219 protein-coding genes and 5 tRNA genes (2 of these 224 only partly in view) are annotated in these 225117 nt (G+C 64.4%); 110 read left to right on the forward strand and 114 right to left on the reverse strand.

Annotated elements, in window-relative coordinates; translation table 11 throughout:
• The 4 genes from ssuC to AB3G31_RS08795 form a co-directional block, all read left to right on the forward strand.
• A protein-coding gene (ssuC, locus tag AB3G31_RS08780) for an aliphatic sulfonate ABC transporter permease SsuC (RefSeq protein WP_367849805.1) crosses the window boundary here: on the forward strand, window positions 1–16 show its 3' portion. It extends 866 nt beyond the left edge of the window; the window shows 16 of its 882 coding nt (coding positions 867–882); the start codon falls outside the window, past its left edge; it ends in the stop codon at window positions 14–16.
• 9 nt (window positions 17–25) lie between these two features.
• Window positions 26–835 carry an ATP-binding cassette domain-containing protein gene (locus AB3G31_RS08785; protein WP_367849806.1) on the forward strand — a complete coding sequence of 270 codons (810 nt, stop codon included), beginning with the start codon at window positions 26–28 and terminating at the stop codon, window positions 833–835.
• A 103-nt stretch (window positions 836–938) separates the two neighbouring features.
• Window positions 939–1535, forward strand: a complete 597-nt coding sequence (locus AB3G31_RS08790; RefSeq protein WP_367849807.1) for a malonic semialdehyde reductase — start codon at window positions 939–941, stop codon at window positions 1533–1535.
• Window positions 1536–1569: 34 nt separating this feature from the next.
• Window positions 1570–1785 (forward strand): molybdopterin-binding protein, encoded by a 216-nt coding sequence (locus tag AB3G31_RS08795; RefSeq protein WP_315185761.1) that lies wholly within the window; start codon window positions 1570–1572, stop codon window positions 1783–1785.
• A 49-nt stretch (window positions 1786–1834) separates the two neighbouring features.
• On the opposite strand, the gene AB3G31_RS08800 is transcribed toward AB3G31_RS08795, so the two are convergent.
• From AB3G31_RS08800 to AB3G31_RS08830, 7 genes are all read right to left on the reverse strand, one after another.
• Entirely contained in the window at window positions 1835–2773 is a 939-nt protein-coding gene (locus AB3G31_RS08800; RefSeq protein WP_367849808.1) for an ABC transporter substrate-binding protein, read from the reverse strand.
• A 16-nt stretch (window positions 2774–2789) separates the two neighbouring features.
• The gene (locus AB3G31_RS08805) at window positions 2790–3944 is read right to left on the reverse strand and encodes an acyl-CoA dehydrogenase family protein (RefSeq protein WP_367849809.1); all 1155 of its coding nucleotides are present in this window, start codon (window positions 3942–3944) and stop codon (window positions 2790–2792) included.
• An 11-nt stretch (window positions 3945–3955) separates the two neighbouring features.
• Window positions 3956–5056: an LLM class flavin-dependent oxidoreductase gene (locus AB3G31_RS08810; RefSeq protein WP_367849810.1), complete on the reverse strand. Its 1101-nt coding sequence runs from the start codon at window positions 5054–5056 to the stop codon at window positions 3956–3958.
• A 102-nt stretch (window positions 5057–5158) separates the two neighbouring features.
• Window positions 5159–6292: a cytochrome c gene (locus AB3G31_RS08815; protein WP_367849811.1), complete on the reverse strand. Its 1134-nt coding sequence runs from the start codon at window positions 6290–6292 to the stop codon at window positions 5159–5161.
• A 6-nt stretch (window positions 6293–6298) separates the two neighbouring features.
• Window positions 6299–7084, reverse strand: coding sequence for an ABC transporter ATP-binding protein (locus AB3G31_RS08820; protein ID WP_367849812.1), 786 nt, complete (start codon window positions 7082–7084; stop codon window positions 6299–6301).
• Window positions 7078–8109, reverse strand: a complete 1032-nt coding sequence (locus AB3G31_RS08825; RefSeq protein ID WP_367849813.1) for an ABC transporter permease — start codon at window positions 8107–8109, stop codon at window positions 7078–7080. The genes AB3G31_RS08820 and AB3G31_RS08825 overlap by 7 nt, the downstream gene beginning before the upstream one ends.
• 4 nt (window positions 8110–8113) lie before the next feature.
• Window positions 8114–9139 (reverse strand): ABC transporter substrate-binding protein, encoded by a 1026-nt coding sequence (locus AB3G31_RS08830; protein ID WP_367849814.1) that lies wholly within the window; start codon window positions 9137–9139, stop codon window positions 8114–8116.
• 161 nt (window positions 9140–9300) lie between these two features.
• On the opposite strand from AB3G31_RS08830, the gene AB3G31_RS08835 reads away from it, so the two are divergent.
• Window positions 9301–10911: a rhodanese homology domain-containing protein gene (locus AB3G31_RS08835; RefSeq protein ID WP_367849815.1), complete on the forward strand. Its 1611-nt coding sequence runs from the start codon at window positions 9301–9303 to the stop codon at window positions 10909–10911.
• 103 nt (window positions 10912–11014) lie between these two features.
• On the opposite strand, the gene AB3G31_RS08840 is transcribed toward AB3G31_RS08835, so the two are convergent.
• Window positions 11015–11425 carry an SRPBCC domain-containing protein gene (locus AB3G31_RS08840; RefSeq protein WP_367849816.1) on the reverse strand — a complete coding sequence of 137 codons (411 nt, stop codon included), beginning with the start codon at window positions 11423–11425 and terminating at the stop codon, window positions 11015–11017.
• A 68-nt stretch (window positions 11426–11493) separates the two neighbouring features.
• On the reverse strand, window positions 11494–11889 hold the full coding sequence (locus tag AB3G31_RS08845) for a hypothetical protein (RefSeq protein WP_367849817.1): 396 nt from the start codon (window positions 11887–11889) through the stop codon (window positions 11494–11496).
• Between the two features lie 392 nt (window positions 11890–12281).
• Between AB3G31_RS08845 and arsA the strand changes: the two genes are divergently transcribed.
• Complete coding sequence (gene arsA / locus AB3G31_RS08850) at window positions 12282–14279, forward strand: arsenical pump-driving ATPase (protein WP_367849818.1); 1998 nt, start codon at window positions 12282–12284, stop codon at window positions 14277–14279.
• Window positions 14280–14370: 91 nt separating this feature from the next.
• Here arsA and AB3G31_RS08855 read toward each other — a convergent pair whose 3' ends face one another.
• On the reverse strand, window positions 14371–15729 hold the full coding sequence (locus AB3G31_RS08855; RefSeq protein ID WP_367849819.1) for an LLM class flavin-dependent oxidoreductase: 1359 nt from the start codon (window positions 15727–15729) through the stop codon (window positions 14371–14373).
• Window positions 15730–15928: 199 nt separating this feature from the next.
• Between AB3G31_RS08855 and AB3G31_RS08860 the strand changes: the two genes are divergently transcribed.
• Entirely contained in the window at window positions 15929–17485 is a 1557-nt protein-coding gene (locus tag AB3G31_RS08860; RefSeq protein ID WP_367849820.1) for a CHAD domain-containing protein, read from the forward strand.
• On the opposite strand, the gene AB3G31_RS08865 is transcribed toward AB3G31_RS08860, so the two are convergent.
• On the reverse strand, window positions 17469–18413 hold the full coding sequence (locus AB3G31_RS08865) for a CysB family HTH-type transcriptional regulator (RefSeq protein ID WP_367849821.1): 945 nt from the start codon (window positions 18411–18413) through the stop codon (window positions 17469–17471). The two genes, AB3G31_RS08860 and AB3G31_RS08865, sit on opposite strands and share 17 nt — an antisense overlap.
• A gap of 203 nt (window positions 18414–18616) precedes the next feature.
• On the opposite strand from AB3G31_RS08865, the gene AB3G31_RS08870 reads away from it, so the two are divergent.
• Window positions 18617–19573, forward strand: a complete 957-nt coding sequence (locus tag AB3G31_RS08870) for a rhodanese-like domain-containing protein (RefSeq protein WP_367849822.1) — start codon at window positions 18617–18619, stop codon at window positions 19571–19573.
• A 247-nt stretch (window positions 19574–19820) separates the two neighbouring features.
• Window positions 19821–20648, forward strand: a complete 828-nt coding sequence (gene tauD / locus AB3G31_RS08875; RefSeq protein WP_367849823.1) for a taurine dioxygenase — start codon at window positions 19821–19823, stop codon at window positions 20646–20648.
• A 267-nt stretch (window positions 20649–20915) separates the two neighbouring features.
• On the opposite strand, the gene AB3G31_RS08880 is transcribed toward tauD, so the two are convergent.
• The 4 genes from AB3G31_RS08880 to AB3G31_RS08895 are packed head-to-tail and all read right to left on the reverse strand — an operon-like array spanning window position 20916 to window position 23922.
• The gene (locus tag AB3G31_RS08880) at window positions 20916–21653 is read right to left on the reverse strand and encodes an amino acid ABC transporter ATP-binding protein (protein WP_367849824.1); all 738 of its coding nucleotides are present in this window, start codon (window positions 21651–21653) and stop codon (window positions 20916–20918) included.
• The gene (locus AB3G31_RS08885) at window positions 21650–22339 is read right to left on the reverse strand and encodes an amino acid ABC transporter permease (RefSeq protein WP_367849825.1); all 690 of its coding nucleotides are present in this window, start codon (window positions 22337–22339) and stop codon (window positions 21650–21652) included. The genes AB3G31_RS08880 and AB3G31_RS08885 overlap by 4 nt, the downstream gene beginning before the upstream one ends.
• Before the next feature lie 10 nt (window positions 22340–22349).
• On the reverse strand, window positions 22350–23045 hold the full coding sequence (locus tag AB3G31_RS08890) for an amino acid ABC transporter permease (RefSeq protein ID WP_367849826.1): 696 nt from the start codon (window positions 23043–23045) through the stop codon (window positions 22350–22352).
• Between the two features lie 49 nt (window positions 23046–23094).
• A complete protein-coding gene (locus AB3G31_RS08895; RefSeq protein WP_367849827.1) occupies window positions 23095–23922 on the reverse strand; it encodes an ABC transporter substrate-binding protein in 828 nt (275 codons plus the stop codon).
• Between the two features lie 216 nt (window positions 23923–24138).
• Here AB3G31_RS08895 and cysK point away from each other — a divergent pair, with 216 nt between their 5' ends.
• The 3 genes from cysK to gfa all read left to right on the forward strand — a co-directional run bounded on the left by cysK (window position 24139) and on the right by gfa (window position 27102).
• Window positions 24139–25113 carry a cysteine synthase A gene (gene cysK / locus AB3G31_RS08900; protein WP_367849828.1) on the forward strand — a complete coding sequence of 325 codons (975 nt, stop codon included), beginning with the start codon at window positions 24139–24141 and terminating at the stop codon, window positions 25111–25113.
• A gap of 236 nt (window positions 25114–25349) precedes the next feature.
• The gene (locus tag AB3G31_RS08905) at window positions 25350–26456 is read left to right on the forward strand and encodes an S-(hydroxymethyl)glutathione dehydrogenase/class III alcohol dehydrogenase (RefSeq protein ID WP_367849829.1); all 1107 of its coding nucleotides are present in this window, start codon (window positions 25350–25352) and stop codon (window positions 26454–26456) included.
• A gap of 76 nt (window positions 26457–26532) precedes the next feature.
• Window positions 26533–27102 carry an S-(hydroxymethyl)glutathione synthase gene (gene gfa, locus AB3G31_RS08910; RefSeq protein ID WP_367849830.1) on the forward strand — a complete coding sequence of 190 codons (570 nt, stop codon included), beginning with the start codon at window positions 26533–26535 and terminating at the stop codon, window positions 27100–27102.
• Window positions 27103–27108: 6 nt separating this feature from the next.
• Here the strand turns inward: gfa and AB3G31_RS08915 are convergent, their stop codons facing one another.
• Window positions 27109–28101 carry a GlxA family transcriptional regulator gene (locus AB3G31_RS08915; RefSeq protein ID WP_367849831.1) on the reverse strand — a complete coding sequence of 331 codons (993 nt, stop codon included), beginning with the start codon at window positions 28099–28101 and terminating at the stop codon, window positions 27109–27111.
• Window positions 28102–28508: 407 nt separating this feature from the next.
• Between AB3G31_RS08915 and AB3G31_RS08920 the strand changes: the two genes are divergently transcribed.
• Genes AB3G31_RS08920 through AB3G31_RS08935 form a run of 4 tightly spaced genes read left to right on the forward strand, consistent with a single transcriptional unit; the run spans window position 28509 to window position 32765 of the window.
• Window positions 28509–28982 carry a rhodanese-like domain-containing protein gene (locus AB3G31_RS08920; RefSeq protein ID WP_367849832.1) on the forward strand — a complete coding sequence of 158 codons (474 nt, stop codon included), beginning with the start codon at window positions 28509–28511 and terminating at the stop codon, window positions 28980–28982.
• The gene (gene epsC / locus AB3G31_RS08925; protein WP_367850313.1) at window positions 28982–29911 is read left to right on the forward strand and encodes a serine O-acetyltransferase EpsC; all 930 of its coding nucleotides are present in this window, start codon (window positions 28982–28984) and stop codon (window positions 29909–29911) included. Before AB3G31_RS08920 ends, epsC begins: the two co-directional genes overlap by 1 nt.
• Before the next feature lie 13 nt (window positions 29912–29924).
• On the forward strand, window positions 29925–30845 hold the full coding sequence (locus AB3G31_RS08930) for a family 2A encapsulin nanocompartment shell protein (RefSeq protein WP_367849833.1): 921 nt from the start codon (window positions 29925–29927) through the stop codon (window positions 30843–30845).
• A gap of 24 nt (window positions 30846–30869) precedes the next feature.
• Window positions 30870–32765, forward strand: a complete 1896-nt coding sequence (locus AB3G31_RS08935; RefSeq protein WP_367849834.1) for a family 2A encapsulin nanocompartment cargo protein cysteine desulfurase — start codon at window positions 30870–30872, stop codon at window positions 32763–32765.
• 268 nt (window positions 32766–33033) lie between these two features.
• On the opposite strand, the gene AB3G31_RS08940 is transcribed toward AB3G31_RS08935, so the two are convergent.
• Window positions 33034–33402, reverse strand: coding sequence for a response regulator (locus AB3G31_RS08940; protein WP_367849835.1), 369 nt, complete (start codon window positions 33400–33402; stop codon window positions 33034–33036).
• Window positions 33403–33439: 37 nt separating this feature from the next.
• Window positions 33440–35560, reverse strand: a complete 2121-nt coding sequence (locus tag AB3G31_RS08945; RefSeq protein ID WP_367849836.1) for an ATP-binding protein — start codon at window positions 35558–35560, stop codon at window positions 33440–33442.
• 121 nt (window positions 35561–35681) lie between these two features.
• Between AB3G31_RS08945 and ypfH the strand changes: the two genes are divergently transcribed.
• Window positions 35682–36356: an esterase gene (gene ypfH, locus AB3G31_RS08950; protein WP_367849837.1), complete on the forward strand. Its 675-nt coding sequence runs from the start codon at window positions 35682–35684 to the stop codon at window positions 36354–36356.
• Window positions 36357–36424: 68 nt separating this feature from the next.
• Here ypfH and AB3G31_RS08955 read toward each other — a convergent pair whose 3' ends face one another.
• From AB3G31_RS08955 to AB3G31_RS08975, 5 genes are all read right to left on the reverse strand, one after another.
• The gene (locus AB3G31_RS08955; RefSeq protein WP_367849838.1) at window positions 36425–37261 is read right to left on the reverse strand and encodes an ABC transporter ATP-binding protein; all 837 of its coding nucleotides are present in this window, start codon (window positions 37259–37261) and stop codon (window positions 36425–36427) included.
• The gene (gene ntrB / locus AB3G31_RS08960; protein WP_367849839.1) at window positions 37258–38190 is read right to left on the reverse strand and encodes a nitrate ABC transporter permease; all 933 of its coding nucleotides are present in this window, start codon (window positions 38188–38190) and stop codon (window positions 37258–37260) included. Before ntrB ends, AB3G31_RS08955 begins: the two co-directional genes overlap by 4 nt.
• Before the next feature lie 68 nt (window positions 38191–38258).
• Window positions 38259–39503: a CmpA/NrtA family ABC transporter substrate-binding protein gene (locus tag AB3G31_RS08965; protein WP_367849840.1), complete on the reverse strand. Its 1245-nt coding sequence runs from the start codon at window positions 39501–39503 to the stop codon at window positions 38259–38261.
• Between the two features lie 318 nt (window positions 39504–39821).
• Window positions 39822–41987, reverse strand: coding sequence for a putative bifunctional diguanylate cyclase/phosphodiesterase (locus tag AB3G31_RS08970; RefSeq protein WP_367849841.1), 2166 nt, complete (start codon window positions 41985–41987; stop codon window positions 39822–39824).
• Window positions 41988–42188: 201 nt separating this feature from the next.
• Entirely contained in the window at window positions 42189–42836 is a 648-nt protein-coding gene (locus tag AB3G31_RS08975; RefSeq protein WP_367849842.1) for an ANTAR domain-containing response regulator, read from the reverse strand.
• 68 nt (window positions 42837–42904) lie between these two features.
• On the opposite strand from AB3G31_RS08975, the gene tsaD reads away from it, so the two are divergent.
• A complete protein-coding gene (tsaD, locus tag AB3G31_RS08980; RefSeq protein ID WP_367849843.1) occupies window positions 42905–43951 on the forward strand; it encodes a tRNA (adenosine(37)-N6)-threonylcarbamoyltransferase complex transferase subunit TsaD in 1047 nt (348 codons plus the stop codon).
• Here the strand turns inward: tsaD and AB3G31_RS08985 are convergent, their stop codons facing one another.
• Window positions 43952–44308 (reverse strand): Hsp20/alpha crystallin family protein, encoded by a 357-nt coding sequence (locus tag AB3G31_RS08985; protein ID WP_315187860.1) that lies wholly within the window; start codon window positions 44306–44308, stop codon window positions 43952–43954.
• A 91-nt stretch (window positions 44309–44399) separates the two neighbouring features.
• On the opposite strand from AB3G31_RS08985, the gene AB3G31_RS08990 reads away from it, so the two are divergent.
• Window positions 44400–45671 (forward strand): branched-chain amino acid ABC transporter substrate-binding protein, encoded by a 1272-nt coding sequence (locus AB3G31_RS08990; RefSeq protein ID WP_367849844.1) that lies wholly within the window; start codon window positions 44400–44402, stop codon window positions 45669–45671.
• On the opposite strand, the gene AB3G31_RS08995 is transcribed toward AB3G31_RS08990, so the two are convergent.
• Entirely contained in the window at window positions 45668–45877 is a 210-nt protein-coding gene (locus AB3G31_RS08995) for a hypothetical protein (RefSeq protein ID WP_367849845.1), read from the reverse strand. The genes AB3G31_RS08990 and AB3G31_RS08995 overlap by 4 nt on opposite strands.
• Window positions 45878–45944: 67 nt before the next feature.
• Between AB3G31_RS08995 and AB3G31_RS09000 the strand changes: the two genes are divergently transcribed.
• The 7 genes from AB3G31_RS09000 to AB3G31_RS09030 all read left to right on the forward strand — a co-directional run bounded on the left by AB3G31_RS09000 (window position 45945) and on the right by AB3G31_RS09030 (window position 48869).
• On the forward strand, window positions 45945–47102 hold the full coding sequence (locus AB3G31_RS09000; protein WP_367849846.1) for a pyridoxal phosphate-dependent aminotransferase: 1158 nt from the start codon (window positions 45945–45947) through the stop codon (window positions 47100–47102).
• Between the two features lie 101 nt (window positions 47103–47203).
• Window positions 47204–47279: transfer RNA gene (locus tag AB3G31_RS09005), tRNA-Gly, on the forward strand.
• Between the two features lie 57 nt (window positions 47280–47336).
• Window positions 47337–47410: transfer RNA gene (locus tag AB3G31_RS09010), tRNA-Cys, on the forward strand.
• 66 nt (window positions 47411–47476) lie between these two features.
• A tRNA-Gly gene (locus tag AB3G31_RS09015) sits at window positions 47477–47552 on the forward strand.
• A gap of 191 nt (window positions 47553–47743) precedes the next feature.
• Window positions 47744–47828, forward strand: a tRNA-Leu gene (locus tag AB3G31_RS09020).
• Between the two features lie 47 nt (window positions 47829–47875).
• Window positions 47876–48097 (forward strand): hypothetical protein, encoded by a 222-nt coding sequence (locus AB3G31_RS09025; protein ID WP_367849847.1) that lies wholly within the window; start codon window positions 47876–47878, stop codon window positions 48095–48097.
• 136 nt (window positions 48098–48233) lie between these two features.
• Window positions 48234–48869, forward strand: a complete 636-nt coding sequence (locus AB3G31_RS09030) for a DUF6806 family protein (protein ID WP_367849848.1) — start codon at window positions 48234–48236, stop codon at window positions 48867–48869.
• Between the two features lie 52 nt (window positions 48870–48921).
• Here AB3G31_RS09030 and AB3G31_RS09035 read toward each other — a convergent pair whose 3' ends face one another.
• Window positions 48922–49686: a glutamate racemase gene (locus AB3G31_RS09035; RefSeq protein ID WP_367849849.1), complete on the reverse strand. Its 765-nt coding sequence runs from the start codon at window positions 49684–49686 to the stop codon at window positions 48922–48924.
• A 137-nt stretch (window positions 49687–49823) separates the two neighbouring features.
• Window positions 49824–51386 carry a fumarate hydratase gene (locus AB3G31_RS09040; RefSeq protein ID WP_367849850.1) on the reverse strand — a complete coding sequence of 521 codons (1563 nt, stop codon included), beginning with the start codon at window positions 51384–51386 and terminating at the stop codon, window positions 49824–49826.
• 239 nt (window positions 51387–51625) lie between these two features.
• On the opposite strand from AB3G31_RS09040, the gene AB3G31_RS09045 reads away from it, so the two are divergent.
• The 3 genes from AB3G31_RS09045 to AB3G31_RS09055 all read left to right on the forward strand — a co-directional run bounded on the left by AB3G31_RS09045 (window position 51626) and on the right by AB3G31_RS09055 (window position 57911).
• Complete coding sequence (locus AB3G31_RS09045) at window positions 51626–52933, forward strand: ATP-binding protein (protein WP_367849851.1); 1308 nt, start codon at window positions 51626–51628, stop codon at window positions 52931–52933.
• A gap of 31 nt (window positions 52934–52964) precedes the next feature.
• Complete coding sequence (locus AB3G31_RS09050) at window positions 52965–55757, forward strand: response regulator (RefSeq protein ID WP_367849852.1); 2793 nt, start codon at window positions 52965–52967, stop codon at window positions 55755–55757.
• A gap of 210 nt (window positions 55758–55967) precedes the next feature.
• Complete coding sequence (locus AB3G31_RS09055) at window positions 55968–57911, forward strand: PhoX family phosphatase (RefSeq protein ID WP_367849853.1); 1944 nt, start codon at window positions 55968–55970, stop codon at window positions 57909–57911.
• Between the two features lie 88 nt (window positions 57912–57999).
• On the opposite strand, the gene AB3G31_RS09060 is transcribed toward AB3G31_RS09055, so the two are convergent.
• Window positions 58000–61032, reverse strand: a complete 3033-nt coding sequence (locus tag AB3G31_RS09060; RefSeq protein WP_367849854.1) for an EAL domain-containing protein — start codon at window positions 61030–61032, stop codon at window positions 58000–58002.
• 316 nt (window positions 61033–61348) lie between these two features.
• Here AB3G31_RS09060 and AB3G31_RS09065 point away from each other — a divergent pair, with 316 nt between their 5' ends.
• Window positions 61349–62302 (forward strand): MBL fold metallo-hydrolase, encoded by a 954-nt coding sequence (locus tag AB3G31_RS09065; protein ID WP_367849855.1) that lies wholly within the window; start codon window positions 61349–61351, stop codon window positions 62300–62302.
• A 70-nt stretch (window positions 62303–62372) separates the two neighbouring features.
• Window positions 62373–63758 carry a class II fumarate hydratase gene (gene fumC / locus AB3G31_RS09070; protein ID WP_367849856.1) on the forward strand — a complete coding sequence of 462 codons (1386 nt, stop codon included), beginning with the start codon at window positions 62373–62375 and terminating at the stop codon, window positions 63756–63758.
• Window positions 63759–63856: 98 nt separating this feature from the next.
• On the opposite strand, the gene AB3G31_RS09075 is transcribed toward fumC, so the two are convergent.
• The 11 genes from AB3G31_RS09075 to AB3G31_RS09125 all read right to left on the reverse strand — a co-directional run bounded on the left by AB3G31_RS09075 (window position 63857) and on the right by AB3G31_RS09125 (window position 74781).
• Entirely contained in the window at window positions 63857–64507 is a 651-nt protein-coding gene (locus AB3G31_RS09075; RefSeq protein WP_367849857.1) for a TetR/AcrR family transcriptional regulator, read from the reverse strand.
• A 33-nt stretch (window positions 64508–64540) separates the two neighbouring features.
• The gene (locus AB3G31_RS09080) at window positions 64541–65395 is read right to left on the reverse strand and encodes an alpha/beta fold hydrolase (protein WP_367849858.1); all 855 of its coding nucleotides are present in this window, start codon (window positions 65393–65395) and stop codon (window positions 64541–64543) included.
• A 109-nt stretch (window positions 65396–65504) separates the two neighbouring features.
• A complete protein-coding gene (locus tag AB3G31_RS09085; protein WP_367849859.1) occupies window positions 65505–66449 on the reverse strand; it encodes a cation diffusion facilitator family transporter in 945 nt (314 codons plus the stop codon).
• Between the two features lie 165 nt (window positions 66450–66614).
• A complete protein-coding gene (locus AB3G31_RS09090) occupies window positions 66615–67508 on the reverse strand; it encodes a sugar phosphate isomerase/epimerase family protein (RefSeq protein WP_367849860.1) in 894 nt (297 codons plus the stop codon).
• Entirely contained in the window at window positions 67505–68416 is a 912-nt protein-coding gene (locus tag AB3G31_RS09095; RefSeq protein ID WP_367849861.1) for a 4-hydroxyphenylpyruvate dioxygenase, read from the reverse strand. The genes AB3G31_RS09090 and AB3G31_RS09095 overlap by 4 nt, the downstream gene beginning before the upstream one ends.
• 156 nt (window positions 68417–68572) lie before the next feature.
• A complete protein-coding gene (locus AB3G31_RS09100) occupies window positions 68573–69316 on the reverse strand; it encodes an ABC transporter ATP-binding protein (protein ID WP_367849862.1) in 744 nt (247 codons plus the stop codon).
• A 580-nt stretch (window positions 69317–69896) separates the two neighbouring features.
• Window positions 69897–70655 (reverse strand): ABC transporter ATP-binding protein, encoded by a 759-nt coding sequence (locus AB3G31_RS09105; protein ID WP_367849863.1) that lies wholly within the window; start codon window positions 70653–70655, stop codon window positions 69897–69899.
• Window positions 70652–71623, reverse strand: coding sequence for a branched-chain amino acid ABC transporter permease (locus tag AB3G31_RS09110; RefSeq protein ID WP_367849864.1), 972 nt, complete (start codon window positions 71621–71623; stop codon window positions 70652–70654). The genes AB3G31_RS09105 and AB3G31_RS09110 overlap by 4 nt, the downstream gene beginning before the upstream one ends.
• On the reverse strand, window positions 71620–72495 hold the full coding sequence (locus tag AB3G31_RS09115; RefSeq protein ID WP_367849865.1) for a branched-chain amino acid ABC transporter permease: 876 nt from the start codon (window positions 72493–72495) through the stop codon (window positions 71620–71622). Before AB3G31_RS09115 ends, AB3G31_RS09110 begins: the two co-directional genes overlap by 4 nt.
• Before the next feature lie 144 nt (window positions 72496–72639).
• Window positions 72640–73824, reverse strand: coding sequence for an ABC transporter substrate-binding protein (locus AB3G31_RS09120; RefSeq protein WP_367849866.1), 1185 nt, complete (start codon window positions 73822–73824; stop codon window positions 72640–72642).
• 24 nt (window positions 73825–73848) lie between these two features.
• Window positions 73849–74781 carry a shikimate dehydrogenase gene (locus AB3G31_RS09125; protein WP_367849867.1) on the reverse strand — a complete coding sequence of 311 codons (933 nt, stop codon included), beginning with the start codon at window positions 74779–74781 and terminating at the stop codon, window positions 73849–73851.
• A gap of 130 nt (window positions 74782–74911) precedes the next feature.
• On the opposite strand from AB3G31_RS09125, the gene AB3G31_RS09130 reads away from it, so the two are divergent.
• The 6 genes from AB3G31_RS09130 (at window position 74912) to AB3G31_RS09155 (ending at window position 81548) form a co-directional block, all read left to right on the forward strand.
• Window positions 74912–75694: an IclR family transcriptional regulator C-terminal domain-containing protein gene (locus AB3G31_RS09130; RefSeq protein WP_367849868.1), complete on the forward strand. Its 783-nt coding sequence runs from the start codon at window positions 74912–74914 to the stop codon at window positions 75692–75694.
• An 85-nt stretch (window positions 75695–75779) separates the two neighbouring features.
• Window positions 75780–77321: a methyl-accepting chemotaxis protein gene (locus tag AB3G31_RS09135; RefSeq protein WP_367849869.1), complete on the forward strand. Its 1542-nt coding sequence runs from the start codon at window positions 75780–75782 to the stop codon at window positions 77319–77321.
• Window positions 77322–77725: 404 nt separating this feature from the next.
• Entirely contained in the window at window positions 77726–79075 is a 1350-nt protein-coding gene (locus tag AB3G31_RS09140) for an MFS transporter (RefSeq protein WP_367849870.1), read from the forward strand.
• 19 nt (window positions 79076–79094) lie between these two features.
• Window positions 79095–80135 carry a Rieske 2Fe-2S domain-containing protein gene (locus AB3G31_RS09145; protein WP_367849871.1) on the forward strand — a complete coding sequence of 347 codons (1041 nt, stop codon included), beginning with the start codon at window positions 79095–79097 and terminating at the stop codon, window positions 80133–80135.
• The gene (locus AB3G31_RS09150) at window positions 80132–81097 is read left to right on the forward strand and encodes a 2Fe-2S iron-sulfur cluster-binding protein (RefSeq protein WP_367849872.1); all 966 of its coding nucleotides are present in this window, start codon (window positions 80132–80134) and stop codon (window positions 81095–81097) included. Before AB3G31_RS09145 ends, AB3G31_RS09150 begins: the two co-directional genes overlap by 4 nt.
• A gap of 4 nt (window positions 81098–81101) precedes the next feature.
• On the forward strand, window positions 81102–81548 hold the full coding sequence (locus tag AB3G31_RS09155; RefSeq protein ID WP_367849873.1) for a MarR family winged helix-turn-helix transcriptional regulator: 447 nt from the start codon (window positions 81102–81104) through the stop codon (window positions 81546–81548).
• Window positions 81549–81626: 78 nt separating this feature from the next.
• On the opposite strand, the gene AB3G31_RS09160 is transcribed toward AB3G31_RS09155, so the two are convergent.
• From AB3G31_RS09160 to AB3G31_RS09190, 7 genes are all read right to left on the reverse strand, one after another.
• Window positions 81627–82916, reverse strand: a complete 1290-nt coding sequence (locus tag AB3G31_RS09160; protein ID WP_367849874.1) for a hypothetical protein — start codon at window positions 82914–82916, stop codon at window positions 81627–81629.
• Between the two features lie 2 nt (window positions 82917–82918).
• Window positions 82919–84541: a diguanylate cyclase gene (locus AB3G31_RS09165; RefSeq protein WP_367849875.1), complete on the reverse strand. Its 1623-nt coding sequence runs from the start codon at window positions 84539–84541 to the stop codon at window positions 82919–82921.
• Window positions 84542–84597: 56 nt separating this feature from the next.
• Window positions 84598–85845 (reverse strand): hypothetical protein, encoded by a 1248-nt coding sequence (locus AB3G31_RS09170; RefSeq protein ID WP_367849876.1) that lies wholly within the window; start codon window positions 85843–85845, stop codon window positions 84598–84600.
• 3 nt (window positions 85846–85848) lie between these two features.
• Entirely contained in the window at window positions 85849–86598 is a 750-nt protein-coding gene (locus tag AB3G31_RS09175; RefSeq protein WP_367849877.1) for a hypothetical protein, read from the reverse strand.
• Between the two features lie 14 nt (window positions 86599–86612).
• Entirely contained in the window at window positions 86613–87149 is a 537-nt protein-coding gene (locus AB3G31_RS09180) for a hypothetical protein (protein ID WP_367849878.1), read from the reverse strand.
• Window positions 87146–87424, reverse strand: a complete 279-nt coding sequence (locus AB3G31_RS09185) for a DnaJ domain-containing protein (RefSeq protein ID WP_367849879.1) — start codon at window positions 87422–87424, stop codon at window positions 87146–87148. The genes AB3G31_RS09180 and AB3G31_RS09185 overlap by 4 nt, the downstream gene beginning before the upstream one ends.
• Before the next feature lie 273 nt (window positions 87425–87697).
• Window positions 87698–88453, reverse strand: coding sequence for a PP2C family serine/threonine-protein phosphatase (locus AB3G31_RS09190; RefSeq protein WP_367849880.1), 756 nt, complete (start codon window positions 88451–88453; stop codon window positions 87698–87700).
• Window positions 88454–88606: 153 nt separating this feature from the next.
• Between AB3G31_RS09190 and AB3G31_RS09195 the strand changes: the two genes are divergently transcribed.
• Both AB3G31_RS09195 and AB3G31_RS09200 read left to right on the forward strand, forming a co-directional pair.
• Complete coding sequence (locus tag AB3G31_RS09195) at window positions 88607–88810, forward strand: YdcH family protein (RefSeq protein ID WP_295955150.1); 204 nt, start codon at window positions 88607–88609, stop codon at window positions 88808–88810.
• Window positions 88810–90828 (forward strand): ATP-dependent DNA helicase, encoded by a 2019-nt coding sequence (locus AB3G31_RS09200; protein WP_367849881.1) that lies wholly within the window; start codon window positions 88810–88812, stop codon window positions 90826–90828. The genes AB3G31_RS09195 and AB3G31_RS09200 overlap by 1 nt, the downstream gene beginning before the upstream one ends.
• On the opposite strand, the gene AB3G31_RS09205 is transcribed toward AB3G31_RS09200, so the two are convergent.
• Window positions 90791–91597 (reverse strand): outer membrane protein assembly factor BamD, encoded by an 807-nt coding sequence (locus AB3G31_RS09205; RefSeq protein ID WP_367850314.1) that lies wholly within the window; start codon window positions 91595–91597, stop codon window positions 90791–90793. The genes AB3G31_RS09200 and AB3G31_RS09205 overlap by 38 nt on opposite strands.
• A gap of 83 nt (window positions 91598–91680) precedes the next feature.
• Between AB3G31_RS09205 and AB3G31_RS09210 the strand changes: the two genes are divergently transcribed.
• From AB3G31_RS09210 to AB3G31_RS09315, 22 genes are all read left to right on the forward strand, one after another.
• The gene (locus AB3G31_RS09210) at window positions 91681–92643 is read left to right on the forward strand and encodes an RluA family pseudouridine synthase (protein WP_367850315.1); all 963 of its coding nucleotides are present in this window, start codon (window positions 91681–91683) and stop codon (window positions 92641–92643) included.
• A 147-nt stretch (window positions 92644–92790) separates the two neighbouring features.
• Window positions 92791–93447 (forward strand): SMC-Scp complex subunit ScpB, encoded by a 657-nt coding sequence (gene scpB / locus AB3G31_RS09215; protein ID WP_367849882.1) that lies wholly within the window; start codon window positions 92791–92793, stop codon window positions 93445–93447.
• Window positions 93434–94690, forward strand: coding sequence for a pseudouridine synthase (locus AB3G31_RS09220; RefSeq protein WP_367849883.1), 1257 nt, complete (start codon window positions 93434–93436; stop codon window positions 94688–94690). Before scpB ends, AB3G31_RS09220 begins: the two co-directional genes overlap by 14 nt.
• A 137-nt stretch (window positions 94691–94827) precedes the next feature.
• On the forward strand, window positions 94828–95256 hold the full coding sequence (gene ndk, locus AB3G31_RS09225; protein WP_367849884.1) for a nucleoside-diphosphate kinase: 429 nt from the start codon (window positions 94828–94830) through the stop codon (window positions 95254–95256).
• Window positions 95257–95271: 15 nt separating this feature from the next.
• Entirely contained in the window at window positions 95272–96444 is a 1173-nt protein-coding gene (gene rlmN, locus AB3G31_RS09230) for a 23S rRNA (adenine(2503)-C(2))-methyltransferase RlmN (RefSeq protein WP_367849885.1), read from the forward strand.
• Window positions 96445–96447: 3 nt separating this feature from the next.
• Window positions 96448–97317, forward strand: coding sequence for a type IV pilus biogenesis/stability protein PilW (gene pilW, locus AB3G31_RS09235; protein WP_367849886.1), 870 nt, complete (start codon window positions 96448–96450; stop codon window positions 97315–97317).
• Window positions 97310–98167 carry a helix-turn-helix domain-containing protein gene (locus AB3G31_RS09240; RefSeq protein ID WP_367849887.1) on the forward strand — a complete coding sequence of 286 codons (858 nt, stop codon included), beginning with the start codon at window positions 97310–97312 and terminating at the stop codon, window positions 98165–98167. The genes pilW and AB3G31_RS09240 overlap by 8 nt, the downstream gene beginning before the upstream one ends.
• Complete coding sequence (gene ispG / locus AB3G31_RS09245; RefSeq protein WP_367849888.1) at window positions 98167–99444, forward strand: flavodoxin-dependent (E)-4-hydroxy-3-methylbut-2-enyl-diphosphate synthase; 1278 nt, start codon at window positions 98167–98169, stop codon at window positions 99442–99444. The genes AB3G31_RS09240 and ispG overlap by 1 nt, the downstream gene beginning before the upstream one ends.
• An 80-nt stretch (window positions 99445–99524) precedes the next feature.
• Window positions 99525–100808: a histidine--tRNA ligase gene (gene hisS / locus AB3G31_RS09250; protein ID WP_367849889.1), complete on the forward strand. Its 1284-nt coding sequence runs from the start codon at window positions 99525–99527 to the stop codon at window positions 100806–100808.
• A gap of 87 nt (window positions 100809–100895) precedes the next feature.
• On the forward strand, window positions 100896–101594 hold the full coding sequence (locus AB3G31_RS09255) for a YfgM family protein (RefSeq protein WP_367849890.1): 699 nt from the start codon (window positions 100896–100898) through the stop codon (window positions 101592–101594).
• An 8-nt stretch (window positions 101595–101602) separates the two neighbouring features.
• The gene (bamB, locus tag AB3G31_RS09260; RefSeq protein ID WP_367849891.1) at window positions 101603–102730 is read left to right on the forward strand and encodes an outer membrane protein assembly factor BamB; all 1128 of its coding nucleotides are present in this window, start codon (window positions 101603–101605) and stop codon (window positions 102728–102730) included.
• A gap of 30 nt (window positions 102731–102760) precedes the next feature.
• Complete coding sequence (gene der, locus AB3G31_RS09265; protein ID WP_367849892.1) at window positions 102761–104101, forward strand: ribosome biogenesis GTPase Der; 1341 nt, start codon at window positions 102761–102763, stop codon at window positions 104099–104101.
• Window positions 104102–104214: 113 nt separating this feature from the next.
• A complete protein-coding gene (hfq, locus tag AB3G31_RS09270; protein WP_295955116.1) occupies window positions 104215–104469 on the forward strand; it encodes an RNA chaperone Hfq in 255 nt (84 codons plus the stop codon).
• A 106-nt stretch (window positions 104470–104575) separates the two neighbouring features.
• Window positions 104576–105745, forward strand: coding sequence for a GTPase HflX (gene hflX, locus AB3G31_RS09275; protein ID WP_367849893.1), 1170 nt, complete (start codon window positions 104576–104578; stop codon window positions 105743–105745).
• A 20-nt stretch (window positions 105746–105765) separates the two neighbouring features.
• Entirely contained in the window at window positions 105766–107136 is a 1371-nt protein-coding gene (hflK, locus tag AB3G31_RS09280; protein ID WP_367849894.1) for an FtsH protease activity modulator HflK, read from the forward strand.
• A 9-nt stretch (window positions 107137–107145) separates the two neighbouring features.
• The gene (gene hflC, locus AB3G31_RS09285; protein WP_367849895.1) at window positions 107146–108057 is read left to right on the forward strand and encodes a protease modulator HflC; all 912 of its coding nucleotides are present in this window, start codon (window positions 107146–107148) and stop codon (window positions 108055–108057) included.
• Between the two features lie 2 nt (window positions 108058–108059).
• The gene (locus tag AB3G31_RS09290) at window positions 108060–108254 is read left to right on the forward strand and encodes a DUF2065 domain-containing protein (protein ID WP_315225186.1); all 195 of its coding nucleotides are present in this window, start codon (window positions 108060–108062) and stop codon (window positions 108252–108254) included.
• A gap of 93 nt (window positions 108255–108347) precedes the next feature.
• The gene (locus AB3G31_RS09295) at window positions 108348–109496 is read left to right on the forward strand and encodes an ATP phosphoribosyltransferase regulatory subunit (protein WP_367849896.1); all 1149 of its coding nucleotides are present in this window, start codon (window positions 108348–108350) and stop codon (window positions 109494–109496) included.
• A gap of 13 nt (window positions 109497–109509) precedes the next feature.
• Window positions 109510–110850, forward strand: a complete 1341-nt coding sequence (locus AB3G31_RS09300; RefSeq protein WP_367849897.1) for an adenylosuccinate synthase — start codon at window positions 109510–109512, stop codon at window positions 110848–110850.
• Window positions 110851–110925: 75 nt separating this feature from the next.
• Window positions 110926–111450: a phosphoribosyltransferase gene (locus tag AB3G31_RS09305; RefSeq protein ID WP_367849898.1), complete on the forward strand. Its 525-nt coding sequence runs from the start codon at window positions 110926–110928 to the stop codon at window positions 111448–111450.
• A 23-nt stretch (window positions 111451–111473) separates the two neighbouring features.
• On the forward strand, window positions 111474–112682 hold the full coding sequence (locus AB3G31_RS09310) for a PLP-dependent transferase (RefSeq protein WP_367849899.1): 1209 nt from the start codon (window positions 111474–111476) through the stop codon (window positions 112680–112682).
• A gap of 32 nt (window positions 112683–112714) precedes the next feature.
• Window positions 112715–112885, forward strand: coding sequence for a hypothetical protein (locus AB3G31_RS09315; protein WP_315241485.1), 171 nt, complete (start codon window positions 112715–112717; stop codon window positions 112883–112885).
• Between the two features lie 15 nt (window positions 112886–112900).
• Here AB3G31_RS09315 and AB3G31_RS09320 read toward each other — a convergent pair whose 3' ends face one another.
• Entirely contained in the window at window positions 112901–113524 is a 624-nt protein-coding gene (locus AB3G31_RS09320) for an arylesterase (protein ID WP_367849900.1), read from the reverse strand.
• A 15-nt stretch (window positions 113525–113539) separates the two neighbouring features.
• Between AB3G31_RS09320 and AB3G31_RS09325 the strand changes: the two genes are divergently transcribed.
• Window positions 113540–114226, forward strand: coding sequence for an ABC transporter ATP-binding protein (locus AB3G31_RS09325; RefSeq protein WP_367849901.1), 687 nt, complete (start codon window positions 113540–113542; stop codon window positions 114224–114226).
• A 100-nt stretch (window positions 114227–114326) separates the two neighbouring features.
• Window positions 114327–115061, forward strand: a complete 735-nt coding sequence (gene rlmB / locus AB3G31_RS09330; RefSeq protein ID WP_315189040.1) for a 23S rRNA (guanosine(2251)-2'-O)-methyltransferase RlmB — start codon at window positions 114327–114329, stop codon at window positions 115059–115061.
• A 162-nt stretch (window positions 115062–115223) separates the two neighbouring features.
• Here rlmB and AB3G31_RS09335 read toward each other — a convergent pair whose 3' ends face one another.
• Window positions 115224–116624, reverse strand: a complete 1401-nt coding sequence (locus AB3G31_RS09335) for a phospholipase D-like domain-containing protein (protein ID WP_367849902.1) — start codon at window positions 116622–116624, stop codon at window positions 115224–115226.
• Window positions 116625–116781: 157 nt separating this feature from the next.
• On the opposite strand from AB3G31_RS09335, the gene AB3G31_RS09340 reads away from it, so the two are divergent.
• Window positions 116782–116991 carry a hypothetical protein gene (locus AB3G31_RS09340; protein ID WP_367849903.1) on the forward strand — a complete coding sequence of 70 codons (210 nt, stop codon included), beginning with the start codon at window positions 116782–116784 and terminating at the stop codon, window positions 116989–116991.
• Between the two features lie 74 nt (window positions 116992–117065).
• On the opposite strand, the gene AB3G31_RS09345 is transcribed toward AB3G31_RS09340, so the two are convergent.
• From AB3G31_RS09345 to AB3G31_RS09365, 5 genes are read right to left on the reverse strand one after another with little or no spacing between them, the layout of a single operon-like run.
• The gene (locus tag AB3G31_RS09345; protein WP_367849904.1) at window positions 117066–117833 is read right to left on the reverse strand and encodes an amino acid ABC transporter ATP-binding protein; all 768 of its coding nucleotides are present in this window, start codon (window positions 117831–117833) and stop codon (window positions 117066–117068) included.
• The gene (locus AB3G31_RS09350) at window positions 117817–118470 is read right to left on the reverse strand and encodes an amino acid ABC transporter permease (RefSeq protein ID WP_367849905.1); all 654 of its coding nucleotides are present in this window, start codon (window positions 118468–118470) and stop codon (window positions 117817–117819) included. The genes AB3G31_RS09345 and AB3G31_RS09350 overlap by 17 nt, the downstream gene beginning before the upstream one ends.
• A gap of 11 nt (window positions 118471–118481) precedes the next feature.
• Complete coding sequence (locus tag AB3G31_RS09355; protein WP_367849906.1) at window positions 118482–119153, reverse strand: amino acid ABC transporter permease; 672 nt, start codon at window positions 119151–119153, stop codon at window positions 118482–118484.
• Window positions 119154–119180: 27 nt separating this feature from the next.
• Entirely contained in the window at window positions 119181–119972 is a 792-nt protein-coding gene (locus tag AB3G31_RS09360; protein ID WP_367849907.1) for a transporter substrate-binding domain-containing protein, read from the reverse strand.
• Window positions 119969–120754 (reverse strand): GntR family transcriptional regulator, encoded by a 786-nt coding sequence (locus AB3G31_RS09365; protein WP_367849908.1) that lies wholly within the window; start codon window positions 120752–120754, stop codon window positions 119969–119971. The genes AB3G31_RS09360 and AB3G31_RS09365 overlap by 4 nt, the downstream gene beginning before the upstream one ends.
• 158 nt (window positions 120755–120912) lie before the next feature.
• Here AB3G31_RS09365 and AB3G31_RS09370 point away from each other — a divergent pair, with 158 nt between their 5' ends.
• The gene (locus AB3G31_RS09370; RefSeq protein WP_367849909.1) at window positions 120913–121902 is read left to right on the forward strand and encodes a diguanylate cyclase; all 990 of its coding nucleotides are present in this window, start codon (window positions 120913–120915) and stop codon (window positions 121900–121902) included.
• Window positions 121903–121923: 21 nt separating this feature from the next.
• On the opposite strand, the gene AB3G31_RS09375 is transcribed toward AB3G31_RS09370, so the two are convergent.
• Window positions 121924–122184, reverse strand: a complete 261-nt coding sequence (locus AB3G31_RS09375) for an HNH endonuclease (protein WP_367849910.1) — start codon at window positions 122182–122184, stop codon at window positions 121924–121926.
• An 84-nt stretch (window positions 122185–122268) separates the two neighbouring features.
• Complete coding sequence (locus tag AB3G31_RS09380) at window positions 122269–122823, reverse strand: LuxR C-terminal-related transcriptional regulator (RefSeq protein WP_367849911.1); 555 nt, start codon at window positions 122821–122823, stop codon at window positions 122269–122271.
• A 76-nt stretch (window positions 122824–122899) separates the two neighbouring features.
• Between AB3G31_RS09380 and AB3G31_RS09385 the strand changes: the two genes are divergently transcribed.
• Window positions 122900–123619 carry a CoA transferase subunit A gene (locus AB3G31_RS09385; protein WP_367849912.1) on the forward strand — a complete coding sequence of 240 codons (720 nt, stop codon included), beginning with the start codon at window positions 122900–122902 and terminating at the stop codon, window positions 123617–123619.
• Between the two features lie 2 nt (window positions 123620–123621).
• Window positions 123622–124260: a CoA transferase subunit B gene (locus tag AB3G31_RS09390; RefSeq protein WP_367849913.1), complete on the forward strand. Its 639-nt coding sequence runs from the start codon at window positions 123622–123624 to the stop codon at window positions 124258–124260.
• A gap of 4 nt (window positions 124261–124264) precedes the next feature.
• Here the strand turns inward: AB3G31_RS09390 and AB3G31_RS09395 are convergent, their stop codons facing one another.
• Window positions 124265–125383, reverse strand: coding sequence for a PQQ-dependent sugar dehydrogenase (locus tag AB3G31_RS09395; RefSeq protein WP_367849914.1), 1119 nt, complete (start codon window positions 125381–125383; stop codon window positions 124265–124267).
• Window positions 125384–125878: 495 nt separating this feature from the next.
• On the opposite strand from AB3G31_RS09395, the gene AB3G31_RS09400 reads away from it, so the two are divergent.
• Window positions 125879–126268 carry a hypothetical protein gene (locus tag AB3G31_RS09400; RefSeq protein WP_367849915.1) on the forward strand — a complete coding sequence of 130 codons (390 nt, stop codon included), beginning with the start codon at window positions 125879–125881 and terminating at the stop codon, window positions 126266–126268.
• 64 nt (window positions 126269–126332) lie between these two features.
• Here AB3G31_RS09400 and AB3G31_RS09405 read toward each other — a convergent pair.
• From AB3G31_RS09405 to AB3G31_RS09455, 11 genes are all read right to left on the reverse strand, one after another.
• A tRNA-Gly gene (locus tag AB3G31_RS09405) sits at window positions 126333–126406 on the reverse strand.
• 40 nt (window positions 126407–126446) lie between these two features.
• Entirely contained in the window at window positions 126447–127745 is a 1299-nt protein-coding gene (locus AB3G31_RS09410) for a TRAP transporter large permease (RefSeq protein ID WP_367849916.1), read from the reverse strand.
• Window positions 127742–128221, reverse strand: coding sequence for a TRAP transporter small permease (locus tag AB3G31_RS09415; RefSeq protein WP_367849917.1), 480 nt, complete (start codon window positions 128219–128221; stop codon window positions 127742–127744). The genes AB3G31_RS09410 and AB3G31_RS09415 overlap by 4 nt, the downstream gene beginning before the upstream one ends.
• Window positions 128222–128236: 15 nt before the next feature.
• The gene (locus AB3G31_RS09420; protein WP_367849918.1) at window positions 128237–129247 is read right to left on the reverse strand and encodes a sialic acid TRAP transporter substrate-binding protein SiaP; all 1011 of its coding nucleotides are present in this window, start codon (window positions 129245–129247) and stop codon (window positions 128237–128239) included.
• Between the two features lie 43 nt (window positions 129248–129290).
• The gene (locus AB3G31_RS09425) at window positions 129291–130205 is read right to left on the reverse strand and encodes a dihydrodipicolinate synthase family protein (RefSeq protein ID WP_367849919.1); all 915 of its coding nucleotides are present in this window, start codon (window positions 130203–130205) and stop codon (window positions 129291–129293) included.
• A complete protein-coding gene (locus AB3G31_RS09430; protein WP_367849920.1) occupies window positions 130195–130971 on the reverse strand; it encodes a GntR family transcriptional regulator in 777 nt (258 codons plus the stop codon). Before AB3G31_RS09430 ends, AB3G31_RS09425 begins: the two co-directional genes overlap by 11 nt.
• Before the next feature lie 93 nt (window positions 130972–131064).
• Window positions 131065–132483, reverse strand: a complete 1419-nt coding sequence (locus tag AB3G31_RS09435; RefSeq protein ID WP_367850316.1) for a gamma-aminobutyraldehyde dehydrogenase — start codon at window positions 132481–132483, stop codon at window positions 131065–131067.
• Window positions 132484–132544: 61 nt separating this feature from the next.
• Complete coding sequence (locus AB3G31_RS09440; protein WP_367849921.1) at window positions 132545–133345, reverse strand: ABC transporter permease; 801 nt, start codon at window positions 133343–133345, stop codon at window positions 132545–132547.
• Entirely contained in the window at window positions 133335–134288 is a 954-nt protein-coding gene (locus AB3G31_RS09445) for an ABC transporter permease (RefSeq protein ID WP_367849922.1), read from the reverse strand. Before AB3G31_RS09445 ends, AB3G31_RS09440 begins: the two co-directional genes overlap by 11 nt.
• Window positions 134281–135279: an ABC transporter ATP-binding protein gene (locus tag AB3G31_RS09450; RefSeq protein WP_367849923.1), complete on the reverse strand. Its 999-nt coding sequence runs from the start codon at window positions 135277–135279 to the stop codon at window positions 134281–134283. The genes AB3G31_RS09445 and AB3G31_RS09450 overlap by 8 nt, the downstream gene beginning before the upstream one ends.
• A 32-nt stretch (window positions 135280–135311) precedes the next feature.
• Complete coding sequence (locus AB3G31_RS09455) at window positions 135312–136463, reverse strand: ABC transporter substrate-binding protein (RefSeq protein WP_367849924.1); 1152 nt, start codon at window positions 136461–136463, stop codon at window positions 135312–135314.
• Between the two features lie 225 nt (window positions 136464–136688).
• Here AB3G31_RS09455 and AB3G31_RS09460 point away from each other — a divergent pair, with 225 nt between their 5' ends.
• From AB3G31_RS09460 to AB3G31_RS09475, 4 genes are all read left to right on the forward strand, one after another.
• On the forward strand, window positions 136689–137618 hold the full coding sequence (locus AB3G31_RS09460) for a LysR family transcriptional regulator (protein WP_367849925.1): 930 nt from the start codon (window positions 136689–136691) through the stop codon (window positions 137616–137618).
• Window positions 137619–137690: 72 nt separating this feature from the next.
• The gene (alaS, locus tag AB3G31_RS09465; RefSeq protein WP_367849926.1) at window positions 137691–140315 is read left to right on the forward strand and encodes an alanine--tRNA ligase; all 2625 of its coding nucleotides are present in this window, start codon (window positions 137691–137693) and stop codon (window positions 140313–140315) included.
• A gap of 237 nt (window positions 140316–140552) precedes the next feature.
• Complete coding sequence (locus tag AB3G31_RS09470; RefSeq protein WP_367849927.1) at window positions 140553–141656, forward strand: ABC transporter substrate-binding protein; 1104 nt, start codon at window positions 140553–140555, stop codon at window positions 141654–141656.
• A gap of 15 nt (window positions 141657–141671) precedes the next feature.
• The gene (locus tag AB3G31_RS09475) at window positions 141672–142925 is read left to right on the forward strand and encodes a diguanylate cyclase (RefSeq protein WP_367849928.1); all 1254 of its coding nucleotides are present in this window, start codon (window positions 141672–141674) and stop codon (window positions 142923–142925) included.
• 48 nt (window positions 142926–142973) lie between these two features.
• Here AB3G31_RS09475 and AB3G31_RS09480 read toward each other — a convergent pair whose 3' ends face one another.
• Both AB3G31_RS09480 and AB3G31_RS09485 read right to left on the reverse strand, forming a co-directional pair.
• Window positions 142974–144491, reverse strand: coding sequence for a methyl-accepting chemotaxis protein (locus tag AB3G31_RS09480; RefSeq protein WP_367849929.1), 1518 nt, complete (start codon window positions 144489–144491; stop codon window positions 142974–142976).
• A 149-nt stretch (window positions 144492–144640) separates the two neighbouring features.
• Complete coding sequence (locus AB3G31_RS09485; RefSeq protein WP_367849930.1) at window positions 144641–147184, reverse strand: winged helix-turn-helix domain-containing protein; 2544 nt, start codon at window positions 147182–147184, stop codon at window positions 144641–144643.
• Between the two features lie 195 nt (window positions 147185–147379).
• Here AB3G31_RS09485 and AB3G31_RS09490 point away from each other — a divergent pair, with 195 nt between their 5' ends.
• The 3 genes from AB3G31_RS09490 (at window position 147380) to AB3G31_RS09500 (ending at window position 148947) form a co-directional block, all read left to right on the forward strand.
• Window positions 147380–147733 carry a hypothetical protein gene (locus AB3G31_RS09490; protein WP_367849931.1) on the forward strand — a complete coding sequence of 118 codons (354 nt, stop codon included), beginning with the start codon at window positions 147380–147382 and terminating at the stop codon, window positions 147731–147733.
• A 164-nt stretch (window positions 147734–147897) separates the two neighbouring features.
• Window positions 147898–148662, forward strand: a complete 765-nt coding sequence (locus AB3G31_RS09495; protein ID WP_367849932.1) for a response regulator — start codon at window positions 147898–147900, stop codon at window positions 148660–148662.
• A gap of 9 nt (window positions 148663–148671) precedes the next feature.
• Window positions 148672–148947, forward strand: coding sequence for a hypothetical protein (locus tag AB3G31_RS09500; protein WP_367849933.1), 276 nt, complete (start codon window positions 148672–148674; stop codon window positions 148945–148947).
• Here the strand turns inward: AB3G31_RS09500 and AB3G31_RS09505 are convergent.
• From AB3G31_RS09505 to AB3G31_RS09530, 6 genes are all read right to left on the reverse strand, one after another.
• Window positions 148937–149815, reverse strand: coding sequence for a pseudouridine synthase (locus tag AB3G31_RS09505; RefSeq protein ID WP_367849934.1), 879 nt, complete (start codon window positions 149813–149815; stop codon window positions 148937–148939). The genes AB3G31_RS09500 and AB3G31_RS09505 overlap by 11 nt on opposite strands.
• Entirely contained in the window at window positions 149812–150534 is a 723-nt protein-coding gene (trmB, locus tag AB3G31_RS09510; RefSeq protein ID WP_367849935.1) for a tRNA (guanosine(46)-N7)-methyltransferase TrmB, read from the reverse strand. Before trmB ends, AB3G31_RS09505 begins: the two co-directional genes overlap by 4 nt.
• A gap of 71 nt (window positions 150535–150605) precedes the next feature.
• Window positions 150606–151172, reverse strand: coding sequence for a hypothetical protein (locus AB3G31_RS09515; RefSeq protein WP_367849936.1), 567 nt, complete (start codon window positions 151170–151172; stop codon window positions 150606–150608).
• A complete protein-coding gene (gluQRS, locus tag AB3G31_RS09520; protein WP_367849937.1) occupies window positions 151169–152104 on the reverse strand; it encodes a tRNA glutamyl-Q(34) synthetase GluQRS in 936 nt (311 codons plus the stop codon). Before gluQRS ends, AB3G31_RS09515 begins: the two co-directional genes overlap by 4 nt.
• On the reverse strand, window positions 152097–153167 hold the full coding sequence (locus AB3G31_RS09525; protein WP_367849938.1) for an NAD(P)/FAD-dependent oxidoreductase: 1071 nt from the start codon (window positions 153165–153167) through the stop codon (window positions 152097–152099). Before AB3G31_RS09525 ends, gluQRS begins: the two co-directional genes overlap by 8 nt.
• A 94-nt stretch (window positions 153168–153261) precedes the next feature.
• Entirely contained in the window at window positions 153262–154203 is a 942-nt protein-coding gene (locus AB3G31_RS09530; protein ID WP_367849939.1) for a LysR family transcriptional regulator, read from the reverse strand.
• Between the two features lie 130 nt (window positions 154204–154333).
• Between AB3G31_RS09530 and AB3G31_RS09535 the strand changes: the two genes are divergently transcribed.
• From AB3G31_RS09535 to AB3G31_RS09555, 5 genes are all read left to right on the forward strand, one after another.
• Window positions 154334–155035, forward strand: coding sequence for a pirin family protein (locus AB3G31_RS09535; protein WP_367849940.1), 702 nt, complete (start codon window positions 154334–154336; stop codon window positions 155033–155035).
• Window positions 155036–155064: 29 nt separating this feature from the next.
• Entirely contained in the window at window positions 155065–155475 is a 411-nt protein-coding gene (locus tag AB3G31_RS09540) for a DoxX family protein (RefSeq protein WP_367849941.1), read from the forward strand.
• Between the two features lie 52 nt (window positions 155476–155527).
• Complete coding sequence (locus AB3G31_RS09545; protein WP_367849942.1) at window positions 155528–156082, forward strand: flavodoxin family protein; 555 nt, start codon at window positions 155528–155530, stop codon at window positions 156080–156082.
• 25 nt (window positions 156083–156107) lie between these two features.
• On the forward strand, window positions 156108–156980 hold the full coding sequence (locus AB3G31_RS09550; protein ID WP_367849943.1) for a pirin family protein: 873 nt from the start codon (window positions 156108–156110) through the stop codon (window positions 156978–156980).
• Window positions 156981–157623: 643 nt separating this feature from the next.
• Complete coding sequence (locus AB3G31_RS09555; protein ID WP_367849944.1) at window positions 157624–157893, forward strand: hypothetical protein; 270 nt, start codon at window positions 157624–157626, stop codon at window positions 157891–157893.
• 1277 nt (window positions 157894–159170) lie between these two features.
• Here the strand turns inward: AB3G31_RS09555 and AB3G31_RS09560 are convergent.
• The 6 genes from AB3G31_RS09560 to AB3G31_RS09585 form a co-directional block, all read right to left on the reverse strand.
• Window positions 159171–159947 carry an SDR family oxidoreductase gene (locus AB3G31_RS09560; protein WP_367849945.1) on the reverse strand — a complete coding sequence of 259 codons (777 nt, stop codon included), beginning with the start codon at window positions 159945–159947 and terminating at the stop codon, window positions 159171–159173.
• An 8-nt stretch (window positions 159948–159955) separates the two neighbouring features.
• Complete coding sequence (locus AB3G31_RS09565; protein WP_367849946.1) at window positions 159956–160828, reverse strand: amidohydrolase; 873 nt, start codon at window positions 160826–160828, stop codon at window positions 159956–159958.
• Window positions 160825–162102, reverse strand: coding sequence for an L-fuconate dehydratase (locus tag AB3G31_RS09570; RefSeq protein ID WP_367849947.1), 1278 nt, complete (start codon window positions 162100–162102; stop codon window positions 160825–160827). The genes AB3G31_RS09565 and AB3G31_RS09570 overlap by 4 nt, the downstream gene beginning before the upstream one ends.
• Window positions 162103–162225: 123 nt before the next feature.
• Window positions 162226–163170 (reverse strand): ABC transporter substrate-binding protein, encoded by a 945-nt coding sequence (locus tag AB3G31_RS09575; RefSeq protein ID WP_367850317.1) that lies wholly within the window; start codon window positions 163168–163170, stop codon window positions 162226–162228.
• 64 nt (window positions 163171–163234) lie between these two features.
• The gene (locus AB3G31_RS09580) at window positions 163235–164230 is read right to left on the reverse strand and encodes an ABC transporter permease (protein WP_367849948.1); all 996 of its coding nucleotides are present in this window, start codon (window positions 164228–164230) and stop codon (window positions 163235–163237) included.
• 16 nt (window positions 164231–164246) lie between these two features.
• Complete coding sequence (locus AB3G31_RS09585) at window positions 164247–165761, reverse strand: sugar ABC transporter ATP-binding protein (RefSeq protein ID WP_367849949.1); 1515 nt, start codon at window positions 165759–165761, stop codon at window positions 164247–164249.
• A gap of 116 nt (window positions 165762–165877) precedes the next feature.
• On the opposite strand from AB3G31_RS09585, the gene AB3G31_RS09590 reads away from it, so the two are divergent.
• Window positions 165878–166669 carry an IclR family transcriptional regulator gene (locus tag AB3G31_RS09590; RefSeq protein ID WP_367849950.1) on the forward strand — a complete coding sequence of 264 codons (792 nt, stop codon included), beginning with the start codon at window positions 165878–165880 and terminating at the stop codon, window positions 166667–166669.
• 63 nt (window positions 166670–166732) lie between these two features.
• On the opposite strand, the gene AB3G31_RS09595 is transcribed toward AB3G31_RS09590, so the two are convergent.
• A complete protein-coding gene (locus AB3G31_RS09595; RefSeq protein WP_367849951.1) occupies window positions 166733–168145 on the reverse strand; it encodes a cytochrome P450 in 1413 nt (470 codons plus the stop codon).
• Between the two features lie 74 nt (window positions 168146–168219).
• On the opposite strand from AB3G31_RS09595, the gene AB3G31_RS09600 reads away from it, so the two are divergent.
• Window positions 168220–169086: a helix-turn-helix domain-containing protein gene (locus AB3G31_RS09600; protein ID WP_367849952.1), complete on the forward strand. Its 867-nt coding sequence runs from the start codon at window positions 168220–168222 to the stop codon at window positions 169084–169086.
• Window positions 169087–169095: 9 nt separating this feature from the next.
• Here AB3G31_RS09600 and AB3G31_RS09605 read toward each other — a convergent pair whose 3' ends face one another.
• From AB3G31_RS09605 to AB3G31_RS09630, 6 genes are all read right to left on the reverse strand, one after another.
• On the reverse strand, window positions 169096–170148 hold the full coding sequence (locus AB3G31_RS09605) for a DUF3616 domain-containing protein (protein WP_367849953.1): 1053 nt from the start codon (window positions 170146–170148) through the stop codon (window positions 169096–169098).
• Window positions 170149–170227: 79 nt separating this feature from the next.
• A complete protein-coding gene (locus tag AB3G31_RS09610; protein ID WP_367849954.1) occupies window positions 170228–170968 on the reverse strand; it encodes a hypothetical protein in 741 nt (246 codons plus the stop codon).
• Entirely contained in the window at window positions 170965–171933 is a 969-nt protein-coding gene (gene mmuM, locus AB3G31_RS09615) for a homocysteine S-methyltransferase (RefSeq protein ID WP_367849955.1), read from the reverse strand. The genes AB3G31_RS09610 and mmuM overlap by 4 nt, the downstream gene beginning before the upstream one ends.
• 85 nt (window positions 171934–172018) lie before the next feature.
• Entirely contained in the window at window positions 172019–172771 is a 753-nt protein-coding gene (locus AB3G31_RS09620; protein WP_367849956.1) for an amino acid ABC transporter permease, read from the reverse strand.
• Between the two features lie 24 nt (window positions 172772–172795).
• A complete protein-coding gene (locus tag AB3G31_RS09625; RefSeq protein WP_367849957.1) occupies window positions 172796–173617 on the reverse strand; it encodes a basic amino acid ABC transporter substrate-binding protein in 822 nt (273 codons plus the stop codon).
• 118 nt (window positions 173618–173735) lie between these two features.
• Window positions 173736–174641, reverse strand: a complete 906-nt coding sequence (locus AB3G31_RS09630; RefSeq protein WP_367849958.1) for a LysR substrate-binding domain-containing protein — start codon at window positions 174639–174641, stop codon at window positions 173736–173738.
• Window positions 174642–174762: 121 nt separating this feature from the next.
• Here AB3G31_RS09630 and AB3G31_RS09635 point away from each other — a divergent pair, with 121 nt between their 5' ends.
• The 7 genes from AB3G31_RS09635 (at window position 174763) to AB3G31_RS09665 (ending at window position 180500) form a co-directional block, all read left to right on the forward strand.
• Window positions 174763–175452 (forward strand): substrate-binding domain-containing protein, encoded by a 690-nt coding sequence (locus AB3G31_RS09635; RefSeq protein ID WP_367849959.1) that lies wholly within the window; start codon window positions 174763–174765, stop codon window positions 175450–175452.
• A 55-nt stretch (window positions 175453–175507) separates the two neighbouring features.
• On the forward strand, window positions 175508–176536 hold the full coding sequence (locus tag AB3G31_RS09640; RefSeq protein ID WP_295955223.1) for an amidohydrolase family protein: 1029 nt from the start codon (window positions 175508–175510) through the stop codon (window positions 176534–176536).
• Between the two features lie 23 nt (window positions 176537–176559).
• Entirely contained in the window at window positions 176560–177243 is a 684-nt protein-coding gene (ligK, locus tag AB3G31_RS09645) for a 4-carboxy-4-hydroxy-2-oxoadipate aldolase/oxaloacetate decarboxylase (RefSeq protein WP_367850318.1), read from the forward strand.
• A gap of 81 nt (window positions 177244–177324) precedes the next feature.
• Entirely contained in the window at window positions 177325–178239 is a 915-nt protein-coding gene (locus AB3G31_RS09650; protein WP_367849960.1) for an amidohydrolase family protein, read from the forward strand.
• On the forward strand, window positions 178239–178682 hold the full coding sequence (ligA, locus tag AB3G31_RS09655) for a protocatechuate 4,5-dioxygenase subunit alpha (protein ID WP_367849961.1): 444 nt from the start codon (window positions 178239–178241) through the stop codon (window positions 178680–178682). The genes AB3G31_RS09650 and ligA overlap by 1 nt, the downstream gene beginning before the upstream one ends.
• A gap of 1 nt (window position 178683) precedes the next feature.
• Entirely contained in the window at window positions 178684–179538 is an 855-nt protein-coding gene (locus AB3G31_RS09660; protein WP_367849962.1) for a class III extradiol dioxygenase subunit beta, read from the forward strand.
• Window positions 179538–180500, forward strand: a complete 963-nt coding sequence (locus AB3G31_RS09665) for a Gfo/Idh/MocA family oxidoreductase (protein ID WP_367849963.1) — start codon at window positions 179538–179540, stop codon at window positions 180498–180500. The genes AB3G31_RS09660 and AB3G31_RS09665 overlap by 1 nt, the downstream gene beginning before the upstream one ends.
• Before the next feature lie 40 nt (window positions 180501–180540).
• Here the strand turns inward: AB3G31_RS09665 and AB3G31_RS09670 are convergent, their stop codons facing one another.
• Genes AB3G31_RS09670 through AB3G31_RS09680 form a run of 3 tightly spaced genes read right to left on the reverse strand, consistent with a single transcriptional unit; the run spans window position 180541 to window position 181950 of the window.
• Window positions 180541–180972: a type II toxin-antitoxin system VapC family toxin gene (locus AB3G31_RS09670; protein WP_367849964.1), complete on the reverse strand. Its 432-nt coding sequence runs from the start codon at window positions 180970–180972 to the stop codon at window positions 180541–180543.
• A gap of 3 nt (window positions 180973–180975) precedes the next feature.
• Complete coding sequence (locus AB3G31_RS09675) at window positions 180976–181224, reverse strand: AbrB/MazE/SpoVT family DNA-binding domain-containing protein (protein ID WP_367849965.1); 249 nt, start codon at window positions 181222–181224, stop codon at window positions 180976–180978.
• A 57-nt stretch (window positions 181225–181281) separates the two neighbouring features.
• On the reverse strand, window positions 181282–181950 hold the full coding sequence (locus AB3G31_RS09680) for a glutathione S-transferase (protein ID WP_367849966.1): 669 nt from the start codon (window positions 181948–181950) through the stop codon (window positions 181282–181284).
• 238 nt (window positions 181951–182188) lie between these two features.
• On the opposite strand from AB3G31_RS09680, the gene AB3G31_RS09685 reads away from it, so the two are divergent.
• The 11 genes from AB3G31_RS09685 (at window position 182189) to AB3G31_RS09735 (ending at window position 191908) form a co-directional block, all read left to right on the forward strand.
• Entirely contained in the window at window positions 182189–182650 is a 462-nt protein-coding gene (locus tag AB3G31_RS09685) for a MarR family winged helix-turn-helix transcriptional regulator (protein WP_367849967.1), read from the forward strand.
• On the forward strand, window positions 182647–183855 hold the full coding sequence (locus AB3G31_RS09690; RefSeq protein ID WP_367849968.1) for an efflux RND transporter periplasmic adaptor subunit: 1209 nt from the start codon (window positions 182647–182649) through the stop codon (window positions 183853–183855). The genes AB3G31_RS09685 and AB3G31_RS09690 overlap by 4 nt, the downstream gene beginning before the upstream one ends.
• Window positions 183852–186935 carry an efflux RND transporter permease subunit gene (locus tag AB3G31_RS09695; protein ID WP_367849969.1) on the forward strand — a complete coding sequence of 1028 codons (3084 nt, stop codon included), beginning with the start codon at window positions 183852–183854 and terminating at the stop codon, window positions 186933–186935. The genes AB3G31_RS09690 and AB3G31_RS09695 overlap by 4 nt, the downstream gene beginning before the upstream one ends.
• A 61-nt stretch (window positions 186936–186996) precedes the next feature.
• Window positions 186997–187986, forward strand: coding sequence for an aldo/keto reductase (locus AB3G31_RS09700; RefSeq protein ID WP_367849970.1), 990 nt, complete (start codon window positions 186997–186999; stop codon window positions 187984–187986).
• Between the two features lie 76 nt (window positions 187987–188062).
• Window positions 188063–188722, forward strand: a complete 660-nt coding sequence (locus AB3G31_RS09705; RefSeq protein WP_367849971.1) for a type IV pili methyl-accepting chemotaxis transducer N-terminal domain-containing protein — start codon at window positions 188063–188065, stop codon at window positions 188720–188722.
• 71 nt (window positions 188723–188793) lie between these two features.
• On the forward strand, window positions 188794–189873 hold the full coding sequence (locus AB3G31_RS09710) for a 3'-5' exonuclease (RefSeq protein ID WP_367849972.1): 1080 nt from the start codon (window positions 188794–188796) through the stop codon (window positions 189871–189873).
• 265 nt (window positions 189874–190138) lie between these two features.
• Window positions 190139–190372 carry a hypothetical protein gene (locus AB3G31_RS09715; RefSeq protein WP_295954953.1) on the forward strand — a complete coding sequence of 78 codons (234 nt, stop codon included), beginning with the start codon at window positions 190139–190141 and terminating at the stop codon, window positions 190370–190372.
• Between the two features lie 108 nt (window positions 190373–190480).
• Window positions 190481–190645 carry a hypothetical protein gene (locus tag AB3G31_RS09720; RefSeq protein WP_315241319.1) on the forward strand — a complete coding sequence of 55 codons (165 nt, stop codon included), beginning with the start codon at window positions 190481–190483 and terminating at the stop codon, window positions 190643–190645.
• Between the two features lie 90 nt (window positions 190646–190735).
• Window positions 190736–190975 carry a hypothetical protein gene (locus AB3G31_RS09725; protein ID WP_367849973.1) on the forward strand — a complete coding sequence of 80 codons (240 nt, stop codon included), beginning with the start codon at window positions 190736–190738 and terminating at the stop codon, window positions 190973–190975.
• Window positions 190972–191340 carry a DOPA 4,5-dioxygenase family protein gene (locus AB3G31_RS09730; protein WP_367849974.1) on the forward strand — a complete coding sequence of 123 codons (369 nt, stop codon included), beginning with the start codon at window positions 190972–190974 and terminating at the stop codon, window positions 191338–191340. The genes AB3G31_RS09725 and AB3G31_RS09730 overlap by 4 nt, the downstream gene beginning before the upstream one ends.
• Window positions 191321–191908 carry a DUF2242 domain-containing protein gene (locus AB3G31_RS09735; RefSeq protein ID WP_367849975.1) on the forward strand — a complete coding sequence of 196 codons (588 nt, stop codon included), beginning with the start codon at window positions 191321–191323 and terminating at the stop codon, window positions 191906–191908. The genes AB3G31_RS09730 and AB3G31_RS09735 overlap by 20 nt, the downstream gene beginning before the upstream one ends.
• Here the strand turns inward: AB3G31_RS09735 and AB3G31_RS09740 are convergent.
• Both AB3G31_RS09740 and AB3G31_RS09745 read right to left on the reverse strand, forming a co-directional pair.
• Window positions 191897–192259 carry a thioredoxin family protein gene (locus AB3G31_RS09740; RefSeq protein ID WP_367849976.1) on the reverse strand — a complete coding sequence of 121 codons (363 nt, stop codon included), beginning with the start codon at window positions 192257–192259 and terminating at the stop codon, window positions 191897–191899. The genes AB3G31_RS09735 and AB3G31_RS09740 overlap by 12 nt on opposite strands.
• Window positions 192260–192298: 39 nt before the next feature.
• The gene (locus AB3G31_RS09745; protein WP_367849977.1) at window positions 192299–193228 is read right to left on the reverse strand and encodes a LysR family transcriptional regulator; all 930 of its coding nucleotides are present in this window, start codon (window positions 193226–193228) and stop codon (window positions 192299–192301) included.
• Between the two features lie 81 nt (window positions 193229–193309).
• On the opposite strand from AB3G31_RS09745, the gene AB3G31_RS09750 reads away from it, so the two are divergent.
• On the forward strand, window positions 193310–193651 hold the full coding sequence (locus AB3G31_RS09750) for a protocatechuate 4,5-dioxygenase subunit alpha (RefSeq protein ID WP_367849978.1): 342 nt from the start codon (window positions 193310–193312) through the stop codon (window positions 193649–193651).
• Between the two features lie 2 nt (window positions 193652–193653).
• A complete protein-coding gene (locus tag AB3G31_RS09755; protein ID WP_367849979.1) occupies window positions 193654–194499 on the forward strand; it encodes a class III extradiol dioxygenase family protein in 846 nt (281 codons plus the stop codon).
• A 51-nt stretch (window positions 194500–194550) separates the two neighbouring features.
• On the opposite strand, the gene rpoD is transcribed toward AB3G31_RS09755, so the two are convergent.
• The 5 genes from rpoD to mfd form a co-directional block, all read right to left on the reverse strand.
• Window positions 194551–196911 (reverse strand): RNA polymerase sigma factor RpoD, encoded by a 2361-nt coding sequence (gene rpoD, locus AB3G31_RS09760; protein WP_367849980.1) that lies wholly within the window; start codon window positions 196909–196911, stop codon window positions 194551–194553.
• 278 nt (window positions 196912–197189) lie between these two features.
• Window positions 197190–199058, reverse strand: a complete 1869-nt coding sequence (gene dnaG / locus AB3G31_RS09765) for a DNA primase (RefSeq protein WP_367849981.1) — start codon at window positions 199056–199058, stop codon at window positions 197190–197192.
• A gap of 100 nt (window positions 199059–199158) precedes the next feature.
• Window positions 199159–200181 (reverse strand): alpha/beta fold hydrolase, encoded by a 1023-nt coding sequence (locus AB3G31_RS09770; protein WP_367849982.1) that lies wholly within the window; start codon window positions 200179–200181, stop codon window positions 199159–199161.
• A 159-nt stretch (window positions 200182–200340) separates the two neighbouring features.
• The gene (locus tag AB3G31_RS09775) at window positions 200341–201555 is read right to left on the reverse strand and encodes a nitrate/nitrite transporter (RefSeq protein WP_367849983.1); all 1215 of its coding nucleotides are present in this window, start codon (window positions 201553–201555) and stop codon (window positions 200341–200343) included.
• Between the two features lie 181 nt (window positions 201556–201736).
• Window positions 201737–205225, reverse strand: coding sequence for a transcription-repair coupling factor (gene mfd / locus AB3G31_RS09780; protein WP_367849984.1), 3489 nt, complete (start codon window positions 205223–205225; stop codon window positions 201737–201739).
• A gap of 89 nt (window positions 205226–205314) precedes the next feature.
• On the opposite strand from mfd, the gene ispD reads away from it, so the two are divergent.
• Window positions 205315–206040, forward strand: coding sequence for a 2-C-methyl-D-erythritol 4-phosphate cytidylyltransferase (gene ispD / locus AB3G31_RS09785; RefSeq protein WP_367849985.1), 726 nt, complete (start codon window positions 205315–205317; stop codon window positions 206038–206040).
• Window positions 206040–206519 carry a 2-C-methyl-D-erythritol 2,4-cyclodiphosphate synthase gene (gene ispF, locus AB3G31_RS09790; protein ID WP_367849986.1) on the forward strand — a complete coding sequence of 160 codons (480 nt, stop codon included), beginning with the start codon at window positions 206040–206042 and terminating at the stop codon, window positions 206517–206519. The genes ispD and ispF overlap by 1 nt, the downstream gene beginning before the upstream one ends.
• A gap of 49 nt (window positions 206520–206568) precedes the next feature.
• On the opposite strand, the gene AB3G31_RS09795 is transcribed toward ispF, so the two are convergent.
• Window positions 206569–207927 (reverse strand): ATP-binding protein, encoded by a 1359-nt coding sequence (locus AB3G31_RS09795; RefSeq protein WP_367850319.1) that lies wholly within the window; start codon window positions 207925–207927, stop codon window positions 206569–206571.
• Between the two features lie 96 nt (window positions 207928–208023).
• Window positions 208024–208755, reverse strand: a complete 732-nt coding sequence (gene ompR, locus AB3G31_RS09800) for a two-component system response regulator OmpR (RefSeq protein ID WP_295954921.1) — start codon at window positions 208753–208755, stop codon at window positions 208024–208026.
• 233 nt (window positions 208756–208988) lie between these two features.
• On the opposite strand from ompR, the gene AB3G31_RS09805 reads away from it, so the two are divergent.
• The 3 genes from AB3G31_RS09805 (at window position 208989) to AB3G31_RS09815 (ending at window position 211282) form a co-directional block, all read left to right on the forward strand.
• A complete protein-coding gene (locus AB3G31_RS09805) occupies window positions 208989–209708 on the forward strand; it encodes an SIMPL domain-containing protein (protein ID WP_367849987.1) in 720 nt (239 codons plus the stop codon).
• Window positions 209708–210115, forward strand: coding sequence for an alternative ribosome rescue aminoacyl-tRNA hydrolase ArfB (gene arfB, locus AB3G31_RS09810; protein ID WP_367850320.1), 408 nt, complete (start codon window positions 209708–209710; stop codon window positions 210113–210115). Before AB3G31_RS09805 ends, arfB begins: the two co-directional genes overlap by 1 nt.
• Before the next feature lie 261 nt (window positions 210116–210376).
• Complete coding sequence (locus AB3G31_RS09815) at window positions 210377–211282, forward strand: LysR family transcriptional regulator (protein ID WP_367849988.1); 906 nt, start codon at window positions 210377–210379, stop codon at window positions 211280–211282.
• A 50-nt stretch (window positions 211283–211332) separates the two neighbouring features.
• On the opposite strand, the gene AB3G31_RS09820 is transcribed toward AB3G31_RS09815, so the two are convergent.
• The 4 genes from AB3G31_RS09820 to AB3G31_RS09835 all read right to left on the reverse strand — a co-directional run bounded on the left by AB3G31_RS09820 (window position 211333) and on the right by AB3G31_RS09835 (window position 213857).
• Window positions 211333–212121, reverse strand: coding sequence for a UDP-2,3-diacylglucosamine diphosphatase (locus tag AB3G31_RS09820; RefSeq protein WP_367849989.1), 789 nt, complete (start codon window positions 212119–212121; stop codon window positions 211333–211335).
• Window positions 212122–212133: 12 nt separating this feature from the next.
• Window positions 212134–212640 carry a peptidylprolyl isomerase gene (locus tag AB3G31_RS09825; protein WP_367849990.1) on the reverse strand — a complete coding sequence of 169 codons (507 nt, stop codon included), beginning with the start codon at window positions 212638–212640 and terminating at the stop codon, window positions 212134–212136.
• A gap of 16 nt (window positions 212641–212656) precedes the next feature.
• Window positions 212657–213229: a peptidylprolyl isomerase gene (locus tag AB3G31_RS09830; RefSeq protein ID WP_367849991.1), complete on the reverse strand. Its 573-nt coding sequence runs from the start codon at window positions 213227–213229 to the stop codon at window positions 212657–212659.
• 67 nt (window positions 213230–213296) lie between these two features.
• Window positions 213297–213857, reverse strand: a complete 561-nt coding sequence (locus AB3G31_RS09835) for a tetratricopeptide repeat protein (RefSeq protein WP_367849992.1) — start codon at window positions 213855–213857, stop codon at window positions 213297–213299.
• Between the two features lie 201 nt (window positions 213858–214058).
• Here AB3G31_RS09835 and cysS point away from each other — a divergent pair, with 201 nt between their 5' ends.
• From cysS to AB3G31_RS09850, 3 genes are read left to right on the forward strand one after another with little or no spacing between them, the layout of a single operon-like run.
• The gene (gene cysS, locus AB3G31_RS09840) at window positions 214059–215435 is read left to right on the forward strand and encodes a cysteine--tRNA ligase (RefSeq protein ID WP_367849993.1); all 1377 of its coding nucleotides are present in this window, start codon (window positions 214059–214061) and stop codon (window positions 215433–215435) included.
• A 46-nt stretch (window positions 215436–215481) separates the two neighbouring features.
• Window positions 215482–216159 carry a DNA-3-methyladenine glycosylase gene (locus AB3G31_RS09845; RefSeq protein WP_367849994.1) on the forward strand — a complete coding sequence of 226 codons (678 nt, stop codon included), beginning with the start codon at window positions 215482–215484 and terminating at the stop codon, window positions 216157–216159.
• A 14-nt stretch (window positions 216160–216173) separates the two neighbouring features.
• Complete coding sequence (locus AB3G31_RS09850; protein WP_367849995.1) at window positions 216174–217151, forward strand: acetyl-CoA carboxylase carboxyltransferase subunit alpha; 978 nt, start codon at window positions 216174–216176, stop codon at window positions 217149–217151.
• Between the two features lie 56 nt (window positions 217152–217207).
• On the opposite strand, the gene AB3G31_RS09855 is transcribed toward AB3G31_RS09850, so the two are convergent.
• The 9 genes from AB3G31_RS09855 to AB3G31_RS09895 all read right to left on the reverse strand — a co-directional run.
• Complete coding sequence (locus tag AB3G31_RS09855) at window positions 217208–218236, reverse strand: NAD(P)/FAD-dependent oxidoreductase (RefSeq protein ID WP_367849996.1); 1029 nt, start codon at window positions 218234–218236, stop codon at window positions 217208–217210.
• On the reverse strand, window positions 218237–218566 hold the full coding sequence (gene fdxA, locus AB3G31_RS09860) for a ferredoxin FdxA (RefSeq protein WP_315204915.1): 330 nt from the start codon (window positions 218564–218566) through the stop codon (window positions 218237–218239).
• Window positions 218567–218609: 43 nt separating this feature from the next.
• Window positions 218610–219923, reverse strand: coding sequence for a sulfate adenylyltransferase subunit 1 (locus AB3G31_RS09865; protein WP_367849997.1), 1314 nt, complete (start codon window positions 219921–219923; stop codon window positions 218610–218612).
• A complete protein-coding gene (cysD, locus tag AB3G31_RS09870; RefSeq protein WP_367849998.1) occupies window positions 219923–220867 on the reverse strand; it encodes a sulfate adenylyltransferase subunit CysD in 945 nt (314 codons plus the stop codon). The genes AB3G31_RS09865 and cysD overlap by 1 nt, the downstream gene beginning before the upstream one ends.
• An 11-nt stretch (window positions 220868–220878) precedes the next feature.
• Entirely contained in the window at window positions 220879–221514 is a 636-nt protein-coding gene (locus tag AB3G31_RS09875) for a phosphoadenosine phosphosulfate reductase family protein (RefSeq protein WP_367849999.1), read from the reverse strand.
• Between the two features lie 14 nt (window positions 221515–221528).
• Entirely contained in the window at window positions 221529–221957 is a 429-nt protein-coding gene (locus tag AB3G31_RS09880) for a DUF934 domain-containing protein (protein ID WP_367850000.1), read from the reverse strand.
• Between the two features lie 12 nt (window positions 221958–221969).
• Complete coding sequence (locus AB3G31_RS09885) at window positions 221970–223748, reverse strand: nitrite/sulfite reductase (protein ID WP_367850001.1); 1779 nt, start codon at window positions 223746–223748, stop codon at window positions 221970–221972.
• Between the two features lie 36 nt (window positions 223749–223784).
• Complete coding sequence (locus tag AB3G31_RS09890) at window positions 223785–224576, reverse strand: sulfite exporter TauE/SafE family protein (protein ID WP_367850002.1); 792 nt, start codon at window positions 224574–224576, stop codon at window positions 223785–223787.
• 97 nt (window positions 224577–224673) lie between these two features.
• Window positions 224674–225117 carry the 3' portion of a PEP-CTERM/exosortase system-associated acyltransferase gene (locus tag AB3G31_RS09895; RefSeq protein WP_367850003.1) on the reverse strand. Its footprint extends 306 nt past the window's final position, so 444 of the gene's 750 nt are visible here — the last part of the coding sequence; its start codon lies beyond the right edge, outside the window; the stop codon is at window positions 224674–224676.

Genomic DNA, 225117 nt, shown 5'->3' on the forward strand with positions numbered 1-225117 from the left:
AGCCACAACGCATTGAAGGAAAACCATGTCTGATTCCCCAACTACCGGCGGCGTACGCCTGCAGCTGCAATCTTTGAGCAAACGCTACGGCGAGCGCACGGTGCTGCACAACACCCAGCTCACCATCGAACCCGGCCAGTTCGTCGCCATCGTCGGGCGCAGCGGCTGCGGCAAAAGCACCTTGCTGCGGCTGGTGGCCGGGCTGGAGGCGGCCAGCGGAGGCAGCCTGCAGCTGGATGCACAGGCGATTGACGGCATCCGCGAAGACACCCGCATCATGTTCCAGGACGCCCGCCTGCTGCCCTGGCGCAAGGTGATCGACAACGTGTTGATCGGCCTGCCCAAGTCGCAGCGTGAGCAGGGCAAGAAAGTGCTGGCCCAGGTGGGCCTGGCCGACCGGCAAAAAGACTGGCCCGCCAAGCTCTCGGGCGGCCAGCGCCAGCGTGTGGCCCTGGCCCGCGCCCTGGTGCACAACCCGCGCCTGCTGCTGCTGGACGAACCCCTGGGCGCGCTGGATGCGCTGACCCGCATCGAGATGCACCGCCTGATCGAAGGGCTGTGGGAAAAGCACCGCTTCACCGCGCTGCTGGTCACCCACGACGTGCAAGAGGCCGTGGCCCTGGCGGACAGGGTGATCCTGATTGAAGACGGCCGCATCGCCCTCGATGAAAACATCGCCCTGGCCCGCCCGCGCTGGCACGGCGACGCCGAGTTCGCCCGCATCGAAAAACGCATCCTCGACCGCGTGCTACAGAAACCAGAGCGGTCTACGCCCACCGATAGAGCACGGGGTGGCGATTTGACGCCTCTCTTTGGCCTGCGCTGGGCGGTGTGATGGCACAGGCCCAAAGCCGTTTCACTTATTTATATAAAAAGTGCGCTTCATGCTTATTCAATGGGCGTGAGCAGCTCTTTATTCAATAGCAAACCCTGTTTTTATGACCACACTCCAAGCTTTGCCCGATCTGTCGCTGGACCAGCTGTTCCGCAAGGCCCGCACCGTCCACGCCTTCCAGGCCGTGCCGGTGACGGATGCCACCATCCGCCAGCTGTACGAACTGCTGAAGTGGGGCCCCACGGCCTTCAATGCCCAGCCCGCACGCTACGTGTTTGTGCGCAGCGCCGAGGCCAAGGCCCGGCTGTTGCCCGCGGTGTCGTCGGGCAACCGGGCGCAGACGGCGGCGGCTGGGGTCACCGTGATCGTGGCGCAAGACACCCAGTTTTACGAGCACCTGCCCAGCCAGTTCCCGGCCTACAACGCCAAGCCCCTGTTTGAAGGCCATGCCCAGGCCGCCGAATCCACCGCCTTCCGCAATGCCAGCCTGCAGGGTGCCTACCTGATCCTGGCGGCGCGGGCCCTGGGCCTGGATGTGGGTGCGCAGTCGGGCTTCGATGCCGCCGCCGTGAACCAGGCTTTCATTCCCGACGGCCGCTGGCAAGCCAATTTTCTGGTCAACCTGGGCGTGGCCGACCACCAGGCCACCCACCCGCGCGGACCGCGCCTCGCGTTTGACGAAGTCGCCCACATCGTTTGATTTTTTCGATTTTTCAACCCTCAGGAGTATTCCCATGACCATCCAAGCCATCAACGTCCGCAACCAATTCCGCGGCAAGATCAAAGAAATCATCCGCGGCGACGTGGTCTCTGAAATCGATGTCGAAACCCCCTGGGGCATCGTCACCTCGGTTATCACCACCCGTTCGGTCAACGACCTGGAACTGAAGGTCGGCAGCGAAGTGGTGGCGCTGGTGAAGTCCACCGAAGTGTCTATCGCCAAGCTGTAAGCGATTTTTGGACGGCTAAAAAAAACGCCCCTTGGGGCGTTTTTTGCGTTCAGGCGCTGATCGGAAACCCCGTGTCAAACGTCTCCCGCACATCCAGCCGCTGCTTGAGCAGCCCCGCCTCCAGGTAGAAGTCGGCCGTGCGCTGCTGGTCGGCCAGCACGGGCGCGTCGATGGGCTGCCAGCGGGTTTGGCGGCGCTCGAACTGCAGGCGGGCGGCGTCGGCGGGGATGCCGATGATGCGGGCCAGGCTGGCGCTGAATTCGGCCGGGTGCTGGTTGGCCCAGGTCTGGGCGCGCACCAGGCGCTGGTGGATGTCTTTGAGCGCGGCGCGCTTGTCGCGCAAGGCGTTGTCGGTGGCAGCGAGGAAACTCAGGCCGGTGGACAGGCCGCGCCCGTTCACCAGCACGCGCGCGTGGCCGCCGGTTTCGGCCAGCGCGGTGTACGGCTCCCAGGTGGCCCAGGCATCGACCGAGCCCTGGGTCAGGGCCAGTTTGGCATCGGGCGGGGCCAGAAAGCGCAGGTGGATGTCGTCGGGCTTCAAGCCCACCGAAGCCAGCGCTTTGAGGGTGACGAAATGGCCGATGGAGCCGCGGTTGGTGGCCACGCTTTTGCCTTTGAGGCTGCTGGCATCTTTGAGCGGCGAGTTGGGTGCCACCAGCACCGCGGTACCGTAAGCGTCCGAGCGATTGGCTGCAAAGGCCTTGACGCGGCTGCCTGCGGCCAGGGTGAACAGCAGGGGCGCGTCGCCAATGGGGCCGAAGTCCACCGCGTCGGCGTTCAGTGCCTCGGCCAGCGGGGCCGCCGCCGGGAACTCGGTCCACTGGATGTCGTAGGGCAGGGTTTTGAGCTCGCCCGCGGCGTCCAGCAGGGCGCGCAGGCCGCCTTTTTGGTCGCCTGCGCGCAGCACCACCTTGGTTTGGCTGTGGCCCAGCACGGGAGACAGGAAGGCCGCGGCCGACAGGAATTGTTGGAAGGTACGTCTTTGCATAGTGTGGTGGGTGTGGTTAAGAAATCAGGATGTGGCGGCCCGCAGCCATGCGGGCGCTGTCGTCTTGCGGGGTGTGGATGCGCCCGCACAGCACGTCGCGCAGGTGGCGCTGCAGCGGGTGGTGGCGCGACAGGCCGTGGTTGCCCGCCAGCGACAGCGCGGCTTCCACCGCCTGCACGGCGTTGTTCGTCAGCAGGGATTTGAGGAGGCCGCTGTCGGTGGTGGACACCGGCACGCCGGTATCCACGTCGCGGGCCAGGCCTGCGAGCAGGCGCTCGTTGGCCAGCAGCAGGGCCTGGATGCCGCCCACGGTTTCCTGGGCGCGGGGCAGGGTGGCCAGCGCGGCGCCCAGGTTGGCGGGTTTGCGCTGGCGCAGGAAGTCCACCGTCCAGTCGCGGGCGGCGCGGGCCACGCCGGTGTACAGCGCGCCCAGCAGCACCGCCATGTCGGTCTGCAAACCGGCATCCACGCCGCCCCATGCCTGGGGTTCGCGCAGGTCGATGGCGTTGTCCAGATCGACCAGCACGTCGTCAAACACCACGTCGTGGCTGCCGCTGGCGCGCAGGCCCAGGTGGTCCCAGGTCTCCACGATGCGGGTGCCGGACAGACCGGCGGGCACCAGCAGCGTGCCCACGCGCGGCGTGGCCTCGTCGGTGCGCAGCCATACCGCGTACCAGCGCAGGATGGGTGCGCCGGTGGAATACAGCTTGTGGCCCGATACACGCCAGCCGTCGGGGGTCCAGCGGGCGGTGGTGCTGGGCAGGCCGCCGCGGGCAGGCGAACCCAGCTCGGGCTCGACCCGCAGGGCGTTGACCAGTGACACGCTGGCCACTGACTCGCGCACCAGCCGCTCGGCCAGGTGCTGCGGCCAGGTGCGACCGGCCGGGCCGGTCTGGGCCATGCTGCGGTGCTGGATGTACTGCATCACCAGCACCAGGGCAGTGGCCGGGCAGCCGTAGCCTACCGCACCAATCACTTCGCCCAGCTGCGCCAGCGTGGCCCCCTGGCCACCCAGGGGACGCGGTGCGGCCAGGGCCAGCAGGCCGGCCTGTTGCAGCGCGGCAAAGTTGTCGAACGGAAAGCTGGCATCGCGGTCATGGGCATCGGCGCGGGCCGCAAACTCCACCGCCAGGGTACGGGCCAACTGGCCGGGGTTGAGCGAGGCATTCATGGCAACCCCACTCAGGCGGCTTTGAGCGCTAAATGTTCTGCTTCCCGCTCGCGCTCGGCCACCTTCTGGCGCACCAGGGGCAGCAGGTCACGGCCATAGGTGATGGTGTCCACCAGCGGGTCGAAGCCGCGGATCAGAAAGGTGGTGATGCCCAGGTCGTAGTACTTCAGCAGCGCGTCGGCCACCTGCTCGGGCGTGCCCACCAGCGAGGTGGAGTTGGAGCGGCCACCGTTCTCGCGCGCCAGCGCGGTCCACAGGTGCGCGTCCACCCTGTCCCCCTGGGCCGCATCGGCCAGCAGGCGGCGCGCGCCTTCGCTTTGCTGCGGGCCACCACGCGAGAAGCCCTGGCTGACCTTGAGGCGGCGGGTGTCTTCCAGAATCTGCTCGGCCTTGGCCCAGGCTTCGGCTTCAGTGGCCCCCAGGATGGGGCGGAACGAGATGCTGAACTCCACCGTGCGGCCGTGCTGGGCGGCGGCGGCGCGTACCTGGCGCACCAGGTCGCTGGCCTGCGCCAGCGACTCGCCCCACAGGGCGTACACGTCGGCATACTTGCCCGCCACCTGCAGCGCGGGGGCGGAGGCACCGCCGAAGTAGATGGGCACGTAGGGCGACTGCACCGGCTTGACTTCCGACCATGCGCCCTTGGCCTGGTAGTAGGTGCCTGCGTGGTCAAACGGCTGCTCGGATGTCCACACCCGGCGCAGCAGACCGATGTATTCGTCGCTGCGGGCGTAGCGCTCGTCGTGGCCCAGGAAGTCGCCGTCGCGCTGCTGGTCTTCGTCGGACCCGCCGGTGATGTAGTGCACTGCAACGCGGCCATTGGTGTAGTTGTCCAGTGTGGCCAGTTGCCGGGCCGACAGCGTGGGCGATACAAAGCCTGGGCGGTGCGCCAGCAGAAAGTGGATCCTTTGCGTGACCGAAGCGGCGTAGGCCACCGTCAGCAAGGTGTCGGGGCTGGTGGCGCTGGCGGGCACCAGGATGCGGTCAAAACCCGCATGCTCGTGCGCCTGGGCAAACACCCGCACATAGGCGGGGTCTACCGCCGGGCCGGTGTGGGGAATGGTTTCGGAAACCTCGTGCGGCTGGATCATGCCGATGAACTGGACACCCATGTGAATTCCTTGTGGTGGATTGATGGGTGAACGATAAAAGCGATGCTTTGCCGCGACAACGAAGAAAACCGTGTGTCCTCATGCGGTTTCTGATTTCAATGGCTAATGCGGAAACCCGCCGCGCAGCAGCCGCACCGGTTCGTCGTCCATGCGGCGGATCAGGCCGTCCAGGCCATCCCCTTTGGGGGCTGCGCTGGCCACGGTGGTGGTGCGGCACACCAGGTCGTCCACCGACCACGCCGCCTTGCCCGGCTGGCCCCGGGCGCGCAGCCAGCCGCCCCGGTCTACCAGCAGCTGGTTGCCCGCCAACTGCGCAGCCGGCACGCCGACGACCAGCGCCAGCGCGGTGCGCAGGGCGGGGACGTCGGCCTGGCATTCGGCATCGGGCGCGGCAGCACCCAGATGCACCGTCACCAGCCGGGGATCGTCTTGCAGATTGCTGTCTTCGGCGGCAATGCGCAGCCGCTGGCCGGTGAGCTCGCGCAGCGTGCGGTGTGCCCCCTGGCGACACAGCACGCGGGCGTCGGGCATGCGCACCGGGTAGGTCCAGGCACCAGACTCCTGCAGCGTTTGGCCCGAGGCGTTGGCCTGCAGGTAGTCCAGCACCTGCCACACCTGGGTGTCGCTGAGCTGCTGGCCAAAGCCGGGCATGGTGGTGCTGCCATCGCGCGCCTGCATGCCGTGGCGGATGCGCCAAAAGAGTTCGCCGTCCAGCCGCTTCCACAGCAGCGAGCCGTTGAGTGTGGGCGGCCACATGGGCAGCTGGGCGGCATCCACGCCTTCGCCTTTGCCGTCCGCGCCGTGGCAGCGCAGGCACTGCTGCTGGTACACGGCCTGGCCGCGCACGATGCTGTCGGCGGTGAAACCGCTGGGCGATGTGTGCAGGCTGGTGGGTACGGCGGGGGCCAGCAGCAAGCGGCTGTCGGGCCAGGGGGCCAGCAACAGCACGGCCACAGCACCGGTCCACAGCCCGTAGCGTGCGCGCCGCCAAAACAGAGAGACCGCCACAGTAAGCAGGGCCAGCAGCAGGCAGGCCAGCGAGGTGGCGACCTGGCGCGCATGGCCTGCGTCCAGCGCCAGCATTTCCCCGGCGATGCGCTGCGCAAACGGCCAGGCAGGTTGGCCGTGGAGGTCGGGGGCCAGCCCCAGGGCATGCAGCAGCGCCCGCAGGCCAAGCTGGGCTTCTTGCAGCCAGGCCAGCAGCCCGTTCAGCCCCTCGGGCGATAGAGATGTCAACCGCGTCTACCAGCTGGCGGCCAGGCCCAGCAGCGACAAGGCCTGGTGCCGCAGCGCTGCCAGCCGCGGGTCGCCCCGGTGGCGCGGGTAGGGCAGGTCGTTGACGAGTACCTGCTGGATGCGCGCGGGCCGGTCGGAGAGCACCACCACGCGTTGCGCCATGAACAAGGCCTCTTCTACATCGTGCGTCACCAGCAGCACCGAGAACCCGTTGCGCTGCCACAGCTCGACCAGCTCGGTCTGCATGGCCAGGCGGGTCAGTGCATCCAGCTTGCCCAGCGGCTCGTCCAGCACCAGCAGGCTGGGGTCGTTGACCAGGGCGCGGGCCAGGGCCACGCGCTGCGCCATGCCGCCCGACAACTGGTGCGGCAGGGCCTTGGCAAAACTTTGCAGGCCCACCAGCGCCAGCGCTTCGTCCACGCGGTGGCCGTGGGTTTTGAGCAGGCCGCGTGCCTGCAGGCCCAGCGCCACGTTGTCCCACACGCTGCGCCAGGGGAACAGCGTCGGGTCCTGGAACACCACGATGCGCGACGGGTCGGGCTGGGTGATGGCCCGGCCGTCGTGTTGCAGGCTGCCCGCGGTGGCGGGTTCCAGCCCGGCCACCAGGCGCAGCAGGTTGGATTTGCCGCAGCCGCTGGGGCCCAGCAGGGCGACAAATTCGCCGGGCTGGATGTCCAGGTCCAGGTCGGCGATCACCTGCAGAGGACCTCCGGGCAGGTCGAACCAGTGGCTGACGTTGCGCACCGCAATGTGCGCGCCAGTGGAGGTGGAAGTTTGCACGGGGGCTACCATTTCACAATTCCTTTTTGCCAGGACAGCACCCGGTCGCGCAGCAGAAACAGCAGGCTGATCAGCCCGGAAAACAGCAGCGCCATCACCAGCAGCGCGGCGTACATGTTCGGGTAGGCGGCCCAGCCCTGCGCCCAGGTGAGATACCAGCCCAAGCCCGCTTTGACACCCAGCATCTCGGCCACCACCAGCGTGGCAAACGCATGGCCCAGGCCCATGAACAGGCCCACAAACACCTGGGGCAGTGCGGCAGGAATAGCCACCCGCAGCACCAGAAACCAGGGCGATGCGCCCAGGGTGCGGGCCACGTCATAGAAGTTCTTGTTGACACTGGCCACGCCGGACGCGGTGAGGATGGCCACCGGAAACGCCGTGCCCAGGGCAATCAAAAAGATGGCCGTGGACCAGCTGGACGGAAAGAAGTAGAACGAAATCGGCAGCAAGGCCGTGGTGGGCAGCGGCCCCAGCACGCGCAGCACCGGGTGCACCCAGTAGTTGGCCCGGCGCGACCAGCCGATCAGCACCCCGACCAGAAAGCCCGCAGTGGCACCGATGCCGATACCCAGCGCCAGCAGCTGCAGCGAATGCGCCGCGCTCTCCAGCAGGCGCGGCCAGTCGGTGATGTAGACCTCGGCCAGGCTTTGCGGCGGTGCAAAAAAAGGCGGCGGCAGCGTGCCCAGCTTGGCGGTAGAGACTTCCCACACGCCCAGCCCCAGCGCGAGGGCCATCAGCCATGGCCCCAGCACGCGCACTTTGGCGGGCGTGGACGGCGCAAGCCCCAGCGCCAGCAGGGCCACGGCCACCACCCCGGCGAACCAGGCAAATTCGGTGGTGTAGGCCCACTCGTTAAAGCCCTGCGGCTTGTTGGGCCACAGCGCTGTGAGCAGGCCCAGCGCGCCCCAGGCCAGGGCGGCGGCCAGGCCGGTCCACCAGGGCGTGTAGATGGCAGCGGCGCGGATCTGGGGTCGGCTGCGCTGCCGCGGCAAGGCGGGGGCAGGCAGGTGAAAGGCGTTTTCAGCGGTGCTCATGGTGTCAGGTCAAAACGTCGGCGTATACGTACTCGGCAAACTTCGCGGGGTCGGTGCCGGGCTTGAGCACGCCCACCAGCTTGAAGTCGCGGGCGTAGAACTCGATCTCTTTTTTCAGGTCGTTGCCGCTGGGGTGGTTGCGGTGGGTCAGCGTGCCCAGCACGGCGCGCAGGTCTTCCACCGGTACCTTGGAATAGGGGCTGTAGATGCGGGCGGTCTCGTTGGGGTAGTTGGCGATGAAGTCCGACGCCTCGGTGATGGCGCGGGCCAGCGCGGCGGCGGTGGGCTTGTCGTTGCGCACCAGCTTGCCGCTCACGCCCACCACGCAGCAGGTCTTGTTGGCGTACTCGCCCGACAGGTTGGTGGCCAGCTCGACCAGGCCCTTGGTGCGGCGCTCGACCAGGAACAGGTTCGGGTCGCCATCGGCAATCGCCTGGGCTTCGCCTTTTTCTACCGCCAGGCCCAGCATGTCGGCGGGAAACTGCCGCCAGCTCACGTCTTTTTCCGGGTCCAGCCCGGCCTTGACCAGCAGCACCGAGAAGAAGTTTTTGCCCGGGCTGTTCAGGTCCGACACGGCAATGGTCTTGCCCTTGAGCTTGGCCAGACTGGTCACGCCTGCCGGGGCGTAGCCCACCAGCCGGGTGCAGCCGCCATGCGAGCTGCTGACCAGTTTCACGTCAAAGCCTGACTCCAGCGGCTTGATCCAGCGGTGCACCATGCCCACACCGGCATCGGCCTTGCTGGTGGCAATGCTCTCCAGCAACTGGTCGGTAGACCCTGCGAAGTTGACCAGCTCCACGTTCAAGCCGTGCTTCTCAAAAATGCCGCGCTCCAGCGCTACCGGCACCGCCGACAGGCACACCGCGCCCGCGTTCCATGCCAGTTTGATGTCGCGCAGCTTGCCCGCCGCACGCACATTGCGCCCCGCGATGGCCGCTGCGCCTGCCACACCGGCCAGGCCCGCGGCGCGCAGCCATTGGCGGCGGGACCAGGGGGGAATCAAACCCGGGTGATCGGGAAATGTGTGCATGCCGTACCTCTTTGAAAATCTTGGATGGAAGGCGATTGCACCGGATTTGGGTTGTTTTGGGAAAGAAGGAAAACAGGAATCCATATGCAAAGAATCCGCACGCAAGCGCCCCCGTTTGGGGTGCAATGGCAAACTTCCCGCGTTTCTTCCAATGGATACCCATGACCACCCCCATCCCTGAAAAAACCTACCTGGACGTGCGCCAGGCTCTGCTCGCCAAGCAGGAGATTGCCTTGATCGACGTGCGCGAAGAAGACCCCTTCGCCCAGGCCCACCCGCTGTTTGCCAGCAACATCGCCGCCGGGCGCATCGAGCTGGATGCCTGGAGCCGCATTCCGCGTCGCGACACGCCCATCGTGCTGCTGGACAACGGCGAAGGCCTGGCCGCCCCGGCGGCCCGCACGCTGCACAAACTGGGCTACACCGATGTGGCGCTGCTGGCCGGTGGCCTGCAAGGCTGGGTGGAGGCGGGCGGCGAAATCTTCAAAGACGTGAACGTGCCCAGCAAGGCCTTTGGCGAGCTGGTGGAGTCGCAGCGCCACACGCCGTCGCTGTCCGCCGAAGAAGTCAAGGCCCTGATCGACCAAAACGCCGACGTGGTGGTGCTGGATGCCCGCCGCTTCGACGAATACCAGACCATGAGCATCCCCAGCGGCATCAGCGTGCCCGGCGCCGAGCTGGTGCTGCGCGCGCAGGCCCTGGCACCCGACCCCAACACCCGCATCATCGTCAACTGCGCGGGCCGCACCCGCAGCATCATCGGCACCCAATCGCTGGTGAATGCGGGCATTCCCAACCCCGTATCGGCCCTGCGCAACGGCACCATCGGCTGGACGCTGGCCGGCCAGGTGCTCGACCGGGGTGCCGCCCGCCAGGGCCGCACCACCACAGAACACACCAGCCCCGATGCCGCCCGCCAGGCCCGCGCCGTGGCCGACCGCGCCGGTGTGCAGCGCGCGCACGCAAGCGACCTGCAGCGTTTTTCCGCCGACACCCCGCGCACCACCTACCTGCTGGACGTGCGCACCGCCGAAGAATTCGCCAGCGGCCACTTGCCCGGCTTCCGCAACGCCCCCGGCGGCCAACTGGTGCAGGAAACCGACGTGACCGCCCCCGTGCGCGGTGCCCGTATCGTGTTGGCCGATACCGACGGTGTGCGGGCGAACATGACCGCCTCCTGGCTGGCGCAAATGGCCTGGGAGGTATGGGTGTTGGAGTGGGTGCTGGACGGCACCCGGCCCGCCGACTGGAGCGCCACCGGCCCCACTGCAGACACGCTGCCCGCGCCAGAAGGCCCCATCGCCGCCACCGACCCGGCCCAGCTCTGGGCCTGGCTGCAGGCCGGCCCCGACGGCCACACCGCCGTGCTGGACCTGACCACCAGCGTGAACTTCGTGAAGCGCCACATCCCCGGTGCCTGGTACGTGTCCCGCACCGGCCTGGCTGCGGCGTTGGCGAATATTCCACCCGCCCACCGCTACGTGCTTACCTGCGGCAGCAGCCTGCTGGCCCGCTATGCCGTCGCCGATGTGGCCCGCCTAACCGGCGCAGAAGTGTGGGTTCTAGACGGCGGCACCGCCGCCTGGATCGCCGCAGGCCTGCCCCTGGAAGAAGGCGAAACCCGCCTGGCCTCCCCGCGCACCGACCGCTACCGCCGCCCCTACGAAGGCACCGACAGCCTGCGGGCGGCCATGCAGGGGTATCTGGACTGGGAGTACGGGCTGGTGGAGCAACTGGGGCGGGATGGGACGCATGGGTTCAGGGTGATTTGAACGGTGCCGTCTTTAGATTGCTATTGAATGAGTAGCTGCTTACGCTTGCCGGATAAGCGCGAGCGGCACTTTTCCCATCAAACCCTATTTCTGGCAGAAAACCTCAACCCTTGCCCGCCACCACATACCGCGCAAAGTTGTCCAATATCGCCTGCCAGCCCGTGCGCTGTTGCTCTTCGGGGTAGGTGTCTTCGGCGTCGAAGGTCACCGTCACGGTAACCCCGGCGGGGCCTTCGGCAAACTCCACCCGTCCGGTGCGTTCGCCAAAGCGGTACTCCAGCAGGTGGGGGGCCTCGACTTTGGTGTATTCACCCGCAAAGTCGAAGCCAAACGAGCCGTCCTTGGCTTCCATGCGCGACGAGAACTGGCCGCCCACCCGCAGATCGACCGTGGAGGCCGTGGTGTGCCAATCGGGCGAGGCGGTGTTCCAGACCTTGATGGCCTCGGGGGCGTTGTACGCGGCCCAGACGGTGGCGATGGGCGCGGCGACAACGGTGGATACGGTGATTTGCATAGGCGCTCCTGTGGGGTTTGGACGCGGGTTGCCAGAAGGCCGCCGACGGTGCCCACCCAAGGTGCACCTTAGCCCTTCACGGTGCTGGCGGGAACCCACCGCTGGATGGCCTGGACGGAATCGAAGGGGCCACTGTTAAAGCAAATTTTGGCATGGGGCGCGCAGGTATGCACCGTGTTGAGCAATTTTTCAAACAGGTGCAGGTAATCTGGAATGGTGCGCACGCCCGCGCCAATCAGCACGCAGTGGCGGGGCTTGGCTGCCAGGAGTTGTGTGAGGATCTGGTCGGCCGTGTCGGCACTCTCGATCAGGCCCAGCTCGGCGTCGTAGCCCAAGGCTTGCAGCCGGACTCTGTCGGCTTTGAATCCGGCCCACAGCTTGTCGGGCGTGAGCCCCGGCCACTTGCTGTAGTCCACCGCGTTGGGGTGCCAGCCCACCAGCAGTACGGCGCTCTTCTCGACCATGATTCTCCTTGGGGTGCGGCTGCGAAAAAACTCGCCCGAGGATTGTGCGCGGCACCCGCCATCGGATGTGCTGAGTTTGAAACCGAGTGTTTCCCGGCGTATCGGCGCCTGTGCCATGGATGGTGTTGCTACTGAATAAGTAGCTGCTTGTGCTGATTGGATAGGCGCCAGAAGCACTTTTTACGTATGACTACGCATGGTTACCAGAACTTTCTGCGTTTTTGCGTTGAGGCGGTGGTGCGGCGCAGGTCCCCGTGGTGGCGGCCCCGCCAAATGGTTGGCCCGGGGTTGATCCAGCGCATGGTGGCGCGCAGGCAGTTCGGGCACGCTTGAGGGCTTGGGCGCTGGTCCGCAGGCGCCCGCTTGCATTCAACTACCGACAAGGAGGCCCTATGGACATCAAAGTTTTTGGCCCGGCTTGCAGCCAGGGCCGCAGCACCATCGCGATGGTGAGGCAGGTGGCTCAGGAAATGGGTGTGCCCGTCGAGATCGCCACGGTGGAGGACCCCCGTGCAATCTTGCGCGCAGGGGTCACGGCCACACCGGCAGTCGCCGTGGGGGGCAGGGTGCTGCACAGTGGGGGGCTGCCCTCGTATGAAGAGGTGCGGGGCTGGCTTGCGCCCACGGCCCGGCCCATGGCGTTCCTGGGCCAGGCCACGCACTACCTGTTCTTTACCGGCAAGGGCGGTGTCGGCAAGACCTCGCTGTCTACCGCAGCTGCGCTGACCCTGGCCGACGCGGGCCGGCGGGTGCTGCTGGTCAGCACCGACACCGCGTCCAACCTGGACGAGATGCTGGGCGTGGCCTTGCGCAATGTGCCCACGGCTGTGCCCGGTGCGCCGGGCCTGTCGGTGCTGAACATCGACCCCGGCACGGCGGCCGCAGCGTACCGGCAGCGGGTGCTGGCCCAGATGGGCACGGGGGCCAGCCCCGCCGAGCTGGCGACGGTTCGCGAGCAGTTGTCGGGTGCCTGCACCACCGAAATTGCCTCGTTCGACGAGTTCGCCTCGCTGCTCTCGGAGCGCGATGCGCGGTTTGACCACGTCGTGTTCGACACCGCCCCCACCGGCCACACCCTGCGGCTGCTGAGCCTGCCCAAGGCCTGGAGCGGGTTTTTGGAGGGCAACGACCGGGGCGCCTCGTGCCTGGGCCCGCATTCGGGTTTGAAAATGCAGGAAGAGCGGTTCAAGGCAGCGCTGGCGGCCCTGAGCGACCCGGCCCAGACCACCGTGGTGCTGGTCACCCGCCCAGACCTGGGGGCCATGGCCGAGGCCGCCCGCAGCGCCGAAGAGCTCAGGGGGCTGGGCCTGCACAACCAGCGCCTGGCGATCAACGGCGTGTTCCATGCCAGCGACCCCAGCGATGCCGTGGCGGCCGCCATCGAGGCAATGGGGCAACAGGCCCTGGCCGAGATGCCCGCATCCTTGCGCGCCTTGCCCCACGACACGGTGCCGCTGCGGGCCTTTGACACCGTGGGCCTGCCCGCTTTGCGGGCCCTGCTGTCGCCCCACCAGGCGGCGGTGGCCGCTGCGCCGCCGGTCGCGGTGGAGCCGATCCCTGCGGGCCAGGACCTGGCGGCGCTGGCCGACGCGCTGGCGGCGGCGGGCCACGGCCTGGTCATGGTGATGGGCAAGGGCGGCGTGGGCAAAACCACCATCGCCGCGGCGCTGGCCCTGGGCCTGGTGCAGCGCGGCAAGACGGTGCACCTGAGCACCACCGATCCCGCCGCCCACCTGGCGGGCACACTGGCAGGCGCATTGCGGGGCCTGCATGTAAGCCGCATCGACCCCAAGGTGGAGACGCAGCGCTATACCGACAAGATCATGGCCGCCAAGTCGCCCGACCTGAGCGCGCAGGAGCAGGCGCTGCTGCTGGAAGACCTGCGCTCGCCCTGTACCGAAGAGGTCGCCGTGTTCCACGCCTTTTCGCGCATCGTTGGCGAAGCGCGCAGCGCCTTTGTGGTGCTGGACACCGCCCCCACCGGGCATTCATTGCTGCTGATGGATGCCACCGGCGCATACCACCGGCAGATGGTGCGGGAGTTTGAAGGCAAGAATGCGGGCCACGTGGTCACCCCGCTGATGCGGCTGCAAGACGCTTCCTACACCAAGATCATTCTGGTGACCCTGCCCGAAGTAACCCCGGTGTCGCAGGCCGCCGCCTTGCAAGACGACCTGCGCAGGGCCCACATCGAACCCTATGCCTGGGTGCTGAACAAAAGCGTTCTGGCTGCGGGCACCCACGACCCCCTGCTGGCGGCACGGCTGGCAGGCGAGCGCCAGCAGATGGCACGCATGGCGGCAGGGCTGGCCCCGCGCAGCTTCGTGGTGCCCTGGCTGACCCAGCCACCGGTGGGTATCCCGGAGCTGGCGAAGATGGTGTGCCATTGAGGGTGCATCCAGCTGATCGCCCCGCGCCCCGTTTACTATCCAATCAGGAGCTGCCCACGCTTGTTCCATCGGCGCAGGCGGCTCTTTTTTCTTAAAGACTGCAGGCGCCTACTTCCTCTTCACCAACCTCGGCTTCTTCCACCGCCACATAGCGGTTCACCGGCACCGGCAGGTCCAGGTTGTCGCGCAGCGTGCCCTGGCCGTATTGGGTGCGGTAGATGCCGCGCGCCTGCAGCAGTGGCACCACCAGGGCCACAAAGTCTTTCAGCGAGGTGTTGGGCAGGGCTTCGAAGAAGTTGAAACCGTCGGCACCCCCCAAATCGAACCAGCGCTGGATTTCGTCGGCCACCTGCTCGGCGGTGCCGACGAAGCTGCGCTTGGGGCGGGCGTGCCACAGGGCGACTTCGCGCAGCGTCCAGCCTTTGTCTTTGGCGACCTGCTTGATGCGGTCGCTGGCGCTTTGCTGGCTGTTGCGGCCCAGGTCGCCCAGGTCGGGGAAGGGGGCGTCCAGCGGGTAGGCCGAGAAGTCGTGGTCGTTGAAGGGCCGGGCCAGCGCGGCGATGGCATTCTCGATGGGCACCAGGGCGGCAGATTCCTCGTACTTGCGCTCGGCTTCTTCGGCGGTGCGGCCCACGATGGGGCGGATGCCGGGCAGCAGGTGCACCTGGTCGGGGTTGCGGCCCGCCGCGGCCACGCGGGCCTTCACATCGCGGTAGTAGGCCTGGGCTTCTTCCAGCGTGTCGGCGTGGAAGAAGATGGCATCGGCTTCGGTGGCGGCAAACTGTTTGCCGTCTTCGGAGGCACCGGCCTGGAAGACCACCGGCTGGCCCTGGCGGGAGCGGCTGATATTCAGCGGCCCTTCTACGGCAAAGAAGTCGCCCTTGTGGTCCAGCCGGTGCAGCTTGGCCGGGTCGAAGAACACGCCGGTTTCCTTGTCGCGCACCAGCGCGTCGTCTTCCCACGAATCCCACAGGCCTTGCACCACGCCCAGGTGCTCCTTGGCGAGTGCGTAGCGCACATCGTGGTCGTAGTGGGTGGGCTTGCTGTAGTTGCGGGCGCTGCCGTCCAGCCACGAGGTGACCACGTTCCAGCCCGCGCGGCCATTGCTGATGTGGTCCAGCGAGGCAAACTGCCGCGCCACGGTGAAGGGCTCGCTGTAGCTGGCGGTGACGGTGGCCACCAGGCCGATGTGCGAGGTCACCGCCGCCAGCGCCGACAGAATCGTCAGCGGCTCAAAGCGGTTCAGGTAGTGCGGGCTGGAGCGCGGCGTGATGTGCACGCTGTCGGCCACAAACAAGAAGTCGAACCGGCCCTGCTCGGCCAGTTGCGCCTGCTCCTTGTAGAAGCCGAAGTTGACGCTGGCATCCGTGACCGCAGCCGGGTGGCGCCAATCGCCCCAGCCTGCGCCCACGCCGTGCAGCACGAATCCAAATTTGAGTTGTCTGGCCATGGTGGCGCTTTCCGGGAAGTTGAAGAACGTCTGCACCTTAGCGGCGTGGGTGGGGCCGGGCAACGAAGGGATTCAGATATGGATATGCGGCAGCCCTGGGCCTGGCAAAACACCCCGTTTCGGCTAAAGTTAGCAAGGGCATGTTCGGCACAGCGTGTGGCGCGAACGGCGGGCTGGGCGTTTGCATTGGGGGAAAGCGATGAAATCAGCGGCTCTGGGCCAAAGCCCGCAGGAAATCGAGCTCAAGTTGGCGTTGCCCACGTCCGATCCGTCCAGCCTGGCCAGGCTACTGGCCCGTGTGCCCATCCTGGCGCGCCGCAAGCCGACCCGTCAGACATTGCACAACGTCTATTACGACACGCCGGAGCAAATCTTGCACCAGCAGCGCGTGGCGTTGCGGATACGGCGGGTTGGCAGCGAGGCCGCGCCGCGCTGGCTACAGACCCTGAAGACCGGAGACCGTGGCCACTCGGCGTTGAGCCAGCGCGGCGAATGGGAAGTCCGGGTGCCCAGCCCCACGTTGGCACGGGAGGCCCTCAAATCCACGCCGTGGGCCAAGATTGACCCTGACGACACCGTGTTTCCCTCTTTGGCGCCCGCATTTTTGACGACTTTCGAGCGAACCCTTTGGGTGGTGCGGCGTCGCGACGCAAGCGTGGTCGAAGTGGCCTTGGACATCGGACACATCACGGCCGGTGAAAAAGATGTGTCCATCTGCGAGCTGGAGCTGGAGCTGCTGGCCGGCCCATCGACGGCGCTGTTCGACATCGCCCACCAGATTGCCTGCACCATCGCAGTCTTGCCGTTAAACAAGAGCAAATCGGAGCGGGGCTACGCGCTGGCACAGAACTGCCTGGACGCCCCGCTGCACGCCCACCCGCCCACGCTCACCAAAAACCAGTCCGTTCCCGAGGCGGCGGCGTGCGTCTTGGGCGAAATGTTCTGCCAGTTCACCACCAATCTGATGGCGGTACGTAGCTCGGACGATCCGGAAACCGTGCACCAGACCCGGATTGGTTGGCGGCGTTTTCGAAGCGCTGTGCGGCTGTTCAAACCCGCCGTGGCGATGGACGCCGTACCCGCTTGGCAGCCCCTGCACATGCTGCTGGGCTTGCTGGGCGAATTGCGGGATCTGGATGTGGCTTGCACCGAGACTTTGCCGGCACTCGCGCAGGCCTATTCGGCGGGAGATGCCCAGCGTGCCGACGCCTGGCAGGCGATGGCACACACCCTCCAACACGCTGCCGACCTGCAACGCAAATCTGTCCGCTACGCATTGTTGGAGCCCGCAGTGGGCGCTACTTTGTTGGCCACCACACAATGGCTGGACGGCTTGGCGGCCCTGCCTGGGCCTGGCGGCGTGCCGGGTGAACCCACGGGGTCCCTGCGGCGTTGGAGCAGGCTGCGCATGGCCCGCATGCACCGGCAACTGAAGCGCGCCCGCCAGGACAGCGGCAGCCCCGACAGCCAGCACCGGGTACGCATCCTCGCCAAGCGCATGCGCTATGGCGTCGAGGCGCTGGTCCACTGTTTGCCCCAGCGGCGTGCCAAACACTGGTACCGGCAGGCCACGGGGTTGCAGTTGCGCCTAGGGGCTGCACGGGATGTGGTGCAAGCCGGGTTGCTGGCCGCAAAATATGAGGTGGACCGCGGACTGGTCGGCTTTCTGCAGGGGGTCGCCGTGGGGCGGGCCATGCCCAGCGCAGGCCAAGCCTTGGCCCGCAAAAAAGAAGTCCGCCTCAAATCACATAGTTAATCACCTCGGCTTTCCCCGCCAGCGCCTGCTCCACCGCCACCCGGTCCAGCGTGGGCGCAAACGACGCGATGAACGCGTACACGTAGCCGCGCAAATAGGCCCCGCGCCGCACCGCCAGCTTGGTCATGTTGATGCCGAACAGGTGGCCCGCGTCGACGGCGCGCAGGGCCAGGTCGCGCTCGGCCTCGAAGGCGATGGAGGCCACGATACCCACGCCCATGCCCAGCTCCACATAGGTCTTGATCACGTCCGCATCCATGGCGGCGATGGCGATGTGCGGCACCAGTTGCTGCTGGGCAAAGGCCTGGTCGATGCGGGTGCGGCCGGTGAAGCCGTTGTCGTAGGTGATCAGCGGGTAGCGGGCCAGCTGCTCCAGCGTCAGCGGGCCGTCCAGCAGCGCGTGGCCGGGCGGCACGATGACCGAGTGCGTCCAGGGGTAGCAGGGCAGGGCGACCAGCTCGTCGTACTGGGTGAGCGCCTCGGTGGCAATGCCCACGTCGGCCTCGCCCGACAGCAGCATTTCGGCCACGTGCGCGGGCGAGCCCTGGTGCAGGTGCAGGGTGACGTTGGGGAACTGGCTGCGAAACTCCTGTACCGCCATGGGCAGGGCGTAGCGGGCCTGGGAGTGGGTGGCGGCGATGGACAACAGACCGCTTTGGCGCGAGACGAACTCTTCCCCGGCCTTGCGCAGGTTGCTGCTGTCGAGCAGCATGCGTTCGATGATGGGCAGCACGTGGCCGCCGGGGTCGGTCAGGCCGGTGAGGCGTTTGCCTGCGCGCACAAACAGCTCGATGCCCAGCTCTTCCTCCAGCTCGCGGATCTGGCGGCTCACGCCGGGCTGGGAGGTGTGCAGCACGTTGGCCACCTCGGTCAGGTTAAAGCCGCGCCGCACGGTCTCGCGGACGGAGCGCAATTGCTGGAAATTCATATAAGGGCGCCATATTTAATAACTGAATTTGATTATTTGCCAGATTGTGGTTTACACAAACTAACAAATCGTAGATTCGATATGGCTTAACTGTCTGAGGGGCGGGGCGGCTGGGCGCTGCATATCGTTAGGCGTTTTGCGTCGTTGCCATTGGCGGGATGCAGGCTTACGCTGTGAACCCATAGCCACACCGGATGCCCACCATGCCCCACCACCCCGCCACGTACGGCCCAGACATTGCCAGCCAGCGCGCCCACGCCATCAGCGCCTTTCTAGACACCGTGCGCCGTCTGCTGCCCGACCCGCAGCAGGCCCAGCCCGCGCAGTTGGCCGCGGTGGCGCAGGCGCTGGAACAACTGGGTCTGCGCCAGGATTTATTTGTGCCCGCGCACTTCCCGGTGTCGGCTGCCGACCCGGCCCACATCTACCGCCTGGCCGAAGATCCCGATGGCCGCTACGCGCTGTACATCTCGGCCGCACTGCCGGGCAAGGGCCAGCCGCCACACGACCACACCACCTGGGCCATCATTGCCGGGGTGCAGGGCAACGAGCGCAACCTGGTCTATGGCCGCCAGCCCACCGACGACCCGGCGCGCGACCGCCTGGAGCCGCTGCGCAGCATCGACGTGGTGCCCGGCACCTCGGTCACGCTGACGCCCGACGAGGTGCACACTATTCTTTTGCTGGACGGCGCGCCCGGCCTGCACCTGCACCTGTACGGCCTGGCACTGGACCGCCTGGTGGACCGGGTGGTGTTTGCCGGGACCGACGGCGGTACCTACAGCACCTTTGCGCCGCCCGCTTTGATCCGCCACGCGCGCATCGCGCCGCAGGCTTTGCAAGCTGCGCTGGAGGATGGCAACGACATCGCCGTGCTGGATGTGCGCGACAAGGCCGAGTGCACCGTGGCCCACATTCCCTACACCGTGTCGGCCCCGCTGGAGCGGCTGGCGCAGTGGATCGAGCGCCTGGTGCCCAACCGGGGCACGCGCACCGTGCTGGTCGATGCCGACGAGACCCGCGCCCACCTGGCGGCCCTCACGCTGGTGCGCCTGGGCTGGTTGAACGTGTCGGTGCTGACCGGTGGCACCGATGGCTGGTTGGCGGCAGGCTTTGCGCTGGTGGGCGGCGGCCAGCAGGTGGAGGCGGCGACCCATTAATGCTATGTAAAAAGGAGCTTGTCACGCTGATGGAATAAGCGCTTGAGGCACTTTTGGTTTAAATTTTTGTAGAGGGGAAGTCACAGAGGGCAACTGTGGGAACTTGGGCTGGTGGCTTGCTTGCAAGCCACCAGCCATTTTTTTGCCCGTCCGCAGCAAAATCCGCATAAGCACATCTGATTCGCGTCGTTGGCAGCACCGTTGCAGACCGCTACCGTAGCGGTTTCGTCTTTCGCAAAGTGAACCCATGCAAGTGCAAGCCCTCGGCCCCACCATCGGTGCGCTGGTGTCCGATATCGACCTGGCCCTTCCCCCGGCCGACCCCCAGCGCGACGCGCTGCTGGAGGCGTTGCTGCAGCACCATGTGCTGTTTTTTGAGAACCAGCCGCTCACCGCGCCCCAGCACCGCGACCTGGCGGCCCGTTTTGGCAGCCTGCACATCCACCCCATCTACCCCCAGCATGCCGAGGCCCGCGAGATCATCGTGCTGGACACCGACCTCGACAACCCGCCCGACAACGACAACTGGCACACCGATGTGACCTTCATCGACACCCCGCCGATGGGGGCTTTGTTGTCGGCCCGGCACTTGCCTCCTTCCGGTGGTGACACGCTGTGGGCCAGCGGCATTGCCGCCTACGAGGCCTTGTCCGAGCCGTTTCGGCGTTTCCTCGACCCGCTGCATGCCGAGCACGACTTTGCCCAGTCGTTCCCGGCCTGGCGCTATGCCCGCACGCCCGACGAGCGCCAGCGCTGGGAGGCCGCCTGCGCCAAGAATCCGCCCGTACGGCACCCGGTGGTGCGCACCCACCCGGTCAGCGGGCGGCGCGGCCTGTTTGTGAACGAGGGTTTCACCAGCCGCATCCTGGAGCTGGAGAAGAAGGAGAGCGATGCGGTGCTGGGCTACCTGCGCGGCCACATCGCCAAGCCCGAGTTCACGGTGCGCTGGCGCTGGAAGCCGTTTGACCTGGCCTTCTGGGACAACCGCCTGACCCAGCACTACGCCACGGTGGACTACCTGCCGCACCGCCGCGTGATGCACCGGGCGACCATCGTGGGCGACAAGCCCTTCTAAGAACGTGTTCAGAGTCTTTTTGGGGCCGCGTTGGGGTGCAATCGGGATGAGTTGGTTGTCGGAGATCGCAGCATGGGCTCCCTGCCCATGCAAGGGCTCTGGCAGACAAATCGCCCGATTTCCCCCCAACCCGAAGGGCAGGTGCCTTTTCGGGCGCTCAGTGTCGTTACAAAACCAGCCAAGGCAGAAGCCTTGGCTTGGGTTTTGCGCCTAACTGCGCATCCCGAACAGGCACCTGCGCGGCCCCAAAAAGACTCTGAACACGTTCTAAGCCGCCAGCGGCGTGCGGATGTCGGCCAGAAACTGCTGCGCCCGCGGGTGCTGCGGCTGGCGGAAGAAGTCCTGCGGCGTGGCCCGCTCCAGCACCCGGCCCTGGTCCATGAACAGCACACGGTCGGCCACCTCGCGGGCAAAGCCCATTTCGTGGGTCACGCAGACCATGGTCATGCCGTCCTGGGCCAGGGAGCGCATGACCTGCAGCACCTCGCCCACCATCTCGGGGTCGAGTGCGCTGGTGGGCTCGTCGAACAGCATCAGCGGCGGGTGCATGGCCAGGGCGCGGGCAATCGCCACGCGTTGCTGCTGGCCACCCGATAGCGCGGCAGGATAGGCATCGGCCTTGTGCGCCAGACCGACGCGCTCCAGCAGGTTCAAGGCTTCTTCACGGGCCACGGCGGGGCGCAGGCCACGCAAATGCAGTGGGGCCAGGGTGCAGTTTTGCAGCGCGGTGAGGTGCGGAAACAGGTTGAACTGCTGGAACACAAAGCCGATGCCCGAGCGCAGCTGGTTCACGTCCACGCCGCGGCGGTAGATGTCCTGGCCGTCGAGCTGGATGCTGCCCGACTGGATGGATTCCAGCCGGTTCAGGGTGCGGATCAGGGTGGACTTGCCGGAGCCGGACGGCCCGCAGACCACCACCACCTCGCCGCGCGCGATGGTCTCGGTTACGTCCACCAGGGCGTGGTAGTCGCCGTACCATTTGTTGACCTTGTGCAGTTGGATCATGCGGAAACTCTCACAGTGTGGGTGCGCTGCTCCAGCCAGTACGCGAAGCGCGACAGGCCAAAGCACAAAACAAAATAGGCCAGCGCCAACAGGGTGTAGACGGCGGTGCTCTGGGTGAACACCTGGGTGTTGATTTGCGCGGCGATGAAAGACACCTCGGTCAGCCCGATGATGTAGCCCAGCGAGGTGGCTTTGATGGTGGCCACAAACTGGTTGACCAGCGAGGGCAGCATGTGGCGCAGGCCCTGGGGCAGCACCACCAGGCGCATGGTTGCCAGGTAGCCCAAACCCAGCGAACGGGCTGCTTCCACCTGGCCCTTGGGTACGCCGTGGATGCCTGCGCGCACGATCTCCGCCAGGTACACGCTGTCAAACACCACCAGGGCCATCAGCATGGTCCTGAACTGGTCGGTCTTGTGGCCGGTGAGGCTGGGCAGAAAGAAGTAGGCCCAGAAGATCACCATCAGCAGCGGCACCCCGCGCACGAGGTACACCCCGGCAGTCACAGGCCAGCGGATGGCGCGGTACGGGCTGACGCGTGCCAGGCCCAACGCAATGCCCAGCGGCAGCGACACCAGCAGCGCCAGCGCAGCCAGCAGCACCGTCAACGCCAGCCCGCCCAGGGGGCCGTTCGGGTACTGCCCGACCAGAAAATAGACCCAGTAGGTCTGGATAAGCTCCCACATATTCGGGGCCTTAAACGGTGCGCACCGGGTAGCGGTGGTGGTACCACGCGCCCAGTCCGGTAATGGCCAGCGACACCAGCAGGTAGGCGCTGGTGGCAAAGGCAAACGCTTCGGCGCTGCGGAAGCTGGCCGACTCGACTTTGGCGGCCTGGTACATCAGCTCCGCCACGCCAATGACGGTGGCCACGCTGGTGTCCTTCCACAGGTTCAGGGTTTGCGACAGCAGCGGCGGTATGGTCACGCGCAGCGCCTGCGGCAGCACCACCAGCCGCATGGTGGCCAGAAAGCCCAAGCCCAGCGCGCGGCTGGCCTCGGTTTGCACCCAGGGCACGGCGCGGATGCCGCTGCGGATGTCTTCGGCCATGTAGGCGGCGGTGTACAGCGTGAGCGCCACCACCGCGCTGATAGCCTCGATGTTGCGCGCGTACAGCCATTCTTTGAGTGCGTCGGGTAGCAACTCGGGCGCGCCGAAGTACCAGAACAGCAGGTGCGCCAGCAGCGGCACATTGCGGATGCTCTCCACATACAGCCAGCCCAGGCTGCGCAGCAGCCTCAAGGGCGACAGGCGCAGCAGGGCGATGGCCGCACCCAGCGGCAGCGCCAGTACCAGGGTGGTGCCCGCCAGCTGCAGAGACAGCAGCAAGCCGCTGACCAGCAAGTCGTGGTACTGCCCGGTGCGCAGCAGGTTCAGATCAAAATGCAACATAAAAATGGGAACAGGCCGCAGCGGCGGCCTGTGTTGTGCGGCAAAGGCTTTAGATCTGGTCGCTGTCGATTTTGAAAGTGCGCTTGTCGAACTGCAGCTTGGTGTCCGGTCCGTACCATTTGACGAACAGCTTGTTGGCATCGCCCGAGCTTTCCAGGTCGCGCAGCACGCCGTCCACCAGGGTCTTCAGGCTTTTTTCGCCCTTCTTCAGGCCCAGCGCCAGCGGCTCCACGCTGATGCTTTGCGACAGGATGGCGTAGTCTTTCTTGGCGGCGCCCAGCTTGGCGTAGTCGTTGACCAGCGAGGCCTCGTCGTTCACATAGCCCACGCCCTTGCCCTGCTGCAACGCCAGAAATGCCTGCTGGGTGGTCTCGAAGGTCACCACGTCCACGCCCGGTACGGCTTTGCGGATGTTGGGTTCTTGCGTGCCGCCCTTGACGGTGAGCACCTTCTTGCCGCCGAGTGCGGGCAGGTCGGTGATGCCGCTGCTGGTTTTGACCAGCACCTTCTGGCCGGTGACAAAGGTGGTCAGTGAAAAATCGACCTGGGCTTCACGCTCCTTGTTGTGCGTCAGTGAAGCGGCCAGGATGTCCACCCGGCCCTGTTGCAGTTCGGGGATGCGGGCGGCCACGGCCAGTTGCTTGAATACCGGTTTCACGCCCAGTTTCTTGGCGATGGCGTTGCCGATGTCTACCTCATAGCCCACGATCTCGCGGGTTTTGGGGTCAACAAAGCTGTTGGGTTCGTCCGTGCCGAGCACGCCGATGACGATCTCGCCTTTTTTCTTGATGTCGTCCAGCTGGTCGGCCCAGGCGGCGTGGGCGAACAAGGAGGTGGCGAGCGTGGCGGCCAGAACAACGGAGGGGCGAATGGGCATGGTGTGGATGTCCTGTAAGTGGTGAGGAGCCCGAATGTAGAGAGGGAACACGCAGCCGTGAACGAAGCAATCTGGATATGCAAACGGGAAATTCGCATAACCAATGACGTGACCAGCCACAGACAGATTGCTTGTTTGCAACTGATTTTTAAGTCGTTGGTACGCGCTGGCTTTGCCCCTAGAGTGGCCGCTTTTAGCTCTTTGGAAAGCCGCACCATGTCTTCGATTTATGCCGACAACTCCCTGTCGATTGGCCGCACGCCGCTGGTGCGCCTGAACCGCATCACCGATGGGGCTGCGGCCACCGTGCTGGCCAAGATCGAGGGGCGCAACCCGGCGTATTCGGTCAAGTGCCGCATTGGCGCGGCGCTGGTCTGGGACGCAGAAAAGCGCGGCCTGCTGGGGCCGGGCAAGGAGATCATCGAGCCCACTAGCGGCAACACCGGCATCGCGCTGGCCTTTGTGGCCGCCTCCAAGGGCATCTCCATCACCCTGACCATGCCCGAGACCATGAGCGTGGAGCGGCGCAAGATCCTGCTAGCCTACGGCGCCAAGCTGGTGTTGACCGACGGTGCCAAGGGCATGAAAGGGGCCATCGCCAAGGCCGAGGAAATTGCCGCCAGCGACCCCAAATACGTGCTGCTGCAGCAGTTCAAGAACCCGGCCAATCCGGCCATCCACGCCACCACCACCGGCCCGGAAATCTGGCAGGACACCAATGGCCAGATCGACATCCTGGTCTCGGGCGTGGGCACCGGCGGCACCATCACCGGCGTGTCGCGCTACATCAAGCACATCCAGGGCAAGGCCATTGTTTCGGTGGCGGTAGAGCCCACGGCCAGTCCGGTGCTGACGCAAAAGCGCGCGGGCCACGAACTGAAACCCGGGCCGCACAAGATCCAGGGCATCGGCGCAGGCTTTGTGCCCGATGTGCTGGATTTGTCGCTGGTGGATGCCATCGAGCAGGTCAGCAATGAAGAGGCCGTGGACTACGCCCGCCGCCTGGCGCGCGAGGAAGGCATTCTGGCGGGCATCTCTTGCGGCGCGGCAGTGGCGGCGGCGGTGCGCTGGGCCCAAAAACCCGAGAGCGCGGGCAAGACCATCGTGGTGATCCTGCCGGATTCGGGCGAGCGTTACCTGAGCTCGGTGCTGTTTGAGGGCGTGTTCGATGCCGCCGGCATCGCCGCCTGAAATTTATAAAAAATCGGCCTCCAGCGCTTTTTCCATCAGCGTGACAAGCTACTAAAAATGTAGCATAGGCAAAAATACAAGCAACGGTTCATTTCGGCCAACTTGCGCCCCGGGGCGGCCAAGTCGGCTAGGGCCTGCCCGCTTGCACCATGGCGCGGGGCGATGCAGCATTACATTCGCGGCAATGGCAGCACCCGCTGCCTGCCCCGAACCCTGTGCATTGCGAGAGACACCCCATGAAAACCAAAGCCGCCGTCGCCTGGAAAGCAGGCGCCCCCCTGACCATCGAAACCGTGGACCTGGACGGCCCCAAGTTCGGCGAAGTGCTGGTCGAGATCAAGGCCACCGGCATCTGCCACACCGACTACTACACCCTCAGCGGTGCCGACCCCGAAGGCATCTTCCCCGCCATCCTGGGCCATGAAGGCGCAGGCATCGTGGTCGACGTCGGCCCCGGTGTCACCACCCTCCAAAAGGGCGACCACGTCATCCCCCTCTACACCCCCGAATGCCGCCAGTGCAAGTTCTGCCTGAGCCGCAAGACCAACCTGTGCCAGCTCATCCGCGGCACCCAGGGCAAGGGCCTGATGCCCGACGCCACCAGCCGCTTCAGCCTGGACGGCCAGCCCATCTTCCACTACATGGGCACCTCCACCTTCAGCAACTACACCGTGGCGCCCGAGATCAGCCTGGCCAAGATCCGCAAGGACGCCCCGTTTGACAAGGTCTGCTACATCGGCTGCGGCGTCACCACCGGCATCGGCGCGGTGCTGTTCACCGCCAAGGTCGAAGCCGGTGCCAACGTGGTCGTCTTCGGCCTGGGCGGTATCGGCCTGAACGTCATCCAGGGCGCCAAGATGGTGGGAGCCGACAAGATCATCGGCGTGGACATCAACCCCGAGCGCCAGGCCATGGCCCGCCAGTTCGGCATGACCCACTTCATCAACCCCAAGGAAGTACCGAATGTGGTTGACGCCATCGTCCAGTTGACCGACGGCGGCGCCGACTACAGCTTCGAATGCATCGGCAACACCCAGGTGATGCGCCAGGCGCTGGAATGCACCCACAAGGGCTGGGGCCGCAGCATCATCATCGGCGTGGCCGAAGCCGGGGCCGAGATCAGCACCCGACCGTTCCAGCTGGTGACCGGGCGCAAATGGGAGGGCTCGGCCTTTGGCGGGGCGCGCGGGCGCACCGACGTGCCGAAGATCGTGGACTGGTACATGGAAGGCAAGATCAGCATCGACCCGCTGATCACCCACACCATGCCGTTGGAAGATATCAACAAGGGGTTTGACCTGATGAAAAGCGGTGAATCGATCCGTGGTGTGGTGCTGTTCTAAGCTGCGCCAAAAGTCAGCGGTGCGCGGCCGTTCCGCGTGAAAGTGGGCCTGGGGTACAGGCCAAGGAGACATAAAAATGAGCCTTTTAGCTTTGCACCCGGCCATCGGCCAAAGTAAAAAACCCGGCGCAGCGGGTTTTGGCGGCGGCACGCTGACCTGCCACTGCAGCCACGACCCGGTGGTGGTCCGGGTGGATGCCCAGGTGGCGCACAACCACGCCTGCGGCTGTAGCAAGTGCTGGAAACCGGCCAACGCCTTGTTTTCCATCGTCGGTGTGGTGCCGCGCGACAAGGTGCATGTGGTGTCGCGCCCGGAAAAACTGCACGTGGTGGACCCCAACGCCACCATCCAGCGCCATGCCTGCAAGGCCTGCGGCGTGCACATGTTTGGCCGTATCGAGAACAAGGACCACGCGTTCTACGGGCTGGACTTCATCCACACCGAGTTGTCCCAGGATGCCGGATGGACCGGGCCGGAGTTTGCGGCTTTTGTGTCGTCCATCATCGAAACCGGCACCCCGCCGGAGCAGATGGCCGACATCCGCAAAGAGCTGCACAGCGTGGGGCTGGAAACCTACGACTGCCTGTCGCCCACGCTGATGGATGTGCTGGCCACGCAGGTGGCCAAGCTGCGCAAGGCCGCTTAAACAGGTTCAGGGCCGCGCGCCACCAAAGCGCTCCCGGTACGCCTGCGGCCCCACGCCCAGGCGCTTGAGGAACAGCTTGCGCAGCGGTTGCTCGGATGCAAAGCCCACGCGCCCGGCCACGGATTTGAGCGGCAGGTCGCCTTCTTCCAGCAGGCGGCGGCCCGCTTCCAGCCGGGCCGATTCGATGAACTGCAGCGGGCTGCTGCCCACCTCTTTGGCAAACACGCGGCGAAAGTTGCGCTCGCTCATGGCCGCGCGGTCGGCCAGCAGGGCCACATCCAGCGGCAGCGACAGGTTGGACAGCACCCAGTCCTGGATGGTGCGGATGCCGGGGTGGCTGGTGTTCTGGCTGGTGAGGTGCACGCTGAACTGCGACTGCCCTCCCGGGCGCTTGAGGTACACCACCAGGTCGCGCGCCACCTGCAGCGCCAGGCCGCGGCCAAAGTCGTCTTCCACCAGGGCTAGCGCCAGGTCGATACCGGCAGTGACCCCGGCCGATGTCCACAGGCGGCCCGAGCGCAGATAAATCGCGTCGGCCTGCACCTGCACCGCCGGAAATCTTTCGCGCAGCAGGGCGGCCACGCTCCAGTGGGTGGTGGCGGGCAGGCCGTCCAGCACGCCCGCCGCCGCCAGAAAAAAGCTGCCCGAACACAGCGCCACCAGCCGCGTGATGTGCGGTGCCACGGCCGCCGCCCAGTCCACGATGGCCGGGTGGGCCGCCAGCGCCACCTCGATCTGCCGTGCGCCCACGATGATGGCGGTGTGCGGCAAATCGTTGGCCTGCAGGGCCTGGGCCTGCAGCAGCATGTGGGTGTCAGAGGCCACCGGGCCCGCCGTGTCGGACACGACGCGCAGTGCGTAGCCCGCGGGGCGGCCTTCTTGCACCAGGTGCAGGTTGGCGTACTCGAACACGCTCATCGCGCCGATGGCTTCAATGGCCTTGAACCCGGGGTAGACCACCATGTCGACGCGGCGCTGCGATGTGCTGATTTTTTCCATGCCGGATTGTCGTAGAACGTGTTCAAGGTCTTTTTAGGGTCGCGTTGGGGTGCAATCGGGATGAGTTGGTTGTCGGAGACCGCAGCATGGGCTCCCCGCCCATGCAAGGGTTCCGGCAGACAAATCGCCCGATTTCACCCCAACCCGAAGGGCCGGTGCCTTTTCGGGCGCTCAGCGTCGTTACAAAACCAGCCAAGGCGGAAAGCCAAGGCTCAAGGTTTTGCGCCTAGCTGCGCATCCCGAACAGGCACCTGCGCGGCCCTAAAAAGACCTTGAACACGTTCTAACGGATGTTTTGGTTGTTTAGAACTGATTTCTTAGTCGTTTGAGATTGGGGAGATGGCTTCTACAGTGGCTTTCAACAACCCCGCACGCTGGTGTGCCGGGTCTGAACCACAGGAGTTTGCATGCCATCCGACACCGCTGAAGTGATCAGCCTGCCCCCCGAACTGGAGTCTGCCCGTGCGGTCGCTCTGGCCACCAACTTGCCCTATGCGGGTGGTGTCAGCCCGGCAGTCGCCTGGCGCTTGTTTGAAGCCGGTGCCGCCCAATTGGTAGACGTGCGCACGGCAGAGGAGCGCAAGTTTGTCGGCCACGTGCCCGGCAGCGCCCACGTGGCCTGGGCCACCGGCACCAGCCTGACGCGCAACCCGCGTTTCGCCCGCGAACTGGAAGCCAAGGTCGGCGGCAAAGAGGCGGTGGTCTTGTTGCTGTGCCGCAGCGGCAAGCGTTCGGCATTGGCGGCCGAAGCAGCAGCCAAGGCGGGCCTGACGCGCGTCTTCAACGTGCTCGAAGGCTTTGAGGGCGAGATCGACGGCCAGCAGCACCGCGGTGGCGGCGACGGCTGGCGCTTCCACCACCTGCCGTGGGTACAGGACTGATGGCCGCGCCGGTTTTTGACATCGGCCACGTGGTGCAGGCCCTGCACGGCGTGCGCAGCGAATGGCGGGCGGCGCAAGGGCGCTCCAGCGAGCCGGGCGGGCGTGAATTTCCGTCGCGCAATGCGTTGGCGGGCATTGTCGAATCGCTCAAGGGCGTGCTGTTTCCCATGCGCCTGGGTCCGGTGGACCTGCGCCAGGAAAGCGAAGATTTCTACGTGGGCTACACGCTGGACGCGGCCCTGCATGGCCTGCTGGCCCAGGTGCGGCTGGAGCTGCGCCTGGTAGAGGACGTGCCGGTCGGCACCCAGCCCACCCAGGTGGTGCAGCAGTTTGCCCAGGCCTTGCCCGGCATCCGCCGCCTGCTTGACAGCGATGTGCTGGCCGCCTTCCATGGCGATCCGGCGGCGCGTAGCGTGGACGAGGTGCTGCTGTGCTACCCCGGCATCTTGGCCATGCTGCACCACCGGCTGGCCCACCAGCTGTATCGGCAGGGCCTGCCGCTGCTGGCGCGTATCGTGGCCGAACTGGCGCACAGCGCCACGGGTATCGACATCCACCCCGGTGCCAGCATCGGCCCGGGCTTCTTCATCGACCACGGCACCGGCGTGGTGATCGGCGAGACCGCACGCATCGGCCAGCGGGTGCGTATCTACCAAAACGTCACGCTGGGGGCCAAGCGCTTTAGCACCGATGCCCAGGGCCACCTGGAAAAAGGCCAGCCGCGCCACCCCATCGTGGAAGACGACGTGGTCATCTACGCCGGGGCCACCGTGCTGGGCCGGGTGACGCTGGGGCAGGGTGCCAGCATTGGCGGCAATGTGTGGCTGACCCACAGCGTGCCGCCCGGCGCCCACATCACCCAGGCCCGAGCCGACCAGCAGCAAGCACCGCAAACCGTTTCCCCTTCCCCTGTAACCCTAACCATCTGAACGGAGTTTTTCTTTGAGCAACATCACCACCCTCGGCGACAGTGCCGCACGCCAGTTAGCCAACGCGACCAAGACCGCGCCCCAGCTGGAAACCATTTCGCCCCGATGGCTCACGCATTTGCTGCAGTGGGTGCCGGTGGAGGCGGGCATTTACCGCCTGAACAAGGTGAAGAACCCCGAGTCCATCAAGGTCACCTGCACCGCCCGCCAGACCGAGAACCAGCTGCCCCGCACCTTTGTGGACTATGAAGAGCAGCCACGCGAATACTTTCTGAACGCGGTCAGCACCATCCTGGATGTGCACACCCGCATCTCCGACCTCTACAGCAGCCCGCACGACCAGATCAAGGAACAGCTGCGCCTGACCATCGAGACCATCAAGGAGAACCAGGAAAGCGAGCTGATCAACAACCCGGACTACGGCCTGCTGTCGCAAGTGACAGATGCGCAGCGCATCTTCCCTTTGACCGGCGCGCCCACGCCCGACGACCTGGACGAGCTGCTGACCAAGGTCTGGAAAGAACCCGCCTTCTTCCTGGCGCACCCGCTGGCCATCGCCGCCTTTGGCCGCGAAGCCACCCGCCGCGGCACGCCACCGCCCACCGTGAGCCTGTTTGGTTCGCAGTTCATCACCTGGCGCGGTGTGCCGCTGATTCCTTCGGACAAAGTGCCGGTGGCCGATGGCAAGAGCAAGATTTTGCTGCTGCGCGTGGGCGACAAACGCCAGGGCGTGGTGGGCCTGTTCCAGCCCGGCCTGCCCGGCGAGCAAGCGCCCGGCCTGTCGGTGCGCTTCATGGCCATCAACGACCAGGCGATTGCCTCGTACCTGATCTCGCTGTACTGCTCGCTGGCGGTGCTGACCACCGACGCGCTGGCCGTGCTGGACGACGTGGAAATCGGCAAATACCACGACTACACCGACACCTACAAGTAAGCCATGGCACAGCTTGCTCCTTCCATGCCCTTCCCTCAACCCCACTTGCCAGCGGGCTTGCCTGACCCGGCGGCGTTGGCGGCCATGGCCAGTGCGCTGTTCCAGGCTTTGCCTGGGTCGGCAGTGCCGGGGGCGCAGTTCCCGGCCAACATCGCGCCACCCGGCTCGCCCCTGTCCAGCCCCGCGGGCTTCGGCCCCAGCGTACCCGGCACGCCGATCCCGCAGGGCCAGATTCCGGGCACCAACCTGCTGCCGTCTTCGCCCAGCCAGGTGCTGAACCTGGGCAACCGTGCACCCGCGCTGCTGCCCGAGGCCCAGGCGGGCAATGGTGTGCCCGACAAGGCCCTCAGCGCCGTGCCCGGCTACGACCCACGTGTGGGCGGTGTGCTGCAAGGCGTGCCGCAAGCCGCTGGTGCGGGCTCGCCGTTCTACTTTGTGGCGGAAAAGCTGGGGCCACCGCAAGGTATTCAAGGCAAGCCGGGGCCCTCTAGCTTCGATGTCTTGAGCAGCCAGCCGTTCCAGCCACTGGCTGTACCCACGGCCAGCGCCTCCAAGGCCCCGCCCGTGCCGCAAAGCACGCCCGCGTTCTACTTTGTGGATGCCGTCACCCTGCCGAATGGCTATGTGACACCCGCCACGCCCGGCGCGCGCCCGTCCGCCGACGCGGTACCCGCCTACCAAGGTAGTGCCCACCCCGCGTTCGACGTGCACGCGGTGCGCCGCGACTTCCCCATCCTTCAGGAGCGGGTGCACGGCAAGCCGCTGGTGTGGTTCGACAACGCTGCCACCACGCACAAGCCCCAGTCGGTGATCGACCGCATTGCCTACTTCTACCAGCACGAAAACTCCAACATCCACCGCGCCGCCCATGACCTGGCCGCCCGCGCCACCGACGCCTACGAGGGCGCTCGGGAGCGGGTGAAAAAGTTCATCAACGCGCCGGACGTGAACGAGGTGATCTTTGTGCGCGGCACCACCGAGGCCATCAACCTGGTGGCCAAGAGCTGGGGCGGCCAGCATGTGGGCGAGGGCGACGAGATCATCGTCAGCCACCTGGAGCACCACGCCAACATCGTACCCTGGCAGCAACTGGCCGCCGCCAAAGGTGCCAAGCTGCGCGTGATCCCGGTGGACGATTCGGGCCAGGTGCTGCTGGACGAATACCGCAAGCTGCTCAACGACCGCACCAAGATCGTTGCTGTCACCCAGGTTTCCAACGCCCTGGGCACCGTGGTGCCGGTGAAGGAGATTGTGGCGCTGGCCCACCGTGCGGGCGCCAAGGCATTGGTCGATGGCGCGCAATCCATCTCGCACATGCGGGTGGACGTGCAGGACATCGGGGCCGATTTCTTCGTCTTTTCGGGCCACAAGGTCTTTGGGCCCACCGGTATCGGCGTGGTCTGGGGCAAGCGCGAGGTGCTGGAAGACATGCCGCCGTGGCAGGGTGGCGGCAACATGATTGCCGACGTGACCTTCGAGAAAACCGTGTTCCAGCCCATCCCGAACAAGTTCGAGGCGGGCACCGGCAACATCGCCGACGCGGTAGGCCTGGGCGCGGCCATCGACTACGTGAACAAGGTGGGCATCGACAACATCGCCCGCTACGAGCATGAGCTGGTGGCCTACGGCATGAAAGCCTTGGGTGCGATTCCCGGCGTGCGCCTGATCGGTACGGCGGCAGACAAGGCCAGTGTGATGTCTTTCGTGCTGGCGGGCTACAGCACCGAAGAAGTCGGCAAGGCGCTGAACGAGGAAGGCATCGCGGTGCGCACCGGCCACCACTGCGCCCAGCCCATCCTGCGCCGCATGGGCGTGGAAACCACGGTGCGGCCTTCGCTGGCGTTCTACAACACCTTCGCCGAGATCGACCAGATGGTGGCGGTGGTGCAGCGCTTGGCCTCCGCACGGCGCAACGGATAACGCTATAGATATAAGAGCTGCCCATGCTTATGGAATAAGCATGGGCAGCTCTTTTTTATCGAAGGAACGAAAATCCTGGGGGTCCTGCGGCGGCAGGGCGTTACTAGGAGCCTGGGCGGCAGAAGGCGCATCGGCTGCAAAACGACCGCAGCGGTCCATTTTTCACCGTCTTTTTGCCCCATAGCTACGGCTATGGGCCTGCAAATCCGGCAAAAACTGTCCTCGCTGGGGTCGCTTTTCGCTTCGATGCCTTCTGCCGCCCAGGCTCCTAGTGCTCCATCACATCGCGCAGGGCCAGGCGCAGGGCATCGTCGGTGAAGGGCTTGGCCACAAAGCCGCGCGCGCCGAGTTTCAGGGCGGCGATGGCGGTGGCCTTGTCGTTCAGCGCGCTGACCACCAGGATGCTGGTGTTCGGCAGCAGGCGCAGCATTTCGCGGATGCATTCCATACCGCCCATCTCGGGCATGGTCAGGTCCATGGTGACCACGTCGGGCTGGGTGGCTTTGGCAATGCGCAGGGCCTCCACACCGTTGCGGGCCAGGCCGACGAGCGCGATCTTGCCCAGGCCGCCGTCTTGCACGATCTTGCTGATGCGCGTGCGGATCATGTTCGAATCGTCCACTACTAGAAAACGCATGGTGTTGGGCTCGGTCTATGTCTCACAAGCAGGCACGTCACATTTCAAAATGGATCGCAATTTCGGTGAATTGCCCCGGCGTGGAGGCCAGCGTCAAACGCCCGCCCAGGCGTTGCACGTTGGCCTGCACCACGTCCAGCCCCACACCCCGCCCCGCGTGAATGCCCGCACGCCCATCGGCAGCGTCGGTGGTGGCCTCTACGGTAGAGAAGCCGGGCTTGAAGATGTGGCCGACGATCTGGTGGTCGTCAAAGCTCTCTAGCTGCAAGGCGCTGTACCAGCCCAGGTCAAGCAGCTTTTGCCGCAGGGTGCTGGCGTTCAGGCCCCGGCCATCGTCACGCACACGCAAGATCCATTCCGTGCCGTTGCGGGCCAATTGCACCACCAACTGGCCTGCCGCGGCCTTGCCGGAGGCCTGGCGGGTGGCGGGTGCCTCGATACCGTGCACCACGGCGTTGCGGACCAGTTGGGTACTGATTTCACGCACCAGATCGGCCACATCGGCCGCCAGCGCACCGTGCTGGTCCAGGTGCACGGTGGCGGCTACGCGCTTGCCCAGGGCGCTGGCGGTTTCCATGGCCAGCCGGGTCAGTGCTGCGTTCAACCCTGTGCCCGACCGGCGGCTGTCGCGCTGGATGTCCGCCAGGCTTTTCAGTGCCGCCATCCGGGCCATCAGTGCTTCCAGCGGCGGGGACAGCGCCCGCAGCCCGTCGCCACTGTTGTCGCTGCGGGCCTGCAGCAGGGCCGATTCAAAGGCATGGGCCTGCTGCACCAGCGAATCCAACCCCAGCGCGCCCGCGTCGCCTTTCAGGGCGTGGATGCGGCGGGCGGCCTGGTCCAGCGCAGGGCCGAGCGGGTTGCGGGGGGCGGGTCGGCCCTGGACGCCGCCACCCAGCAGGTCGTTGGTTTCCAGCAGGCCGGCCTCGGAGCGGGCCACAAACTGGCGCAGCAGGGCCGGGTCGGTCTGGCAGGCGTCCAGCAGCAGGGCGAGCTCATTTTGCGAGCGCAGGCGCTCGGCCTGCAGCTGGGTTTGCAGCAGGGTGCGGTCGGAAATGTCTTGCGCCGTGACCAGCACGTGGTCGACGACCTTGCCCGCACGCACCCGGTTGAAACGGAAGGCCAGGGTGCGCGGCACGGCCTGTCCAAGTCCGTTGGTGACCAGCACGTGCACTTCCAGCAGCGGGTTGATGTCCTGCACCAGCGCCTCTTTCACGTGCGGCGCAAACAGCAGGGCTACGTAGTCCTGGGCATCCTGCAGGGCTTTGTCGTCCACCATGCCAGCCAGCAGTGCAAAAAAGCTGTCGCCTGGCAGCAACGGGCGGCCAAACAGCCCCTGGGCCGACTGCGATACCTGCGAGCCGAGCCGGAAGTCGGGCGTGATCAGAAACAGGCCCTCGCGCACGCTGGCCAGAATCTCTCGGTTCTCGCGGGTCACCGCCTCCCTGCCCGCGTCCAGGCGGCGCAGGCGGCGCAAAAATTTGAACAGGATGAAGGCAAAGTTCAGCAGCGCCAGCACGATGCCCGCGGTCTGCACCTGGCGCAGGGTGGTGGCGCGCCGGGAGGCGGTGGCCTCCAGCGCGGTGGTCAGGCTGTTCATCAGGCCCAGCAGCTCCAGGTTGTGGGCCTGGGCGTAGGTGCTGGCGGCCTGCACGTCGGCATCGCTGGCCAGGCCGTTCAGCACCGGGGCCAGGGCGCGCAGGAACGGCGCCCACAGGGCCTGTGCCTGTTGCAGCGCCTGCACCGCGGCGGCCCCTTCGGCGGGCTTCAGATAGACCGGCTGGCCGCTGCCGCTGGGGACGATGGCCCCGTGTGCAAAGCCCTGCAGCGTGGCATCGAACAGGCTGACGGCATCGCGCAGTTCGGCCAGCGCGTGGGGGGCCGTCTGGCCCTGCTGGCGGGCGGCTTCCACCGCCAGCAAGGCCTTGGCCGAGCGTTGCGACAGCATGCGCTGGCGGCCTGCCAGGTTGATGCTGTGCGCGTCTTCGCCGATCTGGTAGGAGGTGGCAAAGTTCAGCACCAGCACGCCCAGATCAAACAACAGAAACAGCGCCACGGCCAACACGATGTCGCGGTACTTTCCCAAGGAAAATAGGCCGTTGGTGCCGATGCCATCAGCGTAGGCAGCTACGGTTTTTGTAGTGGATGGAGTGGAGGACATGCACAGATCAGGCAATAACGGGGCCAGCCCGCTGACCACCGGCTGCACCAGAAAGGGCCGGCCAGCGCACACCGGTGGCGGGTTTAACATGCTGGGCTGCCCATTTTTCTGAAACCCCACCATGCCCGCATCCCTTACCGTCCAAATGCCCGCCAGCGCGCCGCGCCAGCTGTTTCTGTTGTTCCATGGCGTGGGCAGTACGCCGCACAACCTGGTGCCGCTGGGCCAGCGGCTGGCGCTGGAGTTTCCGCAGGCGGCGGTGGTCTGCGTGGCCGGGCCGGATGCGTCCGACCTGGGCGCGGGATTCCAATGGTTCTCGGTGCAGGGCATCAGCGAAGACAACCGCGCGCAGCGCATTGCCGACAGCATGCCGCGCTTCGTGGCCACCGTGCGCGGCTGGCAGCAGCGCACCGGGTTGACAGACGCCGAGACGGCGCTGGTGGGCTTTTCGCAGGGTGCGATCATGGCGCTGGAAGCCACCCAGCTGGAGGCGTCGCTGGCGGGCCGCGTGGTGGCGCTGTCGGGGCGGTTTGCCCAGCTGCCAGAGCGGGCACCGGCCACCACCACGCTGCATTTCATCCATGGCAAGAACGACGAGGTGGTGGCCTACAGCCACACCGTGGCCGCCGCCGAACGGCTGGTCCGCCTGGGCGGCGACGTCACGGCGGATGTGATTCCCTTCCTGGGGCATACGGTCAATGAGGAGGTGGTGGAGCTGCTGGTGGAACGGCTGAAAGGCCATATCCCCAAGCGCATCTGGGAGCAGGCCGGGCAGAGCGCCCCACCGCAATCCTGAGGCCGGGGTGCTATTTTTACGATAGCTGCCAGCGCAGGTTTCGCCTGCGCTGGAGCCCTCTGGCAGGCTCAGGCTGTGATTTTTTCCACGTGTGCCTGGCGGGTGTACAGGAAGTCGATCACCGCCTTGCGGTAGCCCTGGTAGTTGGCGTTGTCGGCCAGTTCCACGCGGTTGCGCGGGCGGGGCAGGTCCACGCTGAGCACTTCGCCGATGGTGGCGGCGGGCCCGTTGGTCAGCATCACGATCTTGTCGGACAGCAGCACGGCTTCGTCCACGTCGTGGGTCACCATCACCACGGTGCTCTGGGTTTTTTGCACGATGGCCAGCAGCTCGTCCTGCAGCTTGGCGCGGGTCAGTGCATCCAGCGCGCCGAAGGGCTCGTCCATCAGCAAGACCTTGGGCTCCATGCTCAGGGCGCGGGCAATACCCACCCGCTGCTTCATACCGCCCGAGATTTCGCCGGGGCGCTTTTGGGCGGCGGCGGTCAGGCCTACCAGGGCCAGTACCGCGTCGGTGCGGGCCTTGAGCTGGGCTTTGTTTTCCGACGGTGCGCCAGTGGATTTGTTGGCCGCGCCGAACACGCGCTCCACCGCCAGATACACGTTCTCATAGCAGGTCAACCAGGGCAGCAGCGAGTGGTTCTGGAACACCACGGCGCGCTCGGGGCCCGGGCCCTTGATCTCGCGGTTGGCGCACAGCAGGGTGCCGCGGGTGGGGTCGGTCAGGCCGGCAATCAGGTTGAGCAGGGTGGACTTGCCGCAGCCCGAGTGGCCGATCAGGGCCACGAACTCGCCCTTGGCAATGGTCAGGTTCACGTCGCGCAGGGCGGGGAAGATGCCCTTGGCGGTCTTGAAGGTCTGTTCCACGCCCTGGATTTCGATGTACTTGGTATTCAGCGAGCTCATGACTTCACCTCTTCAAAAGTAAATGCGGTAGCGAGTTTGATCAGCGCGTATTCCAGCAGCAGGCCGACGATGCCGATCACGAAGATGGCGATGATGATGTTCTTGACGTTCAGGTTGTTCCACTCGTCCCACACCCAGAAGCCGATGCCCACGCCGCCGGTCAGCATCTCGGCGGCCACGATCACCAGCCAGGCGGTGCCCACGGCCAGGCGCACGCCGGTCAGCATGTAGGGCAGCACGGCGGGGAACAGGATCTTGGTGACGATCTTCCATTCGGAGAGGTTCAGCACGCGGGCCACGTTCATGTAGTCCTGCGGCACGCGCTGTACGCCCACCGCGGTGTTGATGACCATGGGCCAGATCGAGCAGATGAAGATGGTCCAGATGGCCGCAGGGTTGGCACCCTTGAACACCATCAAACCAATCGGCAGCCAGGCCAGTGGCGACACCGGGCGCAGCAGGCTGATCAGCGGGTTGAACATGCGGCCCATGAACTCGAACCGGCCAATCGCAAAGCCCGCCGGAATGCCCACCAGCGCCGCCAGGCCAAAGCCCAGCGCCACCCGCTCTAGCGAGGCCAGCACGTTCCAGCCCACGCCCTGGTCGTTCGGGCCCTTGCGGTAGAACGGGTCGCTGAACAGCACCACGGCCTGCTGGAAGGTCTCGTATGGCGAGGGGATGTTGCTGGCGGTGGTGATGGACACAATCGCCCAGATGCCGATCAGCAGGCCAAGGCCCAGGATGGGCGGCACCACCTGGCGCCAGAAGCCGCGCCAGTCGAAAGGCATCTTGGGTGTGGCCATTTTTACGTCTTTCAGGGCGCTAGCGCTTGTTTCTTGGGCGGTAGCAGCTAGCATTTTGGGAGCGGATGGGCTGTCGGCGGCATCAAACGATGCATCGCGCGGGGAATGGAATACGGCACTGACCATGGTTTTCTCCTTCGTGGGGGAAAAGGGCTCCCGCCGGGTGGGCGGGAGAGGGCTGATTCAACGTGGCCTCAGGCGTGGACCTTGAAGCTGTCAGCGTACTTTTTAGGGTCCTTGCCGTCCCACACCACACCGTCCATCAGCTTGCTGCTGCGCATGTCGCTCTTGGGCACCGGCGTGTTGCTGGCGGCGGCGGCCTGCTTGTAGATGTCGATCTGGTTGATCTGTTTGGCCACGGCCAGGTAGTCGGGGTGGTCCTTGAGCAAGCCCCAGCGCTTGTGCTGGGTCAGGAACCACATGCCGTCGCTGAGGTAGGGGAAGTTGACCGCGCCTTCGTTGTAGAACTTCATGTAGTTCGGGTCGTCCCAGGTCTTGCCGAGGCCGTTCTGGTAGCGGCCCAGAATGCGCTGGTTGATGGCGTCCACGCTGGTGTTCACGTAGCTCTTGTCGGCGATGGTCTCGGCCATCTTGTTCTTGTTGGCCAGGCCGGCATCGATCCAGCGGCTGGCTTCCAGGATGGCGGCGGTGACGGCGCGGGCGGTGTTGGGGTTCTTCTTGACGAACTCGGCGGTGGTGCCCAGCACCTTTTCGGGGTGGTCCTTCCAGATGTCTTGCGTGGTGGCGGCGGTGATACCGATGCCGTCGATGATGGCGCGGTGGTTCCAGGGCTCGCCCACGCAGTAGCCGTCCATGTTGCCCACGCGCATGTTGGCCACCATTTGCGGTGGCGGCACGGTGATGACCTTGGCGTCAGACAGCGGGTTGATGCCGTTGGCGGCCATCCAGTAGTACAGCCACATGGCGTGGGTGCCGGTGGGGAAGGTCTGGGCAAAGGTGTATTCGCGCTTTTCGGCAGCCATCAGCTTGGCCAGGCCGGGGCCATCGACCGCGCCCTTGTCGGCCAGTTTTTTGGACAGGGTGATGGCCTGGCCGTTGTTGTTCAGGGTCATCAGCACGGCCATGTCTTTCTTGGGGCCGCTTTCACCCAGGTGCACGCCGTAGACCAGGCCGTACAGGGCGTGGGCAAAGTCGAGCTCGCCGTTGACCAGCTTGTCGCGCACGCTGGCCCAGCTGGATTCCTTGCTGGGGATGATCTTCACGCCGTATTTCTTGTCGATGCCCAGCACCGAGGCCATCACCACGCTGGCACAGTCGGTCAGGGGGATGAAGCCGATCTTGACTTCTTCTTTCTCCGGTTTGTCGGACCCGGCGGCGTATACCAGGGCGCGCAGGGCGGGGCTGACACCCACGGCACCCACGGCGGCGGTTTGCAGCACCGAGCGGCGGCTGAGTTTGGTCTTCAAAAGGTCGGTCATCTAGCGGCTCCCAAAATTGAAACTAAGTTGGTTCCAGAACGAAAAAAGGCGTCCTCACCGCGCAGCGCGCTGCAGGTTGCAGCCTCTAACGGGTGGGGACGCCTTTGTCCGAATACGTGGCGCTTCGCACCCGCCATTGGGTGCTCGCTGCCATGGGACCATCGGTGGTCTTGGTTTAGTTATGCAAGCACCGTGCCAGGGGTGATGGGCATTCAATTGCTATGTTGTTGATAGCTTCTCACGCTGATGGAATAAGCGCTGGCGGCCTATTTGGCTTGTAAGCAGAGGTTTCGCACTGTTCTTGTGCGGTGCACCATTTCAGCGGCTGGGCTTGGGCGCGGCCGGTGCGCGGATGAAGCCACCGTCTTGCGCCAGCAGCTGGCAAAAGGCGGCGTTGTCCATCGGCTTGGCCAGCAGGTAGCCCTGGAATTCGTCACAGCCCTGGCTGCGCAGCAGGTCGAACTGGGCCTGGTTTTCCACGCCCTCGGCGACCACGGTTTTGCGCAGGTTCTGGCACAGGCCGACCATGGCGCGGGCGATCATGGCCACGTCGTCGTCGGACTCGATGTCGGTGACCAGGGAGCGGTCGATCTTCACCGTGTCCAGCGGCAGGTGCCGCAGGTACGACAGGCTGGAATAGCCGGTGCCAAAGTCGTCCATCGCCACCCGAAAGCCCTGCGCCTTGAAGGCATTGAGCACGCTGATGGCGCGCGCGCTGTCGTCCAGGAACACGCCTTCGGTGATCTCCAGCTCGACCCGCTCGGGCGGCAGTCCGCTGTCGCGCACCAGGGCGGCCACGCGCAGCACCAGGTCGTCGGCCAGAAACAGCCGGGCCGACAGGTTGACGGCAATCACCAGGTGCGCGCCTTGTGGTCCGTGCCACAGTGCGGCATCGGCAAAGGCCTGGCGCAGGATGCGCTCGGTCAGCTCGCCAATCAGGCCGGTGTCTTCGGCAATCGGGATGAAGCGGTCAGGCCCCACGGTGCCGATTTGCACGCTGTGCCAGCGGGCCAGGGCCTCCACGCCGACGATGCGCCGGTGCTGGTCGACCTTGGGTTGGTAGGCCACGGTGAATTCGCTGTGCTCCAGCCCGGCGCGCATGGCCGTGGCCAGTGCCAGCCGCTCGTCGGCCACCTTGTTCAGCTCGGGGGTGAAGAACTGGAAGTTGTTGCGGCCCCGCTCCTTGGCGGCGTACATGGCCACATCCGCGTGCTTGAGCAGGCTCTGCGCGTCCTCGCCGTCTTGCGGGTACAGCGCCACGCCCATGCTGGCACCCACCTGGAACTCGCGCCCCAGCAGAATGACCGGCTGGTTGATCTCTTTGAGCACGCGCTGCAGGTGCGAGATAACACTGTGGGCGCGAAAGTGCTCGTTGAGCAGCAGCACAAACTCGTCGCCGCTGTGGCGCGACACGGTGTCGGTGGCGCGCACGCAGTTGCGCATGCGCTGGGCAATTTCGACCAGCAGCTGGTCGCCCGCGTCGTGGCCCAGGCTGTCGTTGATCAGCTTGAAGTGGTCCAGGTCGATGAACACCACGGCCAGAAAGTGGCCCATGCGCTCGGCGTGGGCAATGGCCGGGCCGATGCGGTCGCGCAGCAGGTTGCGGTTGGCCAGGCCGGTCAGGCTGTCGTAGTTGGCCTGGCGCTCCAGCTGTTCGCGCTGGCTGCGGCGCTCGGTGATGTCTTGCACCGTGCCTTCAAAGCAGATGAAGCCGCCCTGGGCATCGCGCACGCTGTGGGCGTTTTCCGAGATCCAGATGGTGCTGCCGTCGCGCCGGTAGACCTCGGACTCGAAGTTGCGCACCTCGCCGTGCGCCGCCATCAGCTTCTGGAAGCGCTCGCGCCGCTGCGGCTGCACGTACAGGCGGCGGTCGATGTCGGACAGGTCGGTGATCAATTCCTCGGCGGTAGGGTAGCCATAGAGCCGGGCCAGCGCCGGGTTGGCCGACAGGTAGCGGCCTTCTTGCGAGGTCTGGAAGATGCCGTCGCGCGCATGCTCAAAGATTTGCCGGTACCGGGCTTCGGCATGGGCCAGTGCCTCCAGGGTCACAAAGCCCTCGGTCACGTCTTCGATAAAGCCCTCCAGCACCTGCTGCTCGCCCTCGTCGATCACCATCACACCTTGCTCCTTGACGCGGCGGATGGCACCGCTGCGGGTCTGGATGGCGTAGTGCACGGTGAAGCGCTGCTCGGCGGCGGCGGCGGCCAGTATTTCGCCCCGCACCCGGATGCGGTCGTTCGGGTGGGTGACGCGCTCCCACGACACGGTCTGGTTGTCGATCAGCTCCAGCGCGTGGTAGCCGGTGAGCTTGTAGCAGCCCTGGCTGACGAAGCGCATGGTCCAGTGCACGTCGGGCAGGCAGCGGTAGGCCATGCCTTCCAGGTTGTTGACCAGGGTGTCGAGCACCTTGTGCAGGTTCATCGACCGCGCCAGCAGCGGGCTGGAATGGTGGGAGCGGGCAGCGGGAGTGAGAGCGGTTTCCACGGAGGAGGGCGGCAAGGGCAGTGTGGGACAGGAGGGGGAGGGCAAGAATGGGCATCTCCACCTTGGGTGCTGCATTCTTGCTATGGAATAAATAGCTGCTTGTGCAATCAGACAGGGCACAAGCCTGCTATTTTATTTTAAAACCGCATTGGGAACAAAATTGTGCACCGTTTGTGTGCGCCATCAAGATGGAGGGCACATTCAGCCCAGCAGGTCGGCCACGTCGAGGATGCGCTGGGCCACATCCACCAGTTTCAGGCTCTTGTCCATGGCGGCTTTGCGCAGGCGCTCGTAGGCCTCTTGCTCGGTCAGGCCCTGGCGCTGCATCAGCAGGCCCTTGGCGCGGTCGATCACCTTGCGGTTGAGCAGCTCGGTCTTGTGGCCGTCCAGCTCCTGGCGGGTGTCGGCCAGCTCCTGGCGCAGCGCCTGCTCGTGCTCGAAGCGGGCCATGGCCACGTCCAGAATGGGGCGGATGCGCGCGGCCGACAGCCCGGCCACGATGTAGGCCGAGACGCCCGCGGCCACCGCGTCCTTCACGTGCGTGGTGTCGTCGTCGTTGGTAAACATGACGATGGGGCGGCGTGCGGTGCGGGTGGCCATCACCACGTGCTCCAGCGCGTCACGGGCTTCGCTTTCGGCATCCACGATCACCATGTCGGGCTGCAACTGCGCCAGCCGCTCGGTCAGGTAGACGTCGGCGGGCAGGCTGGCGATCAGGTTGTAGCCGTTTTCCAGCAGGCCGATACGCAGCGCGCGCGAGCGTTCGGCCTGCAGCAGGCCGGTGGCGTCCTGGGGGTCCAACACGTCCAGGTCAGGGGCAATCACTACGATGCGCAGGGCTTCATTCATTGCCAAAAACTTGCAAGATTCGCGCCAACACGGTGCGGGCCTACACTCGTGGATTGACTGATTAGGAAATGCTTGTGTTGGTATTAGGTATTGAATCATCGTGTGACGAAACCGGGATTGCGCTGGTGCGTGCCGAGGGCGAAGGAGAAGGTGCGGCTCTGCCCGTGCTGCTGGCGCATGCGCTGCACAGCCAGATCGAGATGCACCAGGCCTATGGCGGCGTGGTGCCTGAGCTGGCCAGCCGCGACCACATCCGCCGCGTGCTGCCGCTCACGCGCCAGGTGCTGGACGAGGCCGCTCACACTTTGCAAGACGTGGACGTGGTGGCCTACACCCGGGGCCCCGGTTTGGCCGGTGCGCTACTGGTGGGTGCGGGCGTGGCCTGCGCGTTGGGGGCGGCTCTGGGCAAGCCGGTGCTGGGCGTGCACCACCTGGAGGGGCATTTGCTGTCGCCGTTCCTGAGTGTGGACCCGCCGGAGTTTCCGTTCGTGGCGCTGCTGGTGTCGGGTGGCCACACCCAGCTGATGCGGGTGGACGGCGTGGGCCGTTACGAAATGCTGGGCGAAACCATAGACGACGCAGCGGGCGAGGCCTTCGACAAGTCCGCCAAGCTCATGGGCCTGGGCTATCCCGGCGGCCCGGCCCTGTCGCGCCTGGCCGAACAAGGCGACCCGGCGGCTTTCAAGCTGCCACGGCCCTTGCTGCACAGCGGGAATCTGGATTTTTCGTTTGCCGGTTTGAAAACGGCGGTGATGACGCAGGCCCGGAAACTGGGCGACGACCTGGAAGCGCGCAAAGCCGACCTGGCGGCCAGCACGCAGGCGGCGATCGTCGAAGTGCTGTTGAAGAAGTCTATGACCGCCCTGCAACGCACCGGCCTGCGCAGGCTGGTGGTGGCGGGCGGCGTGGGGGCCAACAAATCCTTGCGCAGCCAGCTCAATGCCGTCTGCGCCAAGGCCGGTATCCGGGTGCACTACCCCGAGCTGCACCTGTGCACCGACAACGGCGCGATGATCGCCATGGCCGGTGCCATGCGGCTGCAGTCGGGACTGCAGGCACCCACGCGGACTTACGCTTTTGACGTGAAGCCGCGTTGGCCTTTGGATTCCCTTTAGTTAGTTGATAGTCAGATTCGACACGTTGCTGACCGGCGCTTTCTTGGCCAGCTTCAAGGTCAGCACACCGTTTTCCAGCCGGGCATCGCTGGCCGACACGTCGATGTCTTGCGGTAACTCGTAGGCGGCCTTGTAGGTGCGCGGTGCGTCGGGCTGGCTTTCGATGCGCACCACGCTGCCTTCGATGCCGATGGACAGCTGCTCCTTGGCAATACCGGGCACGTCAAACTGCAGGCTGTAGGCATGCTCGTCCTGGGTGATGCGGTAGTTTTTTTGCTGGGCTTCGTCGAGCGAGCGGTGCAGTGCACGCAGGTTGTTGTGGCGGACAAAAGCGGGATGGGTAGCTGCGATAAACATGGTGACTCCGTTTACATTACGCGGCGCTCACATTGATTGCCGCTTGGGTTACATCTGCGTGCGCCGCCCCCTATTTCAAGGAAGTTTTTAGATGTTTAAGTTTCGACGTGGGCTCTTGAAATCATGCGCTGTGGCGCTATGTGGCCTGGTTTTTCTCTCGGCCCAGGCAGCCCCCGCGCCCATCAAGCTGGCCCTGGTCGAGGGCCTGAGCGGCCCGTTTGGCAATACCGGCGAGGCGGTTTTCCGCAACCTGATTTGGGCCGTGGAGCGCGTCAATGCACGCGGCGGCGTGCCGCTGCCCGACGGCAAACACCAGCTGGCGCTGGAGCGCTATGACAGCAAGGGCCAGAACGAAGAGGCCCTGTCGGCCCTGCGCGCAGCCATTGACGACGGCGCGCAGTACATCCTGCAAGGCAACTCCTCGGCCACCGCCGCGGTGCTGATTGATGCCATCACCAAGCACAACGACCGCGAGCCCGCCAAGCGTGTGCTGCTGCTGAACTACGCGGCGGTCGACCCCACACTCACCAACGAGAAATGCAGCTTCTGGCACTTCCGTTTCGACGCGCATGCCGGCATGCGCATGGCCGCGCTGATGGCGGTGTTCAAGGACGATGCGGCGGTCAAGAGCGTCTACATCCTCGGCCAGGACTACAGCTTCGGCCAGGCCGTGGCCCGTGAGGCCAAGCGCCAGCTGGCCCTGCAGCGCCCCGACGTGCGCGTGGTGGGCGACGAGCTGCACCCGCTGGGCCGGGTCAAGGACTTCATTCCCTACGCCACCAAGATCAAGGCCAGCGGCGCGCAGGCCGTCATCACCGGCAACTTCGGCAACGACCTGACCTTGCTGGTCAAGGCCGCCCGCGAAGTGGGTTTCGAGGGCAAGTTCTATACCTTCTACGGCAATGCGCTGGGGGCTCCGGCGGCACTGGGCGACGCGGGTGTGGGCAAGGTCATTGCCGTGGCCGACTGGCTGCCGAACACGCCCACGGCGCAGAGCCAGGCTTTTGTGCAGGCCTTTCGCCAGCGCTTTCCGAAGCCCGCCGACGACTACCTGCACATGCGCATGCAGCTCATGGTGGAAGCGCTGGCGCAGGCCATTGAAAAAGCCGGTACTATGGATTTGATAGCTGTTGCCGCCAGTCTGGAGGGCGCAAACGTCAGTTTGTATGGCCAAACCGGCAGCATGCGCGCGGCCGACCACCAGTTCCAGCAGCCCCTGGCCGTGGGCAGCATGGACCGCCAGGGCACGCCGGGTGTGAAGTTCGACGTGGAAGGCTCGGGCTACGGCTTTCGGGTCATCAAGCAAACCAGCGCCGCGCAGGCCGAGATGCCCACCACCTGCAAGATGCAACGGCCCGGCTAACGGGTGTAGCCCGCACAGGCCCCGGCGTTGGGCCGGCCCCTGCATTCGCGCAGCAGACGGCGGTCACGCTCGCCGGTGCTTTCCGACGAGTCTTTGAGCAGACGCACCTGGGAGCCGCCTCGGGTCTTTTTGGTTTTGGCCTGGCTGGGGCCGCTGTAGGCCAGAACCAGCGCGATGAGGCAGCAGGGCAGGGTGTGAAAGGACATGGTGTGCAGCTCCAGAATGGGCGAGGGCAGACCCGCATAATCATGCCTCTACAGTCCCCATTCGTCTATGCGCCAAGCCATCCTTAACCTCGAAGAATCCAAAATCCGTGAAGTCGCCAACGCCGGCATGGGGCGCAGCGATGTGCTGGCCTTCTGGTTCGGCGAAAGCGACGAAGTCACCCCCGACTTCATCCGCCAGGCCGCCATTGATTCGCTGCAACAGGGCGAAACCTTTTACTCCCACAACCTGGGCCTGCCCGAGTTGCGCCTGGCGGTGGCCCACTACATGGGCGGCTTGCACGGCCCCATCGCCGCCGACCGCATTGCCATCACCTCCGGCGGTGTCAATGCGCTGATGCTGGCCATCCAGATGCTGGTGGACGCGGGCGACGAAGTGGTGGCGGTCACCCCGGTGTGGCCCAACCTCACCGCCCAGCCCGCCATCTTGGGCGCACGGCTGCGCTGTGTGGCGCTACAACCGCAGGCCGACGGGGCCTGGGCGCTGGACATGGCCCAGTTGCTGGCCGCCGTCACGCCCGCCACCAAACTGCTGGTGCTCAACGCCCCCAACAACCCTACCGGCTGGACGCTGACCCGCGCCGAGCAGCAAACCATCCTCGACCACTGCCGCCGCACCGGCACCTGGATCCTGGCCGATGAGGTCTACGAGCGCCTGTACTACGCGCCCAGTGCCAACAGTTGCGCGCCCAGCTTCCTGGATGTGGCGGCGCCTGAAGACCGGCTGGTGGTGGTGCACAGCTTTTCCAAGAGCTTTTTGATGACCGGCTGGCGGCTGGGTTGGCTGGTGATGCCCGCCAGCGCCACGCCGCACATGGGCAAGCTGATCGAATTCAACACCTCGTGCGCTAGCGTGTTCGTGCAACGCGCCGGTATCGCCGCCTTGCAGGGCACCGACCAGATCACGCCGCGCGTGGTGGCGCACCTGAAAACCTGCCGCGACACCCTGGTGCCGCTGCTGCAAGCCGTGCCCGGTGTGCGCGTGGCCCCCGCGCAGGGCGGCATGTACGCATTCTTTCAGCTGGCAGGCCACCCGGACTCCCTGGTTACCGCCAAGCGCCTGGTGGCCGAAGCGGGCCTGGGCCTGGCCCCCGGTAACGCCTTTGCCCCCGAGGCCCAGGGCTGGCTGCGCTGGTGCTTTGCCTCCAAAGATTTGCACCGATTGGAGCAGGGCGTGGAAAGGCTCAAAAAGTGGGCTATAATTTGAGGCTTGCTGCAGTGCACTTAAACTGCATAGCGGCAAGCGACAAGAACCCTGGTTCAAGTCAAAATTAGCCGAAAGTCATGTTATGATTCAAGGCTGAAAATGCGGGAGTAGCTCAGTTGGTAGAGCGCAACCTTGCCAAGGTTGAGGTCGAGAGTTCGAGACTCTTCTCCCGCTCCAAATTGGTAAAAAGGGAAGCTTCAGGCTTCCCTTTTTTATGATGAGTGCAGTGAGTGCGGCGCGATAACAAAGCGGTTATGTACCGGATTGCAAATCCGGCTAGCCCGGTTCGACTCCGGGTCGCGCCTCCAGAATTCGAAATTCGGCGAAATCCGGATTTCGCACCAAAAGCCATGCTAGAATGCAAGGCTTGAAACGCGGGAGTAGCTCAGTTGGTAGAGCGCAACCTTGCCAAGGTTGAGGTCGAGAGTTCGAGACTCTTCTCCCGCTCCAAATTTGGCAAAAAAGGAAGCTTAGGCTTCCTTTTTTTATGCCCGTTTGTTTTTGCGTTTTAAGGCGCTCGGCAGCGGGCCTGCAGAGCTAAAACCCCTTTCCCTGCGGGTTACAATGCTGCTGCTTTTCAGCCATGGCGAGACAAAATTGGAGGTACATCCTCTGGTTCCGGCCCCGAGGTGGATGCAGCAGGCTCGGTGGTGTAATTGGTAGCCACAGCAGACTTAAAATCTGCCGACGCAAGTCGTACCGGTTCGATTCCGGTCCGAGCCACCAGATTTGCATTTTCGCGTGGCGATAATGCTGGATTTGCCCAAAATCCCATGGAACACGACAAACCCCAATCCCTCGAAGAATACGTGCCCGGCGTAGCCAATGGCCACCACTACATGGCCAAGCTGAGCTACTTTGCCGATGGGCCGTGGTCCATCGAGGTGGTCCACGTGGAAGGCCTGCCGCCCCTGGGCGACAGCGGCAAAAGCTGGCCCTCGCGCGAGGAGGCGGTACAGGCGGCCAATGCCATGGTGGCTGCGCTGGCGCACTGAGTCCACGCACGTAAAATCTCCAGGCTTCAAATCCACCACAGACGACGGCGCTGATCCTTTGGCCGATTCCAAAGGTTTTGTGCCCCTGCTCCTCGCGCTGGTTTTCATCCCCTTTAAAAGCGCCTAATATCTCCCTATGCCCCGTTACAACGCCCCCTTTGAAATCCATGTGCACGGCCAAGTGCCTTTGCGCACCGACGTGACGTTCCACCAAGTCCAGGACGCGCTCAAGCCGCTGTGGAAGTACGCCGGGGCCAAGTCCCTGGCCGATGCCGCAGCCAGCGCCTACGAGGAAGAGCCGGGCATCCAGTTTGACGCGCCTGAGCACATGCTGCAAATGTGCTGGACAGTACCGGGCGACGAAGACTTCAAGCAGGCGCTGGACGAGATGTGCATGAGCCTGAACGAGCTGGCCGAGCGCGGTGCGTCCATCGAGATCACCTTCTACGACACCGACTTTGACGAAGAAGACGAAGAAGCCACCGACGATTCGCGCGACGACTTCCTTATGCTGTTCGTCGGCCCCACGCCTGCCGCCATCATGCAGGTGCAGCGCGATCTGCTGGTGCAGGATGTCATCAACATGATGGAGCGCCACTTCGACGCGTCTGAACTCAACGGCATCGTGCGCGAGATCGACCAGTTGTTCACCCAGCGTTTCGATGCCCTGGTGAATTCACTGGAGCTGGGCAAGCCGCCCCGCGGCCCTGGTGGCTCGGGCGGAGCCGGTGGGCACGGCGGTGGTGGCCGCCGCCCGCGCCACCTGCATTGATGCGACGGTTCCGTGGCGTGCTGCGGGACCGGACGGCCCTGTAGTTCCCGGTTTAAGCCGCCCAGCGCACCGCATCGTCGGTGGCAAATCCCAGCCACCGGCGTGCCGCTGCCTGGAGCACGGCAGGTTCACCGGTGGTGACCAGTTGTACCCGGCCTGGGCCTTGGGTGGCCAGTGTGCCCGCGGTTTCCAGCAGATGCCGGGTGCGCCGCGCCACCGGTTCGCCGGTGGACAAGATGCGCACCTGCGGGCCGACCAGCGCCGCCAGGTGCGGCTGCGCAAAGACGTAGTGGGTGCAGCCCAAAACCAGCGTATCGATTTCACCCGGATCTGAGCCAAAAGTGCCCATGGCGCTTATGTATTGGGCGCAGAGTGCTATGACTTTTGAATCGTCCCCGTTTTCCACGCTGCGGCTGATGGCATCGGCCAGGCCGTCGCAGGGCTGCACAATGAAGTCGGCCTGGTCTTGCAAACTGGTGCGCAAAGCGTTGAACTTGGCGCTGGTGACGGTGCCGCGCGTGCCGATCACGCCCACGCGCTTGGTGTGGCTGGCGGCGGCTGCCGGTTTCAGCCCCGGCTCCACCCCCACGATGGGCAGGTCGGGATGCTCGGCCCTGAGCTGTGCCACCGCCGCCATGGTGGCGGTGTTGCAGGCGATCACCAGTGCCTTGATGCCGTGGGTTTGGCGCAGGTAGGCGGTGATGGCGCGGGAGCGCTCGATGACGTGCCCATCGTCGCGCTCGCCGTAAGGCGCATGGGCGCTGTCATCCAGGTAGACGAAATGCTCCAGCGGCAGGGCGGCCTGCAGCGCCTGCAAGACGCTGAGACCCCCTATGCCGCTGTCAAAAACCCCGATGGCATTGGTGCCCCCACGCTGGTCACTGCGTGTACTGCGCTGCCCCCCGAGGGGGTGCTCGCTTGCTTGGGGCGGTCCGGCGCGTCGCTCGGTGTCCTTCAAGCCGCCACAACTCCGATATTTTTGAATTCGCCCGTGGCAATGCGTTTCTGCCATTCCGCCGGGCCGGTGATGTGGGCGCTGGTGCCGCCCGCGTCCACGGCCACCGTCACGGGCATGTCCACCACGTCGAATTCGTAGATGGCTTCCATGCCGAGGTCGGCAAAACCCACCACCTTGGCGGTTTTGATGGCCTTGCTGACCAGGTAGGCGGCACCGCCCACGGCCATCAGGTAGGCGCTCTTGTGCTTTTTGATGGCTTCGATGGCGACAGGCCCGCGCTCGGACTTGCCGATCATCGAGATCAGGCCCGTCTCGGCCAGCATCATTTCGGTGAAGCCGTCCATGCGGGTGGCGGTGGTGGGGCCAGCGGGGCCTACGGCTTCGTCACGCACCGGGTCGACCGGGCCGACGTAGTAGATGACGCGGTTGGTGAAGTCCACCGGCAGCTTCTCGCCCTTGGCCAGCATCTCCTGGATGCGCTTGTGGGCGGCGTCGCGGCCGGTGAGCATTTTGCCGTTGAGCAGCAGGGTGTCGCCGGGTTTCCAGCTGGCGACTTCGGCCTTGGTCAGGGTGTTGAGGTCGACCTTTTTGCTCTTGTTGTAGTCGGGCGTCCAGTTGACGTTGGGCCACAGGTCCAGGCTCGGTGGGTCCAGGTAGACCGGGCCGCTGCCGTCCATCACAAAGTGGGCGTGGCGGGTGGCGGCGCAGTTGGGGATCATGGCCACGGGCTTGCTGGCGGCATGGGTGGGGTACATCTTGATCTTGATGTCCAGCACGGTGGTCAGGCCGCCCAGGCCTTGTGCGCCGATGCCCAGGGCGTTGACTTTCTCGAACAGCTCCAAGCGCAGGGCCTCGGTCTTGGTCAATGCGCCGCCAGCCGACGATTTAGCCTGCAACTCGTACATGTCCAGGTCGTCCATCAGGCTTTGCTTGGCCATCAGCACGGCTTTTTCGGCTGTGCCACCGATGCCGATGCCCAGCATGCCGGGCGGGCACCAGCCTGCACCCATGGTGGGCACGGTCTTGAGCACCCAGTCGACCACCGAGTCGCCGGGGTTGAGCATGACCATCTTGCTCTTGTTTTCGCTGCCGCCGCCCTTGGCGGCCACGGTGATGTCCACGGTGTTGCCGGGCACGATCTCGGTGACGATGACGGCGGGGGTGTTGTCCTTGGTGTTCTTGCGGTCGAACTGGGGGTCGGCCACGATGCTGGCCCGCAAGGTGTTGTCGGGGTGGGCGTAGCCCTGGCGCACGCCTTCGTTGATGGCGTCGTCCAGGCTGCCGGTAAAGCCTTCCCAGCGCACGTCCATGCCCACTTTCAGGAACACGTTGACGATGCCGGTGTCCTGGCAGATGGGGCGCTGGCCGGTGGCGCTCATCTTGCTGTTGGTCAAAATTTGCGCAATCGCGTCCTTGGCTGCCGCACTCTGCTCGCGGTCATAGGCGCGGGCCAGGTGGGCGATGTAGTCGGTGGGGTGGTAGTAGCTGATGTACTGCAGGGCGGCGGCGATGGATTCGATCAGATCGGCTTGGCGGATTGACGTGGGTTTGGCGGTCATGGGTGGCCTGGCTAATGTTGAAAAGGACGGGTGAGGGGGCAAACCCCGTAATTATCACCGCTGGGTCGGTGCCGCCTGTGGCGATGTGCTTGACGTGGGCAGGTACGCCATATAACGTTATGTTTCAATTTGCTCCATTGCAGCATGCCAATAATGAGCCACATCGGCGTTGCGCCCCTAGGTACTTTGGGCGGTTAGGGGGCGTTGCGCAATGGCTGTCAGTACCACGGAGAAATGCAATGTCTCTTCAAAGCGACCAGATCCCGCCCGAATTCCTCCAGAAGTGGCAAGACACCATCAATGTCATGGCCCGCATTTTTGACGTGCCTGCGGGTCTGATGATGCGGGTGCTGCCCGAGCAGATCGAGGTGCTGCTGTCCAGCACCTCGGACGGCAACCCCTACGAACACGCCGAAAAAGCCGCGCTCGACACCGGCCTGTACTGCGAAACCGTGATGGCCACGCGCGACCTGCTGCACGTGCCCAATGCGCTGGACGACCCACAGTGGGAGCACAACCCCGATGTCGCGCTGAACATGATCTCCTACCTCGGGGTGCCGCTGGAGTGGCGCCCTGACGAGATGTTTGGCACCATCTGCGTGCTCGACAGCAAAACCCGCCACTACCCCGAGAAGTACATGGAGCTCATGTGGGAGCTCAAAAAGAGCATCGAGGCCGATTTTTCGGTGATCCGGCACAACCAAGACCTGGTGCAGGCCAACCTGCTGCTGGCCCAGGAGGTCAAAGAGCGGCAGGCCACCGAACTGCGGCTGCAGGCGGCCCAGCATGACCTGGCGCAGGCTGAGAAGATGGCGGCGCTGGGCGGGCTGGTGGCGGGCATCGCCCACGAGATCAACACCCCGGTGGGCCTGGGGCTGACCGGCTCCTCGCACTTCAAACACATGGTCGAGCAGCTGGAGACCAAGTTCCGCGCCGGGCAGCTGGAGGAGCCGGATTTTGAGCAGTTTCTGGCCGATTCCAAGCAGCTGTCGCACTCGATCTTCATCAGCCTGGAGAAGGCCGCGGCCCTGGTCAAGAGCTTCAAGCTGGTGGCGGTGGACCAGACGCACGACGAAATGCGCAACTTCCAGCCGCTGGCCTATATCCAGGACTTGCTGCTGACCCACAAGCAGGCGCTGCGCCAGGCGGGGGTGGCCACGGCGGTGGACTGCCAGGCCGACCTGGTGGTGACCAGCTACCCCGGTGCCTGGTCGCAGGTGCTGTCCAACCTGATCAGCAATTCGCTGGTGCATGGTTTCACCCCGGGGCAAACCGATGCCCGGATCCACATCGCCCTGGCCGAAACGCCCGGCGAATGGGTGCTGGACTACCGCGACAACGGCCGCGGCATGTCCGACGAGGTGGCCCGCAAGGTGTTCGACCCGTTCTTCACTACCAACCGCCAGGGCGGTGGCAGCGGTCTGGGCATGCACGTGGTCTACAACCTGGTATCGCAAAAGCTGGGTGGGCAGATCCACTTGCAGACGGCCCTGGGGCAGGGAGCCGCCTTTACCTGCCACCTGCCCAAACAACCGGCCAGCGCATGAGCCCGTAGCGGCATGGTGCAGACAAGGGCGCATGTTTAAGAAATCTGCTGGCGGCAGTCCGCCCGCCCAGGCCCGTGGCGCACCCTGGCGCGTCCTGCTGGTAGACGACGAGCCCGAGGTGCACGTCATCACCCGCCTAACCCTGCGCGACTGCGAGTACCTGGGCCGGGCGGTGGAATTCACCAGCGCCAGCAGCGCGTTCGAGGCGCGAGAACAGTTGGCCCTGCACAGCGACTGGGCGCTGGTCTTCATCGATGTGGTGATGGAAACCGACACCGCCGGGCTGGACCTGGTCAACCACATCCGCCACACCCTGGGCAACACCGCCGTGCGGCTGATCCTGCGCACCGGCCAGCCTGGCCAGGCCCCCGAGCGGCGGGTGATCCGCGACTTCGACATCAACGACTACATCAACAAAACCAACGTCACCGCAGACAAGCTCTACACCGCCACCATGGCCTCGTTGCGGGCCTACCACCACATCCAGCAACTGCACCTGGCCGACCAGCGCTACAGCGCGCTCAACCAGCTATTGGAGCAGCGCGTCGAGGAGCGCACCTCCGAGCTGGCCCAGGCCAAAGACCTGGCCGAGGAAGCCACCCGGGCCAAAAGCGACTTTCTGGCCAATATGAGCCACGAAATCCGCACCCCCATGAACGCCATCATCGGCATGTCGCACCTGGCCCTGCTGCTGGATCTGGCACCCGATGCCCGCAACTACATCACCAAGGTGCACCGGGCGGCCGAGAACCTGCTTGGCATCCTCAACGACATCCTGGACTTCTCCAAGATCGAGGCGGGCAAACTGGGCATCGAAGTGCTCGATTTCCAGCTCGAAGAGGTGCTGGACAACCTGGCCAACCTAGTCGGGCAAAAAGCCACCGACAAGGGCCTGGAGCTGCATTTCGACCTGCCGCCCGACCTGCCCACCGCCCGCGTGGGCGACCCGCTGCGGCTGGGCCAGATCCTCACCAACCTGGGCAACAACGCCGTCAAGTTCACCGAATCCGGCCATATCCTGCTGGGCGTGCGCGCCCTCGCCGACGCGCCCGACGGTCGGCCCGGCTTGCATTTCTGGATGCAGGACACCGGCATTGGCATGACCGAGGCCGAATGCGCGCGGCTGTTCCAGTCGTTCAGCCAGGCCGACAGCTCCATCACACGCCGGTACGGCGGCACCGGGCTGGGGCTGGCCATCTCCAAAAGCCTGGTCGAGCACATGGGCGGGCGCATCTGGGTGGAGAGCGAGGCCGGGAAGGGCTCCACCTTCCATTTCCATGTCTACCTGGGCATCCAGCAGGCCAGCGGCCCGGCCTGGCCAACCCCATCGAACATGCCCGCGCTGCACGGCTTGCGGGTGCTGCTGGTGGACGACACCGCGGTAGCGCGCGAGATCCTGCAGCGGCTGGTGGCCAGCCTGGGCATGGAGACGGCGCTGGCCGCCGATGGCCCCGATGCCCTGCGCCAGGTGGCCCAGAGGCTGGCCCAGGGCCGTCCCTTCGACCTGGTACTGATGGACTGGAAAATGCCCTTGATGGATGGTCTGGACTGCACCCTGGAGCTGCAACGCCAGCACCTGGGCGCCGCGCCACCGGTGGTGCTGGTCACCGCCTACGGGCACGGCGAAATCCTCGGCCTGGCCACCCAGCGGCAGGTGCCCTTGCGTGCGGTGGTGCACAAGCCGGTCACCCGGGCCCATCTGCTGGATGCTGTGGGCCAGGCGCTGCGGCTGCCGTCGCTTTGGCGCACCCCGGTGCCGGACCGGCGCGCCCAGCACAGCGACACCCGGCAAAAGCTGCGGGGCGCACGCCTGCTGCTGGTGGAAGACAACGCGCTGAACCAGGAGCTGGCCACCCATCTGTTGACCCGCGCGGGCATCCGGGTGGCGTTGGCGCAGCACGGCCAGGAGGCCCTGGATATTCTGTACCGCGACAGCGCCCAGAACTTGGCCTTCGACGGCGTGCTGATGGATTGCCAGATGCCGGTGATGGACGGCTACACCGCCGCGGCGCACATCCGCCGCAACCCCGCCTGGGCCCAGCTGCCCATCATCGCCATGACGGCCAACGCCATGGTGGACGAGCGCGACAAGGTGATTGCCGTGGGCATGAACGACTACATCGCCAAGCCGCTGAACGTGGAGGCCATGTTTGCCACCATCGCCCGCTGGGTCAGTCCGGCGGTACCGGTGCCGGGCCATCCGGCACTGCCCGCAGACCGTCCTGCCGGACCGCACGATTTGCCCTGGTTACCGGGCATCGATACCGGGCGCGGCCTGGCGCGCTGCTCGCAGGATACCGCCCTGTACCGCAAGCTGCTCCAGCGCTTCGTGGTCAGCCTGGGCCAGTTTGCCGACCAGTTTGCGCAGGCCCGCAGCGACCCCGACCCCACCAGCGCCACCCGCTGTGCCCATACCCTGCGCGGCACCGCGGGCAACGTCGGGGCGCATGCGGTGGAGCGGGCTGCCGCTGCGCTGGAAGCCGCCTGTGCCGACGTGTCGCCTGCATCCCGGCTGGGGGCCTTGCTGGCCGACCTGTTGCATGCCATCGCGGTGGTACAGCCTGGCCTGCTGCAGCTGGGCGACACCGCCCGCGCCCGCCCCGTGCCACCCGATGCCGCCACGCTGCGGACCCTGGCGCTGCGCCTGCGGGCCTACATTCTGGACAGCGATGCCGCCGCCGCCCAGGCGGCCACCGACCTGGCCGCGTTGCTGCAGGGCGGGCCGCAGGCCGCGGCGGCCCAGCGCGTGTGCGCCGCGCTGGCAGTCTTCGACTTCGACAAAGCCGAGCAGATGCTGGGCGAAATGGCCTTGTTCCCGGTCTGACCTCTCGGCCTTGTTTGCTATTGAATAAATAGCTGCTTGCGCTGATGGAATAAGCGTGAGAGGGCGATTTCTTTTAAATGCATTGGGGCAGCGTGACGTGGGCATGTCTGTCAAAAAACGGACACATGCTTTTCCTAAGATGGCGGGCTGAAGCCTTGCGCACAGTGCGGCAAGGCCTTTTGCATCGCTCCATCTACCGGAAACCCCGCCATGTCTGACGCATCCTTTGCCTCGCGCCGCAGCGCCCTGAAATTTTTGGCCACCGCGCCCATGCTGCCGCTGGGCGCGTTTGCCACCACTTCGCTCTTGTCCGGCTGCGCCACTACCGCGCCGTCCAGCGCTGGTTTTGTGTCGGCCACGTTCACCGGCATGGCTGCGCCCACCCTGGCCAACCCGGCCGCCATGGCCACCGTGGCCGTGGGCTCCACCCTGAATGTGGCTTATGCCGACCACAGCACCCGCAGCTACAAGCTGGCCTACCAGCCGTTTTTCAATACCGGCGACATGGTGCCGGACGGCAAGGGCGGCAAGGTGCTGGCCGGTGGCTACTTTGACATCCGCAACCAGCCCATCCTGGACCGCTCGGTGCCCGGCAAGGAGCGCCACTTCTTCTCGGACTGCCCGGACGGCAGCTCGCTGCTCACCCTGGCCCATGCCAATGTGCCGGGCGTGCAGGGCAACACCGTCTTCGCCGTGGTCCAGTTCGAGTACACCACCCGCGACCAGAAGGGGGCCGATGCCTACGGCACGCTGCCGTCGCCCATCGCCGTGCTCACGCTCGACCAGAACCCAAAAACCGGCCAGCTCAGCCTGGTCAAGTACCACAACGTGGACACCTCCAGCGCCCACGGCCTGTGGATCACCTGCGGTGCCAGCCTGTCGCCCTGGAACACGCACTTGTCCAGCGAAGAGTACGAACCCAACGCGCCCTTCATCGGCGAGGTCAAGCACTTCAAGGCCTTCAGCAAGAACGTGTTCGGCGATGAAAACAAGGCCAACCCCTACCACTACGGCCACCTGCCCGAAGTGACGGTGAACCCCGACGGCACCGGCTCCATCAAGAAGCACTACTGCCTGGGCCGCATCTCGCACGAGCTGATCCAGGTCATGCCCGACAACCGCACCGCGCTGATGGGCGACGACTTCACCAACGGCGGCCTGTTCATGTTTGTGGCCGACCGCGAAAAAGACCTGTCCTCGGGCACCCTGTACGTGGCCAGCCTGGACACCGGCTTTTCGGTGAACCCCACCGCACCGGCAGTGGGCGTGTACTGGGTGAAACTGGGCCACGCCACCAGTGCCGAGATCGAGCAGATGGCCAACACCTTGAAGCCTGCCGACATCATGGACGTGCGCAAGGAAGACCCCCAAGACGCCAGCTTCACCCAGGTGTTCCTGAGCGGCGTGCCCAACTGGATCAAGGTGAAACCTGGCATGGAAAAAGCCGCGGCCTTCCTGGAAACCCACCGCTACGCCGGTCTGGTGGGTGGCACCATGGCCTTCACCAAAATGGAGGGCACCACCGTCAACATCAAGGACAAGGTGGCCTACTCCGCGTTGTCCTACATCCAGGAATCCATGGTCAAGGGCGGCAAGGGCTGGACGGCAGGCAGCGGCATCGCCTTGCCCAAGGCCCTGGTGGCCGGTGCGGTGATCGAGCACAAGCTGGTGGGCGGCCAAAAAGACATTCTGGGCGAAGCCATCCGCAGCGACTGGGTGCCAGTGGCCACCAAGACCCTGCTGGCCGGGGAAGACATTGCCGCCGATGCCATGGGCAACCTGGCCCATATCGACAAGATTGCCAACCCCGACAACCTGAAGTTCTCGGAAAAGCTGCGCACCCTGTTCATCGGCGAAGACACCGGCCTGCACGTCAACAACTACCTCTGGGCCTACAACGTCGACACCAAGGCCTTGAGCCGCGTGCTGTCCACCCCGTCGGGCGCGGAATCCACCGGCCTGCACGCGGTGGACGAGATCAACGGCTGGACCTACATCATGAGCAACTTCCAGCACGCCGGCGACTGGATTCCCGCCCTGCACGGCAAGGTGCAGGCCACCCTGGACCCGCTGGTGCGCGCCAACTACAACGACCGCTTCGGCGCGGCCGTGGGCTACCTGACGGCCGACCCGACGGCGATACAGCTGGGTTAATCGCCCGCAAAGCCCCTGCCGACAGGGGCTTGATTGCTATACCAATAAGAGCTTCCAGCGCCCGTGAATACGGGGCCGGAGGCTTTTTTTATTCTTCATAGGGCGCGGACACCAAGTGCTTCCCGGCAGACGCTGTGCCGGTAAATCTCGCCCATGCGGCAGGCAGTTTCCAGGTCGCGCACCAAGTGGGCACCAGGCTTGCGGGCATGGGCCGCGCGATTTGGTAGCCTTGGGCCAAGACGCAACCCAGCTCCATCAGCCGCTCGCCATGGGCCACGGTTTCGACGCCCTCGGCAATCACGTCCCTCTGAAAGGCTACGGCCAGCCCGATCACGCCGACCACGATGGACAAATCGCTTTGGTCGATGAGCATGTCCCGGACAAAGCTTTGGTCGATCTTCAAGGTCTCCACCGGCAGGTGCCGCAGGTAGGTCAGCGACGAGTAACCGGTGCCGAAGTCGTCCATCGCAAAGCGTACGCCCAGGCCGTGGCAGGCCTGCAGGATGCTTGCTGTGGAGTTGATATCTTCCAGCGCGCTGGTTTCCAGCACTTCGAGTTCCAGGCACTTCGGATCCACGCTCGGGTAGTGGGCGAGCAGGTCTGCCAGCTGCGACGGAAAGCCCGCGTGTTGCAACTGTCTGGCAGCCACGTTGACGCTGACGGGCAAGCTCAGGCCTTGCAGTTGCCAGGCGCTCATTTGCTGGAGCGCTGCCTCCAGGACCCACAGGCCCAAGGCATCACTCAAGGGGTGTTTCTCGATGGCGGGCAAGAATACGCCCGGCGGTAACAGGCCCCGTTGCGGATGCTGCCACCGGACCAGGGCTTCGGCGCCCACGATGGCGCCGGTACGCATATTCACCTTAGGCTGGTAGTACAGCACGAACTCCTGTTGGCGCAGACCCTGGGCCACCTGTTCCTGTTGCAGGCTGCGGTTCTTGAATTCCGCGTCCTGCGCTGAATCGAACATGTGGAAGCGGTTTTTGCCGCCTTGCTTGGCTTCGTACATCGCCTGGTCTGCGTGGCGCATCAACTGGTCGGCTTCGGCGTTGTCTTGCGGGTACATGGTCACCCCGATACTGGCGGTGACGCGCAGGTCCTGGTTCTGGATGCGCACCGGTTCCGCACACACACCCAGGATGCGCGTGACCATCTGGATGCAGTCCTGGATGCTGTGCATGCCGGTCAATACCGCCACAAATTCGTCGCCTCCCATACGCGCCAGCGTATCCACTTCGCGCAGTGCGGCATGCATGCGGCGGGATACCGCCACCAACAGGGCGTCGCCCATTTCGTGGCCAAACGTGTCGTTGACCGCCTTGAACCCGTCCAGGTCCAGGTAGACCACCGCCAGGTAGTTGCCTTGTCGCTGGCACATATTCATGGCCTGCTGTAGCCGGTCTGACAGCAGAAGGCGGTTGGGCAGGTCGGTCAGGGCATCAAAATGCGCGCCGTGCTCCAGCTCTTCTTGCTGCAGCTTCAGCACGGTGACGTCGGAAAACAGGGCGACATAGTTGCGTACCTGTCCCGTGCTGCCCTTGACCTTGCTGACCGTCAGCCAGGCTGAATAGGCCTCACCGCTCTTGCGCCGGCTCCACATTTCACCTTTCCATTCGCCGCGCCGGATCAAAGATTGGCGAATGGCCTTGAATACCTCCGGCCCTTGCCGGCTGGATCGGAACATGCGGGGGTCGTTGCCTATCACCTCTTCCCGGCTGTAGCCGGTAATGCGGGTGAAGGCATCGTTGACCTCCAGGATCGTGCCCGCACGGTCGGTGATCAAGATCCCCTCCGCGGTGTTGGTGAACACGCTGGCGGTGAGCTGGAGCTGGCGGTTGGTGTTTTCTTGCTCGGTGGTGTCGCGGGCGATCTTGGAGGCGCCAATCAGGTGGCCAAATTCGTCCCGGATGGGGGAGATGGTGACCGACACATGGATCGCACTTCCGTCCTTGCGGACACGCACCGTTTCAAAATGCTCGATACCGTGCCCGCTTTTGATTTTCTCCAGGATGAGGTCTTCTTCATGCACCCGGTCGGGCGGGAGCAGGCGCAATATCGGCTGCCCCACTATCTCCAGAGCCGTGTAGCCAAAGATGCGCTCGGCCCCCGGGTTCCAGCTGGTGATGGTGCCCTCCAGCGATTTGCCGATGATGGCATCGTCGGACGACTGGACGATGGCCGAAGCCACCTGCGAGGTATTCATGGCGCGCAGCAACGCCGCACCCGCCAACAGGCTTAACAGCGACACCAGGGCCGCCACGCCGCCCAAAATGGCCGTATGGAAGACCCAGGGTTGGAGCATGTCGCTCTTGCTGGCACTGACGTAGACCACCAAGGGGTAGTCATCCACCCGGGCGAACGACACCAGGCGCGGTAGCCGGTCAAAAATGCTCACACTGGACTCGTAGGAGCCCTTGGTGAGCACGTTCATGTAGCGCTTCCACGCTTCCCCTTTGGCAATCGACTGGCCAATCGTTTTAGGGTCCAAGGGGCTGCGGAACAGCATGGTGCCGTCCGTTCGCACGATGCCAATCGTGCCTGCCGGCTGGATGCGCTCCGCGTCAAAAGACTCGGCAATGCGGTCCAGCTCAATCACGACCAGCAGCACGGCAATGGTCCCGCTGGCCCGCTCCACCGGGGCCGAAATGGGAATGAACCACTTTTTAGTGACCCGGCCCAGGATGGGTTGGCCGATGTACAGGCCCCGGGTGGCGGGCACGAACTGGGCACGAAAGTAGTCTCTGTCTGCCACCTGTATCCCGCGGCTTTGGTCCAGGTCGGGCACCAGCCGCAGCTCGCCACTCTGGCTGACCATGCGCACGTCCAGCAGACCGCCCGAGGTGGTGCGCAGTTTCTCCACCAGGGCAATGAAATCCGGCGCCTTGCCCGGGTCGGCGTTCGGGTGGTCGCCCATCCACTGGTTGGCGGCGATCAGTGTGGACTCGGCCTGCTTGAACAGTCCTTTGGTTTGGGCCTGCACGGCGGCCGTCAGCTGCTCCAGTATCAAACCTTGGGAGGTGTGCATGCTGGCCCGCTCCCACCATGACCAAAACCCGATAAAGCCCCAGATGCACACCAGCAAAGCCCCCATCAGTGCCACCACCACGTGGTGGTGTGAGCGCATACGCGGATCAAAGGTGTACCAAATAGACCTCATGCAGCCTTTCCATGGGGGGCCAACAGGACATCGGGGGATGCATGCGCGGCGCTCGGTAGCCCGTGTGCCTGGATCGCAACCACTTTACCGCACCCGCTGCTGAAAAAGGGCGCCGATGTCCCTCGCCGATGTCCCTATTTGGCAGGAAGTTCCCCCCCACCACGTGTGGGGGCAGATACCCGCACCTTGTGCAGGTGAGATGGGGGCATTTCCCATACCAGAAGGCGCATTTTCTGAAAACGCCACAGAATGGTTCCCCCTCTCCACTTCCACTGTTTCCACCATGCGAATTCCACAAGCCATCCTCCGCGCTGCCCTGGCCACCGCCTTCACCGCCACCGCCGCGCACGCTGCCGCCCCTATGGCCAAAACCCAGGCCCCCGGCTTCTACCGCATGGCGCTGGGCGACTTTGAGGTCACCGCTTTGTCCGATGGCACGGTCGATCTGCCGGTCGACAAGCTGCTGAGCCACACCACGCCCGCCAAAGTGCAAAAGGCCCTGGCCCAGTCCTACCTGGCGGCCCCGCTGGAGACCTCGGTCAACGGCTACCTGGTCAATACCGGAGCCAAGCTGGTGCTGATCGACACCGGCGCCGCCGGCCTGTTCGGCCCCACCCTGGGCAAGCTGGTGGCCAACCTGAAGGCGGCGGGCTACCAGCCCGAGCAGGTGGACGAGATCTACATCACCCACATGCACCCCGACCACGTGGGCGGCCTGGTGGACGGCGACAAGATGGTCTTCCCCAACGCCACCGTGCGCGCCGACAAGCACGATGCCGACTTCTGGCTCAGCCAGGCCAACCTGGACGCCGCACCGGCCGATTCCAAAGGCTTCTTCCAGGGCGCCATGGCCTCGCTGAACCCCTACGTCCAGGCCCAGCATTTTTCGGCGTTTGACGGCAACACCCCCCTGGTGCCCGGCATCCAGGCGATCGCCACCCGCGGCCACACCGCCGGGCACACCTCGTATGTAGTGGAAAGCAAGGGCCAGAAACTGCTGGTCTGGGGCGACGTGGTCCACGTGGCCGCGGTGCAGTTTGACGAGCCAGCGGTGACGATTGGCTTCGACAGCGACAGCAAAAATGCCGCCGTGCAACGCAAGGCCGCTTTCGCAGCTGCCGCCAAGGGCGGCTATCTGGTGGCAGATGCCCACATCGCCTTCCCCGGCCTGGGCCATGTGCGGGCCAACGGCAAGGCCTACCGCTGGATTCCGGTGAATTACACGGTGCCACGCTAAGGCCGTACCCCCGGGCGGGTTGTTGGCAGGAGGGCTACCATTTGGGTATCTCAACCCCGCCCCTTGCCCTATGAACACCCGTACCGAACGCGACACCTTTGGCCCCATCGAAGTCCCCGCCGACCGGCTGTGGGGTGCGCAGACGCAGCGCTCGCTGCAGAACTTCGATATCTCCGGCGAACAGCAGCCGCGCGAAATCATCCGGGCGCTGGCGCTGGTGAAGCGGGCCTCGGCCGTGGTCAACCAGGCGCTGGGCCTGCAGGACGCAGCCAAGACCCAGGCCATCGCCATCGCCGCCGATGAGGTGATCGCGGGCCTGCATCCCGGCGAGTTCCCGTTGGTGGTGTGGCAAACCGGCTCGGGCACGCAGACCAACATGAACGTCAACGAGGTGCTGGCCAACCGCGCCAGCGAGTTGCTGGGCGGCGAGCGCGGGGAAGGGCGCCTAGTGCACCCCAACGACGACGTGAACCGCAGCCAGTCCAGCAACGACGTGTTCCCCACCGCCATGCACGTGGCGGCGGTGGATGCCATCACCCACCGGCTGCTGCCCGCGATCGGCAAGCTGCGTGCCACGCTGGCGCAAAAGTCGGCAGATTTCGACGGCATCGTGAAGATTGGCCGCACCCATTTGCAAGATGCCACCCCGCTCACCCTGGGGCAGGAGTTTTCAGGCTACGTGGCCCAGCTGGACCACGGCGCGCGCCACGTCCAGGCGGCCTTGCCGCACCTGTGCGAGCTGGCGCTGGGCGGCACCGCAGTGGGCACCGGGCTGAACGCGCCCAAGGGCTACGCCGAAGCGGCGGCGCAGGAGTTGGCCCGGCTGACCGGTTTGCCATTTGTCACCGCGCCCAACAAGTTCGAGGCCCTCGCTTCGGTGGACGCGCTGGTGCATGCCCACGGCGCCCTCAAGACCCTGGCCGCCAGCCTGATGAAGATCGCCAACGACGTGCGCTGGCTGGCCAGCGGCCCGCGCAGCGGCATCGGTGAGCTCAGCATTCCCGAGAACGAGCCCGGCTCATCCATCATGCCCGGCAAGGTCAACCCCACGCAGAGCGAGGCCGTCACCATGCTGGCCGCCCAGGTGTTTGGCAACGACGTGGCCATCAACTTCGGCGGCGCGTCTGGCAATTTCGAGCTGAATGTGTTCCGCCCCATGGTGGCGCACAACTTTCTGCAAAGCGTGCGCCTGCTGGCCGACGGCATGGTCAGCTTCAACGACCACTGCGCCGTGGGTATCGAACCCAACCGCGAGCGCATCACCGCCCTGGTCAACAGCTCGCTGATGCTGGTGACCGCGCTCAATACCCACATCGGCTACGACAAGGCCGCGTATATCGCCAAAAAAGCCCACAAGGACGGCAGCAGCCTGCGCGAAGCCGCCGTGGCTTCCGGCCACGTGACCGGCGAGCAGTTCGACCAGTGGGTGGTGCCGGGGGACATGGTGGGGCGCTGAAAGTATCTGCTATCTAAAAAGTAGCTGCCTACGCCCATGGAATAAGCACGGGAGGCCTATTTCATTCAGAGAAGTGCGCAGCGCAACCGGGCTGTGGGCTACACGCTCACATACCGCAGCAGCATCTCCACCACGTTCTCCCGGCGCTGGGCCACGGCTTCGGGGCTGTCCATGTCGCGCTGGAAGATCAGGGCGAAGGTGTGGCGGTTGGAGACGTTGAAGAAGCTCAGGGCGCTGATCGACATGTGCAGGTCTACCGGGTCCAGGCCGGGGCGGAACACCCCTGCGGCCACGCCGCGCTGGTAGACCGCCTTGATGCCGTCGATGGCGGTGGCGTTGCGCTGCTGGATGGTGGTGCTGCGGGCCAGGGAGGCACCGCGCTGGATGTTTTCGTTCATCACCAGGCGGATGAAGTCGGGGTGGGTGCGCTCGTAGTCCACCGTGAAACGGACCAGGGTGCGCAGGGCCTCGACGGGCTCCAGGTCCTCCAGCCGCAGCGCGCTCTCGGTCTGGCGGATGCGGCCGTAGGCATCTTCCAGCACCTTCAGGTACAAGCCTTCCTTGCTCCCAAAGTAGTAGTAGATCATGCGCTTGCTGGTGCGCGTGGCTTCGGCAATCAGGTCGACGCGGGCCCCGGCAAAGCCTTTTTCAGAGAACTCGCGGGTGGCTACGGTGAGGATGTCGGCCTGGGTGCGCTCGGGGTCGTTGGTGCGGGGTTCGGGTTTCTTGGCGGGGGCAGACGCGTTCATAGCCCCGCAGTGTAGGAGAAAGCGGCAGCCTGTCTAGGCAGGCTTGGCCTCCAAGGTCTGGAGCAGTGCGGCATTGAACGCATCGGCCTGCTCGTACTGCACCCAGTGGCCGGCCTTTTCTACCAGTTGCAGCGACTGGAAGGTAGGCGCGGCCTGCAGCGCGGCGGCCAGCTCGTCTACCCGGCCCTCGTACAGGGCATCTTCGCGCCCATAGATGGCCCACACCGGGCAGCGAACCTGCTGCAGGGCTTTGGCCAGCACATCGGTGTACGACAAACGCCGACCGGGGATGCGGTCGCGCCGCACGTTGGCAATGTGCATGGCCAAGGTGTCGTCATCCACACCGGCCGGGTCGAACAGCATCAGCGCGCGCAGGTTGTGGCGGTGCTGGACGGCCTGGGCTGCGGGGTCGGTCAGGTGCGTCCAGGCTTTGAGGGGGACGGTATTGCGTTGCACCAGGCCCAGGGCCGGTGCACCGACGATGACCAGGCGGGCCACACGGCTGGGATAGACCTGGGCCAGAAAGCCGCCCACCATGCTGCCAAACGAGAAGCCCACCACGTCCACTGCGGCGTCTCCCACCAGCTGCTGCAAGCCCAGCTGCAGTGGCGCGTGCATGGCGTCGGCGTCCCTGCCGGCACCTCCGGGGGGCACATCGGAGTCGCCAAAGCCGGGCAGGTCGGGCACCCACACCTGCCGCCCGGCATCGACCAGGCTTTGGATGTTGCGCAGCCAGTGCGTCCAGCTGCCGCTGCCGCCGTGCAATAACAGCACGGGCGGCTGGCTGCCGGGTTGGCCCCAGCTGTTCCAATGGGTGCGGGCTTTGCCAAACAGGGTGACGTGCTGGGTGGCGCGGGCGCGCAGGAGGGCGATTTCGGTAGTGGGCACAGGCGGTTGGTAGAAAGTGTTACGCTATGTAATTGATAGCTTCTTGCGCAGTATCTATAAGCACAAGCGGCCTATTTTATGCACACTTTCCTATCACCGCCCAGGCGGTTCATGCGCCGGTGTGGTCCCGGTCGGGCCGCCGCCAGGGGTCAATGTGGGTCATCAGGTTCAGCACCCGGTGCCGCTGCAGCACCCGCTGGCGCGCCATGACGGCAATCTCGTGCCCGGCCTCCACGCTCAGCGTGGCATCGACCTCGATGTGCGCGTCGGCCACCACCATGTCGCCCATTTTGCGGGTGTGCAGGTCGTGCACGCCGCGCACGCCAGGCGTGGCTTGCAGGGTCTGGCGGATGGCGTCCACCTCGGCTTCGTCGACGGCCCGGTCCATCAGGTCGTGCAGCGCATCCCAGGCAAAGCCCCAGCCCATTTTGGACACCATGAAGCCCACGATCAGCGCGGCGATCGGGTCCAGCAGCGGGTAGCCCGCCAGGTTGCCGATGATGCCAATGCCCACCACCAGGGACGAGGCCGCGTCGGAGCGGGCATGCCAGGCGTTGGCCACCAGCATGCTGGATTTGACCCGCTTGGCCACGGCCAGCATGTAGCGAAACAGCAGCTCCTTGGCCACCAGCGCGCCACCGGCCACGCACAGGGCCAGCACATGCACCTGGGCAATGGCTTCGGGGGCTTGCAGCTTGCTGGCGGCCGACCACAGCATGCCCGCGCCCACGGCCAGCAACAACAGGCCCAGCACCAGCGAGGCGGCGGTTTCAAAGCGCTGGTGGCCGTAGGGGTGGTCGGTGTCGGCGTCTTTTTTGCTGTGGTGGCTGGCCAGCAGTACCACGAAGTCGGCCACCAGATCGGACAGCGAATGCACGCCGTCGGCGATCAGGCCCTGGGATTTGGAGAAGATACCCGCCGCGATCTGCAGCACGGTCAGCCCCAGGTTGACGGCCACGCTGACCCAGGTGCTGCGCGAGGCGGCGGCAGCCCGCTGGGCGGGGGTGTGTTCGGTGTCTTCGCTGTCGTCGTGGACGTGGTTCAGGTCATGCATGGCGTGGGATCAATGGCCGCGGGTGGGCGCATTATTCAAAAGCCAGATTAAGGCCCGATTAACCCGGTGGGCGACAGAAAGCCCCTCCACCCATTTGCTATATAAAAAAGAGCGGCTTGCGCCCATGGAATAAGCACAAGCCGCCGATTTTCTATATAAGGCTTGTCAGGGCCGCTGCTTGAGCCGCATGTCGTTGGGCAGCGGGGTGGAGCGGCGCAGCACGTCTTCGCTGAGCCACAGCGCGCTCTTGCGGGCGCGGGCGGCCACCACCGGCAGGGGCAGGTTGACGTAGTCGTCGTTAAACACTTCAAAGCTGTAGTCGCCGCGGTAGCCCAGGCGGTCGAGCTTGAGCACCAGGTCCACCATCTGCTCGCTGTGCACGCCCTCGCCGGGGAACACGCGGTAGGTGCGGGCGGTGGTCATGCGCTCCTCGAAGGTCTTGGTTTCCTGCCACATGAAGTCGGCCAGCTGCACCAGGAAGATCTTGCTCGGGTCCAGGTAGTCGATCTCGTCCAGCGGGGTCTTGGCGGCCACGATGTGGTAGCCGTCGATGCCCAGGCCCAGGTTGGGGCAGTCGGCGCGGCAGACCACGTCCCAGGCGGTGGTGAATTCGTTCACCGTGCGGCCCCACGACAGGCCCTCGTAGGCGATGCGGATGCCCAGCGGCACGGCCAGCATGGCCAGCTTGCGCAGGTCGCGGGCAATGTGGTCCAGGTCTTGGGTGGCGTGCGGCGAGGTGCTGGAGCAGGCCAACAGCACCTTGCAGTCCAGCGCGGCGCACATCTGCAGCATGGCCTTGGCGATGTCGATCTTGTACTCGTGCAGGTGGCCGCTCAGCCCCTCGAAGTCGCGCAGCACCTGAAAGCCGGTGCCACGCAGCCCGCTGGCCTTGACCTCGGCCACCGCCGCCTCCATGCCGTCCGGGTGGCCGACGATGTCGTTGGCCTTGAGCATCACCTGGGTAAAGCCCGCATCCACCATGGCCTTGAGCTTGGCCTTGAGCGGCCCGGCCAGGGTGATGGTGTCCATGCCGAAGCCTTGGATGGCGTGGTCTTTCATAAGGCTGGCTCGCTGTGGACCAGTTCAAACACCACCGAGCCCAGGTAGGTCTTGGTGATCGCGCCCCGGCTTTCGGTGTGGGTGGCCTGCGTTTCCACAAACTCCACGCCTAGCGCGCGCAGGGCCTTCACCGCCACCAGCACGTCGGGCACCCCCAGGCCGATGCGCTGCAGGCGCTCGTCGGTGTCGATCACGTTGAGCTCGGGCTCGATGAGCTGCAGCATGAAGCCGTTGGCGGGCTCCAGCGCCGGGCTGCGCAGCAGGCTGCCCTTGGGCATGATGCCAAAGCGCTCTTCGTCGGGAATCAGGGACATGCCAAACAGGGCGTTGTAGAACTCGATCCAGTCGTAGCTGCGCTCCGGGCCGATGTACTGCACCACGCCAAAGAAGTGCAGCCCGGCAGTGGCCTCGGGCTTTTGGTTGACCGACGGGATCGGGATGAAATCCACGTCGTAGATGGAGAAGTCTTTGTAGCGGTCCACAAAGTAGATGCGGCTGCCGCCCGCGCCGTGGATGGCGGGGATGTTCAGCTCCATCACCTCGGCGTGGGTGGGCACCTCCCAGGCGCCGCGCTCGCGCACGTAGTGGTAGGCGGCACGGGCATCACGCACCCGCAGCGCGATGGCCGAGATCACCGGCGACTCACTACCGTGGCCCGCGCCTTGGGCGTCGGTGGGGTGGCCGTTGACCACGATGTTCAGCCCGCCCTGGCGGTACAGCTGCACCTCGCGCGAGCGGTGCCGCGCCACCGGTTTGAAACCCATCATCTCCAGCACCTGGCCCAGGGCCTGCGGTTTGGGCGTGGAGTATTCGATGAACTCGATGCCGTCCAGCCCCAGCGGGTTGGCGGCATCGCTAAACGACGCCTGCAGTGGCTCGCGACCCGGATTGACGAGTAAATCACTCATGGTAATTTCCCCTCACCCCCAGGCTGCGCCAACCCCCTTGCAGGGGGCGATACCAGTGGCCCGGCAAAGCCGGTTCCACGGTATCCCTGGTAGGGGCGTTCGAGTCGGTAGTGGATGGCTGGGCTATTGTCATCGTTCATATTCAGTTACTCCTAATTAAATAGCTGCTTGTGCTGGTGCAGCATGCGCTCCACCCAAAAATAGGCGCTCAATATGCGGGTCTGCAAGCAATTCGGATGCCGGTTTTTGCAATACCAGGCGGCCCGACTCCAGCGCAATGGCTTCGTCGGATATTTTGAGCGCACTTTTCACGTTTTGTTCCACCATCAGCACGGTGGTGCCCTGGTCGGCCAGTGTGCGTAGCAGTTTGAACACATCGCCCACCACCATGGGCGACAGGCCGATGCTGGGCTCGTCAATCAGGATGACCTTGGGGCGCAGCAGCAGGGCGCGGCCAATCTCCAGCTGCTTCTGCTCGCCACCCGACAGGCTGGAGGCCATGCTGTCCATGCGCTGCTTGACGCGCGGAAAGAATTCCAGCACCTCGGGGATACGCTGGTGCGTCAGCTCTTTGCCAATGGTGATGCCGCCCAGCTCCAGGTTCTGCCACACCGTGAGCTGGCCAAACAGGTTGCGCCCCTGCGGCACAAAGGCAATGCCCTTGGCCAGCAGCTCTTTTTGCGTCAGGCCAATGATGTTCTCGCCGTACAGCTTGATGCTGCCCTGGCGCGGCTTGAGCAGGCCAAACAGCGTCTTCAGCACCGTCGATTTGCCCGCACCGTTAGGGCCGAGCAGCAGAGTGATGGAGCCGGTCTGGGCCTTGAAGCTCAGGTTGTTCAGGATCATGAAGTCCTTGTACCCGGCTACTACGTCGTTGAATTCGATGCAGGTGTCGCTCATTTGGCTGTCTCCGATGCTTTATGGGTGTTGACTGGCATCCCCGGCCGGGGTGTGCGCCCGGCGGCGCAGTCACTTTCTTTTGCTTCGCCAAAAGAAAGTAACCAAAGAAAAGGCGACCCCACTGTCTGCGTCCCTACGCTTCGCTGCGGGCAACCTGCGGTGCTCGCTTCAAGTGGGGTCTGGCTAAACTCGCTGCGCTCAAACAACGCCAGCCCTGATCCACTTGAAGCTGCGCTCCTCGGCGCATACAGAGGGGAAGGGGCACGGGGTCCGTTGGCGCTTTGCGCCAATGCGCACCGCAGGTGCGCCCGGATTTCCCCCTCTCCATGCGCCTGCGATGCGGGGCTTTTGGCGGAAAAGGGCTGGCGATTGTTTGAGCGCAGCGAGTTCGAGCCAGACCCCGCCAAAAGCTCCGCATCGCAGGTTGCCCGTAGCGCAGCGAAGGGACGCTGGGAGTGGGGGCGCCTTTCTTTTGGTATCTTTTCTTTTGCGGAAAAGAAAAGATACTGCGCCGCCGGGCGCACATCCCGGCCGAGGATGCCCGTGGCATCAACCATATCCATAGCGTTACAGGACATCCCTAGGCCCCCAGGTAGGCATCCAGCACCTGCTTATTCCCCCGAATCTCCGCCGGTGTGCCGATGGCCATCACCTTGCCCTCCACCATCACCATGATGCGGTGGCACAGGTCCATCACGAAGTCCATGTTGTGCTCGATCACGACGAAGCTGCTTTTCTTGCCGCTGGCGGGGTTGCGGTTCAGGTCCTTCAGCAGGGTGGAGATACCGCCTACCAGGCTGGGGTTCACGCCCGCGCAGGGCTCGTCCAGCAGCACCAGGTCGGGCTCGCTCATGAAGGCCATGGCGATGTCCACCAGCTTTTGCTGGCCGTAGCTGAGCTCACCGGCGCGTTTGTCGGCCACGTGCTCGATGCGAAAGCGCTTGATGAGGGCGTCGGCCTTCTGCCCCAGCCCCGAGTCGCTGGGCGCGAACATACGGCTGAACATCGTGCCCTGGTGCTCCTGCGCGGCGACGATCAGGTTGTCGCGTACGCTCATCTTGCCGAAGACCTGCAGGGTCTGGAAGGTGCGGCCAATGCCGCGGCGGTTCAGTTCCAGCGGGCCGCACTGGGTCACGTCCTCGCCGTTGAGCTCGATCTTGCCGGTGTCCGGGGTGATCTGGCCCAGCATGCTGTTGAACAGCGTGGTTTTGCCGGAGCCGTTGGGGCCGATCACGCCGAAGATCTCACCGGGTTGGACTTCAAAGCTCACACCGCCCACGGCCTGGATCGCACCGTAGGCCTTCTTCAGGTCGGTAACTTTCAAAAGGGACTGGCTCATGGTTGGGCTCCTGCTGCAGCGCGGGCGGCACTGGCCTCGCGGGATTGTTTCTTCGCCCTCATGCGGTCCGGCAGGCTCAGCAGCCCGTCGGGCAACCACACCATCAAGATGACCACGGCTGCGCCAAACAGCGGCAGGTACCAGTCGGACACGCCGGGCACGTCGCGCAGCCACTCGGGCACGATCACGCCCACCGCCGCGCCCAGCACCGGGCCCAGAAAGTAGCCGGGGCCGCCCACCACCACCATCAGGTACATCATGATGGACGCACCCACGGCAAACGGCGCGGGCTCGATGAACTGCACCAGCGACGCAAACAAGGCCCCCGCCACCCCGGCATAGGCCGCACCAATGGCAAACGACAGCAGGGTGTAGCTGCGGATATTGATGCCTAAGCTCTCGGCCCGGATCGGGTTGTCGCGCAGCGCGGTAAACGCCTTGCCCCAGGGCGAGCGCAGCAGGCCCCACAGCGTCAGCGCCAGCACCACGGCCACACCCAGCACCAGGTAGTAGTAGCGCAGGTTGCTGTCGGCAAACTCCGGGCGGGCAATGTTGTTGATGCCGAAGGTGCCGCCGGTCAGCCATTCTTCGTTGCGCATCACCAGCCACACCGCGGTGTTGAAGCCCAGCGTGGCAAACGCCAGGTAGATGGTTTGCACCCGCAGTGCCGGAAAGCCCAGCACCAGGCCGATGCAGAAGCACAGCGCGGCCGCCGCCGGAATGCCCAGCCACCAGCCCAGGCCTGCCTTGAGCAGCAGGGCCATGGTGTAGGCCCCGATACCGAAGAAGGCGGCGTGGCCCAGTGACTTCTGGCCGGCGTAGCCCACGGTCAGGTTCAGGCCCATGGTGGCCACCACGAAGATCAGCCAGGTGGTCAGCAGGTAGATGCCGTAATTTTTTAGAAATTGGGGTGTGACGCACAAGAACAGGGCGGCAGCAGCTATGGAAATGAGAGTGCTCTTTTTCATACTTTTCTCTCTTCCTTCTTGCCCAGCAGACCTTGCGGCTTGAACAGAATCACCACCATGAAGATCACCAGCGCCACCGCGTCCTTGTAGGCGGGCGAGATGTAGGCTGCAGCCAGGTTCTCGCACACGCCCACGATCAGCCCGCCCAAAAGTGCGCCGCGCGAGTTGTTGAAGCCGCCGATGATGGCCGCAAAAAACGCCTTGTTGCCGAGCGATTCACCCATGTCGAACTTGGCCAGATACGTGGGCGTGACCAGCACCGCCGCGGCGCAGGCCAGCACGGCGTTGATGGCAAAGGTGTAGAAAATCATGCGCGGCACGTTGATCCCGAGCACGCTGGCGCTCTCGGTGTTTTGCGCCACCGCCTGCATGGCGCGGCCGGTGATGGTTTTTTGCAGGAAGGCCTGGGTGGCAAACACCAGCAGCAGGGCCAGCACCAGCGTGCCCACGTCGGCCAGCGTGATGGTGACCCCGGCGATGTTGAACAGCTTGTCGGCAAACAGGCTGGGGAAGGGGTGGGCTTCGGCGCTGTACCCGGCGCGCATGCCGTTGCGCAGGGCAATGCTCAGTCCGATGGTCGCCACCACGATGGGCATCATGCCGAACTTGAACAGCGGGTCTACGATGCCGCGCTTGAAAGCCCAGCCCAGCACGGCGGTGGCCACGATGCAGGTCAGCAAAAAGCTCACCAGAAACGGCGCGCCCATGTTGATGAAGGCCAGCATCATGAAGGCGGGCAGCATCACAAACTCGCCCTGGGCGAAGTTGATGGTGCCTGCCGCCTGCCACAAGAGCGTAAAGCCCAGGGCCGCCAGCGCGTAAATGCCCCCGGTGGCCAGGCCACTGAAGAAGAGTTGGAGAAAGTCGGTCACGGGGGCTCCTGGTGTTCGGTTGTTACTCCTTCCCCCTCCGGGGGGAAGGTCGGGATGGGGGCCGGGCCCTGGTGTCGTTTCAGGGTGTGCCCCCATCCCAGCCTTCCCCCGGCGGGGGAAGGAGTAGGGCGGGAGCCCGCAGATTTACTTCTTCGCGGCGGCAGGCATCTTGGCGTTCACATTCGCCACATTCAGCGGCGGCACCATGGCGATCACTTCCTGCTTGCCGTTCTTCACTTCGACCATGAAGCTTTCGCGGTCCAGGTCGCCGTTCTTGTCGAACTCCACATTCATCAGCACGCCGGGGTATTTGTCGGTGGTCACCTTCAGGCCGTGCAGGGCGGCGGCCACGGCCTTGCGGTCGAGCTTGCCCACCTTCTCGATGGCGGCCTTGAGCGCGTACACGCCGCTGTAGCCCTTCATGCCGTTGTGGTCCGAGGTGTAGCCGTAGGCCTTCTCAAACTTGGCGCGGAAGGCGCGGATGGCCGGGATGGGCGCGTCCACCGTCAGGCCCACGTGGGCAATCGCGCCGTTGGCCGCGTCGCCTGCCAGGTCGATGACCTTCTGGCCGGTGAGGGTGGTCTCGCCAATGATGGGCTTGGTCCAGCCCTGCTTGCGCAGCTCGCGCAGGGCGCGGGCGGATTCTTCTTCGTTGGAGTAGACGAACAACGCGTCGGCATTGCTTTGCTTGGCCTTGAGCACCGGGGCTGAGAAGTCCACCTGGCCGCTGTCGGTGGAGATCTCGGCGACGATCTTGGTGTCGGTCAGTGCCAGGGCCTTTTTGATGGAGTCCAGCCCGCCCTTGCCGAAGTCGTTGTTCACAAAGATCACCGCCAGGGTCTTGGCCTTGGTCACCTCGTTGATGTAGCGCGCCACCTTGGGCATGGCGGTGGCCTGGGTGAAGCTGGTGCGGAACACATAGGGGTTGCCCTGCTGGGTGATGCTGGCCGCCTCGCCGCCGGTGAAGTTGGGGATTTCGGCACGGCGGCTTTCTGCCATGCTGACCATGATGGAGCCCGAGAACACCGGGCCGAAGATGGCGAACACATCGTTGTCCACCGCCTTTTGCGTCAGGCCCTTGGCCACGCCGGGGTTGCTTTGGGTGTCGGTGGTGATGGTCTCGATCTTCTTGCCCAGGATGCCGCCGTCGGCATTGATTTCCTTGACCGCCAGCTCTTCGCCGTTCTTGAAATTGGTGCCCGCCGTGGCCCCCGCACCCGACAGCTCCACGATGTTGGCGATCTTGATGGTTTGTTGGGCAAAAGCGCCGATGCTGCAGGCAGCAAGGGCGCAGGCAGCTACTAATTTGAGAGTGAGGCGTTTGGTCAAGATATGTCTCCGGGTGGTTGTTGTTCAGGAAGTCTTGCGAATTTCGCCGAGCAGCTCGGCGGGGTAAATCAGTTCGCGCAAGAAGTCGGCATCTTCGCGTATCTTTTGGGCCGCATCGGTGAAACCAAAAAAATCGAGGTAGCAATGGGTTTGCTGGATCATCATCTCGAAGCCCGGCTCGGCCTGCAGGCCGCGGGCGCGGGCGGCGCGCACCACGGGGGTGGGCTGGTTCTTCATCAAGATGTCGACCAGCGCCGCGCCCGCGTCCATGCGTGCGACATCGCAGGGCAGGGGGTCGGTGGCCTTCAAGCCCAGGGGCGAGGCGTTGATCACCACCTGGAACCCGGCGGGGTCGTTGCTGGCGGCGGCACTGGCTTGGACGGGCGAGCCCGCCGCAATGCGGGCCGCGGCCTCGGCGGCACGCTGGGTGCTGGGGTCAAAAAACGCGATTTCGGCCGGAGCCTGGGGGCCTGCCAAGGCCAGCGATGCACCAATCGCCGCCGCCGCGCCGCCCGCGCCCAGGATCAGCACCCGTTGGGCTGCGTAGGCGATGCCGAAGTAGCCCAGGCTGGCCACAAAGCCTTCGCCGTCGAACAGGCCGCCGTCGAGTGTGCCGTCGGCCATGCGCCGCACGCCATTGACCGCACCGGCCATGCGGGCGATGTCGGACATGCTGTCCAGCGCATCCAGCATGGCGGCCTTGTGCGGAATGGTGACCCACAGGCCGTGCACATTGGGGGCGGCAAAAGCGCTTTGCACAAACGCTTGTAGATTGGCCGGAGCCACCTGCACCGGCACCAGCACCGCGTTGATGCCGAGCAGCGCAAAAATGCGGTTGAAACTGGTGGGGGCCTGCACCTGCTCGACCGGATGGCCGACGATAAAGTACACGGCGGTGTGGCCGTCAATGGCATGCACCGGGGCGGCGGTGGCTGCACAAAAGGATGTGGTGGGCATGGTGGTGAACGCGTCGGAAATTTGATTGCGAATGTAGAGGCTTGCACCCTCTGCCGGAATCAACTGCTTGCAACTTTGCGCGATAATCGAACGCTATTGCGCGATATTCGAACGGAATGAGGGTTTTCCTATGGTTGCAGCACCCCCCACCCCCGAGGCTCTGGACCGCCGCGACTGGATCGCCGGGCTGGAAAAGGGCCTGGCCTTGCTGGAATCCTTCAGCGAAACCCATCCGCGCATGAATGCCACCCAGGCGGCCCAGCGCGGCGGCCTGACCCGCACCGCCGCCCGCCGCTACCTGCTGACGCTGGCGCACCTGGGCTTTCTGGGCACCGACGGCAAACTGTTCTGGCTGACCCCGCGCGTGCTGCGCCTGGGCCAGAGCTACCTCGACTCGGCCCGGCTGCCACGCATCGTGCAGCCGTTTTTGCAGCGCGTGACGGCGGGCACCATGGAAGTGGCCTACCTGAGCGTGCTGGACGGCGACGACATCGTCTACATCGCCCGCAATGGCCCCAGCCGCACCATGAACACCGGTTACGTGCTGGGTGGGCGGGTGCAGGCGCAGATCACTGCCGCCGGTTTGCTGCTGCTAGCCCAACGCACCCCAGAGCAGCGCGAGCAGTGGCTGGCGCAGCGCGCACTGCAAACCTACACCCCCCACACCATCACCGACAAAGAGCAGTTGCGCACCGCGCTGGTCCACATTCGCGCGCAGGATTGGGCCTTGTCCGAGCAGCAACTGGAACTGAATTACCGGGGCATTGCGGTGCCCCTGCGCGACCGCAATGGCGATACCGTCGCCGCCCTGAGCGTCACGATGCCTATGGGCCATGAGCCCACCGCCGACGCCGTGGCCCGCGTGCTGCCGGTGTTGCGGGAGACTGCGCAGGCCATGCGTAACCTGATTTGAGTGGCCATTTGGCACCGTGGTGGAGGAGGGCGGTTGTTTCTGATTGTTACACTGGGACATCGACATCACATTCGAGGAGGCCGCCGTGTGGTTTAACAATACAAAAATAGTCACCCGACTGACCTTGGGTTTTGGACTTATTGTGGCCCTGCTGGTCGCGGTGATTGGTGTGGCCACCGTGCGCCTGGGCGAGCTGGGCAGCATCAACCGCCGGATCGTGGACGAAGGCCTGGCGAAGAACGCTGCTGCGGCCGCCATCAACGCCACGACCAAGGCCAATGCGCGCCGCACCATGGAGCTTTTCTTCCTCACCGACCCCGCCAAGATCCAGCAGACCTACGCCTTCATCGATGCCAACAAGAAGACCATTGGCGATGCGCTGCAGACGCTGAATACCCTGGAAACCTCGCCCGAGGGCCGGACACTGCTCGACAAAATCCAGCAAACCCGCACCGGCTATGTGGCGTCGTTCAGCAAAGTGGACCAATTGCTGCGCATCGAAGACCGGGCCGAGGCGTCCGCCGTGCTGATGGCCCAAACCCTGCCTTCCCTGGATGCCCTGCAAGAGCAGGTGGTGGCCATGGTGGAGCTGCAAAAACGGCAAATGGCCCAGGATGCGGCGCTACTGGAGGCGCGCATCGCCTCGACCCGCACGCTGCTGCTGGCGCTGGGGGCGCTGGCCGTGCTGCTGGGCATTGCTGCCACGGTCTTGATCGCCCGCAGCATCGTAGACCCGCTGCACGAAGCCCTGCTGATTGCCGATACGGTGGCGGCGGGCGACCTGAGCCAGGATTTTGAAACCTCGCGGGGTGGCGAATTTGGCCGTCTGCTGGAATCCATGGGCTCCATGGAGGACACCCTGACGTTGCTGGTGACCCGCATCAAGGACAGCACCGGGTCGATTTCTGTGGCCTCGCAGCAAATTGCCAGCGGCAACGCCGATCTGTCGCAGCGCACCGAAACGCAGGCATCTTCGCTGGAAGAAACTGCCGCCAGCATGGAGCAGCTGACGGCGACCGTACGCCAGAATACCCAGCGCGAGCAGGCGGCCAACGGCCTGGCCCTGAACGCCTCCAAAATCGCCCAGCGCGGCGGCGCGGCAGTGGGCGAGGTGGTGGACACCATGCAGGCCATCAGCGCCAGCTCCAAAAAGATTGTGGACATCATCGAGGTCATCGAAGGCATTGCCTTCCAGACCAACATCCTGGCCTTGAATGCTGCGGTGGAGGCCGCCCGTGCGGGTGAGCAGGGCCGGGGCTTTGCGGTGGTCGCCAGCGAAGTGCGCACCCTGGCCCAGCGCAGCGCCGATGCCGCCAAGGAGATCAAGGGGCTGATCGGCCACTCGGTTCAGCAAGTGGAAAGCGGCAGCCAGCGCGTCGACCAGGCGGGCCGCACCATGCAGGAAATTGTGCAGGCCGTGCAGCAGGTCACCGAAGTACTGGCCGACATGACCCAGGCCTCGGCCGAGCAGAGCGCAGGTATCGAGCATGTCAACCAGGCCGTGGTGCAACTGGAAGCCGTGACCCAGCAAAACGCCGCGCTGGTAGAAGAAACCGCCACCGCTGCTGCCTCCATGGCCAGCCAGGTGGAGCAGCTCCAGGCGGCGGTGGATACCTTCAAGGTCTAACCACGGTCTAACAGCGGTCTAAAAGCCCAGCGCGGGGCTTGAACGGGGTGCGTTGAGGGCCGTGGCATGCGAACGGCGCGCGTCTGGTGCGCGCCTGGCGCGCCAACGGGGCCCATGCAAATTTTAGGCATTGCTTCTATTTTGATAGTAAAAAATAGGAGCTGCTTACGCTTATTGTGTAAGCACAAGCAGGCAATTTTGTACCTGAAAATGGCCTTGAAAATCTAAAAAAGAGCCGTTCTACTTTACCTGCCAACACCCAGGCTCCTAGGGTAAATGCTAATCCCCGATTCCATCGTCGATCCGTACACTGAATCTACATTCAGGATACTGATCGTCAACCCGCTGCAGACGGTCCGTCCCACCCCATTCCACAGCAGCACCCCGAAAGAGACAAGGACCCCATGCAACAAGACATTCGAAAATCCATCGACGAAGGGGCCATGGGCCGCTTCCAGTGGCTGGCGGTGGCCATCTGCGTGATGCTCATCATGCTGGACGGCTTTGACGTGCTGGTAATGGCCTTCACGGCGTCCAGCATCTCGGCCGAATGGCATTTGACCGGCGCGCAGCTCGGCCTGCTGTTCAGCGCCGGGCTGGTGGGCATGGCGGCGGGTTCGCTGCTGCTGGCACCCCAGGCCGACCGCTATGGCCGCCAGGCCATCATCCTGGTGTGCCTGGCGCTGATCACCGTGGGCATGCTGCTGTCGGCGCTGGCGCAGAGCAGCCTGCAGCTGGGCCTGTTGCGCGCGCTGACCGGCGTGGGCATTGGCGGCATGCTGGCCAGCGTGGGCGTGATCACGGCGGAATACTCGTCGCAGAAGTGGCGCAGCACCTGTGTCGCCTTCCAGGCCACCGGCTACCCCATCGGGGCCACCCTGGGCGGCATGGTGGCGGCGGTGCTGCTGACGCACTACGGCTGGCGCTCGGTGTTTGTGTTTGGCGGTCTGACCACCTTGGCCATGGTGCCGGTGGTGCTGTGGATGCTGCCGGAATCGGTGGACTTCTTGCTGGCCAAGCAACCCCAGGGCGCGCTGGGCAAGGTCAACACCTTGCTGCGCAAAATGCAGCGCCCGGTGCTGCAAAGCCTGCCCGCACGGCCGGTGCTGGTGGCCGGTGCGGCCCCGGTGGGTGGCTTCTCGTCTTTGTTTTCGCCCGCCATCCTGCGCTCTACGCTGCTGATCTGGAGCGCGTTCTTCCTGCTGATGTTCAGCTTCTACTTTGCCCTGAGCTGGACGCCCAAGCTGCTGGTGGCTGCGGGCCTGTCGGCCCAGCAGGGCATTACCGGCGGCGTGCTGCTGAACCTGGGCGGCATTGTGGGCGGTACGCTGTTTGGCGTGCTGGCGTCGCGGCTGGACCTGGGCCGTTTGACGGCGGCCTGCCTGGCCACCACGGCAGTGGCGATGGCGGTGTTTGGCTATGTGACCGGCGCGCTGGACCTGGCCTTCATGGCGGCGTTTGGCATCGGCATGTTCATCTTTGGCGGCATGGCCGGTTTGTATTCGTTTGCGCCCATCATCTACCCGGCGGCGGTGCGCACCACCGGCATGGGCTGGGCCATCGGCATTGGCCGCCTGGGTGCCATCCTGGCCCCGCTGACTGCCGGTGTCTTGCTCGACAGCGGCTGGGCTCCGCCCCAGCTGTACTACGTGTTCGCCATTCCGCTGCTGCTGGCCGTGGTGGCGGTGCTGGCCATCCGCGCCAAAGCGCCCGCGCCCGACCGTGCATCCGGCACACTGTCTGCAGCCCACTAATTCTTACAAGGAGCCCCCCATGTTCCCCAAAAACGCCTGGTACGTCGCCTGCACCCCTGACGAAATCACCGACAAGCCCCTGGGCCGCAAGATCTGCGGCGAATCCCTGGTGCTGTACCGCGGCCCCGAGGGCCAAGCCACTGCCCTGGAAGACTTCTGCCCGCACAGGGGTGCGCCCCTGTCGCTGGGCAAGGTGGAAAACGGCAAACTCACCTGCGGCTACCACGGGCTGGAGATGGGCTGCGACGGCAAAACCGTGTCCATGCCCGGCCAGCGCGTGCGTGGCTTCCCTGCCATCCGCGCCTATCCGGCCATCGAGCGCTACGGCTTCATCTGGGTCTGGCCCGGCGACGCGGCCCTGGCGGACGAGTCCAAACTGCACCATCTGGAGTGGGCCGACAACCCGGCCTGGGCCTACGGTGGCGGCCTGTTCCACATTAATTGCGACTACCGGCTGATGGTCGACAACCTGATGGACCTTTCGCACGAAACCTATGTGCACGCCAGCAGCATCGGCCAGAAAGAGATTGATGAGACCCCCACCAAGACGGTGGTGAATGGCGACGAAGTCATCACCAGCCGCCACATGGAAAACATCGGCGCGCCGCCGTTTTGGCGCATGGCGCTGCGCGGCAACGGCCTGGCCGACGACGTGCCGGTGGACCGCTGGCAGATCTGCCGCTTCACCCCGCCCAGCCACGTGATGATCGAGGTGGGCGTGGCCCACGCGGGCCACGGCGGCTATGAGGCGCCCGACGCGCACAAGGCATCCTCCATCGTGGTGGACTTCATCACGCCCGAGACCGAAACCTCGATCTGGTACTTCTGGGGCATGGCACGCCACTTCAAGCCCGAGGACGCGGAGTTGACCGCCAGCATCCGCGAAGGCCAGGGCAAAATTTTCAGCGAAGACCTGGAGATGCTGGAGAAGCAGCAGCGCAACCTGCTGGCCCACCCGCAACGCAAGCTGCTGATGCTCAACATCGACTCCGGTGGCGTGCAGGCCCGCAAGGTGATTGACCGGCTGCTGGCCGCCGAAGCCGCACAGGTGGCGGCATGAGCACGGCCACCATCAGCGTGCGCGTGGCGCGCAAGGCGCAGGAGGCACTGGACATCTGCAGCTACGAGCTGGTGGCCACCGACGGCACGGCGCTGCCGGGTTTCTCGGCCGGATCGCATGTGGACGTGCACCTGCCCGGCGGCCTCACGCGCCAATATTCGCTGTGTAACGATGCCAGCGAAACCCACCGCTACCTGATCGGGGTGCTGCGCGACCCGGCCTCGCGCGGCGGCTCCCTGGCCATGCACGACACGGTGCAAGAGGGCGATGTGCTGCAGATCAGTGCACCCAAGAACCACTTTCCCCTGGCGCACGGTGCCAGCCGCAGCCTGCTGCTGGCGGGCGGCATCGGCATCACGCCGATTTTGTGCATGGCCGAACGCCTGGCTGCCAGCGCCGCGCCGTTCGAGATGCACTACTGCAGCCGGGCGCAGGAGCGCACTGCTTTTTACGAGCGCATCCGCACATCGGGTTTCGCATCGGATGTGCATTTCCACTTTGACGATGGCGCCAGCGTGCAAAAGCTATCCTTACCCGATCTGCTGGCCGAGCCGCAGCCGGGGGTGCACCTCTACGTGTGCGGGCCCAAGGGCTTCATGGATGCGGTGCTGCAGACGGCGCGCTCCAGCGGCTGGCCCGAGGCGCAACTGCACTACGAGTTCTTTTCGGCCGAGGTGCTGAAATCGGCGGACGACGCGGGTTTTGACGTGAAGCTGGCCAGCTCGGGCCGGGTGGTGCGCATCGCCGCCGACCAGACCGTCGTCCAGGCCCTGGCCCTGGCGGGGGTGGATGTGCCGGTCTCGTGCGAGCAAGGCGTGTGCGGCACCTGCCTGACCCGCGTGCTGGAGGGCGAGCCCCACCACAAGGACTTCTACCTGACCCCGGAAGAGCAGGCTGCCAACGACCAGTTCACGCCCTGCTGCTCTCGGTCAAAATCAGCAGTCCTCGTTCTCGACCTTTAAGCTGATGCCCCTGTCCACCCTGATCGCCCTGCAAGACCAACCCGGCCACCTGATCCGCCGCGCCCACCAGATCGCGGTGGCCAGTTTCCACGAGCACCTGGGCCGAGAAGTCACCCCCGTGCAGTACGCGCTGCTGCGCACGCTGCAGGACCAGCCGGGCATTGACCAGAGCACCCTGGCGCAGGCGGTGGCGCTGGACACCTCCACCACCGCCGACATCGCGGTGCGGCTGGAGGCCAAGGGCTGGATCAGCCGCGCCGTACTGGCCCGCGGCCAGCGCAGCCTGTCGCTGACCCCCGAGGGCGTGGCCCTGCTGACCTCGCTGGTGGACGGCATGGCGCAATTGCAGACCACGCTGCTGGGCGGCCTGGAGCCGCAGGAGCAGGCCGAGTTGCTGCGCCTGCTGCGCAAATTCATAGAACCCGACTCACGCAAGCGCCAGGGGCATTGAAAGCCGTTGCTCTAAAAATAGGAGCTTCTCACGCTTATGCAATAAGCGCTGGAGGCCTAAAAGGCATATAAACCTGGCTCAGCGGTACAAGCCCAGTGCGCCAATGCGGCGCTCGATCTCGGTGGTCATCTTTTTGTAGCCCGGGCCGTCCACGCCGCCAAAGCGCTTCTGGAATTCGGCGGCCTGCAGGTCTTCGGGCAGGTCGCTGACCTTGGGTAGCAGGTCGGCGTCGGTCATGCCTTGGGCGACCCGTTGCTGGAGTTTTTGCACCCCTGGGCCGGTGGCCAGTTCGCCCAGGCGGGTGCCTGCGCGGTCGGCGGCCAGGTCGTTGAACGAGAAGCCGCTGCCGCCTTGGGCATCGTCCAGTTCCTTGTACACCCCGACCATGTCGGCCAGCGGGCTGCCCGCGGTGGCGGCCAGCGCGGCGGAGATGCTGAAGTGCTGGGCGGTGTCGGTACGGCCTGCCAGGGTGGTGGTGCGCGGCGCGGGCCGGGGCCAGTCGCGCGCAGCGGGCAGGATGGCGGCCATGCCCTTGCCGTTCACATAGAAAGCCAAGGTCACCAGAGCGGCGCGGTGCTCGTCGGCCAGGCTATTCTTATCGTCGCTGCCGTTGCTACGTTGAGCGGCGAGCTCCAGCAGGGGCTGCGCCAGTGTGGCCAGGCTCAGGCTGCGCGGTCCGGGTTGGGCGGCCACGGCGACCAGACGCCCCTGGTAGGCCTGTAGCCGGGCCTGCACCTCGGGGGGCACCAGGGCGGCCTGCAGCTGGGCCGGGATGGCATCGTTCCAGACGAACTGCACGCTCAGTACGCCGTTGCGCACGCCCACGTGCTGGATGCTGTCGGCGGCTGCCGATGCGGGGCTGGCTTGCAGCCGCCACAGTCCAAAACGCAGCAGCTGGTTGGCGATCCTGGGTGGCACGGCCAGCCGGCCCAGCAGCAGTTGTTCGACCTGGGGCGTGCCCGGCGTCTCCCGCAGCACGGCCTGGACGTTGAGGTAGTCGCCGAACGGATTGGGCGGCAAAAACGTGCTGGCGCGCAGGATGGCGCTGCCGTCCTGCAGCAGCACCTGGGCGCGGGTCTGCGGGCGGTGGCTGGCCAGGTAGGCCACGGCCAGGTTCAGGTCGTCCTCGCCCAGTTGCAGGGTGCGCAGTGCGCCGGGGGGTGTTTTGCGCGGGTCGATGCGGGCCAGCAGGCGCTGGGCGCTGGCCATGCGGCTGGGGGTGAAGGCCGGGCCCTGGGTGGGCGCGAGCAGGGGGGCATCGTCGATAGCCTGGTACGCGGCCCAGGCCAGGGCCAGCGGGATGCACAGCAGCACGGTGGCAAACAGGTAGCGCAGCAAGCGGCGGATGAGGGACCAGAAGTGGGACATTTTTAGGGTGGGGTGAAGAAGCTCACGTCATTGCGTCCGCCTGCTTTGGCGCGGTACATGGCGTTGTCGGCTCGGGAAAGCAACTGCTGTAGGTCGGTGCCGTCTTGGGGGTAGGTGCTGATGCCAATGCTGGCCGTGACGTACACCTCGTGCCCACATAGCAGGAACACGGGTTCTACCGTGTGGCGAATTTTATCGGCGATGTCGTGCAGTTCCGCCATGGGGAGGTGTTCTTCCACCACCACGATGAATTCGTCGCCGCCCAGCCGCGCCACCAGGTCGCTGCCGCGCATGCAGGACTCAATGCGCTGGGCGACTTGCCGCAGCAGTTGGTCGCCTGCGGAGTGGCCCAAACTGTCGTTGACGGCCTTGAAGTGGTCCAGGTCAATGAACAGGATGGAAAACGGCATGCTTTTGCGTTCGCACCGGGACAGGATGCGCCGCAGTGCGTCCAGGCACATGGCCCGGTTGGGCAGGCCGGTAAGCTCGTCGTGGTAAGCGCGGTGGTGCAGGGCGTCTTCGGCCCGCTTGCGCAGCTCAATGTTGTTCAGCGCGTTGAGCAGGCATTCCCGCCCCTGGAACTGGATGCGCTGGGCGGAGACCAGGGCCCAGAACGTGCCGCCCTCGGCATCTTTGAGTTCGACCTCCCAGTCGTGCACGCTGTCGTTGCCCGCAAACCGCTCCAACCACCGGGTGCGGTCTTCTTTGTGGCAGTAGTAGTCGGCAGCCTGCGCATGGCGCAGGTCTGCACTATTGATCTTGAACTGCGCCAGGGCCCGCTGGTTGGCGTAGACGATGGTGCCGTCGCGCTCTTCGGTAATAAGCATGGGGAAGGGGGCGGTCCGCAGTACTTTTTGCACCTGCTCCTCACCGTCACTGAGCGCCTGCTGCAAGCTTTCGCTGTCTCGCACCAGGCGGCGGGAAAACACCAGTGCGGCGGTGGCAAGCAAGGCCGCAGCGACAAACATGGTCCACAGCAGCAGGCTCTTGGCGCGACGCGAAGCCTCGCCCAGCGAGTACGAGAACGCATCTGCCAGCGGCGCCAGGCGCACATGGAGCTGGTGCAGTTCTTCCTGGATGCCGTCGGCCATCGCCACGGTCAGGGTTTTGTCTTGTACGGCGGTGTGCAGGCGTTCGCCGACCGCCCGCAATTCGTCGATGGTGCTGTCGGCCATGGCCCAGAGCGCGATGGCCCGGTCGATCTCGGTGACCTGGCGAAAGTTGCGGAACAGGCTGACCATGCCGTCCAGGTCATCGGGGTGGTTGCGTCCCTGCTGCAGTCCCTGGAGCGCGACCTGCAGATCGGGCTGGGGTTTTTCCAGTTCCAGGCGGGTCTGGCGGTCTCCCAGAATCACGTTCAGTGCGCTGGTATAGGCCTGGAAGTCGCGCTCGTCACGGGTATCGGCATAGCGCGACAGGGCGTAAATGGCATCCCGCTCGGCCTTGGACCACAGGCCTTCACCCCCGACAAAAGCCCGTGCTGCCGACAGCACGCCCATGCTGTAGTAGGCGAATCCCAAGGTGGCCCCCACCAGGGCCAGAAACAGCCAAGCGATCAAAATCAGGCGCTGTCCCCGCTGCCGGGGTGGCTGGGAAGCTGGTTCCTGGGGCTGGGTGGGCGCCATGTTGCTTACGCTTACATCAGTGCTCGTGAGCGCAGTATAAGAAGATGCTTAAAAGATCAGGCACTGGCCGGGGTCTTGGGCGCTTTGGGTGTGGTTTTGACGATGTTGCAGTGCAGCCTGAGGGCCGCCATGGCTTCGACGAGCCGGGTGTCGCGTTCGTCGGTCAGGTCGCGCTGGGCCTCGATCACAAAGTTTTGCCACAGCGTCTGGTAGTCGGCGTGGTGCTCGTGCGGGGCGTATTCACGGATGAAGTCGCTGGCCAGCTGCGGGTGGTAGCCGCCTTTGCGGATCTTGCGCACGACGCTGGCGGCGGCGGTCTCGGTCAGCGTGGTCTTGCGCGCCGTGCCGGTGGCGATGCACAGGAACAGGGTGGTCAGCGAGCCGTCGTCGGTGTGGCGCTGGGTCACCTTGAGCCACTGCTCGGAGATGGCGCGGTCGAGTTCGCTGATGTCGTCCACACCCTCGTCCAGCCAGAAGTAGCGGCCCATGAAGGCCAGCGACTGGATGAACAGCTTGCGTGGTTTGACGCTGGCGTCCAGGATCTTGGGCAGGTCGTGTTCCTGCATGCTCTCCAGTGTGGCTTGCAGCACGGGCTGGAACTGCGCGGGCAGGCCTTTGGGCAGCGCCAACCCCGGTGGCTTCCCACCCTCGGCGCGTTTGCGCAGCAGGTTGACCAGGGTTTCAAACTGCGCCCAGTTGGGCATCAGGCTGTGGCCTGCGGCGGCGCAGAGCAGGGCGGTGCGAACCACGGCCTCGCTGTCGGTATCGGCGGCCTGCAGCTCGCGCCGGGCCACGCCCAGCTTCTGGGCGCACCAGATGGCGGCTTCGATGCGGGTTTCGATGTCGCTGCGCTTGGCCAGTTCCAGCTGGATCTCGGGCAGGGGTTTGAGCGCCCACTTGGCCAGCACCGGGATCAGCTCGTCGCGGAACTCGCCGCTGTCCTGCATGCTGAAGTGGGTGTTGTCGGGCAGGGTCAGCAGGGCCTTGAGCATGTCGGAGCCCGCCTTGGAGCGCGACAGGATGGAGTGGTCGCGCAGCAGCGTGGCCGCCGCCTGCAGGTCGCCATCGCTCACGTGCTCCAGGTGCAGGCTGATCAGGTTGACCATGCGCTCGCGGGCCTTCTCCAGCTCGGGCCGCAAGAATTCGGTGCCAAAGTAGCGCGCAATCTGCACCATGCCCTTGGGCGCGTCGTTGCGGATGGCCTCCAGCTTGGCCGCGTCAATCAGGCCATGCTGCAGGCCATGGCGCAGCGCTTTTTCAAAGAAGGGGCGGTGGTCGTAGACGGCAATGCCGGTGTCTTGCATGGTTTAGATCGCTGATTCTTCGTCGGGGTCGATGGCTTTCTTTTGCGAGCCTTCGCCTTCACCGTGGGTTTCGCGGAACGGGGTGTGGCCGCCCTGGTGGTGGCCGTCTTCTTCTTCCTCGGCTTCTTCCTCAAAGGCCTTGACGCGGGCGCGCAGGATCACCATGACTTCGATCAGGATGTCGGGGCAGTGGGTGCGCAGCAGCCAGGTAAATTCCATCCAGTCGTGGTCGGCGATCTCGTCCTGGTCGACCTTGAAGTCGTTGTACATCTGGGGGACCAGCTCCGCCTCGGACAGCACCGCCCCGGTGTCCTCGGAGGCTTCAAAGGTACCGGTGCGCAAAAAGCTCTCGACCCGGCCCCAGTGGTCGGCCAGGTAGTCGGCCAGCGCATCACAGCCGCCTTCGCGCTCGCCAATGGCGCGCAAAAACTCTACCGGGTCGTTGTCGTCCCGAAAGATCACCGAGTTCATCATGCCGCGCAGGTGGGCGTGGGTGAGGTCTTTGTATTGCTTTTCGATGACCACGGCACGCGAGAACTGCTCGGGCGTGACCAGCAGGTTGATGACCGAGTCTTTGGACGGGTCGTACTCGCGGATCACGGCCAGCAGGTCTTTGGGGGGCAGCTGGTCCAGCGCCACTACCAGGGCGTGGTCGCCTTCCTCGTCGGCCAGGGTGACCAGGGCGGCCTCGGCACCGACGATGTCGCCAGCGAGGATCAGGCTTTGGGCTTTGATGATGGCGGGGTAATGCATAGCGTTTTGGCCTTTCAACCTTTGGGTGGCTTGGGGTCGAAGCCTTGTTCTTCCATCCACGCGGCACCTGCGTCTTCGCGGTCGCGGGCTTCTTGCTCTTCGGGGTCGATGTCGTTGTCGTTTTCGTCGTCCTCATCCTCGTCCACCGGCGCGCTGCGGTCGTCGGCACGGGTGTACAGGTATTCCAGGCAGGCGGCGATCACCATGAACTGTTCGCCCGTGGGCTCCAGCAGCACGCGGTCGGCCATCGCCTGGGCCCAAGGGGCCAGGGTGATGGTGCGGCCCAGTTGGTCCCAGGCGGGGAACTCTTCGGGCTCCAGCGCCACCAGCAGGTCCATGGCCTTGGCACTCGGGAAGCGAAAGCCCTGGTGGAAGGCGGCGGCCAGCATTTCGGGGCTGTCGTCCATCATCACCAGCAAGAATTCGAGCTGGCTGCGCTTTTCTTTCAGGCGCTTGTCGAGCACGTTCTTGCCTTCGGAGTCGGACACCAGATCGTCCATCTCGGCATCGTAGGCGCGGGCATGGTTGGCAAAGTAGCGGGAGAGTTTCATTTCAGGGCTTCATTCAAATAGGTGTGCCAGATTTCGCGTGCGGTCTCCAGCGGGTCGTCCAGCAGGCCCCGGCGGCGGTTGTCGTCGTAGGTCTTGCGGCGCTCTTCGTCACTCAGCACATCGTAGGCGGTTTGCACCGCGCGGAAAAGCTGCGGGGCATCCGCCGCCGCGTTGCGGTCCGGGTGGTACTGCGCGGCACGCTGGCGGTAGGCCTTTTTGATGTCGGCCAGCGTCGCGGAAGCGGACAGGCCGAGCGCGGCGTAGTGGTCTTGCATGGGGAGTGTCTTCGCAAAAAAAGACAGCCCGACAGGCTGCTGGCGGGCTGTGCTTGGTTGGCGACGCGTTGTCGTCGGGGTCTGATTTTAACTGGCCGCTCCAGCCTGTGGGATTGTGGGGTGGCGACCGATCCAAGGTCACAGAACCTAAGCGCCTCTCGGGTTCCCCATTTGTGCAACAAATTGGCACTTCACGCTTATTCCATCAGCGTAAGAAGCTATTAAAAATGTAGTATTGAACCGCTGACGATGTCGCGCCGTGCCGATACCCTCCTACAGCGCCCCGATATGCACCACGATCATCGACAGGTTGTCGCCAGTGCCACGTGCCCGGGTGCGGGCGGTTTCCATCAGCAATACGGTGGCCTCCTTGGGGGGCATGCTGCACAGCACCTCGCCGAGCTCGCTCTCGGAAAAGTAATGCCACACACCGTCGCTGCAGGCCATGATGACGTCTCCGGGGCAGACCTGCGGGATGATGTGGATGTCTACCGGCGGGTCGGCTTCGGTGCCCAGGCAGCCCAGCAAAATGTTGGAGTCGGGGTGGCTGTTGGCTTCTTCGGGGGTGATCTCGCCGTGGTCTACCAGTGTTTGCACATAGGAATGGTCCAGAGTGCGCTTTACCAGTTGGGTTTGGTTGTAGTGGTAAATCCGCGAGTCGCCGGTGTGTGCCCAGAAGCATTGGCCCGTTGGCTGGATGACAAACATGGCCGCGGTGCTGTGGGGTTCTTCTTCGGCCGAGATGGCCGTGAGCTTGATGACCAGGTGGGCTTCTTCGATGATGTGCTTGAGCATGCTGGGCGCATCGTCGGTGTAGGGGTCGAAGCGTTCAAATAGCTGCTTGGCCGTCATCATGACCTGGTCGGAGGCTTTGCGGCCACCGCTGCGTCCGCCCATGCCGTCGGCCACCACGCCCAGGATGCAGCCGTTCACGCGCGCATGGCTGATCAGCGCCAGCTGGTCTTGCTGGTAGTCGCGATCGCCCTTGTGCAGGCCCGTCGAAGCCGTAATCTTGAAACCTGGGGTCATGCTGCAATGCTTCGCTGGTGGTTGGCGCAAATGGCGCGGCTCATAATGGCAAACCCCAGTTTATCCCCTGCGGCTTGCCTCCTAACTTTCATGGACTCGGGTGCAGAGCACCCCGAGCCACGAAAGTTGTTTCACGTTACCTAGACCACTGCCTTGACTGCCAATCTCCATTCCCCTGAACGCCAACTGATCGAGCTGCGCATGGAGCACGCCGACCTGGATGCCACGATCGACTACCTGGTCGAGCACAAGCCGCTGGACGAATTGATGCTGCAGCGCCTGAAAAAGCGCCGCCTGGCCCTGCGCGACAAGATTTCGCGCCTGGAAATGGCCCTGGACCCCAAAGAGCCCGCCTGATGGATCTGCAAAGCCAGGTGCGCGAGGCGTTTGCGCCGCAGGGCGCGTTGGCCCGCACGGCCGACCACTTCCAGCCCCGGCAAGGGCAGCTGGACATGGCCTTGGCGATCGGCCGCACCATAGAGGAGGGCGGTGTGCTGGTGGTCGAGGCGGGTACCGGGGTGGGCAAAACCTTTGCCTACCTGGTGCCGGCACTGCTCAGCGGCGAGCGGGTGCTGCTGTCCACCGCCACCAAAACCTTGCAGGACCAGCTTTTTGGCCGTGATTTGCCGGGCTTGTTGACGGCCCTGGGCTTGCCGCTGCGCACGGCGCTGCTCAAAGGGCGGGGCAGTTATCTGTGCTTGCACCGCCTGGGCCAGGCCCGCTCGGAGCAGCACCATTTTGAGCGCCCCCTGCTGCAAACCCTGGCCCATGTCGAGCAATGGGCGCAGGCCACGCGCAGCGGGGACCTGGCGGAGCTGTCGGATCTGGACGAGCGCTCGCCGCTGGTGCCGCTGGTCACCTCCACCCGCGAAAACTGCCTGGGGGCGCAATGCCCGCAGTTCCGGGCTTGCCATGTGAATCTGGCGCGGCGCGAAGCGCTGGCCGCCGATGTGGTGGTGTTGAACCACCATGTGTTTTTCGCCGATCTGGCGGTGCGCGAGTCCGGCATGGCCGAGCTGCTGCCCACGGCCCGCATTACCATTTTTGACGAGGCGCACCAGCTCAACGAAACCGGCGTGCAGTTTCTGGGCACCCACCTCAGCACCGGCCAATGGCTGGACTTTGGCCGCGACATGCTGGCCGCGGGCTTGCAGCAGGCGCGCGGTCTGGTGGACTGGCAACAGGTGGTGTTGGCGCTGGAGCGGGCGGTGCGCGAGCTCCGCCTGGTGGTCGGCAAGCTGCCTGCGGGCAGCAAACTGCGCTGGTCGGGCGCGGCACCCGATGAGGTGCCGGAGGCGCTGTGGAGCGACGCCATGGCCGACGTGGTGGCGGCCCTGCGGCAGGCGATTACGGCGCTGGACACCGTGACCGAGCTGTCTCCCGACTTCGTGCGCCTGCATGCCCGCGCCGTGGGTTTGTCCGAGCGCGTGCAGCAGTTTGCCGAGGCCTGTGAACCGGCATCGGTGCGCTGGCTGGATGTGGGCCAGCAGCTGCGCCTGACCGAATCGCCGCTGGACATCGCCCAGGCGGTGCAAACCCGCTTGCTGGCACCTACCGAGGGCGCGCGGGCCAAGTCCTGGGTATTTACCTCGGCCACCCTGGGCGACGATGCACGCCTGGCCTGGTTTACCGAGCGCTGTGGCCTGCAGGACGCCACCTGTTTGCGGGTGGAGAGCCCGTTTGATTACGCCGCCCAGGCCGCGCTGTATGTGCCGCGCCATCTGCCCAAGCCCAGCGACCCGTCGCACAGCGCGCAGGTGGCGGCTCTGGCGATTGCGTCGGCCCGGCAACTGGGCGGACGCACCATGGTGTTGACCACCTCGCTGCGCGCTCTGCGCACCATTGGCGACAGTATGCAGGCTGCATTGGCAGGCAGCGCGGAGATCGAGGTGCTGGTGCAGGGCCAGTGGCCCAAGCGGCGCTTGATGGAGCGTTTGCGCCAGGGCGGTGCGGACGGCCTGCCGGGATGCGTGCTGGTGGCGTCGGCCTCCTTTTGGGAGGGGGTGGACGTGCCGGGCGAGATGCTCCAGCTGGTCATCATCGACAAGCTGCCGTTTCCGGCGCCCAACGACCCGGTGGTGGAGGCGCGCACCCAGCGCATCGAGGCCGAGGGCGGCAGCCCCTTCATGGATTACTTTGTGCCCGAGGCGGCGGTGGCGCTCAAGCAGGGCGCGGGCCGTCTGATACGGCACGAGTCCGACCGGGGGGTACTGGTGGTGTGCGACACCCGGCTGGTGGCCATGGGCTATGGCAAGCGCATCCGTGCGGCGCTGCCCCCCATGCGGGTGCTAAAGACCGAGGCAGAGTTTCAAGAAGCCCTGGAGGGCCTGCGTCCGGCTACCACAACTTCCACCATGGCGAGTCCTTCGCCTTGAAGCCGTTGGCGGAGTACTCGCTGTTGGGGTAATTCAGGGTCAAGACCCGCTGGGTGTCGTCGCGCAGCTGGGTCATGCCCAGGGCATCGTACGACTTGACCATGATGTACAAGGCTTCTTCCACGGCGGGCACATTGCTGTAGTCGGCCAAGGTGGCCTGGGCGCGGTTAATGGCGGCCACATAGGCACCCCGGCTGTAGTAGTAGCGTGCCACGTGCACTTCGTACTTGCCCAGCGAATTCACGATGTAGACCATGCGTTGGCGGGCATCGGGGGTGTAGCGCGAATCCGGGAAGCGGGTGGTCAGTTCCTTGAAGGACTCAAAAGATTCCTTGGCGGCTTTTTGGTCGCGTTCGGACAGGTCTTGGCGGCTCAGGAACGAAAACAGGCCCAGGTCTTCGTTGAAGTTGATGATGCCCTTGAGGTACAGGGCGTAATCCAGGGCGGAACTGGACGGGTGGAGTTTGATGAAGCGGTCCAGGGTGGCCAACGCCTGGGCTTTGTCGCCGGTCTTGTAGTAGGCGTAGGCTTTTTCGATCTGCGCTTGCTGGGCCAGGGGCGTACCTGCAGCGCGGCCTTCAAGCTTTTCATACAGGCTCACGGCCTTGTCGAACGACCCGGAGGTCATTTCGTCTTTGGCCTCCGAATAAATCTTGTTCGGGCTCCAGCCAATGGTTTTATCGGCTTCTACCGTAGCGCAGGCTGACAGGAGCGCTGCAATACCGACCGCCAAGAGGCTGGGGAACACCGATAATCTAGAACGAAACATCACTGGCTACTTTCTTGAAACTAAGCGATTTGATTATATCGACCGACCCCGCAGCCGAAGAGCTGGCCGAAAACGCGCCGGAGATGGCGGAATCCGGCCTGGATTCTGTCCTGGAGAGCGAGCTGCGCCCCCTTGCCATCACCGAAGCGCAGCATGGCGGGCGGCTGGACCGCGCGCTGGTGGACCTGGTGCCCGAGTTTTCGCGCAGCTATTTGCAGCAGCTGATCGAGTCGGGGGCGGTGACCTTGCAGGGTCGCCTGGCCACCAAGCCGTCGGCCAAGGTGCGGGCGGGCGAGGTCGGCACGATTGAGTTGCGCCCTACCTTGCAAAGCCAGGCCTTCAAACCCGAGGCCATGGTGCTGGACGTGGTGTTTGAAGATGAACACCTGCGCGTCATCCACAAACCGGCCGGCCTGGTGGTGCACCCGGCGCCGGGCAACTGGAGCGGCACCTTGCTCAACGGCCTGCTGGCGCGCGACGTGCAGGCCCAGATGCTGCCACGGGCCGGCATTGTCCACCGCCTGGACAAAGACACCAGCGGCCTGATGGTGGTGGCGCGCACCCGGGCTGCCATGGACGCCTTGGTGGCGCTGATTGCGGCGCGCGAGGTGAGCCGCCAGTACCTGGCCTTGGCGCACAAGCCCTGGACCGGTTCTGTCCATCGCACTGTTGAGCTGCCGATTGGCCGTGACCCCCGCAACCGGCTGCGGATGGCCGTGGTGGACCTGGCCACGCAGGGCGGAAAAACGGCGCGGACCGATATCGCCTTGCTGCACAACTTCGACCAGGGCTGTTTGGTGCGCTGCACGCTGCACACCGGCCGCACCCACCAGATCCGGGTGCACATGGCTTCTGCCGGGCACCCCCTGGTAGGTGACGTGGTGTACGGCGGATCTCCGGCCGCGGGGCTGGTGCGGCAGGCCTTGCATGCGACGCAACTGGCGTTTGTGCATCCCATCACCGGCGAGGCATTGAAATTCCATGCGCCGCTGCCCGCCGATATGCGCGCCGCGCTGGCCGGGTGGGGTCTCAGTTACAATGGGTGAAAGCGTTTTGAAGCTCAGGCAGTAGTTCTGACGCTCGCTGGTTTTTGCGACACCCTGCACACAGAGTCCAGGGCTGGCTGCAATTTGAAACCCACGCTATCGATTTTGTGCCGTCCCAGGCATGTTTTCCCGGAATATTGACACACCATGAACACGGCAGAGGCCAAGCGCGTCCTCGAAGCTGCGCTGATTTGCGCGCAGCAGCCCTTGCCTGTGCGCGATATGCGCGTGCTGTTTGAAGACGCGCTGGGTGCCGATACGGTAAAGGCGCTGTTGCTGGACCTGCAAAACGACTGGGCCCAGCGCAGTGTTGAGCTGGTGCAGGTGGCCAGCGGCTGGCGGTTCCAGAGCCGACCCGAAATGCGCGAGTACCTGGACCGCCTGCACCCCGAAAAGCCTCCGCGTTACAGCCGCGCCACCCTGGAGACCCTGGCCATCATTGCCTACCGCCAGCCCGCCACACGGGGTGACATGGAAGAAATCCGCGGTGTCACCATCAGCGCCATGATCATCAAGCAGCTGGAAGACCGGGGCTGGATCGAAGTGATTGGCCACCGCGAAACTGTGGGCCGCCCTGCCTTGTTTGCCACCACCCGGCAGTTTCTGGACGATCTGGGCCTGTCTTCCCTGGACCAGCTGCCGGTGGCAGATGACCCCGTGCAGCGCGCCGAGCTACTGGCATCGCTGACCCGTACCGATGAGCCCACCCTGGTGGAGCTTGCCCCGATTTCCCCGATTCCCCCCGAGGGGCCTACCGAGACGGTGGATACCCCGATAACCGAGATACCCCATGAACACCCCTGAAGCATCTACGCCGCTGCCCCCTCCCGTTGAAACAACCGAAGAGGGCAACCGCTTTCTGGACGTGGTGTCTGGCCAGTTCGATGCCGACGAAGAGGTGCCGGACCTGGCGCCTGCCAAGCGGGTTCTGCTGCCCCAGGCCGAAAGCCCCAAGCTGCACAAGGTGCTGGCCCAGGCCGGCATGGGCTCGCGCCTGGAAATGGAGCAGCTCATCCTGGAAGGCCGTATTTCGGTCAACAACGAGCCCGCGCATATCGGCCAGCGCGTGCAGTTCGGCGACTCCGTCAAGGTCAACGGCAAGCCGGTGCGTTTCCGCATCGAACCGCCGCCGGCCCGTGTGATTGCATACCACAAGCCGGTCGGCGAAGTGGTGACCAACGACGATCCGCAAAACCGGCCTACCGTGTTCCGCCGCCTGCCCAAGTTGTACCAAGGCAAGTGGCAGTCGGTCGGTCGGCTGGATTTGAATACCGAAGGCCTGCTGCTGTTTACCAGCTCGGGTGAGTTGGCCAACCAGCTGATGCACCCGCGTTTTGGCCTGGAGCGGGAGTACGCAGTGCGCGTACTGGGCGCTTTGAACAAGGAAGAAAAGCAGCGCCTGCTCGACGGTGTCAAGCTAGACGACGGCATGGCCTCGTTCGGCAGCATCGAAGAAGGCGGCGGCGAAGGCTCCAACTGCTGGTACCGGGTCACCATCTCCGAAGGCCGCAACCGCGAAGTCCGCCGCATGCTGGAGGCCGTGGGCCACGCCGTGAGCCGACTCATCCGCATCCGCTACGGTGCCATGTTGCTGCCGCGCGGCCTCAAGCGCGGTGGCTGGATGGAGCTGGACGAGCGCGACATCGAGGCGCTGGTCCGGGCGGCCAACAAGGCCCCTGCAGGCGAATTCGACGAACTACCCCGCCAGGCCCGCGCGCCCAGCCACCGCCCGCCCAATCCCCTGGATAAACGGGAAGCGCCCAACCGTACACGCGGTGGCCGCAATACCGGTGGCCGGGGTCCGCGCCCATCGGGAGCCAATGCACCGGCGGTGCCCAACCCTCTGATGACCAACCAGATCGGCGGCAAAGGCCGTGGCCCGGTCCGTAAAGACCCGACCGGCCAGCCCGATCCGATGAAAACTTCGCTGGGCTATATCGGTGCCGACAGCCTGGCGCGCCAACGCAAGGAGCCGAACCAGGGTGGGCCACGGCGTGGCGGCAGTGGTGGCGGCAATGGCGGCCGCAGCGGTGGCCGTAACCGTTAAGGGGCGAACCAGGCGGTGCAATCGCCTACACCACGGCGGCCTATTCGTAAAGAGGACATGCTGCCGGGTTAAACTCGCAGGCTTTGCTTAGTTGGCAAAATTTCAATAAAACCCCATTTCTGAATCTAGGAAAAATTATGGCTATCGAACGCACACTCTCCATCATCAAGCCCGACGCCGTCGCCAAGAACGTCATCGGCCAGATTTACGCCCGTTTTGAAGCTGCTGGCCTGAAGGTCATCGCTGCCCGCATGGCGCATCTGTCGCGCGGCGAAGCCGAAGCGTTCTACGCTGTGCACGCTGCCCGTCCTTTCTTCAAGGACCTGGTGGAGTTCATGATCTCCGGTCCCGTGATGATCCAGGCCCTGGAAGGCGAAAACGCCATCCTGAAGAACCGTGACCTGATGGGCGCTACCGACCCGAAGAAGGCTGACGCCGGCACCATCCGCGCCGACTTCGCCGACAGCATCGACGCCAACGCCGTGCACGGCTCTGACGCCGCCGAAACCGCCAAGGAAGAAATCGCTTTCTTCTTCGCCGGCATGAACGTTTACGCCGCTAAGTAATTAGCGCTCTATGCAATGACGGCCAACCTGCTCGACTTTGACCTCGACGGCTTGGCCGCGTTTTGCGAACGGCTCGGTGAAAAGCGCTTCCGCGCCACCCAGCTGTTCCGCTGGATCCACCAACGTGGAGCCACCGATTTCGAGCAGATGAGCGATCTGGCCAAGTCCTTGCGCAACAAGCTGGCCACCAGTGCCCATGTGCAGGGCCTGCCGCTCATCAGCCAGCACGCATCCACCGACGGCACCATCAAATGGCTGTTCGATGTGGGCGACGGCAACGCCGTGGAAGCTGTTTTCATTCCCGAAAGCGACCGGGGCACCCTGTGTGTATCGTCCCAGGCGGGCTGTGCCGTAGGCTGCCGCTTTTGCTCTACCGGCCACCAAGGCTTCAGCCGCAACCTCACCACCGGTGAAATCGTTGCGCAGCTCTGGTTTGCCGAACATTTCCTGCGCAAGCACCTCAATACCTCGGAACGCGTCATCTCCAATGTGGTGATGATGGGCATGGGCGAGCCTTTGCAGAACTACAACGCCCTGGTGCCCGCCCTGAAGGTCATGCTGGACGACCACGGCTACGGCCTGTCGCGCCGCCGGGTCACGGTGTCCACCTCGGGCGTGGTGCCGATGATCGACCGGCTGGGCCTGGATTGCCCCGTCGCTCTGGCCGTCTCGCTGCACGCACCCAACGATGCGCTGCGCGACAACCTGGTGCCGCTGAACAAAAAGTACCCGCTGGCCGAGTTGCTCGAGTCTTGCAACCGCTACCTGGCGCACGCGCCGCGCGACTTCATCACCTTTGAATACTGCATGCTGGACGGCGTGAACGACCAACCCGAGCATGCGCAGCAGCTGATTGCCCTGGTGCAGCAGTACCGCCAGCCCGGCGTGTGGTGCAAGTTCAACCTGATTCCGTTCAACCCCTTCCCCGCCTCCGGCCTGCTGCGCTCGCCCATGGCCCGCGTGACGGCGTTTGCCAAGATGCTCAGCGATGCTGGCATCATCACCACGGTGCGCAAGACCCGGGGCGACGATATCGATGCCGCCTGCGGACAGCTTGCAGGCGATGTGAAAGACCGCACCCAGGTCGTCAAGCGCATGGCGCAGCAACGGGTGGTGATGATGGCGCAGGTTCCGGCGGTGGCTCCGGCAGTGGCAGACGATTCTGCCCACCACATTAAAGGGGCTTGAGGCATGCAAAAAATTCTGTGCACTACGGTGCTGGTCCGGCTGTTGGCGGGTCTTTCCTTGTTGGTGGGCTTGCAGGCCTGCACCACCACAACCACTACCACCAGCACGGCCAACAGCAGCACGGTGAGTACGCCGACACCCCGGGCCACCCCGGCTCCGCTATCGCAGGGTGAACTGCTCACCGATTCGGATGAACCCGAGGCCCGCAAGCGCGCCCGCACCCGCATGCAGCTCGCCGTGGCCTATTTTGAGCAGGGCCAGACCACCGTGGCACTGGACGAATTGAAGCAGGCCCTGGTGATCGACCCGTCGTTCTCGGATGCCTACAACCTGCGTGGCCTGATCTACATGCGCCTGAGCGACCTGCGTCTGGCCGAAGACAGTTTTCGCCGCGCATTGGCCACCAACCCGCGCGAGCCCAACACCCTGCACAACTACGGCTGGCTGATGTGCCAGCAGGGCCGCTACCCCGAGTCGATCCAGATGTTCGAGCAGGCGCTGGCCAACCCCACGTATGGAGCGCGTTCCAAGACCTGGATGGCCGAGGGCCTGTGCCAGCAACGCGCCGGTCTGCTGCCCGAGGCCGAACGCAACCTGGCCCGCGCCTACGAGCTGGACGCGGGCAACCCCATCATTGCTTACAACCTCTCCAACCTGCTGTTCCAGCGCGGTGAGTGGTTGCGGGCACAGTTCTACATCCGCCGCTTGAACAATTCCGAGCTGGCCAATGCCGAGTCCCTGTGGCTGGGCATCAAGGTCGAACGCCGCATGGAAAACCGCGAAGCCATGCTGCAACTGGTGGACCAATTGAAAAAGCGTTTTGGCCAGTCGCGTGAGCTGGCCGCATATGACAGAGGGGCATTTGATGAGTGAGCCAGTGGGGCAGGTAGGAATGGCGCAGAACCCGGGGGCGGACACCGCCGCTTCCGCAGTGGAGGCTGGCGGTTTGTTGCGCCAGGCGCGCGAAGCCACGGGCCTGCACGTCGCCGCCCTGGCCGTGTCGTTAAAGGTGCCGGTCAACAAGCTCGAAGCCCTGGAAGCCGGGCGCATCGACCTGCTACCCGACCTGACCTTTGCGCGGGCGCTGGCCGCCAGCGTTTGCCGTTCACTCAAGATGGACCCCACCCCGGTGTTGGCGCATTTTCCGGCCACGGGTGTGTCCCGGCTGGGGGCGCAGGCCCCGTCTGTCAACACGCCGTACCGCCCCGCAGGCTCGGGCCCGCGCCTGTCGTTTCGCACCCAGGTGCTGAGTCCGTCGGTGCTGGCAGTGGCGGCCTTGCTGGTGGCCGCTGTGGCGGTGGCGTTGTGGCCCAAATCGCCCGATGGCAGCAAAGACGCGGTGGGCGTGCTGGCCCCCGGCGCAGAAGCCACTGAGCCGGTGGTGGCGCCCGTGCCCATGGCCGATACCTCTGAACCGGTGCCGGTGGCCGCGCCTGTGGAGCCGGTCGTTGTGCCGCCAGTCGCTGCGGTGGCCGCCACACCCGAGTCCCAGTCGGTGGTGTTGAAGGCCCAGTTCGAGTCCTGGGTCAAGGTCACCGACGCCAAAGGCGTCGTTAGCGTGGGCCGCACCCTCAAGGCCGGTGAAACGGTCGAAGTGACAGGGCCGTTCCCCATGGCCGTGGTGGTGGGGCGTGTGGATGCCGTGCAACTGCAGGTGCGCGGCCAGCCTTATGACATGGCGGCTTTCCCCAAAGACCGTGTCGCCCGTTTCGAGGTGAAATGATGCACCCAGCCCTGGATTTTTCGACCCCGATCGACGCCTCCGCACCCCGCGTACGTACCACCTACCAGGCCCATGTGCGCTGGGGTGCGCGTGACGTCACTGTGGGCGGTGATGCGCCGGTGCGGGTGCAGTCCATGACCAACACCGACACCGTGGATGCCATCGGCACCGCCATCCAGGTCAAGGAGCTGGCGCTGGCGGGCTCGGAGATGGTGCGCATCACCGTCAACACCCCCGAAGCCGCCCAGGCCGTGCCCTACATCCGCGAGCAGCTCGACCGCATGGGCATCGACGTGCCCCTGGTCGGCGACTTCCACTACAACGGCCACCGCCTGCTGACCGACTTCCCGGCGTGCGCCGAAGCCTTGTCCAAATACCGCATCAACCCCGGCAACGTGGGCAAGGGCGATAAGCGCGACCGCCAGTTCGGCCAGATGATCGAGGCCGCCGTGCGCTGGAAAAAAGCCGTGCGCATCGGCGTCAACTGGGGCAGCCTGGACCAGGAGCTGCTGGCCGGCCTGATGGACGAAAACAGCCGCCGCGCCGAGCCCTGGGACGCCAAGCCGGTGATGTACCAGGCGCTGATCACCTCGGCCATCGAATCCGCCCGCCTGGCCGAAACCATGGGCTTGCCGCCCGAGCAAATCATTCTGTCGTGCAAGGTCAGCGGTGTGCAGGACCTGATTTCGGTCTACCGCGGGCTGGCCCAGCGTTGCCGTTACGCCCTGCACCTGGGCCTGACCGAGGCCGGCATGGGCACCAAGGGCACGGTGGCCTCCAGCGCCGCCCTGGCCGTGCTGCTGCAAGAAGGCATTGGCGACACCATTCGCGTCTCGCTCACGCCCCAGCCCGGCGAGGCCCGCACCCAGGAAGTGGTGGTCGCGTCGGAGATTCTGCAGTCGCTGGGCCTGCGCAGTTTTGTGCCCAGCGTCACCGCCTGCCCCGGCTGTGGCCGCACCACCAGCACCACCTTCCAGGAACTGACCAAGCAGATCGACGACTTCCTGCGTGCCCAGATGCCCGTCTGGCGTGAGCAGTACCCCGGTGTCGAGGCCATGAAGGTGGCGGTGATGGGCTGCATCGTCAACGGCCCCGGCGAAAGCAAGCATGCCGACATCGGCATCAGCCTGCCTGGCACCGGTGAAGCGCCCGCTGCGCCGGTCTACATCGACGGCGAGAAGAACGTCACCCTGCGCGGCGACAACATCGCTCAGGAATTCCAGGTGATCGTCGAAAACTACATCGCCAAGCGCTTTGGCAGCCCGGTCGGGGCTTAAGCAAGAATTTATAAGAAATCGGCTGCCACCGCTTATTCAATCAGCGTGAGCAGCTATTAAAACTATAGTAAATTAGATTTATGGCTGACAAAATCAGTGCCGTCAAAGGCATGAACGACATACTGCCGCCCGACTCTGCGCGTTGGGAGTGGCTGGAGGACAAGGTCCGTACGCAGATGGCGCGCTCGGCCTACCGCATGGTCCGTACGCCCATCCTCGAGCCCACGGCGCTGTTTGTGCGCGGCACTGGCGAAACCACCGATATCGTCGAAAAGGAGATGTACTCCTTTGAAGACCGCCTCAACGGCGAGCAGCTCACCCTGCGCCCCGAAAACACCCCCGGCGTGGTGCGCGCCGCCATCCAGCACAACCTCACCTACGATGGTGGCAAGCGCCTGTACTACATGGGCCCGATGTTCCGCCACGAGCGGCCCCAGCGTGGCCGCTACCGCCAGTTCTACCAACTCGGTGCCGAGGCCCTGGGCTTTGCCGGCCCCGAGGTGGATGCCGAGCTGATGCTGCTGGCCAACGACGTGCTGGCCGGTCTGGGCCTGCGCAATGTGCGGGTCGAGATGAATAGTCTGGGTGTGCCCGCCGAGCGCCAGGCCCACCGCGCCGCGCTGATCACTTACTTCGAGCAGCACCGCGACCTGCTGGATGCCGATGCCCAGCGCCGCCTGCTGACCAATCCGCTGCGCATCCTGGATACCAAGAACCCCGCCATGCAGGCCCTGGTGCAAGACGCGCCGCAGCTGCTCAGCTACCTGGGAGACGCCTCGCGCAAGCACCTGGACACCGTTCAAAGCCTGCTGACCGCCTGCGGTGTGCAGTGGACCATCAACCCGCGCCTAGTGCGCGGCCTGGATTACTACAGCCACACCGTATTCGAGTTCATCACCGACGAGCTGGGCGCCCAGGGCACGCTGTGCGGAGGAGGGCGCTACGACGGCCTGTTCGAGCTGCTGGGTGGCAAACCCACCCCCGCGGTGGGCTGGGGCATGGGTATCGAGCGCGTGCTGGAACTCATCAAGGAGCAGGGCGCCGAGCTGCCCGCCCTGGTGGCCGATGCCTACGCCGTGGTGCCCGATGCCGCCGCCTTGCCGGTAGCCATGCAAACTCTCCAGGCCCTGCGCCGCGCTGGCGTGCAGGTGCAGATGCACGCAGGTGCCAGCGAGGGCATGGGCAGCATGAAGTCGCAGCTCAAGAAGGCCGACGGCAGCGGGGCCCGGTACGCGCTGATCTTTGGGGCCGACGAGCTGGCGCAAAACCTGGTGCTGGTGAAATCCCTGCGCGACGGCAGCGGGGTGCAAACCACCCAGGCCCTCGCCGACGTGGCCGTGTGGGCCGCCACCCTACAATCGTAAATTCGACTACAACAGGACTTACGCAAGTTCCCCCTGTAAGCCCGCAGGGCGGTACTGGGGCGCTGCGTAAGTCCTATACAAAAACCTATGGCAAACCACCTCGACCTTGAAGAACAAGAACAGCTTGACGAACTCAAAGCCTTCTGGAACCGCTTCGGCAACCTGATCACCTGGGCGCTGATCGTGGTGCTGGCCGGGTTTGCGGGCTGGAACGGCTACCAGTACTGGCAGCGCAGCCAATCCGCCCAGGCTGCCGCCCTGTATGACGAGGTAGACCGCGCCGCCAAGGCCGGGGACACCGCCCGGATAGAGCGCGCCTTTGGCGACATGAAAGACAAGTTCGGCCGCACCACGTTTGCCCAGCAAGCTGGTTTGCTGGCCGCCAAAACCCTGTACGACAAAGGCAATGTCGATGCCAGCAAAGCCGCACTGACCTGGGTGGCCGAGCAATCGTCCGAAGACGGCTACCAGCCTGTGGCGCGTCTGCGCCTGGCCAGCGTGCTGCTGGAAGCCAAGTCCTACGACGAAGCCATGAAGCAGCTGTCCGGCAGCTTCCCGAAAGAATTCGAGCCCCTGGTGGCCGACCGCAAGGGCGACGTGTTCGCCCTGCAAGGCAAAAAAGCCGAGGCGATTGCCCAGTACAAAGCCGCCTACACCGGTCTGGACGAGCGTGACGACTACCGCCGCATCGTCGAAATCAAGCTCAACAGCCTGGGCGTGGACCCCCGTCCTGCCACCCCTGTGGTTGCCGCCGCCAGTCCTGTCACCGTAGAAATCAAAAAATAATGAAAAATATGCCTTCTGTGCAGATTCTGCGCGCGTCAGCAGCTAGTTTTTTGATAGCGGCTTTGGCGGCCTGCTCCAGCACGCCCGACAAGCCTAAACCCGCCGATCTGCCCGCCAATGTGTCTCTGCTGGGCGTACGCCAGGCCTGGAGCGCCAAGCTGGGCGATGTGAGCTTCCCGTTGACCACCAGCGTGAGTGGCAACACAGTGGCCGTGGCCAGCAACAACGGCACCCTGCTGGCGCTGGATGGCGCCACGGGCCGCGAACTGTGGCGTGCTTCGGTGGGCGCGCCGCTGTCGGCAGGGGTGGGCAGCGATGGCAAGGTCACCGCCGTCGTAACCCGTGAAAACGAAGTCGTCGCGCTGGAGGCGGGCCGGGTGCTTTGGCGCCAGCGCCTGGGCGCACAAACCTATACCGCGCCCTTGGTGGCCGGTGGCCGGGTTTTCTTGCTGGCAGCAGACCGTTCGGTGGCCGCATTTGATGGCCAGACCGGACGCCGACTCTGGAACCAGCAGCGCACGGGCGAGGCCCTGGTGCTGGGCCAGTCCAGCGTCTTGCTGGCGGTGGGCGACACCCTGGTGGCGGGTATGTCGGGCCGCCTGGTCGGCATGAACCCAGCCAATGGCAGCACCCGCTGGGAGGCCGCGATTGCCGCACCCCGCGGCACCAACGAAGTCGAGCGCCTGGTGGATCTGGTCGGCAGCGTCAGCCGTGTCGGCAACGTGGTGTGCGCCCGCGCATTCCAGTCGGCGGTAGGCTGCGTGGATGCCCAGTCGGGTCGTTTGCTGTGGACCAAGCCCGCTCTCTCCTCGGAAGGTGTGGGTGGCAACGACACTGCGGTTTTTGGCACCGAAGGCGATGGCAATGTGCTGGCCTGGAGCCGTGTGGACGGCGAACGCCTGTGGTCTTCCGAGCGCTTGCGCTACCGTACTTTGTCGGCACCGTTGGCCGTGGGTCGCTCGGTGGTGGTGGGCGATGGCTCGGGTCTGGTACATTTCCTGTCCCGCGAAGACGGGTCTGCCTTGACCCGTATGCCCACCGACGGCTCCGCCATCGCGGCCGATCCCGTGCTTGCGGGCAACACGGTGGTTGTGGTTACCCACAACGGCGGTGTGTTTGGCTTCCAGCCTGAATAACTATTTGCGTCAGCCGATCTGCGCCATCCTATGAAACCAGTTTTGGCCTTAGTCGGTCGCCCCAATGTGGGCAAATCAACCCTTTTCAACCGCCTCACCAAGACGCGGGACGCCATCGTGGCGGACTTTGCCGGTCTGACCCGCGACCGCCACTACGGCAATGGCCGCCAGGGCAAGCACGAGTACATCGTGATTGACACCGGCGGTTTCGAGCCCGATGCGGACAGCGGCATTTACAAGGAAATGGCCAAGCAGACCCGCCAGGCCGTGGCCGAAGCCGATGTGGTGATTTTTGTGGTCGATGCCCGGGGCGGCTTGTCGGCGCAAGACCACGATATCGCCAAATACCTGCGCCGTCTGGGCAAGCCCTGCATTTTGACGGCCAACAAGGCCGAGGGCATGACCGAAGGCCACCAACTGATCGAGTTCTTTGAGTTGGGCCTGGGCGCGGTGTACCCGATTTCTGCCGCACACGGTCAGGGCATCCGCGACCTGGTTGATCTGGCGCTGGCCCCGTTGAACCTGGCCGATCCGGACGAGGAAGCCGAGGAGGAAGACATCGGTGTGACCAAACTGGCCGTGGCCGGTCGCCCCAATGTGGGCAAGTCCACCCTGATCAACACCTGGCTGGGCGAAGAGCGCCTGGTGGCCTTCGACATGCCTGGCACCACCCGCGATGCCATCAGCGTGCCCTTCGAGCGCAACGGCCACAAGTTCGAGCTGATCGATACGGCCGGTTTGCGCCGCAAGGGCAAGGTCTTTGAAGCCATCGAGAAGTTCTCGGTGGTCAAGACCCTGCAGGCGATCGAGACCTGCCACGTGGTACTGCTGCTGATCGACGCCACCCAGGGCGTGACCGACCAGGATGCCCACATTGCGGGCTATATCCTGGAAAGCGGCCGCTCGGTGGTGCTGGCCATCAATAAATGGGATGCGGTGGATGCCTACCAGCGCCAGTTGGTGATGCGTTCCATCGAGACGCGCCTGGCCTTTTTGAAGTTTGCCTCGATGCACTTCATTTCTGCCATCAAGCGCCAGGGCCTGGGGCCACTATGGGCCTCGATCCTGCAAGCCCACCAGGCGGCCATGTGCAAGATGTCCACCCCGGTGCTGACCCGCCTGCTGCTGGAGGCCACGGCTTTCCAGAGCCCGCAGCGCGCCGGGATGTTCCGCCCCAAATTGCGCTACGCGCACCAAGGTGGCATGAACCCGCCGATCATCATCATCCATGGCAATTCGCTGGAGCATGTGACCGAGGCCTACAAGCGCTTCCTGGAGGGACGCTTCCGCAAGGCCTTCAATCTGACGGGTACGCCGCTGCGTATCCAGATGAAGTCGGCGGCGAATCCTTATTCCGGCAAAGACGATTGAGGTCGTTAAGTCTCCGCAATTCAATGGGGGCTTCCCTTATTTTTGGGTAAGTGTCGGTAACGCTGTGGTAAGGTCTGGCACTTCTTTAACCTCTTCACAACACGGAGAATATCGTGAGCAATAAAGGGCAGCTTCTTCAAGACCCATTTCTCAATACTTTGCGCCGTGAGCATGTACCCGTGTCGATTTACCTCGTCAACGGCATCAAGCTCCAAGGCCAGATTGAGTCTTTTGACCAGTACGTTGTGCTCTTGCGCAACACCGTGACCCAAATGGTCTACAAGCACGCCATCTCCACCATCGTCCCCGGTCGCGCAGTCAATTTCTCGGCTGCAGACGACACGACGGCGGCAGAGCCAGCGGCTTGATTCGCAGGCCATCCTCTTGGTGGTCGGATGCACTTGCGGTATCCGACCCACCACAGCCTCCTTCCCTTACCGGCTTTCCGATTTGAGTTCTGCTGATACTCCTGACATGCCACTGGCCATTCTGGTCGGCGTTGATCTAGGCACTCCCCATTTTGACAAAGAGCTCGAAGAGCTCGGCTTGCTGGCCGAAACGGCTGGCATGCGCGTGGTGGCCCGCATCACCTGCAAGCGCCAGGCACCCGATGCGGCCCTGTTTGTCGGCAGCGGCAAAGCCGACGAAATCAAGCTTCTGGCGCAAATGCATGGCGCGACCGAGATTTTGTTCGACCAAAGCCTCAGTCCGGCCCAGCAGCGCAACCTGGAACGCCACTGCGAGCTGCCGGTTAACGACCGGACCATGCTGATCCTGACCATCTTTGCCCAGCGCGCCCGCAGCCATGAAGGCAAGTTGCAGGTCGAACTGGCGCGCTTGCAGTACCTGAGCACCCGGCTGGTGCGGCGCTGGTCCCATCTGGAGCGGCAAAGCGGCGGTATCGGCATGCGCGGCGGCCCCGGCGAAAAGCAGATCGAGCTGGACCGCCGCATGCTGGGCGAATCCATCAAACGCACCAAAGAGCGCTTGGCCAAAGTGGTGAAGCAACGCAGCACCCAACGCCGCCAACGCGCCCGCCGCGATGCCTTCACGATCTCGCTGGTGGGCTACACCAACGCGGGCAAATCCACACTGTTCAATGCCTTGGTGAAGGCCCGCGCCTACACCGCAGACCAGCTGTTTGCCACGCTGGATACCACCACCCGCCAGCTCTATCTGGGCGAGGCTGGGCGCTCGGTGTCGCTGTCAGACACCGTGGGTTTCATCCGCGACCTGCCGCACGGCCTGGTGGATGCCTTCCGCGCCACACTGCAAGAGGCCGCCGATGCCGACTTGCTACTGCATGTGGTGGACGCCTCCAACCCGAATTTTCCTGAGCAGATGGCCGAAGTGGCCTTGGTGCTGCGCGAGATTGGCGCTGCCGATGTGCCCCAGTTATTGGTATTTAACAAGCTGGATGCCCTTGATAAAGCCCGTTGGCCGCTCCAACTGCAAGACATGTTCGAGGTGGACGGCCAGCCGGTGCCCCGGATATTTTTAAGTGCCCAGAGCGGTGAGGGCCTGCCTGCGCTGCGCCAGAAACTGTCAGAGCTGGCAATCGCCAAAACGCCTATTGCCGAATCAGAGGTGCAATCCCCTGAGTGGCATGAGGAAGCTGCCCGATTGGGCACAATAGACGAATGACAACCAAGAGACTTGCGCGAATGAATCTCAACTTACGGGCCTTTAGTTTGGCCGCCTTGCCGGGTCGCATCCGGGGCATGTTCAATCTGAACGATCCCCGCTGGGGCCGTGGTGACGACAAGTCGGATGCCGACGCACCACCCAAGGCGGATGAGCCCGCCAAAAACACGCCCAACAAAGGCCAGGGTCCCAACCAGGGTCCGCCGGATCTGGACGAACTGTGGCGCGATTTCAACCGCAAGTTGGGCGGCCTGTTTGGTGGCGTCAAGGGCGGCCAGCGTCCAAATGGCAACAACGGTGGCAGCAATGGTGGTTCTGGCGGCGGCTTCCAGCCCGACATGAAGAGCGCCGGTATCGGCGTGGGTCTGATCGCCGCCGTGGTGGTGCTGATCTGGCTGGGCACCGGCTTCTTCATCGTGCAAGAAGGCCAGCAGGCCGTGATCACCCAGTTTGGTAAATACAAGTCGACCGTGGGTGCCGGTTTCAACTGGCGCCTGCCGTACCCCATCCAACGCCATGAGCTGGTGTTTGTGACACAGATCCGCTCGGTCGATGTGGGGCGCGACTCCATCATCAAGGCCACCGGCCTGCGCGAATCGGCCATGCTGACCGAAGACGAAAACATCGTCGAAATCAAGTTCGCCGTGCAATACCGCCTGAGCAATGCCCGCGCTTTCCTGTTTGAAAGCAAGGACCCCACCGGTGCGGTGGTGCAGGCGGCCGAAACCGCAGTGCGCGAAGTGGTGGGCAAGATGAAGATGGATTCGGCCCTGGCCGATGAGCGCGACCAGATCGGCCCGCGCGTGCGCACCCTGATGCAAACCATTCTGGACCGCTACAACGTCGGTATCGAGGTGGTCGGCATTAACATGCAGCAAAGCGGCGTACGCCCACCCGAACAGGTGCAGGCTGCATTTGACGATGTGCTCAAAGCCGGCCAGGAACGCGAGCGCGCCAAGAACGACGCGCAAGCCTATGCCAACGACGTGGTGCCCCGTGCGGTGGGTTCCGCCTCGCGCCTGAAAGAAGAGTCCGAAGCCTACAAGGCCCGTATCGTGGCCCAGGCTGACGGTGATGCCCAACGTTTCCGCTCGGTGCTGGCCGAATACCAAAAGGCCCCGCAGGTGACCCGCGACCGCATGTACCTGGACACCATGCAGCAGGTTTACGGCAACGTGACCAAGGTGCTGGTGGACTCACGCCAGGGTTCCAACCTGCTGTACCTGCCCCTGGACAAAATCATGCAAATGTCGGCCCAGACAGGAGCGGCTGCCGCGGCGCCTGCAGACCCGTCTGCCGCTGTACCGGTGGCACCTGCTGCGCCCGCAGCTTTGTCCAACGATGCCCGTTCGCGCGATATTTCGCGCTCGCGTGACCGCGACGTACGCTAGGAGAATGTTTTGAACAGAATTGGTTTTATTGGGTCTTCCTTGCTGGTGGTGCTGGCGCTGCTGAGCTCGATGTTGTTTGTGGTGGACCAGCGCCAGTTTGGCGTGGTTTACGCGCTGGGCCAGATCAAGGACGTGATTACCGAGCCGGGCTTGAATTTCAAGCTGCCGCCGCCGTTCCAGAACGTCAGCTACCTCGACAAGCGCCTGCTGACCCTGGACAGCACCGATGCCGAACCCGTGCTGACGGCGGAAAAGCAGCGTGTGGTCATTGACTGGTATGTGCGCTGGCGCATCACTGCCCCGTCGGACTACATCCGTAACGTGGGCCTGGACGAAAACGCCGGTGCCAACCAGCTCAACCGCGTCGTGCGCAATGCCTTCCAGGAAGAAGTCAACAAGCACACCGTGAAAGACCTGCTGTCGCTCAAGCGCGAAGTGCTGATGGCCGACGTGAAGCGCGAAGTGCTGGAAGCCGTGCAAGGTGCCAAGCCCTGGGGTGTGGACGTGGTAGACGTGCGCATTACCCGTGTGGACTACGTGGAAGCCATCACCGAATCGGTGTACCGCCGCATGGAGGCTGAGCGCAAGCGCGTGGCCAACGAGTTGCGCTCCACCGGTGCCGCCGAAGGTGAAAAAATCCGCGCCGATGCCGACAAGCAACGCGAAGTGACGATTGCCAACGCCTACCGCGATGCGCAAAAGATCAAGGGCGAGGGCGATGCCGAGGCTTCGCGTCTGTACGCCGATTCGTTTGGCAAAGATGCGAGTTTTGCGCAGTTCTACCGCAGCCTGGATGCCTACAAGTCCAGCTTCAGCAAGAAGAGCGATGTGATGGTGCTCGACCCATCCTCCGACTTCTTCAAGGCCATGCGTGGCAGTGGCAGTACCGCAAATGCGGTTGCCGCACCGGCCAAGAAATAATCTTGGAAGACGCAGGCAACAGCCTCTGGGCCGCCCTGGCCCTGGTGCTGGTGATAGAAGGGCTGTTGCCCTTTCTGTCACCGGGTGGCTGGCGGCGCATGTTCCAGCAGATGCTGGCCTTGCAAGACGGCCAGCTGCGGTTTTTCGGCCTGTGCAGCATCGTTGCAGGCCTGCTCTTGCTCTGGTTCGTGTCTTAGGAACGTGTTCTAACTTTTACGTTAAACCCGGCCCGCGTTTTATCGGCTTCCAAGCCCGGTAAAATCTCTTTTTTAACAGCCTCCCAAAACTCCATGTCTGCTTGGGTCCTCCCGGATCACATTGCCGATGTTCTGCCTTCCGAGGCTCGGCACATCGAAGAACTGCGTCGCGCCCTGCTCGATGCCGCCCGTGGCTATGGCTATGAACTGGTCATGCCGCCCTTGTTGGAGCACTTGGAATCCTTGCTCACCGGCACCGGCGAAGCGCTGGACCTGCAAACTTTCAAACTGGTAGACCAGCTTTCGGGTCGCATGATGGGTTTGCGGGCCGACACCACGCCCCAGGTCGCCCGCATCGATGCCCATTTGCTCAACCGCCAGGGTGTCACGCGCCTGTGCTACTGCGGCCCGGTGGTGCACACCCGCCCCGACCGTCCGCACGCCACCCGCGAGCCACTGCAACTGGGTGCCGAAATCTACGGCCACGCCGGGCTGGAAGCCGATCTGGAGATCCTGCAGCTGTCGCTGGACTGCCTGCGGGCCGCCAATGTGCAGGGCCTGGCCGTGGACATGGGCGATGCCCGTATCGCCCGGGCGCTGCTGGCCGATCTGGGCCTCACATCCGAGCACCTGGCCCGCGTGCACGCCGCGCTGGCCAACAAGGACGCAACCGAACTCGCCAGCCTGTGCCAAGATTTTCCACAGGCTTCGCGGGACGGCGTGCTGGCCCTGGTTCAGCTCTATGGCGATGCCAGTATCTTGCAGACCGCCGAGCATGTACTGCCTGCCTTGCCTGCCATCCAGGCCGCCCTGCGCGACCTGCAATGGCTTTCGGCGCAACTGGGCGACACGCCGGTCACTTTTGACCTGGCCGATCTGCGCGGTTATGCCTACTACAGCGGTGCCCGTTTCGCGATTTACGCGCAGGGTGCCAGCGATGCCCTGGTGCGCGGCGGGCGCTACGACGAAGTCGGTGCGGTGTTTGGCCGCAACCGCCCGGCGGTGGGCTTTAGCCTGGACTTGAAACAGGTGGTAGGCGCGGTGGGTCCGCGCCCGCTGCGGGCGGTGATCCGTGCGCCCTGGGGCCATGCAGCCGACCTGCGCAGCGCCATTGCCGCGCTGCGGGCCCAGGGTGAAACCGTGGTCTGTGTACTGCCCGGCCACGAGAGTGAAGTTGATGAATTCCATTGCGACCGCGTGCTGATCCCAGCTGCGGGCCAGTGGATCGTGCAAGCTATTTAAGAAAATTCCCGAGATGAACACGCAAAACAATTTAGTCCCTGGTCGCAATGTTGTCGTCGTTGGCACACAGTGGGGCGACGAAGGCAAAGGCAAGCTGGTCGATTGGCTCACCGAGAGCGCCCAGGGCGTGGTGCGCTTCCAGGGCGGCCATAACGCCGGCCACACCTTGGTCATCAATGGCGTGAAAACCGCTTTGCACCTGATCCCCAGCGGCATCATGCGTGCGGGTGTGAAGTGCTACATCGGTAACGGTGTGGTGCTGTCGGCAGCCAAGCTGTTTGAAGAAATTGAAGGCCTGGAAAAGGCCGGTGTGGAAGTGCGCTCGCGCCTGCGCATCAGCGAAGCCTGCCCCTTGATTTTGCCGTTCCATGCGGCGATCGACATTGCCCGGGAATGCCTGCGCGAAAAGGGCGGCACCGAGAAGATCGGCACCACTGGCCGCGGCATTGGCCCGGCATATGAGGACAAGATTGCCCGCCGCGCCCTGCGCGTGCAAGATTTGAAATACCCCGAGCGCTTTGCCACCAAGCTGCGCGAACTGCTGGAATTGCACAACTTCGTACTGACCCAGTTCCTGCACGCCCCGGCCATCGACTTTGACACGGTGTACGCCGAATCCATGCGCCACGCCGAGCTGCTCAAGCCCATGATGGCCGACGTCTCGCGTGAACTCAATGACGCCCATGCCGCCGGTGCCAATCTTTTGTTTGAAGGCGCGCAAGGTACGCTGCTTGACGTGGACCACGGCACCTACCCGTACGTCACCTCCAGCAACTGCGTGGCCGGTAACGCGGCAGCCGGTTCGGGCGTGGGCCCGGGCATGCTGCACTACATCCTGGGTATCACCAAGGCCTACTGCACCCGCGTCGGTGGTGGTCCGTTCCCCACCGAACTGGCCTGGGAAGAGCCCGGCACCCCCGGCTACCACATGAGCACCATCGGCGCTGAAAAAGGCGTGACCACCGGCCGCAGTCGCCGTTGTGGCTGGTTCGACGCCGCCTTGCTCAAGCGCAGCGCCCAGGTCAATGGCCTGAGCGGCCTGTGCATCACCAAGCTGGACGTGCTCGACGGCATCGATGTGCTGCAACTCTGCACCGGCTACATGCTGGACGGTGAACTGATCGACATCCTGCCCATGGGCGCAGACGACATTGCCCGCTGCGTGCCGGTGTACGAGGCCATCGACGGCTGGACCGATTCCACCGTGGGCGTGACCGACTACGAGAAACTCCCGGTCAACGCCAAGCGCTACCTCAGCCGCATCGAGCAGGTGACTGGCGTGCCCATTGCGATGGTGTCCACCAGCCCGGACCGGGACCACACCATCCTGCTCAAGCACCCCTATCAGGCTTAAGCCAAATTTATAAAAAATAGGCACTCACCGCAATCAGTGCCTATGCGAGTAGCTATAGTTTCAGGAGTATTTCCCATGTTGACAGAAGACGGTAAGCACCTGTACGTAAGTTATGACGAATACCACAACCTGATCGAAAAGCTGGCGCTCAAAGTGCACCAGTCGGGTTGGCAGTTCGACACCATCCTGTGCCTGGCCCGTGGCGGTTTGCGCCCTGGCGATGTGCTGTCGCGCATTTTCGACAAGCCGCTGGCCATCATGTCCACCAGCTCCTACCGCGCAGATGCCGGCAAGCAGCAGGGCACGCTGGATATCGCCCGTTTCATCACCACGCCCAAGGGCGAGATTGCCGGCCGAGTGCTGTTGGTGGATGACCTGGCCGACACGGGCCTCACCCTGCGCTCGGTGATCGAGCAGCTCAAGACCAACTACCCGCCGATCACCGAATTGCGCAGCGCGGTGGTCTGGACCAAGGCGGTGTCGGTGTTCACCCCCGACTACTCGGTGGAGTTTTTGCCCACCAACCCGTGGATCCACCAGCCTTTTGAAGGCTACGATGCCATGCGCCCCGAACAGTTGATGGAAAAGTGGAAACTCTGAACCCTGTCTGACGGAGATGTTGCTTGCCTGACCTGACCACCCAACTCATCCACCACCCCTACCAGCCACCGGCCGATTTCGCCGCGCCGCAGCCAGGGGTATTCAAAGCCTCCACCGTCATCTTCCCCAGCGTCGCCGCCATGCGCGAACGTGACTGGAAAGACAAATCCGCCTTCACCTACGGCCTGCACGGCACGCCCACCACCTACCAGCTGGAAGAGCGCCTGTGTTCGCTGGAGGGTGGCACCTACTGCGTGCTGGTACCCAGCGGTTTGACGGCGATTGCCAACGTGGCCCTGGCCCTGCTCAAGACCGGTGACAGCATGTTGGTGCCCGACAACGTCTACGGCCCCAACAAGTCGTTTGCCGATGGGCAGTTGGCGCGCTGGGGCATCAGCACCCAGGTGTACGACGCGATGGACCCGGCCGATCTGGCCGCCAAAATCACCGACACCACCCGGCTGGTCTGGGTCGAGGCCGCCGGTTCGGTCACACTGGAGTTCCCCGACCTGCCCGCCTTGGTGCGCATCTGCCACGACCGTGGTGTGGTCTGCGCGCTCGACAACACCTGGGGCGCGGGCCTGGCCTTCAACCCCTTCGATCTGCTGCCCGGCACCAGCCCGGCATTGGGGGTGGACATCTCGGCGCACGCCCTGACCAAATACCCCAGCGGCGGCGGCGATGTGCTGATGGGCAGCGTGATTACCCGCGACCCGGCCTTGCACCGCAAGATCCAGCGCACGCACATGCACCTGGGCCTGGCCGTGGGCGCCAACGACGCGGAGCTGGTGCTGCGCTCCTTGTCCAGCATGGCGTTGCGCTACCACGCGCACGACGCGGCCACCCGCACCTTGGCGCGCTGGTGTACCCAGCAGCCTGCCTTTGCCCAGGTGCTGCATCCGGCCTTGCCCGATTCGCCAGGGCATGCCCACTGGCTCACGCTGTGCCGCACGGATGCGGCGGCGGGCTTGTTCAGCGTGGTGCTGGATGCCCAGTACACGGTGGCGCAGGTCGATGCCTTTTGCGACGCCTTGCAGCTTTTCAAGATCGGCTACAGCTGGGGCGGCCCCATGAGCCTGGTGGTGCCGTACGAGCTGGCCAGCATGCGCAAGAAGTGGCCCACAGGCATAGCACAAGGCACGCTGGTGCGGTTTGCAGTGGGATTGGAATCGGTAACGGATCTGCAGGCCGACTTGGCGCAAGCGCTTCAACACATGGTTGCAAGCTGTTAAAGTGGCTACACACTATTTGAAAGAAGAAGACCTTGGCAACACCTAATTACGGATACGAAAAGCGCCAAAAAGAGCTGGCCAAGAAAAAGAAGAAAGAGGACAAGCTCAAATCCAAAAGCGAACGCAAGCACGATGAGCATGCGCCCGAGGATGGCAGCACCCCGGCAGACGGCCAGCCGCCCGAGGCCCCCACGGAATCCTGATCGCCGGGTTCCTGCTTACTTCAACAGTTTCTTCAGTTCCGGCCACACGTTGTTCAGCAGCGTAGGATGCGCTTCCGCCTTAGGGTGGATGCGGTCCGGCTGGAACAGCGCCGTTGCATCCGGCCCATCCGCCACGCCTTTCAGCAGAAACGGCACCAGCGCGGCTTTCTCCCCCTTGGCAACCTTGGCAAACACACCACTGAAGCGCTCGGCGTAGTCGCGCCCGTAATTGGGCGGCACCTGCATGCCCACCAGCAACACCTTGGCCCCGGCTTTTTGGGCGGCTTCGGTCATGGTGCGCAAATTGTCTTCGGTGCCCTGCAAGGGCAGGCCGCGCAAGGCGTCGTTGCCGCCCAGCTCGATCACCACCACCGTCGGTTTCACGCTGGTCAGCAGGCCCGGCAGGCGCGCGCGACCACCGGGTGTGGTGTCGCCACTGATGCTGGCGTTGTGCACCGTGGCGGCGATATTTTCAAGGGCCAGGCGCTTTTCCAGCAAGGCCACCCAGCCGGTGCCGCGGGCCAGGCCATACTCGGCGCTCAGGCTGTCGCCGACCACCAAAATAGAGGGGATGGGGGCCGCCGATGCCCCTACGGCCAGGGCCAGGGTCGCAGCCGCGATAAAGTGTCTACGTTTCAAAACTCAAAGCCTTTCATGCCAACTCTGTCCACCGGTGCCGTCATTGCGGTAGAACACGTCTCTAAATCCGTCACGGATTCCACCGGGTCGCTGGCCATTTTGCGCGATATCGATTTCTCACTCGCGCCCAGGGAGACTGTGGCCATCGTCGGTGCGTCGGGCTCGGGCAAAAGCACACTGCTGTCCATCATTGCCGGGCTGGACACGCCCACCCAGGGCACGGTGCGGGTGGCCGGGCAGGACATCTTTGCCTTGACCGAAGACCAGCGCGCCGCTGTGCGGGCACAAAAGATGGGCTTTGTGTTCCAGAGCTTCCAATTGATGGGCAATCTGACCGCGCTGGAAAACGTGATGCTGCCGCTGGAGCTGGCCGCCCGCAAGGATGCCCGCAAAGCCGCCACCGAGATGCTGGAGCGCGTGGGGCTGGGCCAGCGCCTGGGCCACTACCCCAAGCTGCTCAGCGGCGGCGAGCAGCAGCGGGTGGCCCTGGCGCGGGCCTTTGTGGTCCAGCCCGCCGTGCTGCTGGCCGACGAGCCCACCGGCAGCCTGGACTTCGCCACCGGCGAAAAGGTGATGGAGCTGATGTTTACCCTGAACCGCGAGCAGGGCACAACCCTGGTGCTGGTGACCCACGACCGCGGCATCGCCGCCCAGTGCGAGCGCCGTATCACCATTGAGGCAGGGCAGATCGCCCACGCCTGAATGTATAAAAAATCAGCTGCTCGTGCTTATTCCATAAGCGTGAGTAGCTATCAAAAGAATAGTGCTCTGCTGCAGGTGCGCCAGCGTCGATAATCTCCCCATGTCTTCCCCTAAAGTTCTCTTCGGCTTCCATGCCGTGGGCGTGCGCCTGAAAACCGCGCCCCAATCCATCATCGAAATCTACTACGAGCCCACCCGGCGCGACGCGCGCATGCGCCAGTTCCTGGAAAAAGCCAACGAGGCCGGTGCCCGCCTGATCGAGGGCGACAGCATGCGCCTGGCCAAGCTCTGCGGCAGCCACGGCCACCAGGGCGTGGCGGCCCGGGTGGAACACATTCCCCAGGTACATTCGCTCGACGATTTGCTCGACAGCCTGACCGAGCCCGCGCTGCTGCTGGTGCTGGACGGCGTGACCGATCCGCACAACCTGGGCGCCTGCCTGCGCGTGGCCGACGGTGCCGGTGCCCACGCAGTGATTGCCCCCAAGGACCACGCGGCGGGCATCAACGCCACGGTGGCCAAGGTGGCCAGTGGCGCGGCCGAAACCGTGCCGTACTTCATGGTCACCAATTTGGCGCGCACCCTGGGGGAGCTCAAAGAACGCAGCATTTGGTGCATCGGCACCAGCGACAACGCACCCAAAACACTCTACCAGGTGGACCTGAAAGGCCCTGTGGCACTGGTGCTGGGCAACGAAGGCGACGGCATGCGCCAGCTCACCCGCAAGACTTGCGACGAGTTGGTGGGCATCCCCATGCACGGCGCGGTGGAGAGCCTGAACGTGTCGGTGGCCAGCGGCGTGTGCCTGTACGAGGCGCTGCGTCAACGCCTGTAACTTGCTGTAAAAGTTCTCCCCGGTTGCACTGGATAACTTTGGGGATAACTCTGTAATTGGGCAGAATAGAGAGGGTAAACCCTTGATCTATAAGGGTAAACCTTGCATTGCCTGTTATTTAGGCAGTTGACAAGTCTCTCGAGGCACCTACCACATTCCAGGTCACAGCTGAAAAGCCACCCACCGCACCAGGCCCTCCACCAGCTCTCGCCCCAGGCTGGGCGGCTGCGGTTGGTAGGGCAGGGCGCGGTGTTGCAACTGCGTGATCCAGTCGGCAAATTGCCGTACCACCGGTGGGTCGTAGAAGGCCACCATCAGCTCGTAGTTCAAAAACAGGCTGCGCTCGTCCAGGTTCGCCGAGCCCACCAGCGCCAGCTCCTGGTCGATCAGCACCGCTTTGGCGTGCACCATGCTGGGCAGCAGCCAGATGCGGGCTCCGGCGGCCACCAGCTCGCGCAGGGCGGCATAGCGGGCGATGTCGGCCAGGCGGTGGTTGGACTGGCGCGGCAGCACCAGGTCGACCGCTATACCGCGCCGTGCCGCCAGGGTCAGCGCCATCAGCAGGGTCTGGTCGGGCACAAAGTAGGGGGTGACCGCCAGAATGCGGGTCTGCGCGGTGAAGCAGCCCGACACCAGCAGCGTGTAGAAGGTGTCGTCGGCCTGGTCCGGGCCGCTGGGAACCAGCCGGGCGCGCAGGCCGGAAGTGGTGGTATCGGGCGCGATCCGGGGTAAGGGCCCGGCGGCCTTGCCGGTAGTGGCGAATCCCCAGTCTTGTTCAAATCTCTGCTGGGCGTGCTGTGCCAGGTCACCTTGCAGGTCAAAGCTGAGGTCGATCCAGACGGGTTTGTGCAGCACCGATTGGGCGTCGCCCTCAAAATATTCAGCCGCCAGGTTGCGACCGCCGCACCACAACCAGTGGCCGTCGGCCACCGCCATTTTGCGGTGGTTGCGCAGATTGGTGCGGCCGCGCAGCGTCGACGACAAGGGCGGCACGAACAAGGTCACCTGGATCCCCGCCGCACGCAGGCGCCGCAGGTTCGGGTGGCCGCCCAGATACAGGCCGATGCCGTCCAGCAGCAGGCGTATCTTCAGGCCCTGCCGCGCGCGCAGCAGCAGTTGCGCCGTGATGGCATCGCCCAGCACGTCCCGCCCCAGAATGAAGGTGCAGATGTCCAGTGTGTGCTGCGCCCCGGCGATCAGCGCCTGCAGGCGGTGCAGGGCTTCACGGCCATCCTGGTGGATCACCAGTGACCCGAAGCTGGCGGTAGCGCCCAAGCCCAGGGCGCGGGCCAGGTGCTCCTGGGCCATTGCCGGTGGCGGGCTGCCGTGGGCCACCGGCTTCAGCGCCCCGCGGGTGCTGGCCAGCTTGCGGCGGCCAAACATGAGGTACAGCGGCAGGGTGATGTAGGGCAGCAGCACCAGCGAGATCGTCCAGGCGATGGCGGCAGACGGATGGCGGCGTTGCTTCAGCGTGTGGGAGCCCGCCATGTAGATGCCCAGGCCCAAGACGACCAGCGCACCGTGCAGGGTGATCCATTGGCGGGTGAGGAGGTCGTGTAGCAAGTGGGCTTGGTTCTGTGTAGTGCGGAGGTAAAGAGGCGGTGGATGGCGCCCGCCCTAGTGTGTACCCGATTGCCAACAGGCCCAAACAGGATTGAAATAACGGTTGTGCCAGTAGATAGCGTTTCGGCTGTAATTAATAATTTCGAAAGGATTTGCCATGAAAACCGAACTCATCCAACCCACGGCCACCATCATCGCCGCCATGATCTCCACCGATGGCGACCGCAACTCCACCGGCCACCGCATGGGCTGCCAGGATTTGTTTGTCGCCACCTACCGCAAGCTGGAAGCCGCGATGCTGCAAATCCAGAAGGAAGACGAGGCCAAGATGGATGCCCGGCGCGAACCCCAGCGCGATTACGCCTGAGAATTCTTGGGCATAAAAATAGCTGCTTGCGCTTATAGGATAAGCGTAAGCAGCTATAAATAGTGTAGTAGAGATCAGTCTGTCAATGAAGACAGAAACTGCTTGAGTTCCGGCGTTTGCGGGTTGCCAAACAGCTCGGCGGGCGGCCCCATCTCGTGCACGCGGCCCTGGTGCATGAAGATCACCCGGTTGCTGACCTTGCGGGCAAACGCCATCTCGTGCGTCACCATCAGCAGGGTCATGCCTTCGGCCGCCAGGCCTTCCACCACGCGCAGCACCTCGCCCACCAGTTCCGGGTCGAGCGCCGAGGTGATTTCATCGCACAGCAGCACCGCCGGTTCCATGGCCAACGCCCGGGCAATGGCCACCCGCTGCTGCTGCCCGCCCGAGAGCTGGTCGGGCCAGGCATCAAACTTCTCGGCCAAACCCACGCGGGCTAGCAGCTTTTGGGCCTGGGCGGTACCGGCATCGTCGGCCTGCTGCTTGACCAGGCGCGGCGCCAGCATCACGTTTTTGCCCACAGTGAGGTGCGGGAACAGGTTGAAGCCCTGGAAAATCATGCCCACGCGCTGGCGCAGCGCCCGCATGGCCAGGGCGTTGTCGTGCAGCAGCGGCTTGCTGTCCACCGTGAGGCTGCCGCTCTGGAAGACTTCCAGCCCGTTGATGCAGCGCAGCAGCGTGCTCTTGCCCGAGCCGCTTTTACCGATGATGGCGATGACCTCACCGGTCTGCACCTGCAGGTCGATGCCTTTGAGCACCTCGTTGGTACCGAAGGACTTGCGCAGGCCCTGGATCTCGACGATGGGGCTGAGGCGGGTTTGGGTTTTAGCGGCGGGCTGCATGCATCTTCCTCTCTAACAATTTGGCGTAAAAACTGACCGGGAAACACAGGGCGAAGTACATCAAGGCCACGCAGCTGTAGACCACAAAGGGCTTGAAGGTGGCGTTGGCGATCATGGTGCCGGCCTTGGTGAGCTCGATGAAGCCGATCACCGAGGCCAGCGCCGTGCCCTTGATGACCTGCACCAGAAAGCCCACGGTGGGCGCAATGGCGATCTTGATGGCCTGGGGCAGCACCACGTAGCGCAGCCGCTCGCCAAAGCCCAGCGCCAGGCTTTCTGCCGCCTCCCACTGCCCCTTGGGGATGGAGGCCACGCAGCCGCGCCAGATCTCGGTCAAAAACGCGCTGGTGTACAGCGTGAGCGCCGCCGCTGCCGCCACCCAGGCGCTGGTGTTGATGCCGAACAGCGCAATGCCAAAGTACGCCAGAAACAGCTGCATCAGCAGCGGCGTGCCCTGGAACACCTGCACGTAGGCGGCCACAAAGGTCTCGGTGCCGCGCACCTGGCTCAGCCGGGCGACCAAGAGCAGCACGCCCACGATGCCGCCGCCGATGAAGGCCATCAGCGACAGGCCAATCGTCCAGCGCGCCGCCAGCAGCAGGTTGCGAAAAATATCCCAAATGGCGAAATCAACCATGGTGTGTGTCCTCAGCGACCGTAGACAAAACGCGGACCCAGCCAGTTCAGCAGCTTGCGCACCGCCATCGACAGCGCCAGGTAGATGCCGGTGGCAATGATGAAGGCCTCGAACGCGCGGAAATTGCGGCTCTGGATCAGGTTGGCGGCGTAGCTCAGCTCTTCGGTCGAGATTTGCCCGCAGACCGCCGAGCCCAGCATCACGATGATGATTTGGCTCACCAGCGCGGGCCAGACCTTCTTCAGCGCCGGTGGCAGCACGACGCGGGTGAAGGTCTGCCATTGCGACATCGCCAGGCTGGAGGCGGCTTCGATCTGGCCCCGGGGCGTGGCATCGATACCGGCGCGGATGATCTCAGTGGCATAGGCCCCCAGGTTGACCACCATGGCCAGGATGGAGGCCACCTCGGGCGACAGCTTGAAGCCCAGCGCAGGCAGGCCAAAGAAGATGAAAAACAGCTGCACGATGAAAGGCGTGTTGCGGATCAGCTCCACATACGCCCCCACCAGGGCCTGCAGCCACAGCGGCGCCCGGGTGTTCTGGCTGCGCACCCAGGCGCAGGAGATGCCCAGCACCGCGCCGATCAGCGTGGCGATCAGCGTCAGGCCCAGCGTCCAGACGATGCCCTTGGCCAGCAGCGGCCACTGCTCCAGCACGGCGTAGAAGTCGAATGCGATGCGCATGGCTTGGCTCCGGTGGTGACGGGGGATTTATTCCGGCAGGTTACCGGCGGGACGGCCCAGCCAGCGCACGGCCATCTTGTCGATGTCGCCGGACTTTTTGCCGGCGAGGATGATTTCGTTGACCTTGGCGCGCAGCGCGTCTTCGCCCTTGGCCACGCCGATGAAGTTGGGCGAATCTTTCAGCAGCAGCTTGTACTCGGCGCCCAGTTGCGGGTTCTTGGCCATCAGGTTGCCCGCGACCGACGCGCCGGTGGCAATCACCTGCACCTGGCCGGACACAAACGACGAGACGGTCACGTTGTTGTCTTCAAAGCGCTTGATGTCGGTGCCCGACGGGGCCAGCTTGGTCAGCTCCTGGTCTTCGATGGCGCCGCGGGTCACGCCCACCGATTTGCCCGCCAGGTCGGCAAAGCTCTTGATGCTGAGGGTTTTGGGTGCGAACACGGCCTGGAAGAAGGGCGAGTAGGCGGCGGTGAAGTCGATGACTTTCTCGCGCTCGGGGTTTTTGCCCAGCGACGAGATCACCAGATCGGCCTTTTTGGACTGCAGGTAGGCCACGCGGTTGGCGCTGGTTACCGGGGCCAGTTCCACCGCCACGCCGAGCTTGCCGCCGATGTAGTTGGCCATATCGATGTCCAGGCCCTGGGGTTTCAGGTCGGTGCCGACAAATCCGTAGGGCGGGAAGTCGGTGGGGATGGCGATGGTGATTTTTTTGGCCTTGAGCACGTCGTCCAGGGCGGTCTGGGCGTGGGCCCCCAGGCTGGCGAGCAGGGCGATGGCGGCGAGGCCGGATTGGAAGTGGCGGCGGGTGGATGTCATAGCAAGGCTCCTAGGTAAGTGGATGGGTCGTCGGGGGGCGGATCACGATCGGCCACCGGTGGGGGTTTGGCTTTTCGGGATCTTGTATGCAAGTCTTGTGCCTCAGATGCCGCCTTGCCCACCGGGGCCAGGGCATCGCGCAGCTGGGCCAGCGGGTCGGTGCTGACGGGCAACCTCAGTGCCTGCTGCACCGTGCCGATGTGGGCGGCCATGAGCTTTTCGGCCAGGGCGGTGTCGCCCTTTTCCAGTGCGGCGACGATCTGCACGTGGTCGGCACAGGACTGCTCGGCGTTGTGCGAGGACTGGTAGAGCATGGCGATCAGGGTGGTGCGGGCGGTGAAGTCGCGCAGCGTGTCGGCCAGCAGGGTGTTGCCCAGGCATTCGGCCAGGCACACGTGGAAGTCGCCCAGCAGGAAGCTGCGGGTACCTACGTCGTTGCCCTTGATGGCGGCCTGCTCCTGCAGCAGGTGCTGTTTGAGCCGCTTCAAGGCGGGTTTTTCAATGCCCTGCAGGCTGCGGATCAGGCCGGTCTCAATCACCCGGCGGGCCTCGAAGGCCTCGCGTGCTTCGTCTTGCGAGGGCTCGATCACGTACCAGCCCCGGCGTGCGCTGACCGTCACGATGCCGCGCGCGGCCAGCCGGGTCAGGGCCTCGCGCACCACGGTGCGGCTGCAGTCGAACAGCATTGCCAGCGGCTGCTCGCCCAGGCGGGCGCCGGGGGCGAGTTTTTGCGCCATCACGGCTTCGATGATGCGGGTACTGATGTCGGCGGCGGTAGTCATTGCCAGGAATTACGCAGAATCCGTGCCAACTGATATACAAGATGGATGCACCTATTCGGTGTCGATCCGGCATGTTGACCCCGCTGTGCACCCATTCGGCACACGCGGCCTTACCGCGAAGGTAGGCAAAGCTGGGGTATCGGCACTAAGATGGTTCTATGTCGTTCCAGCCTTCTTTAGTCGTGGCCCTGGTGTGCTTGCTCGCCTTGCTGGCGGGCGTGCTGCTGTACGGCGTGCACCGCAGGCGCATCCACCACCTGCAGCAGCGGCTGGATGCGGTGCTGGCGGCTTCTGCCGATGCCATTTGCTTCGAAGACCTGGACGGCCGGGTGGTTGGCTGGAGCCCCGGCGCCGAAGCCATGCTGGGCTACACCGCGCAGCAGATGCTGGGGCAGACGCTGCAACGGCTTGTGCCTGCCGACCGCCGGTTCGAGGAGGTTGTGCCCATGGACCCCGAGGGTGCCGTGCGTCACACTCTGGAAACGGTGCGTCTGCACCAGAATGGCAACCCGCTGCCTGTCTCCATGGTGCTGGTGCCCCTGGTGGACGCCCAGGGGCTGCGTACCGGCATGGCGCGGGTGTTGCGCGACACCTCGCGCCTGCAGGTGTCTGCCGAGCTGATCCAGTCCATGGCCTTCAACGATGCCCTCACCGGCCTTCCCAACTGGCGGCTGCTGCGCGACCGGATCTGGCGGGCCCAACTCAACAGTGCGCGGCAACGCTCGTATTTTGCGGTGCTGTACGTCGATGTGGACAACTTCAAGGGCGTCAACAGCGCCCATGGCCGTGCGGTGGGCGACCAGGTGCTGATCGAGGTGTCGGTGCGGCTGATGGCCGCCATCCGCCAAAACGACACCGTGGCCCGGGTGCGGGGCGATGAATTTGTGGTGCTGCTGGAAGACCTGGGCAGCAAAGAGGTGTCTGCCGCCCACCATGTCAACACGGTGGCCGACAAGATTTGGGACATGCTGGAGCGCGATTACCCGCTGGGCGAGCTGCATGTGCGCTGCACCGCCAGCATTGGCATCCAGCTGCGCCTGGGGGGCAACGGCAGCGTGGACCAGATCATCCAGGCCGCCGATGCCGCCATGGTCCAGGTCAAGCAAGGCCGGATGTCGGTAGCGCGGGGGGTGTTTGGGGGAACGTAGCCCTGGGTCCCCTGGGCATGTTCAGCGCCGTTGTACCTTGCCCGGCTGTTCTGCTGAAACCGGCACCACGCCCGTGGCATGGCGCTGGTTGTTGCACACATCGTGGCTGATGGCCAGATTCTCCAGGTGGCTGTTGCCACCTTCGCTCAGCGGCTGGATGTGCTCCAGGGTGGCCGCGGCGGGCAATACGTGCTGGCCACACACCCAGCAGGGCACCACGCCATGCAGCTGCCGGGCCACGGTTTTGTAGATCTTGTCGCGGGTGTGCCCGAGTCGGCTCATAAACATCCCAAAGTTTGATTTGCTATGTATTGTATAGCTGCTCACGCTCATGGAATAAGCGCTGGAGGCTGATTTTCTTTGAATTTACCCGCCCAGCAGCCGCTGCGCCAGATCGGCTGTGGTGGAGGCCTTGTACTTGCGCATCAGGCCCGCGCGGTAGATTTCCACGGTGCGGTGGCTGATGCCCAGCAGCTTGGCGATTTGTTTCGAGGTCAGGCCGGTCATCACGTGGGCGGCTACCTCGCGCTCGCGCGGGGTCAGGGCGGCCTGCACCGGGCGGCGCGAGGACAAATCTTCAAAGCTCCACACCCCGGCGGCGTGCGGGGCGTTGCGGTCCAAGGCGCGGCCCATTACGTGGCACCAGAAGGCCTCGCCTTTGAAGCGCCCGCCCACGCGCTGCATGATGCGGTCGTCGGCGTAGCGGCCCTTGGTGTCCATGGTCAGCGCGATGCGCTCGCCGGTACGCTCGAACTCCACGGCAGTGGGGTAGAGCACCTGGAAGGACTGGCCGATGAGCTGGTCGCGGTCGGCCCCGAACATCTCGCACAGGTGCTGGTTGCAGTCCACAATGGCGCGGTTGCGCGACACCACCAAGCCCACCGGGGCCAGCGCAAACGCCAGCGCGTAATCCACGTCCATAGTGCAAACCCTTTACGAAAAACTACGTAGCCCAATAGGTAGTATCGTTCTGCCAGATTTTTAACCGGAGAACTGTGTGAACAAAATTTTCCCCTCTGCCGCCGAGGCGCTGAAAGGCGTTGTGCAAGACGGCCAACTCATGGCCGTGGGCGGCTTCGGCCTGTGCGGCATCCCCGAGGCGCTGATCGACGCACTGCGCGACTCCGGCGTGAAAGACCTGACGGTGATCTCCAACAACGCGGGTGTCGACGGCTTCGGCCTGGGCAAGCTGCTGGAGACCCGGCAGATCAAAAAGATGATCTCCAGCTACGTGGGCGAGAACAAGGAATTCGAGCGCCAGTACCTGGCGGGCGAGCTGCAACTTGAGTTCACCCCCCAGGGCACGCTGGCCGAAAAGCTGCGTGCCGGCGGCGCGGGCATTCCGGCCTTCTTCACCAAGACCGGTGTGGGCACCCTGGTGGCCGAAGGCAAGGAACTGCGTGAGTTTGACGGCCAGACCTACGTGATGGAGCGCGCCCTGGTGCCCGAGGTGTCGCTGGTCAAGGCCTGGCGCGCCGACAAGTCCGGCAACCTGCAGTTCCGCCTGACAGCCCGCAACTTCAACCCCGCTGCCGCCATGGCGGGCAAGATCTGCATCGTCGAAGTGGAAGAAATCGTCGAGACCGGCAGCATGGTGCCCGACCAGGTGCACCTGCCCGGCATTTACGTGCACCGCATCGTGCTCAACGCCCACCCCGAAAAGCGCATTGAAAAGCGCACCATTACCGAAACCGTGACAGCGAAAGCAGGAGCATAAACATGGCCTGGAACCAAGACCAAATGGCGGCCCGCGCGGCCCAGGAGCTGGAAGACGGCTTTTATGTGAACCTGGGTATCGGCATCCCCACCCTGGTGGCCAACCATGTGCCCGCCGACAAGGAGGTGTGGCTGCAAAGCGAGAACGGCATGCTCGGCATCGGCCCGTTCCCCACCGCTGACCAGGTGGATGCCGACCTGATCAACGCGGGCAAGCAAACCGTCACCACGCTGCCGGGCTCGTCCATCTTTGGCAGCCACGACAGCTTTGCCATGATCCGCGGCGGCAAGGTCAACCTGAGCATCCTGGGGGCCATGCAGGTCAGCGAAAAAGGCGACCTGGCCAACTGGATGATCCCCGGCAAGATGGTCAAGGGCATGGGCGGTGCGATGGACCTGGTGGCGGGCGTGAAGCGCGTCATCGTGCTGATGGAGCACGTGGCCAAAAAACGCGACGGCACCATCGACCTGAAAATCCTGCCCGCCTGCACCCTGCCGCTGACCGGCGTGGGCGTGGTCGACCGCATCATCACCGACATGGCCGTGATGGACGTCACCCCCGCCGGGCTGAAAGTGGTGGAGCTGGCTCCAGGCGTGACGCTGGAAGATTTGCAAGCCCAAACCGGTGTGAAGTTGGTCTAAGGCTTCACGGGGCCAGGCGCAACAGCTTGCCGCTGTCGGTCAGCAGCAGGATGGCCCCGTCCTTCGCCTGCACCACGTCGCGAAAGCGCTCTTTGCGGTCGGCATAAAGCGCCTCGCGGGTCAGCACCGCGGTGGGGCTTACCGTCATGCGCCACAGCGTCTGGCCCGCCAATGAGCCTGAGAACAGATTCCCTTTCCACTGCGGGATCAGATTGCCGGTGTAGAACATCAAGCCCGCCGGAGCCACTGAAGTGGGTACCCAATACGTCAGCGGCTCCACATAGGTGGGTGCATGCACGCCGCCGCCGATGCGGCAGGCTGTGCCCACCGGGTCGCCGTAGTTGCAGCCATAGCTTTTGACAGGCCAGCCGTAGTTGGCCCCGGCGCGGGCGATGTTGATCTCGTCGCCCCCTTGGGGACCGTGTTCGCTCACCCATAGTTCGCCGGTGTCCGGGTGCAGCGCCGCGCCCTGGGGATTGCGGTGGCCCAGGCTCCAGATGCCGGGCAGGGCGCCGGGTCCCAGCGCCGGGTTGTCGGTGGGGATGCTGCCATCGCGATGGATGCGCACCACCTTGCCCAGCGTCTGGGCCAGGTCTTGTGCGGGGCTGAACTTTTGCCGTTCGCCCAGGGTGATGAACAGGGTTTTGTCGCGGGCAAATACCAGGCGCGACCCGAAGTGGCCCGAGCCGGTGGTCTTGGGCTGCTGGCGCAACAGCACGGCCACGTCCAGCAGCGCATTGCCCACCAGCCGTCCCCGCGCCACCGCCGTACCGGTCAATCCGGCCTCGGCACCGCTGCCCGGCTCTGAATAGGCCCAATACACCCAGGGCGCGGTGGCAAAGTCGGGGTCCAGCGCCAGGCCCAGGAGGCCGCCCTGGCCGCTGTCGTTCACCGGCAAGATGCCGCTGATGGGCGTGGTGGTGGCACCATCCGCACTGACGCGCAGCAGGCTGCCGCTTTTCTGGGTGATCAGCAGTTCGCCCGATGGCAGCACCGCGATACCCCAGGGGCTGGACAGGCTGCTGTTGAGCGTGGTGACGGTTGGCGTGGCGGTGGCGGGCGGTGTGGCTGCACTGCTGCCACCGCCACAGGCGCCGATGCCGAACCCAAGAATGGGGGCCAACAACCATCGCAAAGCCAACAGAGAGAGGGAAGGGGTCGGGTGCATGCAGCAAACTCCTGGAGGCGGCACCGCAGGCTTTGGCGCGGGGCCATCAATGCAAGAAAAACTTGGAAAGGGTAATGGAAACTGAACTCGTTCAAACTACCTGGCGAATATCTAACGATTAACAGCTTACGCGTTTCGTACAATTTGCGGACTGTCAAGTTTAAATGTTATATGTAGTTTTAAAATGTATTTCTATTTTCCCCCTTTAGTTCGGTTGAGGCTTGAAAGCAGGAAAGGGGAAGACTACTGCATTTGCTTCGGCTTGCTATTTCGGAGGCAACGGTGAACACCTTTTCCGCTCACGCATACCTTGGTTTGCCCTGGTATTGCCCTGCATAAAACTATTCAATTTGCAGTGTTGATAGCTGCTGCCACTTTGAGAAATCGCCGTGCTGGACCATACTTAATTTACGCCCGGCAAACGAAATTCTCTTTAAAAAGGGATTAGTTATGTCAAACCAAGAAATAGAGCGCACGCTACACCAATTGGAACGCGCCTACGACCGCCTTATTGAACGGTCACTGCTCGGTCGCAAGTTGGAGTTGCCCAAAGTCGTACGGGTATGCCTGGTTTTGCGTGGCCTGTGCCACGATGGCCATGTAGTGAGCCGCCTGAGGAAGTTCCATTCCATCTGCGAGCATTTAACCCGGCTGATTCCGCCCACAGGCTTCGATGAAAGTGAGGAAATCCGGGCCGGCAAGGAGCAGTTGCGGCACATCAGAGAGCAGTTGGTCCGTGTGGAACAGTACGCTGCCATGCATCCTGAGCCATGGCAAGGTCCGGAGCGGCGGGTTGCGAACAGGCGGCGAGAGGGACCCAGTTCAGAAGCCAGTCTCTGAATCGACAGGCTGGTTCTTTGGGCGCCATGGCAAGCCGCTGCATTGCAACGACCTGGTTTCTGTGTGGAGCGGGTGAAGGGGATCGAACCCTCGTATCGAGCTTGGGAAGCTAGCGTTCTACCATTGAACTACACCCGCTGAGGTCACCGGATTATAGGGGCCATAAACCCCTGGTGTCCTAGTGTGTGACGTAGCCCATGGTCTGCGGCAGCCAGAGCACGATCTGGGGGAAGAAGGTCATGGCGAGCAGCAGGCACAGCAGCATGAGCAGGAACGGCCATCCCTCTTTCATCATCTCGCCGATTGGAATGCCGGTGAGCGCCTTGGTGACAAACAGCAGCATGCCAAACGGCGGGTGGATCAGGCCAATCATCATGTTGAGCACCACCAGCACCCCAAAGTGCACCAGATCCACGCCCAGCAGCTTGGCGGCGGGCAAGAGCATGGGCACGAAGACCAGCAACAGCACCGACACATCCAGAAAGCAGCCCAGCACCAGGAACATCACGTTCACCAGCAGCAGAAACTGGATGCGCGACAGGTGCATGCCGTCTACCCACATCGCCATGCTTTGGGGCACTCCCTCGGCGGTGAACGCGTAGTTCAGCATGAAGGAGCCCGCCAGGATCAGGGTGATGACGGCGCTGCCGCGGGTGGATTCCATCACCACAGCCCAGAAGCTGCGCCAGGTCAGCGCCCGGAACACCACCGCCGCCAGAATGAGGGCATGGAACGCGGCCACAGCGGCGGCCTCGGTGGGGGTGAAGGCCCCCGAGTAAATGCCACCCAGCAGCACGATCGGCATGGACAGGGGCAGGGCACCACGGAAGATCAGGCCCGCCCATTCGGAGCGCGGCACGGGTTCGTCGCGCGGCATATTGCGTTTGACGGCGATGATGTGCACCACCCCCATCATCAGCCCGGCCATCAGAAAGCCCGGCACCACGCCGCCCAGAAACAGCGCGCCCACCGACGCGCCCGATACCAGCGCATAAATGACCATCGGAATGCTGGGCGGGATGATGGGCCCAAGCGTGGCGCTGGCCACCACTACGGCACCGGCAAAGCCGCGGGTGTACTCGGGCTTTTTCAGCATCTGGCGGATGGTGACCAGGCCCGGCCCGGCGGCATCGGCAATGGCGCTGCCGCTCATGCCCGAGAAGATCACGCTGACCAGAATGTCCACCTGCGCCAGGCCACCGCGCATGCGGCCCACCAGAATGCGGCAGAAGTCAAAAATCCGCTCGCTCACTGTGCCCGCATTCATGATGTTGGCGGCAAACACAAACAGCGGCACCGCCAACAGCACATAGCTGTTGTACAGGCCGTTGCCTACCTGCTCGGCCACCAGGCCCACATCCTGGCCTTTGGCCAGCAGGTAGGCAATGCCGGCGGCCAGCATGGAAAAACCGATGGGCATACGCAGCAGCAAGCCGCCCACCAGCACGGCAACGAGGATCCAGATTCCAGAGGTCATAGTCGTAACTCCGCTTCCAAGCCAATGCCGCGCACGGCGTTCCAGATGGCCCAGGCGCTGCGGATGACCAGGGCGATCAACAACAGCACGAACGGCAGAAAAATCCACATGAAGGAGACGCCCAGCACTGGCGAGCCTTCGCGGGACATGAAGTGCACATAGTCCCAGCTGGCCGGAATGGCCACCAGCGACAACCCACCCAGCATCAGATTGCCCACGATGCGCATCACCTGGCGGGTGCGGTAGTTCACGCTGTTCCACAGCAGGTCGAACACCACGTGCTCGCGCTCGGGTACCACGGTGGCAGCGGCCCAGAGGATGACCCAGACGTACAGAATCACGGCGGCCTCATCGGTCCAGGGCAGCGGCTTGTTGAAGCCGAAGCGCGCCGTGATCTGGACGATGAAGACGACGAACAGCGTCAGAAAAAGGCCGCCACCCAAAATGTTGGCGGCCTGTTGCAATCTGCGTAGCATACGGGTGGCCGTGGCTTACTTGGTCGCGTTGATGCGGTCCAGCAAGCCCTTGGGCCAGACCTTGGCGTAGTCCGAGGCCTGGTAGGTGGCTTGCACCGACTTGCGAAACGCCTCGACATCGGGCGTATTGACCTGCAGGCCCTCTTTCTTGAAGAACTCCACCAACTGGCTCTCTTCCTTGAGCCGGTTTTCGTTGTTATAGGCCGCTGCAGCCTGGGCGGCGGCGGTGACCTTTTGCTTCTGCGCTGCGGTCAGGGCATTGAAGCTTTTGGTGGAGATCGCAATGAAGATGCCGTCCACCAGGTGGCTGGTCATCACGATCTGCTTGGTCACCTCGTAGAACTTGGCGGCGCGTACCGAGGGCAGCGGGTTGTCCTGGCCGTCAATGGTGCCGGTTTTCAGGCCCATGTAGACCTCGCCAAAAGCCAGCGGTGTGGCGGTGGCGCCCAGTGCCTCGCCCAGGAACAACCACTCCTTGGAGCCGGGCATGCGCAGCTTCACGCCTTTGAGGTCGGCAGGGACTTTGACTGGCTTGGCTTCGCGCAGGTTGATCTGGCGGGTGCCCAGGTAGACGGTGGCCAGCGGGGTGATGTCCATCTTTTCAGATACCAGCTTGAACAGCTCGGCACCGATAGGGCCGTTGAAAATTTTCTGCTGCTGCTCAGGGTCGCGCACCACGTAGCCCGCGGTGAAGATGGAGAACTCGGGCACCAGTTTGGCGATGTCAAAGGCCGAGATGCTGGACAGCTCCAGGTTGCCGCGCGCCATGGCTGTAGGCTCCGTCCCTTGCTTGAAAAGCGTGGCGTTCAGGTTGATCTGCACGTCAAATTCGCCGGGCGCGGTCTTTTCCAGCTGCTCTTTGAACACGGTCCACATCTTGGCGTGCCAGTCGTCCGGCACGGCGGGGGTGGAGATGCGCAGCACCGTCTTGGTTTGCGCCAAGGCTGGCAGAGTGGGCAGGGCGCTGGCGCCCAGGGCGGCTGCAGCGCCCAGCAGGGTGCGGCGGTTCAGGATGGATGGGGTCATGGTTGTCTCCTTGGGATTATTTGAAATGTCGGCCAGCGGGCGGTTACACGTGGTCCAGCGCCGCGCCCAGTGCCCGGTAACCGTCGCGCACGGTTTGCAGCTCGTCGCTGTCCAGCGGGCTCAGGGGCGCACGCATGTGCAGCCAGGCTGCATCGCCGGTTTGCTCGGCCAGCATGGCCTTGTAGACGCCCACGAAAGGCATCCCCGGTTTGGCCGACAGCAGGGCTAGGAGGTCAGTGATCAGCTTTTCGTCGGCAGCGGCCACTGCAGCGGGCGCGTCCATCACCCGGCGCATCAGGCGCGGAGCGATATTGGCCAGTCCATTGATGGAGCCAGAACCGCCCTGGCACAGGGTGGGGGCCACGTGCAGCTCGGCACCTACCAGAATGGCCAGCGCCGGGAAGGCCTGGGCCAGCGCCAGCGAATGCGCCAGGTCGCCGCTACTGTCCTTCACGCCCACCACCTGCCCGGGGTGGCGCTGCACCAACTCGGCAATGGCGGCGTGCGAGAAGCCGAAGGTGCTCATGAAGGGGAAGTGGTAGAGCAACAGCTTCAGGCCGTCGTCGCCGATGCCGCGCACCACCTGCGACACGGATTCCACAATGCCTGCATCGCGCGGCTGGTTGAAGAAGAACGGCGGCATCAGCATCTGGCGGTGCACACCCAGGCGGCTGGCGTGCTGGCCCAGCGTGATCGCGTCGCCCAGGGCCAGCGCAGTGATGGTAACGATGACCTGGTCGGGCCGGATGCCGCTGCCCAGCATGGATTCGAGCAGGCCGGTGCGCTCGGCAATGGTGAAGGCCGGGCCTTCGCCGGTGGTACCAAACAGGGTGATGCCGTCGCACCCGGCTTGCAGCATGCGCTGGGCGTGGGCGACGGCGCGGGGCGTGTCGAGTGCGCCGGTGGGGCTGACGGGTAGCAGCAACGCAGGCCAGAGGCCATGGATATCAGGGTTCAAGAGGTGCTCCTTGGGGTTGGGTAGGGGTACGGGGGAGGGTGTTGGCTGCCGAAGGCCGGTCGCTGCGCATCGGCTCCAGGGGGGTGTCAACCACGCGGCTGCGGGCGCTGTGGATGTGGGCCTCCAGCAGTTCGACCGCCAGCGGGGCATTGCGGCTGCGCAGGGCATCGATGAAACGCAGGTGCTCCTGCATGGCGGGAATCAGGCGGCTAGGGGTGATTACGCTGTGCTCCAGCTTGATCAGGCGCACGCGCAGGCTGTTGACGCGGTACATCTCGGAAATGATGTCGTTGCCCAGCGCGTCCACCATGCGGTCGTGCAGGCCCCAGTCCACGGCCTGGGCATCGTCGAGCAGGCGGTGGTCGTCCAGTGCATTGGAAGCATGGGCTCGCTCCAGGATCTGCCGGTGGCTGGCCTCAATGGCGGCCAGCTCCTCGTCGCTGGCGCTGTGCGCAAAGTGCCGCACCGCTTCGCACTCGACCATGGAGCGCACCTGGAAGGCATTGCGGATCAGTTTCAGGTCTACCGGCGTGACCTGCAGGCCGCGCTGGGGCACGGTCTTCAGCAGGCCGCCCGCTTCCAGTCGGGGAATCATCTCGCGCACTGCACCCAGTGGCATGTCCAGCAGCAGCATCAATTCGCGCTGCGAAATGAACTGCCCCGCGCGGATGCCACCCGTGAAAATCTGTTGCGTGAAGCCCTGGTAGGCGCGGGCACGCTGGCTCGTCATGTTGGCATACATCGGGGGGGTGGCGGGCTGCGTCATGGGTGACATGTTAGCTCGTTCGCAGCACCCGGCACCCCAGACAAACCCTGTGTTGGGCGGGTCTGGGGTGATCTACGGAAACAGAATCCGGACCTAGCCCGCGTGCTTCACCATGACATGCCGCACGCAGCTGTAGTCTTCCAGCGCGTAGAGCGACATGTCTTTGCCGTAGCCCGAATGTTTCATGCCGCCATGCGGCATTTCCGACACCAGCATGAAGTGGGTGTTGACCCAGGTGCAGCCGTATTGCAGGCGCGAAGCCACCTGCATGGCCAGGCCAACATCGCGCGTCCAGACCGAGCTGGACAGGCCGTATTCAGAGTCGTTGGCCCAGGCGACGGCCTGGTCCACATCTTTGATGCGGGTGACGGACACCACCGGGCCAAAGACTTCGCTGCGCACGATTTCATCGTCCTGCCGCGCACCGGCCACCACGGTGGGCTTGTAGAAAAAGCCCTTGCTGCCCCAGGCGGCGCCACCGGTGGTCACTTCCACATGGGGCAACTGCGCGGCGCGGTCGACAAAGCTGGCGACGCGGTCGCGCTGGCGTGCTGAGATCAGCGGGCCCATTTCCACGCCCGGCTCCTGCTGCGTGCCCACCTTGATGCCGGAGACGGCGCTGCTCAGGTCGGCCACCAGCCGCTCGTAAATCTTTTCGCCCGCGTAGATGCGGCAGGCGGCGGTGCAGTCCTGCCCGGCGTTGTAGTAGCCAAAGGTGCGCAGGCCTTCGACCACGCTGGGCAGGTCGGCATCGTCGAGCACGATCACCGGGGCTTTGCCGCCCAGTTCCAGGTGGGTGCGTTTGATGCCACGGGCGGCGGTTTCCATGATCTTGCTACCGGTGGAGACATCGCCCGTCAGCGACGCCATGCGGATGCGCGGGTCGCGGATCAACGGGGCACCCACCGTGTCGCCCCGGCCACAGACGATGTTGACCACACCCGGCGGCAAAATGTCGGCCAGCACCTCGCCCAGGCGCAGGGTGGTCAGCGGCGTGTTTTCCGAGGGCTTGAGCACCACGGTGTTGCCCATGGCGATGGCCGGGCCCAGCTTCCAGGCGGCCATCATCAAGGGGTAGTTCCAGGGGGCGATGGAGGCGACCACGCCCAGCGGATCGCGCCGCACCATGCTGGTGTGCCCGGCCAGGTACTCGCCCGCCAGCGGCCCCGACAGGTTGCGCAGTGCCCCGGCAAAGAAGCGGAACACGTCGGCAATCGCCGGTATCTCGTCGTTGCGCGCAGCGCTCAGCGGTTTGCCGCAGTTCAGCGACTCCAGCGCGGCAAATTCATCGCCGTGGGACTCAATCGCGTCGGCGATCTGCAGCAGGTAGGCGCTGCGCTCACGCGGGGTGAGTGCGGCCCAGGCCGGAAATGCCTGGCTGGCGGCATCCACAGCCAGGCGCAACTGGTCGGCGCTGGCTTCGCGCACTTCGCACAGCACTTCGCCGGTGGAGGGGTTGAGCACGTTTTCCGCGCGGCCTTCGCCGGTGACGGTGCTGCCGTTGATCAGCAACTGGGTGGGAAATCGTTGTACGGCCATGGTGGAGCTTCCAGGAGGTGGGTGGAGGGGTAAATCATTGCGCGCCGGGGCTGGTGTCGGTGTCGCGGGTCAGCCGCCAGGCCAGCAGGATCAAGGGCATGGTGAGCAGCATCACGGCCATGGCGACCACATTGGTTACCGCCACTTCGCGGGGGCGGCTCAACTGGTTCAGCAGCCACAGCGGCAGGGTCTTCTCGCTGCCAGAGGTAAAGGTGGTGACGATCAGCTCGTCCACCGACAAGGCAAAGGCCAGAATGCCGCCCGCCAGCAGCGCCGTGCCCAGCTGGGGCAGGATGATGTAGCGCAGGGTGGTCAGGGTGTCGGCACCCAGGTCCATCGAGGCCTCGACCAGCCGCGCAGGCAGGCGGCGCAACCGGGCGACCACGTTGTTGTGCACCACCACCACGCAAAATGTGGCGTGGCCCACGGCAATGGTCCAGAAACCGGGGTTCACGTCCATCAGCTTGAAGGCCGCCAGCAGGGCCAGGCCGGTGACGATGCCGGGCAGCGCAATCGGCAGGATCAGCAGGGTGGTGAAGCCGTCCTTGCCAAAAAAGCGGTCGCGGTTCAAAGCTGCCGCCGTCATCGTGCCCAGCACCATGGCGACCAGGGTGGCCATGGCCGCCACGCCCATCGACAGGCTGATGGCCTGCAGGATGTCTTCGCGCTCCCAGGCGCGGGCGAACCAACGCAGCGTGAGCCCGCGCAGCGGGAAGCTGTAGCCGCCGTCATCGCTGTTGAAGGCATACACCACGATGAACAGCAGGGGCAGGTGCAAGAACGCCAGCCCCGCATAGGCCGCCGCGCGCAGCAGGTGTGCGGATTTAAAGCGCATTGAAGGCCCCGAGTCGGCGTGCCACGCCGAGGTAGAGGGTGATCAGCACAATCGGCACGCAGGTAAAAGCCGCCGCCATCGGCAGGTTGCCAATCGTGCCCTGCAAGGTGTAGACCATGCTGCCGATATACAGGCCGGACGGGCCCACCAACTGCGGGATGATGTAGTCGCCCAGGGTCAGCGAGAAGGTGAAGATCGAGCCCGCCACCACACCCGGAAATGCCAGCGGCCAGAGCACGGTGCGAAAGGTTTGCCATGGTTTGGCCCCCAGATCGGCCGAGGCCAGCAGCAAGTTGCCCGGCACGCGCTCAATGGCGGCCTGGATGGGCAGCACCATGAACGGCAGCCAGATGTAGGTAAACACCAGAAACCGCCCCAGGTTCGAGGTGGCCAGTGTCTCACCGCCGATGGCCGGGATGTTCAGCACCGCCTGCAGCACGCCGCGCAGGCCCAGGTGGTCCAGTACCCAATAGACCACGCCCCCCTGCGCCAGCAGCACCGTCCAGGCATAGGCCTTGACGATGTAGCTGGCCCACATGGGCAGCATCACGCCCACGTAGAAAAAGCCTTTTTCCCAGCCCCTGGCGTAGTGGGCCATGTAGTAGGCCATCGGGAAACCCAGCACCACTGTGCCCAGGGTCACGGCCATGGCCATGGACAGGGTGCGCAGCACGATGTCCAGGTTGGCGGCGACCAGCAGGTCCTGGAAGTTTTGGCTGGTCAACTCGGGCGTGACCGACATGGCCAGGTCGTCGAAGGTGAATACGCTTTGTACCAGTAGCGTGAGCAGCGAGCCCACGTAAACCACGCCAAACCACAACAGCGGCGGAGTCAGCAACAGCAGCAGCGTGAGGTTGCGGCGCTGGTACAACAGGTTAGACAGGCGGCGGCGCAGCCCGCCCTGGGTGGCCGCCAGCGGGGGCATGGCGAGGGTCTCAGGCATCCAGCGCCACCATGTGCTCTGGGGCCCAATGCAGGGCCAGTGCGCCTCCTGGCGCGGTGTGGGCCGCCAGAGCGCTGGCGGCCTCGTGGTCCTGCTGCAGGGCGGTGATCATCTGGTCGCCGACCTGGATTTCCAGGCGCTGCGCGGCCCCCAGAAACTGCACCGCCACCAGCGTGCCTTCCACCTGCAGGCGGCCCGCTGGCGCGGCGGCTCCTGCGGCGGCGACGGTGATGTGCTCCTGGCGCACGGCAAACGCCTGGCTGGTACCGGTAATGCGCTGCGCCAGGGCGGCATCCACCACATTCGCGCTGCCCACAAAGTTGGCCACAAAACGGGTGCGCGGCTGGCGGTAGAGCTCGCGCGGCGTGGCGATCTGCTCGATCTGCCCGCGGTTGAAGACGGCGATGCGGTCGGACATCGACAGGGCTTCGCTCTGGTCGTGTGTTACGTACACAAAGGTGATCCCCAGCTTGCGGTGCAGCACTTTCAGCTCCACCTGCATTTGCTCGCGCAGCTTCAGGTCCAGCGCGCCCAGGGGTTCGTCCAGCAGCAGGATGCGGGGCCGGTTGACCAGTGCGCGGGCCAGCGCCACCCGCTGGCGCTGGCCGCCGGAGAGCTGGGCCGGGGTGCGCAGCGCGTGGTCGGGCAGGGCCACCATGTCGAGTGCTTCGCGGGCCTTGGTGTGGCGCTGCGCCAGGGGCATCTTGCGCACCATCAGTCCGTAGGCCACGTTGTCCAGCACGTTCATGTGCGGAAACAGGGCGTAGTCCTGGAACACGGTGTTCACGTCACGCGCATAGGGCGGCGTGCCCGCGGCTTCCTGGCCAAACAGTGTCAGGCTGCCGCTGCTGGGCTGCTCGAAGCCCGCCATCAGGCGCAGCGAGGTGGTTTTGCCGGAGCCCGAAGGCCCCAGCATCGAGAAGAACTCGCCCTCCTGCACCGTGAAGCTCACCCTGTCCAGCGCCTTGACGCTGCCGTAGTGGCGCGACACGCCGCTAAAGGCTATGGCCTCCTGCCCCACCTTCAGCGTCCGCCCATGATGGCGATGTAGTCCATGGTCCATTTGCCGTATGGCACGCAGCTGCCCTGGGTGCTGCATTTGGCCTGCGGTGTTTTCCAGAACTTGACCTCGGTGAACCGGTCGTAGCCGTTGTCTTTGCAGAAGTCGCTGCCGCCCGGCGCCTTGGCCTTGCAGGCCGCGCCCACCACCGGGTTGGCGCCGAACCACTCGGCCAGCGGGGCCTGTACCTTGTCGCTCAGCGAGTACTCCATCCATTTGTAGGCGCAGTTGGGGTGCTTGGCGTTGGCGTGCAGCATGGTGGTGTCAGCCCAGCCGGTGACCCCTTCCTTGGGGACAGTGGAGGCGATGGGCTTCTTTTCGGCCTGCAGCGCGTTCACCATGTAGCCCCATGAGCCGGAGGCCACCACGCCTTCGTTCTTGAAGTCGTTCATCTGCACCGTGGAGTCGTGCCAGTAGCGGTGCGTCAGGGCTTTCTGGCCGCGCAGCAGCGCCAGTACGGCGGCGTACTGTTTGTCGTTGAGCTCGTACGGGTCCTTGATACCCAGCTCGGGCTGTTTGCCCATCAGGTACAGCGCGGCATCTGCGATGTAGATGGCGCCGTCATAGGCCTGTACCCGGCCCTTGTTGGGTTTGCCATCGGGCAAGACCGTGGGCTCAAACACCACCGACCAGGACTTGGGGGCTTCCTTGAACACGCTGGTGTTGTACATCAGCACATTGGGGCCCCACTGGTAGGGCACGCCGTAGTGCTTGCCGCCCACTGTATGCCAGTCGGCGTTTTGCAGGCGCGCGTCCACGTTTTTCCACGAGGGCACCAGGGCCGGGTTGATTTCCTGCACCAGCTTGGACGCTACCAGCCGCAGGCTGGCATCGCCCGAGGCCGTCACCAGGTCGTAGCCGCCCAGTTTCATCAGCGACACCATCTCGTCCGAGGTGGCGGCCGACTTGGCGTTGACCTTGCAGCCGGTGTCCTTTTCGAACGCGGTCACCCAGTCGTAGTTCTTGTCGGTTTCGCCGCGTTCGATGTAGCCCGCCCAGGCAATGATGTCGAGGCGACCTTCGCCCTTGCCGATGGCCGTGGGTGGGGCGGCCAGCACGGAGGCGGCAGCGGCGACGGCCAACAGGCCGGTAGAGATCACGCGGGTGGTGGACATGGGGAATTTCCTCACTTTGGGGTTCGGGCTATGGAGCTAAGCCATCTTAGGAGCCGGTACCAGCCCGAGCCATACCCCCGCGCCAATACAATCCATCGGTAAAACAGAAACCTCGTACCCCTTTGCGCCAAAATAGTGATTTACCCTAGGTTCCACGCGGGTAGGTAGCCCGGTTTTCCATCGGAATCGCCCAAAACGGTGTCTATCTTGTGAGTATCCCGCCCCATGAGCACCTCCTTCAAGAGCATTCGGTATTTCATAGCGGTGGCCGAATCGGGTTCGATAACGGCTGCGATCCACGACCTGGGCGTGTCGCAGTCGGTGGTGTCGCAGGCCATCGCCCAGATCGAGGCAGACCTGGGCACGCTGCTGTTTGACCGGCGTGCGCGCGGCATGTCTTTGACGCACGCGGGCCACCAGTTTTTGCGCCACGCCCACCAGATCGAGGTGGCCATGCGCAACGCCCGCGATGCCCTGTCGTCGCGGCCGCACACCGTCACCGGCAGCCTGAACATCGGCGTGACCAGCCTGATGGTGGGCTACTACCTGCCGTTTTTGCTGGACCGGTTTCGCCGGGTGTTTCCGCGCATCCAGGTGCAGATCACCGAGGACCGGCGCGATTACCTGGAGCACCTGCTGGTCAGCGGCGAGCTGGATGTGGCCCTGATCGTGGTGTCGCAGTTGCAGAATCCCCGCGCCCTGGCCACCGAGACCATTCTGCGGTCGGGCTGGCGCGTGTGGTGCCCGGTGAACCACCGCCTGGCCAGCGAGGCCAAGGTCGAGGCCGCCGACCTGGCCCAGCAGCCCCTGGTGCTGCTGCAGGTGGACGAGCTGGGCGATGCCACCACCGCGCTGTGGAACACCGGGGGGGCCGAACCCAATGTGCTGATCCGTACCTCGTCGGTCGAGGCGGTGCGCAGCCTGGTGGCCACCGGCGCGGGCTGCTCGGTACTGCCCGACATGCTGTACCGCCCCTGGTCGCTGGAGGGCGACCGCATCGAAGCCCGGCCCCTGGCGCACAGCCTGCCGCTACTGGAAGTGGGGCTGGCCTGGCGCAAAGGGGCGGTTCTGGGCGAGCCGCTGCGCAACTTTCTGACGGCGGTGCGCCCCACGCTGGACGGGCACCACACCGGGGCCCATGGCTTGCCGCGCTGATAGCCGGGACGCGCCAGGTACACGGCGATAATAGAAGGCTCCATCGACCCACTTGCCCGAAGAATGAACGACATGACCCAGCCCGTTTTCACCGTTGCCGACATCCGCAAGACCTTCCTCGACTTCTTTGCCTCCAAGGGCCACACCGTGGTCGCCAGCAGCTCGCTGGTGCCGGGCAACGACCCCACGCTGATGTTCACCAACTCCGGCATGGTGCAGTTCAAGGACGTGTTCCTGGGCACCGACAAGCGCCCCTACGTGCGCGCCGCCTCGGTACAGGCCTGCCTGCGCGCCGGTGGCAAGCACAACGACCTGGAAAACGTGGGCTACACCGCCCGCCACCACACCTTCTTCGAGATGATGGGCAACTGGAGCTTTGGCGACTACTTCAAGCGCGAATCGCTGAAATGGGCCTGGGAACTGCTCACCCAGGTCTACAAACTCCCGCCTGAGCGCCTGCTGGCCACGGTGTACGAAGAAGACGACGAAGCCTTCGACATCTGGACCAAAGAGATCGGCCTGCCGCCCGAGCGTGTGATCCGCATCGGCGACAACAAGGGCGGCCGCTACAAGAGCGACAACTTCTGGATGATGGCCGACACCGGCCCCTGCGGACCCTGCAGCGAGATCTTCTACGACCACGGCGACCACATCGAAGGTGGCCCCCCAGGCAGCCCCGGTGAAGACGGCGACCGCTTCATCGAGATCTGGAACAACGTGTTCATGCAGTTCAACATGGCCGAGGACGGCTCGGTCACGCCGCTGCCCGCGCCCTGCGTGGACACCGGCATGGGCCTGGAGCGCCTGGCCGCCATCCTGCAGCACGTGCATAGCAACTACGAAATCGACATCTTCGACGCGCTGATCAAGGCTGCATCGCGTGAAACGGGTGAGGCAGACCTGGGCCACAAGAGCCTGCGCGTCATCGCCGACCACATCCGCGCCACCTCCTTTTTGGTCAGCGACGGCGTGATCCCCGGCAATGAAGGCCGCGGCTACGTGCAGCGCCGCATCATCCGCCGCGCCATCCGCCATGGCTACCTGCTGGGCCAGACCAAGCCCTTCTTCCACAAGCTGGTGCCCGACCTGGTGGCCCTGATGGGTGCGGCCTACCCGGCGCTGGCGGCGCAGCAAGAGCGCATTGCCGAAGTGCTGAAGGCCGAAGAAGAACGTTTCTTCGAAACCCTGGCCATGGGTATGGAAATTCTGAACGCCGCGCTCACCGACGGCGTGCAAGTGCTGCCCGGCGACGTGGCCTTCAAGCTGCACGACACCTACGGCTTCCCGTTGGACCTGTCGGCCGACGTGTGCCGCGAGCGCGGCCTGTCGGTGGACGAGGCCGGTTTCACGGCCGCCATGGAAGCCCAAAAAGCCAAAGGCCGCGCGGCAGGCAAGTTCAAGATGGACCGCGCGCTGGAATACACCGGGGCCGACAACGCCTTCGTGGGCTATGAGAAACTCGAAGCTACTGCAAAAATCGTAGCGCTCTACGCTGATGGAACCAGCGTAGCCGCCCTGAAAGTAGGCCAAACCGGCACCGTGGTACTGGACACCACGCCGTTCTATTCCGAATCCGGCGGCCAGGTGGGCGACGAGGGCGTGATCACCAGCGGCTCGGCCCGCTTTGCGGTGGGCGACACCCAAAAGATCAAGTCCGATGTGTTCGGCCACCAGGGCACGCTGGAGGCGGGCACGCTGAACGTGGGCGACACCGTCACCGCCAGCGTCAACACTGCTTTGCGCGCCGCCACCCAGCGCAACCACTCGGTCACCCACCTGATGCACAAGGCCCTGCGCGAAGTGCTGGGCACCCATGTGCACCAAAAGGGCAGCCTGGTGAACGCCGAACGCACCCGCTTCGACTTCACCCACAACGCCCCGGTCACCGACGCGCAAATTTTGCAGATCGAGCAAATAGTCAACGCCGAAATCCTGGCCAACGCCGCCACCCACGCCGAGCTGATGGACATCGAATCCGCCCAGAAGACCGGCGCGATGATGCTGTTTGGCGAGAAGTACGGCGAAATCGTGCGCGTGCTCAGCATCGGCAGCACGCAAGAACTCTGCGGCGGCACCCACGTGCAGCGCACCGGCGATATCGGCCTGTTCAAGGTGGTTGCTGAGGGCGGTGTGGCCGCCGGCATCCGCCGTATCGAAGCCATCACCGGTGAAGGCGCGCTGGCCTACCTGCAAGACCTGGAGTGCACCGTCACCCAGGCCGCAGGCAGCTTCAAGGTCCAGCCCGCCGAGTTGCAAGCCCGCGTCACGCTGGCGCTGGACAACATTAAGGCGCTGGAAAAAGAAGTCGCCCAGCTCAAGGGGAAGCTGGCTTCCAGCCAGGGTGACGAGTTGGTCAATACCGCCATCGACATCAACGGCACCAAGCTGCTGGCCGCCAAGCTCGAGGGTGCCGACACCAAGACCCTGCGCGACACCATGGACAAGCTCAAAGACAAGCTGAAAACCGCCGTCATCGTGCTGGCCGCGGTAGACGGCGACAAGGTGCAAATTGCGGTGGGCGTGACCAAGGACAGCGTCGGCAAGGTGCAGGCCGGAGCCCTGGCCAACTTCGTCGCCAGCCAGCTCGGCGGCAAAGGCGGCGGCAAACCCGATATGGCCATGGCCGGTGGCACCGAGCCCGCAAAATTGCCTGCGGCGCTGGCGTCCGTTCAAGCCTGGGTGGCTGAGCGACTGTAAATCAGCTTGCTCTTAAAAAGAGAGCTGCCCGTGCTTATCTAATAAGCGCAGGCAGCTCTTTTTGCTTTAAAGATGGTGGACTGACATTACCCTCCAGACCCCAAAGACCCAGTAGCGTAGCGGGCCTCCCCCACATGGGTCCGAAGCCGGTGTAAATTGAGCCTGTCGCGCGCTGTCGTGAGCCTGACTTGCCGGGGGGCAGTCGGGGGCGCGCGATGCCAATGTGGGGAGACGGATGTGCGTTGCTATTCCTATGTGCGGTGTCTGGTGCTGGCCTGGGCGGTGTTGTTGGCGGGGTCGGCCCAGGCGGTGTCGGTGGCTTTCATCAACCCGGGCAATTCCGACGAGATCTACTGGGTGGGGGCTGCGCGGGCCATGGCGGCGGCGGCCAGCAGCCTGGGTTGGGAGTTGGAGGTGCAGTATGCCCAGCGCGACCCGTTGCGCGTGCTGGCGCTGGCCCGCGCTTTGGTGGCCCGGCCCAAGGCGCAGCGGCCCGACTACGTGGTGTTCTCCAACGACAGCGCCACGGGTGTCGAGTTGCTGCGCCTGTTTGACGGCTCCGGCATCCGGTGTTTCATGGCCTTTAGCGGCTTTACGGCTGCCGAGGAGCAGCAGTGGGGCAAGCCGCGGCAGCATTTCAAGCAATGGATTGGCTCGCTGGAGCCCTTGGCCGAGGAGGCTGGCTACCTCACGGGCAAGGCCCTGATCCAGGCGGGGCGTGCCGCCCGCGCCCAGGCCGCAGACGGAAAACTGCACCTGCTGGCCATCGCTGGCGACCGCTCCACCATCAGCTCGGTTCGGCGCAACCAGGGCCTGCGGCGCGCCCTGGCCGAGGCCGACGATGTGGTGCTGGACCAGATGGTCTATGCCGGCTGGAGCCGCGAAAAAGCTGCCGAAAAAAGTGCCTGGCTGTATGACCGCTACCCGTCTGCGCGCTTGCTGTGGGCGGGCAATGACCTGATCGCCTTTGGCGCCATGCAGACGCTGGAGCAGCGCGGTGGCCAGCCGGGCAAGAGCATGCGGTTCAGCGGCATCAACACCTCTACCGAGGCCATGGAGGCGCTCAAGTCCGGCCGCCTGACGGCGCTGGCCGGAGGGCATTTCATGGCCGGTGCCTGGTCCCTGGTGATGCTGTTTGATTACCACCATGGGCGCGATTTTGCCGACGAAGGTCTGCAATTGGAGCGCCCGATGTTTGTGCTGTTCACCCCGGCCATGGCCGAGAAGTTCGAGGCCCGGTTTGGCCAGCGCTATGACAGTGTGGACTTCCGGCGCTACAGCAAAGTGTTAAATCATGTAACAACTCGTTACAGCTTTGAATTTGCTCCGCTTTTGTACTGATTGCACAATGCCCGCATGCCCAATCTCCCATTCCGGTCCCTGGCCGGGCATCTGATCCGCAATACGCTGGGCTTGGCGCTGTGCTGCATGGTGGGGGTCTTTGGGGTGCAGGCCGCGTTGATGGTGCAGCAGCACCGGAAGGAATTCCAGCGCTTGGTCGACGACATTGCCAAGACCAGCGTGCCTTTGCTGGCCGTGAGTCTGTGGGACATCGAACCGCGCACCGTGCAGCAGCAGGTCAACCTGGTGGCCGAACGTCCACAGGTGGGTTATGTGCTGCTGCAGACCGGCGCCGGGCGGCAGTTTGAAGCGGGCGACGCCCGTCTGGGGCTGCGGACCGACAGCCGCCACATCTCCATTCCGAACCCGCAGGGCACCGGTGAGTTGGGGGAACTGCAGCTCTGGGGCAACCCGGATTTTGAAGTCCAGGAGATCGTGCACGCCGCCTGGACGGTGCTGGCCGGGTACGGGTTTTTCACCGTGCTGGTGTGCAGCCTGATGGCCAGCATGTTGCGGCGTGAGTTGCAAATGCCGCTGCAGCGCCTGGCCCGATTTGCCAGCGATTTGACCCCCCAGACCCTGGTGCAGCCCCTGGTGCTGGACCGCCCAACGCGTGCGCGCACCGATGAAATCGACCAGGTGGCCGAGGGTTTTTCCATACTCCAGAATGGGTTGCGCGCGCACATCGCCGACCTGGACCGGATGGTGGCCCAGCGCACCCAGCAGCTGGAAGCGCTGGCCGAAGCCAACCACCTGCTGTCCATCACCGACCCCCTGACCGGCTGCCTCAACCGCCGTACCCTGGAGTCGCGCCTGCTGGAGGATATCGAGCGGGCCCAGCGCTACCAGCGGCCGTTTTCGGTGATCAGCCTGGACCTGGACCACTTCAAGCGCATCAATGACCGCTACGGCCATGCGGGCGGCGATGCCGTGCTGTGCGCCACCGTGGAGCATTTGCGCCGGGCGACCCGCTCCCGGCTGGATTGGATGGTGCGCCTGGGCGGCGAAGAGTTTCTGCTGGTACAGCCCGAAACGGTGTTGGCCACCGCGCTGCGCAATGCCGAGCGCCTGCGTGAGTTGCTGGAGACCACCCCGGTCCTGTTCGACGGCCACGAGATCGCCATCACCGCCAGCTTTGGCGTGGCCCAATGGCAACCCGACCAGGGCACGTCGGATTTGCTGCACCAGGTGGATGCCTTGCTGTACCAGGCCAAGACAGCGGGCCGCAACCGGGTGTACCCAACGGACAGGCGCCTGGTTGCTATCTAATTAATAGCTGCTTGCGCTTGTCGGATCAGCACGAGAGGCTGATTTTCTTCAAGACGCCACCAGGTTCTTGTACACGCCGCAGCCCACCGCCAGGTCATCGACCAGCTGCACAAACGACATCTTGGTCTGCACCCGGCCGGTGGTCGGGTTGGTGATGTCGTACTCCACCCAGCCGGGCTCCTGCTCGGCCTGGGCGAAGATGGCGTGCAGCAGGCCTGCACCGTCGATACCGGCGATGTCCTGCACGCGGGTTCCGACCTTGGCCGCGTTGCCGCCAAAGGCCACATAGCTGCCGTTGCGGTCCAGCACAAACACGTACATGTCGCGGTCAAAGAAGCCCTGCGTGGTGCTGGTCAGGTCGCGCAGAAAACTGTCGCGCGAGGTACCCCGGCGGCGGTGGGCCAGGGCGCGCTCCACCAGGGCCATGGCCTCCTCGGCCGAGCCTTGCTGCAGCTTGAACAGGGATACCGCTTCCACCAGGGTCGAGGCCCGGCTTTCCAGGGTCGAGGCCTGGGTCACGGCGTTTTCGACCATCTGGGCGTTTTGCTGGGTGATTTCGTCGAGCTGGCGTACCGCGGCCGTGATCTCGCTCAGGCCGGAACTCTGCTCGGCGCTGGAGTTGGAGATCTGCGCCATATTGGTCGCCACGTCGCGGATGCCGCTGACGATAGCCGTCATGCTGGTGCCTGCCGTGCGGATCTTCTGCACGCTGCTGCCCACCTGGGTGCTGGAGGCCCCGATCAGCAGGCGGATTTCTTTCGATGCCTCGGCCGAGCGCTGCGCCAGCGAACGCACCTCGCTGGCCACCACCGCAAAACCGCGGCCCGATTCGCCTGCGCGGGCGGCTTCCACCGCGGCGTTCAGCGCCAGAATGTTGGTCTGGAAGGCCAGCCCGTCGATCACTCCCACGATCTCGTCCATGCGCTTGGCGCTGCCCTGGATGGCCTCCACCGAGGCAATGGCTTCGGCCATGGTGGTGGCCCCCAGGTTGGCGGCATCGCGTACCCGGGCGGCCTGGGTGTTGGCCTGGCTGGCGGTTTGCGCCGTGTCCTGGACGGTGCTGGAGAGTTGCTCGACGCTGGCGGCGGTTTGCTCCAGGTTGGCGGCCTGCTGCTCGGTGCGGTCCGACAGGGCGCGGTTGCCGCTGGCCAGGCTCTTGCCCGAATGCGCCACAAAGGCCGCGTTGCTGCGTACATTGGCCACCATGGCCGATACCTTGGTGCCGATCTGCTGGGTCGCAGCGGCCAGCAACGCCAGCTCGTCGGTGCCGCGCTGCACCAGGCCCAGCCGCAGATCGCCCTGGACCAGCTGGTCCATGGCCCGGCGCACCTGGGCCAGGTCCTGGGTGAAGCTGCTGTAGAAAGCCAGCAGCAGGTAGGCCGACACCAGTACGCTGCCGCCGCTGAGCCAGACCGTGCCTGCACCGCGGGTGCCTGACAGGGCGTACTCCAGCAAGACCACGAGCGGGGGTGCCAGCAGCACGGCCGCCAGCAGCAGAATCTTGCCACCCAGGCGCAGGCGCCGCATCAGCCACAGGCCGGGTGAAAACACGGTTTGGAAAATCATGCGCTTGTCTCCCTAGTTATGACGGGTGCTTCTAACTGCGTCTGCTGACGGCAAACTGTCAATAAATGTAACCGCTATGAAAAAAGTAGCTGCTTACGCCCATGGAATAAGCGCCAGGGCCTGATTTTTTATAAATGCAGTGAACGGCCCTAGAGGAACGCCAACGTGGCGATGTCGTCGTGGCGCAGGCCGGTGCCCAGGGTTTTCAGGCGGTCGAAGCTGCCGTCTTGCAGTGCGGCGCGGGCCAGGTGCTCGGCGCACTCGGCGCAGCGGGCTTCGTTGACCTCGCGGGCTTTGCCGTGGGCGGCGTGCACGGTGTCGGCGTAGCCCAGCAGGCGGGCGGCGGTGTGGGGCCGGTTTTCCAGCGCCGCCAGCAAGGCCAGGTTGTCGACGGCATAGACCTGGGCATCGAAGTGCAGCACCTGCGGCCAGCAGGCTTGCACCAGGGCGCGGGCCTGCACCGTGTCGCCCTTGGCCAGCCAGGCGCCGGTCAGGTGCAGCTGCACCAGCAGCAGGGTGGCCATGTGGCGGGTGTTGGCCAGCCGGGCCTGCAGCGCCAGGTAGCGGGCGATGGACGCATCCACCCGGCCCGCGGCCAGCTCCATGTAGGCAATGATGTCCTCGCCGCGCAGCAGGGCTTCGGAGTGGCCGGCCAGCGCGTCCAGGGCGGCCTTTTGCAGCAGTTGCTCGATGGCAGCATCGAAATTGCCCTCCACGAAGTTGCAGGTCAGCGAGGCAAACAGGCCGTAGCTGCGCACGATGGGCGGCCAGGCCGGGTCTTCCATGGCCCACATTTCGGCCAGCACTTCGCGCTGCTCCTGGCGTTGCTCCAGGTTTGGGGTGGGCCCGTAGGTAAGGGCGTAGACCAGGGCGGCCAGGGCGTGGTACAGATTGCGCTTTTCACCGGGCTGGGCGCGGTACAGGCTGGCGGCACGGCGGGCCAGGCGGCAGGCCAGGGCCGGTTGGCGGTAGGCCCAGAAGTAGGCGGCGCGGCTGGACCAGCGGGCCTGCAGGCCGGCGGGGAGTTGGTCGGTGGCCAGCAGGGCGGTGGCCTGCCAGACGTAGCGGCGTTCGCGGCGGCGGTCGCTGGTCAGGGCCTCGGCCAGGCCGGGGGCGATGGCCACGGCGGTCTGCGGGTCGTACTGGATGGCCCAGGCCAGGGCTTCGCGGCCATTGGCCAGGTCGGGGGCCAGGGCCTTGTACCAGTCGTCGATGCGCTGTTGGCCGCTGAAGAAGTCGCTGTCGGCCTGCTCGAACAGCTGGCGCATGGCCAGGGCGTGGCGTTGGTGCAGGGCCGGGTCTTCCTGGGCGGCACTGAGCTGCTCCAGCGCATAGCTGCGGGGCGTGTCGAGCAGGCGGTAGCGCGGTGTGTCACCACCGTCGGCAATCACCAAGGAGCGGTCAACCAGCGCGCCCAGCACATCCACCACGGCCCAGGCATCCAGCGTACTGTGGCTGGCCGTGTCGGCCACCACCTGCTGGGCCAGTTCGAGCGAAAAGCTGCCCACGAACACGCCCAGGCGGCGGAACACGGTTTGCTCGGTGGCATCCAGCAGGCCGTAGCTCCACTCCAGCGCGGCACGCAGGGTTTTTTGCCGCGCAGGCGCGCCCCGGCCACCCCCGTTGAGCAGGCGCAGACGTTCGTTGAGCGAGCGGGCCAACGGCACCAGGCCCAGCAGCGGCACGCGGGCGGCGGCCAGCTCGATGGCCAGTGGCAGGCCGTCCAGGCGGCGGCAAATCTCCACCACCGTGGCCAGATTCTGCGGGGTGAGCTCAAAGCGCCGGTCGGCCGCCTGGGCGCGCTCGGCAAACAGGGCCACTGCGCCATATTGGCGGGCCACGTCCAGCGGCGCGCTCTGCTCTGGCAGGGCCAGCGCATCCAGCCGGTAGACCCATTCGTTGGCCAGCTTGAGCGGGGCCTGGCTGGTCACCAGCACCTGCAGCTGCGGCGCGGCCTGGTGCAGGGCTTGCAGGATGCGGGCGACTTCGTCCAGCAAATGCTCGGCGTTGTCGATGGCGATCAGCATCTGCAGCGGGCGCACGGCCTCCATCAGGCCCTTGAGCGGGTCGCCGTGGCCGGTTTGCAGGCCCAGGGCCCCGGCCACCGTGCTGGCCACGAATTCGGGGGCGGTCTGCCCGGCCAGATCAACCCAGGCCACGCCGTGCTGGTGGGCGCTGCGCCGGGCATGCAGCAGCCACTGGGCCAGCAGCGACTTGCCAATGCCGCCCGCGCCTACGATGGTCAGTAGGCGGTGCTGTCCCATCAGGGTGTCGAGGTTGGACACATCCAGCGTGCGGCCGATCAGCGGGGTCAGTACCAGCGGCAGGTGGGTCAGGTTGGGATGGGCTCCGGGCGCAGGTGCCGGAGGCGGCGATGCGGCAGCGGCAAGTGGCGTGGTGTCGGTGGGCTCCAGCGCAAAGCGGTAGCCACGGCCCGGAATGGTCACGATGGCCTGCGGCCCCAGCAGCTTGCGCAGCGCCGATACCTGGGCCTGCAGGTTGTTTTCTTCCACCACCAGGCCGGGCCAGGCCAGGTCGAGCAGCTCGTCCTTGGACACCACGCGGTCGCGGTGGTGCAGCAGGGCCATCAGCACGTCAAAGGCCCGCGCGCCGGGGCTGGTGGCGGCTCCATCCACCAGCACCACGCGCTGGGAGGGACGCACTTCAAAGCGGCCAAATCGGTAACTGTTCAACAACAAAGGTCCCCTGGATGTCAGTTTTTAAATGTAACGCACAGCCTGGATTTTGGCGATTCTGCGCATTTATGCACGGTTTCAGAAGTTTTCAGGCCCGCTTCAGCCGGCTTAAGGACGCCATCCCGCAAGCAGAGGAAAGTCCATCCCTGTGGTGAAGACCCCCCTGCTTAGCCGATTGTCAAGGACATATTTATGAACTTTGAACCTTTTGATCCCTTTGAGCGCTCCGAGCCGTTGCCGCCACCGCCGCTTGCCGACAAGCCATCGGCCCACTACTTCGACCGCGCGGGATGCGTGTGGATCGTTGCCTGTGTGCTGCTGGCCGGATCGGCCGGGCGGCTGCTGCCAGCGTTGGCGGAGCCCGGCGGCCTGCACCATGCGCTGGTGGTCCTGGGGCTCGCACAGGAGCCCGCGGACGGCGGCAAAGCCCCTACCACGGTGGCCAGCCTGCCAGCGCAGGATGCGAAGCCGTCCCAGCCTATACGGGATGTGCTGTTCAAGCAAGAAATCGGGCCGCTGGTGCCCGCCATTCTTCGTCAATTTTGAGGACGCGGACCATGGCCCGCGTGACCGACTTTGCCCGAGGCCGTGGGTGCCGGGTGGTGCATCCACCCGGTCCATCCGGCGGTTTCGGATTCCCCGTGCTGCGGCCTTTGCCGCGCTTGTTTGGCCCATTCAGCGCTTCCGTGAGGGAGTGGAGGAGAAAAATCATGCTGATCCCATCGTTGATGACCCACACCGCGCCCCGTGTGTTGATTGCCGAAAGCCATGCCGAGACCCTGCTGCAGTGCGCCGAGGCGGTGCAGGGCGACGCGCAGCTCAGTCTGGCCGCCGCCGTGTCCACCGGCGCTGCCGCCATTGCCATGATGGACCAGTGCACGCCCGACGTGGTGGTGGTCGATCTGCTGCTGCAGGACATGCCCGCCGTCCAGGTGATCCGCCACGTGGCCTGGCATTTTCCGCAGGCCGACATCGTGGTGCTGGCCCAGTTTGGCGACGACGAGCAGGTGCTGCAGTGCATTGAGGCCGGGGCCACCGCCTATTTGTTCAAGGACAGTGCCGCCGAATGCCTGGCGCAGAGCATCCACCTGTGGCGCGAGGGCAGCGCCCCCATCAGCCCCGGCATGGCGCGCCGGGTGTTGGGGCGCTTTCACCTGCGGCTGGGCACGGGCACCGGCTCGGCCTGGGCGTTTCCGCTGCGCGAATCGACCCACCCGCTGAGCGCCTGCGAGGCCGGCATCTTGCGTTGGATTGCCCGCGGCATGAGCCTGGAGCAGGTTGGTGCGCTGGCCGCCCACCCGCAGCAGGGCGTGCTGGCGCATGTGAAAAAAATCTACCGCAAGCTGGCCGCCCACGCGCGCGGCGAGAGCCTGGCGGACACCGACGCATCCGACATCCAGATCGTGGCCCTGGGTTCTGCCAGCAACCGGCGCGCCCAGGCCCTGCCATCCCCCCGATTTTCATTTTTCAAATAAGGAGTTTTTATGCGAGTGACCTCGGCACGCCCCAAACCCATGCCCCCGCGCCGGGCCATCCGCGGGCCCTGGGTGTCCGCCCTGTTGTGGCTGTTGTTTTGCGCTGCCATGGTGGCAGTGGCCCTGTTTTTAACCCCGCGGATCGGCGCGATCTACGCGTCGCAGGACCAGGGCCTGCCGCCCGAAGTCCAGGCACCTGCGCTGGCTGGCGCCGACGGCGAGCATGCCGTCGCCATGGCCGCCATCGTGCTGTACCCGAACGAAACGATGGCGGTCATACGCTGAGGCTTCTGGCGCTGTCAAAGCGCCGCGCCTGCCCGGTTACCGGGTCGGTAAAGGCGATGGAGCGGGCCAGCAATTGCAAGGGGGCCGTGTAATCGTCATCGGCAATGTTGACCACCTCGGGGTAGAAGCGGTCGTTGCGGATGGCCACGCCCAGCGCCGCCATGTGCACCCGCAGCTGGTGGGTACGGCCCGTGATGGGCGACAGCCGGTAGCGCGCCCACTCGCCCAGGCGCTCCACCAGGGCCATATGGGTTTCGGAATTGGGCTCGCCCGGCATCTCTTTGTAGCGAAAAAACGGCTCGCCGGGCACGATCTGGCTGCGGTACACGCCGGCCAAATTGGCGCGCCAGGGCGCAATCGCCTCGTAGTGTTTGTGCACTTCGCGCTGTTTGAACAGCGCGTGGTAGGCCGCCCGCTCGTCTGGCTGGATGGCAAACAGCGCCACCCCGGCGGTTTCGCGGTCCAGCCGGTGCAGCGGGGCCAAGGTGTCGATGCCCAGCGATTGCTTGAGCCGCACCAGCAGCGTCTCCTGCACAAACCGCCCCGCGGGCAGGGTGGGCAGGAAATGCGGCTTGTCCACCACCACCAGGTGCGCGTCCTGGAACAAGACCGTCGCCTCGAACGGAATGCGCGGCTCTATGGGCAGGTGCCGGTAGTAGTACAGCCGGGTGTGCGGGCGGTAGGCGGCAGTGGGCGGCACCGGCAAGGCCTGTTCGTCCAGCACCAGCCCGTCGTGCATGCGCTGCAGCCAGACGGTGCGCTCCACAGTGGGAAAACGCTCTGCGAAGAAATCGATGACGGTGGGCCAATTACCGCCGGGCAGGCCGACGGTGCTGGGGCCCACGCCATCACGGGTGGGAAGGTTCACACCCGTTGGAACACCACATCCCACACGCCGTGGCCCAGCTTGATGCCGCGGTTTTCGAACTTGGTGAGCGGGCGGTATTCGGGCTTGGGCGCGTAGTCGGCGGCGGTGTTTTTCAGCAGCGGCTCGGCGCTGAGCACTTCCAGGATCTGCTCGGCGTAGTTTTGCCAGTCGGTGGCGCAGTGCAGGTAGCCGCCGATTTTCAAGCGCGCGGCCAGTTTGGCCACCAGCGGGGCTTGCAGCAGGCGGCGCTTGTTGTGCTTCTTTTTGTGCCAGGGGTCGGGGAAGAAGACGTGCACACCGTCCAGGCAGCCGGGCGGCAGCATGTGGTCCAGCACCTCCACGGCATCGTGCTGGCAGATGCGGATATTGGTTTGCCCCTCTTCGCCGATGCGTTTGAGCAGCGCGCCCACGCCCGGCGTGTGCACTTCGCAGCACAGAAAGTTCTTCTCGGGCAACAGCGCGGCAATGCTGGCCGTGGCCTCGCCCATGCCAAAGCCGATTTCCAGGATGGTTGGGGCGCTGCGGCCAAACGTGGCCTCCAGGTCCAGCGGCGCGTTGCGGTAGGGCAGCAGGAACTGCGGCCCCAGGGTTTCAAACGCCTTGGCCTGGCCGACCGTGGTGCGGCCGGTGCGCAGCACGAAGCTCTTGATGGTTTTGTGGTGGGCGGGGGCGGCTGGGCTAGGGGCAGGGGCGATTTCGGGAGGGAGTTCGGTGTGCATGGCATCAATTCATTAATCTGGACACGGTGGCGGGGCGGCGTAAAACCGCACGGCCCACCGGCCCAACAGGGCTACACCATACCAAACCGCGGGCCACCCTTGCGCGGCGAGCATGCCCGCTCCGCCACCCACTGGCCTTGCGCGTCCCAGGTGCGCCATGTGCCGGGCTTGAGCAGATGGGGAATTGGCAACCTGCCGAGCACGCCGGGCAGCTTGGCAAACGCCCCTTGCCCCACCGCCCGCCCACCCAGCGGGAAGTTCCAGGTGGGCGTGGTTGCCGCCGTCACCGGGGTGGCCAGGGCCCGGGCCAACTGGCTGGCGATGCCTTGGAGGATGGCCCCGGCATGGCAGGCGTCCAGCAGGATCGGCTCGCCATGCCACACCCCGCTGTCACGCACCAACTGCGCCAGCGCCGCGCCGTCGGCAATGCCTTGCACGCTGTGCGGCGTGGCATGGGCAAAGATGCACAGGTAACCCGGCAGCCGCTTCTCGCGCAGGCCCGAGGCATACAGCCAGCGGTCGCGGGGTTGGATCAGGATGATCTTCTGCCGCTGGGGGTCGATAGTGGCGATCTTGCTCACCATGCGCTGGTGGCGGTCGAGGGCGGTGAAGGGGAGTTGGTGCAGTTCGCGTTTCACTTGCATTTCCACTGCCCCACCCATTGCGCCAGGGCGCTGGCTACATCCCCACCACAGGCCGCCAAACCCAGCACCTGTGCCGCCGCATTCAGCGCCGCCAGCGGCTGCGCCACGTCCAGCGCCTGGGCACCGTTTTGTTTGGAGAGTTTTTCGCCGTTGGGCCCCAGCACCAGGGGTGTGTGCAGGTACTGCGGGGTGGGCAGGCCCAGGGCCTGTTGCAGCCAGATCTGGCGCGGGGTGTTGTCTGCCAGGTCCTGGCCGCGCACCACGTGGGTGATGCCCTGGGCGGCATCGTCCACCACCACGGCGAGCTGGTAGGCCCACAGGCCGTCGGCGCGGCGCAGTACAAAGTCGCCGACCTCTTTGGGCAGGTTTTGCTGCTGCAGGCCGAGCTGGCGGTCGTGCCAGGTCAAAACTCCATCTACTATGGATTTGATAGCTGCTTGCGCTGATGGAATAAGCGCTGGAGGCCAATTTTCTTTAAATGCATCGGTACGCAGCCGCCAGGCCCGCGCAGGCCGACCCAACAGGCCGCTGCGGCAGGTGCCGGGGTAGACCAGTTCGGCATTGCGGCCGCGCACCTGGCCCAGGGCGGCGCAGGCGATCTCGATCTCTTTGCGCGAGCAGGCACAGGGGTAGGCCCAGCCGCTGGCGACCAGCTGGTCCAGCGCCTGCTGGTACCGGGGACCGCGCTGCGACTGGTAGGTGGGCGGCGCGTCCGGGTGCAGGCCGCAGGCGGCGAGCTGCTGCAGGATCAGCGCGTCCATGCCGGGCAGGCAGCGCGGGGTGTCCACGTCTTCGATACGCACCAGCCAGGTGCCGCCATGGGCGCGGGCATCGAGCCAGCTGGCCAGGGCCGCAACCAAAGAGCCCGCATGCAGCGGGCCCGTGGGGGACGGCGCGAACCGTCCGATGTAAGCGCTTTTAGGCAATCGCCAGCGCCATCTCCAGGCCGGAGATGAAAGCGTCTTCGACCCGGTGGCCGATGCACCAGTCGCCACAGGCACCGATGCTGGATTTTTCGTCCCACAGGTGGCTGCGGCCCAGCGGCTGCAGGGTTTGGGCATAGCGCCAGCGGTGCACCGCGGCGTGGGCGGGTTCGGCGCGGATGCCGGTGACCTCGGTAAAGGCTTTCAGCAGCTTGGCCTGCACGCGGGGGGCATCGTCTTCCAGGTGTTCCAGCGACCAGGCGGCGCTGGCCTGCACCGTCCAGCGCTCGATGCTGCCACGCCCGGGCTTGCTGGATTCGCGCGACAGCCAGGCGATGCGGTGGTGGTTGCTGCGGGCTGCGTTCCACTGCGGGCCCAGGTGCGCCATGGTGGGCTGCATGGCCTGGGGAAAGGCCAGCATCAGCGTCCAGCAGGGGGCCACTTGCACCGGGTGGATGTCGCGCACCAGGCGGGCGGCCTGGGCCGAGTTTTGCAGCAGGTCCACGGTTTGCGGATTCGGCATGGCCAGCACTACGGCATCGAATCCCGAAAACACGTGCTGTGCGTCCGCCGCGCCGGGCATGCCGGTGGTGCGCAGCTGCCATTGCTTTTTGTTCATCGGGTCGCGTTCGATGCGGGTCACGTGGGTTTCCAGTTCCAGGCGACCGTCTTCGGCCAGCGGCTTGGCCCAGTGCTTGACCAAACCACTCATGCCCGGCACCGGCACCCAGTGCGGGTCGCGCGAGGGCAGGGCGGCCGAGGCCACGCGGCCAAAGGTGTCGAGCACGCGCACCGAGTTGGCGCTCCAGGGTTTGCACACGCCTTTGGCGGTTTCCAGGGCCAGCGCAAAGCGGGGGTCGCGCACGGTGAAGTACTGCGCGCCGTGGTCAAACGTGCCAAACGAGGTGCTGCGCGTCGACATGCGCCCGCCCGCGCTGCGGCTTTTGTCGAACACCGAAACGTTGTGGCCTGCCTGCACCAGTGTGCGTGCGCAGGCAATACCGGCCATGCCTGCACCGATGACGGCGATCTGGCGGGGGGCTGTAGCACTGGGTTTGTTTGTCATGTGTATTGGTATTCTTTGGAGTGGCTACGGAGTGACGACCAAGCACACTCTACACGCACTGGGCGGGCACCCAGCCAGGGCGTTGCACGCAGGGTCAATTGCTCTGTTGCCGCTCCAGTAATGCGGCCCGCGTGGCTGGGCTTTTGAGCTGCTGCAACCACCATTGCAGGGCCCGCCCGTGGGTGCCGCTGGCCTCGGCGCGCCAGGCGTAGCTGATGCGGAGGATGCGGTTGGGGCGTTCGACCGCGCGGCGCACCAAACGGCCGGTTTCCAGATACGGGCGGGCCAGGCCTTCGGGCAAAAAGCCGCACCCCAGGCCGCGCAACTGGGCCTCCAGCTTGGCGCGCATGCTGGGTACGGTGAGCACGTCCTGACCGCCCAGCAGGCCGTAGGTCAGCGCGTTGCCACGCTGCGTGGAATCGGCCACGGCCACGGCGCGGTGCTGTTGGATCAGGCTGTCGGCCAGCGGCTCGGGCTGGCTGGCCAGGGGGTGGTGCGGTGCCACGGCAAAGATGAAGTGCATGTCGCCCAGCCGGTCGCCAAGGATGTTGCTGTTGGTGGAGTTTTCCATGGCCACGCCAATCGCCAGATCGGCCAGGCCGGTGACCAGCGCGTCCAGGGTGCCATGCAGCACCTCTTCGCGGATCTTCAGGCGGGTCGGTGGGTTCAGCGCAAAAAAGGCTTCGCACAGTTCCATCACGGTGGCGCGCGAAATCACGCTGTCCACAGCAATCGTGAGCTGCGGCTCCCAGCCGGTGGCCACGCGCTTGACGCGGTTGGCCACGGCGTCGATGTCTTCCAGCAGACGCTGCCCTTCGCGCAGCAGCTCGGCCCCGGCCACCGTCAGCTTGGCCTGGCGCGAACTGCGGTCGAACAGCAGCACGTCCAGCGCGTCCTCGATATTGCGCACCCGGTAGGTCAGGGCGCTGGGCACCATGCCCAGGCTGCGGGCGGCGGCGGCAAAGCTGCCCTGGGCGTGGATGGTGACCAGCATGGACAAGGCGTCGGGGGTGAGCACATCGCGGGCAGTTTGCATGGTCGATTCAATTCCGTTCAAATTAATAGAATGATGCCATCAAACGCGGTGGACTTCCACACACCCTTGCAGGTCCAAAATTCAGGCCATGGATTCGATACGCGGATCTTCACTCACCAGGAGTTCACACATGCTCACACTTCGCAAATCCCAAGACCGTGGCCACGCCGACCATGGCTGGCTCAAGTCGCACCACAGCTTTTCGTTTGCCGGTTACTTCGACGAAAAGCACATGGGCTGGGGCAACCTGCGCGTGATCAACGACGACACCATCACCCCCGGTGCCGGCTTTGGCACCCACGGCCACCGCGACATGGAAATCATCAGCTACGTGCTGCAAGGCGAGTTGGCGCACCGCGACACCATGGGCAACGTCAAGGGCATTCCGCCCGGCGACGTGCAGCGCATGAGCGCAGGCCGCGGCGTGCAGCACAGCGAGTTCAACCATGCCGCCGACCAGACCACGCACTTTCTGCAAATCTGGATCGAGCCCAACGTCAAAGGCATCGCCCCCAGCTACGAGCAAAAGACCTTTGCCGAGAGCGAAAAGCGGGGCCTGCTGCGCCTGGTAGCCTCGCCCGACGGCGCCCAGGGTTCGGTGACTTTGCACGCCGATGCACGCCTGTACGCCGGGCTGCTCGACGGCACGGAAACCGCTACCCTGGCGCTGGACCCGGCGCGCAAGAGCTATGTGCACCTGGTGCGTGGTGCGCTGGAAGTCAACGGCATCTTGCTTTCCACCGGCGATGCGCTGCTGATCGACCACGAAACCCAGCTCAGCCTGGACCATGCCAAACAGGCCGAAGTCCTGGTCTTTGACCTGGCTGCTTGAATTTTTTAACCTCACTCTGAAAGAAAACCATGTTTAAAACTCTCCAAAACCCCCTGAGCTTTGTTGGCCGCCTGCTGCTGGCCACCCTGTTTTTGCCCGCGGGCATCAGCAAAATCACCGGCTTTGCTGGCACCGTGGGCTACATCACCTCGGTCGGCCTGCCGTTCCCCACGCTGGCCGCGCTGGCGGCCATTGCGGTGGAAGTGCTGGGTGGTCTGGCGCTGATTCTTGGCCTGGGCACCCGCTTGGCAGCGCTGGTGCTGGCCGGGTTCACCCTGGTGGCCAGCTTCTTCTTCCACGCCTACTGGGCCGTGCCCGCTGAAGCCGTGATGGTGACGCAGCTGCTGTTCATCAAAAATATCGCCGTCGTCGGTGGCCTGCTGACCGTGGCCGCCTGGGGTGCCGGTGCCTGGAGCCTGGATGCCAAACGCGGTGGCTGATCTCCAGTAAAGTGTTTCCCGTTCGCTGTTTTTATCACCCTTGAAAGTCTGTATGACCCAAACTGTTGTTGTGTACCACTCCGGCTACGGCCACACCCAGCGCGTAGCCCAGGCCGTGGCCGAAGGTGCCAGCGCCGAGCTGATCGCCATCGATGCCGAAGGCAATGTGTCTGAAGCCGGTTGGGCCTCGATCAACGCGGCCGATGCCGTCATCTTCGGCACGCCCACCTATATGGGTGGCCCGAGCTGGCAGTTCAAGAAATTTGCCGATGCCACCAGCAAGGCCTGGTTCACCAGCGCCTGGAAAGACAAAGTGTTTGGCGGCTTCACCAACAGCGCCAGCTTCAGCGGCGACAAGCAGGTCACCTTGATCTATCTGCAGACGCTGGCGTCGCAGCAAGGCGGCATCTGGGTCAGCCTGGGCCAAATGCCCAGCAACACCAAGGCCGCAACCCGTACCGACCTGAACAACCTGGGTGGCTCGGTCGGCGTGCTGGTGCAGTCGCCCTCGGACTCCAGCCCCGCTGAAATGTCGCAAGGCGACCTGGACACCGCCAAGCACTACGGCAAACGTGTTGCAGACATCACCGCCAAATTTCTGGCCTAACTGTTGACCCCCTAGGAGCCCGACCATGCCCATCGCCCTGCAACTCACCGGCCATGCCAAAGATTTGGGGGGCGGCTTCGTGGTGCGCCGGGTGCTGCCCGCCGCCGCGCGGCAGTCGGTCGGGCCCTTTTTGTTTTTTGACCACTTCGGTCCCGTGACCGTGCCGCCTGGCGGGGGCCACGCGGTGCGTCCCCACCCGCACATCGGGCTGGCCACGGTCACTTATTTATTTGAAGGCGCGATGCTGCACAGCGACAGCCTGGGCTACGTGCAACAGATCGCGCCGGGCGCCATCAACTGGATGACCGCCGGGCGCGGCATCGTCCATTCCGAGCGGCCACCACCGGCCATGGCCACCACCGCCTACACCAACCACGGCATCCAGCTCTGGGCCGCGCTGCCGCAGGCCTTTGAAGAGGTGGAGCCCAGCTTCACCCACACCCCCGCCGAGGCCATTCCCGAACTGACTGTGGGCGATGCCCAGGTGCGCGTGCTGATCGGCCAGGCCTGGGGCCAGACTTCGCCAGTGGCCACCTTTGCACCCACCCTGTACCTGGACATTGCGCTGCCCGCCGGTGGCCAGCTGGACCTGCCGCCACTGGCGCAGGAGCTGGCGGTGTACCCGGTGGAGGACGGTGTGGAGGTGGACGGCACCCCGCTGGCCGCCCGCACCCTGGCGTTGCTGCAGCCCGGTGTGACCACGCAGATCCGCGCCACCGCTGCCGTTCGCCTGCTGGTGATCGGCGGCGACCCGCTGGACGGCCACCGCTTCATCAGCTGGAACTTCGTCTCCAGCCGCAAAGAGCGCATCCTGCAAGCCGAAGGGGACTGGCAAGCCCAGCGCATGGGGCAGGTGCCGGGGGATGCGGAGTTTATTCCGCTGCCGGAGAAGCATTAGCTATTGAATTTGTAGCTGCTTGTGCTGGTTCTATCAGCGCTGGTAGCCGTTTTGGTGTCTCTCTTCCGTTTCGGGTGGTGCACCACTGGGTGCCGGCTGGAGAGCTGGCGGGTTTGACGGGTTGGCTGTCGGTTGATTGGGTGGCAGGGCTGGCTACCGACAGCAACAGGCTGTTGTGGTCTAGCGGGCCATGGTCGCGATCTTCATGACCTGGTGGACCGCAAACGTCGTGCTAGAGATCTGTTTTTACAGCTTCAACGTTTGAATTTACCGGACTGGCGCGGCTTGTCGCGACAGGTCCGGTGGAATGAATTGTTAGCCGTCACTGCGGCCGCTCCTTCATAAGAGCTGCTTTCGAGGCTGGAATAAGAACGTCTCGACCAGCACCTATGATTGGAAGCAAAAAATCGTTTGCGTTCCTGATGACGTGAGGCCCAAGTCGGTACCCGCGCCCTTCCCAAGCAGCCTCGCCCGGCTCTCCTACAAGCACAATCTGTTGACAACCGTTCCTACACGTGTAGACGGTTTCTTTTCCTTGGCGGGAGATTGTCGCTTGACTGAGTGTTTGTTTCGCCCCGCAAGTTGGGCACGACGTATTGATTTCTTGATCAGTGGGTAACCGCGCTCCCTGTGGAGCAGTGAGTTGACCGACCAAAACATCTTCCACACGCACGAGTTCGGGAACCAGGCTGAGCCCCAAGAACGCTACCCCAAGGCCCGAGAGAAAACGGCCGAGCGATTCGTCAGCATTAGAGACTCCGGCATGCGCGCCGGCCCCACCGGCTGCGGCCATGAACTCTTGGACAAGGCGCGCCTCTCTACCCCGGAGGAGACCAGCAGATTCGAGCGCGCTACGCGCTTCGCCGCCTTTCTTCTTCGTGCTGAGGCGAAGCGCTGCGACTTCATTGAATAGCGCCTCAAGGGCCGCACGCACTTGCGCGTTCGTAGACTCCCATTCCGATCGGTCTAAGGCTGACTTGGAAAGTTCGAAGTGACGGGCCGCCTCGGCGAACCCTTGACGTTGAAGGCGTTCCATCAGCGACTGAAAGTGTTCAGACATGGTGGTGACGGTTAACGTGATGTACACCGCAAACCCTGAGGTTTAAATCGGCTGTTGAGGTTTAAATCGTCCATCAAAATCTTCTGGAAACGGTTTGAAGACTGGTTTTTGATGCGGGTAATGGATTTTTTATACAGGTATAAAAATTCAGACAAACCCCGCATTCCAAGTGGGGCCACCACTATAGTTTGCCAAAGCCTTGCAGTAACGATAGCGCAGCCCGGGGCGTGTCTTAGCCAGGGGTGCGGGCACGTGCCCAAGGGCCGCCAATCCGCCAAAGGGGTCGGAGCACGAATGCGGGTTGGCAGGAGACACAACAACAGGGTTTTTAGCGCGCAATCGTGGTCCGACCCCATTGGCTATCGCCCGTGCAGTCGAGACAGGTAGCTTCTCTTTCGATAGTAAAAAACAGGAGCTGCTTGCGTCCATTCCATAAGCGCTGGCATCCTTTTCGGCACCTGAAAATAGGCCTAAAAATCTGAAATGGACGAACGCAGCGGCTTTGCCGATGTGAACCAAGCCAAGCGCCGCGCCGAGCTCGCGCCCTAGGCGCGATGCCCGGCGTAGCCGGGCCGATCCCGCTCCCCGGGGTCCCCATCTGTGTGCGCCGAGGAGCACAGCTTTGGGCGGATCAGGGCTGGCGTTGTTTGAGCGCCAGCGAGTTTAGCCAGACCCCGCCCAAAGCGCGCACCGCAGGTTCCCGCAGCGAAAGCGGAGGGCGCAGACAGTTGGGGCGCCTTTCTTTTGGTGTCTTTTCTTTTGCGTAAAAGAAAAGATACTGCGCCGCCGGGCGCACCACCCGGCCGACGATGCTCGCAGGCACCCAGAAAACGTCAACGCAAATCCGCCAATAGGGGTCGGAGCCCAAATGCGGGATGCAGCCCTCTTGTACCGCCAGCAAGCTGCGCGCAATTGGGATCCGACCCCCATTGGCTACCGCCCGTACACCCCACAGATTGCTTCTCTTTTGATAGTAAAAAACAGGAGCTGCCCACGCTTACGCAATAAGCGCAGGCAGTGTTTTTTTAACCTCAAAATAGGCCAAAAAACCCAGAACTGGCACGATGGGCCGGTCATGGCCATCCGCTGGTGAAATCAGCCCCAGCAGCCCATTGCCCATAAACCCCGTTTCAGCTCAGCGCCCGGTCCAGGTGCGTGTAGCCACCGTCCACAAACAGCCACTGCCCGGTGGTATGGCTGGCGGCATCGGACAGCAGGAAGACAGTGGTGCGTGCGATCTCTTCCGAGGTGGTCATGCGCTGACCCAGCGGGATCTTGCTGGTGATGCTGCGCAGTTTCTCGTCGGCGTTGTCGAAGCTGCTGATCCAGCGCGCGTACAGCGGGGTCATCACCTCGGCGGGGATCACGGCGTTGACGCGCACGCCGTCTTTCAGCAGCGAGGCGGCCCACTCGCGGGTCAGGGACAGTTGCGCGCCCTTGGATGCCGTGTAGCCGCTGGTGTCGCCCTGGCCGGTGAGTGCGGTTTTGGACGAGATGTTGACTATTGAGCCGCGCGAGGCCTTGAGGTGCGGCACGCAGTAGTGGGCCATCACGTAATAGTGGATGAGGTTTTTGTCCAGCGAGGCCACAAACGCGTCGCGCCCCGCGTCCAGGCCCACGCTGTCGTTGATGCCCGCGTTGTTGACCAGGCCGTCGATGCGCTGGAATTGGGCCATGGTCTGCGCCACGGCGGCACCGCAGGCGGCATCGTCTTGCAGGTCGAGCTGGATGAACTGGTACTTGGGCTGCAAGGCGTGGAGCTGGGCCGCGAAGTCCTCACCCAAGGCGCTTTTTCCCAAGATGACGGGGATCGCCCCCTCTTGCGCCAGCGCCAGCGAGATCGCGCCGCCAATGCCGCTGCCCCCGCCGGTGACGAGGATGACTTTGTCTGTGAGATGCAAATCCATGGGAGCTTTCAGAAAGAAGGAAGGCCGTAGCAACGGATGGCGTTGCCAGACCAAAAGGCGGTTTGTTCGGAATCCGATAGACGTTGAGCCGCCCAAGTGTGCGCTAGCTGGTGCACAGCGGGGTAGGGCGCGGCCAGATCGCACACCGGCCAGTCGGAGCCGAACAGCAGGCGTGCCGGGCCAAAGGCTTCCAGCGCGGTGTCGAAGCAGTTCCACACCGCCTGCTGCACGCTGGTGGGCAGGCCATCGGCAACATTCGCAAATGGCCAGGCGGCCTCGGTCACCAGGCCTGAGAGCTTGCACACCATATGGGGCAGGGCGGCCAGTGCTTTCAGCGACTGGGTCCATTGCGGCATCTGTTCCGGGTTTTTGAGCGGCGGTTTGCCCAGGTGGTCCAGCACCAGCCAGTGTGCATCGTGGGCCGTGCAGAAGTCGATGACCTGCGGCATCTGGTGGGCAAACACCAGCACGTCGTAGGCCAGTTGGCGGCTTTGCAGCAGGGCTACGCCGCGCCGAAACTGCGGGCTGTCCACCACCTGGGCCACATCGGGTTCGTCTTGCAGGATATGGCGAAAGCCGCACAGTTTGGAATGCCCTGCCCAGTCGTCGAGCCGGGCTTCCAGCGCGGGGCTGGCCAGGTCGGCCCAGCCCACCACGCCCAGGATCTGGGGGTGGTGGGTGGCCAGACTGAGCAGAAAGTCCGTCTCGGCGGCCTCGGTGCGGGCCTGCACCGCGATGGAGCCGCTGATGCCGCTGGCCTGCATGGGGCAGTCGGCGGGGGCCCGGTCTTGCGCCAGCACGGCCATGCCGGGGCCAATCCACGGAAAGGCCGCAGGCTCGAAGCGCCAGTAGTGCTGGTGGCTGTCGATCTTTTGCATCATTTTTTGAAGGCGTACTGCACCAGGGTTTCTGGCAGCATTTCGATGGAAAAGCCCGCTGCGGTGGGTGGCATGTAGGCCGCATTCTGGATGACGCAGGGCTCCTTGAAATGCTCGTGCAGGTGGTCTACGTACTCAATGACGCGGCCCTCGCGGGTACCAGCGATGCTGAGAAAGTCGATCATCGACAGGTGCTGCACGTACTCGCACAGGCCCACGCCACCCGCGTGCGGGCACACCGGCAGGTTGTATTTGGCGGCCATCAGCATGACGGCCAGGATTTCGTTGACCCCACCCAGGCGGCAAGAGTCGATTTGCACCACGTCGATGGCCCCGCGCATGATGAACTGCTTGAACATGATGCGGTTCTGGCACATTTCGCCGGTGGCCACCTGCATCGGGGCCACGCTTTCACGGATGACGCGGTGGCCTTCGATGTCGTCGGGGCTGGTAGGTTCTTCGATGAACCAGGGCTTGGCAAAGGCCAGGTCTTTCAGCCAATCCACCGCCTGGCCCACGTCCCAGACCTGGTTGGCGTCGATCATCAAATGCCGGTCCGGGCCCAGCACTTCGCGGGCAATGCGCAGACGGCGGATGTCGTCGGCCTTGTCCCGGCCCACCTTGAGCTTGACGTGGTTGAAGCCCGCGTCCACCGCCTCCTGGCACAGGCGGCGCAACTTCTCGTCGCCATAGCCCAGCCAACCGGCCGAGGTGGTGTAGCAGGGGTAGCCTTCGCGCTGCAAGGTGGCCAGGCGCTCGGCCTTGCCGACGGCGCGCTCGGTCAGCAGCGCCAGGGCCTCATCGGGGGTGATGCAGTCGGTGATGTAGCGAAAGTCGATGCAGCGCACCAGCTCTTCGGGGCTCATTTCGCCCACCAGCTGCCATACCGGCTTGCCCACCGATTTGGCCCACAGGTCCCACACCGCGTTGACCACCGCGCCGGTGGCCAGGTGGATGGCGCCCTTGTCGGGGCCGATCCAGCGCAGTTGGCTGTCGGAGGTGATGTGCCGCCAAAAGCGCCCCATGTCGGCGGCGATCCAGTCCAGGTCCAGGCCCACCACCAGGTGCTGCATGGCCAGGATGGCGGCGCAGCAAATGTCGTTGCCGCGGCCAATGGTGAAGGTCAGGCCGTGGCCGTTCAGGCCGGGCTGGTCGGTTTCCAGGATGACGTAGGCGGCCGAATAGTCGGGGTCGGGGTTCATGGCATCCGAACCATCCAGATGCTGCGAGGTGGGGAAGCGCAGGTCGATGGCGCGCAGGGATTGGATGACGGGCATGGTAAATAGGGGATAGGGGGTTGGCAACTCTACCCTCACCCCAACCCTCTCCCGCGCGCGGGAGAGGGTTGGGGTGAGGGTGGAAACTTGGCGTGGTTTTGGGCACGCCAAGAGATTCAGGTTTTAGTCGTACAGCACCGCAGCGATCTTGGGCTCGTCGATGTTGGACTTGTCGTAGAAGTAGAAGCCGGTGTCGATGATCTTGGGCAGCTTTTCGCCCTTGAGTGCCTTGACGGCGGCTTCGACGGTCTTGTAGCCAATGCCCACCGGGTTCTGGGTGATGGCCCCGGCCATGGCACCGCTGCGCACGGCTTCTTTTTGCTGCTTGCCCGAGTCGTAGCCGATGATGACGATGCTGCGCTTCATCTCCTTGGCACCGTTGAGCACGCCGATGGCCGAGCCCTCATTGGCACCAAAAATGCCTTTGATGTTGGGGTTGGCTTGCAGGATGGACTTGGTGATTTCGGTGGACTTCAACTGGTCGCCGCCGCCGTATTGCACGCTGACAATCTTGATGTTGGGGTAGGTCGATTTGATACGTTCCACAAAGCCGTCGCGGCGGTCCACACCGGTGCGGCTGGTCTGGTCGTGCACCACCAGCGCCACTTCACCGGCCTTGCCGATCAGGCCGGCCATCTTGTCGGCGGCCAGGGCAGCAGCGGCCTTGTTGTCGGTGGTGGCGGTAGTGACGGGGATGTCGCTGTCCACACCCGAGTCAAACGCGACCACCGGGATCTTGGCGGCCTGGGCCTTTTTCAGCAGCGGAATGGCGGCCTGGCTGTCGAGTGCGGCAAAACCAATGGCCGAAGGCTTCTTGGCCAGGGCCGAGGACAGCATGTCGATTTGCTTGTCCACCATGGCTTCGGTCTCGGGGCCTTCGAAGGTGACCTTGACCTTCAGGTCTTTGCCCGCCTGGTCGGCACCTTGCTTCACGGCCTGCCAGAACTGGTGCTGGAAGCCCTTGGACACCAGCGGAATGTAAATTTCATCGGCTGCAAAGCTTTTGCCGGTAATCAGGCTGGTCAGGCTGAAACCAACAGCCAGGCAAATCAGTTTTCTTTTAAAAATCATGTCATATCTCCAAATATTATAGGTATCGAAATTGCGGATGGGTGCATGAAATACTCGTGGGTTATTTGCGCCTCCTTAAAATATCAGCGTACACCGCCAAAATAATGATGATTCCGGTAATCACGGTCTGCCACTCCTGGGCCACCGACATAATGCGCAGCCCGTTGGTCAAAACGCTCATGATGAAAGCGCCAATAATCGTGCCCAATATCGTGCCCGCCCCGCCGCTGAGCGAGGTGCCGCCAATCACCACCGCCGCAATCGCATCCAACTCATAACCTTGCCCCAGCGCAGGCTGGGCGGAATTGAGGCGCGAGGCGATCAGCAAGCCGGCAATGCCGCAAATGGCGCCGTTGAGCGAATAGATAATGATTTTCCAACGGTCGACATTCACACCGGATAAACGCACGGCTTCTTCGTTGCTGCCCAGGGCGAAGGTGTAGCTGCCCAAAATGGTCTTGTTCAAAATAAGGCTGGATACCACTGCCACCACAAACAAAATCAGCACCGCATTGGGAATCGGCAGGCTGGGGAAGAAATAGCCGATGAGCGATTCTTGCGAGATATACGAGAAATTCGGGGTGTCGTTGAAGTAAATGGGCTTGGTGCCCGAAATCACCAATGACAGGCCTTTGAGCAGCATCATCATGCCCAGCGTGGCAATGAAGGGCGGGATCTTCAGCTTGGCAATCAAGAAGCCCGACACCCAGCCCGCCAGCGCGCCAAACACAATCGCCGCCGCCACGCCCAGGTACATGGGCAGGCCCCAGTAGGTCATGAACACGCCGGCCATCACGGCGCAAAACGTCATCAGCGTGCCCACCGACAAATCAATGCCGGAGGTGATGATCACGAAGGTGCAGGCAATCGCCAGCACGCCGTTCACCGCCGTGGCCTGCAATATGCCGACCAGGTTGTCGGTTTGCAAGAAGTTGGGCGAGGCGGCACTGAAAAACACCATCAGCCCCACCAGGCTGGTAAAGGCCAGCAGTTTTTGCCGGGTGCTTTGGCTGAACAGGGCGGCCTTGAGGCGTTGCGCGGGGGATAGGTTGGACATGGGTGAGGTGGGTTTTTTAGAGAGCGGGGACTTCACGCTGGGTCGCGAGTTGCATGATTTTTTCTTGGGTGGCCTCGGCGGCCGACAGCTCGCCGGTGATGCGGCCCTCGCACATCACCACGATGCGGTGGCTCATGCGCAGCACCTCGGGCAGCTCGCTGGAGATCATCACAATGGCGCGGCCCTGCTCGGCCAGGGCGTGCAGCAGCTTGTAGATTTCGGCCTTGGCGCCCACATCGATGCCGCGCGTGGGCTCGTCAAAAAACAGCACCTCGCAGTCGCGCAGCAGCCATTTGGCAATCACAATCTTTTGTTGGTTGCCGCCTGACAACAGCCCGGCGCGTTGGAAGATCGATGGGGTTTTGATGCCCAACTGGCCCACGTACTTTTGCGCCACGGCTTCAATGGCATCCTGCTGGAGCCAGAAGCCCAGGGAGACAAAATTCTTCAGGTTCGCCAGCAGGATGTTGGACTGCACGTCCATGCCGGTGGCCAGGCCGTAGCGTTTGCGGTCTTCGGACAGATAGCCAATGCCGTACCGCACCGCGTCGCTGGGGGCCTGGATGTCCACCACCTGGCCCTTGATGCGGATCTCTCCCGCGTCGCGCGCGTCGGCCCCAAAGATGGCCCGCGCCACTTCGGTACGGCCCGCGCCCATCAGCCCGGCAAAGCCCAGGATCTCGCCCTTGCGCACGCTGAAAGATACGTTCTTGATGCTACGGCCCCGGTTCAAGCCCTTCACTTCCAGCATCACCGCGTCGCTGTCGCCGGTGTGGGCGTACTGGACGGGCGTGTGCACCTCCAGGGCGCGGCCCACCATCATGCCGATGATGGTGTCCATGCTGGTGGTGGCGGTGGGCACGGTGCCGATGGTCTCGCCGTCGCGCATCACGGTGACGCGGTCTGAAATGACCTTGAGTTCGTCCATCTTGTGCGAGATGTAGACGATGCCCACGCCCTGGCTTTTGAGCTGGCGGATGATGCGAAACAGGTCCTCAATCTCGGCGTTGTTCAGCGCGGCGGTGGGCTCGTCCATGATCAGCACGCGCGAGTCGAACGACAGCGCCTTGGCAATCTCCACCATTTGCTGCTTGGCCACGGTGAGCTCGCCCACCTCGACGCGCGGATCCAGCTGCAGGTGCAAGCGGTCAAAGACGGCCTGGGTGTCATCCACCATCTTTTGCTGGTCCACAAACAGGCCGAAGCGCCCCATGGGCTCGCGCCCGATGAAGATGTTTTGCGCGGCGCTGAGGTGGTTCATCAGGTTCAGCTCCTGGTGGATGATGCCGATGCCCAGGGCCTGCGCGGCCCGGGGCGTGGGGATGTCCACTGGCTTGCCATCCATCTGGATCTCGCCCGCGTCCTTGGTGTACACCCCGGCCAGCACCTTCATCAGCGTGGACTTGCCTGCGCCGTTTTCGCCCATCAGCGCGTGCACCTCGCCAGGGGCCAGTTCAAACCGGCAGTCGTTCAGCGCTTTGACGCCGGGGAACGACTTGGTCAGGTGGGTGATGCTTATGAGTGCTGCCATGTAGGGGTTTGTATTTATATGCAAACAAAGTGTTCATGGATGAACATTGCAGATAATGTTACGGCTGGAGACACATCCGTGCGTTGGTACTTTCCCTTGAAAAATAAGATGCTTGTATGAAAAAAGCCGAATCCACCTTGGCAGCGCCCGACGACCGCTACCGCGCCCCCGCCCTGGACAAGGGCCTGGACATCCTGGAGCTGCTGGCCAGCCAGCCCCAGGGCCTGACCCGGGCCGAAATCGTCAAGGCCATGGACCGCGGGGCCAGCGAGATCTACCGCATGCTGGAGCGGCTGGTGGTGCGCCAGTATGTGATGCGTTCGGTCTCGGGCGACCGCTACGCGCTCAGCCTGAAACTATTTGCCCTGGCCCACATGCACCCGCCTCTGAGTCGCCTGGTGGCACAGGCCCTGCCGCTGATGGACGTGTTTGCCCAGCGGGCCGAGCAGTCCTGCCACATGGGCGTGTACGACCGCGGCAGCGTGCTGATCACCGCCCAGGTCAACGGCCCCAGCGCCTGGGGCATGTCCACCCGGCTGGGCGCGCGCGTGGGCCTGCTGGATTCGGCCTCGGGCCACGTGCTGCTGGCCTTCAGCGATGCCGAACGCGCCCGGCGCATGCTGGCCGAGCACACCACCCTGGATGGCGAGGTACCCATGGACAGCGCCGCCCTGGCCACCGTGTCCGACACCGTGCGCCAGCAGGGCTACTGGCAGGGCGACAGCCTGCAGTCGTTTGGCGTGGTCGATATTTCGTACCCGATCCTGGGCGTGGACGGCAGCGCCCTGGCGGCACTGACCTGCCCCTACATCCGCCGCATCGACCGCCATGCCGGTCCCAGCGAAGCCGATGCGCGGGCCCACCTGCTGGAGGCGGCGCAGGCGCTGTCGCTGGCGGCGGGGCGCTGAATTCAAATGCTATCTATTCAGTAGCTGCTCATGCTTATTCCATAAGCACAAGCAGCCGATTTCTTATAAATTCTGGCGCCTGCGCAGGCGCAAGGGCATGCCCCCGGCGGGGCGCAGGATCACGTTGAGCCGGGGCTGCACCGGGGCCGAGGCTGCGGGTGCCAGGCTGAAACGCTGCAACACCATGGCGGCCACCAGCACCATCTCGCTCATGGCAAACAGGCTGCCGATGCAGACCCGCGGGCCGGTGCCAAACGGCAGGTAGCTGCCGCGCACCTGGGCCGCCTGGCCGGCCTCGGAAAACCGCTCCGGGTCGAAGCGTTCGGGCTCGGGGAACCAGCGGCCATCGCGGTGCAGCACCCAGGGCGTGACGCGCACCAGCGCCCCTTGAGGCAGTTGCCAGGGGCCGATCTGCACCGGCTCCACCGAGCGGCGGCTGATCAGCGACGCGGCGGGCGGGTACAGGCGCATGGTTTCCTTGAGCGTTTGCGCCAGGTAGGGCAGGGCGGGGATGTCGGCGTACTGCGGCGGGCGCGGGCCCAGCGCTTGGTCAACCTCGGCCTGGGCGCGCCGGGCGCAGTCGGGGTTTTGGGCCATGGTGTGGCCCCACCAGGTGAGTGCGGCGGCGGTGGTTTCGTGCCCGGCCAGGAAGATGGTCATGCACTGGTCGCGCACCTCCTGGTCGCTTAATGTGTTCTGGGCCCCCTGGTCGCCTTGCTCGTCGCGGGCGGCCAGCAGCATGCCCAGTACATCGTCCTGCGCGGGGCGGCCTGCCTGGGCCTCCTGGCGGCGCTGGGCGATGTGCCTGCGCACCAGCGCGTCAAGCCGGTGCTTGGCCTGGCGCACCGGCCATTTGTGCGGCAGCCAGTCGGGCAGGCTGGCGGGCCAGAACAGGGCCTGCATGCCGTCCAGGCTGATGGTTTGTACCGCGCGGGCGGCGGCCAGGGCTTCGGCCCGGCCGTCCGGCCCTACCGCGTGGCCGTACAGCGTGCGCAGCACCACGTCCATGGTCAGCTGGGTCATCAGCGGCTCGAAGTCCAGGGTGTGCTCTGGCAGCCTGGGCAGGGCATCCAGCGCCTCGCCTGCGGCGGCCACCATCCAGTCGGCGTAGGCTGCCATGCGCTTGGGGCCAAAGCCGGGCTGCAGCATGCGGCGCTGGCGCTGCCAGACTTCGCCCTCGGTGACCAGCACGCTCTGGCCGTGCACCTCGGCAAACACCGCGGTGCCCCGCTCCCAGCGGATGAAGCTGCGGGCCTTGTCCACCAGCACCTCGCGCACCCATTCGGGGTGGAAGAAGTCGAAGGTGCGCTCGGGCCCGATGCGCGCATAGACCGCGTCGCCATGGGCCGCATGCAGGTGTTCTACGGTGCCCAGGTAGTCGCGCCCCATCTGGCGCAGCAGGGGCAGGCCCCCGAATCGGTTGGCGGGTCCGGGGGGAAACGGGGGTGGTCGAGGGGTCGTCAGAGTGGTGTGCATGCCGCCAGTGTGGAGCCACCGGCCACCGGCTGTATTGAACGATTGCGACACCCTGGGCTGGCTACACTGCGGCCATGCCGTCCCTGCCCGCCCTGCGCTCTACCGCCAGCCTGGTGGCCCCCAGCTGGGGGCTGTCGGCTTGCGTTCGGGCCACGCTGTTTCGCAGCACCCTGGGTGTGGAGCTGTCGCCGACCGAGCGCCTGAACCACTTTCCGTCTTCGCCCCTGTGCTGTCTGTCGTGGATGGTGCAGGGCGAAACCGAACTGCTGGCGCGCGGCGACGAGGTGTTGGCCGCACCGCAGCGCGTGCACCGCATGGCGTTTTTCGGCCCGCACACCGTTCCCACCGTGACCCGCCAGTCGGGGCCGGCAAGCGGCCTGATGCTGATGCTGCTGCCCGATGCCCTGCATGCCCTGACCGGCATCGACATTGCGGCGCACGTCAACCGCCACAGCCCGATGCACCGGGTGCTGGATGCCGACTGGTGCCGCATGGCCCAGGCGGTGCTGGACGCGCCCAACGACCCGGCCCGGTTGCGGCTGATCGAGGATTTTCTGTTGCCCCGCTGGCAGGCGGCGCGGCGTGGAGGGGCTGTGCCTGCACGCTGCGCCGACGACTGGGTGCAGGCGCTGGGCGTGCGGGCCCTGGCATCGGGCATGGGCCAGAGCCTGCGCCAGGCCGAGCGCCGCATCCGCGCCTGGACCGGCCAGTCGCTGCGCGGCCTGCGGGGCCGGGCGCGGGCCGAGTCGGCGTTTTTCCAGGCGCGCGAGGCGATGGACCTGGGCCTGCCCAACTGGGCCGCTATCGCCGCCGAATCGGGTTATGCCGACCAGTCGCATTTCTGCCGCGAGTCCCGCCGCGTGACCGGCCTGAGCCCGACCGAACTGCGGCGGCGCATGGACGAGGACGAGAGCTACTGGGTGTACCGGGTCTGGTCCTAGCCTGTCTGTCTATTTGGGCACCGTGAACGCCAGCGGCCCGCCTTCACACATGCCGTCGGACAGCACCAGCACCTCGTAGCTGCTGGGCGTTTCTTTCAGCACCGTAATGGCTTCGGGCTTGATTTCCTTGTCGCAGTCGCCCAGCTTGACGCGGCCCAGGTCGAGTGAGGCCAACCACTGGGGCGTGACCGGGGTGCTGCTGGCTTGGCCGTCCCACCAGGCCACTGCCCAGCCCACGCCTTGGTAGGCTTGGGCATCGTTGGGCCCGGTCAGCAGCAAAAAGCCCTTGGCCACGGCTTCCATGTCGCGGATACCACGGCCTGTGCCCAGCACCAGGGGGGTGACTGTGGCGTTGACGGCCCCAGCGGGCGTGAACAAGGCCTCGGCATCCACCGCCAGCACCGCCCCCATGCTGCGCAGGCCAAAGTACAAGCGCCCGTCGCGCACGGCCACGCCTTCGATGTTGATACCGGCAGCGTCGCCCAGGGCTGCATTTTCCTGGGTAAAGGCTTTCAGTGCGGGCTGGGCCTGCATCACCGTCCATAAGCGGCCGGTATCGGCGTAGCCCGCCAGGGCCCCGTCGGCGCTGCGCAATGCGCGGCCCGTGGCGGGGTCGCGCTGGAAGCGGATGACGTGGCGGCTGTGCGGGTTGCTGTCGCCGCTTTTGCGCTTGGCCGAGTGCGAGCCGGTCACAAAAAAGTAGCGGCCATCGGTGGCGGCCCCTTCGGCGTCGAGCTCGCCGGTGTCATCGCGCAGCACCAGTGGGGCGGGTTCTGCCACCATGGCCGCGTCTTGCAGCGTGGCCCAGCGGGCGTGCACGCCTTCGTCAAACGCCAGCAGACACACGCGCTGCTGCTGGGCATTGAGGCTGCAGGCGATGCCGCTGACCGATTGGCGGGTTTTCAGCGCCTTCTTTTTTCCCTGGTCGAACGCGAACCCGGCCTGCACCGGCCATACGCCCCCGTGCGGTTGGATGCTGGGCGGTGCCGCCTGGGCCTGGGTGCTGGCCATGGCCAGGAGCAGGCTGGCAGCGGTTTGGAGGAGCGGGGTGGACGGCAGCATGGTGGGAGTTCCAAAAAAGGGTTTGCTACAAAAAAAGAAGCTGCCCATGCCGATCGGATCAGCGTAGCAGGCCGATTTTTTATAAATCCTTGAGGGCGTTGCGGGTGAGTTGTTCCAGCAGGTCTTTGCGGTATTTTCGCCAGGCCTCGATGGACATAAAGCGTGGCGGTGCGGTCGTGGATGGCGGCTCGGCCTCGCGCCGCGGGCACAGCCAGCCCATGGCGGGGCGCTCGCCCAGCATTTCTTCCATGGTGATGGCCTCCAGCACCGCGGCGGATTTGTCGCCCAGCGGCATGCGGGCGGCTTTGTCGACCAGCGGCTGCAGCCCGGGCAGCGCAGCGTACCAGTTTTGCAGGTGTTCGGCCTTGCTGCGGTCGGTGCAGCGCATGCCGTCCAGGGTCAGTGCCAGCTTGGCGTGGAAGAAGAAGATGACGGCTTCATCGTCGTAGTTGTCGCCCCCGCTGCGCATGCGGGCCAGGTCCATGGCGTAGGCAAACGAGTAGCGCGCGTCGGCATTTTCCGACAGCACGCGCCAGCGCAGCCAGGTGGCGTTGAGCAGCAGGTCGGCGCTGGTGAGCGCGCCGCTGGTCTGGTCCAGCGGGGCCTTGCCCACCTGCGGGTCGGTCTGTGCGTCCAGCGACGTCCAGGCGGCGGCCGCTTCGGCCGTGGGCGGGTCGGCCCGCAGGGCGCGGGCGCGCTGGGCGGCTTCGCGCCAGCGGGGGACGCCTTCGGTGGCCTTGATGCGCTGGATATCGGCAAAGCTGGCGGCCTGGACGGCGCCCAGGCAGGCCCAGAGCAACGCGGCGGCAAGCCGTTTCATATGGCGGCGTGCGGGGGCAGCGAGGCGCTGGCCCACTGGTGCACCGCCGCGATGTCGTCGGGCGAGGTGCGGCAGCAGCCGCCAATCAGCCGGGCCCCGCGCGCATGCCAGCCGCGGGCCTGGTCGGCGAAGTGCGAGGCGCTGGGGTTGCCGTGCCACTGCTTGTGGGTGGCGTCATAGTGCTCGCCCGAGTTGGGGTAGACCAGCAGCGGCTTGGTGGTACGGGCGTGCATCTGGTCGACCAGCGAGGCGATGAATTCGGGTGCGGTGCAGTTCACACCCACGGCCACCACCTGGGCGTAACCGTCCAGCGCAGCCACGCAGTCGCCCAACAGCTCGCCTTCGCTGGTGTGCAGACCGTCGCGGCAGGAGAAGCTGATCCACGCCGCCGCGCCCGGAAACTCGGGCAGCAGCCGGGCGATGGCGCGGGCCTCGGCCAGGCAGGGAATGGTTTCGCAGGCCAGCAGGTCGGCCCCCGAGTCCACCAGCACGGCCAGCCGGGGGCGGTGGAAGTCCATCAGGGCTTCTTCGCTCAGGCCATAGTGGCCGCGGTACTCCGAGCCGTCGGCCAGCATGGCGCCATACGGGCCCACCGACGCGGCCACCAGCGGCTGGATGCGGCCCACTCGGTTTGAAGGCTCGGCCCAGAAGGTGTCGCGGGCTTCCACCGCCAGCCGCACCGCGTTGCGCATCAGCTGGGCGGCGGTGGCGGCATCGAAACCGCGCTTGGCAAAGCCCTCGAAGGTGGCCTGGTAGCTGGCGGTGGTGGCCACGTCGGCCCCGGCTTTAAAGTAATCCAGGTGTACCTGGTAGATCAGCGCGGGCTGCTCGATCAGCAGCTTGGCCGACCACAGCGGGTCGTTCAGGTCGGCACCCCGGCGCTCCAGCTCGGTGGCCAGTGCGCCGTCCAGAATCACCAGCGGGCGCTGGGCGAAGAAAGCGGTGAGGGGGGAGGAAAGCGGCATGTTGGAAAGGTAATAGGACTTACGCAGCGCCCCTGTATCGCCCTTCGGGCTTACAGGGGGAACTTGCGTAAGTCCTGGGTAAAAGTTATCGCCCGCGGGCATGTTCCGGCACTTCGAGCTTTTTGGCCAGTTGCGACAGGGTCCAGGTCAGCACCAGGTACATGGCCGAGATGGCCAGGTAGGGCTCCCAGTAGCGCGAATAGGCCCCGGCCACGGTGCGGGCGGCCATGGCCAGCTCCAGCAGGCCGATGGCCGAGACCAGCGAGGTGTCTTTGACCAGGGCCACCATTTCGTTCACCAGCGCGGGCACCATGCGCCGAAAGGCCTGCGGCAGCACGATGTAGCGCATGCTCAGCCAGGGGCTCATGCCCAGGCTTTGGGCGGCGGCGTTCTGGCCGGAGTGGATGCTCTGGATGCCCGCGCGGAAGATTTCCGAGATGTAGGCCCCGGCGTTGAGTGTGAGCGCCACCGCGCCGGAGAAGAAGGCGCCATGCTCCTGGCGGAATTCGCGGGCCATGTCGCCCTGCAGCAGCCAGCCGCCGTCGGGGTGGATCAGCAGCGGCATCAGCGCAAAGTGGACCAGCAAGATCTGCACAAACAGCGGTGTGCCGCGAAAAAAGGTCACGTAGGCCGTGGCCAGCGCGCGCAGCAGCTTCAGGGCCCAGGCCACCGGCCAGGGCGGGGAGGGCGGCGCCAGGCTGCTGGTGTTGACCAGCCCCACGGCCGCGCCCAGCAGCATGCCCGCCCCGGTGGCGATCACCGTGAGCTGCACCGTCATCCACAGACCCTGTGCAAACAGGGGGCCGTACCCGGCCAGAATGTCCCAACGCCAGACCATTGCGTGCTCCGGTTGCAGGTGGGTTTACTTGGCTTGCTTGAAGTATTTGTCGTTGATGGCCTGGTAGCTGCCATCGGCCTTGATGTCGGCCAGACCCTTGTTGATCTGGGCCAGCAGCTCGGCGTTGCCCTTTTTCACGGCCACGCCGTAGAACTCGGGGGCAAAGCCTGCGTCGCTGATGGATTTGAAGCCCGCGCTGGGGTTGTTGGCCAGGTAGTGGATGACCACGCCGTTGTCGGCCACCACCGCGTCCACGCCGCCTGCAGCCAGCTCGGCCAGGGCCAGCGGGGTGGATTCGAAGCGCTTGATGTTGGTGCTGGTTTTGCCTTGCAGCTTGACCACCACCTCTTCGCCGGTGGTGCCGGTTTGCACGCCGATCTTTTTCTTCTTCAGGTCGTCCAGCTTGGCGACGGTGGATGTGGCAGGCACGGCGATCAGCTGGCTGGCCTCAAAGTAGGGGTCCGAGAAGTCCATGGTTTGCTTGCGCTCGTCGGTGATGGTGATGGCCGACACCAGCACATCGCGGTCGCCCTGGGCCAGCGCGGTGAAGGCGCCTTCCCATGGGGTGCTGACAAACTTCACTTCCAGCCCGGCTTTCTGGGCCGCAGCGCGCAGCACGTCCATGTCGAAGCCGACGATTTCGCCTTTTTCGTTCTGGAATTCAAACGGCGCGTAGGTCGGGTCGGTGCCCACGGTGATGACCTTGGCCGCTGGTGCGGGTGCTGCCGGTGTCGAAGCAGCAGGCTCGGCCGCCACGGGAGCCGGTGGTGTTTTGCCGCAGCCGCTGAGGAACAGGCCCACGGACAGGGCGGCGACGGACTGGAGGAACTGGCGTTTGAAAGTCATGGAAAGTGCCGCCCGGGGCGGCTGGTGGGTTTTGGACAGGGGGAGATTATGCGGGCCGGAGGTGGGCCGTTCGGCTCTATGCATATACAAAACCCCGGCTAAGTACCGCCGGTATGCATCACCCCGCCCACTGCGCCACCGTGCTGCGGATCAGTTCCAGCGTGGCCTGCTGGGTCAGGGTGCTGGGGCGCAGCGAGCTGGTGGCCAGCGAAACCTTGGTGCGCAGGGCGGGTTGGTGGATGGCGCGGGTGGTGAAGGCCGAGGGGCGGATCGAGCTGGCCACTGCGTGGCGCGACAGCAGAGCGCAGCCTGCGCCGTCGGCCACCAGGTCCAGGATGGCGGCCACGCCGTCGATTTCCAGCGCCACCATCGGGCGGCAGCCGATCTTGGCCATTTCGGCCTCCACGTGCATGCGGATGGCGTTGGGGCGGCTGGGGATGACCAGCGGCAATTGGGCGATGGCTTTGAGCGAAATCGGCGCGGGCGGCGGGTCTTCGGGCAGGCCGGGCGGTCGGGGTTGCACCAGCAGCAGCTCTTCTTCCATCAGGGGGCTGATGTCGGTTTCGGCCGTGCTTTGGGCGTTGTAAAGCAGGGCAATATCCAGCCGTCCGCTGACCAGCGACTGCTGCAAATCCACCGACAGGCCTTCGCGGATCGACAGGGCGGCGTCAGGCATCTGCTGGCGAAAGGCGCGCGTCAGCGGCACGGTGAGCACCCGCGCCAGGCTGCTGGGCAGGCCAATCGCCACCCGGCCCGCCAGCCCGCCGCGCACGCGGCCCAGCTCTTCGCGGGCGCGCTCGACCTGGTGCAGGATGCCGCGGCCATGCTCCAGCAGCAGCTTGCCCGCCTCGGTGGGCGTGGCCCCGCGGCCATTGCGCACCAGCAGGTTTTGGCGCAGCTCCACCTCCAGCAGGCGCACCTGGCGGCTCAGGGCGGGCTGGGCCATGTCCAGCGCCACGGCGGCGCGGGTGAAGCTGCCGAGTTCGGCGACGCGGACGAAATACTCGATTTGTTTCAGATCCATATGGGGGCTAGGTGGTTACCCTATATTTGCTATATCGACAGTCTTATTATGCCGAATTGCTATAGCTGATAGAAACCGGGGGGCCTTGGTTTTGGGCTCTTGCATGGCCACAATGGCAGCCATGACAACACCTCTTACCGGTATTTCTTCGATGGCCACCCGCCTGCTGTTGGCGGAGTTGCTGGCAGGTTTCACCCAGCGCACGGGTGTGCGCGTGGACATGGCATCGGTGGGCGGTGTCGATGCCGCCAAGCGGGTGCAGGCAGGCGAGGCCTTTGACGTGGTGGTGCTGGCGTCGGACGCGATCGACAAGCTGGCGGCCGCAGGCCATCTGCGTGCGGGCTCCCGGGTGGACCTGGTCCGCTCTGGGGTGGCGGTGGCGGTGCGTGCGGGTGCGCACCAGCCCGATATTTCTTCCGAAGATGCCGTGCGCGCCGCCGTGCTGGCCGCCCGCAGCATCAGCTATTCCACCGGCCCCAGTGGCGTGGCACTGGCCAAGCTGTTCGAGCGCTGGGGCATTGCCGAGCAGATCCAGAGCCGCATTGTCCAGGCCCCGCCCGGCGTGCCCGTGGGGGCGTTGGTGGCACGCGGCGAGGTGGAGCTGGGTTTCCAGCAACTGAGTGAACTGCTGCCGCTGGAGGGCATCACCATCCTGGGGCCGCTGCCACCGGCCATCCAGGTCACCACGATTTTCTCCGCCGGTGTGGCCACCACCAGCGTGCAGCCGGATGCCGTGCGGGCCCTGCTGGAGTACCTGGCATCCCCCGAGGTGGCCGAAGCCAAACGCCATCAGGGTATGGACCCTGTTTAAGAGCTTGCCTGCAGACTAAATTTAAACCAAGGAGACGCGCACCATGACCAAACCCCTGATCATCGACTGCCACGGCCACTACACCACGGCCCCCAAATCGCTGGAAAACTGGCGCAACCAGCAGATCGCCGGTATCAAAGACCCGGCCATGATGCCCAAGGTGTCCGACCTGAAGATCAGCGACGACGAACTCATCGAAACCATCGAATCCAACCAGTTGCGCCTGATGAAAGAGCGCGGCAGCGACCTGACCATCTTCAGCCCGCGCGCCAGCTTCATGGCCCACCACATTGGCGACTTCAATGTGTCCAGCACCTGGGCGGCGATTTGCAACGAACTCTGCTACCGCGTGGCGCAGTTGTTTCCACAGCACTTCATCGGCGCGGCCATGCTGCCGCAAAGCCCCGGTGTGGACCCGGCCACCTGCATCCCCGAGCTGGAAAAGTGCGTCAAGGAATACGGCAACGTCGGCATTAACCTGAACCCGGACCCGAGCGGCGGCCACTGGAATTCGCCCCCGCTGAGCGACAAGGCCTGGTACCCCATCTACGAGAAGATGGTGGAGTACGACATCCCCGCCATGATCCATGTGAGCACCAGCTGTAACGCCTGTTTCCACACCACCGGTGCGCACTACCTGAACGCCGACACCACCGCTTTCATGCAGTGCCTGACCAGCGACCTGTTCAAGGAATTCCCCACGCTGCGCTTTCTGATTCCGCACGGCGGCGGCGCAGTGCCTTACCACTGGGGCCGCTTCCGGGGCTTGGCGCAAGAGCTGAAAAAGCCGCTGCTGAGCGAGCACCTGCTGAACAACATCTACTTCGACACCTGCGTGTACCACCAGCCCGGCATTGACCTGCTCAACACCGTGATCCCGGTGAAGAACGTGCTGTTTGCCAGCGAGATGATCGGCGCGGTGCGTGGCATCGACCCTGAAACCGGCAACTACTACGACGACACCAAGCGCTACATCGAAGCATCCAAAATTTTGAGCGATGCCGACCGCGCGCAGATCTACGAGGGCAACGCCCGCCGCGTCTTCCCGCGTTTGGATGCCGCATTGAAGGCCCAAGGCCGCTAACTCTCCAGGAGACACATATGAGCATGAACAACCTCGGCATCGTCAAACGCAACATCACCCGCGCCGACCCGGCCGCCGTTGAGCGCCTGTCCAAACTCGGCGTGGCCACCATCCACGAGGCCATGGGCCGCGTCGGCCTGATGAAGCCCTACATGCGCCCCGTCTACCAGGGCGCCAAGATCTGCGGCACCGCAGTCACCGTGCTGCTGCAGCCTGGCGACAACTGGATGATGCACGTGGCGGCAGAGCAGCTACAGCCCGGCGACGTGGCCGTGGCCGCCTGCACCACCGAAAACGAGGACGGCTTCTTTGGCGACCTGCTGGCCACCAGCTTCCAGGCCCGCGGTGCCAAGGGCCTGATCATCGACGGCGGCGTGCGCGACGTGGACGAGCTGCAAAAAATGGGCTTCCCGGTGTTCAGCAAAGCCATCCATGCCAAGGGCACGATCAAGGCCACGCTGGGTTCGGTCAACGTGCAGATCATCTGCGCCGGTGCCATCGTCAACCCCGGTGACGTGGTGGTTGCCGACGTGGACGGCGTGGTGGTGGTGCCCGCCGCCATCGCCATGCAAGTGGCCGAAACGGCCGAGCACCGCGAAAGCTTCGAAGGCGAAAAGCGCGCCAAGCTGGCCGCCGGTGTGCTGGGCCTGGACATGTACAAGATGCGCGAACCGCTGGAAAAGGCCGGCCTCAAATATATAGACTGAATTTAAAGAAATTAGGCCGCTCACGCTGATGGAATAAGCGTGAGCAGCTACCAAGTTAATAGCATGATGGAGGAGACACCCATGGAATTCACCAAGACCCCGGGCTGGATGGACTGGTACACCGGCCCCAGCAAACCCCGTTTTGTGCTGCCCGCAGGCGCAGTGGACGCGCACTGCCACGTGTTCGGCCCCGGCGCGGAGTTCCCATTCGCCCCCGAGCGCAAGTACACCCCTTGCGATGCCTCCAAGGCCCAGCTGTTTGCCCTGCGCGACCACCTGGGGTTTGCCAAGAACGTGGTGGTGCAGGCCACCTGCCACGGCTCGGACAACAGCGCCATGGTCGATGCGCTGAAAGCCTCCAACGGACGGGCACGCGGCGTGGCCACCGTCAAGCGCAGCATCAGCGACGCGGAAATCCAGGCCATGCACGATGCCGGTGTGCGCGGCGTGCGCTTCAACTTCGTCAAGCGGCTGGTGGACTTCACCCCCAAGGACGAGCTGCTGGAAATCGCCACCCGCATCCATAAATGGGGCTGGCACGTGGTGATCTACTTTGAAGCGGTCGATTTGCCCGAGCTGTGGGACTTCTTCACCGCGCTGCCCACCACCGTGGTGGTGGACCACATGGGCCGGCCTGACGTGGCACTGCCGGTGGACGGCCCGCAGTTCGCGCTGTTCGAAAAATTTATGCGCGAGCACACCAACGTGTGGAGCAAGGTGACCTGCCCCGAGCGCCTGAGCGTAACCGGCCCCAAGGCCTTGAACGGCGAGCAAAACGCCTACCAGGATGTGGTTCCGTTCGCCAAGCGCATCGTTGAGCAGTTCCCCGACCGCGTGCTCTGGGGCACCGATTGGCCGCACCCCAACCTGAAGGACCACATGCCCGACGACGGCCTGCTGGTGGACTTCATTCCGCATATCGCGCCCACCGCCGAGCTGCAAAAGAAATTGCTCGTGGACAACCCCAACCGCCTGTACTGGCCCGAGGAACAGTAATGTCTCTAGAAAAACCATACCTGGATGTGCCCGGCACCACCATCTTCGATGCCGAGCAAAGCCGCAAGGGCTACCACCTGAACCAGTTCTGCATGTCGCTGATGAAGGCCGAGAACCGTGAAAAGTTCAAGGCCGACCAGCGCGCCTACCTGGACACCTGGCCCATGACCGAGGGCCAGAAACAGGCCGTGCTCGACATGGACCTGAACCGCTGCATTGCCCAGGGCGGCAACATTTACTTTTTGGCCAAGATCGGCGCCACCCATGGCATGAGCTTCCAGCAAATGGCGGGCAGCATGACCGGCATGACCGAAGAGGAATACCGCAACATGATGGTCTCCGGTGGCCGTTCTGCCAATGGCAACCGCGTGCTCGGCGAAGACGGCGATGCCCAGCCCAATCACCAGCCCCAAGGCTCCGCAGGCAAGAAAGCGACAATTTAATATGGCCAAAATCACCGCCAGCGTCTACACCTCCCACGTCCCCGCCATTGGCGCGGCCATCGACCTGGGCAAGACCACCGAAGCCTATTGGCAGCCGCTGTTTGCCGGGTACGACTACTCCAAGCAGTGGATGAAGGACAACAAGCCCGACGTCATCTTTCTCGTCTACAACGACCATGCCACCGCGTTCAGCCTGGACATGATCCCCACCTTTGCCATCGGCACCGCGGCCGAATACCAGCCCGCCGACGAAGGCTGGGGCCCGCGCCCGGTCCCCAAGGTCATCGGCCACCCCGAGCTGGCCGCGCACATCGCGCAGTCGGTGATCCAGCAGGACTTTGACCTGACCATCGTCAACAAGATGGACGTGGACCACGGCCTGACCGTGCCTCTCTCGCTAATGTGCGGCCAGCCCGAAGCCTGGCCCTGCCCGGTGATCCCGTTTGCCGTCAACGTGGTGCAGTACCCCGTGCCGTCGGGCCGCCGCTGCTTTGAGCTGGGCAAGGCCATCCGCAAAGCCATCGAGTCGTTCGACCAGCCCCTCAACGTGCAAATCTGGGGCACCGGCGGCATGAGCCACCAGCTGCAGGGCGCACGTGCCGGGCTGATCAACAAGGAATGGGACAACGCCTTCCTGGACCGCCTGATCGCCGACCCCGACGGCCTGGCCAGCGAGCCGCACATCGACTATGTGCGCGAAGCCGGTTCCGAAGGCATCGAGCTGGTGATGTGGCTGATCGCCCGGGGTGCCATGGCCGATGTGGCCGGTGGCCCCGCGCCTACGCTCAAGCACCGCTTCTACCATGTACCCGCATCCAACACGGCCGTCGGCCACCTGATTCTGGAGAACAACTAATGGCTAAAACCATCAAAGTCGCCCTGGCGGGCGCAGGCGCCTTCGGCACCAAACACCTGGACGCAATTGCCCTGATCGACGGCGTGGAAGCCGTGTCGGTGATCGGCCGCGATATGGAAAAAACCCGCGAAGTGGCGGCCAAGTACGGCATTAAGCACGTTACCGACGACCTGGCCCACAGCCTGGCGCTGCCCGAGGTGGATGCGGTCATCTTGTGCACGCCCACGCAGATGCACGCCTCGCAAACCCTGCAATGCCTGCAGGCCGGCAAGCACGTGCAGGTCGAGATTCCGCTGGCCGACACCCTGGCCGGTGCCGAGCAGGTCGCCGCCCTGGCCGCCACCTCCGGCCTGGTGGCCATGGTCGGCCACACCCGCCGCTTCAACCCCAGCCACCAGTACGTGCACCAGAAAATTGAAGCGGGCCAGTTCAACATCCAGCAAATGGATGTGCAAACCTACTTCTTCCGCCGCACCAACATCAACGCCCTGGGCGAAGCCCGCAGCTGGACCGACCACCTGCTGTGGCACCACGCGGCCCACACCGTCGACCTGTTCGCCTACCAGTGCGGCAGCCCCGTCGTGCAGGCCCACGCCGTGCAAGGCCCGATCCACCCGACCCTGGGCATTGCCATGGACATGAGCATCCAGCTCAAGGCCGCCAATGGCGCGATTTGCACCTTGAGCTTGAGCTTCAACAACGACGGCCCGCTGGGCACCTTCTTCCGCTACATCGGCGACAGCGCGACCTACCTGGCCCGCTACGACGACCTGTACACGGCCAAGGACGAAAAGATCGACGTGAGCAAGGTGGCGGTCTCGATGAACGGCATCGAACTGCAAGACCGCGAGTTCTTCAGCGCCATCCGCGAAGGCCGCGAACCCAACAGCAGCGTTGCCAAGGTGCTGCCCTGCTACCGCGTGCTGCACCAGCTGGAGCAGCAGCTGAACGCCGCGGGTTAAGGCTGCGGAGTAACGCAGCAGGCGGACTAGCTTGCAGTCGTCAAGCCGCAACCACCCGCAGCTTACCGAAATAGCTGCGGTAGGGCTTGGCATCGCGGCTGAGCACGGTCAGGTTGGTGACGGCGGCGTGGGCACCGATGAAGAAGTCGGGCAGCGGCGCGGTTTTGGTTCCGCCGCGCGCCCGGTACTGCCGAAACGCCTGCGCTGCCAGTGCTGCGCTCGACCAGGGCAGGGCGCTGCGCAAGGTGGTAAACACCTCCAGCATCGCATCCAGTGCAGCAGGGGCTGTGCCGGGCACCAGCAGTTCGGCGTAAATCAGGGCGTTGATGTGCAGGGGGCCTTGTTCGCTGCAGGCTTGCAGCTGGTCGATGGCCCAGTTGTGCCAGGGGCTGGCGCTGTCCATGCAGTCGATCCACACATTGCTGTCCACCAGGTAGCCGCTGCCACCGTCGTAATGGGCCAGTGTGGCCATGGTTTAGCCGCGCAAAAAGGCCATGATTTCGTCCGCGCCCAGCTGCTGGAATTCAGGAGCCATGCTTTTGCGGGCTTGCGCAGCGGCTTTGCGCAGCTGGGCTCGGCGGTCGGTGGGGGTGGTGCTGGCCAGCTTCTGGATGATGATTTTGCCGCCCTCGTAGGTCACACTGACTTCACTGCCGGGCAGTACGCCCGAGGCGGTGCGCACGTCCTTGGGGATGGTGACCTGGCCTTTGTCGGTAACTTGCATGCTAGATCCTCGTTTAGTTGGAATTGGAAGTTGGAATCTTACGCCAATTGCTTCAATTTACCCCAGCGTAAACGGCCCGCCCTTGGCCAGCGCCCGCTGGTACGCAGGCCGGGCGTGGATGCGCGCCAGGTAGGCCATCAGGCGGGGGCGTGATGCATTCAGCCCGCCACGGGCGGCGGCGGCTTCCAGGGGGAAGCTCAGCTGGATGTCGGCGCCGCTGAATTCTTCGCCCGCAAACCATAGGCTTTTGCCCAGCTCGGCTTCCATGAAGTCCAGGTGGGTGGTGATTTGCGGCAGGATGAAACTGCTCTTGACCTTGCCGCTGATGGCTTTGGCGATGGGCTTCACAAAGAAGGGCATGGGCGTGGCCTCGATCTTGTCGAACACCAGCTTGAGCAGCAGCGGCGGCATGGCCGAGCCTTCGGCGTAGTGCAGCCAGTAGCGAAAGCGCAGCCGCTCGGGCGTGCCCGGGGCGGGCGCCAGGCGGCCCTGGCCGTAGCGCTCAATGATGGTTTCGATGATGGCGCCCGATTCGGCCAGCACCAGCTCGCCGTCCGTCACCACCGGCGATTTGCCCAAGGGGTGCACCTTGCGCAGGCTGGGCGGGGCCAGCATGGTTTTGGCATCGCGCTGGTATTTTTCGAGCTGGTAGGGCAGTTCCAGTTCTTCCAGCAGCCACAGCACGCGCTGCGAGCGGGAATTGTTCAGATGGTGGACAGTGAGCATGGTGTTCCGCTGGTTGCTATTAAAAAAAGAGCTGCTTGCGCTGATGTGGTAAGCGCAGGGTGCCTAAAAAGTGCTTAAAAATACCCCATCTTTACAGGGGCATTGCAATTCGATGGAAAGCCCTTACAGAGGCGACCACGGCAGGTTTTATCATTTAACTTAGCTGGACTAAGTATTTGCCGACATTTGCGTTTATAAACCCGGTGCCCGTTCTTTCTATTTACGTCCTGTTACTTCCTTGCATACCTCTTTGACCGCCCAAGATTCCGCAGCCATGGTGATGGACGTGGTGCCTGCCGTGATGGATGCCATCCGCACGTCCATGCGCCACGGTGCGGATGGTAGTTTGTCGGTCCCGCAGTTCCGTTGTCTGAATTTCATCTCTCGCAGGCCCGGCTGTGCGATGGGCGAGATCGCGGCTTTCCTGGGGGTGACCATGCCCACCGCTTCGGCGATGGCCGACCGGCTGGTCCAGGCCGGGCTGGTGCAGCCGCAAACCGCCAGCGGTGACCGCCGCCGCTCCCGGCTGGAAATCACCCCCAGCGGCCTGGCGCAGCTGGCGCTGATACAAGACCGGGCGCAAGGTGAACTTAAAGCGGTTCTGGCGGTCTGCACACCGCTGGAGCAACAAACATTGCAAGCCGGACTGGACGTACTCTGGCGTATTTTTCGACCTTCCGAACCCACTCAAGCACCATGAAGACTGCCTCCCTCGTTTTGAATACCGCCTGCGGCCTGGTGGCCTTGGGCCTGTGGGGTTGCTCCGGCAAGTCCGACGCCGTGGTGCCCGCCACCGGTGCTTCTGCGGCGGCCGCGCCTGCGGGTGCGGCGTCCACGGCGGCTGCGCCCGTGACGGTGACCACCGTCGCGGCCCAGCAGCGTGACCTGCCTGTGCTGCTCAAAGCCACGGGCACCGTCACTGCGCTGACCAGCGTGGACGTGAAGGCCCAGGTGACCAGTGTGGTGTCCAAGGTGCACATCGAAGAGGGCCAGTTCGTCAAAGCCGGACAGTTGATGTTCACCCTGGACTCGCGTACCGACGAAGCCAACCTGGCCAAGGCCCGCGCCCAGCTGGCCAAAGACACGGCGGCGCTGGCCGATGCCAAGCGCCAACTGGCCCGCAGTAAAGACCTGCTGGCGCAAAGCTTTATTTCGCAAGGTGCGCTGGACACTGCGCAAGCCGGGGTCGATGGCCTGAGCGCCACGTTGGCCGCCGACCAGGCCGCCATCGATGCCGCCAAGGTGGCCCTGTCGTTTGACCGCATCGCCGCGCCGCATGCCGGGCGCGCAGGGCTGGTGCCGGTGTCGGCGGGCAGTGTGGTGCAGGCCAACGTGACCACGCTGGTCAGCATCACCCAGCTCGACCCGATGGGCGTGGCCTTCAGCTTGCCGCAGCGCAACCTGGGCGACGCGCTGGCGGCCCTCAAGGGCGGTGGCGCGCCGGTGACGGCCACGCTGGCCGACAACGGCGGTGTGTTCAAGGGGCGGTTGCAGTTTGTGGACAACCAGGTGGATGCCAGCTCGGGTTCGCTCAAGGCCAAGGCGGTGTTCGACAACCCGGACGGCAAGCTCTGGCCAGGCGCGTTCGTCGAGGTGTCGCAAACCGTCAATGTGCTCAAGGGTGCGGTGGTGGTGCCCCAGGCAGCCCTGATCCAGGGAGCGCGTGGCATGGTGGTGTACACCCTGGAAGACGGCAAGGCCGTGTCCAAGCCGGTGCAACTGGTCTACGCGCAAGGTTTGGATGCCGCGGTGACCGGCGTGCAGCCGGGCGACAAGGTGGTGGTGGACGGCAAGCAAAACGTGCGTCCGGGTGTGCGCCTCAACGAGCGCGCCGCTGAACCCCAGAAGGCCGCCAGCGCCGCCAGCGCGCCTGCCACGGACGCTTCCAAGCCCACCGCACCATGAACTTTTCTGAACTCTTTATCCGCCGTCCGGTGATGACGGTGCTGCTGAACCTGGCCATCGTGCTGGCCGGGGTGATTGGCTACCGCAGCATTCCGGTGGCGGCCCTGCCCAGCTACGACACACCGGTGATCAACGTGTCGGCCAGCCTGCCCGGCGCCAGCCCCGAGACCATGGCCAGCTCGGTGGCGCTGATCCTGGAGAAGCAGTTCCAGACTGTACCGGGGCTGAAAACCATCAGCTCCACCAGCACGCTGGGCAGCACCTCGCTGACGCTCGAATTCGACGAGAGCCGCAATATCGACGTGGCCGCGGTGGACGTGCAGGCCGCGCTGCTGCGGGCCCAGCGCTCGCTGCCCACCGACATGACCAATCCGCCGTCGTACCGCAAGGTGAACCCGGCGGACGCACCGATTCTGCTGGTGGCCATGACTTCACCGTCGCTCACCCCGTCGGACTTGCAGGATTTTGCCGAGCACCTGATCTCGCCCACCTTCTCCACCATCGACGGTGTGGCCCAGGTCAATGTGTTTGGTGCCAAGCGCTACGCCGTGCGGGTGCGGGTGAATCCGCAGGCCCTGGCGGTGCGCAATCTGGGCCTGGATGACCTGAGCAGCGCGCTCAAATCGGCCAACGTCAATACCCCCGTGGGCACGCTGGACGGCCCGCAGCAAACCCTGGTGCTGCAGGCCAACCGGCAACTGCGCAACGCCGCCGACTTTGCCAACCTGATCGTCAGCACCAAGGGCGGCAACCCGGTGCGCCTGCGTGACGTGGCCAGCGTGGAAGACAGCCTGGAAACCCTGAAAAGCTGGGCCACCATCAATGGCGAGGCCTCCATCACCCTGGCCGTGCAGCGCCAGCCCGGTGCCAATACCGTCAAGGTGGTGGATGCGCTGCTGGCCGCCTTGCCCAACCTGCAGGCGCAGATGCCCCAGTCGGTCAAGATGACCCCGGTCAATGACCGCTCCAAGTCGGTGCGCGAGGCCTTGCACGATGTGTCGCTGACGCTGATGGGCACCATTGTGCTGGTGGTGCTGGTGATCTTTTTGTTCTTGCGCCGTTTTGTGGCCACAGTGATCCCCGCGTTGTCGCTGCCGGTGTCGCTGGTGGGCGCGGTGGCGCTGCTGTGGGGCATGAACTACAGCCTGGACAACATTTCCCTGCTGGGCCTGACGCTGGCCGTGGGCCTGGTGGTCGACGATGCCATCGTGGTGCTGGAAGAAATCATCCGGCTGGTGGAGGAGGGCATGCACCCCTTCCAGGCCGCGCTGAAGGGCTCGCGGGCGGTGGGTTTCACCATCATCTCCATGTCCACCTCGCTGATCGCGGTGTTCATCCCGATTTTCTTCATGCCCGGCGTGATCGGCCTGCTGTTCCACGAATTTGCGGTGGTGGTGGGCCTGTCCATCGTGGTGTCGGCCTTTGTGTCGCTGACCCTGGTGCCCATGATGGCCAGCCGCTTCCTGAGCGACGAAACCCATAAAAAGCCGCCAGGCCGCATCGTCCATTCCTTCGAGGTCGGGTTCAACAAGTTCCTGGCCGGCTACACCCGCTGGCTGGATGCCGCGCTGCGCCACCGCAACATCGTGCTGGCGCTGGCGGCGGTGACCCTGGTGGCCACGGTGTGGCTGGTGATGGTGATTCCCAAGGGCTTTTTCCCCGAAGAAGACATCGGCCAAATCCAGGTGAGCACCGAGTCCTCGGAAGACATCTCCTTCCCCGCCATGGTCAAGTTGCAGGAAGCCGCGGCGGCCATCGTCCGCGCCGACCCGAATGTGCTCACCGTCAGCTCGTTCAATGGCGGCAACGGTTCGCAAAACACCGGGCGCATGTTCATCAACCTCAAGCCGCAGGCCGAGCGGCCCAAGATGAAGGTGGTGGTGGAAGGCCTGCGCAAGAAGCTGCGCGCCGTAGCGGGCATCAATGTGTTCATGCGGCCGGTGCAAAACCTGCAGCTGGGCGGCCGCCAGAGCAAGGCGCAGTACCAGTACATCATGCAAAGCATCAAGGCCGATGAGCTCAACGTGTGGGCCACCAAGCTGCAAGACCAGTTGCGCGGCGACCCGCTGTTCCGCGACGTCACCAGCGATGCGCAGATGCGCGGCCTGATTGCCCAACTGAAGATCGACCGCGATGCCGCCAACACCCTGGGCGTGTCCATCGACACCGTCCGCACCGCGCTGTTCAGCGCCTTTGGCGAGCGCCAGGTGTCCACCATCTACCTGCCGACCGACAGCTACCAGGTCATCATGGAAGTGGCGCCCGAGGCCAAGCAGGACGAGCGCGCCCTGAACGGCATTTACGTGCGCTCCAACACCGGGGCTTTGGTGCCGATCAGCAGCTTCACCACCGTCACCCGCACGGTCGGGGCGACTGCGATCAACCACGTGGGCCAGTTGCAGGCGGTGACGGTGTCGTTCAACCTGGCCCCCGGTGCGGCGCTGGGCGATGCCACGGCCAAGATCGACGCGGCCCGGGTGGCGATTGGCCTGCCCAGCAGCATCATCACCAGCTACGGCGGCGATGCGGCGGTGTTCCAAAGCTCGCAGGGCAGCCAGACCATCCTGGTAATTGCCGCCTTGCTGGTGATCTACGTGCTGCTGGGTGTGCTGTACGAGAGCTACATCCACCCGCTGACCATCCTGGCGGGCCTGCCGTCGGCAGCGGTGGGGGCGCTGGCCACGCTGATGCTCTTTGGCCAGGACCTGACGCTGATTGCCACCATCGGCATCGTGCTGCTGATCGGTATCGTCAAGAAAAACGCCATCATGATGATCGACTTTGCGCTGGAGGCCCAGCGCCACCAGGGCATGACCCCGGCCGAGGCCATCCGCACCGCGTGCATCTTGCGCTTTCGGCCCATCATGATGACCACCATGGCCGCCCTGATGGGGGCCTTGCCCATCGCCCTGGGCATTGGCGCCGGGGCCGAACTGCGCCAGCCGCTGGGCCTGGCCGTGGTGGGGGGATTGGTGTTCTCGCAGGCCATCACGCTGTTCATCACCCCGGTGATCTACCTGACGCTGGAGCGCTTCAGCGGCACCGGCCCAGTGACGACGCCGGAAGAAGTTGTTGCGTGATTTACTATTAAATAAGTAGCTGCTTACGCCCTTGGAATAAGCGCAGGAAGGACTTTTGACCATGAAAAATAGACCGCTCGGCCCCTTCAATGTCTCTGCCATCGGCCTGGGCTGCATGAACCTCAGCCACGCCTACGGCGCACCGGTCACGGCAGAGCAGGGCGAAGCCGTGCTGATGCACGCCCTGGACCAAGGGGTGACCCTGTTCGACACGGCAGCCCTGTACGGCTTTGGCGCCAACGAAGACCTGGTGGGCAAAGTGCTGTCCAGGCACCGCCGCCGCTTCACCCTGGCCAGCAAATGCGGCATGGCGGGGGTCGACGGCAAGCGCGTCATCGACGGCCGCCCGGCCACCATCCAGCGCACCTGCGAAGATGCGCTGCGCCGCCTGCGCACCGACGTGATCGACCTGTACTACCTGCACCGCTGGGACAAAACTGTGCCCATCGAGGACAGCGTGGGTGCGCTGTCGGACCTGGTACGCCAGGGCAAGATCCAGACCATCGGCCTGTCCGAGGTGTCGGCCAGCACCCTGCGCAAGGCGCACGCGGTGCACCCCATCACCGCGCTGCAGACCGAGTATTCGCTGTGGACGCGCAACCCCGAGATCGCGGTGCTGCAGGCCTGCAAGGAGCTGGGCACGGCCTTTGTGGCTTTCAGCCCGGTGGCGCGCGGGTTCCTGACTGGCACGCTGACCGACGTGGCCACGCTGGACGCCAAAGACATCCGCCGCAGCATGCCCCGCTTTGCCCCCGACCACTATGCCGCCAACCTGCGCCTGCTAGACGGTTTGAAGACCATCGCGACGGATGCCGGTTGCACCCTGGCCCAGTTGGCGATTGCCTGGCTGCTGCAGCAGGGCGACCACATCATCCCCATCCCCGGCACCACCCGCATAGACCATCTGGATGAAGACCTGGCCGCCGCCGAGGTGCAGCTCTCGCCCCAGGTACTGGCCCGGCTGGACGCACTCATGGCCCCCCGCGCCATCACCGCAGGCCGCTACAACGCGCAGTCGCAGTCCGAGGTGGATACCGAGGAGTTCACATAACTTCGTGTAACGGTGGCATGGGCTTTGCGTGACAGGTGCGACGGGAATCCTCCTGCCGCCCTTTGCGAAAGTCTTTATGCATTCCAAAGCCCGGTCCCTGGCCACCACCATGCCCGACAACACGGGTCTGTCCACCGTCAACCTGGCGGCTCGCCAACGCATGCTGTCGCAGCGCATGGTGCTGCAAACCGTGCTGGCCGCGCAGGGCGACAAGGCCCAGTTGCAGGCGGCAGAACGCACGCTGAGCCTGTTCTGCGAGAGCCAGGCCACGCTTCTGCAGATGCCCAAAAAGCTCGACGAGGCCAGCGCCCGCAAGGTGGAGGCCGTGTACCACGGCGTGCAGGGCGTGGGCGGCAGCATCCAGACCTTCACCAAACTGGTGCGTACGGCACTGGACCACATCGGCCAGCGCGACCTCGGTCAAGCCAGATCGGTCGCCCAGGTGGTGGCGCACACCGACGCGGTATTGGAGGCCCTGAACAAGGTTACCACCGTGTTCGATGACATCAGCAAGACCCAATCCGACAGCATGAAGCGCGAGCTCAGCGGCATCGTCAGCGATATCCAGAACGTGGCCCGGGAAGCCAAAGTCGTGAGTTTCAACGCCCTGGTCATTGCCGCCCGCGCCGGTCAATTTGGCCGTGAGTTTGCCGTGGTGGCGAACGTGTTGTCGGGGATCACCGGCAAGATTGACGGCCTGTCGCGCGAAGCAATTATGTTGGCCGGGCGCCGATAGAAGCGGGGTACGGGGCAGGGCAGGGGCGGCAGGATTACACTCGCGGCCCTTTCTTCCTTCCGTGCCATCCGATGCCTTCTTCCCCGGCCAAGCAGCCCCGCACCCGCAAGTCCCCGGTGGCCGACCCGCAACAGCAACTCAGTCTGTTGTTCAATGAAGCTCCTGAGACGGCGCCAGCTCCCACACCAGCCCCTGCCGCTGTGCCCGTTGAGCTTGCAACAGCCCAGCCTGCCATCGCGATCACCTCCGATGGGGAGGCCCTGGCGCTGCAACTCGAACAACACCCTGACTACCGCGTCTTGCGCCGCCTGGTGCCGCAGTTGCACTTCGCCGCGGCCTCCGGCCCGGGCGTGAAGCGCCTGCTGGTGCTGGACACCGAGACCACCGGCCTGGAGCACAGCCGCGACAAGATCATCGAGCTGGCCCTGCTGCGCGTCGATATCGACACCGCCACCGGTCTGCCCTGTGGCAGCGTGCAGGTGTATGACGGCCTGGAAGACCCCGGCCAGCCCATCCCCGACATCGCCCGCAAGATCACCGGCATCGACGACAGCATGGTGGCGGGCCAGGCGCTGGACGAGGCCCGCATCACCGAACTGCTCGAAGGCGTGGATTTGGTGGTGGCGCACAACGCCGGGTTTGACCGCCCGTTTGTCGAAGCCCGCCTGCCCGCGTTCGCCGCCAAGGCCTGGGCCTGCTCGTTTGCCGATATCGACTGGAAGCAAGAAGGCCGCGATTCCGCCAAGCTCACCGCCCTGGCGCTGGACCTGGGCCGGTTTTACGACGCACACCGCGCCGAAATGGATTGCCACGCCTTGCTGGCGGTGTTGCAGGCCCCCATGCCGATCGCAGGCCACACCGGCCTGGCGCATCTGTTGGCCGCCGCCGAGGGCACCCGCTACCGCCTGCAGGCCAATGGCGCACCGTTTGATGCCAAAGACGCACTCAAGGAACGCGGCTACCGCTGGGACGCGGCCAACAAGGTCTGGCACACCCGGTTGATGGATGAAGCTGCCCTGCAAGGGGAATGCGATTGGCTGGCCGCCGCGGTCTATCGGGGCCGGGCGGCCCGGGTGCAGGTCGAGGCGCTGGATGCCCGCGTACGCTACGCCAGCCGCGCCGGACTGTTGACTTGGCGCAATATTGGATGAAATAGGCCTCCTGTGCTTATACACTGGGCGTGAGTAGCTATAAAAATAGTAGCTTTGAAAAAATGTGTTTCTACGGCTGTCAACGGCAAATATAGAAAAGCATCCTCCAAATTGAGGATAAAAACCCCCCACTGATGGCGCGGTATACACCGTGGCGCACGGGTAGCCAGTCAATCAAGAGGATAATGCAGCCTTCGATCCGGCCGTGCGCCGAACTATTTCCTTGCCAAATTGATGCAATTGGCACCCAACTAAGGCTCTATCCATGGCGAAAGCTGATTCCAAAACTGCCATGCTGGCCGACGGCCTGCGTTACAAGTCCAAAGCCTCCGGTTCCCCCTTCGCTGCTGCAGCGTCGTTTGGCGGGGCCACCATGTCCTGCTTTTTGTGCGGTAAGCACCGCACCCGTTCCCTGATGGGCACCCGCAAGGTGCTGGGCAAGTCGCAAGCCGTGTGCGCACCTTCGTGCCAGGCGATGGACGAAGCCGCTGCAGGCTAAATTCAATTTAAAGCCCCTTTAAACCCCATTTGACCGGCTGTGTGGGCAAATCGCCCGCGCGGTTGTGGCCTAATCGCGGGTTGTCACATTTTCTTTGGAGTAAACACAATGGCAAAAGAACCCCGTACCGAAGCCGAGCGCCTGGCTACCCCCCGTCCCACCCCACTGCCTGGCTACGCCAGCCCGGTCAGCCGCGGCCAAAAGCGCAGCCTGGAGCGCGGTGTCGCTACGCGTAGCAAGAAGAACCCTGGCAAGCGCGCGCGCCAAGGCTAAGCCCTTATTGCACACCTTCGCGCCGCGTAGGCGGGCCCTACCGGGCTGCCTACGCGGCGTTGTCGTTTCTGCAGGTGACAAAATAGACCTATGTCCAAACACAAATCCGGGCCCAGCGAGTGGGTCACCAAGATGCTGGCGGTGATCCGCACCGGCAACGCCCAGGCCGCGATTGCCCAGATCAAGGCTGCCCCTAGCGCCAAGGATGTCGCCCAACTGCGGGCCCTGCTGCAGTTGCCCAACGCCCCCGCGCGGCACCCGAATGTGGATACCGCCATCGACGAGCAGGTGGTGGCCCTGGCCAGCCCGCGCCTGCACCGCGCACCATGAACGACGCACGCATCAAGGGCTTCCATGCCCACGTCTACTTTGATGCGGCCACGCAGGAGCAGGGCCGCGCCCTGTGCCTGGAGGCCGCCAGCCGCTTCAAGCTGGCCATGGGGCGGGTCCATCCGGGTCCGGTGGGTCCGCACCCGGACGGCAGCTGCCAGCTGGCCTTTGCACCCTCGGTGTTTGCCGAACTGGTGCCCTGGCTGGCCATGCACCGGCGCGGCCTGGTGGTTTTCATCCACCCCATCACCGGCAATGACCTGGTCGACCACCGCGACTTCGCCATGTGGATGGGTGCGGTACGGCCGCTGGACTTGTCGGTGCTGTCCGGATCGGACACGGTGTATGAGCTTCCCGAAGATTAGCGCTGCGCTGGTGTCCCTGGCTCTGGTGGGCTGTGCCACCCCCATGAAGCCCATCGCCCAGCAAGAAGAATTCGATTCCTCGGGCAAGTACTCGCGCATGTTCGATGCCAGCCCCAGCGACACCTGCGAGGCCGCACGGCGCGCCTTGCTCAGCCAGGGTTACGTGATTTCGAATGCCGCCAAAGAGCTGGTGCAGGGACAAAAAAACTTCCAGCCCGAAAACGAAATCCATGTGCAAATGGACATCCGGGTGGTGTGCGCGTCCGAGAGCCGTGACGGCAAGCTCAGCCTGGGCTTTGTCACTGCGCTGCAGGACCGCTACGCCCTGAAGAAGAGCAACACCTCGGCCAGCCTGGGCGTGGGCGTGTTGGGCTCGGTGTCGGTGCCGGTCAGCTCCAGCAACGATGCGATGGTCAAGGTGGGCAGTGAAACCGTGTCCAGCGAGCGGTTTTATGACCGCTTCTTTGCGTTGGTGCAGCACTACCTGGCGCAAGACATGGAAGAGCCGGACGGCGAGGCGCTGGCCCCTCCCGCACCCGACAAGCCGAAAAAACCGCTAGCGCCGTAAACGCTGCGCCAGGGCCGTCACCTCCGGGTCGGCTGGCGCGCCGGGCGCCTCCAGCTGCGCCTGTACCAGCCGCTGCAAAGTCTCCATTTGTGGTGTGATGCTGCCAAAGAAGCGCGCCGCGCCGTCCACCACCACCAGTACCGTTGGGAAATTGTCCACCTCGACGGGGTCCACCACGTCGGCCTGGTCTTCAATATCCACCCAGACGAACTCGGCCCCGGGAAATGCGCGCCCGACCTGTTCAAACCGCTCCTGGTAGTCGCGGCAGCTCCCACACCAATCGGCGCACAGGCAAGCCACCCACAGGCGTGGCGCTGGGGGGGCTGGGGGCGTGCTTACTACCAATTCCATAGCTGTTGGTCTTTATTCGGATGGCGCAGAGGGCTTATTTTAGGGGGCAAGCTCTGCAGGATCCGCTTGCGCCAGAACCTCCGCTGCGGTGGCTTCCAGCGACTGCCGCAACCAGCGCTGCACCGGGTCGTGCTGGTGCCGCAGGTGCCACAGCATGTACATCGGCAAGCTGGGGCAGGGTAGGGGCACGGAGCAGCTTTGCAGGCCACGCAGCATGCCCAGCGCCAGCAAGCCGGGCAGGGTGGCCAGCCAGGGGCCGGCGTGCAAGAACGCCGCAATGCCCGCAAACCCCGGCACGGTGGCCGCCATCCGGCGCTGGATGCCCTGGGCTTGCAGCCATTGGTCGATGTCGAGCGTGCGACGGGGCTGGTACACCACGCTGATGTGCTCGCTGGCCAGGTAGTCGGCCAGGCTGCTGGGGGCCGCCCGCTGGCTGGCATCGAAGAACACCCGGTAAGGCGTGGCAAACAGGCGCTTTTGCACCACATCGCTGGCATCGGGCGGGCGCGGCGACACCACCAGGTGGCAGCTGCCATCGCGCAGCATCTCCGCGGTGGGCACCCCGGACGGAACGATGTGCAAGCTGACCTGGGGGGCCTGTAGCCGCAGCCTTTGCAGCAGGGCCGGTAGCAGCAGATCGCGCTGGAAGTCGTTGGCCGCAATGGTGAAACAGGTTTGCAACCGCGCCGGGTCAAACGCCTCGGGCGTGGCCAGACGCTGCATGTCTTCCAGTAGCAGGCGTGCGGGTTGGGCCATGGCTTCGGCCCGGGCGGTGGGCTGGATGCCGCGGCCCGACTTCACAAACAGCGGGTCGCCAGTGATGGCGCGCAGCTTGTCCAGCAAATGGCTGACCGCCGACTGCGTAACCCCCAGGCGCTGCGCAGCCCGGGTCACCGAGCCTTCTTCCAGCACCGCCAGCAGCAGCTGCAGCAACTGGCCGTCCAGGTGGGAATGATCGAATTTGCTCATGGGTTTCATGAAGATTATCGGGTTTATTTGTGGAGGTAGTTTGGGAATACTCCGTTTCACCTACTTCCACAGGAGACAACCATGGCCCAGGCCGAAATTCCCGGCACCACTTTGTTCGACGGTGTGCAAGCCCGCAAAGGCTACGCCCTCAACAAGATGTGCTTTTCCTTCAACGCGGCGGATGCGCGCGCCGAGTTCCAGCGCGACGAAGAAGCCTATATGCGCAAATTCGGGCTGAATACCGAGCAGGCCGAGGCGATCCGCCAACGCAATGTGCTGGCCTTGCTGGCAGCGGGCGGCAATGCCTACTACCTGGCCAAGTTCGCCGGTATTTTCGGGCTCGACATGCAGGACATCGGGGCCCAGCAAACGGGTCTGAGCAAGGCAGAATTTCAGGCCCGTCTGTTGGCCGCAGGAGCATAACCATGGCCAAAATCGTTGGTGCCATCACCACTTCCCACGTGCCCGCCATCGGCCGGGCGATTGCCAAGGATCTGCAAAATGATCCCTACTGGAAGCCCTTTTTTGACGGCTTCCCGCCGGTGCGCCAGTGGCTGGACGAGGTCAAGCCGGATGTGGCCGTCGTCATCTACAACGACCACGGGCTGAACTTCTTTCTCGACAAGATGCCCACCTTTGCCGTCGGCGCCGCACCGGAGTACCACCATGCCGACGAGGGTTGGGGCCTGGCCACCGCCGCGCCCTTCCAGGGCAACCAGGACTTGTCGTGGCACCTGATCAACCGCCTGGTGGACGACGGCTTCGACATCACCACCTGCCAGGAGATGCTGGTGGACCACGCCTTCTGCCTGCCCATGGACCTGCTGTGGCCGCACACCGACCCCCAAGCCGCCTGGCCGGTGACCACCGTGCCCGTCTGCCTGAACACGGTGCAGTTTCCCTTGCCCACCGCCGCGCGCTGCTTTGCCCTGGGCGAGGCCATTGGCCGGGCCATCACCAGCTGGGAAAGCGACGCCCGGGTGGTGGTGGTCGGCACCGGTGGCCTCAGCCACCAGCTCGACGGCCAGCGGGCGGGCTTTATCAACAAGGAGTTTGACCTGGAGTTCATGCACAGCCTGGTCAGCGACCCGGCCTGGGCCACCCGCTTCTCCATCCATGAGCTGGTGGAGAAAGTGGGCACCCAGGGCATCGAGCTGCTGATGTGGCTGACCGCCCGCGCCGCGCTGCCCGGCCCGGCGCGCCTGCTGCACTCCAACTACCACATCCCGATTTCCAACACCGCCGCCGGCCTGATGCTGATGGCCCCATAAAAAAAGCCCCTGCCGGACACATCCGGCAGGGGCCTTTTCAAGGGCTGGTGCTTACAGCGTATCGATAAAGCTGCGCAGCTTGTCCGAGCGGCTGGGGTGCTTGAGCTTGCGCAGCGCCTTGGCTTCTATTTGGCGGATGCGCTCGCGGGTCACGTCGAACTGCTTGCCGACTTCTTCCAGCGTGTGGTCGGTGCTCATTTCAATGCCGAAACGCATGCGCAGCACCTTGGCTTCACGTGGCGTGAGGCTGTCCAGGATGTCCTTCACCACATCGCGCAGACCGGCCTGCATGGCGGCTTCGATGGGGGCGGTGTTGGCGCCGTCTTCGATGAAATCGCCCAGGTGGCTGTCGTCGTCGTCGCCGATCGGGGTTTCCATGGAGATGGGCTCCTTAGCGATCTTCATGATCTTGCGGATCTTGTCTTCCGGGATCTCCATCTTCTCGGCCAGGATGCTGGCATCGGGCTCAAAACCAAACTCTTGCAAGTGCTGGCGGCTGATGCGGTTCATCTTGTTGATGGTTTCGATCATGTGCACCGGGATGCGGATGGTGCGCGCCTGGTCGGCGATCGAACGCGTGATGGCCTGGCGGATCCACCAGGTGGCGTAGGTCGAGAACTTGTAGCCGCGGCGGTATTCAAACTTGTCCACCGCCTTCATCAGGCCGATGTTGCCTTCCTGGATCAAGTCCAGGAACTGCAGGCCGCGGTTGGTGTACTTCTTGGCGATGGAGATCACCAGGCGCAGATTGGCCTCGATCATTTCCTTCTTGGCATTGCGCGAGGAGGCTTCGCCTTCGTTCATGCGCTTGTTGATGCCTTTGAGCTCGTCCAGTGGCACCACCACGCGCGACTGCAGATCTGTCAGCTTTTGCTGCAGGTCCTGCACCGGCGGGATGTTGCGGCCCATGATGGCGCTCCAGGGCTTGCCGGCCGCGGTTTGGCGCTCGATCCACTTCAGGTCCAGCAGGTGCGAGGGCACTTTGTTGCCCATCTTGTCGCGGCCACTGAAGTCGGCAATGAAGTTTTCTTGCGGGTAGCCGCACTTGTCCACAATGATGCGGCGCAGTTCGCGCTCCTTCTTGCGCACGTCGTCCACCTGGCTACGCAGCAGATCGCACAGTTTTTCGATGGTTTTGGCGGTGAAGCGGATGGTCATCAGCTCTTCGCTCAAAGCCGCCTGGGCCTTGACGTAGTGCGGCGTGCCGTAGCCTTCCTTGTCGTAGATCTTGTGCACCTTTTCGAACAGGTCGCGCAAGGTATCGAAGCGGGTCAGGGCTTCTTTTTTCAGTTCTTCGAGCTTCTTTGTCAGGGCTTTGGAGCCGCCCTTGCCGTCGTCGTCGTCGGCGGCGTCAAATTCGTCGAAGTCTTCTTCGGCCACGTAATCGTCGGCTTCGTTGGGGTTGGAGAAGCCGTCGACGATGGTGGAGATGACCACCTTGCCGTCACGGATCAGCTCGCCCATGTTGAACACCTCGGCCAGCGTGGCCGGGCTGGCGCTGATGGCTTCCATCATGCGCATCAGGCCGCCTTCGATGCGCTTGGCAATTTCGATTTCGCCTTCGCGGGTCAGCAGCTCGACGGTGCCCATTTCACGCATGTACATGCGCACCGGGTCGGTGGTGCGGCCGAATTCGCTGTCCACCGTGGACAGGGCCGCTTCGGCTTCTTCTTCGGCTTCTTCTTCGGTCGCCGCCGTGGGGGCGGTGTTGTTCAGCAGCAGGGTTTCGGCATCGGGCGTTTGCTCGTACACCGCCACGCCCATGTCGTTGAGCATGTTGACCACCACTTCCAGCGTTTCCGCGTCGACCAGCTTGTCGGGCAGGTGGTCGGAGATTTCGCCGTGCGTCAGGTAACCGCGGGTCTTGCCCAGTTTGATCAGGGCCTTCAGGCGCTGGCGGCGCTTGGCCAGGTCTTCTTCGGAGAGAACGGTTTCGTCCAGGCCGAATTCCTTCATCAGCGCGCGCTCTTTGGCCTTGCTGATTTTCATGCGCAGCGGCTTGATCTTCTCGCCGGTGGGGCTGAGCTGGACCGGCGCTTCCTCGACCGGATCTTCCTCGATCTCGATCAGGTCATCGAGGTTGATCTCGGTGGAGATCGAACCCTTGGGCTTGGGGCCGCGCTTGGCACCGGCGGGCTTGACCTTGGCGGGTGCGGCCGCGGCAGCGGCGGCGGCTTTGCCAGCGGGCTTGGCGGCGGGCAGGGTCACGACCTTGGGTGGGCGGCCAGGTTTTTTCTTGGCGGCATCATCGGCAGCGGAGGTGACTTCGGGAGCGGCGGGGGACTTCGATGCGGGCACGGATTTGACTTTCAAGGCGGGCTTGGCCACCACCTCGGCAGCCACTGCGGTGGTTGCTTTGGCGCTGGTCTTGGCAGCGGAGGCCGCGGGTTTCTCGGACTTTGGAGCAGGCATGGGCAAAGAACCTCAGGACAACAAAAAAACGAAATAAACCCGGGAGCCAGGGGCTACCGGCGCGGTTGCGTAGGGAGAGAGTGGGTGACTCGTTGGCAAGATGGGAGGGCGATCATTTGTAAGCCTGTTTCCAGGCCTACAGGCAGTCCTTGCGGTGGGGTGGCCGGTGCGCGCTATGGCGGCTGGGGCCGTATCCGGAGGTGTTGCTGTCGCTCTTGCCGAGCAGTTAGCCTTAGATTATAGCCTGCCGGCCGAAATTCAAGCCTTTTTTGAGATTTTCAACCGATTTTGATGGCGGTTAGTTCCAATCGGCGGCGATTCAGTGCGCGGTAACGTTCCAAAGCAGATGGGTCCGACTTGGCCGCTTCCAAGGCCTGGGTTTCTTGCTGCTTGAGCAGGTCGATCAGCATCAGGTTGAGCAGCGCGCGCAGCTCCTGCAGAGCCTCAGTGTCGATCACGGTCTCGGCAGCTTCGGTGGCATTGCTGGGCACCGGGCCCGACATCAGCCTCAGCGCCAGGTCTTCAAACGGCTGGCCGCGCACACCGGGGCGCAGCCGCTCCCAGCTTTGCGGGCCGTGCTCGTGCTGCTGGGCCTCCAGCCAGACGAACAGCGCTGCGTGGGGCTCGGGCAATGCGCACAGCAGGGCGTGGTCTTCGTGGCCCAGGCTGTCCCAGCCGGTGGCGTTGGACAGCAGCAGGCGGGCCGCGTGGTCGGCGCGGCTGGCGGGTTTGCGGCGGCCGGCGCTGTCGGAGCCGACGGGGGGCGGTTTGGGTTCGTAGCGCTTGCCCGGTGTGTACGGGGTGCTATATTTTTTGCTGCCTTTGCCCTCAGGGCGGCTGCCGATGGCCTTGCCGCTCCAGACATCGGTGAGTTCGCTGCTGCTGAGCTGCACCAGGTCGGCGATCTCAATCAGCAACTGGCGTTTGAGTGCACCCTCGGGCAACTGGCTCCACAGCGGCTTGGCGTTGCTGGCCAGCAGGGAGCGGCCTTCGGCGGTGTGCAGCTCGCAGCCTTCGCGTATGGATTCGATCAGGAAGCGGCTCAGCGGCGTGGCCTCGGACACATAGCGGGCAAACGCGTCGCGGCCATAGGCTCGGATGAAGCTGTCGGGGTCGTGCTCGGCGGGCAGAAACAAGAATTTACAACTGCGTACATCGGTGGCCAGCGGCAGTGCGCCATCGAGCGCCTTGCGGGCGGCACGGCGGCCTGCGGCATCCCCATCAAAGCTGAACACCACGGCGTCGGTGAAACGGAACAGCTTGTGCAGGTGATCTGCCGTGCAGGCCGTGCCCAGGGTGGCCACGGCGTTGGGAAAGCCCAGCTGCGCCAAGGCGACCACGTCCATGTAGCCCTCGGTGACCAGGGCGTAACCGGCGTCGCGCAGGGCGTTGCGGGCCTCGAACAGGCCGTAGAGCTCGCGGCCCTTGCTGAACACCGGGGTTTCGGGGGAGTTGAGGTATTTGGGCTTGTCGTCGCCCAGCACCCGGCCCCCAAAGCCGATGCATTCGCCCTTGACGTTGCGGATCGGGAACATCACCCGGTCGCGGAAGCGGTCGTAGCGCTTCTCAGAATCTTCTTCGCTGGTGATGACCAGGCCGCTCTCGGCCAGCAGCGGGTCGTCGTAATGCGGGAATACCCCGGCCAGGCTGCGCCAACCTTCAGGTGCATAGCCCAGGTCGAATTGCTTGGCGATTTCGCCCGACAGGCCACGGCCCTTGAAGTACGCGATGGCGCGGGGCGAGTCGCGCAGGTGCTTCTTGTAGGCGGTGCAGGCCTGCTCCAGCACGTCGGTCAGGGTGGCCTGCTTTTGCTTTTGCTCGGCGGCGCGGGCGCGGTCCTGGGGCGAGGCATCGTCTTCAGGGATCTGCATGCCGAACTGCTGGGCCAGGTCTTGCACGGCCTCGATGAAGGTCATGCCCGCGTGGTCCATCAGAAAACGCAGCGCGTCGCCGCTCTTGCCGCAACCAAAGCAGTGGTAGAACTGCTTGGTGGGGCTGACCGAGAAAGAGGGGGATTTCTCGGCGTGGAACGGGCACAGGCCCATGAAGTTGGCGCCGCCCTTCTTGAGCTGCACGTAGCGGCCCACGATCTCGACCACGTCGGCGCGGGCGATGAGTTCCTGGATGAAGGTATGGGGAATGGTCACGGGCCTATTGTCCCAGCATAGTGACGCAATCTAGATTGCAAGGAAAATCGGCTGCTAGCGCTTATCCTATGAGCGTGAGCAGCTATAAAAATAGTAGTAATCAGGTTTTGCTCTTGGCCTGCGCGTAGCGGGCGGCGGCAATGACGCTGAGGATGGCTGTGGTGACGGTGTCGGGCTGGTCCTGGTGGATGTTGTGGCCGCTGTCGCCCACTATTTTGATGCGGCCCAGTCGCGACATTTTGGCCATGTTGCGCTGGCTGGCATCCCAGACCTTGCCCAGGCGTTCCGGCCACCGGCTGGCGGAGCGGTCTTGGCTGAGCACAATCAACGGTACGGCGGGGAATTCTCCGGCCCGGCGGGCTTGGCGCGCAGTGAGCGCGGCGGAGGCAATCTCGGCCCGCATGGCGCTGGGGGCCATGGCAAACAGCAGGGCCGGCGGGTCGTACCACATGCGGTGCACGCCAAGCTGCTTGCAGCGCTTGGAAAATTCGGCGTGGCGCGCGTCCACCAGCACCACCCCGGCGACCTCCGTGGGGTAGGTTTTGGCAAACAGCTTGACGATGGTGCCGCCCAAAGAGTGGCCCACCAGCACATAAGGCGGTTTGATTTCTTCGGTCTGCAGCATGGCACGCAGCTCGCGCAGGATCTGCAAGCCATCGCGCGGCAGCCGTGAGCGCTCGCTCTGGCCATAGCCCGCCCGGTCGTAGGCGACGGCATGGCCGATGGCGCTGATCTCGTTGAAGATGCGGCCCCACGCATTTTTGCCATTGCCCAGACCCGCCTCAAACAGTACGGTGGGTCCGCCCGTGCCCGCGCTGACGAAGGCTCTGGCCCCATAGGGCGTGTAGCTCATGGTGTGCGAAGGCATGGTTTGAGAGCGCATTGCAGGGCCTATGCGGGCGCGCAGGGCGTCTACCGACAGCAGCGGCAGGGGCGCCGCGGGCGGTGGCGGTGGCGTTTTGGGCGCAGGGGCCACTGTGGTGCGGCTCGACGGCTTCAGGTGCGCGGGCACCGCGTCCTGCGGCATGCGCAGTACCGTGGTGCGCCGACGAACAGGTGGAAAAGGCGCGGTTTCCGGTGGCTTCAGGTGGTCTATCAAGGGCGTGGTGGGGGCGATCGCCATGTCAATTACGCGGCAAAAAGTCTGCACTGGCCCCAAGGATGGTCGGAGCCAGGGCGCGCGAAAACAACATATTCATACACCAATTATCAAACACCCAGCGCGTTGTTTTGTTTCAGGCTGTAAATTCCTCGGAAAGTTCGGCGCGGTGCTGCGCAGCTCTCAGGCGCTGCGCGCCCGTCCACCCTTCTCTGCCCACGTTCTTGTCCAGCGGACTTGCATGATGCGCAGCATGAACAGCATCACCACCGCCAGACCGGCGAACAGGATGAAGCCCCACATGTAGCTGCCCGCGTACTGTTTGGACAGGCCCATGGCGTTGGGCACCAGGCCGCCGCCGAGGGCGCCGATCTCGCCGATCATGGAGCCGGCTACCGCGGTGGCCAGGGGCCAGCGCAGAGGGACCAGTTGGAACAGCGCGCCATTGCCCGCACCCAGGGCGGCAAAGCACAGAATCATCAGCAGCGTGGTCAGCACCAGCGAGCCGCCTGCCAGGCCGCAGGCCACCAGGGTGGTGGCCACGGTGACCAGTACGATGTTCAGCGTGTTGACACCGCCCCAGCGGTCAGAGATCCAGCCGCCAAAAACCCGCAGCGCCGCGCCCATGAAGGCCGCCAGCATGGTCAGTTGCCCGGCCTGCACCTTGCTCACGCCAAACTGGTCGTAGTAGTAGGTGGGCAGGAAGGTGATCAGGCCGATGAAGCCGCCGAAGGTCACGGCGTAGATCAGGCTGAAAGCCCAGCCGTCTTTTTCAAACAGGCAGGCGATGTGCTCTTTGAAGCTGGCGTGCGGGTCCAGATCGGGCGGTTCCTGGGCGAAGACCACCATGACCACCATCGGGATGGCAATTGCCGCCGCCGCAAAGCCGTACACGGTGACCCAGCCAAACGCCTGGGCCAGGGGCGGTGCCACCAGCACGCAGACCGCCGTGCCGACGTTGCCCGCGCCCACCAGGCCCATGGCCAAGCCCTTGTGCTTGGGCGGGAACGAGCCCGAACCCAGCGACAAGGCCACGCCAAAGCTGGCCCCTGCAATGCCCAGCAGCACGCCCATGGCCAGCAGGTCGTTGAAGCTTTTCACAAAGAAAAAGCCAAACAGCATGGCCACCATGATCATGCCCATCTCGACCAGCGTGGCTTTCTTGCGGCCAATGTACTGCGACAGCAGGCCCAGCGGGAAGCGCATCAGCGCCCCGGCCATGATGGGGATGGACAGCATCAAGCCCTTTTGCGCGGGGCTGAGGCCGAAGGTTTCGGAGATGAAGGGCGCCATGGCCCCGTTGAGCACCCAGATGCAGCAGGAAAACGAAAAATACAAAAACGAAGCGAAGAGCGTGGGGGAGTGCCCGCTCTTGAGGAAACTGCGGAATCCCGCCATGGTGCATGTCCTTAAGGTTCTGTAGATCCATGCACCAAAGCGAAACTCGTGCCAGCCGGAAATCGCCATAAAACTGCCAGTATTCGGCATGCCTCCCCACATACGCTAGTTTTTGGTGCGGTACACCGATTTTGTGCGCTATTTTGGTGGTCAGAAGTGGTGCACCGCTGCGGTCAACTGGCTACGCGGGGACAGGCTCGGCGATCGGCTGCCCCAGGCTGCGCAGCACGTCGCGCACCATTTGCGCACGGGCTTTGGGCTCGGGTAGCTCGCGCTCGATCCGCAGCTTCTCGTTGCCGGCCAGCTTGATGTGGCGGTTTTTCTGGATCAGCTCGATGATGCGCATCGGTTCGATGGGAGGGTTGGCCCTGAAGGTGATGTTGATCACGCCGGGCGCTGCATCCACCTTGACCACGCCGTAGGGCCGCGCCAGCACGCGCAGGCGGTGGCCGTCGATGAGGGTTTGCGCCTGGGTGGGCAGCTTGCCGAAGCGGTCGACGATTTCTTCCAGCAACGCGTCGATCTGGTCGGTGGTCTTGGCGGTGGCCAGTTTCTTGTAGAACGACAGGCGCAGATGCACGTCGCCGCAGTAGTCGTCGGGCAGTAGGGCCGGGGCGTGCAGGTTGATCTCGGTGGTCACGTTCATCGGGCTCATCAGGTCGGGCTCGATGCCCGCCTTCAGGCAGCGCACCGCCTCGTTCAGCATCTCGTTGTAGAGCTGGAAACCCACCTCCAGCATGTTGCCGCTCTGGTTTTCGCCCAGCACCTCGCCCGCGCCGCGGATTTCCAGGTCGTGCATGGCCAGGTAGAAGCCGGAGCCCAGTTCTTCCATCTTCTGGATCGCGTCCAGGCGCTGGCTGGCCTGCTTGGTCAGGCCTTCCAGGTCGGGCACCATCAGGTAGGCATAGGCCTGGTGGTGGCTGCGACCCACGCGGCCCCGCAACTGGTGCAATTGGGCCAGGCCGAACTTGTCGGCGCGGCTCATCACGATGGTGTTGGCGCTGGGCACGTCGATGCCGGTTTCAATGATGGTGGAGCACAGCAGCACATTGAAGCGCTGGGCCACGAAGTCGCGCATCACGGCTTCCAGCTGGCGTTCGGGCATCTGGCCGTGGGCCACGGCGATGCGGGCCTCGGGCAGTAGCTCTTCCAGTTTCTGGCGGCGGTTTTCGATGGTTTCGACTTCGTTGTGCAAAAAGTACACCTGGCCGCCGCGCTTGAGTTCGCGCAGCACGGCCTCGCGGATCACGCCGTTGCCTTCGGTACGCACAAAGGTCTTGATGGCCAGGCGGCGCTGCGGCGCGGTGGCGATCACACTCAGGTCCCGCAGGCCTTCCAGCGCCATCCCTAAGGTGCGTGGGATGGGCGTGGCGGTCAGCGTGAGCACATCGACCTCGGCGCGCAGCGACTTCATCTGCTCCTTGTGGCGCACGCCAAAGCGGTGCTCTTCGTCAATGATCAGAAGGCCCAGGTTGGCAAACTTGGTCGATTCGCTGAGAAGCTTGTGCGTGCCCACCACAATATCCACGCCACCTTCGGCGATGCCTTTCAGCGCGGCGGTGATTTCCTTGCCCGAGCGGAAGCGCGACACCTCGGCCACCTTGACCGGCCACTTGGCGAAGCGGTCCACCAGGGTCTGGTAGTGCTGCTCGGCCAGCAGCGTGGTGGGGGCCAGCAGGGCTACCTGTTTGCCGCCGGTGATGGCGATGAAGGCGGCGCGCAAGGCCACCTCGGTCTTGCCAAAGCCCACATCACCGCAGACCAGGCGGTCCATGGGGCGTGGGCTGATCATGTCCTGGATCACCGCGTGGATGGCGGCGGCCTGGTCGGGCGTCTCTTCAAAGCCAAAGTCGTTGGCAAACACCTCGTAGTCGTTGGGCGAGTAGCGGAAGGCATGGCCTTCGCGGGCGGCGCGGCGGGCGTAGATATTGAGCAGCTCGGCGGCCGAGTCGCGCACCTGCTCGGCGGCGCGGCGTTTGGCTTTTTCCCACTGGCCCGAGCCCAGGCGGTGCAGCGGGGCTTCGTCGGCGCTCACGCCGGTGTAGCGGCTGATGTGCTGCAGCTGGCTCACCGGCACGTACAGCGTGGCCTTGTCGGCGTATTCCAAGAATAGGAATTCTTGCAGCAGCGGTGAGCCGTCGGCGTTCTTGCCCTGGCCCAGATCCAGGTGCACCAGGCCCTTGTAGCGGCCAATGCCGTGGGCGGAGTGGACGACCGGGTCGCCCAGCGAGAGTTCGCTCAGGTCCTTGATCAGCGCCTCCACATCGCTGACCTGTTCCTGCTTCTTGCGGCGGCGGGTGGTGGGCCCGGCGGCAAACAGCTCGGTTTCGGTAACAAAGTCGATGCCCTCGGCCATCCAGCTGAAACCGCTGTTCAGCGCGGCGGTGGCGATGCCGACCTTTTCGGTGCTGGTCTGGAAGTCTTCCAGCGAGTCGAAGGCGGGCGGGTTGACCTGGCTGGCGCGCAGCAGGTCCAGCAGGCTTTCGCGGCGGCCATCGCTTTCGGCCAGCAACAGCACCCGGTGCGGCGTGCGCTGGATGTGCATTTTCAGCTGGGTCAGCGGGTCTTCGGCACCGCGCGCCACCGACAGCAACGGCAGGGGCTCAAAGCCGGTGTCGGTGGTCACGTCCACATTGCCGATATTTCGCAGGGCCAGCTGCGCATGCTGGTTGGTCAGGGCGTAGAACTGCTCGGTTCCCAGAAACAGCGACTCGGGCGGCAGGGCGGGGCGGTCCAGGTCGCCCTGCACCAGGCGGTAGCGCTCCTTGGTGTCTTGCCAAAAGCGCTGCAGCGAGGGCTCCAGGTCGCCGTGCAGCACCACCGTGGCGTCGGCACCGATGTAGTCGAACACGGTGGCGGTGTCTTCAAAGAACAGCGGCAGGTAGTACTCGATACCGGCCGTGGCCACGCCGTTGCCCATGTCTTTGTAGATGCGGCTCTTGGTCGGGTCGCCCTCTAACAGTTCGCGCCAGCGGCTGCGGAACTTGGCGCGGGCCTCGTCGTCCATGGGGAATTCGCGCCCGGGCAGCAGGCGCACTTCGGGCACGGGGTACAGGCTGCGCTGGGTGTCGGGGTCGAAGGTGCGGATGCTGTCGATCTCGTCGTCGAACAAATCCACCCGGTACGGTACCGCGCTGCCCATGGGGAACAGGTCGATCAGGCCGCCGCGCACCGCGTATTCACCGGGGCTGACCACCTGGGTGACGTGGCTGTAGCCCGCCAGTGTGAGCTGGGCCTTGAGCTTGGCCTCGTTGAGCTTTTGCTTGGTCTTGAACTGGAAGGTGTAGCCCGCCATGAAGCTGGGCGGGGCCAGGCGGTACAGCGCGGTGGTCGCGGGCACGATCACCACGTCGGCCCCAGTGGTCTTGTCGCGCTGGCTGATGCGCCACAGCGTGGCCAGGCGTTCGCTGATCAGGTCCTGGTGCGGCGAAAACGTGTCGTACGGCAGGGTTTCCCAGTCGGGAAACAGGGCGCAGCGCAGGCTGGGTGCAAAAAAGGCAATTTCGTCCATCAGCCGCTGGGCATCCGCCGCATCGGATGTGACGATGGCCGTCAGCGACCCCCGGGCCTTGTCCCGCAGCGCCAGTTGCGCCAGCAACACTGCGTCGGCCGAGCCTTGGGGGCGGGGCAGGGTGAAGCGTTTGCCGGGGGTGAGTTTGGGGAGGTCCATGGGCGGTGTTTTTGGATATCAGGAATACAAAAACACCCCCCGGCACAAGGGCGGGGGGTGTGGATGGCACTGATTTTAGAATGCGCACCATGTCTACCGCCTCCGTGTCCCCGATACCCCGCTTTTTTGCCCTGATTCCCTGTGCCGGTGTGGGCAGCCGCGCCATCGCTGCGGGCAGCCCCGATGCCCCCAAGCAGTACCAAACCGTGGCGGGCCAGCCCATGGTGATGCACACCCTGGCCGCTTTCGCCAGCGTGCCGCGCATTGCCGATGTGCTGGTGGTGGTGGCGGTGGGCGATGATTTTTTTGAGCGGCATAGCGCCACGTGTGGGGTGTCCGACTGCGGTGGCAGCAGCCGGGCCGCGTCGGTGGCCAACGGCCTGCACGACCTGTTCGAGCAGGGGGCCCGTGCCGACGACTGGGTGCTGGTGCACGACGCCGCCCGTTGCCTGGTCACCCCGGCGCAGATCAACGCATTGATCGATGCCTGCCAGGAGGACCCCGTCGGCGGCCTGCTGGCCCACAGGCTGGCAGACACCCTGAAGGCCGAGGTGCAGGGCCGGGTGGCGGCCACCGTGCCGCGGGCCGACAAGTGGCTGGCGCAGACGCCGCAGATGTTCCGCATCGGCATGTTGTCCAGAGCGCTGGCATCGGCCGGGGCCGAGGTGACCGACGAATCCAGTGCCATCGAAGCCCTGGGCCTGCAACCTCGGTTGGTGCCGGGCAGCGCCCAAAATTTCAAAGTAACCTACCCTGAAGACTTCGCACTCGCCGAAGCCATTTTGCAAAGCCGTTTCACACCAAGGACAGATTGATGCCGTTTCGTATCGGAGAAGGTTGGGATGTGCACGCCCTGGTGGCGGGCCGCAAGCTGATTTTGGGGGGCGTGGAGATTCCGCACCCCCTGGGCCTGCTGGGCCATTCGGATGCCGATGCGCTGCTGCACGCCATCACCGATGCCCTGCTGGGGGCGGCCGCGCTGGGCGATATCGGCACGCATTTCTCAGACACCGACCCGCAGTTCAAGGGCGCGGATTCCATGGTGCTGTTGGCCGAAGCCCTGCGCCGGGTGGCCGCCCAGGGTTACCAGATTGGCAATATCGACAGCACCATCATCGCCCAGGCCCCCAAAATGATGCCGCATATCCCGGCCATGCGCGCGCGCATCGCCCATGGCTTGGGCCTGGCGCTGGAGCAAATCAACATCAAGGCCAAGACGGCGGAGAAGATGGGCCCGGTCGGGCTGGGCCAGAGCATCGAGGCGCGGGCGGTGGTTTTGCTATATAAAAAGTAGCTGCTCACGCTGATGCATCAAGCGCTAGCGGCCTATTTCATGCCTTATTTCATTCCTTGGGCGCGCGCTGCAGCTTGATATGCGCTGCCAGCCCGCCCGAAGCGGTGTTGGTCAGCTCGAATTCTCCGCCCATGCGCTGGATGGCCTTGTCCACGATGGACAGGCCCAGGCCTGCGCCGGTGGCTTCGGTGCGGGCCGTGTCGCCCCGGAAGAAGGGCTTCGACAGGCTGCTGAGCTGCTCGGGGTTGACCCCCTGGCCGTGGTCGCGCACCTTCAGCAGCACCCAGTCGTCATGCGCCTTGGCCACGATGTCCACATTGGCGATGCCGGTGTCGGGCGACTTGCCGTAGCGGCGGGCGTTTTCCAGCAGGTTGGCGATCACCCGGCCCAGCTCCACCTCGTCGGCCAGCACCATCAGCGATTCTTCGACATTGCGCTGGATGCGCATGTCTTCGTACTCCAGCACGGCATACAGGCTGGATTCGAGCACCTGGTTGAGCGACACGGAGTTGAGCTTGGCATGCCCAGGGCGGGCGTAGTCGAGAAATTTGTCGATGATGGCATCGAGCTGTTCGATATCGGCCACCATGTGGTCGCGGGCATCGTCGTCGGCCACGCTCATCTCGGTTTCCAGCCGCAACCGGGCCAGCGGGGTGCGCAGGTCGTGCGAGATACCGGCCAGCATGACGACCCGGTCCTGCTCGATCTTGGCCAGTTTTTGCGCCATGCGGTTGAAGCCGATGTTGACCTCGCGCACCTCGCCGGTCACGCCGCGTTCGTCCAGGTGGCTGGCATCGAAGTCGCCCTCGCGCACCCGGCTGGTGGCAAACGACAGTTGCTTGAGCGGGCGGTTGATCAGCCGCGCAATCAGCGCCGCCCCGGTGAGCGACAGGCCGCCGATGGTCAACAGCCAGATCAGCCAGGTCTTGTTGCTGCCGGGGTTGAAGCGCTCGCGGTCCAGCTGAAGCCAGTTGGCATCGCCGTTGATGTCAAAACCCACCCACAGGCCGTTGGTGCCGTTGACGCTGCGCGCCACGACCGTGGCCGAGCCCAGGATACTTTTCAGTTCCTGGGCGACGCGTTCACTCAGGGCATCGCTGTCGAAGGGCAAAAACTGGTCTTTGGGCTCGCGCGGCACGATGCGCACGCCCTCGGTGTCCGCCATGGTCTTGATCAGGGACACCCGGGCAATGGCATCCACGTGCATCAGGGCCGCGCGGCTGAGGTTGACCTGGGAGGCGATTTGCTGTGCCGTCTGCACGGCGCGTGGCGTGAAATCCAGCGCCCGCAAAGTGGCCAGCCACGCCAGCATGCTGCCCATGAGCAGGGCTGCCAGCAGAAAGAAGGTGCGCCAGAACAGGCTGACCACCACCATCTGGCGGGACAGGTGCGACTTGCCCGGCAGCATCTCCAGCGGCGCGGGGCTGGTGCCATCGGCGAGGTCTGCCGCGTCTTTCAGCCGGTAGTCGGACTGGCGGCGAGAGGGGGATTTACTCAAAAGGGATCAACCTGCACCGTCCGGTACAAACACATAGCCCACGCCCCAGACGGTCTGGATGAAGCGCGGCGCGGCCGCGTCCACCTCGACCAGCTTGCGCAGGCGCGAGACCTGCACATCCAGGCTGCGGTCGAAGGGCTCGAACTCGCGGCCCCGGGCCAGCAAGGCCAGTTTTTCACGCGACAGCGGCTGTCGCGGGTGGCGTACCAGGGCTTTCAGCATGGCAAATTCGCCGGTGGTCAGCGGCAATTCTTCGCCGTTGCGGTTCAGGGTGCGCGAGCCGAGGTCGAACGAGAACGGCCCGAAGGTGATGATTTCGTTGTCGATGGACGGCGCGCCGGGGGCCTCCTTGACCGGGCGGCGGCGCAGCACGGCGTGGATGCGGGCCAGCAGTTCGCGCGGGTTGAAGGGCTTGCCCAGGTAGTCGTCGGCACCGACTTCGAGGCCGACAATGCGGTCGATATCTTCGCCCTTGGCCGTGAGCATGATGATGGGCGTGCGGTCGTTGGCGGCGCGCAGGCGGCGGCAGATGGAGAGGCCGTCTTCGCCGGGCATCATCAGGTCCAGCACGATCAGGTCGGCGGTGTCGCGCAGCATGATGCGGCTGAGTGCTTTGCCGTCTTCGGCCAGCATCACTTCAAAGCCTTCTTGCATCAAATAACGGCGCAGCAGATCGCGGATGCGGGAGTCGTCATCGACCACCAAAATCTTGTCGGGGCGGTTGGCAGTCTGGTTCATAGTCTGTGTACCGGTAATATGTAACAGGGGGATTTTGCAGTGTGTAACTGCTAAAAACCGACGTTAAGACCTCATTTTGACAGTATGTTACAAATTTTGCATACGGTCCAGTGTGCTTTTGAATAAGGTTTTTTACGGTAAATACTGTTTTTGTCAGAGGAGCGGGTCTGCGCAATCCTTCCCGCACCCGTTACGTTTGTTGACCCTTTACTTTTTGAAAGTTACGTATGTCCATGGTTTTGAATGTTGCTATTAAATGTGTAGCTGCCAGCGCTTTATTGGTGGGCGCAGGTGGTGTTTTTTCGCAAGAAAACAGTCCCGCCCAGGCGCCCCGCAACGTGGTCCAGCTGTCGGCCAGCGGTGCTGTGGAGGTGCAGCAGGATCTGCTGACCATGGTTCTAAGCACCAGCCGCGACGGCACCGACGCTGGCGTGGTGCAGACCCAGCTGAAAGCTGCACTCGACGTGGCCCTCACCGAAGCCAAAAAAGCCGTGCAACCCGGCCAGCTGGATGTGCGCACCGGCAACTTCAGCCTGTTCCCGCGTTACGGCAAAGACAGCAAAATTGTGGGCTGGCAGGGCAGTACCGAGCTGGTCCTGGAGGGCCGCGACTTTGCCCGTATCGCCAGCACCGCGGGCAAGATCGGTACGCTGACCATGGGCAATGTCAGCTTTGGCCTGAGTCGCAGCCAGCGCGCCCAGGTGGAAGGCCAGGCGCAGGCCATGGCGATCGAGCAGTTCAAGGCCAAGGCCGGTGAAATTGCCAAGGGCTTTGGCTTTGCGGGCTACAGCCTGCGCGAGGTTTCGGTCAACGCCTCCGACACGGGCGGCATGCCGCGTCCACGCATGATGGCCATGGAGGCCAAAATGGCATCCAGCGACATGGCCGTGCCGGTGGAGGCTGGCAAAAGCACGGTGCAGGTCACGGTGTCTGGCGCAGTGCAGCTCCAGTGATCTACTTTCGCCCGCTGCACATCGACCCGGCAGAGGTTGAGATGACGGCCATCCGTGCGCAAGGCGCGGGCGGGCAAAACGTCAACAAGGTGTCCAGCGCGGTGCATTTGCGCTATGACATCGGCGCGTCCAGCCTGCCACCGGATGTAAAAGAGCGCCTGCTGGCCCTGCGCGACGGCCGCATCACCCAGCTTGGGGTGGTGGTGCTCAAGGCCCAGCAACACCGCAGCCAGGAGCAAAACCGGGCCGACGCACTGCAGCGGCTGGAGGCGCTGGTCAACAGCGTCGCCCAGGCTCCGCTGGTGCGCCGCGCCACCAAGCCCACCTACGGCTCCAAGCAGCGCCGCCTGGAAGGCAAGAGCCAGCGCGCCAATACCAAGGCGCTGCGCGCTAGGGTTAACGAGTAGGTCCGAGGCTCTTGGGCGGCTAGCCGCAACGTGGCGTGAGCCTCTCGATGCGGATTCGTGAGCCTGTCTTTGCAGGTTTCTCTTGCAGGAAACGCATATTCATACTAGTGTTCACAACTTGAAATGCATCATGTTGGGTACATGAATGTATCTGCATATTTTATTGCATACAAATAAATTTGAAAAACAAACTTGTTTCATGATTCAATCACGCCCAGATTAGCCCATTAGTTACATAAAAATAGAGCATGAGGACAAGGTATGGATCGAATTTCCGCCATGCGCGTATTTAGCGAGGTCGTCACACGTGGCAGCTTTACCGCGGCCGCAGAGACGCTGGGCATGTCCCGGGCGATGGTGACGCGGCACATTGCCGAGTTGGAACGTTGGCTGGGCACCCGCTTGCTGCAGCGCTCGACCCGCCGCCTTTCGCTGACGGAAGCGGGTGAAGCCTGTGTTGCCCGCAGCCGCCAATTGTTAGAACTGGTAAATGATGTAGAGCAGGTGGTGGGCCAGCGCGACACCGAACCGCATGGCCCTATCCGGGTCATGTCCAGCGTGGCCCTGGGCCAGACCCATCTGGCCCCGGCGCTGGTGGCGTACCTGGCCCGATACCCGCGCACCCGGGTGGATTTGCAGCTCGGCGACCAGACCCTGAACCTGGTTGAAGAGCGGATCGACCTGGCGGTACGCATCACCAATGAGATCGACCCCGCATTGATAGCCCATAAGCTGTCGGTGTGCCGGGCAGTGGTGTGTGCGGCCCCCGACTACCTGGTCCGTGAGGGTACGCCCAAAACCCTGGACGACCTGGCCGGGCACAACTGCCTGACCTATTCGCGCTATACCAAAAGCCAGTGGAACCTGGGCCGCGATGGGGAGGAAACCGCCGTGCAAGTCAGCGGCAACCTCAGTGCCAACGAGGCTTCGACGCTGCTGCAGGCGGTGCTGGCGGGCGGCGGTGTGTCGATGCTGCCGACCTTCATGGTGGCCCCCATGCTACGCAGCGGCGCGTTGGTGTCGGTACTGCCAGACTGGCAACCGGCCGCGCTGGGCATTTATGGTGTGTATGTCTCGCGCCGCCACCAACCGGCCACCTTACGCACGCTGCTGAACTTTCTGGCGGCCCAATGGGGTCCTCAGCCTGCGTGGGACTATGCTATATAAATAAGAGCTGCCTACGCTGATTGGATAAGCGCAAGAGTCGTATTTGGTGCTTAAGCTTGCAGGGCGTCCAGGGCCTTGCGCTGCACACCGTCAGCCGACAGGGTCAGCCATTCGCCGCGGGCTGGCTGCGCGCTGGCATCCCAGTCGGTCAGCACCCAGCGTTGCAGGCCGTGGCCCAGATCGTGCTGGGCCGGGCGGTGGGTATGGCCGTGGACCAGGGTGGTGGCGTGGGCGGCTTGCAGCCAGGCTACAGCGGCAGCAGTGTCCACATCGGCATAGACAGCGCCGCTGCGTTTGCGGCTTTCGCTCTGGCTGCGGATGCCCCGGGCGATGTGCTGGCGCTCGGCCAGGGGCTTGGCCAGAAAATCCTGTTGCCACTGCGGGCTGCGCACCACAGCGCGAAACTGCAGGTAGTCCACATCGTCCAGGCACAGCGCGTCGCCATGGCTCAGCAGCCAGCGTTGCCCGGCGAATTGCAGCGCCAAAGGGTCGTCCAGCAGGGTGACACCGCAGGCATCCAGGCAGGCGCGGCCGACTAGAAAGTCACGGTTGCCGGGCATGAAGTACACCGGGCGCTGGCGTGCGGTGTCGCGCAGCACCTGCACGCAGGCGGCATCGAAACCGGCGGGATCGGTATCCAGTATGTCGTCGCCGACCCAGACTTCAAACAGATCGCCCAGGATGAACACCGCATCTGCCGTCGTGCTTGCCATGCTGCGCTGCCAGGCATCGAATGTGGCGGGCTCGCTGGCCTGCAGATGCAGGTCTGAAATGCAAGCGACCGTGCGCCAGTGGGAGGGAGCGATCAGCTCCGCCACCGGGGGCACGGTCGGGGTCATGGTGAGGTCCGTTTAGATCGCGACGGCTTTTTCGATGATCACGTCTTCGACAGGCACGTCACCGTGGCCGCCCTTGTTGCCGGTCTTGACGGCTTTGATGCCATCGACCACTTCGGTGCCCGACACGACTTTGCCGAACACGGCATAGCCCCAGCCCGACGAAGAAATCGCGGTGTGGTTCAGGAAGCCGTTGTTGGCCACGTTGATAAAGAACTGCGCGGTAGCCGAGTGCGGGTCGTTGGTGCGGGCCATGGCGACGGTGTAGTTGTCGTTCTTCAGGCCATTGTTGGCTTCGTTGTCGATGGGCTTGTCGCTGCTCTTTTGCTTCATGCCGGGCTCAAAACCGCCGCCCTGGATCATGAAGCCGGGGATGACGCGGTGGAACACGGTGTTGTCGTAATGGCCCTTGGCCACGTAGGCCAGGAAGTTGGCGACCGACTTAGGGGCTTTTTCAGCGTCCAGTTCCAGGGTGATCACGCCGCGGTTGGCAATGTGGAGTTCGACTTTAGGGTTGCTCATGGCAAGGATTCCTTTTTTATTTAACGAGGGTGACGGATTGGATGCTGACCGGGGTCAGCGGGACGTTCTGGAACGGGCCTTTGTTGCCGGTAGGTACCGTGCGGATCTTGTCCACCACGTCCATGCCGCTGACGACTTTGCCAAACACGGTATAGCCGTAGCCATCGGGCAAGGGCGCGTTCAGGTTGGCGTTGTCCTTCACGTTGATGAAGAACTGCGCGGTGGCCGAATTCGGGTTGCCGGTACGTGCCATGGCGATGGTGCCACGGTCGTTTTTCAGGCCGTTATTGGCTTCCAAAGGCACCGGCGGTCGGGTGGTCTTTTCCTTCATGTCGGCGGAAAACCCGCCACCTTGCACCATGAAGCCGTAGATCACGCGGTGGAACACCGTGCCTTCATAGTGCTTGTCTTTGGCGTATTGCACAAAATTCTCTACCGTCTTGGGTGCTTTTTCGGGGTTGAGTTCAACCACGAAGTCACCCAGCGAAGTGGCGAACTTGAACTGCGGCGCATCGGCGGCAAAGGCGCCATGGGATACCCACAGGGCGCAGGCCAGCAGTAGAGTGCGTTTGGAGTTGGAAAAGGTCATGGGAGGGGCTGTTTTAAGGCAAAAAGGGCAGCGCGTTGCGCTGCCCTGGGGAGTAGGCTACGCGGCCTTACTTGGATTTGGCCGGTGCAGCGGGCGCAGCCGGTGTCGCAGGCGTCAGCACGGTCTTCAACAGCGCTATTTTTTGGGAAGCCTGGGGGTTGGTGGCGTTGAGTTGCAGCGATTTGCTGTAGGACTGGCTGGCCAGCTTGGCGTACACGTCGCCCAGGTTTTCATAAGCGGTGGCGTAGCCCGGGTTGATACGCACGGCCATTTCCAGCGCGGTGCGGGCTTTGTCAAACTGGTTCTGGCTGGCGTACAACACGGCGAGGTTGTTGTAGGGCTCGGGCAACTCGGGGAATTCCTGGGTCAGCGCGGTCAGCGTGGTGATGGCATCGGCAGGCTGGCCCGCGGCCGACTGCACCGCCGACTTCAGAAAGCGCATTTGCGGGTCTTTGGGCTTGACGGTGAGGTACAGGTCGACCTTGGCCTGGGCTTCGGCGAGTTTGCCCGTCTTGAGCAACTGGCTGACATCGCCATAGTCGTCTGCGTGAACCGTCGCCGAAGCCACCAGGACTGACGCAGCGAGCAGGCGCAGAACAACCGACAAACGTGGCAAGGAATGTGACATAAAGCCTCTACAACAGGGTGCAAACAGGGTGGATCCCATGCCCAAACGCGGGGCGATATACTGCTTGGGATTGTAGCCGAGGGGTCTGATGCCGCTTTTCACGCCCCGGTTTTGCATCCGGTTCCCGCTCTCCGCCCGCCAATACCACCCACCGACACCGCCCGTTGAACCCTACGGCGTTCTGCGGCACTATTAGATTCCATGAGTTTGCGCATTTACAACACGCTATCGCGTGCCACCGAAGAGTTTTCCCCTATCGAGCCCGGCCATGTGCGCATGTACGTGTGCGGCATGACGATCTACGACCTGTGCCACATCGGCCACGCCCGCATGATGATGGCGTTTGACGTGGTGCAGCGCTGGCTCAAGGTCAGCGGCCTGCGCGTGACCTATGTGCGCAACATCACCGACATTGACGACAAGATCATTGCCCGCGCGGTGCAGCGCGGCATCACCATCCGCGCGCTGACCGACGAGATGACCCTGGCCATGCACCAGGACATCGGCCTGCTCGGCATCCAGCCGCCGACGATCGAGCCCCGGGCCACCGAATACGTGGCGCAGATGCTGAACCTGATTGGCACGCTGGAGCACAAGGGCCTGGCCTACCGCACGCCGCAGGGCGATGTGAACTTTGCCGTGCGCAAATTTCCCGGCTATGGCCAGCTCTCGGGTAAGTCGCTGGACGAGTTGCACGCTGGTGAGCGCGTGGCGGTGCTGGACGGCAAGGACGACCCGCTGGACTTTGTGCTGTGGAAAGCCGCCAAACCCACCGAGCCCGCCGATGCCATCTGGCCCAGCGACTTTGGCCCCGGCCGCCCCGGCTGGCACATCGAGTGCTCGGCCATGTCCTGCCAGACCCTGGGCGAGAGCTTTGACATCCACGGTGGCGGCGCCGACCTGCAGTTTCCGCACCACGAGAACGAAATCGCCCAGAGCGAGGGCGCGTCCGGCAAGCCTTTGGCGCGCTTCTGGGTGCACAACGGCTTTGTGCGGGTAGACAACGAAAAGATGTCCAAGAGCCTTGGCAACTTCTTCACCATCCGCGACGTGCTGCAGAAATATGACGCGGAAACCCTGCGCTTCTTCCTGGTGCGCACCCACTACCGCAGCCCGCTGAACTACAGCGACGCGCATCTGGACGATGCCCGCACCGCCTTGAAGCGTCTGTACACGGCATTGAGCCTGGTCGAACCCGCCGTGCCCGCCGCTATCGACTGGACCCAGCCCTTCGCCGCCCGCTTTCAGGCCGCCATGGACGAAGACTTTGGCACGCCCGAAGCCTTGGCCGTGTTGTTTGACCTGGCCACCGAGGTCAACCGCACCCAATCCGCCGCGATGGCCGGACTGCTGCAGGCCCTGGGCGGCACGCTGGGTTTGCTGCAAGGCAGCGCCAAGGCATTTCTGCAAGCGGGTGCCGGGCTCGACGATGCGGCCATACTGGCCCTGATCGGCCAGCGCGCCGAGGCCAAGGCCGCCCGCAACTTCGCCGAGGCCGACCGTATCCGCCAGCACCTGCTGGCCCAGGGCATCGCCCTCAAGGACGCAGCCAGCGGTACGACCTGGGAAGCGGCATGATGGGCGGTATAGATGGTTTAGGGTCTCTGTGCTTATGGAATAAGCAGTGGTAGCTCCTAAAGTTATAGCAACTGCCGCGGCAGGCAATGCGGCAGTGTTCACCCCGGCCTATTGGACCGAGGCGCGCAAACACCTGGTCAAAAAAGACCGGGTGATGAAGCGCCTGATCCCGCAGTTCGGCGACGTATGTCTGGAGACCCGTGGCGACGCGTTCACCACGCTGGCGCGCAGCGTGGTGGGCCAGCAGATTTCGGTCAAGGCTGCGCAAACCGTCTGGGGCAAGTTTGTGAAACTGCCCGAGCAGATGGCGCCGCAAAACGTGCTCAAGCTCAAGGTGGACGACATGCGCGCCGCAGGCCTGAGCGCCCGCAAGGTCGAATACCTGGTCGATCTGGCCCTGCACTTTGACGCGGGCAAGCTGCACGTGCAGGCCTGGGAAGAGATGGACGACGAGGCCATCATTGCCGAGCTGGTGGCGATCCGCGGCATTGGCCGCTGGACGGCCGAGATGTTTTTGATCTTCCACATGATGCGGCCCAATGTGCTGCCGCTGGACGACGTGGGCCTGATCAACGGCATCAGTCAGAACTACTTTTCCGGCGATCCGGTCAGCCGCAGCGAGGCGCGCGAAGTGGCGGCTGCCTGGGCGCCGTTTTGCAGCGTGGCAACTTGGTATATTTGGCGGTCTTTGGCACCCGTGCCTGCGCCGGATGTACCGAAATAATTAGGAGTAAAGCCTTGGCTAAAAGAACATTTCTCGACTTCGAACAGCCCATCTCGGACCTGGAAACCAAAATCGAAGAGCTGCGCTACGTGCAGACCGAGTCGGCCGTCGATATCTCCGAAGAAATCGACCAGCTGAGCAAAAAGAGCCAGCAGCTCACCAAAGACATCTACAGCGTGCTCACGCCCTGGCAGATCACCAAGATCGCCCGCCACGCCGAACGCCCCTATACGCTGGATTACGTGAATGAAATATTCACCGATTTTGTCGAGTTGCACGGCGACCGCCATTTCTCCGACGACCTGAGCATCGTGGGCGGCTTGGCCCGTTTCAACGGCACCGCCTGCATGGTGCTGGGCCACCAAAAAGGCCGCGACACCAAAGAACGCGGCCTGCGCAACTTCGGCATGACCAAGCCCGAGGGCTACCGCAAGGCCCTGCGCCTGATGAAAACCGCCGAGAAATTCGGTCTGCCAGTGTTTACCTTTGTGGATACGCCCGGTGCCTACCCCGGCATCGACGCCGAAGAGCGTGGCCAGTCCGAAGCCATTGGCCGCAACATCTTCGAGATGGCGCAGCTGGAAGTGCCCATCATCACCACCATCATCGGCGAAGGCGGCTCCGGCGGCGCGTTGGCGATCTCGGTAGCCGACCAGGTGGTGATGCTGCAATATTCGATTTATTCCGTCATCAGCCCCGAAGGCTGTGCCTCGATTCTGTGGAAAACCTCGGACAAGGCCTCTGAGGCCGCCGAAGCCCTGGGCATCACCGCCCACCGCCTCAAGGCCCTGGGTGTGATCGACAAGATCGTGAACGAGCCCGTGGGCGGCGCCCACCGGGACCACAAGCAGATGGCCGCTTTCTTGAAGCGTGCCCTGAACGATGCCTACCGCCAGGTCAGCGACCTGAAGACCAAGGAACTGCTGGACCGCCGCTACGACCGCCTGCAGAGCTACGGTCGCTTCACCGATACCAAGGCCGAGAGCAAATAATTTAACGGCAAACAACTTTCATGGCTCGGGGTGCTTTGCGCCCGAGTCCATGAAAGTTAGCCGGGTGTCTCCACCCCTAGCAGCTTGTGCAGCCGAGGGGAGGTGGTGGTGTACTGGAACGGAATCTTCTTTTCCGGAAACACCCGCGGTGCCGCCGCATACGCCGCCAAGGTGGCTTCGTGGAAGCCACACACAATCAGCTTTTGCTTGCCCGGGTAGGTATTGATATCGCCCACGGCAAAGATGCCGGGCACGCTGGTTTCAAACCGGGCTGTATCCACCTGCAACTGCTTGCGCTCCATCGCCAAGCCCCAGTCTGCCACCGGGCCCAACTTGGGCGACAGGCCCAGGAAGACGCTCAGGGCGTCCACCGGCAACTGGTGTAACGCCGCATCCACGTCGCTGACTTCCAGGCGGGCCAGGCGGCCTTCTGCCATGCCAAAGCCCGTGATCTGCCCCACCATGAAACGCATGCGCCCAGCCGCCACCAGCATCTGCATCTCGGCAATATCGGCCATGGGAGCTTGCAGCACGTCGCGGCGGTGCAGCAGGGTGACACTTTTGGCATCCAGGTCGGCCAGTTGCAGGGCGCAGTGCAGGGCCGCCTCGTCGCCGCCGTTCACCACCACGTCCTGCCCGGTCACCGTGGCGGGTGCTGCGTGGTAGCGCAGTTGCCCGCCTTCAAATCTCTCGATGCCCTCGAGTTTCAAGCGCCGGGGCTGGAATGCACCCACACCGGCGGCGATGATCACCACCGGCGCTAGGAACTGTGCACCCTGGTCGGTCTGGACCAGAAAACGGCCATCGGCCTGCTTTTCAATGCGGCTGACCTGCTGGCCAAGGTGGAAAGGCGTGTGGAACGGCTGGATTTGCTGGAGCAGCGAAGCCGCCAGCGCCCGCCCGGAGGTGGCGGGCGTGCCGGGGATGTCGTAAATGGGCTTGTCGGGGTACAGTTCCATGCACTGGCCGCCCGCATGGGGCAGCGCGTCGATCACCTGCACGGGAACTTCCAGCAGGCCGAGCTGGAACACTTGAAACAGGCCAACCGGGCCCGCGCCGATGACGACGGCCCCGGTCTCTACCAATTAACGCTCCAGCAACTGGATTTTGGGCATCACGTCTTTCCAGTCGTCGGCGTCGGCCAGCGCGGGTTTGCGTTTGGTGATGCTCTTCCAGCCCTGGGCGCGGGCCAGCTCGACGTTGAGCTGGATGAAGGCCAGCTGGTCGGCAGGCATGTCTTCTTCGGCATAGATGGCGTTGGCCGGGCACTCGGGGATGCAGACTGCGCAGTCGATGCATTCATCGGGGTCGATGACCAGCATGTTCGGGCCTTCGCGGAAGCAGTCCACGGGGCACACGTCCACACAATCGGTGTATTTGCATTTGATGCAGGCTTCAGAGACAACGTGGGTCATATCGGTATTTTCATGTGCGAGGGGTAACCCTCAATTTTAAGGGTTAGCGAACCAGCACGGCGGCCGAGGTTTTGTGGCTCGCCGTATCGACCAGCACCAGCGCGCCCAGCGAGCGCGATTGGGTGTAGGGCCGGGTGGCAATCGCCTCTTGCAGCGCCAGCTCGACGTGGCCGATGGCGTTGGGTGGCAACTCGGTGGCGTCTTCTTCGGCCAGGGTGTTGATGTCCAGCTTGTGGACGATGCGCTTGACCTTGGCTTTCACCCAGCGGTGGCCGTGCAGCGCCCAGTAGACGCGGCCTGCCACCAGGGGTTCGTCGTCCATCCAGGCCACGGTGGCCGAGATCTCGCGGCTGGCTTCGAACTGGCCAGGGGCCAGCAGCCAGTCGCCGCGCGACACATCGACTTCGCGGTCCAGCGTGATCCCGGCGCTGTTGCCTGCCAACACGTTCTTGGGGTTGCGGGCGTGGTCCAGCACCTGGGCCACGGTGGCGGTCTGGCCACTGGGCAAAATGCGGATTTCCTGGCCTACAGCCACCTGGCCGGTGGCCACGCGGCCCCAGAACACGCGGCGACCCTGGCTGGTGTCGCTGCTGGCCGAGAACTTTTCCACCCACTGCACCGGAAAGGCGAAGGGCTGCTCCACTTCTGCGGGTGTGCTGGGCAGTTGCTCCAGAATCTGTAGCAAGGTAGGGCCGGTGTAATTGCACCAGTCGGGGTTTTCGCTATGACCGGCTTCGACCACGTTCCAGCCCTTGAGGGCCGAAATCGGCACGATGGCCTTGACGGGAATTTCGGCGGCGGCGGCAAAGCTGTTCAGCGCGGCGCTGATGTGGGCAAACGCCAGGCAGGAGTCTTCCACCGCGTCCAGTTTGTTGATGGCAAACACGATGCTGGGCACGCGCAGCAAATGGCACAGCAGCGAGTGGCGGCGGGTTTGCGGCAGCAGCTCCAGGGCGGCGTTTTTCCAGTCCAGCTTGGTGGCATCGACCAGCACCACGGCGGCATCGGCGCTGCTGGCGGCGGTGACCATGTTGCGGGTGTACTGCTCGTGGCCGGGCGCGTCGCCGATGATGAACTTGCGGTCTTCGGTGTTGAAGTAGCGGTAGGCCACGTCGATGGTGATGCCTTGCTCGCGCTCGGCGCTCAGGCCGTCGGTCAGCAGCGCCAGATCGGTTTCGCCCTGGCGTTGCACGCCCGCCAGGTGGTCTTGCAGCACGGCCTTGGTGTCCACCAGCAGGCGGCCAATCAGGGTGCTCTTGCCGTCATCGACGCTGCCGCAGGTGATAAATTTCAAGGCAGAAAGTGCCGTAGCGCCCGTGGATAGGGCGGTAGCAGCTATGGAAGTAGTAGCGTTCATTAGAAGTATCCGTCTTTCTTGCGCTTCTCCATCGAAGCCTCTGATGTCTTGTCGTCCATGCGGGTGGCGCCACGTTCGCTCACGTCGGCGGCCAAGGTTTCGATCACGATGTCGGCGGCGGTGGCGGCAAAGCTGTCCACCGGGCAGGTACAGGTGATGTCGCCCACGGTGCGGAAGCGCACGTCGCGCAGCTCGGCGGTTTCGCCGGCCTTGAGCGGGGTCAGCTCGGTCACTGGCACCAGCAGGCCTTTGCGCTCCACCACTTCGCGTTTGTGCGTGTAGTAGAGCGAGGGCAGGGCGATTTTTTCGCGTTCGATGTACTGCCACACGTCGAGTTCGGTCCAGTTGCTGATGGGGAACACGCGGAAGTGTTCGCCGGGCTGCAAGCGGGTGTTGAACAGGGTCCACAGCTCGGGGCGCTGGGCCTTGGGCTGCCACTGGCCGAAGCTGTCGCGGTGCGAAAAGATGCGTTCCTTGGCGCGGGCCTTTTCCTCGTCGCGGCGGGCGCCACCGATGAGGGCGTCGAAGCGGAATTCTTCGATGGCCTCCAGCAGCGTGACCGACTGGTGCACGTTGCGCGATTCGCCGGGGTGGGCCAGGCGCACGGTGCCGCGCTTCATCGAGTCTTCGACGTTGCGCACGATCAGCTCGGCACCCAGCTCCTGGGCGCGGAAGTCGCGGAAGTCGGTGACCTCATGGAAGTTGTGGCCGGTGTCGATCATCAGCAGCGGGTAGGGGATGCCGCCGCTGCCGGTGGCAACGTTCTTGGCGCCAAAGGCCTTTTCGGCGCATTTCAGCAGGACCAGCGAGTCTTTGCCGCCTGAAAACAGCAGGGTGGGGCGTTCAAACACGGCGGCCACTTCGCGCAGGATGAAGATGGTTTCTTCTTCCAGCGCGTCGAGGTGGGTGTTGCTCAGATGGTGTGGGTTAGCTTGGGAGTTCATGGGGGCAGGTTTCAGTGGGCAAGGTGCAAGCCGCACTCGCGGTTGTCGTCGCCCTTGGTGGGGTCCACGTAGTCGAAGTTGTTGGGCAGGCCGTGGGTTTCGCAGTACTGGTAGAGCTCTTTGGACGACCAGTGCAGCAGGGGTGCGACCTTGATCAGGCCGTCAGGGTTGATGCTCACCGGGTCCATCTGGGCGCGCACGGCGGTGTCGGTGGCGCGCAGGGCGGTGAACCAGACCTTGGGTGCCGTCTCGCGCAGGGCGCGGGCAAAAGGCTCCAGCTTCACTTCCTCAGTGAAGGCCGCGTGGCGCGGGTCGTCCAGTGCGGGCGTGGGGCCGTCCACGGCCTCGCGGTGCGCCCGAGAGCGGCGTGGCAGGTAGATGTGCAGGTTCAGCTTGAGCCGCTCGGTCACTTCGTCGACGAAGCGGTAGGTGGCCTCGGTGTTGTAGCCGTTGTCCATCCAGACCACGGGCACATCAGGATTGACGCGGGTGACCATGTGCAGGATGACTGCTTCGAAGGGGCGGAAGTTGGTGGTGACGATGGCGGGCTGGCCCAAGGCCAGGGCCCATTCCACCAGCGCGGGTGCGTTGCGGCCGAGATCGGTGTTGATCTTTGCGAGGTCAAGGTTGAGGTTGGGGGTGCTCATGGTGTTGGCTCCAATCAGTACGAGTCCTGGCGGGCCAGCTCTGCGGCGTAGGCTGCCGCGTTTTCGGTTTCCGCGAAGTGCGGCTCTACGTGGACGGCATCGCCCTGGTAGAAGCCTTCAAAGCGGTCAAATTGGCGCTGGGCGGCGCTGGCATCCACGCCTTCGCGCAGCACGGCCACGCTGAAGCCGCTGCGCTGCATCTGCACCAGTTGGTCGATCAGCACGTCGCCGGTAGCACGGATTTCTCCGGTGTAGCCCAGGCGGCGGCGCAGCAGGAAAGCCTGGCTGTAGGCGCGGCCATCGGTGAACTTGGGAAAGTGCAGGTCGATGCGGGTGATGCCCGCGAGGTCCAGCGTGCGCGGGTCGGCATCGTTGGCCAGGAATACCTGGTCTTTTTGGCCTTCTACGCAGGCGGTGTGGGCGGTAGCAGCTATTATTTTCATAGTATTGGCCTTTTACGCTTCGGCGGCGGCCTTGGGGGCGCGGGCGGTGCTGGTGCGGGCGGCGTTGGCAGCCAGCTTGAACGGGTCCTGGCCGACGCGGCGCAGGGTGTCGATGAAGGCCTCACCGCTGGTGCGGGTGGCGCGGTAGGTGTCCAGCACGGCTTCGATCACATCGGGCACCTCGGCGGCGCTGAACGACGGGCCGACGACCTTGCCGATAGAGGCGGGACCGCTGAGGTTGGAGCCGTCCGAGCCGGCCAGCGTCACTTGGTACCACTCCTGGCCGTCCTTGTCCACGCCCAGAATGCCGATGTGGGCGCTGTGGTGGTGGCCGCAGGAGTTGATGCAGCCGCTCATGTGCACGTCGATTTCGCCCAGATCGTGCAGCTCGTCCATGTCCTGGTAGCGCTGGCTGATGGCTTCGGAAATCGGCAGCGAGCGGGCGTTGGCCAGCGCGCAGAAGTCGCCACCGGGGCAGACGATCATGTCGGTCAGCAGGCGGATGTTGGCGCGGGCCAGGCCGGCGGCCTTGGCTTCCGCGTAGAGCGCGGGCAGTTCGTCGGCGCGCACCCAGGGCAGCACCAGGTTCTGGTCGTGGGTGACGCGGGTTTCACCGGCGCTGTAACGGTCGGCCAGGTCGGCCGACAGGTCCAACTGGTCGCCTGTGGCATCACCCGGCGAGTAGCCCAGGCGTTTGAACGACAGTGTGACCGAGCGCAGCAGCGGGTTTTTGTGCGCGGCCACGTTTTGCTTCAGCCAGCGGGTGTAGTCCTTGTCATCCACCGGAGCGGCGACCGGGTTGTTGAGTGCGGGCAGGGTGCCAACGCGGCTGGCCGGGGGCACAAAGCAGGCGGTCACGCGGTCCAGCTCGGCCTGGGCGATGGTGTGCGGTGCACCGTCCACCGTCAGGATCTGCTGGTACTCGGCTTCTACCTCGTCGATATAGCGCTGGCCTTCGGCCTTGACCAAGATCTTGATGCGCGCCTTGTAGATGTTGTCGCGGCGGCCCCAGCGGTTGTACACGCGCACCACGGCTTCCAGGTAGTTGAGGATCTGGTTCCAGGGCAGAAAGCTGCGGATGACCGTGCCCAGCACCGGGGTGCGGCCCATGCCGCCGCCTACCATCACGCGCAGGCCGACCTCACCGGCTTCGTTTTTCAGCACGTGCAGGCCCACATCGTGCCAGGCGGTGGCGGCGCGGTCGTCGGTGGCACCCACGATGGCGATCTTGAACTTGCGCGGCAAAAAGGCGAATTCGGGGTGCAGCGTGCTCCACTGGCGGATGATTTCGGCCAGGGGGCGCGGGTCGGCGATCTCGTCGGCGGCAATACCGGCGCGCTCGTCGCTGGTGGTGTTGCGGATGCAGTTGCCGCTGGTCTGGATGCCATGCAGGTGCACGCTGGCCAGCAGGTCCATCACGTCGGCGCTCTTGTCCAGCGGAATCCAGTTGAACTGGACGTTCTGGCGGGTGGTGAAGTGGGCGCAGGCACTGGGCAGGCTGTGCAGGTCGCTCAGGCCCGGGTTGGCCTTGGTGAGGTCGTGCGCGTCTTTTTTGTCATAGTCGCGGGCGATGGTGGCCAGCACGCGCAGCTGGGCGCTGGACAGCTCGCCGTAGGGGACGGCCACGCGCAACATGGGCGCAAAGCGCTGGACGTACCAGCCGTTTTGCAGGCGCAGCGGGCGGAACTCGTCTTCGGCCAGCGTGCCGCCTTGCCAGCGTTCCAGCTGGTCGCGGAATTGGGCAGCGCGCAGTTTGACGAACTGTTTGTCGAATTCGGTGTATTGGTACATTTTGTTTACGGTCGTGGGGCAGGGCAGCCTGCGATTTTAAAGTGCGAGTAACTTGGTGCCTGCATACGCGAGCAGCAGGGACAGCAGGCCGCGGATGACGCGGTCCGAGGTTTTGAGCATCAGGTGCGAACCGAGCCAGATGCCGGGCAGCGAACCTGCCAGCAGCTTGGCCAGCAGCGGCCAATCCACCGAGCCCAGCCCGGCATGGCCCAGGCCAGCCACCAGGGTCAAGGGTACGGCGTAGGCGATGTCAGCGGCCACAATGCGTTGCAGCGGAAGCAAGGGATACAGCAGCATCAGTACGGTCACACCAATGGCCCCGGCACCGACCGAGGTCAGGGTGACCAGTGCGCCAATGAACGCGCCGAACAACAACGGCAGGCTCCAATGGCGCGGGCGTTCGGCCTGGGCCATATGGCCTGCCTTGACGCTGCGGGGGGCAGACTTACCACGGACACTTTTGTAGAGGGTGGCTGCAGCGGTCAGCAGCAAGGCCCCGCCCAGGGTGGTGGTCATGGCTTTTTGAACCTGGGCATCGGCCGGGCCGAGGGTGTGCAGGATCCACAGCGTGAACAGCGAAGCCGGAATGCTGCCGGCACACAGCGTGGCGACGATGCGCCAGTTGACCATGCCGGAGCGGGCCATCTTCAGTGTGCCACCGGCTTTGGTGAAACAGGCGAACAGCAGGTCGGTGCCAATGGCCAGGTACGGCTTCATGCCGAAGAAGAAAATCAGGATGGGGGTCATGAGCGAGCCGCCGCCCACCCCGGTCAAACCCACCACGAAGCCGACAAAAAAACCGGCAAAAACAAACGCTAAATCTTGCATAGGGCGCGACTATAAAAGCCCGCCGCCCTATTCCAAACTACTTTATTGTTCTACCAATATGCCGTTTAGCATATTTGGAAATAACAAAACTGGCTGTTCAGTCCTTCGGCTGGGCGTAAGCCGCATTCAGCTGGGCGTTGATGGTGTGCCACAACGGACGCACCATGAGGCGCAACCCTTGGTAGACCTCGTCCACCCGCAGCATCGATGGCACGCGCTGGCCCCGGTGCTCCACCGGGCCGCCAATCGGGATGATGTTGACCCCGAGTTTGCCAAAGTGCTCGGCCAGTCGGGGTTCTGTAAGGGTGAACAAGGTGTCGATGCCATGGCGTTGGGCCATCAAAACGGCACCGATGTACAGGCTGACGGGAAGGTAAGGGAAGCGGGGCTGCTTCTGGTCGCCAAAATCCTGGTCCGAGATACTTGCTTCGCTTTGTTGTTCGCCCTTGCGTCGGCGAAATTCAGACATCACCGCCAGCCGGGACACCTCGGCAATGCGACCGCGCGGCTGCAGGGCGGGGTCGATGATGCTGCGGTCCAG

This window comes from Rhodoferax sp. WC2427 (assembly GCF_040822085.1).
In the GTDB taxonomy this organism is placed as follows: Bacteria; Pseudomonadota; Gammaproteobacteria; order Burkholderiales; family Burkholderiaceae_C; genus Rhodoferax_B.

Coding starts and splice junctions, on each gene's coding strand:
- AB3G31_RS08785 (WP_367849806.1), top strand. CDS start 26: ATGTCTGATTCCCCAACTACCGGCGGCGTACGCCTGCAGCTGCAATCT.
- AB3G31_RS08790 (WP_367849807.1), top strand. CDS start 939: ATGACCACACTCCAAGCTTTGCCCGATCTGTCGCTGGACCAGCTGTTC.
- AB3G31_RS08795 (WP_315185761.1), top strand. CDS start 1,570: ATGACCATCCAAGCCATCAACGTCCGCAACCAATTCCGCGGCAAGATC.
- AB3G31_RS08800 (WP_367849808.1), bottom strand. CDS start 2,773: ATGCAAAGACGTACCTTCCAACAATTCCTGTCGGCCGCGGCCTTCCTG.
- AB3G31_RS08805 (WP_367849809.1), bottom strand. CDS start 3,944: ATGAATGCCTCGCTCAACCCCGGCCAGTTGGCCCGTACCCTGGCGGTG.
- AB3G31_RS08810 (WP_367849810.1), bottom strand. CDS start 5,056: ATGGGTGTCCAGTTCATCGGCATGATCCAGCCGCACGAGGTTTCCGAA.
- AB3G31_RS08820 (WP_367849812.1), bottom strand. CDS start 7,084: ATGGTAGCCCCCGTGCAAACTTCCACCTCCACTGGCGCGCACATTGCG.
- AB3G31_RS08825 (WP_367849813.1), bottom strand. CDS start 8,109: ATGAGCACCGCTGAAAACGCCTTTCACCTGCCTGCCCCCGCCTTGCCG.
- AB3G31_RS08830 (WP_367849814.1), bottom strand. CDS start 9,139: ATGCACACATTTCCCGATCACCCGGGTTTGATTCCCCCCTGGTCCCGC.
- AB3G31_RS08835 (WP_367849815.1), top strand. CDS start 9,301: ATGACCACCCCCATCCCTGAAAAAACCTACCTGGACGTGCGCCAGGCT.
- AB3G31_RS08840 (WP_367849816.1), bottom strand. CDS start 11,425: ATGCAAATCACCGTATCCACCGTTGTCGCCGCGCCCATCGCCACCGTC.
- AB3G31_RS08845 (WP_367849817.1), bottom strand. CDS start 11,889: ATGGTCGAGAAGAGCGCCGTACTGCTGGTGGGCTGGCACCCCAACGCG.
- arsA (WP_367849818.1), top strand. CDS start 12,282: ATGGACATCAAAGTTTTTGGCCCGGCTTGCAGCCAGGGCCGCAGCACC.
- AB3G31_RS08855 (WP_367849819.1), bottom strand. CDS start 15,729: ATGGCCAGACAACTCAAATTTGGATTCGTGCTGCACGGCGTGGGCGCA.
- AB3G31_RS08860 (WP_367849820.1), top strand. CDS start 15,929: ATGAAATCAGCGGCTCTGGGCCAAAGCCCGCAGGAAATCGAGCTCAAG.
- AB3G31_RS08865 (WP_367849821.1), bottom strand. CDS start 18,413: ATGAATTTCCAGCAATTGCGCTCCGTCCGCGAGACCGTGCGGCGCGGC.
- AB3G31_RS08870 (WP_367849822.1), top strand. CDS start 18,617: ATGCCCCACCACCCCGCCACGTACGGCCCAGACATTGCCAGCCAGCGC.
- tauD (WP_367849823.1), top strand. CDS start 19,821: ATGCAAGTGCAAGCCCTCGGCCCCACCATCGGTGCGCTGGTGTCCGAT.
- AB3G31_RS08880 (WP_367849824.1), bottom strand. CDS start 21,653: ATGATCCAACTGCACAAGGTCAACAAATGGTACGGCGACTACCACGCC.
- AB3G31_RS08885 (WP_367849825.1), bottom strand. CDS start 22,339: ATGTGGGAGCTTATCCAGACCTACTGGGTCTATTTTCTGGTCGGGCAG.
- AB3G31_RS08890 (WP_367849826.1), bottom strand. CDS start 23,045: ATGTTGCATTTTGATCTGAACCTGCTGCGCACCGGGCAGTACCACGAC.
- AB3G31_RS08895 (WP_367849827.1), bottom strand. CDS start 23,922: ATGCCCATTCGCCCCTCCGTTGTTCTGGCCGCCACGCTCGCCACCTCC.
- cysK (WP_367849828.1), top strand. CDS start 24,139: ATGTCTTCGATTTATGCCGACAACTCCCTGTCGATTGGCCGCACGCCG.
- AB3G31_RS08905 (WP_367849829.1), top strand. CDS start 25,350: ATGAAAACCAAAGCCGCCGTCGCCTGGAAAGCAGGCGCCCCCCTGACC.
- gfa (WP_367849830.1), top strand. CDS start 26,533: ATGAGCCTTTTAGCTTTGCACCCGGCCATCGGCCAAAGTAAAAAACCC.
- AB3G31_RS08915 (WP_367849831.1), bottom strand. CDS start 28,101: ATGGAAAAAATCAGCACATCGCAGCGCCGCGTCGACATGGTGGTCTAC.
- AB3G31_RS08920 (WP_367849832.1), top strand. CDS start 28,509: ATGCCATCCGACACCGCTGAAGTGATCAGCCTGCCCCCCGAACTGGAG.
- epsC (WP_367850313.1), top strand. CDS start 28,982: ATGGCCGCGCCGGTTTTTGACATCGGCCACGTGGTGCAGGCCCTGCAC.
- AB3G31_RS08935 (WP_367849834.1), top strand. CDS start 30,870: ATGCCCTTCCCTCAACCCCACTTGCCAGCGGGCTTGCCTGACCCGGCG.
- AB3G31_RS08940 (WP_367849835.1), bottom strand. CDS start 33,402: ATGCGTTTTCTAGTAGTGGACGATTCGAACATGATCCGCACGCGCATC.
- AB3G31_RS08945 (WP_367849836.1), bottom strand. CDS start 35,560: ATGTCCTCCACTCCATCCACTACAAAAACCGTAGCTGCCTACGCTGAT.
- ypfH (WP_367849837.1), top strand. CDS start 35,682: ATGCCCGCATCCCTTACCGTCCAAATGCCCGCCAGCGCGCCGCGCCAG.
- AB3G31_RS08955 (WP_367849838.1), bottom strand. CDS start 37,261: ATGAGCTCGCTGAATACCAAGTACATCGAAATCCAGGGCGTGGAACAG.
- ntrB (WP_367849839.1), bottom strand. CDS start 38,190: ATGGTCAGTGCCGTATTCCATTCCCCGCGCGATGCATCGTTTGATGCC.
- AB3G31_RS08965 (WP_367849840.1), bottom strand. CDS start 39,503: ATGACCGACCTTTTGAAGACCAAACTCAGCCGCCGCTCGGTGCTGCAA.
- AB3G31_RS08975 (WP_367849842.1), bottom strand. CDS start 42,836: ATGAATGAAGCCCTGCGCATCGTAGTGATTGCCCCTGACCTGGACGTG.
- tsaD (WP_367849843.1), top strand. CDS start 42,905: ATGCTTGTGTTGGTATTAGGTATTGAATCATCGTGTGACGAAACCGGG.
- AB3G31_RS08985 (WP_315187860.1), bottom strand. CDS start 44,308: ATGTTTATCGCAGCTACCCATCCCGCTTTTGTCCGCCACAACAACCTG.
- AB3G31_RS08990 (WP_367849844.1), top strand. CDS start 44,400: ATGTTTAAGTTTCGACGTGGGCTCTTGAAATCATGCGCTGTGGCGCTA.
- AB3G31_RS08995 (WP_367849845.1), bottom strand. CDS start 45,877: ATGTCCTTTCACACCCTGCCCTGCTGCCTCATCGCGCTGGTTCTGGCC.
- AB3G31_RS09000 (WP_367849846.1), top strand. CDS start 45,945: ATGCGCCAAGCCATCCTTAACCTCGAAGAATCCAAAATCCGTGAAGTC.
- AB3G31_RS09025 (WP_367849847.1), top strand. CDS start 47,876: ATGGAACACGACAAACCCCAATCCCTCGAAGAATACGTGCCCGGCGTA.
- AB3G31_RS09030 (WP_367849848.1), top strand. CDS start 48,234: ATGCCCCGTTACAACGCCCCCTTTGAAATCCATGTGCACGGCCAAGTG.
- AB3G31_RS09040 (WP_367849850.1), bottom strand. CDS start 51,386: ATGACCGCCAAACCCACGTCAATCCGCCAAGCCGATCTGATCGAATCC.
- AB3G31_RS09045 (WP_367849851.1), top strand. CDS start 51,626: ATGTCTCTTCAAAGCGACCAGATCCCGCCCGAATTCCTCCAGAAGTGG.
- AB3G31_RS09050 (WP_367849852.1), top strand. CDS start 52,965: ATGTTTAAGAAATCTGCTGGCGGCAGTCCGCCCGCCCAGGCCCGTGGC.
- AB3G31_RS09055 (WP_367849853.1), top strand. CDS start 55,968: ATGTCTGACGCATCCTTTGCCTCGCGCCGCAGCGCCCTGAAATTTTTG.
- AB3G31_RS09060 (WP_367849854.1), bottom strand. CDS start 61,032: ATGCGCTCACACCACCACGTGGTGGTGGCACTGATGGGGGCTTTGCTG.
- AB3G31_RS09065 (WP_367849855.1), top strand. CDS start 61,349: ATGCGAATTCCACAAGCCATCCTCCGCGCTGCCCTGGCCACCGCCTTC.
- fumC (WP_367849856.1), top strand. CDS start 62,373: ATGAACACCCGTACCGAACGCGACACCTTTGGCCCCATCGAAGTCCCC.
- AB3G31_RS09075 (WP_367849857.1), bottom strand. CDS start 64,507: ATGAACGCGTCTGCCCCCGCCAAGAAACCCGAACCCCGCACCAACGAC.
- AB3G31_RS09085 (WP_367849859.1), bottom strand. CDS start 66,449: ATGCATGACCTGAACCACGTCCACGACGACAGCGAAGACACCGAACAC.
- AB3G31_RS09090 (WP_367849860.1), bottom strand. CDS start 67,508: ATGAAAGACCACGCCATCCAAGGCTTCGGCATGGACACCATCACCCTG.
- AB3G31_RS09095 (WP_367849861.1), bottom strand. CDS start 68,416: ATGAGTGATTTACTCGTCAATCCGGGTCGCGAGCCACTGCAGGCGTCG.
- AB3G31_RS09100 (WP_367849862.1), bottom strand. CDS start 69,316: ATGAGCGACACCTGCATCGAATTCAACGACGTAGTAGCCGGGTACAAG.
- AB3G31_RS09105 (WP_367849863.1), bottom strand. CDS start 70,655: ATGAGCCAGTCCCTTTTGAAAGTTACCGACCTGAAGAAGGCCTACGGT.
- AB3G31_RS09110 (WP_367849864.1), bottom strand. CDS start 71,623: ATGAAAAAGAGCACTCTCATTTCCATAGCTGCTGCCGCCCTGTTCTTG.
- AB3G31_RS09125 (WP_367849867.1), bottom strand. CDS start 74,781: ATGCCCACCACATCCTTTTGTGCAGCCACCGCCGCCCCGGTGCATGCC.
- AB3G31_RS09130 (WP_367849868.1), top strand. CDS start 74,912: ATGGTTGCAGCACCCCCCACCCCCGAGGCTCTGGACCGCCGCGACTGG.
- AB3G31_RS09140 (WP_367849870.1), top strand. CDS start 77,726: ATGCAACAAGACATTCGAAAATCCATCGACGAAGGGGCCATGGGCCGC.
- AB3G31_RS09145 (WP_367849871.1), top strand. CDS start 79,095: ATGTTCCCCAAAAACGCCTGGTACGTCGCCTGCACCCCTGACGAAATC.
- AB3G31_RS09150 (WP_367849872.1), top strand. CDS start 80,132: ATGAGCACGGCCACCATCAGCGTGCGCGTGGCGCGCAAGGCGCAGGAG.
- AB3G31_RS09155 (WP_367849873.1), top strand. CDS start 81,102: ATGCCCCTGTCCACCCTGATCGCCCTGCAAGACCAACCCGGCCACCTG.
- AB3G31_RS09160 (WP_367849874.1), bottom strand. CDS start 82,916: ATGTCCCACTTCTGGTCCCTCATCCGCCGCTTGCTGCGCTACCTGTTT.
- AB3G31_RS09165 (WP_367849875.1), bottom strand. CDS start 84,541: ATGGCGCCCACCCAGCCCCAGGAACCAGCTTCCCAGCCACCCCGGCAG.
- AB3G31_RS09170 (WP_367849876.1), bottom strand. CDS start 85,845: ATGCAAGACACCGGCATTGCCGTCTACGACCACCGCCCCTTCTTTGAA.
- AB3G31_RS09175 (WP_367849877.1), bottom strand. CDS start 86,598: ATGCATTACCCCGCCATCATCAAAGCCCAAAGCCTGATCCTCGCTGGC.
- AB3G31_RS09180 (WP_367849878.1), bottom strand. CDS start 87,149: ATGAAACTCTCCCGCTACTTTGCCAACCATGCCCGCGCCTACGATGCC.
- AB3G31_RS09185 (WP_367849879.1), bottom strand. CDS start 87,424: ATGCAAGACCACTACGCCGCGCTCGGCCTGTCCGCTTCCGCGACGCTG.
- AB3G31_RS09190 (WP_367849880.1), bottom strand. CDS start 88,453: ATGACCCCAGGTTTCAAGATTACGGCTTCGACGGGCCTGCACAAGGGC.
- AB3G31_RS09200 (WP_367849881.1), top strand. CDS start 88,810: ATGGATCTGCAAAGCCAGGTGCGCGAGGCGTTTGCGCCGCAGGGCGCG.
- AB3G31_RS09205 (WP_367850314.1), bottom strand. CDS start 91,597: ATGTTTCGTTCTAGATTATCGGTGTTCCCCAGCCTCTTGGCGGTCGGT.
- AB3G31_RS09210 (WP_367850315.1), top strand. CDS start 91,681: ATGGCGGAATCCGGCCTGGATTCTGTCCTGGAGAGCGAGCTGCGCCCC.
- scpB (WP_367849882.1), top strand. CDS start 92,791: ATGAACACGGCAGAGGCCAAGCGCGTCCTCGAAGCTGCGCTGATTTGC.
- AB3G31_RS09220 (WP_367849883.1), top strand. CDS start 93,434: ATGAACACCCCTGAAGCATCTACGCCGCTGCCCCCTCCCGTTGAAACA.
- ndk (WP_367849884.1), top strand. CDS start 94,828: ATGGCTATCGAACGCACACTCTCCATCATCAAGCCCGACGCCGTCGCC.
- rlmN (WP_367849885.1), top strand. CDS start 95,272: ATGACGGCCAACCTGCTCGACTTTGACCTCGACGGCTTGGCCGCGTTT.
- pilW (WP_367849886.1), top strand. CDS start 96,448: ATGCAAAAAATTCTGTGCACTACGGTGCTGGTCCGGCTGTTGGCGGGT.
- AB3G31_RS09240 (WP_367849887.1), top strand. CDS start 97,310: ATGAGTGAGCCAGTGGGGCAGGTAGGAATGGCGCAGAACCCGGGGGCG.
- ispG (WP_367849888.1), top strand. CDS start 98,167: ATGCACCCAGCCCTGGATTTTTCGACCCCGATCGACGCCTCCGCACCC.
- hisS (WP_367849889.1), top strand. CDS start 99,525: ATGGCTGACAAAATCAGTGCCGTCAAAGGCATGAACGACATACTGCCG.
- AB3G31_RS09255 (WP_367849890.1), top strand. CDS start 100,896: ATGGCAAACCACCTCGACCTTGAAGAACAAGAACAGCTTGACGAACTC.
- bamB (WP_367849891.1), top strand. CDS start 101,603: ATGCCTTCTGTGCAGATTCTGCGCGCGTCAGCAGCTAGTTTTTTGATA.
- der (WP_367849892.1), top strand. CDS start 102,761: ATGAAACCAGTTTTGGCCTTAGTCGGTCGCCCCAATGTGGGCAAATCA.
- hflX (WP_367849893.1), top strand. CDS start 104,576: ATGCCACTGGCCATTCTGGTCGGCGTTGATCTAGGCACTCCCCATTTT.
- hflK (WP_367849894.1), top strand. CDS start 105,766: ATGAATCTCAACTTACGGGCCTTTAGTTTGGCCGCCTTGCCGGGTCGC.
- AB3G31_RS09295 (WP_367849896.1), top strand. CDS start 108,348: ATGTCTGCTTGGGTCCTCCCGGATCACATTGCCGATGTTCTGCCTTCC.
- AB3G31_RS09300 (WP_367849897.1), top strand. CDS start 109,510: ATGAACACGCAAAACAATTTAGTCCCTGGTCGCAATGTTGTCGTCGTT.
- AB3G31_RS09305 (WP_367849898.1), top strand. CDS start 110,926: ATGTTGACAGAAGACGGTAAGCACCTGTACGTAAGTTATGACGAATAC.
- AB3G31_RS09325 (WP_367849901.1), top strand. CDS start 113,540: ATGCCAACTCTGTCCACCGGTGCCGTCATTGCGGTAGAACACGTCTCT.
- rlmB (WP_315189040.1), top strand. CDS start 114,327: ATGTCTTCCCCTAAAGTTCTCTTCGGCTTCCATGCCGTGGGCGTGCGC.
- AB3G31_RS09340 (WP_367849903.1), top strand. CDS start 116,782: ATGAAAACCGAACTCATCCAACCCACGGCCACCATCATCGCCGCCATG.
- AB3G31_RS09345 (WP_367849904.1), bottom strand. CDS start 117,833: ATGCAGCCCGCCGCTAAAACCCAAACCCGCCTCAGCCCCATCGTCGAG.
- AB3G31_RS09350 (WP_367849905.1), bottom strand. CDS start 118,470: ATGGTTGATTTCGCCATTTGGGATATTTTTCGCAACCTGCTGCTGGCG.
- AB3G31_RS09355 (WP_367849906.1), bottom strand. CDS start 119,153: ATGCGCATCGCATTCGACTTCTACGCCGTGCTGGAGCAGTGGCCGCTG.
- AB3G31_RS09360 (WP_367849907.1), bottom strand. CDS start 119,972: ATGACATCCACCCGCCGCCACTTCCAATCCGGCCTCGCCGCCATCGCC.
- AB3G31_RS09365 (WP_367849908.1), bottom strand. CDS start 120,754: ATGACTACCGCCGCCGACATCAGTACCCGCATCATCGAAGCCGTGATG.
- AB3G31_RS09370 (WP_367849909.1), top strand. CDS start 120,913: ATGTCGTTCCAGCCTTCTTTAGTCGTGGCCCTGGTGTGCTTGCTCGCC.
- AB3G31_RS09375 (WP_367849910.1), bottom strand. CDS start 122,184: ATGAGCCGACTCGGGCACACCCGCGACAAGATCTACAAAACCGTGGCC.
- AB3G31_RS09380 (WP_367849911.1), bottom strand. CDS start 122,823: ATGGACGTGGATTACGCGCTGGCGTTTGCGCTGGCCCCGGTGGGCTTG.
- AB3G31_RS09390 (WP_367849913.1), top strand. CDS start 123,622: ATGGCCTGGAACCAAGACCAAATGGCGGCCCGCGCGGCCCAGGAGCTG.
- AB3G31_RS09400 (WP_367849915.1), top strand. CDS start 125,879: ATGTCAAACCAAGAAATAGAGCGCACGCTACACCAATTGGAACGCGCC.
- AB3G31_RS09410 (WP_367849916.1), bottom strand. CDS start 127,745: ATGACCTCTGGAATCTGGATCCTCGTTGCCGTGCTGGTGGGCGGCTTG.
- AB3G31_RS09415 (WP_367849917.1), bottom strand. CDS start 128,221: ATGCTACGCAGATTGCAACAGGCCGCCAACATTTTGGGTGGCGGCCTT.
- AB3G31_RS09420 (WP_367849918.1), bottom strand. CDS start 129,247: ATGACCCCATCCATCCTGAACCGCCGCACCCTGCTGGGCGCTGCAGCC.
- AB3G31_RS09430 (WP_367849920.1), bottom strand. CDS start 130,971: ATGACGCAGCCCGCCACCCCCCCGATGTATGCCAACATGACGAGCCAG.
- AB3G31_RS09440 (WP_367849921.1), bottom strand. CDS start 133,345: ATGCGCTTTAAATCCGCACACCTGCTGCGCGCGGCGGCCTATGCGGGG.
- AB3G31_RS09445 (WP_367849922.1), bottom strand. CDS start 134,288: ATGCCTGAGACCCTCGCCATGCCCCCGCTGGCGGCCACCCAGGGCGGG.
- AB3G31_RS09455 (WP_367849924.1), bottom strand. CDS start 136,463: ATGTCCACCACCCGCGTGATCTCTACCGGCCTGTTGGCCGTCGCCGCT.
- AB3G31_RS09460 (WP_367849925.1), top strand. CDS start 136,689: ATGAGCACCTCCTTCAAGAGCATTCGGTATTTCATAGCGGTGGCCGAA.
- alaS (WP_367849926.1), top strand. CDS start 137,691: ATGACCCAGCCCGTTTTCACCGTTGCCGACATCCGCAAGACCTTCCTC.
- AB3G31_RS09475 (WP_367849928.1), top strand. CDS start 141,672: ATGCCCAATCTCCCATTCCGGTCCCTGGCCGGGCATCTGATCCGCAAT.
- AB3G31_RS09480 (WP_367849929.1), bottom strand. CDS start 144,491: ATGATTTTCCAAACCGTGTTTTCACCCGGCCTGTGGCTGATGCGGCGC.
- AB3G31_RS09490 (WP_367849931.1), top strand. CDS start 147,380: ATGAACTTTGAACCTTTTGATCCCTTTGAGCGCTCCGAGCCGTTGCCG.
- AB3G31_RS09495 (WP_367849932.1), top strand. CDS start 147,898: ATGCTGATCCCATCGTTGATGACCCACACCGCGCCCCGTGTGTTGATT.
- AB3G31_RS09500 (WP_367849933.1), top strand. CDS start 148,672: ATGCGAGTGACCTCGGCACGCCCCAAACCCATGCCCCCGCGCCGGGCC.
- trmB (WP_367849935.1), bottom strand. CDS start 150,534: ATGCACACCGAACTCCCTCCCGAAATCGCCCCTGCCCCTAGCCCAGCC.
- AB3G31_RS09525 (WP_367849938.1), bottom strand. CDS start 153,167: ATGACAAACAAACCCAGTGCTACAGCCCCCCGCCAGATCGCCGTCATC.
- AB3G31_RS09530 (WP_367849939.1), bottom strand. CDS start 154,203: ATGCAAACTGCCCGCGATGTGCTCACCCCCGACGCCTTGTCCATGCTG.
- AB3G31_RS09535 (WP_367849940.1), top strand. CDS start 154,334: ATGCTCACACTTCGCAAATCCCAAGACCGTGGCCACGCCGACCATGGC.
- AB3G31_RS09540 (WP_367849941.1), top strand. CDS start 155,065: ATGTTTAAAACTCTCCAAAACCCCCTGAGCTTTGTTGGCCGCCTGCTG.
- AB3G31_RS09545 (WP_367849942.1), top strand. CDS start 155,528: ATGACCCAAACTGTTGTTGTGTACCACTCCGGCTACGGCCACACCCAG.
- AB3G31_RS09550 (WP_367849943.1), top strand. CDS start 156,108: ATGCCCATCGCCCTGCAACTCACCGGCCATGCCAAAGATTTGGGGGGC.
- AB3G31_RS09560 (WP_367849945.1), bottom strand. CDS start 159,947: ATGGATTTGCATCTCACAGACAAAGTCATCCTCGTCACCGGCGGGGGC.
- AB3G31_RS09565 (WP_367849946.1), bottom strand. CDS start 160,828: ATGATGCAAAAGATCGACAGCCACCAGCACTACTGGCGCTTCGAGCCT.
- AB3G31_RS09570 (WP_367849947.1), bottom strand. CDS start 162,102: ATGCCCGTCATCCAATCCCTGCGCGCCATCGACCTGCGCTTCCCCACC.
- AB3G31_RS09580 (WP_367849948.1), bottom strand. CDS start 164,230: ATGTCCAACCTATCCCCCGCGCAACGCCTCAAGGCCGCCCTGTTCAGC.
- AB3G31_RS09585 (WP_367849949.1), bottom strand. CDS start 165,761: ATGGCAGCACTCATAAGCATCACCCACCTGACCAAGTCGTTCCCCGGC.
- AB3G31_RS09590 (WP_367849950.1), top strand. CDS start 165,878: ATGAAAAAAGCCGAATCCACCTTGGCAGCGCCCGACGACCGCTACCGC.
- AB3G31_RS09595 (WP_367849951.1), bottom strand. CDS start 168,145: ATGCACACCACTCTGACGACCCCTCGACCACCCCCGTTTCCCCCCGGA.
- AB3G31_RS09600 (WP_367849952.1), top strand. CDS start 168,220: ATGCCGTCCCTGCCCGCCCTGCGCTCTACCGCCAGCCTGGTGGCCCCC.
- AB3G31_RS09605 (WP_367849953.1), bottom strand. CDS start 170,148: ATGCTGCCGTCCACCCCGCTCCTCCAAACCGCTGCCAGCCTGCTCCTG.
- AB3G31_RS09610 (WP_367849954.1), bottom strand. CDS start 170,968: ATGAAACGGCTTGCCGCCGCGTTGCTCTGGGCCTGCCTGGGCGCCGTC.
- mmuM (WP_367849955.1), bottom strand. CDS start 171,933: ATGCCGCTTTCCTCCCCCCTCACCGCTTTCTTCGCCCAGCGCCCGCTG.
- AB3G31_RS09620 (WP_367849956.1), bottom strand. CDS start 172,771: ATGGTCTGGCGTTGGGACATTCTGGCCGGGTACGGCCCCCTGTTTGCA.
- AB3G31_RS09625 (WP_367849957.1), bottom strand. CDS start 173,617: ATGACTTTCAAACGCCAGTTCCTCCAGTCCGTCGCCGCCCTGTCCGTG.
- AB3G31_RS09630 (WP_367849958.1), bottom strand. CDS start 174,641: ATGGATCTGAAACAAATCGAGTATTTCGTCCGCGTCGCCGAACTCGGC.
- AB3G31_RS09635 (WP_367849959.1), top strand. CDS start 174,763: ATGACAACACCTCTTACCGGTATTTCTTCGATGGCCACCCGCCTGCTG.
- ligK (WP_367850318.1), top strand. CDS start 176,560: ATGAACAACCTCGGCATCGTCAAACGCAACATCACCCGCGCCGACCCG.
- AB3G31_RS09650 (WP_367849960.1), top strand. CDS start 177,325: ATGGAATTCACCAAGACCCCGGGCTGGATGGACTGGTACACCGGCCCC.
- ligA (WP_367849961.1), top strand. CDS start 178,239: ATGTCTCTAGAAAAACCATACCTGGATGTGCCCGGCACCACCATCTTC.
- AB3G31_RS09660 (WP_367849962.1), top strand. CDS start 178,684: ATGGCCAAAATCACCGCCAGCGTCTACACCTCCCACGTCCCCGCCATT.
- AB3G31_RS09665 (WP_367849963.1), top strand. CDS start 179,538: ATGGCTAAAACCATCAAAGTCGCCCTGGCGGGCGCAGGCGCCTTCGGC.
- AB3G31_RS09670 (WP_367849964.1), bottom strand. CDS start 180,972: ATGGCCACACTGGCCCATTACGACGGTGGCAGCGGCTACCTGGTGGAC.
- AB3G31_RS09675 (WP_367849965.1), bottom strand. CDS start 181,224: ATGCAAGTTACCGACAAAGGCCAGGTCACCATCCCCAAGGACGTGCGC.
- AB3G31_RS09680 (WP_367849966.1), bottom strand. CDS start 181,950: ATGCTCACTGTCCACCATCTGAACAATTCCCGCTCGCAGCGCGTGCTG.
- AB3G31_RS09690 (WP_367849968.1), top strand. CDS start 182,647: ATGAAGACTGCCTCCCTCGTTTTGAATACCGCCTGCGGCCTGGTGGCC.
- AB3G31_RS09695 (WP_367849969.1), top strand. CDS start 183,852: ATGAACTTTTCTGAACTCTTTATCCGCCGTCCGGTGATGACGGTGCTG.
- AB3G31_RS09700 (WP_367849970.1), top strand. CDS start 186,997: ATGAAAAATAGACCGCTCGGCCCCTTCAATGTCTCTGCCATCGGCCTG.
- AB3G31_RS09705 (WP_367849971.1), top strand. CDS start 188,063: ATGCATTCCAAAGCCCGGTCCCTGGCCACCACCATGCCCGACAACACG.
- AB3G31_RS09710 (WP_367849972.1), top strand. CDS start 188,794: ATGCCTTCTTCCCCGGCCAAGCAGCCCCGCACCCGCAAGTCCCCGGTG.
- AB3G31_RS09715 (WP_295954953.1), top strand. CDS start 190,139: ATGGCGAAAGCTGATTCCAAAACTGCCATGCTGGCCGACGGCCTGCGT.
- AB3G31_RS09720 (WP_315241319.1), top strand. CDS start 190,481: ATGGCAAAAGAACCCCGTACCGAAGCCGAGCGCCTGGCTACCCCCCGT.
- AB3G31_RS09725 (WP_367849973.1), top strand. CDS start 190,736: ATGTCCAAACACAAATCCGGGCCCAGCGAGTGGGTCACCAAGATGCTG.
- AB3G31_RS09730 (WP_367849974.1), top strand. CDS start 190,972: ATGAACGACGCACGCATCAAGGGCTTCCATGCCCACGTCTACTTTGAT.
- AB3G31_RS09735 (WP_367849975.1), top strand. CDS start 191,321: ATGAGCTTCCCGAAGATTAGCGCTGCGCTGGTGTCCCTGGCTCTGGTG.
- AB3G31_RS09740 (WP_367849976.1), bottom strand. CDS start 192,259: ATGGAATTGGTAGTAAGCACGCCCCCAGCCCCCCCAGCGCCACGCCTG.
- AB3G31_RS09745 (WP_367849977.1), bottom strand. CDS start 193,228: ATGAGCAAATTCGATCATTCCCACCTGGACGGCCAGTTGCTGCAGCTG.
- AB3G31_RS09750 (WP_367849978.1), top strand. CDS start 193,310: ATGGCCCAGGCCGAAATTCCCGGCACCACTTTGTTCGACGGTGTGCAA.
- AB3G31_RS09755 (WP_367849979.1), top strand. CDS start 193,654: ATGGCCAAAATCGTTGGTGCCATCACCACTTCCCACGTGCCCGCCATC.
- rpoD (WP_367849980.1), bottom strand. CDS start 196,911: ATGCCTGCTCCAAAGTCCGAGAAACCCGCGGCCTCCGCTGCCAAGACC.
- AB3G31_RS09770 (WP_367849982.1), bottom strand. CDS start 200,181: ATGGCGATCGCCCCCACCACGCCCTTGATAGACCACCTGAAGCCACCG.
- AB3G31_RS09775 (WP_367849983.1), bottom strand. CDS start 201,555: ATGGCGGGATTCCGCAGTTTCCTCAAGAGCGGGCACTCCCCCACGCTC.
- mfd (WP_367849984.1), bottom strand. CDS start 205,225: ATGGACCTCCCCAAACTCACCCCCGGCAAACGCTTCACCCTGCCCCGC.
- ispD (WP_367849985.1), top strand. CDS start 205,315: ATGTCTACCGCCTCCGTGTCCCCGATACCCCGCTTTTTTGCCCTGATT.
- ispF (WP_367849986.1), top strand. CDS start 206,040: ATGCCGTTTCGTATCGGAGAAGGTTGGGATGTGCACGCCCTGGTGGCG.
- AB3G31_RS09795 (WP_367850319.1), bottom strand. CDS start 207,927: ATGCTGCCGGGCAAGTCGCACCTGTCCCGCCAGATGGTGGTGGTCAGC.
- ompR (WP_295954921.1), bottom strand. CDS start 208,755: ATGAACCAGACTGCCAACCGCCCCGACAAGATTTTGGTGGTCGATGAC.
- AB3G31_RS09805 (WP_367849987.1), top strand. CDS start 208,989: ATGGTTTTGAATGTTGCTATTAAATGTGTAGCTGCCAGCGCTTTATTG.
- AB3G31_RS09815 (WP_367849988.1), top strand. CDS start 210,377: ATGGATCGAATTTCCGCCATGCGCGTATTTAGCGAGGTCGTCACACGT.
- AB3G31_RS09820 (WP_367849989.1), bottom strand. CDS start 212,121: ATGACCCCGACCGTGCCCCCGGTGGCGGAGCTGATCGCTCCCTCCCAC.
- AB3G31_RS09825 (WP_367849990.1), bottom strand. CDS start 212,640: ATGAGCAACCCTAAAGTCGAACTCCACATTGCCAACCGCGGCGTGATC.
- AB3G31_RS09830 (WP_367849991.1), bottom strand. CDS start 213,229: ATGACCTTTTCCAACTCCAAACGCACTCTACTGCTGGCCTGCGCCCTG.
- AB3G31_RS09835 (WP_367849992.1), bottom strand. CDS start 213,857: ATGTCACATTCCTTGCCACGTTTGTCGGTTGTTCTGCGCCTGCTCGCT.
- cysS (WP_367849993.1), top strand. CDS start 214,059: ATGAGTTTGCGCATTTACAACACGCTATCGCGTGCCACCGAAGAGTTT.
- fdxA (WP_315204915.1), bottom strand. CDS start 218,566: ATGACCCACGTTGTCTCTGAAGCCTGCATCAAATGCAAATACACCGAT.
- AB3G31_RS09865 (WP_367849997.1), bottom strand. CDS start 219,923: ATGAACGCTACTACTTCCATAGCTGCTACCGCCCTATCCACGGGCGCT.
- cysD (WP_367849998.1), bottom strand. CDS start 220,867: ATGAACTCCCAAGCTAACCCACACCATCTGAGCAACACCCACCTCGAC.
- AB3G31_RS09875 (WP_367849999.1), bottom strand. CDS start 221,514: ATGAGCACCCCCAACCTCAACCTTGACCTCGCAAAGATCAACACCGAT.
- AB3G31_RS09880 (WP_367850000.1), bottom strand. CDS start 221,957: ATGAAAATAATAGCTGCTACCGCCCACACCGCCTGCGTAGAAGGCCAA.
- AB3G31_RS09885 (WP_367850001.1), bottom strand. CDS start 223,748: ATGTACCAATACACCGAATTCGACAAACAGTTCGTCAAACTGCGCGCT.
- AB3G31_RS09890 (WP_367850002.1), bottom strand. CDS start 224,576: ATGCAAGATTTAGCGTTTGTTTTTGCCGGTTTTTTTGTCGGCTTCGTG.